This is a genomic window from Variovorax sp. R-27 (genome assembly GCF_049913215.1).
In the GTDB taxonomy this organism is placed as follows: Bacteria; Pseudomonadota; Gammaproteobacteria; order Burkholderiales; family Burkholderiaceae_C; genus Variovorax.
The window spans coordinates 1,989,454-2,212,813 of record NZ_CP183984.1 but is presented as its reverse complement, the minus strand read 5'-3'; the positions used below and the strand labels follow the sequence as shown (position 1 = coordinate 2,212,813).

Here is a 223,360-nt window from a genome sequence, read left to right as displayed (position 1 = left end):
ACATCCTGGCGGCCTCGCGTTTCGCGCATTACCTGAAGGTGATCGTGCGCGACAAGATCGGCAGCTTCCAGACGCAGGCCGACATGCAGAAGCACCTGAACAACTGGGTTGCCAACTACGTGCTGGTGAGCCCCTCGGCGCCGCAGGCCATGAAGGCCAAGTACCCGCTGAGCCAGGCCCGCGTGGACGTGACCGAAGTTCCGGGCAAGCCGGGCTCGTACCGCGCCATCGCCTTCCTGAAGCCGCACTTCCAGCTCGAGGAACTCTCGGCCTCGATCCGCCTGGTGGCCGACCTGCCGGCTGCCGCCGCCTGATCGCCCCTTCATTCATCTGCATCGACAGACGAACCAACAGATTTACTGAAAGAACATTCACATGCCTATCTATCTCAAGATCCCAGGTGTCACCGGCCAAACCCAGATCGAGGGCCACAAGGACGAACTGGAAGTCCAGAGCTTCCAGTTCGGCGCCGGCCTCGCCGTGACGGCGGGCACCTCCAACCAGGAACGCACCGCGGGCAAGCCCAGCTTCTCCGAAATCACCGTGACCCGCACCAGCGACTCGGCCACGCCCCAGCTGCTGCAGAAGCTCGCCGGTGGCGAGGTGTTCGCGGGCGACACCATCATCACCTTCCCGCGCGAAGACAAGAGCGGCCTGCTGCCCTTGATGGTCGTGACCCTGACCGACGTCATCCTCAGCGGCCTCTCCGTTTCCAGCGGCGGTGACCTGCCGCAGGAAAGCGTCTCCCTGAACTACGCGGCCATCAAGGTCGAGTACACGAAGCAGAAGGAAGAAGGCGGCCAGGAAGGCATCGCACCGTTCGGCTGGGATCTCTCGAAGAACGTCGCGGTCGCATGACGGCTCGACGCTGACACCCGGCGCCTACCGTGTCCGAACTCATCAAAGGGGGCGTCGCGCCCCTGTTCGACCGGCTGGCGTCGGCGCCGTCCGAGCACGCCCGCGGCGCTGCTCATCTCGAAACGATGGAGTCCTTGCAGGACTCCATCGGTCGTGAGCTGCGCCGTCTGTTCAACACGCGCTCGCCGCTGTCGGCTGCCGACTATGCGCAGGGCAGCGGCACGGTGCTGGAGTACGGCATTCCGGATTTCTCCGCGCTCAGCGCGCAGAACGCCGCCGACTTGCAGCAGCTGGCTGCCACGCTGCGCCAGGCGGTGCAGCGCTACGAGCCGCGCCTGACGGACGTGAGCGTGCAAGTGAGCGCCACGCCCAACCGGCATGAAGTGGCGCTGGTGCGCATCGGCGCGCAGGCGCGGGCCGGGCTCGCACTGCGCCACGTGGATTTCGAAATGCTGCTCGGCACGCCCGACAGCCTGATGAAGATCGCCTGACGTGTCCGACATCCAGCACAGCGACCTGCTGCAGTACTACAAGCGCGAACTGTCCTACCTGCGAGGACAGGGGTCGGACTTCGCCCAGCGCTATCCCAAGGTCGCCTCGCGCCTCTCGCTGCACGGTGGCGAATCGCTCGACCCGCACACCGAACGACTGATCGAGTCGGTGGCCTTCCTGTCGGCGCGCGTGCATCGCGACCTCGACCAGGAATTTCCCGACGTCGCCTACGCGCTGCTCGACAACCTCTGCCCGTCGCTGGTGCAGCCGCTGCCCTCGATGTCGGTGGCGCAGTTCGGGCTCGATCCGGCGCAGGGCAAGGTCACGGCGGGCTTTCGCGTGCCGCGCCACACCATGCTGCATGCGAGGACGCAAGCCACGCAGTCGCAGGAGTGCCGCTTCCGCACTGCATGGGACACCGTGCTGTGGCCACTGCGCATCGCGCACGCCGCCATCGACGCCGACGCCGTGCTTCGGCTCAGGCTCGAATGCAATACCGAGGCCGACTTCTCCGAGCTGGAGATCGACAACCTGCGCATCCACCTGCAAGGCGACTGGATGACCACGATGCCGCTGTACGACGCGCTGGTGTCGGGCGTGAAGTCGGTAGGCATCACCCCCGAAGGCGGCGCGCTGCAGATGCTGCCGGCCGACGCATGGCGCGAGGTCGGCTTTGCCGAAGGCGAAGAAGTGCTGCCGCAGCCCGCCAACGCACAGCCCGCCTACGGCCTGTTGCAGGAGTACTTCGCGTTTCCGCGCAAGTTTCATTTCTTCGACCTGCATCACCTGCGCTCGCGCCTGGGCCGCGGACGCAGCTGCGAGCTGGTGTTCCAGCTCGATCGCACCACCAGGGTGCTGCGGCACATCGACGCCGACAACTTCCAGCTCGGCTGCACGCCCATCGTCAACCTGTTCCCGCGCGTGAGCGAGCCGCTGGTGATGGACCAGCGCCACTACGAATACATGCTGGTGCCCGACCGCCAGCGCGACGCCACCACCGAAGTGCATTCGATCGTCTCGGTGATCGCCTCCGACCCGGACGCCGACAAGCCCGTCGACGTGCCGGGCTTCGCCGCACTGGGCCACGTGGATGGCGCACAGGGCGCGCAGGGTGGCGCGGTGTTCTGGGCCGCGCGGCGCGAGCCCTGCCTGCGCCAGAACATTCCCGGTACCGACGTCTTCCTGTCCTTCGTCGACCAGGGCAAGACGCACAGCCGGCCCGCGCAACCGGTGGTCTACGCGCACCTGCTGTGCACCAACCGGCGGCTGGCCGAGCAGGTGCCCGTGGGCGCGCGCCTGGTGGCCGAAGGCCCGTCGCAGCCCACGCAAGTGCGCTGCCTGTACGAGCCCACCGCGCAGCGCGATCCGCCGCTGGGCAGCGAAACGCTGTGGCGGCTGGTGTCGCTGCTCACGCTCAACCACCAGTCGCTGGTGGACGGCTCCACCGGCCGCGAGCAACTGCGCGAGATGCTGCTGCTGTTCGCTTCCGACAGCCGGCGCGACCATGCGCAGATCCGCGGCATCGCCGGGCTCTCGGCGCGCGGCGTCACCGCCCACGTGGGCACCGAAGCCTGGCGTGGCTACTGCCGCGGCACGCAGGTCACGCTCGAATTCGAGGACGACGCCTTCGTCGGCGGCTCGCCTCTGATGATGTCGGCCGTTCTCGCGCGCTTCTTCGCGATGTACACCTCGGTGAACTCCTTCGTTCGCCTCGTGGTGCGCAACGGCGAAGAGGTCAGAAAACAGTGGGCTCCGATGACGGGCCGGCAGGTGGTTCTGTGATCGAACAACTCACCGCCCGCCCGCAGGACTTCAACCTGTTCCAGGCCATCAGCCTGCTCGAGCGCGCCGCGCCCGAAGCGGTGCCCGTGGGTCGTTCGCAAGGCCCGCGCGAACGAGAGGCCGTGCGGCTGCACGCCTTCGTCACGCTGGCGTTCGAGGCCAGCGACGTGCGCGAAGTCGGCACCGATGCATCGACCGGCGAGCCCTTCGAGCTCACCACGCCCGCCCTTTCACTGGGCGGCAGCGGCGGTCCGCTGCCGATGCCCTTCACCGAGATGCTGCTGGAGCGCCGGCAGCAGCGCGACCACGCGACGGGGGACTTCCTCGACATCTTCAACCACCGCTTCCTGGCCTTCCTGTACCGCAGCCGCCGCAAGCACCACGTTGCGCTCAACCCGCAGTCGCCTTCGAGCTCCACGCTGGCGTCCACGCTCGATGCAGCCAGCGCACTGGGCCTGCGCGCCGGTGTGCGCGCACCCGATGGCTCCGCCCTGTGGCTGCGCCATGCCGGTCTGCTCGGCGGCGCGCCGCGCGGCATGACCGCGCTGCTGGCCCTGCTGCGCGACCGGCTCGGCGTGCAGGTGCACGGCACGCAGTTCCGCGGCCGCTGGCTCGCACTGGAACCCGATGCCTCGGCGCGGCTGGACATGCGCACGCCGCTGGGCGGCGGCGCCGTGCTCGGCAAGCGCGTGTGGGACCAGGGCGCCGGCATCCGCCTCACCTTCAGCAACCTGAGCCAGCAGCGCCTGCGCGCCCTGCTGCCGCGCGGCGCAGACCATGCGCTCGCCAAATGGCTGGTGCGCCGCTTCATCCCGCAAGACCTGAAGGTCGAGATGGAGCTGAGCCTCGCTCCCACCGAATTGCGCAGCAGCGTGCTCGGCGCCGCGAACCCGATGCGACTGGGCTGGACTTCATGGATCGCGGGCCCGACCTTCCGCGGCGCACTGCCGCCCGTTCACCACACCCTGACCAGCGACGGCGGCGACGCGCCCGGCGCCTGACCCGAACACTACTCATGGACATCGACATCCGCACCCTGCTCGGCCGGCTCAACCCGGAATGCAAGCGCGCCATGGAACAGGCCGCCGAGCTGTGCGTGCAGCAGACGCACTACAACGTCGACCTCGAACACCTGCTGCTGAAGCTGGTGGACAACGACGCGCCCGACCTGCGGCTGGTGTTCGGCCGCTTCGGCCTGCGTCCCGACACCGTGCAGGCGCAGTTGCAGAAGTCGCTCGACACCTTCAAGCGCGGCAACGGCCGCACGCCGAGCCTCACGCCCGACTTCGCGCCGCTGTTCCAGGAAGCGTGGCTCATGAGCTCGATGCTGCTGGGCCAGCAGCACATCCGCTCGGGCACGCTGATGCTGGCGCTGCTCGATGTGGACCGCCTGCGCGGCCGCCTGGTCGATGCCGCACCCGCGCTGCTGCAGATTCCGCGCGGCACGCTGCGCGACGAACTCGCCGGCCTGCTGCAGTCGTCGCCTGAAGATGCGGCCGCTTCGGCACTGTCCACCGCGCCGATAGCCTCGGCGCCTGCCGTGAACCAGTCGGCTGCGCCATCGGCGCCAGACGCCGGTGCGCCGCCGCTGCAGATGCCCACCGCGCGCCGCAACAACTCGGCCACGCCCTCGCTCGACCAGTACACGGTCGACATGACGCAGCTCGCGCGCGACGGCGCGATCGACCCCATCCGCGGTCGCGACGGCGAGATCCGCCAGATCATCGACGTGCTGTTGCGCCGCCGCCAGAACAACCCCATCCTCACCGGCGAGGCCGGTGTCGGCAAGACGGCCGTGGTCGAAGGCTTCGCGCAACGCGTGGTGCAGGGCGACGTACCGCCCGCGCTGCGCCAGGTGTCGGTGCGCTCGCTCGACCTGGCACTGTTGCAGGCGGGCGCTGGCGTGAAGGGCGAGTTCGAGAACCGGCTCAAGTCGGTCATTGCCGAGGTCAAGGCCTCGCCCACGCCGGTGATTTTGTTCATCGACGAGGCGCACCAGCTCATCGGCGCGGGCGGCGCCGAGGGCCAGGGCGACGCGGCCAACCTGCTGAAGCCCGCGCTCGCGCGCGGCGAGCTGCGCACCATCGCGGCCACCACCTGGGCCGAGTACAAGAAATACGTCGAGCGCGACCCTGCACTGGCACGGCGCTTCCAGGTCGTGAAGGTCGAGGAGCCGAGCGAAGAAGTCGCCATCGACATGCTGCGCGGCATGGTCGAGACGCTGGAGAAGCACCACGGCGTGGAGATCGTCGACGACGCCGTGCGCGAGGCCGTCAAGCTCTCGCACCGCTACATCACCGGCCGCCAGCTGCCCGACAAGGCCATCAGCGTGCTCGACACCGCCTGCGCGCGCGTGGCCATCGGGCAGAACGGGCTGCCTGCCGAGCTCGAATCGGCCGCGCGCGACATCTCCACGGGCGAGAGCGAACTGCGCGTGCTGCGCCACGAGGCCGCCACCGGTGGCGACCACCAGGACGCCATCGCCGCGCTCACCTCGCGGCTCGACGTGCTGCGCCAGAAGCACAAGCGCCTGTCCGACAAGGTCGACGAAGAGAAGCACGCGGTGATGGAAATCGTCGCGCTGCGCCGCAAGATTTCTGACAGCCTGCGCGACAACGCACCGCCGCCCGACGAGGAGAACGACCCCGCGCTGCTCACCGCCGCGTTGCGCCGCCTCGAGAAAGGCCTGGAGGCACTGCAGAGCGACGAGCCCATGGTGCCCGTGTGCGTCGATGGCGTGATGGTGGCCGAAGTCATCTCCGGCTGGACCGGCATCCCGGTCGGCAAGATGATGACCGACGAGTTGCACACGGTGCTCAACCTGAAGGAGAAGCTCGCCGAGCGCGTGGTCGGGCAGGACGATGCGCTCGACGCCATCGCGCGGCGCGTGCGCACCTTCCGCGCCGACCTCGACGACCCCGGCAAGCCCGTGGGCGTGTTCATGCTGGTGGGCCCCAGCGGCGTGGGCAAGACCGAGACGGCCTTCGCACTGGCCGACCTGCTGTACGGCGGCGAGCGCAACGTCATCACCGTGAACATGTCGGAGTTCCAGGAGGCGCACACCGTCTCCAGCCTCAAGGGCGCGCCGCCCGGCTACGTGGGCTACGGGCGCGGCGGCGTGCTGACCGAGGCCGTGCGCCGCCGCCCCTACAGCGTGGTGCTGCTCGACGAAATGGAGAAGGCCCACCCCGACGTGCTGGAGCTGTTCTTCCAGGTGTTCGACAAGGGCACCATGGAAGACGGCGAAGGCGTGCAGATCGACTTCAAGAACACGCTGATCCTGCTCACCTCCAACGCCGCGCAAGACGTGATCACGCAGGCCTCGCAGGGCGGGCGCAGGCCCGACCCTGAAGAACTTGTGGAGCGGCTGCGCCCCGAGTTGCTCAAGCAGTTCAGCCCCGCCTTCCTGGGCCGGCTGGCGCTGGTGCCTTATCACCACCTGGGCGACGAGCAGATCCGCTCGATCGTGAACCTCAAGCTCGGCAAGCTGGCGCGGCGTTTCGCGCTGAACCACCACGCGACCTTCACGTGGGACGTGCAGGTGGAAGACGCCATTACCGCGCGCTGCACCGAGGTGGACAGCGGCGCGCGCAACATCGACCACATCCTGGCTCATGCGGTGCTGCCCGAGCTTTCGCGCCAGGTGCTGGAGCGCATCTCGATGGCCGCCGCGTTCACTGCGGTGCACATGGGCATGGACGGCGACGGTGCGTTCGCCTTCAGTTTCGAACCGGCAACGCTGAGCTGATAGATGAACATGCGCGAAGGCTTTACCCAGCACGCCGCCTTCCTGACGGTGAAGACCGTGCTCGGGCCGGACGAACTGCTGCTCGACGCCTTCCAGGCTGCCGAGGGGTTGTCGCAGCTGTTCGCGTGCTCGCTCACCATGCGTTCCCCTTCGAGCGCGCTGAAAGCCGACGACCTGATCGGCACCTCGGCCACGGTTGTGCTGCAGCGGCCCGAGAAGGAAACCCGCTTCTTCAACGGCATCGTCTCGCGCTTCACCTACCTGGGCAGCAACCGGGACTTCGCGACCTACTCACTCGAACTGGTGCCGCGCATGTGGCTGCTCACGCTGGGGCGCGACCGCGTGATCTACCAGAGCATGAGCACGCCCGACATCCTGCAGAAGGTGCTCGGCGAATTCGGCGTGGCCTTCAGCACGCAGCTGCAGGGCACCTACGCACCTCGCGAATACTGCGTGCGCTACGACGAGACAGCCTTCGACTTCATCTCGCGCCTGATGGAGGAGGAAGGCATCTTCTACTTCTTCACCTTCGCGGACGGCGCGCACACGCTGGTGCTGGCCGACAGCAACTCGGCGTGCATGCCCTGCCCCCACGCGGAAAAGCTCGTCATGCGCAGCAGCGAGGAAGGCTACGCGCACACCCATGCCGTCACCCGCTTCGAGTCGGACGCCCGGCTGGTGACCAAGGACCAGGCGGTGGACGACTACGACTTCCTCACGCCCGACACCGATCTGCGGGAGCAGCACGAGGGAAAGATCGGGCGCGGCCTCGACTACGAATATCCCTCGCGCGTGCCTGCGGCGGCCGGCGCGGCGCGCGCGCGCATCCGCCTGGAAATGCACCAGGCCGGCAGCCAGTCGGGCCGCGGCGACAGCCATTGCCACTACCTGACGCCGGGCACCACCTTCACGCTGGAAGAGCATTCCCGCGAGGATCTCAACGTGAAGCACGTGGTGCACAGCGTGCGGCACCACGCCGAGCGCGAGCACTACAGCAACAGCTTCGAGACCCTGCCTCCCGACCTGCCCTTCCGCCCGCAACGCCGCACGCCGCGACCGGTGGTGGCCGGCAACCATACGGCGCAGGTGGTGGGCCCGGCCGGCGAAGAAATCTGGACCGACGAGCACGGGCGCATCAAGGTGCAGTTTCCATGGGACCAGCTGGGCAAGAAGAACGACAAGAGTTCGTGCTGGATCCGCGTCTCGCAGATGTGGGCCGGCAAGGGCTGGGGCGCTCTCTTCCTGCCGCGCATCGGGCAGGAGGTAGTCGTGAGCTATGTCGATGGCGATCCCGACCGGCCGCTGGTCTCGGGCAGCGTCTACAACGGCACGAACCCCACGCCGGTCACCCTGCCGGGCATGTCGTCGCAAAGCACGATCCGATCGCGCTCGACCAAGACCGGCGACGCGGGCAACGAGATGCGCTTCGAGGACAAGAAGGGCTCCGAAGAGTTCTACCTGCACGCCCAGAAAGACATGCGCGTGGAAATCGAGAACGACCTGACCACCACGGTGATGGCCGGCAACGAACTCCACACCGTCACCAAGGGCAACCGCACGGTCAAAGTCGACACGGGCAACGAAACCCACTCGGTGAAGGGCACGCGCGCGCTGGACGTCACGGGCAACGAGACGCACGACAACAAGGCCAACTTCACGCAGACGGTCACGGGCAACTACGAACTCAAGGTCACGGGCAACCTGGTGATCGACGTAACGGGCACCCTGCTCATCAAGTCGGCCCAGACGCTGGACCTGAAGGCCGGCACCGACCTGGGCGCCAACGCCGGCGTCAACTTCAAGGCCGAAGCCGGCGTGGCGCTGTCGGCCAAGGGCGGCGCCTCGCTGTCGAACGAGGCGCCCTCGATCAGCAGCAAGGCCTCGGGCATGAACGCCGTCGAAGGCGGCGGCATGGTCACGCTCAAGGGCGGGCTGGTGAAGATCAATTGAACGATTGAACGCCATGGCACTTCCTTCTCTCCCAACAAAAGACCTGGCCTCGGTGCCCGAGGCCGTGGTGCGCGAAGCCCTCGACGGCGCCGGCCAGACGGTGGTGCGCGCGTCTTTCCTGGGCGATGTTCCGCACGGGCCGATGCAGGTGTTCTCGGCCGCGGGCAAGCCGGCGATGGAGGCCTCCTACCAGGCCGGCGTGCCGCACGGCGCCATGCGCCTGTTCGACGAACGCGGCCAGCTGCTGCAGGAAACGCAGCGCTTCGGCGGCGTGGCCGAAGGCACCACACGCAGCTACTACCCCAGTGGCAAGCTCATGCAGACGCACCAGCACGTGCGTGGCACGCTGCACGGCGATGCCGTGGCGTACGCCGAATCAGGCGATGTCACGGCGCGGCTGCGCTACGTGGCCGGCCGCCTCGAAGGCGAAGCCGCCTACTACAACGAAGGCCGCATGGTGCGGCGCGAGCAATACCGCGCCGGCCTGCTCGACGGCGAAGTGCTCGACTACCTGGCAAGCGGCGGCGTGGCGCAGTCGTCCACCTACGTGGCCAGCGTGCTGCACGGTCCGCTGCGGCGCTTCTGGCCCAACGGCCAGCTGATGGAAGAAATCGCGTACCGCCAGGGCAAGCCGCACGGCAACCCGCGCCGCTTCGACCAGGCCGGCCGCGAGGTCGTGGAGACAGCCGCATCGCCGGGCTTCATGAAGAGCCTGGAAAAACTCGTGAGGGGAGGCTGAACCATGGGCATGCACGTCTGCATGGGGGCCACGCTGCAGTGCAGCTTCGGCGCCGCGCCTTCCAACCTCGTGGTGCTGCCCGTGAACGCGGTGGTCACCAGTGGCGTGCCGGCGGCCACCATCATGGACAACAAGCCGATCGCCAACATCCTGCCCTTCGGCACCTGCAACAGCATGTCGAACCCGATGGTGGCCGCGGCCACCGCCGCCGCGCTCGGCGCCTTCACGCCGATGCCCTGCATTCCGGTAACGGCCGCGCCCTGGGCGCCCGGCTCGCCCACGGTGCTGGTCGGCAGCATGCCCGCCCTGCAGGACAGCTCGAAGCTCGCTTGCAACTGGGGCGGCGTGATCCAGGTCGTCGTGCCGGGGCAGTTCACTTCAATGGTTCCCTGACCGATCCCTACTTACTCATGTCGCAATACGTTTTCACGATGAGCTCCCGCATGGTCGCCATCACGGTGACCTGCCTGGTGCTGCTGTGCGTCCTCCTGTTCCTGATGGGCGTGGAGATCGGCAAGCTGCTGGCGCCTGCGCCCGTCCCTTCGGCTCCTGCCGTCACGGCGCCTGCGCCGCTGCAGTCGCCCTCTCCCGCACCTGCCCCCACAGCAGCGCCGGCTCCCGCCGCCTCCACCCAATGACCAAAGTAGATCAAAGCATGTCGAACAACACACGACACCTCACGGGCATGCACAGCGCGCTGCGTCGCCTCGCCCTTCCAACATTGCTGGCGCTGGCCGGCCTCTGCGCGGGTAGCTCCGCCGGTGCGGCGGGCGAACGGCCCGTGGCGCAGGGCGTGATCGCCGTGCCAGCCGCACTCGCCGCGCCCGCCGCCGCGGCGCCCGCGCCCGCATTCCCGGTCGAGCCGGCAGCCCCTGTCGCGCCACCGGCACCCGTGCTCACCAACGGCCTCGTGCGCGTGCCCGACGGCCGCCTGCTCGCACCCGACATCGCGCGCATCGTGACGCGCGGCGAGCTCGTGGTGGCCATGCTCAAGGTCGACACGCCGCCGTTCTTCTTCTTCGACGACGCCGGCCAGTGGACCGGGCTCGAGGTCGGCCTGGCGCAGTCGCTCGCGAAGGAGCTGGGCGTCAAGCTGCGCTTCAACCGCGAGGCCGGCACCTTCAACGCGGTGGTCGACCTGCTGGCCAACGGCCAGGCCGACCTGGCCATCAGCAAGCTGTCGCGCACGCTGGCACGCACGCAGACCATTGCGTTCAGCGACGCCTACCTCACGCTGAACCACTCGCTGATCCTGAACCGCGTGAAGTTCGCGCAGCTCTCGCACGGGCGCCCGCTGCCGGAGGTCATCCGCAACTTCAACGGCAGCATCGGCGTGATCGCCAAATCTTCTTTCGCGGACTACGCGCGCACCAACTTCCCGCACGCCAAGGTGCAGGAGTTTCCGACCTGGAACGAGGTGCTGGTGGCCCTGCACAAGGGCGAGATCGTGAGCGCCTATCGCGACGAGTTCGAGGTCAAGCGCGTGCTCAAGGCCGACCCGACCGTATCGCTCGTGCTGCGCACCGTGACGCTGAAGGACCTTGAAGACACCCTCGGCATCGGCGTGGCCGTGACCGACACCACGCTGCTGGCCTACGTCAACCAGTTCCTCGCCCAGCGCACCGAGAAGCTGGACATCCAGAAGGTGCTGCAGGCACTCGACCGCTGAGCCGCAAAGAACACGCACCCATCATGAATTCCTCCAAGCTCTACGCCTTCGTCCTCAACCCCTGGGTCGTGATCATCAGCCTCGGGGCCGGCGTGGCCTTCGGCATGCTCGCACCCCCGCTCGCGACCACCCTCAGCTTCGTGGGCGACATCTACGTCGACCTGCTGAAGATGATCACGCTGCCCTTCATGGTCTCGGCCGTGATCTTCAGCCTGCAGCGGCTGTTTCGCGACGGCGGCACGGCCAGCCTGCTGGGCCGCGTGGCGCTGGTGTTCCTCGCGTTCTCGGCCTTCGTGGCCATTGCCGGCGCGGCCACGCTGCTGCTGCTTCGCCCCGGCGAGAACCTGCCGGCCAGCACCATGCAGACCTTCGGCCAGATCGTCGGCGGCGACCTGAGCGCCAGCGACACGGCCATGAGCCTGCGCGGCACCGACGAAGTGAAGAAAACCGCCAGCTTCGCCGACATGCTGGTGAGCCTGGTGCCCGCCAACATCTTCACGGCCCTGGCCAACGGCGACACGCTGAAGACGCTGGTGTTCGCGCTGCTGTTCGGCCTGGCGGTGGGGCATGTGCCCACGCGCATTTCAGACGGGCTGACCCAGGCGCTCGAAACCGTCTATCACGCCTGCCAGACGCTGATGCGCTGGCTGAGCTTTCCGCTGCCGGTGGTGCTGTTCTGCATGAGCGCGGCACAACTGGGCAAGACGGGCATCGAGCCGCTGCGCGCGATGGGCGCCTTCGTGCTGGCCTTCCTGGTGGTGTCGACGGTGCTGCTGGCGGTGGCGTGCGTGATCATCTGGAAGCGCTCCAACGGCACGCTGGGGCAGACGCTCAACGCCATGCGCGGCCCCTTCGCATTGGCGCTGGCCACGCGCAGCAGCGCCACCTGCATGCCGATCATGATCGAGAGCCTGGTCACGCGGCTGGGCTTCGCGCGCTCGCGGGTTGAATTGCTGGTTCCGCTCACGGTGTCGCTGCTGCGCATCGGGCCGGTCGTTTACTACGTGTGCGCCACGCTCTTCATCGCGCAGATCTACGGGCGCTCACTGTCGCCGGTGGAAATCGGCATCGTGCTCACCTCTTCGGTGCTCGCGGGCTTTGCCTCTGCGGGCATGACGGGGCTGGTGACGGTGTCGCTGATCGGCATGACCTGCACCTACCTGGGCCTGCCCTTCGAAGCGGCGTTCATCCTGTTCCTGGCGGTGGACCCGGTGTGCGACATGCTGCGCACGCTGGTGCTGGTCATCGGCAACACCGCGGCCGTCGCTGTCGTGTGCCCCCGGCCACTGAAGATCTAGAGGGCACGCACTCATGTCACGCATCGGCGTTCTCGGCGGCATGGGCCCATCGGCAACGGTGGACTTCATGGAAAAGATCATCCAGCTCACTCCCGCCACGCGCGACCAGGAGCACCTGCCGGTGATCGTGGCAAACCTGCCGCACGTGCCGGACCGCTCCAGCGCCATCCTGGGCACGGGGCCCGACCCGCTGGGCGCGCTGCTCGCGGGCATCGACGTGCTCAACGACATCGGCGTGGGCGTGATCGCGATTCCCTGCAACTCGTCGCACCACTGGTATGCGCAGATGGTCGAGCACAGCCGGGCGCCGGTGATCCACATCGCGCAGTCGTGCGTGGCCGCCATAGCCACGACACCGGGCGAACGGCCGGTGCGGGTGGCGGTGCTCGCCACGCGCGGCGCGCTGGCCTCTGGCTTCTACCAGCAGGCGCTGCGCGAACGCGGCATCGACTTTCTGGTGCCCGACGCCACGACCGGTCAGGACCACGTGGACGCCTGCATCCGCGCCGTGAAGGGTGGTGACGTGCAGGCCGGCGCGGCAGCCTTCGAGCTTGCGCTGGAAGCGCTGTCCGCCACCGGCGCCACCGTGGTGATCATGGGCTGCACCGAATTGCCGATCGCCGCGAAGGCAGCGAACGCCGCCGGGCACAGCACGCTGATGCTGATCGACAGCTCGCTGGAGCTGGCCCGCGCCACCGTCGCCTTCGCACTCGACAAGGGATGGAACAAGCCGACATGGGTTTCCTGACGCGCATGTCCCACAGCCTGCTCGCCCTGCTTCTGTGCATGGCGGCAGGCGGAGTCGTGGGCGTCTATGCGCCCGTGGTGGGCGACGTGGGGTACACGGCAGCGCAGGTCTACCTGGCCATCGTGAGCATGGCAGCCATTCCGCTGCTGGTGGTCGCCACCTTCTTCGGCCTGCGCCAGACCATGGGGCTGCCCTTTCCAGGACGGCGCATCGCGATGATCGCGGGCCTTGCGCTGCTGCTGGTAATGAGCTGCGCGGGCACCGGGCTGGCACTGGGCTGGGTGAACGCACCGGGCGCGCACCTGGACGCCGAATCGCGCGAGCACCTGGGCGAACTGGTGCAGCAGGCCGGCGACGGCGGCGACCTCGAAATGCGCCTGCACGACAGCAGCACGCAGGCAACGGCCATCGAGCGCCCCCGCGTCACGCTGGTGCCCGACAACTTCTTCCGCGTGCTGGTGGAGGGGCGCTCTCTGGGCATCCTGTCGTGCGCGCTGCTGTTCGGCCTGGCCTTTGCCGCGCTGGCGCGCACGCAGCACGCCGCGCTCAACCACATGTTCGAGGGCATCTACCGCACGCTCGAACTCATCATCGCGCGCGCCAACATCCTGCTGCCGGTGGTGGCCTTCGGCATGTCGGCGCACGTGTTCGCGCAGACCGACGCGGTGACGATCCGCGCCATGAGCGGCTTCCTGCTGCACTTCGTGGCGCTGGTGGCGCTGCTGGCCGCGGGCGCCATCGCGGTGATCCACCAGCGCGGCAACCAGCCGCTGGCCGATGTGCTGCAGCACCTGAAGACGCCGATGCTGGTAAGCCTGATGTCGTCGAGCACCACTGCCAGCATTCCGCACACCATCGAGGCGATGAGCGCGCGCCTGGGCTTCAGCCGCGGCATCGTCGAGCTGGTGGTGCCCACCGCCTCGGTGTTCCTGCGCGCGGGCTCGGCGCTGTACTACGTGCTGCTGGCGCTGTTCGTGGCCAACCTCTATGACCGCACGCTCAGCGCGGCCGACATCGGAATGATCGGCATGGGCGCGACGGTTGCGGCCTTCGCCTCGGCGGGCAACAACAGCCTGACCAACGTGGGCTACGCGGGCATCGTGCTGGCGATGCTGCAGCTGCCCATCGAGGCCGCGCTGGCGCTGTTCCTGGCCATCGACCTGATCTGCGAGGGGCCGCGCAACCTGCTGACGCTGCTGGCCACCTGCGTGCTGATTTCCGTCGTGTCGGCGGGCCTGCCGTCGGAGCGCGTGACGGCGCCTGCCGCCGACGCGGCACCCGCGAAGCCGCTGCGCTTCGTGCTCACGCGCGGCAACGTCATGCTGCTGGCTGGCTGCAGCGTGCTGGCCTCCCTGCTGATTTTGCTGATGGGCATTGCCGTGGGCGCGCGGCAGGCACAGCCCTCCGCCGCGTATGCGACTTCAGCCGCGGCGAACCCTGGAATATCGCGATGAACCGCACAAAGACTCTTCTCTTCAGATGGATCGCCGCCCTGCTGCTGCTCTCGCAGCTGGCCGCATGCGGCAGCCTGTTTCCCAAGGGCACGCGCGTGAACTGGAGCGAGCTCACGCTGTCGGCCTCGCCCGACGCCAACCAGAACAGCCCGGTGGCGGTCGACGTGGTGATGGTGCTCGACGACACCATGCTCGCCCGCATCACCGAGCTCACCGCTGCCAAGTGGTTCGGCGCGCGCGCCGACCTGCAGAAGACCTTTCCGCAGAGCCTGTCGTACCTCTCCTGGGAGCTGGTGCCGGGCCAGACGATTCGCGTGCCCTCCAGCGCCTTCGGCTCGCAGCGCGTGGCGGCCGTGCTCGTCTTCGCGAACTACACCACGCCCGGCGCCAATCGCGTGCGGGTGGAAGACCTCAAGGGCGCCGTTGTCGCCCGCTTCGACGTTCAAAGCTTCGACGTGTCGACCACACGCTGAACAACCCGGACCCTCGCCAGTGAACACCGCATTCCATCTTTCTTCTTCCTGCGCAGGAGCCCGCCATGTCTGACGTGCACAGCGCCGCCCCCATCACCGACCGCATCGAGTGGCACGAAGGCATGCTGCTGTCGCCGCAGCACTTCCAGCAGCTCTCGGCGCGCACCGATTCCCTCGTGGCCTGGCAGACGCTGGCCGCCGCGCCCTTCAGCTGGGGCGTGCGCCGCCTGGTGTTCGACCAGGGCCTGCTGCCCGCCGGCCTGCTGCGCGTGCTGGCGCTCGACGCCATCCTGCCGGACGGCACCGCCGTGCAGTACTCGGCCGCCGAGGCCGCGCACGGCGCGCTCGAACTCTCCCTCGCACCGCATAAAGACCAGCTGGCCGTCGAGCCGCTCGACATCTACCTCACGCTGCCGGTCGCCGGCCCCGCGCGGCATCGCGGCGCGACCGTGCGCTTTCGCTCGGTGTCGGGCGCGCCGGTGGAAGACGCCGTGTCGGACGCCGAGCCCGCGAACATCCCCCGCATGCTGCCGCGCCTGACACTCAGCGCGGGCGCGGTGCCGCCCGGCACGCACGTGCATCTGCGCCTGGGCCAGGTGTTCAAGGACAACGAAGTCGTGAAGCTCGGCGAGGCGCAACCGCCGCTGCTCGAAGTAGCGCGCGACAACCCGTTGTGGACTGCGGCCGCCGGCCTGCTGGGCCAGCTGCGAGGCAAGGCGGCCTTCGTCGCGAAGCAGACGGCTGTGCCCTCTTCACGCGTGGACGACCGCCTCGCGCACCTCGAACTGAAGGACCGGCTGCGCAGCCTGCTTTCGGGCCTGCCGCATGCCGAGGCCGTGCTGCGCACGCCGCACCTGCATCCGCTGCCGATGTACTGGTCGCTGTGCGCGCTGCTGGCATCGCTGAGCCTGCTGCGGCCCGGCGGCCTGCCGCCGGTGCCGATGGACTATGACCATGCGAACCCCTCGCGCGTGTTCCAGCCGCTGCTGCTGGCGCTGCGCGACGCGGTGTCCGAAGTGAGCCAGGAGTACCGCGAGCACAAGTTCGAGTTTCGCCAGGGCGCCTTCGAGACCACGCTGCAGCCGCAGTGGCTGGCCGGCACGCGCATCGTGGTCGGCCTGCGCGGCCAGTCCGACAAGGATCTGCTCGCCTGGATGGACAGCGCCATCGTCGGCGCGCAGTCGGCCTACCCCTCGTTGCGCGAACGCCGCGTGCTGGGCGCGGTGCGCCGACCCATCGAGTCGGCCGACGAGCTCGGCCTGCGCCCCGGCTCGGGCTACCTGCTCTACGCCATCCAGACCAGCACCGCGCTGACAGTAGCCGGCGAACTGCTCGTGATCGCCAACGCGAACGAAGGCGCCACCGCGCAGCCTCCGCAGGAAATCGTGCTGTTCATCAAAGACTGATCGACCCCCATGGCACGCACCCTTCCCGACCTTGCGGTCGACGACCACATCACCAAGCAGTTCCGCGCGTTCTACGACGAGATCGTGAAAGCGCGCGACCGCACCGCCGAATCGCGCGAGACCGACATCGACATGGTGGCGCAGGCGCTGGCCCGCCACCTCGAGAACCTGCTCGAGCTGCAGTCGCTCGAATCGCGCCGCGAGAGCACGCGCTTCGAGCTGGAGAACGTGGCCGACGCGCGCTACCTCAAGGCCGCGCTGGCCGACGAGATCCTGCTGCACACGCCGTGGATCGGCCGCGAGCGCTGGACCGCCCACCTGCTGGAGTCTTCGCTGTTCCGCACCAACATCGCGGGCGACCTGGTGTTCAGCCGCATCGAAGAGCTGCTGTCGGGCCGCGAGCCTTCGCGCCGCGACATCGCGCGGCTGTATCTCTTTGCACTGGCACTGGGCTTCCAGGGCAAGTACCGCGGCGGCGGCGAAGAAGCGCGCCTGCTGGGCTACCGCGAAGAGCTGTTCCAGTTCGTCTACCAGCGGCAGGCCGACTTCTCGGGTCGCGACCGCGTGGTGTCGGAGCGCGCCTATGCGAGCACGCTCTCGCACATCGCTCCGCGCAAGCTGCCCACGCTGAGCCGCTGGACGGTGCTGTTCCTGCTTTGTACCGCCTCGCTGCTGGCGGTGTCGGAGCTGTTGTGGCTGTGGCAGTCGTGGCCGGTGCGGCAGGTGCTGCAGCCGGGTGCGGTCGATGCATCGGGGGCATACCAGCGATGAACGACATGCTGCGCCATTCAAAGAGCCCCAGGAGGTCGTCGCCATGCTGACAGACCAGCTCTTCCTCATTTCCATCGCGGTGCTCACGCTGGTGGTGCTGCTCGTGCTCGGCATGGTGCTGTACTTTGCGGCACGGCGTTCGCACGCCAAGCCGTCGAGCGACCCGAAGGTCGCGCGCATCCGCTTCGACTCGCTGCGCAGTTCGTTCCGCCAGGCCGTGGAGCTGATCGAAGGCAACATCGCCTCGCGCGCCGACCGCTACGGCATTCCGTGGATCATGCTGCTCAACGAGGGCGACGACCATCGCCAGCTGCCCATCGAGCAGTCGGGCGTGGCGAGCGCACTGAGCACCGAGTCGGCCTCGGCCGCGACCACGCAGGGCATCTCGTGGCACTTCTTCGACCGCGGCGTGGTCATCGACATTCAGGGCGCCTATCTCGGCTCGCCCGATGACGACGACGCCTCCGAGAAGCCATGGGACGAGTTCCTGGGCATGTGCCGGGCCTACCGGCCGCAGCGGCCGTTCGACTCGGTGGTCATCACCATTCCGGCGGCGCTGCTGCTCGACGACAGCACCGACGGCCGGCTCGAACTATCCAAGCGCGCCAAGCTCGCGCACCGCCGCCTGTGGCTCGCACAGAACCGCTTTGCGATGCGCTTCGCCGTGTATGTGCTGGTCACCGGCGCGGAACACCTCGAAGGCTTCAGCGCCTTCGCGAGCGCCCTGCCCGAGCCGCTGCGCGCGAGCATGCTGGGCTGGTCGTCGCCTTATGACCTGTCGACCACCTACCAGCCGGGCTGGGTCGACGAGGCGGTGGGTACCGTGGTGCGTTCGGTGTCCGACGTGTCGGCCGAGCTCTTCGCCACCGACACCGCGCCGCAGGGCGCCGGCCCGCAACTGCTGCTGCCTTCGCGCATCGAGGCGCTGCGCGGCCAGCTGCAGCTGTATGTCGATGAGCTGATGCGCCCGAGCGCGTACCACGAGCCCTTCTTCTTCCGCGGCATCTACCTGACGGGCGACAGCGGCGAATCGGCGCAGGCAGTTGCCGCCATCGACGCCGAGCACGACAGCTACGGCCAGAAGGACCTAGAGCCCATCGGCGGCGACCTGATCGCGCAGCTGATGCGCCAGCCGGCATTCTTGCGTGACCTGTTCGAGAAGAAGATCTTTCTCGAGTACGGCCTCACGCGGCCGTCGCGCACGCAGACACTGGCGCGCCCGGTGCTGCATCGCGCGCTGCGCTGGACGGCCATCTTGTTCCTCAGCGGCTGGGGTATTGGCCTCGTTGTGGCCACGTGGCAGCTGCACCGGCACAACAGCACGCTGGTATCGGCGCTCTCACAGCTGCAGCACGATGCGCAATACCGCATGCGCGCACTGCAGCGCGGCGAGACCATTCCGACCGCGTGGTACCGCAACAAGGCGCTGTCGCTGCTGGCCATGAACGAGCGGCTGCGCACCGACGGCACGTACTCCTTCTTCATGCCCGGCTCGTGGCGCCCCTTCGACGACCTGAACGAACGCGTGATAGAGCGCATCGAGCGCGAGTTCGGCGACATCGCAGTAAGCACGCTGCGCCGCGAGCTGATGGCCCGCGTGAGCCAGCTGAGCGGCGTGGAGCAGGACGAGGCTACCGGCGAATTCATCGTCGGTGCCAACTGCAGCCTGCCGCCGAGCTTCAAGACCATCGGCGATGCGCCGCGCAAGAACGGCCTGCTGGTGGAAGACCAGCCCGAGTTCGGCGCCCTGCAACGCTACCTGGGTTCGGCCGAGCAGCTCGACACCGCGCTGCAGGCTGTGGAGCGCCTGCGCCAGCCTTCCACCGGCAATGCGGAAGACCTGCGCGTGGCCGTGCGCTACGCGCTGGGCGCCGAGCTGCCCGCCGACCTGAGCCGCAACCTGCGCTACTTCCGCCAGGCGGCCGAGGGCAATGCACTGGCGATTCCGCTGGCGCCGGTGCAGTCGGCGCTGCGCTGCGCGCTCGACAAGGGCACTGCGCAGCTCGACACGCGGCTGTTCGTCAACAACGAACTGCTGGTGTCCGAGCAGTCGCTGGGGCGGCTGCTGCCATCGCTCGCCAGTGCGGGCACCTTCGCGCGCACCACGGCCAGTTATCGCGAAGTGATCGCCGCCATCAAGGACCAGGAAGACCTGGTCGCCTCGGGCAAGGGCGGCTGGATGCGCCAGCCGGTGCTGGTGCTGGGCGCCTCGTACGACCGCACGATCGCGCGCATCGAGCAGAACCGCCTGCTGGGGCAGGAGCCGGCCGATGCGGTACGCGGCCGCGCGCAAGATGCCTTCCAGAAATTCCGCGCCGAGTTCAACCTGCGCTTCGGCGGCGCGCAGCCCGGCCTCGTGTGGCAGGACAAGGAAGGCCGCTTCGCGCTGGCGCCCGAACGCATCGCGCTGCGCGACGCACTCACCGCGCTGCTGGCACAGCCCTTCATGGCCGCCGCGCGCGACCGCGAGCTGCCGGGCGCAGGCCTGCGCTCGACGGCCACATGGGACCTCATGCGGCTCGACCAGGCACTGGCTGTCGGCGACATCCGCAAGCGCTACATGACCGACGGCATGACGGCCTTTCCGGCCATGGTTCGCCCGGGCATCGAGAGCGCGCTGAATGCGCACTTCGCGCAGCTCGTGGTCGACCAGGTGGCCGAGGCTGCGACCGGTGCGAACGATGGCATGCGCCCCACGTCGGGCGCGCTCATGGCCACCGACACGCAGGCCGCAGCCTACGAAGCCTCGCGCCAGCGCCTGGCCAAGATACAGGCGCTGCTGTACGAGATGGGCGCCGGTCCGCGCGCCGAAGACCTGCGCGCAATGATGTCGCGCGACGCGCTGCAACGCCTGGAAGGCGTGGACGAAGCCTTCAACCAGTCGGAGCTGTACGCCATGCGCGGGCGCGACTTCCAGGGCTGGCGCGGCGAGCGCGGGCCGATGCTGGTGGCCTTCGGCGTGCCGGACACGGGCTCGCTCGCGGCCTACCTGGGGCAGCAGTTCAACCGCACCGAAACGCTGGGCAAGCTGGCCGACAGCTACATCGCGGCGCTCGACGGCGCGGGTGCGGGCTCGGTGCTCGCGCAGCGCTGGCAGGCCATCAACCGCGACCTGGAGCGCTACCGGCTGAAGAACCCGAACAGCAGCCTGCTGCTGCTCGAACAGTTCCTCGGCACGACCGGCGCCGAGATCGACCGCGAGACCTGCGCCGCCAAGCTGGCCGGCAAGGCGCCGGCGGCGCGCATCGGCGACTACTTTGCCGACCGCCACCAGCAGATCTACAGCGCCCTGCTCGCGCGCTGCTACGAGCTGCAGTTCGGCGACCAGCAGGAGCTGTGGACGCAGTTCTCCACGCGCTTCAACCGCTCGCTGGCGGGCCGGCATCCGTTCGGCGCGGCGACGGGCCGCGCCTTCGACCTGGCCGACCCGGCGGACGTGAACGACCTCGCACGGGCCTTCGACCCGCTGTCGCGCGCGCTGAAGGACAACCGCACCGACGGCGCCGTGCGCACCTCGGCCATGCCGGGGACGGCCGCGCGCCGCTTCGCGGAGCAGTTCGGCCGCGCACGCGACTTCATGCTGCCGCTGTTCCCGACGGAGGAAGGCGCCGCGCCGGGCTACGACCTGAGCGTGGACTTCCGCGTGAACACCGGCGCCGAGATCGAGGGCAACAAGATCATCGACTGGTCCTTCGAAGTCGGCGACCAGGTGCTCAAGCAGCGCGACCCGCCGCGCACGCTGCGCTGGGAATACGGCATGCCGGTGGCGCTGGTGCTGCGCATCGCGAAAGACTCGCCACTGGTGGCGCGCGCCGACCCGCAACAGCACGCGCTGCTGACCGACGGCCAGACCGTGAGCTTCCGCTTCGCCGACCCGTGGGCGCTGTTCACGCTGGCGCAGCGCCAGCGTGAAGCCGACACGGTGCAACGGCCGGACGGCCGCTCGCAGTTGCTGAAGTTCGAGTTTCCGCTGGTGGCCCAGTCGGCTGGCGACACCGCCCAGTCGCCTGCGGGAGGACGCGCGCGCGTGTTCCTGCGCGTTGCCGCAAGCCCCGCCGGCAAGAAGACCGCCCTGATCTGGCCCGCCGCGTTCCCGATGCGCGCCCCTGAATGGAATACGCCCTGATGGCCGCCGTGCTCGCTCCCCTGAACACCGAGGCCGCCAACGGCTTCGCACCCGACCTCGCGGCCTTCCTCGCGCCGTTGCAAATCGAAGGTGAAGGTCCCGCCGGGCCGCCGCTGCGCTACGACCCGGTGTACTCCCGCATCCGCGATGCGCGCATGGAGGAAGACGCCAGCCTGCCGATGGGCGAATGGACCCGTCCGCTCAAGAAGGCCGACTGGCGCGCCACCGAGATGTTGTGCGCCGAGGTGCTGCAACGGCGCAGCAAGGACCTGCAGGTGGCCGCGTGGCTCACCGAAGCTTGGGTGCATCGCCATGCGATCGACGGGCTGATCGCCGGCACACGGCTGCTCGAAGGGCTGGCACGCGACTTCTGGCAAGACGTGCATCCATGCATCGGCGAGGACGGCGACGCCGACATGCGCACGGCCACTTTCGTGTGGCTCAACGACACCCTCGCGCAGACCCTGCTGATGCGCGTGCCGCTGCTCGCATGGCCGGATTTCTCCCCGCCCTTCATCAACCTTGGCGACTGGCAGCGCGCGCTGACCACCGAGTTCGGCGCCGGTGCGGCCGCCGCCGCAGGCAACGCCAAGTCGAAGGCAAAGGACGTGGCCGAGGAGCCGAACGCGCAGACGGTATCGCGCCAGGACATCCTCGACCACGCCGCACGCGACCTGCATGCGCTTGCCGCGCTCGACGACCGGGTGGCGCTGGCCGCCGACATCTGGCATGAGCTGACAGCCCTGCTCGACGAACGCCTTGGCGCCGATGCGCCCAGCCTTTCGAAGGTGGCGGAGATGCTGGCACGCATGCGGCAGGCGCTGCGCAGCCTGCTGCAGGAGCGCGACCCGCGCGACGAAGAAGAGCCGGCCATGCCGGTGGAGCCGCCCGCCAGCTGGGCGACATATGCATCAACTCCCGCTGCGACCTCGATGGACGACAACGACATGAGCGAAGCCCCTTCTCCTCCTCTTTCTCTTTCTCTTTCTACTTCCGCGCCGCTTCCGCAGGCCGCGGCGAGCGGGCGCATCGGCAGCCGCGCCGAGGCCTACCAGTTGCTGGAGCTGGCCGCAGCCTACCTGCTGCGCGAAGAGCCGCACAGCCCCACTCCCTACCTCGTGAACCGCGCGGTGGCGTGGGGACGTATGCCATTGCCGCAACTGATGCAGGAAGTGCTCCGCGAGGACGGCGACCTGAATCGGTACTTCTCGATCATTGGCGTCAGGCCCGACGCCTAGACAGATTGATCTCTTCGATGGAGCTTTCAACATGCCACGCCACCTCAAGCGCACCGGTCAGCACCTGTATGTCGATGGTCTGCATCTGCTCGGCATCTGCGAGCGATTGATGAAGGAAGCGGTGCTGGCCGGCGCTCCCGGAGGCGCCGGGACGCCTGCGGCCCCCTACACCATGGCCAATGCCGGTGACTGGGTCGCACGCTGGCGCGCGTCGACGCGCGAGGGCATGGTCTATTACAAGATGGCGGGCAGGCTCATCAGCAAGAACCACAAGGTGTATGTCGGCGACGTCGGGCCTGCATACCTTCAATCCACAAGCATCCTGGAGAGTTCGCTCAAGGCATTCCGGTCCAAATACGGCAGGCTGCCAAAGCTCAATCTCCACTTTGGCTATGCCGTCACCTCAATAACAGTAATCAGGGCTGCACTCAACGTCGACAACGCGACGTGGAAAGCATTGCGAATCGAGCAGACGGGCACTCCTCCGCCAACCTGGACGGCATCCATCCTGAGCACTCACCTCATTGCGATGGCAAGAACCCCAGGCGCTTCATCGAACGACCCCAACGATTACATCGATGCGAAGGACAGAGAACTCCTCCAGGAGTGGGCCACCAAGAACGCAATCAACGACCCGCAGTACCAGGTACTCGCGCAGAGGGTGGCCGACCCGGGCCTCATCTATGCAAAGAGCACCGACAGCGTCTATGGCGGCACACGGCCTGCCCCCTGGAGCGAGATACGCCATTCCCCCGTGATCGCCAAGGCGGTCCGCTCCCTGATGAAGGGCGAGTCCCCGTCGTTGGCCGCCGGCCCGGCTGGATACGACAAGGACTACGCGCGCAAGCAGTTGCTGCTGCCCGTCATGACGATGGCGATCTTTCACGCGGAGCCTGCGAGAAACCCGCGTGCATGGCCGATCAACCTGATGATCCTGGACCTCGCGGAGTCCACCACCGCACGCTTCACGTGGGACGCGATCCTGTGGCATCCGCTTGCAATTCCGCAATCGGCCACTACGGGCGCCGGCCATGTTCTCGCCGTGCCCCTGAGCGGCCCCCGGGGGCCGCATGCTCCCCTGGTGCCCTTCGTCGGGCCGCAGCCGACGCAGCAGGAAAAGACGGCACAGGCACGCGCGGAGCGCGCGATCGTGCCCATCACAAGCACGCTGAAGCTGCATCTCGTCGGCGGACTGATTCCGGCAAGCCCCACTGACGGCGGTCGAATAGGCGGGCGTCCGCTCTGGTCGCAGAACAGGTTTGCTGCAACCGAGCCTTTCGACTTCATCCATCAGAAAGAGATCGACGTGCTGCTGCAGTGGCTGATGCAATTTCCGGAGATCGGCACCCATTGGAGCGTGCAGGACCCGCCGCCGCACGGCGCCACGCTCGTGCCGGCGATGCAGGTTCTGCAGCGCCAGGTTCCCGCCGATGTGGCAACGACCACAGGCTTGACCCGCATCGCCGCCCGGCTCCAGACCCGGATCGGGACCTTGGATTACATGCATTAGCCAGCCCCCCGTCTCTCAGGAGTTCTCCGCTCCGGCGCTTGCTGTTCAATGCGCCCGCGAGCGCCAAGTTCACGCACAAGTACGAAGTCGTCCGGGCCGAGCTGCCCGGCGCCGAGTTCAATACCAGGACCAAGGCCTGACCCAAGACGAACTTCACGCAGCTCCAGGCGTGGAAGCAGATGGAGGCGCTGCCCTGCTTCAAGGCGAACAAGGAGATTCCGGACGCGGTTGCGCTCTAGGCGGCAACGGTCGCAGCGGGACCGAACGCCGCGCCTCAACCCAGCACGTCGTTCACCTGCTCCCGAAATTCGCTCAGGCTCACGGCCGCCCCAATCTCCCGCGGCAACGCATCGCGCACCGAGAACACGCCGAGGATCTTCGCCCCCGCCGCCAGCGGCAGGTGGCGAAAGCCCCGTTCGAGCATGAGCGCGACGGCGTCGGACACCAGCGTTTCGGGCGGCACGCAGATGGGGTTGGGCGTCATCACGTCGCGCACCGCCGTGCGATCAGGGTCCAGCCCCTTGGCCAGCACCCGGGTCATCAGGTCGCGCTCGGTCAGGATGCCGAGCAGCGTGTCGGGTAGGTCCATGATGAGCACGCTGCCGCAGTTGGCACGCGTCATCACGCATGCGGCGTCGCGCACGTTCGCCTGCGGACCCAGGCTGATCACGTGCTTGCGCGAGATGGACTGGAAAACAGTGCGCTCGGTCATGATGCACCCTCCGGAAGTGGCGTCGTGGATGGTGCCGCCGACAGCGGCTCAGCGCAAGGAGGCGTTGAGCCGCTCCAGCGCCGTGGCGCCGGGGCAAAGCTGGTCAGGCCCCATCGCGTTGAGCGACTGGTCGCTGGTGTTGAGCGCCGTGTGCAGGTCGGTGGCCAGCGGGTCGACGTAGAGCAAACCGGTCACCACCTCCCCCATCTCGTGGTGCCGCTGCATGTAGGCCATGGCGGCGTAGCGGTCGCCAGGGTTGTAGTCGGGGTGCAGGCTGCGCAGGCGCAGCAGCGTGCCGTCGTGCTGGCGCACGTCCATCACCTCGCCCGGTTCGATATCGGCGACGATTTCGTCCCGCCCGCTGATGAAGTCGATGCGGCTCACCGCCTCGTTGTGCTCTCGCACGTAGTCGTAGCTCTTGGTGCTGCCGGGGTGGTTGTTGAAGGCAACGCAGGGGCTGATGACGTCGATGAAGGCGGAGCCACCATGGCTGATCGCCCCTTTTATCAGTGGCACAAGTTGCGCCTTGTTACCCGAAAAACCCCGCCCCACGTAGCTGGCGCCCAACTGCAGCGCCATGGCCACGAGGTCCACCGGGCTGTCGGTGTTGACGACGCCCTTCTTGCTCTTCGAGCCCTGGTCGGCGGTGGCGGAGAACTGGCCCTTGGTGAGGCCGTAGACGCCGTTGTTCTCCACGATGTAGGCCATGCGCACGCCGCGCCGCATGGCGTGGGCAAACTGGCCCAGGCCGATGGAAGCCGAATCGCCGTCGCCCGAAACGCCCAGGTACAGCAGGTCGCGGTTGGCGAGGTTGGCGCCGGTCAGCACGCTGGGCATGCGGCCGTGCACGGTGTTGAAGCCGTGCGATGCGCCCAGAAAGTAATCCGGCGTCTTGGAGCTGCAGCCAATGCCCGAGAGCTTGGCCACGCGATGCGGTTCGATGTCCAGCTCCCAGCAGGCCTCGATGATGGCGGCGGAGATGGAGTCGTGGCCGCAGCCGGCGCACAGCGTGGAGATCTTTCCCTCGTAGTCGCGTCGCGTGTAGCCGACCTTGTTGGTGGCCAGCGTCGGGTGACGCAACCGGGGCTTGGCAAGGTAGGTCATGCAGGCTCTTTCTTATCGGTGCTGCCGGAGGCTTGCGTCTGTTGTTGCACATGCGCGCTGATCGACTGGACGATGAAGCGCGCGGTGATGGGCGTGCCGTCGAAATGCAGCACCCGTATCAACCGCGCCGGATCGGCGTCCAGCTCATTCACCAGCAGGCTGCGCATCTGTGCGTCGCGGTTCTGCTCGACCACGAACACCCGCTCGTGCTGCGCCAGGAACTGCACCACGCTGTCCGGGAAGGGAAAGGCGCGCAGCCGCAGCGCGTCGAGATGGATGCCGCGCTCTTCCAGCGCCTGCAACGCCTCGTGCATCGACGGGCTGGTCGAACCGAAATAGATCACGCCCAGTTTGGTCTTTTCGGCGGCGGGCCGAAGCACAGGCTGCGGCACCAGCGTGGCCGCTGTCGCGAACTTCTTCAGCAGCCGCTCCATGTTGTAGATGTAGTCCGGCCCGCGCTCCGAGTAGCGGGCGTAGGCGTCGCGTGTCGTGCCGCGCGTGAAGTAGCTGCCCTTGGTCGGGTGCGTTCCGGGCAGCGTGCGCCAGGGAATGCCGTCGCCATCCACATCCTTGTAGCGGCCGAAGTCGCGGCCCGCCTCGAGCTCTTCGGCGCTCATGACCTTGCCGCGGTCGTAGGCCTTGCTGTCGTCCCAGGCAAAGGGCTCGCACAGGCGCTGGTTCATGCCGATGTCGAGGTCCGTCATCACGAACACCGGCGTCTGCAGCCGGTCGGCCAGGTCCAGCGCCACCGCCGCATGCTCGAAGCACTCGTGCGGATCCTCGGGGAACAGCAGCACGTGCTTGGTGTCGCCGTGCGAGGCATACGCGCACGAGAGGATGTCAGCCTGCTGCGTGCGCGTCGGCATGCCGGTGGAAGGGCCGCCGCGCTGCACGTTGATGAGCGTGACGGGGATCTCCGCAAAGTAGGCCAGCCCGATGAACTCGCTCATCAGCGAAATGCCCGGCCCCGAGGTCGCGGTGAAGGCGCGTGCGCCGTTCCAGCCGGCGCCGACCACCACGCCAATCGATGCGAGCTCGTCTTCCGCCTGCACGATGGCAAAGCGGTGCTGGCCGGTGGCCGGGTCCACGCGGAACTTGGTGCAGTACTTCTGGAAGGCCTCGGCCACCGAGGACGACGGCGTGATCGGATACCAGGCCGCGACCGTGGCACCGCCATACACGCAGCCCAGCGCGGCGGCGCTGTTGCCGTCGACGAAGATGCGGTTGCCAACACCGTCGGCACGCCGCACCCGCAGCCCCAATGGCTCGTGCAGGTTCTCCCGCGCGAAATCGCAGCCCAGGTGCAGCGCCTGCACATTGGAGGCCAACAACTTTTCCTTGCCCTTGTACTGTTCGCCGAACAGCTTCTCGACCACCTCCGGCTCTATGCCAAGCAGGATGGCCAGGGCGCCCACGTAGACGATGTTCTTGAACAGCTGGCGCTGCCGCGGGTCCTGATAAACGGCGTTGCAGATTTCGGTGAGCGGCATGCCGATCACGCGCACGTCGCTGCGGAACTTCGATGGCGGCAGCGGCCGCGTGCTGTCGTAGAAGAGATAGCCGCCGGGCTCCAGTTCGGCCAGGTCGGCCTCCCAGGTCTGCGGATTCATCGCCACCATCATGTCGGTGCCGCCGCGCCGTCCGAGATGGCCCTGCTCGGTCACGCGCACCTCATACCAGGTCGGCAGGCCCTGGATGTTGCTGGGAAAGATGTTGCGCGGACTCACCGGCACGCCCATGCGCAGGATGGCCTTGGCGAACAGTTCGTTGGCAGAGGCCGAACCCGACCCATTGACGTTGGCGAACTTGATGACGAAGTCGTTGACCGCCTCGATCTGCTTCATGCGGCCACCTCCTGCGCATGCCCTTGCCCGGCAGGTGTCATCTTCAACAAGAACTTCTGCATGTCCCACGCGCCCGTGGGGCAGCGCTCGGCGCACAGGCCGCAGTGCAGGCAGACGTCTTCATCCTTGACCATCACGCGGCCCGTCTTGAGCCCGCCGGATACATACAGGTCTTGCGCCAGGTTCAGCGCCGGCGCCTTGAGCCGTGATCGCAACTCGACTTCTTCGCCGTTGTCGATGAAGTTGATGCAGTCCATCGGGCAGATGTCCACGCAGGCATCGCATTCGATGCAGGCAGCTTCGGTGAACACGGTCTGCACGTCGCAGTTCAGGCAGCGCTCGGCCTCCTTGAAGGCGGTGGCGGCGTCGAAGCCCAGTTCCACTTCCACGCGGATGCTGGCCAGTGCGGTCTCTGCCTTGGCCCACGGCACCTTGTAGCGCAGGTCGTTGGAGGTGTCGTTGTCGTAGCTCCACTCGTGGATGCCCATCTTCTGCGAGACCAGGTTGGTCATCGGCGCCGGGCGAACGTAGACCGGCTCGGCACGCAGCAGCTTGTCGATCGACACCGCAGCCTCGTGGCCATGGGCCACGGCCGTGATGATGTTCTTGGGGCCGAAGGCCGCATCGCCGCCGAAGAACACGTTGGGCACCGTCGACTGGAAGGTGTTCTCGTCCAGCTTCGGCAGGCCCGACTTGTCGAAGGCGATGCCGCAGTCGCGCTCGATCCACGGGAATGCGTTTTCCTGGCCCACCGCGACCAGCACTTCGTCGCATTCGAAATACGCGTCCGGCTCGCCGGTGGGCACCAGCGTGCGGCGGCCCTTGTCGTCGTACTCGGCGCGGACGATCTCGAAGCGCATGCCCAAGAGCTTGCCTTCTTCGTGGACGAAGGCCTTGGGCACGTGGAAGTCGATGATCGGAATGCCTTCGTGCTGGGCGTCTTCCTTTTCCCAGGGCGAGGCCTTCATTTCAGCGAAGCCGCTGCGCACGATGACCTTCACGTCGGTGCCGCCCAGGCGGCGGGCCGAGCGGCAGCAGTCCATTGCCGTGTTGCCACCGCCCAGCACGATCACGCGCTTGCCGATGCTGCTGACGTGGCCGAAGGAAACCGAGTTGAGCCAGTCGATGCCGATGTGGATGCTCGCCGCCGCTTCCTGTCGGCCAGGCACATCCAGGTCGCGCCCGCGCGGTGCGCCGCAGCCGACGAAGATCGCGTCCCACTCCTGCGCCATCAGAGCCGTCATCGAGTCGATGCGCTCGCCGCTGCGGAACTCGACGCCCAGGTCGAGGATGTAGCCAGTCTCTTCGTCGATCACCGACTCCGGCAGGCGAAAGCGCGGTATCTGCGTGCGGATGAAGCCGCCGGCCTTGGCTTCGCCGTCGAACACCGTCACTTCGTAGCCGAGCGGCGCCAGGTCGCGCGCGACGGTGAGCGAGGCCGGCCCCGCACCGACGCAGGCAACACGCTTGCCGTTCTTCGGCTCCAGCTTCGGCATGCGCGCGCGCACGTCGTCCTTCATGTCGGCTGCCACGCGCTTGAGCCTGCAGATAGCCACCGGCTCGGGCTCCCCCGTGTTGCCCTCTTCCACCCGCCCTCGCCTGCAGGCCGGCTCGCAGGGCCGGTCGCAGGTGCGCCCCAGGATGCCGGGGAAGACGTTGGACACCCAGTTGATCATGTAGGCGTCGCTGTAGCGGCGCTGCGCGATCATGCGGATGTATTCAGGGACGGGGGTGTGCGCCGGGCAGGCGTACTGGCAATCGACGACCTTGTGGAAATAGGCCGGGTTGGCAATGTTCGTTCGCTGCAATGCGTGTCTCCTGCCAGCCGCCAGGGACCCCGGAGGGGCCGACGCGCGGCTCTGGCGCAGTATGCGCCGCACAGGCGGGAGCGCAACCTTGGTGAAATCCCGCAGCTAGCCGGCTGGCCCCTCCAGGGCAACGGCAAAGAGGGCATCGATCAGCGGCCGCTCCCTGCGGATGGAAAGGCAGCACAGCGAATAGCTGATCGACAGCTGCTCATCGTCGATTGCCACGGCCGCCAGGCCCGGCAGCGGAATGAACTCCACCTGCGTGACGAAGCCGACGCCCATTCCGTTGGCCACCGCATGCAGGATGGCCTCGCGGCTGTTGATTTCCATGGCGCAGTGCAGGTTGACTTTCTGCTGCAGGCAGGCGCGCTCGACGCGATGCCGGGTCTTCGAACCGGGCTCGCGCAGGATGACCGTTTCGTGTTCGATGTCGCGGGTGGTGATCGATGCGCGCTTCGTCCACGCATGGCCTTCGGGCACTACCGCGACGATGCGCTCAGCGCGGTAGGGCGCGATGTGCAGGCCCTCGGCCGCCGCGGGTTCGGCGACGATGCCCACGTCGATGGAGAAGTCCTGCAGCCCCCGGAGGGTGGACTCCTCCGACCCGATCGACACCGTCAGGTCCAGCGACGGATGCGCCTCCTTGAAGTTACGCGCCAGCTCCAGCGCAATGGGCGGCGACACCGCGCCGACGCGCACCAGCCCCACCTTGAGCTTGCGGGCACTCTCCAGGAAGAGCATCGCCTCCTCCTCCTGCCCGAACAGGCCCTGCGTGATGGCATAGAGCCGCTCGCCGGCCGCGGTGAGCCGCACGCCGCGCCCGCTGCGCAGGAACAGTTCCACGTTGAAGCGGGCCTCCAGGGCCTTGACCTGGTCGGTCACCGTCGGCTGCCCGATGTGCAGGTACTGCGCCGCCGAGGTGAAGCCGCCCGTCTTCGCCACGGCATGGAAGCATCTGATCGATTTGTAGTACTGGTGGAACATGCATTCGGGCCCCGGCGAAGCCGGCGGCTCCTTCAGGAAGAAAGCCTCTCACAAGCACGCCCGGGCGCGAATGAGCGCTTTCCCGGTCGCGATGCCCGCACGGGCGATCCATCGATTTTCGACCATGCGGACACCGGAAATGCGATTGGACGCGATGGCGGGCCGCTTCGACACTGGCCGCCATACGAGACAACCGAAGCGAAAGACCCGATGCCCCACGCGTACCACAACCCCGTTTCCATCCACTGCGGCCGAGGCAGTCTGGAGCGGCTGCCCACGATCCTCGCCGGCCGCCGCGTCGTCGTCGTCACCTTTCCCGAAGCCCGCGAGCTCGGACTGGTCGCCCGCCTCCGCGAGCTCCTGAAAGACTCGCTGCTCGGGGTGATCGACGACGTGCGCCCCAATCCCGACGTGGCGCACTTGAGCGCCCTCTACAACCGCTTCTGGCAATCGCCCGAAGCATGCGATGCCATCGTCGCCGTGGGCGGCGGCAGCGCCATCGACACGGCCAAGGCGCTGATGGTGGGCACGGCAAGCGGCCAGTTCGACGAACTCGTCGGCCTGCTGGCGACCGGCAAGCCCTTTGCCCCCACCAGCGTCAAGCCGCTGATCGCGGTGCCGACGACGGCGGGCACCGGCAGCGAAGTGACGCCCTGGGCCACGATCTGGGATGCCGCCCGGCAGAAGAAGTACTCGCTGCACCTGGATGCCACCTGGCCCGAGGCCGCCATCGTCGATCCCGAGCTGATGCTTTCGGTGCCGGCGGGCACCACCGTGTCGACGGGGCTCGATGCGCTTTCCCACGCGCTGGAGTCGGTGTGGAACGTGAACGCGAACCCCATCTCCGACACCTTCGCCATCTCCGCCGTGCAGGATATCTTCGAGTGCCTGCCGGCGCTGCGGGCCGATCTCGGCAACATCGAACTGCGCGAGCGCATGGCGCTGGCCGCGCTCAAGGCCGGCCTTGCGTTCTCCAACACGAAGACGGCCCTGGCGCATTCGATCTCGTACGAGATGACCCTGCGCTACGGCCTGGCACATGGAATCGCCTGCTCGTTCACGCTACCGATCGTTCTTGAAAAGGCATGGGCCCGCTCTCCCGATCGGGACCGCACGCTGCAGCGCCTGTTCGGGCCGGACCTGGCCGCCGGTGCCCGGCGCTTGCGCGACTTTCTCCAGGGACTCGGCGTGAAGACCGAGTTCGCGGACTACGGCGTGGCGGACAGCGAAGCCGCGGCCATGATCGCGCGCGCCATGGATGGCGCGCGCGGCAAGAACTTCATAGGGGCGGTGTCCGCCTGGTAGTCAGTTAGTCGGTTAGTCGGTTGAATCTGTAGAACGTCGAAAAAAATGCCGGCATTCGAGCCGGTCCCACGGACCCACGTCCGTCAAGAACAGGAGACAAAGACATGCAATTGGCAAATCAAGGCCTGCAGGCCGGGGCGTACGCGCCGCCTCTCGAACATTCATTCCGGCGCGCGCAGTGGCGAATGCTGCTGGCCGCGATGTTCTGCTACCTCTTCTTCTATACCGGCCGGCAGACCTTCGGCTTCGCCATCCCAGGGCTGCAGAAGGAATTCGGATTGTCGAAGGAGGTCTTGGGTTGGGCCTCGGCCAGCCTGCTGTGGTGCTACGCCATCGGCCAGGCGATCAACGGCAACCTCGCCGACAAGTTCGGCGGCCGGCGCGTGATGACCGCGGGCGCCATCCTGTCCTGCGCGGCCAACTGGGTCGTGAGCTTCGCCGTCGGGTTCAAGACGCTCGCGATTCCATGGGGCGTCAACGGCTACTTCCAGGCGCTCGGCTGGGCGCCGGGCAGCCGCCTGCTGTCGAACTGGTGGGGCACCGGGGAGCGCGGCAAGGTCTTCGGCTTCTACACCTTCGCTGCCGGATGCGCGTCGGTCCTGTCGTTCGTCACGTCCATCGTGGTGGTCAACGTGCTGCACCTGGACTGGCGCTGGATCTTCAGGCTGCCCGTGCTGCTGATGCTGGTGGGCGGCATCGCGTTCTACCTGATAGCCCGGGAGCGCCCCGAAGACCTCGGCTTCAAGTCGCCCGACACCGGCATAGCCAACGCGGAAGACGCGAAGGCCGCGTCCCTGCAGCACACCACGCCCGACGAAAGCTCGTGGACGCGCTACAAGGCCGTGCTCTGCAACCCGAAGCTGCTCATCGCGGCACTCGCCATCGGCTTCCAGAATGCCGCGCGCTACGGGCTGATCGTCTGGGTGCCGGTGCACTTTCTCGGCAAGGACTGGAGCAAGATGGCCGACGGCATGATCGATCCCGCATGGATCTCGGTCGCACTGCCGGTGGGCATGGCCTTCGGTGCTCTCACCAACGGCTGGATCTCCGACCGCGTCTTCGGCTCGAAGCGCTACAAGGCCATCGTGCTGTACATGCTGCTGGGTGCGGCCGCCTCCGTCGGCATGTACCTGCTGCCCACGAGCATCGGCGGGCTGGCGCTTCTTTTCCTCGCAGGCTTCTTCGTCTACGGCCCCGCCTCTTCGTTCTGGGCGCTGTGCCCCGACCTCGTGGGAGCCAAGCGCTCGGGCACCGCCACCGGCGTCATGAACTTCTTCTCGTACCTGCTGGCGGGCCTCGGCGAACCGCTGATCGGCCGGCTGCTGGATCACTCGGGCAACACCTCGATGGTCTTTCCGATCGTGGCCGCCAGCTGCCTCATCAGCGCCTTCATCGCGGTCTTCATCCGTCGCTGAAAGAGCCCTTTTCTCTTCACCTCCAAGGAATCCCTTCTCATGAAACCCGACTCGCTGGAAGTCAATGCCCGCAGCTACCGCTGGATGAGCCGCCCCGTCGTGGTGGTGTGCGTCGATGGCTGCGAGCCTGCGTACCTGGACGCGGCCATCGCAGCCGGCGTAGCCCCCTGCATCGAGCGCATGCGCAAGACCGGAGCAGACCTGCTGGCCGACTGCGTGGTGCCCTCCTTCACCAACCCGAACAACCTGTCCATCGTCACCGGCGCCCCACCGGCCGTGCACGGCATCTGCGGCAACTACTTCTTCGACCGCGAACTCGGCCAGGAAGTCATGATGAACGACCCCAAGTACCTGCGCGCGGGCACCGTGCTCGCAGCCTTCGCCGATGCGGGCGCTTCGCTTGCCGTGGTCACCGCCAAGGACAAGCTGCGCAAGCTGCTGGGCCACCGCATGAAGGGCATCTGCTTCTCGTCCGAGAAGGCCGACCAGGCCACCATCGAGGAGAACGGCATCGACGGCGTGGTCGAGATGGTCGGCATGCCCGTGCCCTCGGTGTACAGCGCGGAGCTCTCGGAGTTCGTCTTCGCCGCCGGCGTGAAGCTCATGGAATCGCGCCGCCCCGACCTGATGTACCTGTCGACCACCGACTACGTGCAGCACAAGGCCGCCCCCGGCAGCCCCGCGGCCAACGCCTTCTACGCCATGATGGACGGCTACCTCGCGCAGCTCGATGCGCTGGGCGCCACCATCGTGCTCACGGCCGACCACGGCATGAACGACAAGCACGACGCCGACGGCGCGCCCAAGGTCATCTACCTGCAGGACGTGCTCGACGACTGGTATGGCAAGGACCAGGCCCGCGTGATCCTGCCGATCACCGACCCGTACGTGGTGCACCACGGCGCCCTCGGCTCCTTCGCCACCGTGTACGCCCCCGACGAGGCCCGCGTGCCGGGCTGGATCGAGCGCATCCAGCGCCTGCCGGGCATGGAGCTGGTGCTCTCGCGCAAGGACGCGGCCGCGCGCTTCGAGCTGCCGCCCGACCGCATCGGCGACATCGTGGTGGTCAGCGAGCAGAGCACGGTCATCGGCACCTCGGCCAGCCGGCATGACCTGTCGGCGCTGGAAGTGCCGCTGCGCTCGCACGGCGGGGTGTCGGAGCAGCGCGTGCCGCTGATCTGCAACCGGCCGGTCACCGGCATTGCCGCCAGCCGCCGGCTGCGCAACTTCGATGCGCTGGACCTTGCGCTGAACCACGCCCAGTAAACCGTCGCCCGGAGCACTCCCCCATGAGCCAAGCCACCCTGAAGCCAGGCACCATTCACCGCGAAGCCCTGCGCATTGCCGGCGAGCGGATTCACCGCGACCGCACGATCGACGTCACCTACCCCTACACCGGCGAAGTGATCGCCACCGTGCCCAAGGCCACGCTCGAAGATGTTCGGGTGGCCTACAAGATCGCGCGCGACTACAAGCCCACCCTCACGCGCTACGAGCGCTACAAGATCCTGATGCGCGCGGGCGAGATCATCGCCTCGCGCCTGGACGAGATCTCGCGCGTGATCACGATGGAGTCGGGCCTGTGCCGCAAGGACTCGCTGTACGAGGTGGGCCGCGCCTCCGACGTGCTGCTGTTCGCGGCCAACCAGGCGCTGGTGGACGACGGCCAGGTGTTCTCCTGCGACCTCACGCACCACGGCAAGAGCCGCAAGGTCTACAGCGCTGCGCGAGCCGCTGCAGGGGGCGATCACGGCCATCACGCCGTTCAACCATCCGCTGAACCAGGTGATCCACAAGGTGGCGCCCTCCATTGCCACCAACAACCGCATGGTGCTCAAGCCCAGCGAGAAGACGCCGCTGACGGCCTTCATCCTGGCCGACATCCTGTACGAGGCGGGCCTGCCGCCGCCGATGCTGTCGGTGATCACGGGAGACCCGCGCGAGATTGCCGACGAGATGCTCACCAGCGCCGACGTGGACCTGGTCACCTTCACGGGGGGCGTGGCCATCGGCAAGTACATCGCGGGCAAGGCGGTGTACAAGCGCCAGATCCTGGAGCTGGGGGGCAATGACCCGATCATCGTGATGGAGGATGCAGACGTCGAGGAGGCGGCCACGCTGGCGGCCAGCGGCTCGTACAAGAACTCGGGCCAGCGCTGCACGGCGATCAAGCGCATGCTGGTGCACGAGGCGGTGGCGGACCGGTTCGTGGAGCTGCTGCTGGCCAAGACAAAGGCGCTGAAGTACGGCGACCCGATGGACCCGGCCACGGACATGGGCACGGTGATCGACGAGGCGGCTGCGATCCAGTTCGAGGCGGTGGTCAACGAGGCCATCAAGGCGGGTGCGAAGCTGCTGTACGGCAATGAGCGCAGCGGTGCGCTGTATTCGCCCACGGTGCTCGACCATGTGGACCCCGGGATGACGGTGGCCAGGCACGAGACCTTCGGGCCGGTGTCGCCGGTGATCCGCTTCAGGACGATCGAGGAGGCGATCCGCATCTCCAACGGCACGGCCTACGGGCTGTCGTCGGCGGTGTGCACGAACCGCATGGACTACATCACGCGCTTCATCCGCGAGCTGAACGTGGGCAGCGTCAACGTGCGCGAGGTGCCGGGCTACCGCCTGGAGCTTACGCCCTTCGGCGGCATCAAGGACTCGGGCCTCGGATACAAGGAAGGCGTGCTCGAGGCCATGAAGAGCTTTACCAACACCAAGACCTACTCGTTGCCCTGGTGAGCTCGAGGCCTGCTCCCGGATACACCGGGAACCAGGCCCTGGCCGCCCACCGCATCGCACTCTCCATCGTCTTGCGTCCCTTGCCAGGGGCGCCGAAGTCGCGCGCGTGGATGCGCCTCGATCTGACGAAAAAGCCGACAGGACTATCGAAATACCCATGGGCTTTCGTCGCTGGCACGTCACCCCGCTCTTCTGTAATTCGACCACTCCCCCCACCAGAGGCAGCCGAAAAAAATGTCAGTCGAGCACTTCATTCCCCAAGCCATTCCCCCAGGCGCCGCCATGCGGGCGCGCAAGGCACCAGACCCGACCGGCGCGCGGCAGTGCGCCACCGGATGGACGCGCACCTTCGCGCTCACGACCGCGCTCGTTGCCGCACTGAGCGGCTGTGGCGGCGGCAGCGGTTCGGGCGGCGCGGCACTTGCATTGCCGGCCCCGTCATCACCCGCCCCCACGTCGCCCGAAGCACCATCGACGCCGCTCGCCAACCGCACGCTGGTCATCGACCTCGACGGCGCCACCTACGCCGCAGTGCAAAGCGGCATCGCCGGCGGCACGCTCCCGAACCTCGCCAAGCTCGAAGTGAGGCTGGCCTACAGCGGCGGCATGGCCGGCACGCCCAGCCAGCAACCCACGCTGGACACGCCCGGCTGGGCGACGCTGCTCACCGGCACCTGGGCCAGCCGCCACCAGGTGATGTCGGAAGCACCGAAGCAGGCGGTGCGCGGCGCCACCGTGTTCCAGTTGACCAAGGGCAGGAACACGGGGCCGAACAGTGCGGCCGTCGCTTCGTCGGGGCTGGCCCAATTGCTGTCTTCCGACCACGACAGCGGCTATCTCGACTCGCTCACCGATTGCTCCGGCAATGCGACCGCCACCGACTGCGTGACCACGCAAGCCACGCAACTGATCGGCGGCGACTACGCGACGGTGCTCGCGCAGTACCGCGCGATGAAGGACGCCGCACTTGACTTCGGACTCGGCTCCACGCAGTACGCGGGCACGCTGGCCAAGCTCGACAAGGCCGTCGGCACTCTCGTCGACGCCACGTCGAAGCGCCCAAACACCCGGTGGCTCGTCGTGGTGACCGGCAACCACGGGCTCAGCGCCAACAGCCAGGACGACGGCCTGCCGCTGGTGCCCGAGTCGAGCACCTTCATCGGCCTGAACCAGCCTGCGAACATGGGAACGCAAGGCGTCGGCGCTGCACTGCCGCAGAAGCTGACCGACCTGTATGCGAACGCCAGCATCGCCGACGTTGCGCCGACCGTGCTCGGCTATCTGGGCGCACTGCCGGACGCGAAGACCTACGCGCTGGACGGCAGCCCGTTGACCGGCGCGCAGGCCGTGTCGCAGCTGACCACATCGGTGGTCGACAACAACTCCTCCAGCGCGAGCGTGGTGCTGAACTGGACGGCTCCGGCCAAGGGCGCGATCACGGTCATGCGCGACGGACAGGTAATCGCTTCGAACCTGCCGGCGGGCACCGCCACGTACACCGACAACCAGCTCTCGCAAGTGTTGAGCGCCAAGGGCACGTACCAGCTCAGCTACACGGTGCAGGCCGGCGACGGCGCGGACGCCGCGTCGAGGGCCGTGCTCTCACCACTCGTGTCCTACGTTCCGCCGGTTCCGCTGGCGCCGACGCTGAAGAACGGACTGGTCTCCTACTACCCGTTCAGCGCCACGCTGCCGCCGGTCGATGCGATGGCGCACAGCACGATGGGGCCCGCCGCGAGCGACCTTCCGCCCGCAGCCGGCCTCGTGGTGCCGGGTCCGTTCGCGGGCACCAACGGCCTGCTGGTGGACACGAGCTTCGTCAACACCAACGGCGTCGAGGGCTACCGTCTCACACCGGCCGATGGCTTCGACATCTCCAAGGGCACGGCACCGCAATTCACCATCGGGCTCTGGTTCAAGACGCCATCGTGCGTTGCCACCAACAACGTGACCATCGTCTCCAACAAGAGCTATGTGAGCGGCGGCAATGCCGGCGTTGCCATCGGCCTGTTCGCCAGCTCGGGCAACCAGTGCGGCGTGGCGTTCAACATCGGCTCCGGCGGGGGCGTGCGCGCGGACGGGCCGACCAGCCCCTACACGCAGATCACCGTCAACCGCTGGGTGTACATCGCCTTCTCGGTCGACGGCGTGGCCAAGACCATGAACATGTACGTGTTCGATCCGGTGACAAGCACCACCAACCGCGTGGCCGTGGGCAAGTCGACGGGGTCGGTCGATCTCTCCAAGCTCTCGCCGTTTCCGCAGTGGGGCATCGGCGACGACGGCACCGGCACATTCCTGATGAACAAGTGCAACGGCACCGTCACGCCGCCGTACTACGCCGGCAAGTGCGCAACCGCGCCCACGTACCAGCACCACTTCGGCGACCTGGCGATGTGGAACCGCGTGCTGACCGATGCCGAGCTGCAATCGATCTTCCTGTCGAACAAGCCGTTGTCGACGCTGCCGGTCAACTGAGGAGGCGCGCACCATGAAATCCAGCTTCTGCTTCTTCCTTGCAGCAGGTATTGCGTGCCTGTTCATCGCCGGATGCGGTGGCGGCAGCGATGGCGGCGGGACCAGCCTGCAGTTGCCCGTCGCTGCCGCAACAACAACCGGCGACGGCGCGGCGCCTGCCGAGGTTCCGATCGTGGCGGCGCCCTGCGCGAGCTGCGCGGCCGCCGGCACCGACCTGCCGCCAACGCTCCCGAACTCGAAGCTCAACTGCGCGCCCTGAGGGCACGTCGATTGCAACAACCATGACCCCATTCAACCGCCGCTCCTTCCTGCGCGCCGCCGCGGCCGGCGCCGCACTCGGCCCGTTTCCACCCGCCATCCAGCGCGCGCTTGCCATTCCGGCGAACAACGCGACGGGCACCATCAACGACGTGGAGCACGTCATCATCCTGATGCAGGAGAACCGCTCCTTCGACCACTACTACGGCACCATGCCCGGCGTGCGCGGCTTCAGCGACCGCTTCACCATTCCGATGGCTTCGGGCAACCCCGTGTGGCTGCAGCAGGGCGCCGCCGACGCAGTGCAGCCGTTCTATCTCGATGCGACCAAGGGCAACGCGCTGCGCGTCGGCGGCGCGCACGACTGGGGCGACCAGCAGTCTGCGTGGGACGGCGGGCGCATGGCGGCATGGCCGAAGGCCAAGAACACCAAGATCTCGATGGGCTACCTGCAGCAGTCCGACCTGCCGTTCCACTGGGCGCTGGCCAATGCCTTCACCATCTGCGACGCGTATCACACGTCGATCCACACGGGCACCTTCACCAACCGCATGTTCCTGTGGAGCGGCACGAACGGCGCGAACGTGGCCGGCCAGGCTTGCGTGACCAACGCCAACTGGGGTGGCCTGGGGCCCTCCACCGACGGCCTGACCTGGACCACTTACCCCGAGCGGCTGCAGGCCGCCGGCGTGCGCTGGAAGGTCTACAACAGGCCGGGCAACAACAGCAACAACAACCAGCTGGTGGCGTTCGCTTCCTATCGCGCCGTCGACGAGCAGCTGCGGTCGCAAGGCTCGCCGAATGTGGCGTACTCGCCTGCGATCGAAGCGCAGTCGCCGCTGTACAAGGGCTTCGGCAACACCATGCCCGACGGCGGCTACCTGCAGGCGGTGGCCGACGACATCGCCGCGGGCACGCTGCCGCAGGTGAGCTGGATCGTCGCGCCGGGGCCCTACAGCGAGCACCCGAGCATGTCGGTCCCGCAGCAGGGCGCGTGGTACATCCAGACGCTGCTCGACATGCTCACCGCCAATCCGGAGGTGTGGAGCAAGACCGTGCTCATCATCAACTTCGACGAGAACGACTGCTTCTTCGACCACATGCCGCCGCCGGCCCCGCCGTGGCGCAACGCGGACGGCACCTATGCCGGCAAGTCGACGGCGGACATCACCAACGAGTACTACACGATGCCGCCGCCGCCCGGCGACTCGAGCAAGCGCACGCCCGACGGCAAGCCCTTCGGCGCCGGCGTGCGGCTGCCGATGCTGGTGATTTCTCCGTGGAGCATCGGCGGCTGGGTCAACTCGCAGGTGTTCGACCACACCTCGACGCTGCGCTTCCTGGAGCAGCGCTTCGGCGTGCGCGAGACCAACATCAGCCCGTGGCGCCGCACGGTGTTCGGCGACCTGATGTCGTGCTTCGACTTCCGCAACCCGAACGCGGCCAAGCCCGCGCTGGTGACAGCGCCGACCAAGGCGCAGGCCGATGCCACGCTGTCGCAGCAGGTGGCCGCGCCCGGCGTGCCGGTGCCTGCGGCGGGCTCGGTGCCGCTGCCTTCGCAGGCGCTCGCCCTGCGGCCTTCGCGTGCGCTTCCGTATCACCTGCACACCAGCGCCAACGTCGACCTGCCCAACGGCCAGGTGTGGCTCACGTTCAGCAACACGGGCACGCAAGGCGCCGTGTTCCATGTGTACGACGAGCTGAACCTGTCGCGCTACCCCAGGCGCTTCACCGTGGAGCCCGGCAAGATGATTTCCGACGCCTGGGCGGCGGTGGCCGACAACGCGGGCAAATACAGCCTGTGGGTGCTCGGGCCCAACGGCTATCACCGGCGCTTCAAGGGCGACCTCGGCGCGCTGGCGAGCGGGCCGAACCCGGAAGTTCGCGTGTGCTACGACAGCAGCGGCAACTCGGTGTACCTGACGATCATGAACATGGGCAACGCCCCAGCGACCGTGACGGTCGGCGCCAACGCGTACCGCACAGACGGCCCCTGGACCTACACCGTGGCGCCCGGCATGCAGGTGGAGCCGTCATGGTCGCTCGCAGGCACCAACAGCTGGTACGACTTCACGCTGACCATGGGCGCCAGTTTCGAGCGGCGCTTCGCGGGCCGGCTGGAGACCGGCAAGGACGGCGTGAGCGATCCGGCCATGGGGGTCGCGGCCACGTAGCCAGCGGCTTACACGCGGCCATCATGATCGCCCGGCATCATGGCGCCCTTTCAGACGACCCAGTGGCCCGGGAGAACCTGCAGTGACGCTCAACCAGATTCGCGCATTCATCGCCGTCGCGCAAGAGGGCGGCTTCACAGCCGCCGCGCGCACGCTGGGCATGAGCCACAGCACACTCAATTCGCAGATCCAGATGATGGAGCGCGAATATGGCGCCGAGCTGTTCCACCGCCGCGGCCGGCGCGTGGAACTATCGGCGCTGGGGCTGGAGATGCTGCCCCTGGCCCGACGCATGATCGCGCTCGAAGGCGACATGAGCTCGCTGCTGGACGACAGCGGCAAGCTGCGGTACGGATCGCTGAAGGTCGGCGCGGTCGGGCCCTTTCATGTCACCGAGATGATCGAGGCGTACCACGCGGTCCACCCTCGCATCAAGATCTCCATCACGCTGGGCAATTCCGAAGTGATCCTCGACGCGCTCGACAAATACGTGAGCGACGTGGGCGTGCTGGCAAGCCGGTTTCCCGACGAGCGCTACTACACGCAGCTCTACGCGCAGTACCCGGTGATCGTGTTCGTGCACGTCGATCATCCGTTCGCCAAGCGCAAGTCGATCGCGCTGAAGGAGTTGTCGGGACAACCGCTGCTGATGCGCGAACCCGCCTCCACGACCCGCAAGGCGCTGGAGGACGCGTTGATCGCGCAGGGCGTGACCGTGCAGGTCGCGATGGAAATCGGAAGCCGCGAGGCGCTGCGCGAAGCCGTGGCCAGGGGGCTTGGCATCGGCACCGTCTCGCAGTCCGAATACGTGCCCGATCCGCGCCTGAGGCCGGTGCGCATCGAAGGCGATGTCGTCTCCACGCACATTCACGTGTGCTGCCTGCGCGAGCGTCGGGAGAGTCGGCTGATCTCGTCGTTCTTCGATGCGATCGACGCCCGCCTGCAGGCTCGCGGAGGATCGATGCCGTCGCTTGCCTCCTCAGCGCTCAGGTAGCCGCAGGCTGCAGCCCCTTGCGCAGCTTCAGCGCCACGTCGAAGAAGGATGCGAGCACGCGGCTCTCGCGCCTGATCTGGAGGCAATAGAGGTAGGTGTGCGTCACGGCGGGGTCGCCCTCTATGCGAACGGTGCGCAGGCGCTCGTCCGGAATGAACTCCGCCTCCGAGACGGCACCGATGCCGATGCCGCGCGCGGCCGCTTCGCGGATGGCCTCGCGGCTTCCGATTTCCATGGCGAGCTTCGGACGGACGCCCGCGCGCTGGAAAGCCTCGTCGAGCGCGCGCCGCGTGCTCGAGCCGCTTTCGCGCTGGAGCATCGGCTGTCCGTGCAACTCGTCCAGCCGGATCTGGCCGCGGCTCGCGAAGGGGTGGTCGCGATGCACGAACAGGATGAGTGCGTGCCGCGCATACGGCGTGGCACTGAAGCCGGGCGCCTCATGGAAGCGCGCCAGCACGCCGATGTCGACGGCGTATTCCTCCAGGTCCTTGAACACCGAGGACGAATTGCCCATGCGGATAGAGACGTCGAGGCGCGGGTAGCGCTTGCGGTAGGCATCGACCATCTCGATGACGTGGAAGGGGCCAACCGCCCCGAGCTTGAGTTCGCCGGACTGGAGGTCGCCGCTGTCGTGAAGGAGGTTGTACGAGTCCTGCTCCAGCGAAGCGATCTGCCGCGCGATGGGTAGAAGGCGCTCGCCGACGCTGGTGAGTTCGATGCGGTGACCCTGGCGATGGAAGAGCACGACGTTGTGCTGGCGCTCAAGGGCCTGGACCTGGGTGGTGAGCGTCGGCTGGCTCAGGCCCACGGCACGCGCGGCTGCGCTGAAGCTGCCGTGCTGGGCCACGGCGAGAAAAGCACGGAGTCTGGCTGCTGACATCCATAGATTGTCTCAATAGATGCGTGACAAATACGTGATCGATTTGATATTTCGTTGTCACATGGCGTTCTTAGTCTTGCGCTAACTCCCAACCTCCACCCCACCGAGCACCACCCATGAGCCCCCTCTTTCGCCTGCGCCGAAGCCTGATCGCCCTCGCCCTGTCCACCGTCGCCGCCATGCCGGCACTGGCCGCGCCGCCTCTCACCATCGGCCTGATTCCGGCCGAGGACTCGCAGGCCATGATCGAGAGCAGCCGCCAGGTGCTCGACAGCCTGCAGCAGCAACTGGGCATGCCGGTCAAGCCCTTCGTGGCCACCGACTACAACGGCGTCATCGAAGCACTGCGTTCGAAGAAGCTCGACGTGGCCTACCTCGGCCCGTTCTCGTACGTGCTGGCCAACCAGATCGCCGACGTGGAAGCCTTCGCGGTGGCCGTCACGAAGAAGACCGGCCAGAGCTCCTACAAGAGCGTGATCATTGCGCGCAAGGAAAGCGGCCTCGCCAAGACCGCCGACCTGAAGGGCCGCACCTTCGCCTTCGTAGACCCGACCTCCGCGTCCGGCCACCTGTTCCCCAAGGCGGGCCTGCTGCAGGCCGGCTACGACCCCGAGACCTTCTTCAGCCGCGTCATCTTCTCGGGCTCGCACGACGCCAGCATCCTCGCCGTGGCCAACAAGAAGGTCGATGCCGCAGCCGTGGCGGACCGCATCCTCGCGAGCGCCATCGCCAAGGGCCAGGTGAAAGCGGACGAGTTCGAGATCGTCTGGTCGTCGAACCCGATTCCCGAATCGCCGATGGTCTGGCGCAAAGATCTCGATCCGGCGCTGAAGGCGAAGATCGCGAAGGCCCTGGCCAACGTCAAGGACCTGCCGTGGGGCGACCAGGGCGTGCTGAACGGCTTCCAGCCCACGAACGACGCGGCCTACAACGTCGTGCGCGACACCGCCAAGGTGCTCAAGCTCGATCTGCGGAGCATGAAGTGATCCGCATCCGGCGGCTCACCAAGCAGTACGGCGACAACGCCGTGCTGCGCGGCGTTGACCTGGACGCGGCTGCGGGCGAGTTCGTGGTGGTGCTCGGCGAGTCGGGTGCCGGCAAATCGACCCTGCTGCGATGCGTGAACCGCCTGGCCGTGGCGGACGGCGGCGAACTGAAGGTCGACGGCATGGATGCCGTGCAGTGCGCGGACACGCGCGCGCTGCGCCAGCGTGTCGCAATGATCTTCCAGCACCACAACGTGGTGCCGCGGCTGAGCGCGTTGAAGAACGTGCTGACCGGCCGTCTGGGTGCAGTGTCGACGCTCGCTTCGGTAATGCACTTCTTCAGCCGCGAAGACATCGCGCTGGCGCACGAGTGCCTGGGCCGCGTGGGCCTTGCGCACAAGGCGCATGAACGCACCGATTCGCTGTCGGGCGGCCAGATGCAGCGCGTGGGCATCGCCCGTGCGCTTGCGCAGCGACCGAGGCTGATCCTCGCGGACGAACCGGTTGCCAGTCTCGACCCGCAGACCTCGCGCAAAGTGCTGCAGTACCTGCACGATGCCTCGCGCGACCTGGGGATCACCGTGCTGTGCAACCTGCATCAGGTCGACTACGCGCGCGAGTTTGCCGACCGCATCGTCGGGCTCGCGCAAGGCCGCGTCGTGTTCGATGGCGTGCCGCAGGCCATGGGGCAGGACGACATCGATCGCATCTACAACATGCCGCAACCGGCCGTCGACCGGAAGGACGCAGCCAGCACCCCGACTGCACTGGCCATGCCCTCGATGGCCGGCACGCAAGGATGAACATGACGAACATGAAGACCGCATCGACCAGATACGCCTGGACCGGCCCGCTCCCCGAAGGGCGCCGCGGCTGGTTCAACCTGCTCATCGGACTCTGCATCGTGGCCTGGGCGCTGCAATGGAGCGCCGCCGGAGCCCAGCTCAGCTGGACGGAACTCGCAGCGGGCCTGCCGCAGATCCTGGACTTTCTCGGCCGCACCCTGCCGCCCGACCTGAACATCCTCAGCCGCCTCGTCGCACCCGCGCTCGAGACCGTGCAGATCGCGGTGTGGGGAACGCTGCTGGCCGTGCTACCCGCCATTCCCCTTTCGTTCCTGGCCGCGCGCAACCTGCAGAGCAACCGGTGGATATACCAGAGCACGCGGCAGGCATTGAACGTGGTGCGCAGCATCAACGAGCTCATCCTGGCACTGGTGTTCGTCTCGGCCGTGGGCCTGGGGCCGTTTCCCGGTGTGCTGGCGCTGGCGCTCCATGGCGCGGGCATGCTGGGCAAGTTCTTCGCGGATGCCATCGAGGAAATCGACCAGGGCCCGCTCGAAGCCTTGCGCGCGACCGGCGCGCGGCCGTTGCAGGTCATCGTGTTCGGCGTGCTGCCGCAAGTCGTCACTGCGTGGATCGCCGTGGTGCTCTATCGCTTCGAGGTGAACCTGCGCTCGGCGACGGTGCTGGGCATGGTCGGCGCGGGCGGACTCGGCTTCGAGCTGGTGAGCAGCCTCAAGCTCTTTCGCTATCCCGAGACAGCCACCTGCATCATCGTCATCACCGTGATGGTGATTGTTGCGGACACGCTTTCCAGCCAATTGCGCCACCGCATCCAGCGCAGCGGGCGGCACTGATCGCGCGTAGTCAGTGCCAGCCTGGCCAGCTGACCAGGACCTGACCACCTTCTGCTGCGCTCTGTCAGTCACCGCCATGTCACGCACGCGCTGAAAGCTCCACCCCTTTCGCTCGTCCGTGACTCTCATGCAGCCTACTTCTCCGCTTCGCCGCGCCCTGGCCCTCGTGCCGGTTTCTTGTCTCAGTCTCTCGGCGCTCCTGCTGGTTGCATGCGGAGGGGGAGACAGCGGTTCTTCTTTCGTCTTGCCTCCGGCCGCCGGGGTTTCCACAACGCCGGGCAGCACAACGACCACCAGCACCAGCGGGGTCGTGGTCGGCAGCTACTTCGTCAACGCCAAGGTCTGCCTGGACCTCAACTCCAACGGCCGCTGCGATGCGGGCGAACCGTCCACCCGATCGGACAAGCAGGGCGGCTTCACGCTTGCCGGCTCGGGCGCGGGCATCGTGGCCGAGATCGGCACCGATGCCACGGAGCTCGATCCGTCCATCCCCTCTTCCAAGCCGGTGACTTCAGCGCTCGTGCTGCGTGCGCCGAAGGAAGCACCGGGCGTTGTCGACTTCGAATCGACCGCTGTGGTCGCGGAGATGGAAGCCAACGGGCTCGACTTCAAGACCGCTGCGGGCAAGGTGGCAATCTCTGTCGGCGTGGTCGCGTCGAAGCTCCTCGGCGACATCAACACCGAGAGCGACCCTGTTGCCAAGGCCGCGCTCAAGGCCGCTTCCGACGAAGGCCTGCAGCGCATCCGCGATGCGCTCGCATCGGCCGCGAACACTGACGACGTCAAGGCGGTGGTAACGGCCGCCGCCCTGACCGACCGCTACTACCAGACCAAGGCGCCGTACCGCCCGCAGCAGGATGTCAGCACCTACGAGGCAGCGCCCACGGGCTTCTCGCCGGTCTACACCGAGGTGGTTGCGCGCCACGGCTCGCGCGGGCTCTCGGGCCTCAAGTACGACCTTGCGATCTACAACATGTGGAAGAAGGCACAGGACGACGGCGCCCTCACGCCACTGGGCGAGAAGCTCGGGCCCGACGTGCTGAAGATCATGAAGGCCAACTTCCTGCTCGGCTATGGCGTGGCCGGCATCAGCACGCCCGGCTACGGCAACGAGACGCAGGTTGGCATCAACGAGCACACGCAGCTTGCGGCAAGGCTGGTCCAGCGCCTGCCGGCCTACTGGAAGCAGATCGGCGACAACGCCGGCTCCGCCCCGCGCCAGATCGTGACGGTGACCTCCGGCGTCGACCGCGCAGTCGACAGCGGCAACTTCTTCGTGCAGTCGCTCAAGGCGGTGCAGCCTGCGCTGGCGCCGCTGCTGACCTATCCGCCGGCACCGGCGCCCTACCCCGACAACGGCACGGCCGTGAGCCAGCCGGTGGGCACCAACCGCTTCCTGCTGTACTTCCACAAGCTGGTGAAGGCGACCGACCTGGTAACGAACACCACCGATCCGCTCTACACGACCTACCAGGCCAGCCTGGCCTACCAGAACTACAAGAGCAACGATGCCGACCTGCTCGCCAAGCAGAGCGGCCTGACGGTCGCGCCGGAGGCCGCGGCTGCCGGCCGCTTGCTGCTGGAGCGCCTGTTCGCCAGGAGCTTCGTCGACAAGATCGCCAACGGCACGTACAGCTTTTCCAACAGCGGCAGCTTCAGCTACACGAGCGACGACGGCAAGTTCGCGCCCAGCCTGAGCGGCGACGGCAAGACATCGATCAAGTCGCCCGGCGACGCAGGCGCGCTGCTGTACGAGCTGTATGTGATCGCCCCCGCGATGCGCAGCGAGGCCGGCGTCGATTTCACGGCCTACATGCCGGCAGCGCAGGCGAAGTTCTTCGCCGCGCTCAACGACGGCTCCGATTTCTACGACAAGGGCCCCGGCATGACGGAGAAGGGCGACATCACTTCGCGCATGTCGCAGATCCTGGTCGACGACATGTTCAACGAAGTCGATGCAATCGCCAGGGGCGACCGCTCGCACGCGGCCAAGCTGCGCTTCACGCACGCGGAAATCATGATGCCCTTCGCGGTGCGCATGGGCCTGAAGGGCGAGGACCAGAGCGTGCCCAAGGCCTCCAGCTTCAGCTACGACAGCAACACGTGGCGCGGCGACTACGTCTCGCCGATGGCGGCCAACATGCAGTGGGACGTGTTCGCCGACGGCGGCGGAAAACTGCTCGTGCGCATGCTCTACAACGAGAAGGAAACCGACTTCAAGGCGGCCTGCGATGGCGCCAAGGCTGCGGGCACGGCGCACTACTACGACTACACGGGCCTGAAGGCCTGCTACGGGCACGTGACCCAGTAGGCCCAGTAACCCCGCATCTATTTCCTGGTCTTCCTGGCAGGCGTCTTCACGCCCTGGCGCAGCGAGCGCTGCCTCAGCGTCGCGCCCGAGCCCCGCGGTGGGCGCGCCGGGGCCACGTCGTGCTGGCTCGCCCGCAAGGTGAAATCGCATGTCTTCACGGCCAGCTCGACGATGCGCGCCAGCGCGGGGCTGGAGTTGTCGCGCCGGTAGACCGCGCTGTAGACCAGCGGCGGCGGCATGGGGTCGCTCTTCACCACACGCAGCAGGCCGCTCTTGATGTCCGGGCGCACATAGTCGAGCGCCTGCTGGCTGATGCCGAAGCCGCTGATCGTCAGTTCGCGCAAGACGGTCGTGCTGTTCGTCAGCATGACCTTGCCGAAGCGGAAGCCGTGCTCCGCGCGCCAGGCTTCGTAGAACCTGTTCTTCGAGGCGCCTGCAGGCTGCTCGATCACGGGGTAGTCGGCAAACTCGTGCGGCTTCAATGCCCGCGCGGGAATGTCGAGCCGCGGACTCGCGATCCAGGCCTGGTCGACCTGCCCCACCTTGATCGATTCGAAGGCCTGGCCCCAGAAGATGCCGGGCATGATGGTCAGGTCGAGCTTGTTGGCTTCGAGGCGCTCGAAGAGCGTGAGCCCCGCGTCCACCACGGGCTCCAGCGTTACCTGGGGATGCAGCTTCTGCAGCAGCTGGATCAGGCGCGTGAGCCAGGTCATCGCAATCAGCTCCGTCACGCCCACCCGGAAGGTGCCGCGCAGCGTCTTGTCGAGGCTGATGTCGTGCTCGATGCGCTGCCAGAGCCGTTGCGCTTCCTCCGCGAGCGGCAGCAGCTCCCGGCCAGCCTGGGCCAGCTCCAGGCCGTGGGAGGTGCGATGAAGCAAGGGGCCGCCGAGTGATTCCTCCAGTTCCGCCAGGCGCTTGGAGATGGCCGACTGCGTGGTGTGCAGCTTCACCGCCGCGGCACTGAAGCTCTGGAGCTTGGCGCTGAAGAGGAAGGCCTCCAGCTGCTTGAAAGTGAAGTTCATGCCAGCGGAATGTACGCCCATGGCTCTGCAGGAAAAAAAGGAATACCGCGCCCCTCCGATTTCTCGTTTGTCCTGCGGCAGCCGGACTTTGATACTGCGTGCATGCTTCACATTGCACCACGCCTGAATCGAATCAAACCATCCCCCAGTTCCATGGCCGGCCAGAGGGCGCGCGAGCTGCGCGCGATGGGTCGAGACATCCTCGGCCTGACCGCGGGCGAGCCCGACTTCGAGACACCCGGGCACATCAAGGAAGCGGCAATCCGAGCCATGACCGACGGCCAGACCCGCTACACGGACGTGGGCGGCACGCCGGTGCTGAAGGAAGCCATTGCCGGCAAGTTCCTGAACGAGAACGAGCTGGCCTACACACCGGGCGAGATCATCGTGGGCACCGGCGCCAAGCAGGTGATCTTCAACGCGCTCATGTGCACGGTCGCGGCGGGTGACGAGGTGATCGTGCCGGCGCCCTACTGGGTGTCTTACCCGGACATCGCCCTGCTGGCCGGCGGCGTCCCCGTCTTCGTCGACTGCCCGGCGGCATCGGGCTTCAAGCTGCAGCCTGCCGACCTCGAACGCTCCATCACCGGCAAGACGCGCTGGCTGATGCTGAACTCGCCGAACAACCCGAGCGGGGCGACCTACACGCGTGCCGAGCTCCAGGCACTGGCCGAGGTGCTGCGGCGCCACCCCCACGTCTGGGTGCTGACCGACGACATCTACGAGCACCTGATCTATGGCGACGTCGAGTTCGCCACCATGGCCCAGGTGGCGCCCGATCTCAAGGACCGCACGCTGACGGTGAACGGCGTTTCCAAGGCCTACGCGATGACGGGCTGGCGCATCGGCTACGGCGCCGGGCCTTCGGCGCTGATCAAGGCGATGGTCAAGCTCCAGTCGCAGAGCACCTCCGGGCCGAACTCGATCGCACAGGCTGCGGCAGTCGCCGCGCTCACGGGGCCGCAGGACACCATTGCCTCGAACCGGCGCGAATACGAGAAGCGGCGCGACATGGTGGTTGCCTCGCTCAATGCCATCGACGGCATCCATTGCGCAGCGCCCGACGGTGCGTTCTACATCTTCGCGTCATGCAGCGCGCTGTTCGGTCTTCGCTCGCACAAGGGCGTCGCAATCGAAAGCAGCGACGACTGGGTGATGCACCTGCTCGATTCGCAGGACCTGGCGGCGCTGCAAGGCAGTGCCTACGGCGTGCCGACACATTTCCGCATTTCGTTCGCCGCCAGCACAGAGCAGCTGCTGGAAGGGTGCCGCCGCATTGCGCGGGCGCGCGACGAACTCTCGGGCCAAGCCATCAACCAGGAACTGCAATGAAACTCCAACCTCTTCTGAAGCTGCTGCCGGCCCTTGCCGCGGGCACCGTCTGGCTTGGCGCAACCCCTGCGTGGGCTGCAGATGCCTTTCCGTCGAAACCGGTGAAGATCCTCGTCGGCTTTTCGCCCGGCGGTTCCAACGACGTCGTGGCGCGCCTGATCGCGCCGAAGCTGGCGGAAGGGCTCGGGCAGCAAGTGCTGGTCGAAAACCGTCCCGGCGCCGGTGGCAACATCGCGGCATCGGCGATGCTCGGCGCGCCCGCGGACGGGCACACGCTGCTGATGTGCACCACGGGAACGCTGTCGATCCAGCCGTACATCCTGAAGAGCATGCCCTTCGATCCAGAGAAGGACATCGCACCGGTCACGCAAGTCGTCAACGCGCCCTACATGCTGCTGGTCAATTCGACCCTGCCGGTGAAGAGCGTCAAGGAGCTCGTTGCATACGCCAAGCAGAAGCCCGGCGAGATCAACTTCGCTTCTTCGGGCACGGGTACCGGCGGGCATCTTGCGGGCGAGATGCTGAAGAGCCGCGCAGGCATCGACATCGTTCACGTGGCCTACAAAGGCACTGGCCAGGCCATGACGGACCTCATTGCAGGCCAGGTCTCGATGATCTTCGACCAGCCCGTCAGCTCGATGCAGTACGCACGCGCCGGCAAGCTCCGCGCGCTGGCTGTGGCCAGCCCGCGCCGGCTGGCGGCCTTTCCGGACATTCCGACCGTGACGGAAGCCGGCGTTCCCGACTTCGACCCCGTGACCTGGGCAGGCATCTGCGCGGCGAAGAACACGCCGCCGGCCGTCGTCGAGCGCATCCAGCGCGAAGTTGCCAAGGTGCTGGCGATGCCCGAGATCTCCAAGCGGCTCGCTGCCGACGGCCTGGAGCCCGTAGGGAGCACCCCCGAGCAATTCCGCGCCTTCCTGGCTGCCGACAAGCGCAAGTGGGGCCGTGTGGTGAAGGACGCCGACGTCAAGGCCGAGTAAGAAAGAGAACGAGAGACAGACGATGAACCAGCTACCCGACATCATTCGCGACTTCGAGCGCGTTCCCTCCGATCTGGTCCGGCAGGCCTCGGCGTTCCAGCCTGCCATCCTTGCCGACGTGGCAGGCCGCCGCGGCGCCCTGCACGGCCGCATCCAGGCCTTGCGCCACCGGATGACGCTCGTCGGCAGTGCGCTCACGGTCGAAGTGCGGCCGGGCGACAACCTGATGATCCACGCCGCCATCGCGCTGGCAAAGCCCGGCGACGTGCTGGTGATCGACGGCAAGGGCGACCAGAGCGCCGCCCTGATGGGCACGATCATGATGAACGCCTGCCGGCAGGTCGGCATCGCCGGCGTGGTGATCGACGGCGCGGTGCGCGACAGCGTCGAGATCGACGAGATGGATTTTCCCGTCTTCTCGGTCGGCACCAATCCCAACGGCCCGACGAAGCTGGCCTCGGGGCGCATCGGGCATCCGGTGTCCGTGGGCGGCGTGGCCGTGCGTGCAGGCGACCTGGTCGTGGCCGATGCCGACGGCGTGGTGGTGGTCGAGCGGGAAAGAGTCGAGACGCTTCTTCAGGCCGCAAAGCAGAAGGTCGAGAACGAAGCCGCACGCATCGAGGCCATCAGGAAAGGCAACACGGCGGCCAAGTGGCTGGACTCCGCCCTGCGCAAGGCGGGCGTGCTCAAGGAAAACGAGACGCTGTAGGCAGCATTCGACCGATGGCATCTGCGCCGGGAGGGCGATTGCGCACGGCGGAATTCAGGCGCTCATAATGTCCGCCGGCCACGCCAGAGGCCGCCTTCCCCTCCTCTTTCAGATCCGAGCTTTCTTTTCTGGCGTTCACTGGACGACACCATGAGCTCATTGCACATGTTTCTACCGGTATGCGAACCAGCACGCAGCGAGGCGCTGGCGCAGTTGATAAGGACACACCACGTGCCCCGCCACCTCGTCAAAGGCATCGCGATCAGGAACCGCAGCGCATGCGGGCCGGCCGCTCCGGTCGACGCACCGCAGCAACCAAGCCTGCAGCAGGCGCAGGAATCCCAGGCACCTGCTGCTGCGCCGGAGTAGCCGCATCGCATTCGCCGTCCGGGCGCCTATGGCCGAAGAAACCGGAGTATTCCCCGGAGTGCCCGCCTGCCTGCCCCGAACTACTGTTGCGCCCACTTACCTGCCTTGCACTCGGAGAGGTCGAGTGCTTTTGCTAAGCTGACCGGCCAAATGCAGCGCTGCGCCGCGCGCGACGCAAAGATCATTGGCAATCAACAAGTCAGCAAACCCATGAAAATCGCCACCTGGAACGTCAATTCCCTCACTGCGCGCCTGCAGCACGTGCTCGACTGGCTCATTGCCAACCCGGTCGACGTGCTGTGCCTGCAGGAGCTCAAGATGACCGAAGACAAGTTCCCGCTCGAGGTGCTGAAGTCGGCCGGCTACGAGGCCGCGGTGTTCGGCCAGAAGACCTACAACGGCGTGGCGATTCTCAGCCTTGCACCGGTGCGCGACGTGGTGAAGAACATCACCGGCTTCAGCGACGACCAGTCGCGCGTGATCGCGGCCACGGTCGAGACGCCTTCGGGTCCGCTGCGTGTGGTCAACGGCTACTTCGTGAACGGCCAGGAGCCGGGCAGCGAGAAGTTCGCATACAAGATGAAGTGGCTCGACGCACTGCGCGACTCGCTGCGCCAGGAGCTGGCGGCCAACCCGAACCTGGTGCTGCTGGGCGACTTCAACATCACGCCGGAAGACCGCGACAGCTTCGACCCGGTGGGCCTGAAGGAAACGATCCATCACACGACGGAAGAGCGCAACCACTTCAAGGCGCTGCTCGACCTGGGCCTGACGGACAGCTTTCGCATGTTCGAGCAGCCCGAGAAGAGCTATTCGTGGTGGGATTACCGCATGCTGGGCTACCAGAAGAACCGCGGGCTGCGCATCGACCACATCCTGGTGAGCCAGCCGCTGGTGCCGCGCGTGAAGGGCTGCATCATCGACCGCGTGCCGCGCAAGTGGGAAAAGCCGAGCGACCATGCGCCGGTGGTGCTCGATCTCGAGCAGGGTGCCTGAGCCCATGACCATACGCAACCTCGCAATCGTGGCCGTCGCGCTGACACTCACGGCCTGCTCGCTGCTGAAGCCCGGCGACAAGGCGGAAGAAGGCGGCAAGAGCGCTGCAACCTCGCCTGCGGACGAGACCGCGTCCGGACGCGACGTGCCGACGGTGCGGCTGATCACCGCGCAGACGCCGGCCGTGCGGACCTACCGCAAGATCGGCGCGCGCCACATCTACAACAAGTACGCGAGCCGCATCTACAAGGGCAAGATCCCGCCGCTGGTGTATGCGGTGGTGGTCGTCGAGACCGACATCGACGCCACGGGCAAGGTGATCAGGGTCGATTTCAGCCGCACGCCGAGCCATGCGCCCGAAGTACCGCCGATGATTGCGGAGCTGATCAAGGCCACGTCGCCCTTGCCGAACCCCGGCAAGCTCGGCGCCCACACGTACGTGGATACCTGGCTCTGGGACAAGAGCGGAAAGTTCCAGATCGATTCGCTGACCCTGGGCCAGCGAAGCCGATAAACACGCCGCCCGGCGTCGCTCGCCTCGCTCAAGTCCAGTTCTGCTGGACCCAGCTGCGCACCGCCGCCCATTCGGGCGAGCTCTCGATGTATTTCTGCGTCGCGCTCACCAGCTCGCCCACGTTCTTGTAGTCGTCCAGGCCGAACGGCTGGGCCAGCGGCACGTTGCCGCGCATGTAGTTGTTGCCGAGCAGCTGGCCGGCCTGGGTCGCCGCCAACTCCGCGGTGGCATCCATGGTGAGGTTGAGCAGCGCAGTAGCCGGCACCACGCCGTCGCTGAACGGCCACAGCCAATGCGTGACGCCCCAGTCCAGCGGGTTGGACACGGAACTGGGCGGCACACCCACCGGATTGACGCCGGTGCCCAGCGACAGCATCACGATGTCCGACGGGGCGGTGGCGTAGCCCTGGTAGATCGCTTCCACGATCGCCGTCATCGAGGGGTTGTTGGCGAAGGTGCCGCCGTCGGCGAAGTAGCCGAAGTCCCCCATCTGGTACGGCGGGAAGTACGTTGGCGCGGCCGAGGTGGCCAGCGCGGCGTCCACCATGCTGATGCCGCGATAGGCGTTGCTCTGGCCGTTGGAGATGGTGCACGGCGCCCAGCTGTTCTGGTTCGCATCCCACAGCCGCGCGGAGTTGACGGCCACGAAGCGGCTCGCCGACGACAGTGCACCGCCGCTACCCACCAGCTGCTGGGCGACTGATTGCAAGCCGGTGTTGACGTACTGGCACTTGAAGATGCCCGGACCGCTGCCCAGCAGGTCTTCCGTCGACTGCGCCGGTGCCCGGTCCTGCTGCTTGGCTTGCGCGTCCAGCAGCCAGCCGTTGGGCTTGAAGATGGTGGAGCCATCGTTCTGGTAGACGCTGACGATCTTGTCGATGCTCACGTTGTTCACCAGGCCCAGCGAGATCAGGCCGCCGGTGGACGTGCCGGCGAAACCGTTCGCGCCTGCGACGATGCCGAAACTCTTGTCCAGGTCCTGGATCAGCATCGCCGTGATGACGCCGCGGATGCCGCCGCCGTCGCAGCAGAGAATCTTGAAAGACATGGCTACGCTCCTTGCTTGAGTGGACGGTACCCGCGGCGCGCGGGCCCGGATGCTCCCTGGTCTCAGGCCGGAATGTGAGTCAATTGGTGGAGCAGCGCATCACTTGAACGAGGGATGGGCGATCTTCTGCACCGGTACGGCTGACTGGATAAGTCCAGCCGGCAATAAAAAAGGCCCCAAGGGGCCTTTTTTATTCGATGCCGAGTTCCTGGATCTTCCGGGTGATGGTGTTGCGCCCGATGCCCAGTTTCTGCGCGGCCTCGATGCGGCGGCCGCGCGTGTTGGCCAGGGCTGTAAGGATCAGCCTCGACTCGAAGCGGCGCGAGAGCACATCCCACACATCGGTGCGGCCGGCCGCGAGCAAGGCCTGGGCTTCGTGCTCCAGGCCGCTTTCCCAACTGCTCACGCCCGCATGGGCTTCAGCGGGCTCGGAGACGGCGTGCGCAGGCGCCGATTCGCTGCCTGCAACTGGCAGCGACGCCACGGGCTGGGCCGCTGCGGTCGGCGCGACGGTCGCGGCTTCGGGCACATGGAGAGTCTCAGCGCCTGCACCGACGGCCATCACCTCGGGCGGCAGGTCCTTCGCTTCGATCAGCTGGGCCGGCGCCATCACGGTCAGCCAGTGGCAGATGTTCTCGAGCTGGCGCACGTTGCCCGGGAAGCCGAAGGCCGCGAGCTTGGCCAGCGCCGCATCGGAAATGCGCTTGGGCTCGACGCCCAGCTGACGCGCGCTCACCTGCAGGAAGTGGCGCGTGAGCGCGGGCACGTCTTCACCGCGTTCGCGCAGTGCCGGCAGGCGCAGGCGAATCACATTGAGGCGGTGGAACAAGTCTTCGCGGAAGCCGCCGAGCTTGACGCGCTGCTCCAGGTCCTGGTGGGTGGCTGCGATGACGCGCACGTTGGCCTTGACCGAGTTGTGGCCGCCCACGCGGTAGAAATGGCCGTCGCTCAGCACGCGCAGCAGGCGCGTCTGCAGGTCGAAGGGCATGTCGCCGATTTCGTCGAGGAACAGCGTGCCGCCCTCGGCCTGCTCGAAGCGGCCGCGGCGCATGGTTTGCGCACCGGTGAAGGCGCCGCGCTCGTGGCCGAAGAGTTCGCTCTCCAGCAGGTCCTTGGGAATGGCTGCGGTGTTGATCGCAACGAAGGGGCCGTTGGCGCGCGGCGAGTGCTTGTGCAGCGCACGCGCCACCAGTTCCTTGCCCGAGCCCGATTCGCCGGTGATGAGCACCGTGACGTTGCTTTGCGAAAGCCGGCCGATGGCGCGGAACACGTCCTGCATCGCAGGGGCCTGGCCGAGCATTTCGGGCGCCGCGACCATGCGTTCTTCGGCGACTTCCTCGCGCTGGCTTTCATCGACGGCACGGCGGATGAGTTCGACCGCACGCGGCAGGTCGAAGGGCTTGGGCAGGTATTCGAAGGCGCCGCCCTGGAAGGCCGAAACGGCGCTGTCGAGGTCGGAGAAGGCCGTCATGATGATGACGGGCAGGCCGGGGTGCTTGGCCTTGATCTTGTCGAGCAGGTCGAGCCCGGAACCGCCGGGCATGCGGATGTCGCTCACCAGAACCTGGGGACCTTGCTGATCGTCGTCGGCGGCCTGTTCGAGTGCTGCCAGCACCTCGCGCGTGTTCGTGAAACTGCGCGTGGGCAGGTCTTCGCGCAATAGAGCCTTCTCGAGCACGAAGCGAATCGATTGGTCGTCATCAACTATCCAGATCGGCTTCATGCATCTCCTCTGTTGCCGGTGGCTGCGCTAGGGCAGCGGTATCAATATCTTGAAATCGGTTCGGCCCGGGACGCTGTCGCACTCGATCACGCCGTGATGCTGTTGCACAAAAGTTTGCGCGAGCGTCAATCCCAGCCCTGTCCCGCCTTCCCTGCCCGATACCAGCGGATAGAAGATGCGGTCCTTGATCGTGTCCGGCACACCCGGTCCATTGTCGATTACATGCAATTCCAGTGCCAGTCGATACCACTGCTTGTTGAAGATCACCTGACGGGCTATGCGCGTCTTGAAAGTGATCTGCGCGTCGCCTGCCGCGCGGCGCTCGGTCAGCGCCTGCGCCGCGTTGTGCGTGATGTTGAGCGTGGCCTGGATGAGCTGCTCGCGGTCGCCGCGGAACTCGGGAATGGACACGTCGAAATCGCGCTCGATGTGCAGGTCGCGCGGAAACTCCGCGAGGATGACCGAGCGCACGCGCTCGCACACCTCGTGGATGTTGACGTCGCCCACCACATGCGGGCGGCGGTGCGGTGCCAATAGCCGATCGACCAGCGTCTGCAGCCGGTCGGCCTCGTGGATGATGACCTGGGTGTATTCGATGAGGTCACGCGATTCGACCTCCATCTGCAGCAGCTGCGCCGCGCCTCGGATGCCGCCGAGCGGGTTCTTGATTTCGTGCGCGAGGTTGCGGATGAGCTCCTTGTTGGCCTGCGCCTGATCGATGAGGCGCTCTTCGCGGTCTTGCCGCACCTGCTGCTCGAGCGGCGACATCTCGATGATGAGCTCGCCCTTCTTGTCGCCCTGCGCAAGCGTGACCTGCACGGGCATCAGCTCGTGGTTGACGCGGCGCAGGAAGGCCTCATAGCGCAGCGTTGCAAAGTCGTTGCTGCTCGCACCGTCGATGGCCGTACGCAGCACCTGCGGCTCATGAAAACACGCGCCGAACTGCGAGCCTTCGAGCGTGCGGCGCGAGGTGCCCAGTGCGTCTTCGAGGCCTGCGTTGGCGAACAGCACGGAGCCGTTGCTGTTGACCACCGCGATCAGCGTGGACAGCAGGTCGAAGGACTGGAAGCGCGGATTGGCGCCGGTCGCCTTCTTCCCGAACACCATGACTACTGCGACTGCTGCTTGTTCGGCAGGCGGCCGATTTCGCGGCGGATGCCGGCGATGTCACTCTCGTTGCGCGCCAGCTCAGCCTTCATTTCGGCGACGCGGTCCAGGTACTTCTGGTAATTGCGGCCTTCGCTGCCCTGCTTCTCGGGCTCGCCGTTGTTGTATTCCTTCTGCAGCTCGGCCTGGCGTGCCTCGGCCTTCTTGAGCTCAGACTCGAGCACCGAGCGAGCCTCGCCGTCACGGGCACGCTGGTCGACGCCTTCGACACGCGGGCTGCCCGCCGGCGCACGCGCCGCGGAAGAGCCACCGGACGACGCAGAGCCACCGCCCGAAGACTTGGTGCCTTGCACGACCGTGACGTTGCCACCTTCCATGACCTTGCAGCCCTTCTGCTGGGCGATGGTGGCGTTGTTGGTGTACTCGTTGCCGCAACGCCAGACGCGTTCCTGCGCGAGCGCCGGCAGCGCGATCAATGAACCGGCCAGGAAAATGAGAGAAGCAGTCTTCATGTGTATCGGTGGAGGGCGGCGACAAAGGTGCATTTTCGTGCAATTCGATGCCACCAGTGACAAGATGTTCCACTCCATTGAAAAAGGACGGCCGTGGCCGTCCTTTTTCATTACATCCCCGCCAATGGATTGGTGAGGTTGTACTTCGCTCGATTACAGCGAGTAGTACATGTCGAACTCGACCGGATGGGTCGCCATGCGGAAGCGCGTGACTTCCTGCATCTTCAGATCGATGTACGCATCGATGTACGCATCGGTGAACACGCCGCCCTTGGTCAGGAACGCACGGTCCTTGTCCAGGTATTCCAGGGCTTGGTCGAGGCTGTGGCAGACGGTCGGGATCAGCGCGTCTTCTTCCGGCGGCAGGTGGTACAGGTCCTTGCTGGCGGCTTCGCCCGGATGGATCTTGTTTTCCACGCCGTCGAGACCGGCCATCAGCAGCGCAGCGAAGCCGAGGTACGGGTTCATCAGCGGATCGGGGAAGCGCGCTTCGACGCGGCGGCCCTTCGGGTTGGCCACGAACGGGATGCGGATCGAGGCCGAGCGGTTCTTGGCCGAGTAGGCCAGCTTCACCGGGGCTTCGAAGCCGGGCACCAGGCGCTTGTAGCTGTTGGTGCCGGGGTTCGTGATGGCGTTCAGGGCACGGGCGTGCTTGATGATGCCGCCGATGTAGTGCAGGGCGAAGTCCGAGAGACCTGCATAGCCGTCGCCGGCGAACAGGTTCTTGCCGTCCTTCCAGACCGACTGGTGCACGTGCATGCCGGAGCCGTTGTCGCCGACGATGGGCTTGGGCATGAAGGTGGCGGTCTTGCCGTAGGCGTGGGCCACGTTGTGGATCACGTACTTCTGCAACTGGACCCAGTCGGCGCGCTGGACCAGCGTGCTGAACTTGGTGCCGAGTTCCATCTGGCCGGCGTTGGCCACTTCATGGTGATGCACTTCGACCGGGATGCCGAGCGACTCGAGCACCAGGCACATTTCCGAGCGCATGTCCTGGAAGCTGTCGACCGGGGGAACCGGGAAATAGCCGCCCTTGACTGCCGGACGATGGCCGGTGTTGCCGTGCTCGTATTCCTTGTCGGTGTTCCACGAGGCTTCTTCGGAGTCGATCTTCACGAAGCAGCCCGACATGTCGTTCTTCCAGCGGACGCCGTCGAACACGAAGAATTCGGGTTCCGGACCGAAGAAGGCGGTGTCGCCCAGGCCCGAAGCCTTCATGTACGCCTCGGCGCGCTTGGCGAGCGAACGCGGATCGCGCTCGTAGGCCTTGCCGTCGGCGGGGTCGATCACGTCGCAGGTCAGGATCAGCGTCGTTTCTTCGAAGAAAGGGTCGATGTTGGCGGTGTTCGGGTCGGGCATGAGCTGCATGTCCGAAGCTTCGATCCCCTTCCAGCCAGCGATGGACGAGCCGTCGAATGCGTGGCCCGAGGTGAATTTGTCTTCATCGAAAGCCGAGACCGGCACGGTCACGTGCTGCTCTTTGCCACGGGTGTCGGTGAAGCGGAAGTCGACGAACTTGACCTCGTTTTCCTTGACGAGCTTGAGTACATCGGCGACGGTCTTTGCCATCAGTTTCTCCTGAGTTGGATGGTGGTTAGGAATACAGGGACGAGGGATGCAGTTTCTGTGCCATTGTCACCTCACTCGATGAGGCTTTAGTGGCCGCCGCAAACCCCAAATGAAGGCGGAATTTCACCAAAATGGTGCGTTCAGTATTAACGCACCAATTCTGGACCAAGCTTGGCATCAAAGGTGTGCAACCCTTCGATCAGCTGGACATAGGCGGCATCGAGCCGGCCGGGGTCACCCTTGACGCCCAGCTCGATGTGGCGGCCGTATTCGGGGTGATCGACGCTCGGCAGGCTGAACACCTTGATGCCGGCGTGGGTGGCCTCGATGGCCTGCATGAGCGGCGTCAGCGTGGCTTCCATGGCACCGAAAACGATCACCGACTTCTCGGCGACGGCATTGCGGGTAAACAGTTCGGCGTAACGGCCGTCGAGCACGGACTCGATCATCGGCCAGGCCATGACGGGGAAGCCCGGCACGAAGTGCACGTCGCCGACGCTGAAGCCGGGGATCTTGTTATACGGGTTGTAGATGAGCGCGGCGCCCTGCGGAAACACGCCCATGTTGAGCCGGTGCACGTTGTCGGACCGGTCGGGCTCGTAGGGCACGCCCTGCTCACGCGCGGTGTCCTGCATGCGCTCGCGGATCAGCAGCTCGGCCTCGGGGTGCAGCGCCAGCGGCACGCCCAGCGCCTTGGCGGCGCACTGGCGGGTGTGGTCGTCGGGCGTGGCGCCGATGCCACCGGTCGAGAAGACGATGTCGCCCGAGGCGAAGGCGCGCGCCAGCGCAGCCGTGATGCGCGCGGGCTCGTCGCCCACGTATTCGGCCCAGCTCAGCTGCAGGCCGCGCGCGGCGAGCAGCTCGATGACCTTGGCCATGTGCTTGTCGGCCCGCTTGCCGGAAAGGATCTCGTCGCCGACGACGATGAGACCGAATGCGCGTGTCATGGTGAACCCCATTGGGAAAGAGCGGCCTTGCTAGCCTCTTCGGCTTCGAGCGCCGGTGTTGTGCCGTTGGCGGCCGATGCCTCGGCCACAGCGCGCTGGGCACGCAGCCGCGCGAGCGCGTCAAGGCAGTAGTGAGCGAACCAGAGCGCCGAAAAGGCGAAGACCAGTGTGTAGATCCAGATGGCGATCGGCACCAGCACGAAGAAGGCGGCGGCGAACAGCAGGCCCGATGCCCAGACGATGCTGGGCGCCGCGCCCAGGTAGCCGCACAGCACGCCGATGCACAGCAGCGGCAGCCGGTGCGCGCGCAGCAGCGCGGCGCGCTCCTCGGGGCTGGCGTGCTCGGCCAGCGCATCGAAGCTCATCACGCGGTAGGTGAGCCAGCCCCAGATCAGCGGCGGCAAGATCAGCACCAGCGGCGGAATGAGCCACAGCGGCATCGACACCACGAGGGCGATCAGCGCCAGGATGGTGACGCCGAGCGAACGCGCGACGCTGCCGAAGAACGAAGCGCCCTTTTTCTGCTCGAGCGAGGGAAAACGCCGCTCGCCCACGAGCCTGGTCAGCGCAGGCGCCATGAAGCCGGCCACGATCAGCAGGCAGACCACCACGATCAGCGGCGTGGCGGCGAACACCACGACCAGGGACGCCAGCGCGAAAGTGACGTCACCCGAGAAAAGACGGCCAATCCACGCCCAGAAGCTCGACAGCAGCGGCCAGGCATCGAGCGCGCCGCGTGTCCAGGTCACTGCGGAGTCCCAGTAGAAATAACCGAGCCCCGCGGCCAGCAGCACCATCAACCCCAAAGGAAGCAGCGACAGCACGATCACGCGCGGCAGCATGCAGTAGGCGACCGCGCGCCAGAAGGAGTCGAGGAGCAGGCGCATTGAGCAGCGAGGATAACGCCTCGGACGAGCCGTTCAGGGGCCGGAGCCCCTCAACCGCGACCGACCATTCGCTTCAGGCCGAGCCACTGCTGGGCCCAGAAACCGCGCCCGTATTCGCGCACGCGGCCATCGGCGCTGGGTTCGACCTGGTCGCGGATGCCGGTCGGGTCGTAGCGGTCCTCGAAGTTGGCGGTGCGAAACAGCATGTCCCACCAAGGCAGCAGCACGCCGAAGTTGTGGCCGCCGAGCGTGCTCCTGCCGTTCGATTCGTGCCCCAGCCCGATGCTGTGGTGCAGCCGGTGGAAACGCGGGCTGATCCACAGCCGCTCGCCGATGGCGCCGAAGCTCAGCCGCAGGTTGGCGTGCTGCAGGCTTTCGCTGAGCTGCGTGAAGGCGACGAAGGCAATGAACTGCCCCGGCGCGACGCCGATCAGCTGCGCCACGATGACGATCAGCGTGTCGTGGACGATGTCGTCGAGCAGGTGGTTGCGGTCGTCGCTCCACATCGTCATCTGGCGCTGCGAGTGGTGCAGCGAGTGCAGGCCCCACCACCAGTTGAACTGGTGCTGGCCGCGGTGGATCCAGTAGCCGACGAAGTCGAGCACCACGAGATAGATGGCGAAGGCGACCACCGGCACGTCGGTCACGCCGGGCCACACTTCGTCGAGGTGGAAGGTGCCCCACCCCGCCGTGCGCAGGCTGCCCATCGCATCGTCGAAGAAGGGCTGCAGCGTGAAGAAGATCGCCAGCCGGAACAGGCCGAGCCGGTGAATCAGCGTGTAGAGCATGTCGATACGGATCGCGTGGCGGTCGACCACCGGCTCCACCGATCGCCAACGCTGCAGCGGTCCGATGATCGCCAGCAGCACCAGGATCTGGATGACGCCGACCAGCAGCCAGCCGGTGGCGTCGAAGGCGTCTTCGGTCCAGCCGCCGAGGCCGACGGCGTAGACCAGCGGCTGCACGGCGGCCTCGAAGAACCAGCCCTGCATGGCGGAAAAAGCGTCTGTCAGCCAATCGATCACGGCGAAAACTCGTTCAGGGGTGAGATGCAATCCAGGCGCGGAAGTCCGGGTGCTGGCGCAGTGTCTGGAAGCAGAAGCCCTTGGCCTTGAGCCCGACGATCAGCGGCTCCAGGTTGGCCGGAGCCCATGGGTCCTTGCGCGACCAGATACCCAGGTGCGCGAGCAGGATGTCGCCGGGGCGAATGGTGTCGAGCGCCTGCGTCAGCAGTTTGGCGTTGCTGAACTTCTCGCTCGGCAACTCGTCGCCGAGGAAGCCGGCGGGCGCCCAGCCGACGTACTTGTAGCCACAGCCTTCGGCGGCGGCCAGCAGCGCGGGCGAGGTCTTGCCGCCCGGCGCGCGGTACAGCGGCAGCGGCTTCTTGCCGGTGATGGCGGCCAGCCGGTCGGACGACTTGCGGATGTTGGCGCAGTACTCGGCCGCGCTCCAGGTCGATTCCTTGCCGTCCTGCGGGCCGGCCGAGGGCTTGATGCGGAAGCTCGGCGGCGTGCCCTTGACGTCGGCGCGCCAGTACGCATGGTCGTAGGTGTGCGATCCGAACTCGTTGCCTTCGGCCGCCCTCGCCTTCCACCAGGGCGCCCAGTGGTCGTCGAGGCTGTCGCCGTCGGTCTGGGTGCGCTCGGCGGCGGCGAAGAAGGTGACGCGCACGTCCTGCCGCTTGAGCACGTCGGCCACCAGCGGAGCGACGCCCATGTGGCCGGTGTCGAAGGTCAGGTAGACGGGCTTTTCGCAGGTGGCGCCCGGTGTCGCCCCCCAGGCGACGGGAGCCACGACTCCGGCCAGCGACAGCGCGAGGGCCGCGCCGATGCGGCTAGATGCGCTTGGCATGATCGAGCGTCCAGACGCCATGCGGCGAACGGCCGACATTCACCTGCCGCACGACCTTGTTGCTGGCCAGGTCGACCACGCTGAGCTTCTTGATCCAGCGCGAGGTCACGTACAGGGTCTTGCCGTCGGCCGACAGGTCCATGCAGTCGGGACCGCCGGGCACAGGATAGGTCGCGATGACCTTCAGCGTCGCCAGGTCGATGCGGCTGATGGTGTTGGCCACGCGGTTGCTCACGAACACGCTCTTGCCGTCGCCGGCCGAGCGGAAGGCGTGGGCGCCCTTGCCGGTGGGGATCTTGCCGACCAGCTTGGGCTCGGCGCCGGCCACGTCGAACACCTGCACGCCGTCGCTGCCGGTCAGGCCCACCAGCAGGGTCTTGTCGTTGTGCACGCCGAAGATGTCGGCAGGCATGGTGCCGGTGGCAACGCGCCACTTGACTGTTTGCGTGGGCAGGTCGACGGCGATCATCTCGTCGCTGTCCTGCATCGTCACGTAGGCGATGGTGCTGGTGTTGTCGATCCAGATGTGGCTGGGCGTCTTGCCGCTGGCGATGCGCTTGGCCAGCTTCAGGTCTTTGCCGTCCCAGCGGTAGATGTCGACGTGGTTCAGGCGGTTGCCGGCCGTGACGAACCACTTCATGTCGCGCGAGAACTGCAGCTGGTACGGATCGATGATGCCGTAGACCACGCGCTGCACTTCCGCCGTGCGGGGGTTCAGGAAAGTCAGCGAATCGCCCGCCGAATTGGCCACGATGACCGACTTTTCGTCCGGCGTCATGTAGATGTGGTGCGGCTCCTTGCCGGTGGCAATGCGCTGTTTTTCCGTCCAGTCGACGGGATTGATCACGCTCACGCTGGCGTCCAGCGAGTTGAGCACGAAGATCGGGGGAAGTTCGGCCGGCGCGGCGGCGGCGGCGGCGGGGAATGCCGCCATGGCCGTCAGACAGGAAAACAGGAAAGCCGCGATGCGGCCGTTCGGTCGAGCAGGGAGTCGCAAGGGAAGGTTCCGGGAGAGAGCTTGGCGAGATTAACGGTCGAGCCTTAGGACTGGCTGACCGTCAGGGGGCGCTTTGTTCCGCTTATTTCGGCGGTTTGGCCGGTTTGGCCGGCGCGCGCAGGGCGGCAACCTGGTCGGCGGTCAGCCAGCGCCACTGCCCCGGCGCAAGGTCGTCGGGCAGCGTCAGGTCGCCGATGCGCGAGCGATGCAGCCCCTCGACCCGGTTTCCGACCGCGGCCAGCATGCGCTTGACCTGGTGGTACTTGCCCTCGGTGAGCGTGAGCCGCAGGTGCAGCGGGCTGTCGGACTCGCAGGCGGCGGCGCGCACGGGCTTCGGGTCGTCGTCGAGCACCACGCCGGCCAGCAGCTTGGCGATCTGCGCCTCGTCCACCGGATGCTTGGCCGTTACCTCGTAGACCTTGGGCACGTGGTGCTTGGGGGAGCCCATCTTGTGGATGAACTGGCCGTCGTCGGTCAGCAGCAGCAGGCCGGTGGTGTCCTGGTCGAGCCGGCCGATGGCCTGCACGCCTTGCACCGCGCCCTTGTTGGGGCGCAGGCGCAGCGGCGACGGCAGCAGCGTATAGATGCTCGGATAGGTCGAGGGCTTCTGCGAGCACTCGGTGCCGGCCGGCTTGTGCAGCATCAGGTAGGCCTTCTCGTGGTACGCCCACGCGGTGCCCTGGACTGTGTAGTGAAGGCCCTCGGGGTCGAGATCGGCGAATGGGTCGGTCACCGCCTGGCCCTCGATGGTCACGTGGCCTTGCTGGACGAGGCCCGCGCACACGCGCCGCGTGCCGAAGCCCTGGGTATAGAGGATGTCTTGCAGGTGCATGAAAAATGAAAAAAGCGGCCGCGCCGACAAGGGCACGACCGCCTTCTAGTTTGCCGCAGGATCAGTAGCCTGCCGCCAGGCCCGTGTTGCGGCGCGGATCGTTGGCACCGTAGAAGCGGTTGTTGCCGACCGGCTTGCCGCCCAGCGACGGCGCGCCGACGATGATGGCCGCGAGGTGGTTGGCCGGCTGCGGCACACCCAGGTTGTGGCCCATGTCGGTCAGGATCTTGCGCGTGTCGGGGCTCAGCGCGAAGGTCTCGACGTTGGTGACGTCGGGCAGCCATTGCTGGTGGAAGCGCGGAGCGTCCACCGCTTCCTGCACGTTCATGCCGTAGTCGACCACGTTCAGGATCGTGTGCAGCACCGCCGTGATGATGCGGCTGCCGCCGGGTGTGCCGACCACGAACACCGGCTTGCCGTCCTTCGACACGATGGTCGGGCTCATCGAGCTCAGCGGACGCTTGCCCGGGGCGATGGCGTTGGCCTCGCCCTGCACCAGGCCGTACATGTTGGGCACGCCGATCTTCGAGGTGAAGTCGTCCATTTCGTTGTTCAGCAGCACGCCCGTCTTGGCGGCCGTGACCTTGGCGCCGAACCAGTCGTTCAGCGTGTAGGTCACGGAGACGGCATTGCCCCACTGGTCGGTGATCGAATAGTGGGTGGTGTTGCTGCCTTCATGCGGCGCGACACCGGGCTTGATGTCCTTGGAGACGCCGGCCTTCTTCGGATCGATGACGGCGCGGATCTTCTCGGCGTAGCCCTTGTCAAGCAGGCGGTCGAGCGGGTTCTTCACGAAGTCGGGGTCGCCCAGGTAGCTGTTGCGGTCCACGTAGGCGTGGCGCATGGCTTCGATCTGGTAGTGCACCGACTGGGCCGAGCGGAAGCCCAGGTCCTTGAGCGGATAGCCCTCGAGGATGTTGAGCATCTCGCAGATGATCACGCCGCCCGAGCTGGGAGGCGGCGCCGACACCACGCGGTAGCCGCGGTAGTCGCACTCGACGGGCGCGAGTTCGCGCGTCTTGTACTGATCGAGGTCGGCCTGGGTGATGATGCCCTTGCCGGCCTGGCTCGACGCCACGATGGCGTTGCCGACCCAGCCCTTGTAGAAGCCGTCGGGGCCCTTCGCGCTGATTTCCCTCAGCGTCTTCGCCAGGTCTTTCTGCACCAGCTTCTGGCCGACCTGGAAGGGCTGCCCCTTGTTCAGGAAGATCGCACCGGAGACCGGGTCTTTCTGGAAATCGGCGGTGGAGGTCCACAGCATGTCGATGTCACCCTGCTCCAGCGCGAAGCCCTTGTCGGCCAGCTGGATCGAGGGGGCGATGAGGTCGGCGCGCTTCATGGTGCCGTACTTCTCGCGCGCGTATTCCATGCCCGAGACGGAACCGGGCACGCCCACGGCGAGGTGGCCATTGGTGCTCAGGCCCTTGATGACGTTGCCATCCTTGTCGAGGTACATGTTGGCCGTGGCGGCCAGCGGGGCCTTCTCGCGGAAGTCGAGGAAGGTCTTGCGGCCGTCGGCCAGCTGCACGGTCATGAAACCGCCGCCGCCGAGGTTGCCGGCCGCGGGGTACACCACCGCCAGTGCGTAGCCCACGGCCACGGCCGCGTCGACGGCATTGCCGCCGCGCTTGAGCACGTCGACGCCGACCTTGCTCGCCAGGTGCTGCGCGCTCACGACCATGCCGTGCTCGGCCGCGACGGGCGCCACCGATGCGGCATTCGACGCGCCGGCGGCCGCCAGCGCGAGCACCGCCACCACGGCAGCGCGCAGCTTCGGGGTCCAGTGAATTTGTTGCATGCAGGTATCTCCTCTTTGAGTGTGTTGAAGAAAAACGGTGATGTACGTACGGGTCAGCCCGTGAGCAGCGCCTTGCGGCGCAGGCCGTCGAGCGCCAGCGAGACTTGCTGGCGGGCGAATTCCCTGACTGCCGACGGATCGGTCAGCGGCTTGTCGTCCTTGACGAAGCGCAGGCGATCGCTTCGAACCTCCGCTTCGAGGTGCTCGGCCAGCGCGTCGTGCGAGTGCGTGCCGTCGAGCAGCGGCAGCAGGCTTTGTTCGAGCAGCGTCAACACCACGGGCTCGTGCCACTGATTGCAGGTGTTGGCGGTGGCGTCGACGCCCGACACAAGACCCGAAGCGCCTCTCACCGCGGGCAGCGCTTGCGGCAAACCGGAGACCACGTCGGCCGCAGACACCGGCGTGCGCCGGATGCGCAGGGCGCCGAGGATCAGCAGCTCCTCGAGCATCGCCATCGCGGCAGATTCGATGGCGGCCTGCGGCTGACCCGTGAGCCCGGAGGCGGCCTCGATGAGGGCCGACGCAGAGATCGATGCCGGATAACGCGTGTCGAGCAACTGCGCCACCGCCTTGTGCACGGGCAACCGCAGCGTGACCTTCAGGCCTCGCATTGCGCTGCAGGGCTGCTCGCGGGCATCGAGCGTGAGCGCCCCACCGTCGTCGGCCCTGAAGATGCCGGCGAATTCGAGCGAGCGGATGCGCGCGGGGTCCAGCTTGTAGCGAATGTGCGCCGCTTGCGTCTGCTTGACCAGAAGGGTCTGGCGGAAGGTGCGGTTGACCAGGAAATCGAGGTACTGCTCCATCATGATCTGGCTGCCACCGCATTCGCGCAGCAGCGGATCGCGCACCTTGTCGCCGTAGTTCTGCACGAACATCGTCGATGGCTCCGCGTCGCACAGGTAGGCAAGGCCGTGGGCATCCGCTCGCGCCACGAACTCCTTGAAATAGCACGGCGCATTGCAGGGCTCGAGAAACTCGTGCAGCAGGTACGAGCTGTTGGCGTTGCGCACGATCGGCATCGCCTCTTCGAGCGTCTTCTTGAGCACGCTGTCGGCACGGGCCGACTGCTCGAGAAAGTCGAGCATGCCGCGTGCGTAAGACAGTTTTTCTTCCGGCGTGTCGCGCGGACCGCCGCGCAGGATCATCGCGTCGCGCACGATCTCGCGCGCCTTCCAGCCCGGGTACACGTTGTAGCTCACGTAGGCCACGCCGGTGGGCGCGAGATTTTCGGAGCAGATGCGCAGGATCGCGTCCTGCACCGGACCTGGCACCCAGCTGTAGACGCCGTGGCAGACGATGTAGTCGAACTGGCCGAACGAAGCGTCGATGTCCGCAAGGTTGAAGGCCTTGAGCTCGATGTTCGACAGCCCGGCGCGCCCGATGGCCGCCGCACCTTGCGCCACCTGCACCGGCGACAGATCGATGCCGATTGCACGCGCCTCGGGGTGGCGTGCCGCGAAGGGAATCAGGTTGCCGCCGGCCGCGCAGCCGAGCTCCAGCACACGGGCCTTCGCGGGAGGCGGAGCATCGAGCCCGAAGAGAAATGCTAAGGCTTCCAGATGCTCCATCGCTGACTGTGGAAACGGATGCGAGTCATAGGGCACCGTGTCGTAATAGCTGGTCAACTCGGAAGTCAGGGAATCCGGCACGGGCGTCCTTATCGGGATCTGGGCAGGCAGCTGGAAACTGCAGTGACTGCAATGTGACAGTGCTGGCCGACTATAGCCCCGCGTTCCGGCGAAAAAAAGCGGGCTTGCACAGGGCCTCGCGAACCGCGCATAAAAAAAGCCCAGCTGTGAGGCTGGGCTTGAAAGCCTATCTGCTTGGCATGCATCAAGGCCCCCGCACAGGTTGACCAGCGGGGGACGGTTTACCCGTCAAGGAGAAATTCGGATGGGTGGAAAAAACGATGTCTTCATGGGCATAGTCTACTGTATATTTGTACAGTCTTTTAACAAAGGATGCCGCCATGTCTCTGCCCGAGGAAACAACCACCCCGCCCAATCATGCGCTCAAGGAAGCGCTGGCCTGGATCTCGAAGTTTGCGCATGCATGGAAGGCCATCGAGCCTTCCCCGAGGAGCCTCAGCATCGACGGCTTCATCATCTGGGGGCCCGTGCTCTACGAAAAGCACAAGGGCGAAGATCCGGTGCAACTGGCGCGGCAATTGTTCGGCCAGTCCGGTAAGTACTTCAAGTATCTCTATCCCGACCGTGGGCGAAGCTCGAACGATCCCGGTGGTCTTACTTAGAATGCCCCGATGAATTGGCGCACACTGCTTCCGCTTGCCCTGGTCCTCACCGGCTGCTCGACCCCACCCAACGAGGTGACGCAAGTTCGCGAAGGCGTACTGCGTGCCGTGACCTACGTTCAAGCCTCGGACTATTGCGACGCGCGAAGCAAGACGCCGCGCTGGCTTGGCAAGGCGCCTGCGGAGCAGGGTGTTTTGTTTCAGTGCTACTGAGTCCCGGAGCCTGATAACGCAGGGAACGTCTCAGCGGGGATCGCCTTCGGTGAAGCTGAGGGGATTTGAACCCTCGAAGAATCGCCCGCGAGGCCTTTATCCATGCGGGTTTCGGATTCAGGGCCTCGATTCGTGTGAGAAGTGAGTGAAACCTGCTTTGCACCAAAATGCGGCGAGGGCACCAAGGATGTGGCCCTGGCCCGAAATTAATACAATAGAATTCACTCCGGTAGCCCGCTGTTTTCTTCCTCCTCCCTCCTTAGGGCTACCCTTGCCCGCCTCGTGCGGGCTTTTTCATGCCTGCCACGAAGTGCCCGGGGCCGGAAGCGAACCGGCACACGCTACTTCCGCTTCTGGTTTGAATATCTCCGAACCAAGACGTTCGCGAGTTCGTCGGCAATGGAGAAGATCTGCTCCTTTGGAGCTTCCGCACAGGGCCGCCGCTATAGAAACCGGGCTTAGCTACGCCCACCAGACCATCGAAACAGGCGCGGTGACTGCCCACCCTTTGCAATTCTCTCGATGTCCTGCAGTACGGCTTGGACAGCAGTTACCCAAGCCGCAAAGGCCTGTTGAATGGGCTTGCTCGGCCCGGTGGGAGCCTTTGTCATGCAGCAATGGTGGCACGTCCTGGGCCAACGTTCTGCGCTACCTCACATAACGCCCAAGGCACCGAAATCCCTTGAAATGTCAGTCCGCCGGGCCTAATAACTCATCGATCCGACGTATTCCAGCTTTCGTCGCGACCGCGTGCGCGGTCTTCATATCTGGACATACCTGGTGGACTTCGACTCGAAAGATTTCACCACCATCGAGGCTGCAGATGCTGCAACCATGCACGACGAACGTTCCGCCAACGTTTGAAAGAGCGGGTGTGATGATGAAGTCCCGATAGGGCGTTGTGACAGGGAAATGGTCAAGCCTTTTGTTCATTGCGTCCCCTGCGATCTTCGAACGGAGCGTCTCGCTGCTCACGCTGCGGCGGTGCACGTCCGTGATTTGGCCTGCTACGTCCGGAAGCGCCTCGATGCGCTCTACAACATCTCGTGCAGTTGCTCGGCGGTGCGGATGGGCTTGGCCATCAAGTCAGCCTATGAGTCGAAAGCAGCTCTGAATGCCGCCTTCGTTCTTTCCGCTTCGGCAAGCAGCGCCTCTTTCACCCGCATATCGGGCTCCTCTCCACCCGACGCCGGAAAGATCGCGCGCTCCAGTTCATCCGAGGCTTCCGTCCAAGCCCTGAACGTCTGATACCTGTCCTGTTGAGTCGCCATATTCACCTCCAACCGCCGAAGGCCGCAGTATGAACCTCCTCGACACCACCCCGACCGGGTGCGAACCGAGCGACCTGCCGCTGGCATTACGACGGTATCTATTTACGAACGGGCGGCTTCGCGCCTCGGTGTCGAGGGAAACCACTCGGCAAGTACCCATTCACGCCGCTGGCGCGCCGAGGCGCTCCATTGTCCCTTTGCGCCCGAGGGCTGCGAGAGGGTGGAGTAGAGTGCCCCGAAACAAATTGATAAGAGGGCACGATGGATCAGAGGACAAAGCGCAGCATGCCCGTGCGCATCGGCGATCGGACCTTTCAGGTCACGTCAGACGACGAATACCTGGGCAATCTCAACGGAACTTTCGAACCGGCGACCGTGGAGCTGTTTCACACGCTCGTGAGGCCGAACGACGTTGCACTCGACATCGGCGCCAACATTGGCTGCACTGCACTCCTGCTGTCTCAGCTCGCCAGCAAGACCATTTGCTTTGAGCCATCGCCAAGCACATATGCCCTGCTGCAATCCAACGTCGAAAACGCGGGCGCGGCCAACGTCGTTCTGGTCAACGCGGGGCTCGGCGCGGAGGCGGCAGACCTTTCCATCGTATTCAGCCCCACGAACCGGTCGGGCGGCTTTGTTTCCGACAAGCCCCTAGAAGGTCATGCCATGGAGTCGATCAAGATCGTCCACGGCGATGAGTACTTGAAGGCGGCACTCCCTGGCACCAAGGTCGATTTCGTCAAGATCGACGTCGAGGGCTACGAGCTTCACGTGTTGGACGGCTTGGCCGAGACGCTGGTCCGCGACCGCCCGGTCGTCACGCTCGAACTCAACCACTGGTGTCTCAATGCCTTCCAGCGGATGAGCGTGCCAGACTTCTTCGACGGGCTCCGCGCGAAGTTCCCCGTCCTGTATGCCCTTGGCAAGCGAGGCGCGCGCGATCTGCATTCCCCCGCGAACTCCTACTTCGTGATGCACGAGCACATCGTGAAGTTCGACTACCCCGTGATCGTGGGCGCGTTCCATGAATCGCAGCTGGAAGTCTTCCTTGATCGCTATGTCCGCAACCCGCCAGCGTATGAGGAACCGGTGCCGGCCGAGGTTCGGATCGTCGAGCTGCAGGCGGCACTCTCACAGACCGAGCAGGTGCTCGCCGCGGAACTTGTAACTCGCGCAAGAGAGCAGGCAGTGGCGTTCACCCTGGCGCGCGATGCTGAGGCGCGGCAACGTGATGCCGAGGAGCGGCGGCAGCAGCTGCAGGCAACCATCGACGCCCTCCATGCCTCGCACAGCTGGAAGGTGACGGCGCCGCTCCGCGCTATGCGCGACCTGCTCAACTGATACACCAATGAAAAAAGCCCCCAGCCCGAAGGCTGGGGGGATAGTTCGGCTCCAGTGATGGCCGCCCTACGGCGGCGCGAGCAACGCTCGGTCGTTCTTCACGGTGTCGAGCAGAAGCTGCACTTCGTTGTCTCGCCTTTCAACAACGAGTCGGCCTCCTTCAAGAAGCTCTCGACTTCGTACAGCCATGGCTGCGAGGACTGCGGATCGATCTGCAACACGCTGGCAGGCAGCGGGGTCGGTTGCGGCTTGGTCCCGATCACGGGCGGCGAATGCGGCGTATTGCTGGCGCAGCCGGTCGCGCTCAGCAACAACAGTGCGGCGGCGATCATCCAGCACCTTGAGGCGTTTCTCGAAAGCATTGACGTTCTCCTGTTGGGTCTTGGCATGACTGGCCATCAGCGCCACAACGCGCTGCAGATCGACCAGTGCTGCCAGTGCACGCGCGGTGTTTTCCTTCGCACGGTCCGCCTTCTCTGAGGCCAGATCTGCGCGCGCACCAGCGGCGCGCGTGCGCTCGATGCCGGCGGTGGCCAGCGCCGCAACGAGCCCCAGGCCAAGGGCCCAGAGCAACGGCGTTTTGAGGTCGGGCAGCATCAGAGGCTCCCGCTGCAGGTCTGAGCCTCGTCGGCCCTTCGATTGGCTAGGCCCTGCACGAAGGTGCATTGCCGCTGCCCGCTCACCGTCCTGCAGGTGTACGACCAGACCAGCGTGCCATCGTCTCCGCGCGCCAAACGCTGGCAGCCCACAGCCCATTGCCCACGGTTCCATGCCGCCATAGCCCCGCTGCTGCAGGTCGCGGCCGGCCCGAGGTTCCAGGCATGCGAGGTCGCCATGTCGAAGACTGTCTGCGACGGAGCCCGCCTGAAGCACGGCGCCAGGCGCTGCTGCACATCGACGACCGCGGCGCGCTCTTCGGCCTCGCACTTTTCCTCGCTCCAGCGTTCGCCCACGATGATCGGCGTCGAGGTGACGTGTTTGGTCAGGCCGTTGCAGACGGTGGGCAAGCCCCCGGCCAACCTGTCGGCGTACACCACGAGCACGCGAGCCTTGCCGCTCTCCCACTTCTGCAGGAATCCCATCAGGTACGGACTACCGGCAACGAGGGTTGCGCCAGCGACGACGATGGTGCTGATCAGTTTGGTCTTAGTACTCATTTAACGGTCGTCCCGGCCTTGAAGGCGGTGTAGAGGCTGACGACCGCGGCGACGGCGCCTGCGATGTAACCAAGCGGTCGCGCGAACTTGCCGATCCAGTTGAGCACCTTGAAGGCGCCCTTCAGGTTCGCAAACGCCTCCACCAAGTCCGAGGTGTTCGCCTCGATTCGCTTCGTCGCTGCCGTGTTGTCGGCCAGTTCGGCCTTGAACGTGTCGAAGCCTTCTTCGAGGTTGCCAACGCGTCCACTGAGTTCGCCGAAGTCTGTTGCCGTCGGATCGTTGATCACGATGTCACTCAGGTCTTTTTTCATGCCGTCCTCTCCAGAAAAAAGAAAACCCGCCGAAGCGGGTCTAGTGGTGCTTGGTTCTTCACGTCGGCAACTGCAGTGCGGGCAGCATGGCCAGCAACTCGTCGGTCGTAGGCTCCGCGATTTCATCGGCCTTCACCTGGGCCAGCACCTCGTAGCACTTGGCATAGACCGCGTCCATCCAGGTTCCGAACGCAACACCCTCGGCGTGAAACGGGCTCGCGGGCAGAGCAGCGCGCAGCGAGGCTGTGATGATGCTGTCGTAGCCCTTCGCCCTGGCCGCGGCATTCAGATGCTCGTCAACCCCGGCCAGCAGCATCAATGCGCGCTGCTCCAGCGAAGGCGAAGGCGCCTCATCTGGCGTGTTTCCGGCCGCGACCCAGGCAAGGTATTCGCGGTACTCGACATTGACCTCGTTGCGCGCGAAGCAAACGCCGTCTTCGCGCTCGATATGGTTGGGGTGGTTGGTGTACATGATGTTCAGGGCTCGCAGGAAACTGTCCAGGTGCCGATCCAGGCAAGAGTCCCGGTCGCGATCGGCGTAGCGAACCAGGTCAGGCCGTCGGGGGTAGCCCCTCGGGCGTCATAGGTGTTGCAGTTGGTGTTGGCTCCGACCGTGTAGGTCACGCTCAGCGTGCCGGAGGCCTTCGCCACCTTGAAGGGAATCCGGACAGCGGTGCCATTGCCGGCACTGTTGTAGGCCTGCAATTCCCCCGCACCACTTTCACGCCGGCGCTGGCAACGCAACAACTCATAGCTGCGCAGACGCCGCTGGAAAGTGGTGGAACTTGTGCCGACCTCCACCTGCACGCGCGAGAGCGTGCCGGTATTGAATTCGATGGTCATGGCCGCGTTGGCCGTAACACCGGTGGCGGTCACGCCCGACACTGCGTATGAGCCGCCCGCGATCTTCCCTTGCGCAGTACCAAACCACGACATGCAGTAGCTGCCGCCTTCGATGTCGTCTGCATCGATGATCTGGAGAAGCGAGCCGGCTGTGATCGTGACAACGAAGTCGTTGCCGGAGGCCGCGAATGTATAGGTGCAGCCCGACGCCCCTGCCTTCCATCGGTCATGCCCATATTCGCCAGCAGCCAGCACTACGGTGCCCGCCTTGACTCGCTGGTTGATGACGAAGGTTCGGTTGTCTACCAGGTTGCGCTCGTTCGTCGCGCCGGCTGTTCCGAGACCCAGAGCCGCGCGAGCGTCGGACGCAGTGCCTGTCAGCCCCAGCAATCCGGTGAGGTAGTCCCACAGCGCGCCGAAGCCGGCGCGAGCCTGGGCATTGCTGGGCGTTGCCCCGCTGCCGGAGATGCTGTCTCTGCTGGGTGGTGTTGCCATGTTTGCTCCTTTCGATGAGCACAAAAAAGCCCGCTCGAGGCGGGCTGTCGGGTTGCGAAGAGTGCGGGCTAGTAGCCCTTGAGAACGATGTCCACCGTCGCTCCGCCCACCGAGGCGTGCGAGGAGTTGTAGGCAGTGACCTTGGGCGAGAGGTTCGGCGTCTTGGTTACCTCCGCCGTGACTGCGGTGCTGACGCCCGACTGCAGCGTGATCTGGATGTTCTTGATCACCGAGAACCCGGCCGTATGGGGGATCACCGTGCCGCCAGCGGCCACCGCGAAGTCGTTGATCTGCTCCTCGATGTCGGGTGCATCCACCGTGACCACCAGCCCCTTCAGAATGCCGCGAGTCGCGCCGGCGCCGAGGGTCACGCGAAACTGGTACACGTCGTTCGCGACGATGATCTGGCCCGGCCATGGCATCCAGTCGCCAGGTGGCCCATAGAAGGAATCGCTGTCCTCGCCATAGATCGAGTCCTCGTCGGGGCCGTAGAAGACACCAGGGCCTGCAAGGCGGTACTCGATGCGCAGGTCGATGCCCTCCACATCGGCAACCACCGTCATCTTCGAGCCGGCGAGCGCTGAGTTGATCGGGAGCGGCGTGGTGACGTAGACCATCTCCGCATAAGACTCGGCCTTGTAGAGAGGCACTGTGTCTCCGCCGTAGAACGCCTGGTTGTCGGAGCCGTAGAAAGAATCGAGCGGGTCGGCCGTCGGATCGCCTGACACCAGCGTCCAGCCGATCTGCTCGCCGGCCGCAGCCGGCCATCCCAGCGCCTTGTAGTCCCACTCCTCGACGACGTTGGCGATGGGCGGGTCGCCCAGGTTCATCACCACGACGCCGGGCAGGAACGACTGGTTGCCGCTCGTGTCCTGCGCCTTGACCATGATCGTCACCAGGCCGCCCGGGCGCATCTCGGGCTCCCAAGGACTTTCCGTCACAAGGCCCTGATGCAGCGGCGCGGCGCTGTTCCAGTCCTGGTTTTGCGTGTAGTGGAAGCGAAAGACGAAGCCGGCCAGATCCGGCACGCGCCGGGGCAGGGACCATGACAGCACATTGCCGGCGACCGACAGGTTTTCGACGTTCGGCGGCGGCTCCGTCTTGCCGATCACCGTGTGGATCACCTGCGTGCTCCAGTCGCTGGCTGCGAGGCCGTTCTTCACTCGCACCTTCACCAGGATCACGGCGCCGTCATCGACCCCGGCGAACTTGGCTTCGGTGGAGTCTCCTGGCACTTCGACACTCACCCATGGGCCGCTCGGCAGTACCTGATAGCGCAGCTCGACCGTGCCGCCGGTGTAGACCGAAGCATCCAGGATCGGCGACCAGGTCACCCGCACGCCGTTGATGATGGTGCCGTCGTTGGCGACGATCAGCTCGCTCTCGCCGCTGCTGATCGAGAGAATCACGGGCGGGTAGATCTCCCAGGGCTTGGGCAATCCAGTGTTCGGGGCGTAGCCGCCCGGCAGGAACGGTGCCCCCATGGCGAAGATCGCAGACGTGGTTTCCTTCAGGGTGAGCTCGATCCGGCCATCCGGGATGAACTTCCGCCCGAGGACTCGGAACTCCTTGGCGTTCCATCCGAAGTTCGCGATGGTCAGCGTCACGCCATCGAACAACTCCAGCGCATAGGCCTTCATCTTGAACGACAGCGTCACCGTCAGCGGGTCGCGGCTGTCGCGCAGCATGATGCCGGCGATGTGGTTGGCCTGCGGCGCATAGAACACCGCAGCCATGGTCACTTCCTGCGACATCTCCGCACCATCGGTCGCCACCAAGGCGTCAGCCCTGAACGGGGTGATCGGCGTCTCTTTGTAGTTCGCGGCCTGATCCCAGATCCTGATCGCCACAGTGTTGAACTTCTCGTTCCTCGGGACGTGCGGATTGATCGTCGTCGGGTTCTGGGAAGTCGAGCCGTCTGTGCCGCGCTGGACAGTCGCCAGGTCGCTCTCGTACAGGTTCATGACGGGGAGCTGGTAGACCCCCGCGCGCACGAAGTACTCGCCTGCCGCAAATGCCCATTCGCCGGCCATGGACTGCGCGAGGTCGTCGAGCACGTCGCGCGCAGGAGAACCGAACTGAACCACGATCGAGGCTCGGTACAGGTTCACCAAGTCGGAGCCTGTGTAGCTCACGGCTTGGCCGCAAGCGTTCGTCGCGGCCGAGATCCGGGCATCCTCCGCTGCGGTCATAGCCGTCCGCTTGCCGAACTGAGGATGCATCATGACGTGGCGCATCAGCAGCGGGGGCATCTCCGACCACTGCGTCACGCCAGTGCGCGGGTCGTACACCTTGGCACCGCGTATCCTCGCTGTCACGGTTGGGATGCCGGACGGCAATGCGCCGTCGTTGTATGCGAACTGGCAGACCAGGTAGGCAACGCCGGCGGCGCGATGAGCCTCTGTCCAGACGCCGCCCAGCATCGCCACGAGCTCACCGTCAGCAGCTTGGCCGGGCGAACCAAGGTGCTTGGTGATGCGAACGAACGAATTGAAGCCAGAGTACTGGTAGTACGCTCTGTAAATCTGCCCTGGGATGATGGCTTCGGTGATCGTCACCACATTTCCGGAGACGCTGAACTCGGTGACATCCGTGACGCCGATCCCACCGAAGAACTCGCGGGTCACTTTGACCGAATCTAAAACAGGCGTATGCGACAAGGCTGAGGTCGAGCCGCCCAACACCTCGTTCGCATCAATGTTCGCAGCCCGACCGTAGGGCGCCGTGATCACCTGGCCAGCATCGTTGATTTCGACGGGCTGATCATTCAGGTAGATCTGCTCGTAGGCGTCGATCTCATGTGAGGCCATGGCCACGCACATGATGAACAGCTCCTTGTACTGCCCGACGCTGGTCTTGAAGAAGACGTGACCACCAGTACGAACACGGCCGAGCACGAGCCTGCGCGGCTCCACGGTGCCCGAGACGTTGACCAGCCGATCGACCTGCGCCGCATCGAACTGGGCCCTTGCAAGTCGCTCCGCCTTGCGTTTCTGGTAGCTGCTCAGCGCCAGTGTGCCGATGATGCTGATGGCATAGGCGATGACCGTCGCGGTCGCTGCAGTCACGCCGAATGCATAAACGAGACCTTGTGCGATTGCGGTCGGCATCAGACGCTCCAGGCCGCGATCGCGGTTTCCATGTTCAGCATGACCACGCCGTGTTCACCGGGTGCAGCAATGCTGGTTCCGTTGCAGATGCCCAGCATTTCGCGGCCAGCGTTCATCACCAGGACCACGTCGCCGACCGCCGCCAACTTCGGGCTGACTGGCTCGCCGAGAAGGCTGGTCGTGAGCTGCTGCAGTCCACCGCCCTCCTCTACGGCACGCGCAGCGCCCAACGCTCCTTCGTAAGCGGGGAATTCCTTACGAAGGTCCCGGCCGGTGATGGCGTGCACCGCATCTGCAGCGAACGTGCAGCAGTCGTTCGATCCCCATGCAAAGGGCATGCTTGCGCGCGCCTTGCCGAAGTCGGAAAAGCGCTGTTGCCAGTCTTTGAGTCTCATCAGCGGCTATCGATGTAGTACTGTTTCGTCGGCCACACGATGGGAACATCGGCCTGGGGGACCACGTACTCGAATGCCCGGTCACCGGGGTACAGGTACTGCTGGTCGGCGTTGCTGTTGGTCAGCGCGGCGCCGCGCAACAGATCCACCGCCGCGCTCTCAGCGGTGAGCGTGATCGTGCAGGTCTCGCCATCCGACTCGAGCGGCATGGTGTCAACGTAGCCGGTCCAGTCGATCGGGGCATCGACCACACCGCCGGCATCGTTCAGGATGGCGAGTCGGATCGTTACAGGGGCGCCCTGAACCACGCTCGCATCCGATAGCGCCAGTGCGAGGAACTCGCTCTTCACGCCGGCCATCTGCAGCTGCAAGCCCTTGATCTCGCCGGGTGAGTCGTCGATCTGACTGATCGCTCCGAGTCCCGATGCCCCCACGTAGGTGATGCCGGCGTACCCAATGTCATAGTTTGCCGAGGTGAGCGCCACCGGCAGACCTGGGAAGTCGAGGTAGACCAGTTGGGCTATCCGGATCACCGGCGCACTAAGGGCCGCAAGGGATTCAGGCGACAGCGATCTCATCCGATGGCCTCGACGAAGTCCAGGGAAACGCCTTCCGCATATCCGAAGAAGTATTGAAAGGCAGGCTTCGCGACCTTGCGAAAGGGCACTGTGGGCCGCTCCCAGATCACCGACTCACCGCCCACCAGCGCGACGCGCAGACGGTTGACCAAGGGGACGACAAGGCCTACTCCATCGGCCACGCAATCCTCGCGAACCATCAGCAGCATGCCGCCCACTCCGATCAAGTCGCCGGCGAGCAGTGTTGACCCGGCAGGTGTGCCAATCAAGATTGAGTCCGCACCAATGGAGGCGGCGCCGGCAACCGGGCTGCCGCGCATCGTGCCAAGCGGCTGCTTGCGCACCCAGTGATACAACGCCACGGTGTTGGTCTGGCCGCGCAGTGCGTTGAGAAATGCCTCGTTCCTGGCTGCGTTTTCTTGCGTGCCACGCGGCAGCGTGAGCGAAATCGTCCAGCGGTCGTTCAACAGATCGACCACCTGTTCGCTGCCGCCGAACGGTGACGCAAACGCGCGTTGTACCGTCTCCAGCCTCATTGAGAATGACTCAGGCCGAAAGCTGCTCGGAAGCGCAAGAAGTGTCATGCGTCGCCCCCGTAGCTGCGGCTACGGCCGTACCGTGCCGCCGTCTGCCGTTGCACGGTCTGCATGGCTTCAACGACCATGCTTTTCGTCGCCACATCGCCGACCGTCAGGTTGTAGACGGTGGTTCCGCCGCCAGCACTACCGTTGAGGGCGTGGTTCGGAATGATGGCGCCCGGCACACTCGGCACGAACATCTCGGGGCCGTTCTCGCCGACCAAGCTCGCCTTGCCAACCGGAGGAACACCGCCCTCCGCGAACTTCAAGCCGCTGAACCATCCACCGACACTGCTGAAGAGCTTGCTCCAGTCCATGCCGCCCCCCGTGATCGCGAGTCCAGAGCTTCCGGAAAGACCGATCTGATTGAGGTAGCCGGCGTCCCCGCTGAGTGCCGATCCACCTCCCGGCCCGTTCAGAGCACTGAGCAGCCCTTTCGCAAGGGGCCCGGTGATGGTCTGCTGAACCGCGATGCGGGCGAGATCCGCAATGACGGAGTTCGCCAGGCTGCTGACACTCAGCTTGCCAGTGGTCACGAACTGCACCAGCGCATCCTCGGCCCCCTTGAATCCATCCGTGAATGCGCGCTCGGTCGTGGCGGCCACGTTGCGAATTGCGTCTGTGTAGTTGGCAAGCGCTGTCGTGGCGCCGTTCTGCCAATCCGTCTCTTTGGACTTCAGCGCATCGAAGTAGTTGGACTGCGCAGCCAGTGCGTCGTCGAGCGCCTTCTTGATGCGCGCGACTTCCTCCTGATATGCCGGCGAACCCAGTTGACCGGTCTTGCCGGCCTCCTTGTTCGCGCTGGTCAGATAGCGCTGAAACTCCGCCCGAATCGAGCGCTGCGCCTCAACTTCCTGCCGGGCCCGATCACCAAGGCCGAATGCGGCAAGACTGCGGTCACTCTGCTCATTCCGAGAATCCTGTCCACCCGTGATCGACACATTGATCGCGTCCATTTGCTGGCGGAACTGCTTCGCGTCCTCGGCCGATTTCTTGGTGATCTCGGCAATCTTCTTTTCGAACTCGAGCTGGTTGGACAGCGCGACGTTCTTCTTGAGCTGCTCTTCGATCGCATCCTTGTTCGCGAGCAGGCTCTGCTGCTCCGCCGTGAGGATCTTCTTGCCCTTCAGGTCGGCGATCAGTTGCTGGAACTCGACCTGCTTCTTCTGCGTATCGGTGATCTTGAGCTCGCCGTCGAGCTGATCCTTCAGCGCCGCTTCCGTCTGCCGCAGGGTCTCCAGCATCTTGGTGGCCGCATCGTCCTGGAAGGCCTTCTCCTTCGGCCCCTTGCTGCCGGCGAACTCCTTCCGAATCGCCGCCTCGCCCGCCTTGATCGCATCGGGCGTCAGCAGTTCGCTGCCCGGGTTGACCTTTCGGATGGCCTCCAGCCCGTCGCGGTACTTCTTCAGTTCGCGCGTGACCGCATCGACGCCCTTGGCCTTGTCCTGCCACTTGTTGACATCGTCGGTCGCATCGGCACCTGCTTGTTCCGCCTTGGCGCGCTCGGAGGCCATCTTCGCGAACCCGTTCTCGAAGCCGATAGCGGCCTGCATCACAGCCTGCTGCGTATTGAGGCGCTTCAGCAGCGGTTCGTAGAACGACGCAGTGACGCTGTTGCCGCTGGACGCTTTCTGCGCCTCAGTGATCTTGCGCTGCACTTCCGCGAGCTGCACCTGCATCGTGGCGCTGCGCCCGACGCCGAGGATCGCGTCCCAGCCCTGGCTGGCGGCGAGCGTCACGGCTTTCCACGCGCGCTCGATGCTGCCGAGGTTCTCGGTCACCTGACCGGTACGCTGCTTCATCGCAGACGCATAGCTCGACTGAGCCAGAGCCGCGGCCTCTTCCTTTCGCCCCTGATCCTCCAGCGCCTTGATCCGCTCATAGGTCGATTGGGTCAGGTAGTGCATCGACTCGTTCAGCTTGGCCGACGCCTTCGTGGGCTCGTCGCCGAGCTTGATGTACTGATCGACCGCGTCTTTGACCGAAGTCCCCAGAACGCGGTTCACCCCCACGACCGCCTCGGCTGCCTGCTTCAGGGCATCGCCCGTCACGCGACCAGTACTTGCCAGTGCTGCAAGCGCCTCGGCCGCCTTGCCCTGCGTGCTGGTGGTGCCGGCCACCTCCTTGGCCATCTCCTGCAACTGCCCTGCAGTCTGCCCCGCGTAGTTGCCCGTGAGGATCAGCGCCCTGTTGTACGCAATTGCCTCCTGGCTGCCCTGGTAGTAGGCCAGCGCCAATGCGCCGGCAGCGGCTGCAGCCACAGTGAACGGGTTGATAAGGCCGAGCACATAGCCGCCAAGAGCCTTGGCTGCGGGCCCGATGCCGCCGAACATGTCCTTCAGCTGGCCACCCTGCTGCAGGAACACCGTCAACGGCGCTTGACCGCCCTGCAGGCTGGTGACGATGTCGGTGAACTGCGCCGGCACGCCACGAAGCGCGGCGGCGGTTTGCGCAGCCGACACGCCTACCCTGCCGAGTGCCGGCGCCGTCGCGTTCAACGCCTCCTGGGCAGCCTTCTGCTTGGCGAGCGCCTGATCGAGTTGCGCCAGGTATGGCTTCAGCACCTCGGTGCTGACACCCCGCTGGTTGGCCAGCGCAGCGTAGAACTCTGAACCCGACTTCTTGCCAGCCTCAGCCGCGGCGGTCGCTCGCTGGATGGAGCTGATCAGGTTCCTGGTGTTGGTGTCGACCTTGGCCGCAGCCTGCTGGCTGCCTTCGCCGATGGCAGCAACGCCCTCGGCCGCCTTCTTGCCTTCCTTGGCGGCGGTCACGCCCAGGTCGGCGAGCGAGCGCTTGGCTTGGCCAACACCGGCCTCAACGCCTGACGCGTCGGCCGTGAACACCATCTGTGCGGTTAGATCGGCCATCGGTATCCCAGAAAAAGAGAAGCCACCCGAAGGTGGCTATTGCGAGTTCCGCTCGCGCATGTAGTGAAGCGCCCCGCGCTCCATGACGCGGATGTCTTCGAAGAGAGCCGACCAGTCCGCCCGAGGCACACCGGCCAGCCGGAAGACCGTCGGCAGCGCCCCATAGTCCAGCCCAGTTGCGCCGGCAAAGCCGGTGCGCCACTGAGTGGTTAGCTTGTAGAAAACCGACAGGGCAGCTTGGTGCTCGGGCCAACATTCCACCGAAAAGCTGGCCTCCTCTACCGTCAGCCCGAGCTCGGCCGCTTCATACGGCGTCGGGTCGGGCGTATAGATGGCCCTGGCCAGCTCGATCAGTTTTTTTCTTTGGCCTTGATGAGCTCGCTGATGTACTTGTCGCGGATCGCCATGGGCGCCGTGATGTAGTTCTGCGCGAGCAGCTTCACGTTCTCCAGGTTGAACGGATCGACCAGTTCCCAGCCGGTGGCCACAGCCATCACCTGGTCTTCGATCGACATCTCGGCCATCTGCTTGATGAACTCGTCCATTTCATCGCGGGTGCGATGCTTGAACGTGATTTCGACCTTCTCGGCTTCGAGGCCTGGCCGGCAGATCTCGACCATCGCCTTGAAGGTCGGGTTGGGGTTGAGGCTGATTCGTGCCATATCAGTTCGCGTAGCGGATGAAGCGGCCTTGGCTGCGGAAGGTCGCAGTCACGGTCATGATCTGGTTGGCATCCAGCTTCGGCTCGGGGTCGAAACCGACGTTGACGTTGTAGTAGATCGAACCACCGCTCGGCAGTTGGGCGCGCAGGATGCGGTTCTTGCCGTCCTGGTCGGCGGCCAGCAGCACGGCGTTCCAGGCCTGCGCAGCGTCGTCGGCGAGCGTGAGCGTCAGCACCTTGGCCTTCCTGAAGGTGTTCTTGCTGCGCTCGATGCCGTCTTCCAGGTAGACCCACTCGACCGACTGCTGTTCGCCGCCGGACGATGCGTTCTGCATCACCTGCGAGATCTGTTGCCAGGTCAGTACCTTGCGCACCGAGCCAAGGCCACTGCCCGCAGGGAAGCGCGTCAGATCAGTGGAGTCGTGGCCTTCGAGGTTGAAGGTGTTCGCGGTCGAACCGGCGACGCGTGCGGGACGGTCATTCAGCAGCGGCCAGCCCGAGGTCACCTCCAGGATGTCGCCGTTGGTCAGGCCGTGGGCAGTTGCTGTCGCCTGCGGGGGCGCGGCATTGCTCAAGATGGTGAACGGAATCGCAGCGGCGTAGCTGGCGGCGAGCGAGAAGATCGTGCCGTTAGGGAGCGATGCACTCATGGTGATGGCCTTTCAGAGGAAATCCGGGCGATGCCGGTGGTTGCAGAGCCCGGAGCGGGCAGAAAAAAGCCCGCTGCGAGGCGGGCCGGGTTGGAAAAGGTTGCGGTCTATCGGTCGGACCAGATGCTGAAGTCCTGGCGCGAGCCGCGCAGCTTTGTCTCGGAGTCGTAGTCGGCGATCTGGCCGCCGACGACCTCGACCTGGAATTCGGTTGCGAGCAGCATCGCGTTCTCGATCTGCAGGCCGATTGCTGCGGCCTCCTTGCGCGTCGCAGCCCACACTGCGGCCTGAAAACGACCGTTCTTCTTCGAAGGCAAGGCGCGCTCGACGAATGCGATCGGTGTGCCGCCGACCTGTTGGTACACGATGTAGGGCGTCACGGCGTCTTCCGGCGCGACATCGGGATATGCACGGCCGTCAACCAGGGCGGCGAGCACGTTGTGAAGATCTGCCTCGACCGTCATATCGCCTTCTTCACTTCCTGGACTAGATAGGCTCGAGCCACTTCCATCGCGAAGTCACGACGCGCCGCGTAGGCCGGGCGCAGAAACGGGTGTGCCGGAGCCCGACTCGTACCGAACTCGACCATGAAGCCATAAGGCACCTTCTGGTGATTCCACGCGATGTGATACGTCGCCCTCGCCTTTCCGCTGTTGTCCTTCGAATAGACCTGGTAGATCGCGTTGCGCAGGCTGCCGGGCTCGAAGTAGTAGCGGACTCCCGTTGACTTGCTGTTCTTGCCGTAGAAGTAATGCGGCTCCGCGGACTGCGGCACCCTCAGTCGGGCTTCAAGGTAGAGTTCTTCGGCCCCTGCTTGGGCAGCGGGGCGAATCGATTCCTCTGTGGCTCGCTGGATGCCGTCCAGCCATGCATCGGCGCCCGACGTGTCGAAGCCGATGTGAAAAGCACTCCCGTCCGGGTTGCCTCGACCGTTAGCCATTGTTGGCACCCGTCTCGCAGACCAGGTCGATGTACTGGCGGCTTTGCTTGTTCGGCAGGACGGCCTTGATGTCGTAGATCCGGCCTTCGTCGTCCACGACACGCATGCTCGCGAGCACGTCCGTGCGCCGGCGGATGCGAATGCTGGCCTTGACGATGCTCACGGGCGAATCTGCGCGCGCGGATTCGAGCCCCGACAGAAAGCGTATGTCCGCCCACACCGAATCGAGCACAGGCCACCCAGGAATCGGCTGACCGAGCTCGTCCTGCACCGTGCCGGCCTGCTGGATGGCGATCCAGTCCTTGAGCGTGCCGGCTCTCACGGCATCATCACCCGGCGGTAGGGGCGAAGCAGCGCGCGAGCGCCGTGCGGGAGTTCAACCGCGGTCGCGGCGATCACCACGTCTTCCCGGCTTTCGAACAGATGCCCCAGGATCAGCAGCACCGCCGAGATGATGCTCGGATTGACGACGATGCCATTGAGCGCCCGCGCCGTGCCCGCCCGGGCAGCACGAAGTAGCGACTCCGCGATGTGCACGGCGTCGCGGCGATCGCTGGCGTTCTCGATCAGCGCCGCCGCAGCGATGGCCTCTTCGTAGGCAACGCGTGCGGCGGTCAACGATGCGGGCAGCGCCTCGATTGCGGTGTTCATCGCATCGGAATCGGCGTAGATGACTCGGTTCAGATACTGCGAGGCATGGTCTTCCGCACCCGCCATGTACGGCCCGATCTGCTCCTGCGGGTACGTGGCACCCACGCGCAGGTGCGCACGAGCCTGATCGAGCGTGATGACGGGCATGGTCAGCCCTTGCCCTTCGCCTTGGGCTGCTTGTCGTCGCCCTGCTCCAAGGCGTCGAGCTCACGCGCACCAGCTTCGAGTTCCGGCGGACATTCGTCGCCCGCCTGGTACTCGACCGGGTAAATCTCCCCGTCGGGGACACCCTTGAACGGCTTGCTTAGCTTCATAGTGTCCCCCTGCTTACGCCGAGATCTTCAGCGCACGCATCGGCTCCGGGTTGTGAACGCCGCCACCAACACGCTTGGTCGTGTAGAACAGCACGTAGGGCTTCGCAGTGAACGGGTCGCGCAGGACGCGCACGCCGACACGGTCGTACACCGTATAGGTGCGCTTGAAGTCACCGAACAGGGCCGGCACCGAATTGGCGGCGATGTCGGGCATGTCCGGCACCTCGGTGATCGGAAAGCCGGCCAGGGTGGCGGGCTGGCCGGCCACATAGGACGGCTGCCAGAGGTAGTTGCCCTGACCGTCTTTCAGCTTGCGGATCGTGCCCTGCGACTTGCGGTTCATCGCAAATCCAGCGTTCGCGGTGAATGCCGAAGGCAGGTCGTAGATGAGGTCAACGATCCCGTCCGAGGTGATCGCAGCCGCTGCGCCGCTGTTCACGGTCTTGATCGCGCCGAAAGGATGCTTCGCTGCGTTGGCGCCGCCGGTGACATAGGTGAGGATGCCGAACGGCTTGTTCGTGCCGTCGCCGGAGAAGAATGCGGCGCCCTCTTGCTTGGAGAACTCGGTCTCCACCTCGCCCGCAAGCCAGGCTTCGAGGTTGATGGCCGAGTCGTCGAGGATCTGCTGGGTGGCCGCCGGGTTCGCATAGATCTCGCCCCAGCCGAAGCCGAGCGAAGCGAAGGTGCCGGTAGCAGTCTGCGGACGCGCCGCGGTCTCGCCAACCCAGCCCGATGCGGTGCCGCCCAGGTTGAACAGCTTGGTCAGGCCAGCCCCCGACACCGGCTGCACGGTGGCCAGCTGACGCATCGAAGAGACGAGCACGAGCTTGTCGGTGATGGTGCGATCCCACTCCACCGGGGCGAGGTAGCCGCCTTCGCCGTCCGCGCCCTTGTTGAGCGCCGCCTGGACATCGCCCTTCTTGAAGTGCGCGCGGAACGCACCGGTGTACTCGGCATCCGCCACGGCCTTGCCGCCGGTCCCTGCGCCCATCTGGGCCGCTGCCAACTTCACATTGGTGTCGTCAACCTCCCTCTGCAAGCGGGCGATGTCCGCGTTGATGTTCTCGACTTTCAGGGCCTGCAGCGCATCGGCGTTGCCCTTCTTGATGTCTTCGAGCTGCTTGGTGTGCTCCTCCTTGAAGGTGGCGAAGGCCCTGTTGAGTGCTTCGACCGTGGCCTTGATGTCACCCGGAGGGCCGCCGTCTGCGCGAACGGCAATGAGGCCGCGCGGGACGGGATTCGCGGAAGCCTTGGCAGCGACCGCATCGACGGCGGACGCATAGGCGGCACCGGCGGCCAGGACGGAGAGTGCGGCAACAGCCGCGAGAGAGATGAGAGTGCGTTTCATGGTTAGACCTTGAGGGAGTTGGTGAGAGAAAGCAGCAAGGCTGCGGTTTCGCCAGCGCCCGGCATGGCGGCTTCAGAGGCAGCGCCCGGCGTGCCAGTGAAAAGGGACTTGAAGGCATCACGGCGAGCGGTTCGGGAATGCCCCGCACGCGCCATCGACGCTTCGATCAGCGCGAGGGCCTTCTTGCCGCCCTGCGCCTTGGTGTCTTGGGTGATGTCGGAACGCTCGATCAGGCCAGTGGCAAAGCCGTCATCGACCGCTTGCGCCGCGCTGATCCAGGTTTCCTTGTCCATCAAAGTGGCGGTCTCGGCCTTCGACAGGCCGGTGCGCGAGGCATAGACCTGCGCCATCGCGTCGTCGAACGGTGCCAGTCGCGCGGCCGCGTCGGCCATATCGTGGCGGTTGCCGATGGCGACGGCCCATGCGTTGTGAACCATCAGGAACGCGCCGTCACCCATCAGGATTTCGTCGCCGGCCATCGCGATCACGGACGCCGCCGAAGCAGCAAGGCCCATCACACGCACCGTGACCTTGGCCTTGTGCTCGCGCAGCATGTTGTAGATGGCGACACCCTCGAAGAAGTCGCCGCCGGGCGAATTGACGTTGACCGTCACGTCTCGGGCGCCGATGCTGCGCAGTGCCGCGCTCATGCGCTTGGCCGTGAAGCCCTGCCCGTCCCACGACTCACCAATGGCGTCGTAGATCGAGATCGAGGCATCGCCTTCCGTTGCGGCGCGCACCTCCGGCTGCCAGCGCTCGAGCGCATCGGGGCGAACGTCGAACTGTGCAACGCCCAGGCGGTGATCGGCCCGGATCTCAGGCAGGTTCAGGAGGCTCATCGTTGTTCCTTGATGCCGGCTTGCCCGGCTGGGTCATCGGGTTGCGCAGTGCGTCGGTTTGCGGGTCGGCAGATTTCGGGAGGTCGGACAGCTCACGCACTTCGTTCTGCGACATCCAGGGCGCTTGGCCGCCGGCGCCGAGCGCCTTGGAGAAGAAGGCAGCCTGGTCGGCCAGCGTGCCGCGCAGCAGCGCGCCTTCGTTGAACTTGTATTGCAGGCGTCCGAGTTGCTCCTCGGGAAGAAGGCAGCGTGCGGCTGCCTGCTCCCAGGACACGAACCAATGCGATAGCCCGTACTGGATGAAGAAGATCGCCAACTGCTGGATGCCGCTGCCCCAGCTCGTGTCATCCATCATCAGAAGCGGCCTGGGCACGCCGTACATGCGCGCGGCTTCCTCGATCTGGTGGTTCCGGTTCTCGATCTGCTGCGACTCGGACGCCGTGCTGGCGAACTTGTTGGCCTTCGCGTTCTCCTCCAGCAGCATCCAGCGGCCGGCGTTCTCCGCGCCCGTGTAGTCGGTGTCGAGCGACGACTTCATCCGGTTGTAGGCGTTCTCGGAAAGCTCCTTCGGAACTTCGATGGCCCCGCCCGCCATGACACCGGTCTTGAACGTCCGCGACGCCGCGCGTTCCGCCTGCTCGGCCAGCTCCAACGCATCGCGACCCAGCTTGACACGCGAGATGCCGTTGATCCCGTCGAGCGAGAGATCGCGCAGGTGGAACACCTCTTTCGCCGGCAGGGTGATCTGATTGCCGTCCGGCGTCGTGTAGTCGTACTGCATCTGCCAAGCGCCATTCAGACGCGGCTTGGTCGAACCACGATCCATCGGGATCAAGCGGATCGGCCGGCTGCCCGACCAGATCACGCGCGCGAAGGACTGCCCGTCGAGCAGGGCCCGCAGTTGCAAGAGGCTCTTGAACTCGATGGGCGTCTGCCAGTCGTTCGGCTTGTATTTCAGCAGCCGGTGCGCCGGGTTGTCGCTTTGCACCTGCTTCTTGTCGTCGCTGCTCTGCAGATTCACCGGCAGCATGCCGATCGATTCGGAGATCAGCGTCACGCAACGCAGCACCGCCATGTTCCGAAGGCTGCGGTCACGGGCCGTATCCACGCCGGCCGTGGTTCCGCCGCGGATGTACTCCAACAGCGCCGGATCGTCGAGGCCGCTGAACTGATGCCCCTGCGAGGCCTCCGCGCGCGGACGCGACTGCACCTCCGACGCATTCGAGCGCCGGAAGAAGTCGAGAATCTTCATTCAGTCGGTCCTTACAGGAAGCGGATGCCCCGGGTTTCGTAGACGGAGTTGCCTCGCGCCTCGGGGTTGAGCGACAGAAGCGTCACTGCGTTGAACGTGGCCATCAGCGGGTCGATCTTTGCGGTGCCGGAGGCCTGCTTCGTGATCACGATGGCGTTGCCCTTCGGCTCGACCTTCGCGTTGCCGACCGACCAGGCCATCAGGGGCTGACCGCCATGGATCAGCGCGCCCTCGGCGAGTTTTCGTTCGGTCGTCTTGATCGCGCCGGTCATCTTCCAGCCCTGGCTGATTCCAATCACCTTCTCTTCAGGCACCTCGGCCTCCACAAGGGCATCCAGGATGCCGCCCAGCCCCGCCGGGTCGCAGCCGATCTTGTCCAGCAGACCCGATGCCTCGCACTGAGCGGCGACATCAGCCACTCCCGCCACGTCTTCACCGATCGCGCTCACCAGGATCAGGTCGCCATCCTTGGCGAAGTCCTGCAAGCGCGGGGCAATCTCCTTGCGCCGTTCGAGCACCGAGGGATGCGCCCACGCACGGGTCCACAGGAGCCAACGCTTGCGCAGAACCGTCTTGGCCGGCACGACGACTTTCGCTTCCTCGTCGAAATGCTCCGGAATCAGGAATTCCTCGGCCTTCCTGCGCCGGCCGGCCACCGCGGCGCCGAGCAAGTCGTCCAGACCACCGCCGTCGATTCCCATGTCCACCACTTCGCACTCGTCGAGCAGTTGCTCGAGGGTCAGACCAGGAACCTCGGCTCGTGGCACCCAGAAATCGGCACCAGCCCAACGGTCGGACCGCAGGTTCATGCCGATCTCGACGTTCAGGTGCTTGGCCAGGAACTCCTTGAAGTCCTTCTCGCCTCCCTCCAGCGCCTGGCTGTGCAGTTGCGTGATGCGCGCGATGTCCACCGACGCACCCCAGTTCGGGTTCGTCACGTAGGCATTCGCCAGATCCTTGTGCGCCCCCGCATCCAGCATGGACTGCGGGAACTCGTAGATCACCGGCAGGAAGCGCGGATCCTTGATGAGCCCATCGCGCACCTTTCGCGCGTAGCTCAGTTTGTCCTTGAACACTCCGGCCGGCGGCTCGGCCGACTGTGTGGTGGCGTAGATCACGAACCCATCGGGCCGCGATGTCAGACCACCCGTGGCCTCCAGCAGCATGTTCGAGGCCTTGGCCTGCTTGCCGAACTCGTGCAGCTCGTCAACGAAGACGAACGAGGCCTTCTTGCCCGAAACCGTGTCACTGTCTGCGGCCACCACCTTCAGCGTCGCCGCGTTGTCACGGTGGGTGATGGTGCGGAAGTAGTCCTGCACCTTCAGCATGGCCGCCAAGTCGTCGTCCGCCTTGATCATGTCGCGGATCGGCTTGTAGCTGTTGTCCGCAATCTCCTTGGTTGGCGACAGGATCAGCAGTTCCGCCGACGGGCGCCAGTTCAACACCAGCGCCGTCAGCATGATCCCCGCCGCGGCGGTCGATTTCATGTTCTTCTTGCTGACCATGAAGAAGAACTCATTGATCAGCCGGCGCCCTTGGTCGGCGTCATAGGATCCGAAGATCGCGCGTACCCAATCCTTCACCCAGGGCAGGCAGGCTTCGCGCATGGTCGGCTGACCAGCCACATCTACCAGGACCAGGCCGCCGAAAACATCCCACGCCTCATCCGCTTGCGCCTTGAAGAGCGGCGGCGAGGTGATGAGGCTCTCGCGCGCCACGATCCTGCGTTCCCAATCGACGCAGGCGGTGGACCACTCCACGGGTTACTTGCTCGCGACCAGGCGCGGGCCCTGCCGCACCGCGTACTTGCCACCAGCGAGGCGCTCAGGCACCGCCGGCTTGGGCGCTTCAGTCTTCTTGGCATGCTGGACGCCCAGCAGCGCGATTGCGGCCTTCAACTGAGCCGGGCTCGGGTCCAAAAGCCCCTGCATGGCCATCGTCAGGAACTCTTTCGAGTCTTCGGTGGTTGCCGGGTCCACGGTTTTCGGCTTGCGGCCGGCGCCCGGACGGGCACCACCGCTGCGTCCTTTGACACCTGCCATTTGATTTCCTTTTGATTCCGGGGCGTGTTTTGCGCGTGAGGAACCTGGTGGTTTCCGGCACATCGGGTCGGCAGGCTTTCGACGCCCCCTCCCCCTCGTCGCCGCCCCTGCGCCGCATCAGGCGGGCCGTGGCTGCACGATCTCGACCTCAGTAGCCTCTCGCCCTTGCCTTCGCCTCTGCCTCCGTCTTGGCCTTGTGGCACGGGACATCGCACAGAGGCTGCAGGTTGCTGTCGTCGTTCGTGCCGCCGTCTGCCAGCTCGACGATGTGGTCGATGTGATCCCGGTTCGACACCCAGACCGCGCCGCACTTGGCGCAGCGGTAGCCGTGACGCTGGGCCACGCGCTCCCGGGTTGCCATCCATGCCCGGCCGCGCTGGCGTTCCACCGTGCCAGCCTTGGTCTGCAGCACTGGAGTGCGGGTCAGTCGGGCTGCAGCCAACCGCGGCTTAAGCGTTGGGAGGCCCATGTGTTTCCTTTTTTCCACCACGGCATACTCCAGAAACAAGGAGAAGGAACATGGGAAAAAACTACACCAGGATCGGTATCGTCATCTCAGTCGTCTATAGCCTAGGACTCACATACGTCCTGCATCGGCGCTGGGACGAACTGTTTGGACTAAAGCTCAACGAGTTCGGAGACCTCCTGGCCGGGGCGTTTGGGCCTCTGGCCATCCTATGGCTCGTTCTTGGCTACTTCCAGCAGGGCATCGAGCTAAGGCTCAATAGTGATGCATTGCACCTGCAGGCAGAGGAGCTAGCTCACTCGGTCGAACAACAACGAGAACTCGTCAAGGTCGCTCGCGATCAGTACCACTCGGATCGTGAAGCTATCGAGCATCAAATGAAGGTTTTCGCTGATGAGCAAGAAAGAATTCGATCAGCAGCGATGCCCAAATTCAAGGTTACCGCGGGCGGAATGCACAGCGGCTTCGAAAGCACCCATCGTTTGCACTTCTCGAACTTCGGTCAGACCTGCTCCGATGTAAATCTGACATCTGACAGAAGCGACCTTCAGTTCAGACCTGAGTCGATCCTGTTGCTTAAGACTGGAGAGTCCGTTCGCTTCGAGTTCGCGCTCCCTGTCATACCGCCGTTCGAGGAGTCTCGCGTAACCCTGTCGTTCATCGACGGCCAAGGCCAAGCCGGTGCTATTGAGTACAAAATGACCTTCCAGAAAGAAGAAGGGGTCAACTATTCCACTGTACGGCTCGATCCCGTTGATGCGCACAAGGCGGAGTGAGCACCATCACTCGAATTGGGGATGCCCCTGTCGGTTGCTCGTGATTACCATCGGCGCGTTCAGTTAGCCTGAATCCGGGCAGCGATGGCTCCGAATAGCACCGCAGAACGCTGGATGCTTTCGAGTTTCCTCCTCGCATCTTCATCATCGATTGCGAAGAAGTTAAGAGCCCATCGGCAACCTCGGTGGGTGTATTCGGCTGCGTATTCGGTTTGGGCCTCCACCCATCCATGTGCGCGCATTCATCCATGTGAGGAGGCTCCGATGTACTTCGAGATCTATCGCTCAGGTTTTCAATGGCGCTGGCGGCTGAAAGCCGCGAATCATGAAATTCTTGCTTCGGGAGAGTCCTATACCAGCAAGGACGCTTGCCTGCACTGTGTCTCCCTCTTAAAGCAGACGACAGTCATCACGCCAGTTTATGAAGTGCAGTCCTGAAGAAAAAAGCGCTCTTGCAATGAACAACCAACCCTTCAACTACAACTTCAACATCTCATTTCTGCAGGAGGCTCGCTCAGCTTTGGGAGAAGCCCCGAAAGGAGATCAGTACCCACGCCAGATAGGGCCTTGTTCGCAAGTCGGAGACTTTGTTCAATTTCCCGGATCGACAGCCTTGTTCGTCGTTGTCGAACGCATTTGGACTTACGGCGAAGATTTCGAAGGGCTGCAAATCGTACTTGGCCTTGCCGCTGAGCCAACGCTCACGGTTGTCAAATAGGATTTCTTCCAGAGTTCAGCTGACAACTCATCTCTTAAGGGCGCGCATCTATGGCTCACTTCATTCTGACCTTTCGGATCGCCGCTGACGCGAGCTATCAGGCCCGATATGAATCCTTCGTCCAAGCCGTCGTTACTTTCGCAGGTGGCCCGGGAAGGGTTTGGGATGAAACCACATCCTTCTATGCCTTCGAAGCCAACTCGACAGCCGACAGCGTGGTTCGGCATCTTTGGGTGGCGAGCGATTTCGATTCGTCTAAAGACATGATGGTTGTGCTCGACCTAGACGCGCGTGAAAAAGCGACGAAGGGTCCTGTGCCATACGTCCCACTGTTGACGGCTTACGTTGGTTTTTGAACCCCGTCCCGATCAATATCGCACCGGAAGATGAGCGAAAACCCAGCTTTAGGTACGTACTTTTCACAATGAGCGATCGGCACCCGTTTTTCCACCATTGGAGGTTCTCATGCGCGTCACCGCCATTTGTTCCGGGAGCATTCTGCTGGCAATAACCGGTTGCGCACTTCCGCAGCACCCGTCCAGTGTGCCGCTTGCTTCAGTCATTCATCAACTCAGAGAGGACTTTAAGCAGGTAAATGCCGAGAATCCCGTTTCTCAGTTGCCTCTAACAAAGATCGAAGTGGTCCTGAAAGTCTCGACTGAGCGTGTATCAGGTATCGGCGCTGAGACCTCCCTGCCGCTCGATACGCCGCTCAAGCTGAATTTCTCAAATCAAACAACAGGCACGATGGAAAACACCGTCACGCTCACGTTTGCAGGAGGCAAAGGGCCTCTTTTCGATCAAACAATCAAAGCGCCAATGCGGCTCGATGACTTCCAAGAGAAGAAATAAGTCATCCAAATGAAAAACCCGCCGAGCTTGCGCGAGGCGGGTTGCGAACCTGAAGAAAAAGCTCCGCCATCAAGGGTTGAGCTGCTCTTATTGTTCCCGGCTCACCCGGGATTTGTACAGGCCACGCCATTTTAAAGCGGAAACGGCGGCCGTGTAAATTGTTTTTACTTTGCCGCCTCGGCTGCAGCGATCTTCAGATCCAGATAGCCCGCAATCTGCTTCATCGCCTCTGGTCCGGCCATCGCCTGGTGCTTCTCCATGTGGGCCACGAGCCAGTCAGCGATCTCAGCGTGCTCCTTGAACAGCTTGGCCAACGAAGTGCGCCCGGTGCCCTTGCAGGGCTTGCACTTCACACCCAGCGTTGTGCTGCCCGGGATGACTGTCGCACCATGCCCTCCACAGTTGTCGCAGGTCGGATTGCGGTGCCAGGCGACGCAGCCCTGCGCCAGGTCGTAGGCCTGAACCCGGTTGAGCTTCACCTTCATCGCCCTCGCCTGCCGCCATGCGTCGTCAGCCAGGATCTCGACCAGTTCGCGCGCCGCGGTGCTGTCACCCAGGAACAGTCGCTGCAGCGCCACGGCCAATGGGAACTCACGGGCAGCGAGCCCCATCGCTCCCAGCACGTCCGAGTCCGAGCGGGTCGTGCGCTCGTTGATCTCCAGGTTCGTCGAACGAACCGCGCTGGCGTAGCGCTCGATCACGTTCATGCGCGGCCTTTCAAGCTGTCGCCGATCCGCGCCGCTAGGTTGCGCCTACTGCTGTCGATCGACGGTCTTCCTGTCGCGTCCTCCATGCGGCGCAGCAACTCCTTCATCTCGGCGTCCGTGAGTTGGCCTCGCTTTTTGAGCAGGCCGGCGAAACCTGCAATCACCTCGGCTGTGGCCGCTCGGTGCGCGTTCATGGTGTCGGCGAAGAAGTCCGACGCCTTCAGGTACTGCTCGAATTCCTTCATGCTCATTGGAGAACCTCCTGTTAACTAAGACACTGCCTCTACAAGTACAGACTGATCCCGAGCGGACAGACCCAGCCTCCTTAGAGGGGGCCTTCACATGAACCGACTGACCCGTCGCGTTGCATGACCCGGTAGCCTTCTCGTTCACAGGTGCTGCCTTCGCCGCCTGCCGGGGTGTCTCAGAACTTCCTCACAGTTCCCCGCTCTTCCCTTGCTGCTGCCGTTATAGGTGCTCCGACCAGCAAGGTGCTTTGACGATTCGGCGCCTACGTCATGGCAGCCTCCTGTCGGCGCACTTGCATCAGCAACGAGCACACGGCCAGCAGCCCCTCGCGTTTGTGTAGGTCGTTGGCGTCCTCACCCAGAGTCGGGCTCATGCAGTACGGCAGACCCGTTTCCTTCGCAGCTCTCTCGCCTGCCCCGCTCTTGTCGTTGTCGGCGAACACGTAGCGCCGGCCACCCTTGGCGAGGCCTGCGACGTGAACCATGTTCGAGTCGCTGAAGCAGACCAGCACTGCAGCATTGAGCCGCATCTGCCGCACTGCCAGTTCGATCGATAGACCCGTTGCATAGCCTTCGCAGAAGATGTGCTCGCCTGTGCGCGGCCCCAGGCGCAGAACCGCGCCGCGCGCCTGCATGCCGTAAGACATCTTCTTGCGCCAACGATTGACGCCAGGCTCGCTCTCGCTGTCAGTCCAACGGATGATCTGAACGCCTCGCAGTTCGTTGGTGCTGAAATCGCGCATGGGCACGAGTAGCCCGCCATCTGGCAAGCACAGCCCCTGCGCGTTCGGCAGGCCCTTGCGATAGAGATAGTCGTGTGGCCCAGGCTTGGTGGAGGCCAGCAGTTCAGCAGCCTTCCTTGCGGCATTCAGGTATCCCTGCTCGGTCGCAGCTCGCAGGGCATCGCGCCGTGCTCGCCATGCCTTCTTTTCCTCTTCGGTGAAGGGCTTCGCCTCGGGATCGTTGTACCAATGGACCTGCGCGTCGGCATCCCATGCATACACCCATCCGCTTTGACCATCCCAGAGGTATGCGCCGTTCTTGCTGCGCGGCTTCTCGGTCGTGCCGCATCGCTGGATCTTGTCGCTCGGCCGTAGCTTCGCGGGGTCGATCTCGACGCCATACGATCGAGCAAAGTCGATGAAGCTCAAGCGGACCTCCGATGCGCGCGACGGATGTCCTCGGACTTGATTCGGCTCTTGACCGCATCGGTGATCTCAACATCGGGCGCTCCGTCGAAGGAGTACTCATGCGGAGGCCAGTCGCCGGTCCACTCCTTGAACTTCAGCTTCGCGAAACCGCTCTTGCGCGTGATCTTTTCCTTGCCTCGAGCAAAAGCGCAGAGTTGGTTCCAGAGATGCAGTTTGTCGTCGGCGAGCTTCTTCTTGCCGAGCACGACCTCGTGCATTTCGCCTGCCTCGTGGGCAATCAAGGATTTCTCGACGATCTCGAAGCCACAGGCCATGCAGCGCTGACGGAATGGCTTGTAGCCGCAGTCAGGGCACCCCGTGCGCACCTTCTCATCGACCTCGTCTTTGCGGATCTTCTTGTCGAGCTTCTCCCCCTGGTCAAGCGATGCAAGGCCGTTGAAGAAGATGTCCGTGTAATCGTCAGCGAAGCGAGTGATGTTGCCGCTGTGGTCCAGCAGGATGCAGTCCTGCTTCCCAGTCTCTGGCGATGATCGCAAGCCACGCCCCCACATCTGGATCGCGGTGGAGAGCGACTTGCGCAACGGCCTGCAATCGACAACACAGCCGACATCCGGTACGTCGAACCCCTTGGCCAAGGCCTCCACCGAGATCAGCACGCGGATCAGCGGATCAGGCTTTCGGAACTCGCGCAGCAGCCCCGGCCGCTCGGAGTCGGGCGTATCGGTCGTGTAGGTTGCCGCAAGGATGCCGGCCTGATTGAACTGGCGGCAGAGTTCCTCGCAGTGCGCAATGGTGGCGCCGAAGATGATCGTCTTGCGCCCTTCCCCGTGGCGCAGCCACTCGGCCACCACGTCGCCAATGATCTCCATGCCGCGCACCTCGGCCTCTGACTTCTGCCACTCACCGGCCTGGTCAACTTTCGCGCCGGTCATGTCCGGGCGCCTGTAGGACAGAACGCGCATCGGAACCAGAACTCCCGACTGCGTCAGATCGTTCATCGTTGCGGCGTTGATCAGATTCGAGAAGACTGTGCCCAGGCCCTTCGCGAACGGAGTGGCCGACAACCCGATGACTCGCGCGGCGCACGTCTTGGCGTATTCCACCCAAGTGCCGTGCTGGGTATGAGCCTCGTCCACGATCAGTACGTCGGTATCGGGCCAGCCTTGGCTCGCGACGGTCTGGACACTGGCGATCTGAAGGCGTTGTGACCAGTCTTCGCGCGGGTGCCGACCTTGGATGACCCCATGGGCGCACAAGCCGTATTCGTCGGCTCGCATGCTGGTCTGATCGATCAGGGTAATGCGGTCGCACAGAAACGTAGCGCGCTTGCCCTGCTTGAGCGCCTTGTGCGCAACCCGCAAGCCCAGGTATGTCTTGCCGGCTCCAGTGGGAGCCATGAGCATCTGGTTCTTGTGACCAGCCAGCACACCCTCAGCGATCTTGATCATCGCGCTTCGCTGAAAATCGCGCGGCTCCGGAAAGCCTTGCAGGGCCACATCGAAAAGCGCGCTCATGCAGGCTGCTCCGCCTTCTTCTGCCAGTGCTTGACGGAGCGCTTCAGTTCCGAGATCTCCGTCATCATGCTGTCGATGCGCGCTTGCAGACCTCGCGCCAGTTCTCGCTGTGCCTTTGCGTCTTTCAGAGCTGCAGCGAGGGGATCGCCCGCATCCATGATCTGCCCGACCCAGGCAATGTCCGCTTGAACATCTTCGAGTTGACCGCGCAGCGCCTGCGTCTCTTCCTCAAGCGCCCGAAGTTTGGACTGCGCTTCGGTGGCATCCTGCTTTGCACCGGCAGCCTTCAACTCGGCGCGGATGACATCTGCGCGCGGCCCCTTCTTCGGCTTTCCTCGGAAGACGCGACGCACGGGTTGCTTGATGGCCGCCGCCTGCTCAGCTCTCGGCAGCTTCGCGATCTCCGCGGCTTTCGGAAGCCCGAGCTGACCGCTTCGCACAGCTTCCTGTACCTCGGGCACGGCGTTGGTCTGCACGGACTTGGCTTGGGTGATGGTGTTCGGGTGAACGCCAGCGATTTCCGCAAGCTCGGAGTTCGTCTTCGCAGGAAGGTCACATTCAGTGTGACCTTTTTCCCGATGGGCCGGTTTCCACTGATAAACCGATGCAGTGGCCATCGCAAGTTGTGCCGCGGTGACATGCCGACGCGCCTTGTTCTGCGCGAGCACGAAGTCGCGCGGATCCACATCGCCGAGATCAACGTGCGGGCAGTCGTAGCCAAGCTCCATGGCTGCGCGGTAGCGATTCCAGCCATCCAGCACCATGCCCTCGTAGAGGGTGATCGGGTTCTGTACGCCGATGTTGGTGATGCTGTCGATCAACGACGCATAGTCGCCTTCGCTCATGGCAGGGAACGCCGCAGAAAGCGGATGCTGCTGGTAGTTCATCGGGGACTCCAAGCTCTGCCCTCATGGGCCATGCACCACAGCGCGCTCGACCAGGAGCGATGGATGCGCAGGTAGTAGAGAAAGTGCGCGACGTAGATCACGCGGTTAATCGGCGCGCGCATCAGTCCCACTCCAAGGTGCGGACGGTCTGCACAGCGCTCAGGTGCTGCTTGGCCATCAGCAGCAGCGCATCGACGTAGTCGGGCGGGAAGCACCGCATGTCTTGGCCGACGACGCGCAGGCCTGCATGTGCCATCACCAGCGCCAGCTTGTCCAGGTGATCGCTGAGCAGACGAGAGACGGTGGACTCGCTCACGCCCATGGCCGCGGCAATCGCGGTCTGAGAGGCGTCGCGCTGGGTCGCCTTGAGGATGCTCGACACGATCTTGCGTGCGCGGTCTTCCGGAGGCTCGACGGTCACGTTGCAGCTCCCTGCAGCGACGTGCACCAGGTTCCAGCACCGTGCATTCGGTTGCGGCCGGTGCAAGAACCTGCAGCCCGTCTTGCTGGTGCTTCCACGCGGCCATGCCGAGACTGCGTAGCCATGAACACATCCCACGCCATGCCAGCCGCAACCAACGACCCGGACCTCATCCACAACAGCACGCGGACAACGCTGAGCACCAATGCCGATCCAACAGGACGAGCCCCGGCACGGGTGATGCTGCGCACCAGCAGGCTGGTCATTCTGTGGCTCGATGGCGACGTGGATGTGCGATTCGCCGCACAGGAGGTCGACGTCACACCGAGAGGCCGTGCTGCACCGCGCACGGACAAACGATGAACGGCGGACATCAGGCAGTTGCCTTGCGCGGGCGGCGCTTCGAGTTGCGCAGTACATCCCACGGCACGTCCGGGCGGAGGTCTTCACAGAGCACACCCGTTTCCCGCTCGATTGCGGGGCAGTGCTCTGCCGGCACCTTCTTTCGAAATGCCCACATCCCAGGGGTAGATCCACCGACACCGATCAACTCGGCCAGCTTCAGCCGGCTCCCTGCAATCTCAACAGCCTTCAGGAACGCTTCCATGACAACTCCTTGCTCGAACACGATAGAAGCCCGAATACTAACACGTTCGAATTTAAAAGCTGTGGGAGAATTTCGTTCGTGAAGACAATCGCAGAACGAGTCAAGGCAGTCCGGCAAGAACTGGGCTGGAGCCAGGTGCAACTGGCGGAAGAAGTGGGCGTGTCCCAAAGCTCGATCGGGAACATCGAATCGGGCTTCAGGCAACGCCCGCGGGAGCTCGTGTCCATCGCAAAAGCGCTACGTGTCTCGCCTGAATGGCTGGAGACGGGAAAAGGCCCCAGGACGGAGCGCGCCTCGCTCAAGCTCGTGGGCGCCGATGCGGAGCCGTCAGCGCGGGCGCTGGTGGAGTACCTGGCCGAGATCGCCGCTCAGCAGCGGCCGACTCTTCGAAAGAATTTGGCGAACTTGCTGGTTGATCTGGTCGAGCACCCGGAGGACACGGCGCTCATTGAGCAGACCATCGCGGACATTGAACGATTCTTCCCTCCTCAGAGGAAATAGCAGGACTCCATCCAGGAAATGGCACCCGACCCCGCCAAGACTCACATTTATCACATCACTGATGTGGCCAACCTCGCAGCTATCGTGGCGGCGGGTCGGCTGTTGTCCGACGCAGGCTTGATCGCAGCAGGGGTTAAGCCGGCCAGCGTGGCGTTTAGTCACATCAAGGATCGGCGACGCTCAAAAAGAATTCCGGGCGCAGGCAACCGCACCGTGCACGAGTTCGTCCCCTTCTATTACTGTCCGCGCTCGCCCATGTTGCTTACGATCAATTCCGGCAACACCGGTAAGCCACTTGGTTATCAAAGCCGGATCGTCCATTTGGTCAGCACAGTTGCGCGGGGAACAGCGCTAGGCAAAGCGTGGGCCCTCACGACCATGAATGCTGGCACAGACTACCTAACAGACTTCTATCACCACACAGACGACCTTGAACGTATCGACTGGGAACTGATCGCATCCAACAGTTGGCCGAGACGCGCCACCGAAAAGTCCGCCGAATTCCTCGTCGCGGACGAATTCCCATGGGACCAAGTGATATACATCGGGTGTCACAATGACGCTGTACGTGCTGAGATCGAGCAGATTTTGGCGGGCACTGCACATAGTCCCAGGGTCGTCGCCCGCCCCGACTGGTACTACTAATGATTGAATCCGCTCAAGGCAATCTCCTAAACGCACCGGCCGATGCGCTGGTGAATACCGTTAACACCGAAGGCGTGATGGGAAAAGGGATTGCGCTTCAATTCAAGAACGCCTTCCCCTCGATGTTCGCAGCCTACGCTCAGGCTGCAAAAGCGGGCCAAGTGCGATTGGGTCACATGCATGTGTTCGATCGCGGCAGCATCGGTGACGGCCCGCGGTGGGTCATCAATTTTCCAACCAAAGGTCACTGGCGCGCGCGCAGTCGGCTTGCCGATGTAGAAAGCGGACTGGACGATTTGATCACCACCATTCAGCGGCTAGGCATCAAGTCCATCGCTGTTCCACCGCTGGGTTGCGGAAATGGAGGCCTCGATTGGAGCCAAGTTCGCCCATTGATCGTGAAGGCCTTTAGCCGAGTCCCTGACGTACAGGTATTGCTGTTTGAGCCTGCTGGCGCTCCGCCTGCAGTGGATATGCCCAATCGCACTCCACGACCTAAGCTAACGAAGGCATCGGCCACATTGTTGGTTCTCATGAGTCGCTACATCCGAGGGCTGCTGGAGCCGTTTGTCACACAACTCGAAGCACAGAAGCTCATGTACTTCATGCAAGAGGCTGGACAAGACCTGAAGTTAAAGTTCCAAGCTGACCGATACGGTCCTTATGCCCCTAATCTGGGCCATGTGCTCAAGCGTTTGGATAGCCACTTTTTGACGGGCATGGGCGATGGTGATAGCTCTCCTGATCGTTTACTCATGACCATTCCCGAAGGGGTCGATGAAGCGCAGGATCTTCTCGCGCGAGACGATGCGACAAACAAACGAATCGAGCGCGTGACAAGACTCATTGACGGCTTCGAGGATCCCCATGGCATGGAGCTACTGAGCACGATGCTTTGGGTGATGGTGCACCATGAGGAAGCTCGCGAATCACCATCTTTAGCTATTGAGCACGTGCACGCGTGGAATGATCGCAAACGCAAACTCCTGCCGGCTGACCATCTCGAAAAGGCTTGGGAGCGCCTGCGCGCCCAAGAATGGCACTTTATGGCTAGAAGCATTCATGTCGATTCGGTGATGCACTAGCCATCCACTTCTTCTTGACGTTCGGCCCGCCTTGTGCGGGCTTTTTCACGAGCGCTACCGCCCCGATAATCGCCGCGATGCCATCAAAGCAAACCCCGAAGTCCTGCTCTTGCAAAGTCTGCCGGATGCTTCGTGGCGCTCCGGACACTCAGATCCAGATGAAGCTTGAGGAGCGCGCCTTCCGTCACGAGCAGAACCGTCGCGCGAAACGCGGCGAAGAGGATGTCCTGCCTGCTGGCGTCCGAACTTTTCAAGGCTAGTCGCCGTCTTCACCCCAGTTTGGACTTCTTGCCGCGCGTGAAAAACACGTCCTGATCTCAGCCGGCCGCAGCTAGATTGGCCTTGTCACGGCCGCAGCCCCCGTTGTAGGCAACGCCTTAAACGAGGTGAGCGCCTGGACCTGGAGTTCGAGGTTCTTGATCTTCTCCTCCAACTCACTTCTCTTCGCATTCCTAGCGTCGAGGACGTTGTCCATCGCAGCCATGAAGAGAATGAACGGCACACCGAACAAGTTGAATATGTGCATCAACAGCACTAGAACCTCGCCCCGCGAAGGCGCTCCAGCCATGTGCCAAAAGAGCCAGATACCCAAGACTGAGTTGACCACGAGCACGGCCAGAAAAACGATCTTTGTCCACCGCTTCCAGAAGCGAACCAAGCTGTCACGCTTACTCTCCTCTAGCGCGGCGATAGGTATCGAAAGACCTATAAGAGCAATGACTGTGCCGACGATAAAACTAAGAAGCGAGAGATCCATGGTTGTCTTGCTGAGTGCTGGTTCAGCGCGACTATATCCACGGTGAACTCCCACCGGGCGGCTACCACCTCCCATCCAGAATGATCTGAGACACCTGCAACCGCGGCTGCTCGAGTCCCCAGTCGAACTGGAAGGACACGTATTCGGCGCATTTCGCGAGCAGCGCCTCACCGCTCGTGCTATAGAGGTCAGCGCATACCGCCACCTCCAGCTTCACGCAGAACTCGCGTGGCCACCGCGTCGTCGCTTGGATGTGCTGGACATGCCGTTTGGTGGCGAAGGCTATCGCGATCACCGCGGTCTCGCCCCAGCGCCGCCGACGAAAGGCCGGTGCGATCCACGCCTGGTCGAGCTCGACCTCCAGCTCGACTTTCTCACCAGCTCGCGCGAAGGCATCGACGACCCACTGCAGGCTGAAAGATACGAAGCCGACAGCATCCCCATCGGCGCGATCTGTCACGACCGCCAGCAGGTCAGTGGTCACGTATGCACGCACGGCCGACTGCACGGAGAGGATTTCGCCGCCATGTCCCGAGTAGAGGTCAAGGCGGGTCCCGAGCTCGCGCAGGTTCGCCTCTCGTAGAGGAGCGCCGCTGAGCGGGCTGAGCCCCTCCTCCGTCTTGTAGGTCTCGTCGGCCGCGTGCAGCTTGCGCAACTGCCGGGCCCAGGTTCTCAGTCGCGCACTGGGCCGCGTGGCAATGTAAACCACTCCCTCCGCTTCATCCAACGGCTCGTCATCGTTCCAGGCAACGGGGGTGAGTGCATTGGGGTAGACAGGATCGATCAGCTTGGTCAGCCGGAGGAACAGAGGATGGCGACGGCCGCGAGGTTCAGGCATGCGCTTTTCTAGCGCGGATTCTCGGAAAGCTTGAACACGGGTTTTTCGGTCGTGATAACTCAACTCAGGCCGGACTCTCGCCGTCGCCAGTAGCCTTCCAACAAGGGATGACGAGCATACAAATTGTTGCAGTGAGCACGACAATCACCGGAGGAGGGCAACCATGAAAACACGTGAACGTCTAGTCTTTTTCTACGACTTAACAATTTCTTCTAAAAGCAAAAATGCAGCGATTAGTAGGCCATCTTGCGTTAGCTTCAAAGAAGCAATTGAAGCGATCAATAAGGGAAAGCCGACTGGAATAAGTCTCCACAGGCGATCAAACGAACTCATCGAGATAACTGACTGGAAGTACGACTCCGCAAGTCATACATATCAGATTCTGGTAAATCGCGCTGATCTAAGCATTGCCGACCCAGCATTTAAGCACTTCAAAACAAAGGCCGTCCGTCCTGGCGGGAAAACCAAGGAAGAAGGCATAGATGTATCGACTCATATCGTAGTGCGGGTTGACAACAATAGCCAGACGGCCTTAGTGATGGTGACCTATGGCGCCGGCATTACAGCGTCCATCATCGAAAAGCTTTTTAAGCAATTAATGAAAGCAGTGAAAACTGTGAAGCGTCACGCAGCTCTCTTCCACTTCGCCGAACCAGGCGGATCTATTGGAAAAGATGGAAATCCAGTGACGTATGAAGTTGACTATGAATTCTCTGCTGCAGGCCACCAGAGCCAAACACTAAAGGACGACATTAATGCCGGCCGATTCATTTCGATGGATTTAATAACTGACATTTCCGAAAAATTCGATAACAGCGGAAATCTCCAAGTCAAAAAGCAAGTACTCAAGATAAAACCCTTCGACGCCTCCAAAGTCTCGTTGGCCGGCTTGGTGAACGCGGTCAAGGAAGCTCGCAAAACCAAAGTACTTCATGCAGCGCGCATTCGCTTTAAGGATTCGGATGGAAAGCCTAGAGAGGAGCAGTTTTCAATCGACGCACTTGAAAAATCGTTTACTCGGAAGCAGCATGTAAGTTTTGATTCGGATCTTCCATCGCAATCTACCAAAATTGACAAAACAATTATTGACGGAATGTTGGAGTTAATTTAATATCTCCTGCCTTAAGGACGCAAGGTTATGATTATTGAACTGACGCGGCCATTCTCGTATCTTTGGATACGGCATTCCTCAAAGCGACTAACAGTCGTTAATTGGTTCATCCCCTCCGGGTGCTCATTGGCCGCAATTTTTATTGGCTGGCTGCTTCCCGGAAGCATTGATGTTTTTGGTCCGACAGGCATTCTTTCGAAAATCTTAGCTTTCGTACAGAGCCTGCCTGGTTTTTACATTGCTGCGCTTGCAGCAGTTGCGACGTTCAACAATCCTCACATGGACAGAGCAATGCCAGGAGAAGCTCCGACACTCAGGATTTTGCACAACGGGGAATTAACGCCGCAGCCGATTTCTTTGACGCGCCGTAGGCTGCTGTGCGTGATGTTTGCCTTCCTTACTGTTGCAAGTGTTGTGCTGACTGTTATGGCCATTGGTTCTCTGACGGTTGCCCCCCTCATCAAAGATCTGCTTCCCACCCAACTCTATGCTCCAGCAAAGCTTGTTTTTTCCGGTCTCTATCTGCTGCTTTTCTTTCAGATGCTCTGCGTGACCATGTGGGGGCTGTTCTATATTGGGGAAAGAATGCTCACCCCTGACTGACTTCCCCAAAAGGCCTAGCGTCCGCATCGGGTAAGCAGTCGCACTCCAAGCCCTTCTCGAGCGGGCTTTCCTATTGCCGGGACGACATGGCGCCTTTTCGGCCACGACGGAATCTGTCGCCACGCGCTTCGATTCCGGATACGCTCGGCCCTAGGAAAATATCATGTCGAGGTGAGGATGCTCATTCTTCTCAACACGGGCTGGGTCGCGCACAGGTTCGGACAATGGCGCTGGTTGCTCCACGCTGTGGCGGGCGTCGTCTTTCTGGCCATTGGCTGGGCCGCGGCCAACATAGTCCTTGTTGTCCAGTCCCTTGCCCCTACTGCAGAGTCCTCAGCCGCAGGCTGGACCTTTCTCACCTTCGCGGCCGCAGGATTTATCCTCCTTCTCTACAGTATTTGGCTTTCATACATCGATTCGACGCGTCAAGCGTATCGAGCGATCGCGGAGCGCTATCGCCGTGATGGCTGGTGACACGCTTACACTCAAAGCCAAGCCCGCCTCGCGCGGGCTTTTTTATGCCCGCCGAATAGGCACATCCTGCACAGTGCTCTTCATAAGCCGGCCTCGCGACGCAGTCGATCTATTTCCTCTTCGCAGGCCGCTCCGGCAAGCCGAATCAGTTCCAGGACTTCAGGCAGTTTTGCCGTGAGCTTTTCATGCGACTGCACTTTAAGTTCAGGAGCATGAATCCGCATGAATGCTGAGGCGGCAGTCCACGCAGAGTGGAGTTCGCTGAGGCCACGGGGCACAGAGGACAAATAAAGAACAACCCTCGCCGATGGAATTTCGAACACCGGCAACTTGTCGAGCGCATCCTTGCAATCGACCAGATTTTCAAGCTCAGCAGCACTCACCTCGTACAAGCGCCCTTCTTCGTACTCTCGCTGCAGCAGGTTGACCATCGCGATCGCGCGAGCAAGAAGAGTTTTCACTATCGAGAGCCGATCGACTGCGCTGTGCGCAGCACTTTCCCTCTGCGCCTGGACAGCAGCTCGATGCTGCCGATCTGAAATCAAGAATGCGCCGACGATCGCGACTATCGCGCCTACGGCCTGGACCCAAGACGCCATGTTCGGATTTTTGTCTGCCCAGACAACCAGGCTCGTCCAACTCGTGGCGATCGTGATCGCCAGCGCGACGCCAGACCACAGTGTCAAGACCTGAAACAGAGACATCTGATCCTCCCTCCTCGAGTTTGACCTGATGCTACCGTCCCCGCATCAACTTCAGTCGCCCTTCCCTCGTATTGCCCGCAGCAGTTGGTGCCGGGGGCCAGCATCGAGCCAGCATGCCTTGCCGTTGAAGCACGACTACCGAATTCCTATGACGCGAACAGCGCGGCGCGCCAGCGCCTGCGAAGTGGCTCGTGATCGCCAGTTCGGATGTCCCTGGTCACGGTCAAGCCTGGAACGTAGCCGAGGCGGAGCTTTCCCCAAAAGCCTAGAGATGTTCCCACCTCATGCATGGCCGTGATGGGTAGCGGCTGGCCGCCTGCTGCGCATTGCCGTGAGATGGTTAGCAAGACGCTGCTCGCGTAGCCCTGATCCCTGAACTGGGACTCGATATGCAAGCCATCCACATACACGCACTCGAAAAGCGGCGACACCCCAAATCCAACGCGCCCCACTTGCTCGCCTTTCGACGCAAACACAGCCACGTCGAACCACGGATTGGGGTCAACGAAGCTGCCCAACCCTGGTCTTTCCAACACACGCAACGTGACCGGCGGCAGGGAGGCAGTACGCGTGATCGGCCGCCGACGGACTCTGCTCAGTAGTCGTTTGATCATGAAGCCCCCTGTTCGATCACAGCGTAGCTCATCTCGCCGTTCGAAGACATGGTGCCTCTCCCCCTTTATTGCCTGCAACAGCAGGTGCCCGGGGCCGGAATCGAACCGGCATGCCATCTCAGATGAGGGCTAGACTCCCGCGGCCAGCGACATCAACGCCCCCCATATGGACTACCTCGCCGAACTTCGATGCCAAGGCTTCCGCCAGGCCGATGACCATGCCGACTCCGAAGGCCGCGTGGAGTTCAATGCCGACCTCTTCCGGGGAACAGCCAACGAGGTCACGGTCCAGGTGTATGCCGTCGATCAAGAAGAGCTTGAACGCGAGGTCATACCAACGCTGGAGGCCGTGCTACCGCAGGTCGATGAGATGGTCGATGCACTCGGGGCGATCGACGCCGATCTGGCGCAAATCATCCTGTATCGCGGGCGGCTCGGCCTGCACTTCTGGTCGCGCGGCGTCAACAACGAATTCACGGCCATCTATGCCCGCAGCGATGATGGCTGGGTCTTCCAAGAATTTGGTGAGATTTTCGCCGACGACTAGCTTGCGACCTTCGCTGATCTTCAAGCCGCAAGCCGACAGAGCCCGCACTGAACGGGCTCTTGTTTTTCCGCTACTGCATTCGAGCCGACGCGGACTGCTCTGCCGATGATTTCGAGGAATCCCGGTGCCTGGTGATGAACCGCGGCATCCGCTTGCGCCATAGCGGTGCTCGGGCTTCCGGATAGTTGAACTCCGCGAGCACTTCTCGCCCCTTCTGGGTAACCGAGAGTACCTGTGCGGCTGAGCTGCCCCCTGACAGGGTGAGCGGTTCAGATGGCGCTGGGACCAGCGCAACCACCAGTCCTGCAGCCCGAAGGATTCGGACCTGGTCGATGTCTTCAGTCCGATAGAACGAGATGGGCAAGCGAGAAGTCGCTATCTGCCGCAACAAGTTCATGGTCATTTCAAGCCTCCTTTTCGGTTGACCAAAACCTCAACAACGCTCAATTTAGACGCCGTCCACGAAGTTTTCAAGAGGCCGAGATAACGAGGTGATCGCCACCGCCTCATCACAAAAAAGAGCCCGGCGCGCGGCCGGGCTGAGGGTTACAGCAAGGCGCCACGGTTGAACGCCGTGGCGTCAGGAATGTAGGGCTGCCGAAATCCTGGCCATGTCAGACAAATTTGATTCTTGGTAACCAATCTGGGGCCGGCATCGAACCGGCAGGCGTAGCGCCCGGCTACATCATTAATCTACCGGCCTCACCGATGGCAAGAATAGCCGCAATCTGCCTGCCGGTGCCATTGCCTGCGCTGTCGTAGATCTTGATGAGCGCTTTGACCGCACCACCTCCTCCGAGACGGCCAAGCGCCTCTATCGCGGCTATTTGCTTCTTGGTGCCGTTGCCTGCAGAGCTGTAAATCTGAACCAGCTTAGCCAACGCGACTTCGCTTGCATCACTCATAACCCCTCCCGTGGCCAAAGGATGCACTGTAGAGGAGTTGGCTGATCGCCACGCCCTCGATAACCCGCCGTGGCTTGATCTTTGATCGCCCCTTCCCTCGTGTTGGTGGCAATATCACGAGTGCGGTTTACCAATCACTCCCAGCAAAGGCGGCATCGTGATGACTGCGGCAGGAAGAGACAAGGCACCAAGCATGGCCGATACGTCAACGAACGCGCTCGCACGGACACTGACAACGCCTCGCCGGCTGAAGTTCGATCCTTCTGCAGTGAGGGAAATCGGCGAGTCGGAACACAAAATCGCCGCCGCGATTGCCGCAGAAACCGAAGCGGAGAGAGAAAAACAACGCGCTCGCCTCGGCAAGATGTATTCCCTTTTAGGTCCCGAGACCGACTACGTGGACACGATGCACTGGGATGAATTTTTGATGTCTCCCATGCCTGTGATTGCTTGTGCGGCCCGTGCAGGCGTATCGCCAGTGGCCCTCCTCGACTTCATCGGAACCAAGTGCTCGCCCTCGAATTGGCGAACGATGTTTTGGATACAGGCTTGGTTTGAACTGCTCTCTCAATCGAAGGAGGAAGCGGCCAGGGACACTGCAGTTGCTGTTGATGCAATCAAACAGGAATACGCAGCGAAAGAAGATGAAGCGGCTCGTTTGCGGGTAGCCCCCGCCGCAAAGGCCCGACGGCAGCTTGGTGAGAAAAATTTGGCGCGAATCGCTGAAACGGCCGAACCCTTGCGCGGGAAGATGTCCAAGGAGCAAGCAGCGGTGGCCATTGCTCAAGCCCTGCACCTGTCTTCAGCAACTGTTCGGAAACGGCTGATTGAACTTTTTCCACGCGACGCGTGGCATGCCCCGAAGAAGTGACGGACCGTCGATAAGTCATGCCTCGGCAGCGATCCAGCATGCCTTCATGGTGATGCTACGCAGACAGCTTCTACGCGATTAAAGACATTACGTCCGATCAACCTAAGGACGGACGTGATGATTAACCTGCTCTTGCACAGACGGATTCCGAAGCACGAAGTACGGACGCCAAAAAATCGCGCGCCGGTGAAACATTTCACCCTGACATTGCCGGCGGACGTGGGCAACCTGCGGGGCATGAAACCTCTCGCAGTGAAGCAGTCAGCCAAGTCCATCCTCGTACAGGACGTCGTAGCAAACCCTGGCCAGCGCGAGCAAGCCCACGACCAGCAGGCTGCCAAGCAGCAGCGCATCGTTGTCGCTCATCTGCAGCGTAGATCAGACCTTCGCGTCGCGCACTCCCTTGGCGCCCTTTGCTTCAAGGAAGCGCATGCGCGCTTCCCGAACCAGTTCGCGGGTCGCTCCGACTCGATCGACAGCTTCCTCGAAGGGCTTGGAGTTCTCTCGCTCTGCTTTGGCGTAGGCCATCGCATCCTTGAACAATGCCTGCTCTCCTGGGCTAAGCGCTGCCAGCACCTCATCCGATTTGGAAACCAGAATTTCGACAAGAGACGCCAAGCTGACGAAGTGAATTCGCATGCTTTCGATGTCCAACGCCTGAAGCGCAGCCTGATATTGCGCATCGGCCAAGACCATCGCGAAGTCGGGCCCATCAACAAAGCTGCGCTCAAGGCGATCAGTAATTTCTGCGTTCATGGAGCGACCGCTGGCCTTCGCGGCCGCCTCGATGCGCTCCTTCAACTCAGGAAGCATGCGAAGACCAAAGGGGGCAATGTTCCCGGTCGGCGCGGTCGTGGTGGTCGGAGATTTCGCCATAGCTACGCAGTGTAGCCAAAACACAACTTGCCAAAAATAACTACGCGGCGTTACTATAACTACGCCGCGTAGTGAAAAAAGGAAATTATGAAAGGCATTGGCCACCTCGCCCCCTCCCCGATTCGTCTTCCTCCAGACCTCAAGGACTGGCTGAAGCACCAAGCGATCAACAACCATCGCTCGATGAACAGCGAAGTCATCGCCCGTCTCGAAGAATCCCGCGCCCGGCAAGGACGCATTCAGACAAATCGTCCAACTATGGAGTAACTCTTTTGGGACTTTTCAGTGGGTCGCAATTTTTCGCGAACACGAATAGCCTCGATGGCATCGGCATCCGCCATGTTGCGAAGAGTCCCAGCTCCAACCTATCGTGATTTGAAACTGCTGATACCTTGAAACAACGGCCCAACGAGCGGCAACTCGTAGTCCGGCAAACAGGCAAGTAACCCAGGAACCCTAGCGATGACCGTCAACATCACCATCCATCCGCGCCAAATCGGCAGCGATCTCATCCCAACCATCAGCGGCCGCGAACTACACGCCGAACTTCGCATCGGGAAAGACTTCACCAGTTGGGTCAAGGCGCAGATCAAGCGCGGCCGCCTGATCGAGAACCGCGATTTCGTGAAGCTCACCCAAAAGGGGGAGCTTTCCGCTACGGGTCAGATCCAGTCCGAATACCACTTCACCCTCGAAGCCGGCAAGCACATCGGGATGATGAGCGGGACCGATCGCGGCTTCGAACTCCGCGAATACTTCCTGGAATGCGAACGCCGCGCGAAAAGCGCAATCCTGCCCGCAGTCCACGATCCCCGCACCGCAGCCCTGATCGACGCGCTCGTCCGGCAAGACGCGCTCGAACAAGAGCAGGCTCGCCAAGCCACGGAGCTTGCTCGGCTGCAGGAGAACGTGGCGGTCATCGAGGCTCGCACGCAGCCCGAGAACAAGCATTTCACCGTCCTCGGCTACTCCAACCTGATCGGGCGCCCCGTCGATGCCCGCATGGCAGCGAATCTCGGCCGGAAGTGCGCCGCCCTGTCGCGGGATAAGGGCTTGGTCATCGGCGACGTGCGCGATCCGCGCTTCGGGACCGTGCACAGCTACCACGAGTCCATCCTGCAGGAGGTGCTGCAGACCACTTGAATCCCCACCCAGAAAAGGCGAAAGCCCAACGGCGGCAACCGTTGAGCTTTCTGTGACCCAAGAACCCTAGCAAGGAACCTAAATCATGTCCAAGGTTAGCACGCGCCCACAAGTCGGCGCAACCGGCGAGCAATCGCCCTCCCCCATTCGCCCCGCTGCACGCAGTCAGGATGTCATCGAGTTCGACTCGTCGGCCATCGATGTGATCACGATGCGATCGAGCGAAATACAAGCCCTCGCGTCGTGCGCGATCTGCTTGTCCGCTGTCGAGAAATCGGCCGAGGGCCGCTTCAGCGGCTACGAACTCACCGACGACGCTCTACCCCTGCTCGGCGGCGTCATCATGCGGCTCGCCCGCGAGGTCGGCGAAGCTGGCGAGCAGCTCTTCGCGCAATACCGGGAAGCCCGCGACATGGCCAACGAGGTGCAAGCATGAGCGCCGTCCTCGACAAGCCCCGCGCCAAGGCAAAGCCGAAGGCAGCGAAGAGCGCACTGCAGACACGACTGGATGCGATCTTCTCCAACCTCAAGCTCGGCCAGGAAAAACTGCAGCTCGCACACCAGTCGGTTGAGATGACGGACCCCGGCGAAGCGGCGGAGGTTCTGCTGCGGACAGTCATCGAAGACATGCTGCCGGCCTCCATCGCCCCTATGCGCCGCGAACCGCTGGCACGAGCCGATGTAGACGCCGCGTACACCGGCATGTTCCCGGCACTCGCAGCAATGGAAGGCGTGATCGCGCTCTCCATCGGCCAGGTCATCGAGGCCACTCTGCGCGAAGCTTTTGCACATCTCGATGCCGCAAACGCCTGGATGGATTTCACCGAAATGGGTGACGTGCTTCCGCATCGCGAGGACATCACTGAAGCCGACCGGAGTGACAACGATCTTGCGGCACGTCAACCAGCCGCCGCGGAGACTGAAAACGTAGCCGGCTGCATTTTCGACGCCTACGAGAGAACCATCGAAGCATTCGCGATCCTCGACTCTCGCGTATCGGATATGAACAGCGGAGCCGCCTATGGTGCACGCTCGCTGGTGAAAGTCGCGGTCGATGCCACCAGCGCCGCAGACGAAACCAACACGCGCGACAACTGCGAGCACGCGAGTTGTGCTCTTCACGAGGCAATCGAAGTCCTGACGCTCGTAACCGACGAAGCGCCGGATCTGGCGGCCGAAGGCGCACTCGCCTTGCTGGTGCTGGCCAAGCAATTGCTCGACGACAACGTGGGGGCCCTGCCGTGAGCACCACCGCTACTCGCAAGCCTGCGTTGCGCCTGGTGCCCAAGCCCCAGGGCACGATCGATGCCGACATGGTGGCGTTCACCGTGATGGAGCACATCGACACCGAGCACCCGACTCTCTGGGAGACACTGCCCAGAACCGCGCGGGTGGGCCTGCGCAATGCCATCGTGCGCGCCGTCATGGCGGAGGACGCGAAGCGATGAGTACAGTTGTCGCCATGGAGTGGATTCCCATGAGCCGCTACTGCGAACTCTTCGGCGAGACGGCCGATGCGGTCGATAAGCGCGTGCGCAGCGGGCACTGGCTGCGCGACGTGCATGTGCGCCACCCCGATGGCAGCAAGCAGTCGTGGGTCAACGTGCGCGCAGTGAACGACTGGGCTGCGGGTCGCAAGCCCGATGTGTCGAGCAAGCGCAAGGCCAAGGCGTGAGCCAGGGGATCACGGTCCTCAAGCGCAAACGCAAAGAGGTTATCCGCATCGCCTTCAGTTTTCAGGGGGTGCAGTGTCGCGAGACGCTGGACCTACCCGGCACACGCGAGAACCTGCGCTATGCCGAGCGACTGCGCGGCGAGATCCTGCGCAAGATCGAACACGGGACGTTTCGGTACAACGACTACTTCCCTTCTTCAGCGAAATGCCGGGTGTTCGGCCATGGCTCTGCGAAGGGCAAGGACTCGACTATCAAGCAGCTGCTGGAGGGATACCGCGAACGCTCGAAGGCATCGCTGCAGCCCAGCACCTGGCGCGGCTACCGAATGGCCATCGACAACATCCTGATCCCGCAGTTCGGACACCTGCAGGTCCAGGCCTTGAGCACGGGCACATTGCGAGAGTGGATCGCACTGCAGAAGGTCACGCGCAAGCGCATGAGCAACCTGCTTCTTCCGCTGCGCAACGCCTTGTCGGAAGCACTGGCAGACGAGGTGATCGACTTCAACCCGCTCGACCGACTGAAGCTGTCGCGGATCCTGCCGCGGGACACGCTCCACACGGACTACGAGCCGCAGCCGTACAGCGTGGAAGAGCTAGTGCCGCTGCTGGTCAGCATGACCGGCGCCGAACGGGCGGCGTTTCAGTTCTGGGCATACACGGGTGTCAGAACGAGCGAGTTGATCGCGCTGACCTGGGCCGACATCGATCTGCAGGCCGGGACTGTGCGCGTCCACAGGGCTGTCGTCGAGGGCGAGGAAAAAGGCACGAAGACGCGTGCCGGCGTGCGCACCATCCCGCTGCTTCTTGCCGCCCGTCAGGCGCTTGAGGATCAACGGCAACGCACTGAGAAAGCTGGTGGTCGGGTCTTCATGAACCCGCGCAACGACAAGGAATGGACGGACCAGTCGCTGCTGCGGCTGTGGCAGCGCACCTGCAAGAAGGCCATGGCCAGCTATCGCAATCCGTACCAGATGCGGCACACGTTCGCGAGCCAACTGCTGAGCCAGGGCGAGAACCCGGCGTACATCGCCAAGCTGCTCGGCCACAAGACGACTGAGATGGTGATCAGGAACTACGGCCGATGGGTCGAGCAAGGTGCCACTCTGGGCTTCGACCGACCGCAGGTAAAGTACGGTCGGGAGCATCTGCCTGGTCTGCCGGAGGTCGGCGACGCGAGCGATTCAGGTGCGAATCGCGTGTGAGAAGTGTGTGAATCGCGGGACGCTGTGTGACGGTCCGAGACGGAGAGCCTTTTCGTAAGTCTTTGATTTAATTGGACTTAGCTCTAGAAATTTGGTGGAGCTGGGGGGATTTGAACCCCCGTCCGCAAGCCTTCATCGCGCAGTTCTACATGTTTAGTGATCTGATTTAAGTCTCGCTTCCGGAGTCGCGCAGTCACACGCTAAACCGGACGCCAGCACCCTATTTTCTCGCCCCGACCCAAGGTACCCGGATCGGAGCCAGCCCATGTAATTATCCTTGCAGCCGGGAGGCCAGGATTGCTCCAGACCCCCTTGCCCAGCCCATCGGCCAACTGTTGCAAGGCTCACTGGCAATTAAGCAGCGAGTGCGAAACGTTCGTCGTTTGCAGTTAGTTTGTTTGAATCTGTTTTACGAGCGCATTCAGCTCGACATGCCCCGCTGCGACTCCGAACCCACGTCGAAACCAGTGCAGCCCCAAGCGACTCATTTTAGGCGCTATTGAGTAACTTCAAGAGCTCAAGGGGCGAAGAGATTGAAGCATCGGCCTGCCAGAGTGCCGAATCGGCCTGTGTACCCATGTAGCCGTAGGTGGCTGCGACCGTGCGCATGCCTGCAGCGCGGCCCGCGATGATGTCGCGCTCGTCGTCGCCGACGTAGATGCATGCCCGCGATGCCACGCCAAGCCGGCGCGCAGCTTCATGCAAGGGCTCAGGATGCGGCTTGGCAAACGGCGTGGTGTCACCGCTCACAACCGCGCCCGCACTCGCGAAAAGCGGAATGGCGCGCGTCAGCGGATCGGTGAAGCGCATCGACTTGTTGGTGACGACTCCCCACAAGAGGCCGCGCTCACGCAGGGCATCGATGAGCACCTGGATGCCATCGAACACCTGCGTGTTGAGCAGCATACGGCGCTCGTAGGTCACGAAGAACTCTTCGCGCAGCTCAGGAAACTCCGGCGATTCCGGCGTGATGCCGAACGCCACGCCGAGCATGCCGCGCGCGCCCGCACCAGCCATGGGACGGTAACGCTCCATCGGGTACGAATCGAGGCCGCGATCAGTGCGCATCTTGTCGGCTGCGGCCCCCAGATCGGGCGCACTGTCGATCAGCGTGCCGTCGAGGTCGAACAGCACGGCTTTCGTCTCGACGCCCATCATCCGTGCGATCCCGACTTCAGTTCGGCCGGCTTCTGCGTGGCGAACATGTAGTTGACGCTGGTGTCGCCGCTGAGCCAATAGCGCCGGGTCAGGGGGTTGTGCTCCATGCCGCGGGTGCGCCGCAGGTCAAGGCCCGCCGCGCGACAGTAGCCGGCCAGTTCGCTCGGACGGATCAGCTTCGCATATTCATGGGTCCCGCGCGGCAGCATGCCGAGGACATACTCGGCGCCCACGATCGCCAGCATGAAGGACTTCAGGCTGCGGTTGATCGTCGAGAAGAACACCCAACCACCCGGCTTGACCAGCGTGGCACAGGCCTGGATCACCGAGGCCGGCTGCGGCACGTGCTCAAGCATCTCCATGCAGGTGACGACGTCGAAGCTGCCCGGCTGCTCAGCTGCCAGCGCCTCTGCGCTGATCTCACGGTACTTCACGCCGCGGGTGCCGGCCTCGAGCGCATGCAGCTGCGCAACCTTGAGCGCCTTGCCCGCGAGGTCGATACCCAGCACGTCGGCCCCCTTGCGCGCCATCGAATCGGCCAGGATGCCGCCGCCGCAGCCGATATCGAGCACGCGGCGCTGCGAAATAGGTGCAATACCGTCAATCCATTCCAGGCGCAATGGATTGATTTCATGCAGCGGGCGGAATTCGCTTTCCAAATCCCACCAGCGATGCGCGAGCTCTGAAAACTTGGCCAGTTCGGCCGGATCCGCATTCACGTTTTCTGTCATACAGCGATTATGAAACGAGCAATGTCCAATAAACACCGCGCGGGCTTTGCCAAAGATCAATCACGAATTCGACAGCCATAAAAAAACCCCGCCGAGGCGGGGTTTTCATGATCGATGGAATCGATTGATTAGTTGGCGCGGGTGCCGACCACTTCGATTTCCACGCGACGGTTCTTGGCGCGGCCTTCCTTGGTGCGGTTGTCAGCCACAGGCTGCTTCTCGCCCTTGCCTTCGGTGTAGACGCGGTTGCGTTCGATGCCCTTCGAGACCAGGAAGGCCTTGACGGCTTCGGCGCGACGCACCGACAGACGCTGGTTGTAGGCGTCCGTACCGATCGAGTCGGTGTGGCCCACAGCGATGATGACTTCGAGGTTGACGCCACGGATCTTCTCGACCAGATCGGTCAGCTTGGCGCGACCTTCAGGCTTCAGAACCGACTTGTCGAAGTCGAAGAATGCGTCGGCAGCGAAGGTCACCTTGTTGGCAGCGACTTGCGGGGCAGCCGGGGCAGCCGGGGCAGCAGCAGCCGGAGCAGCAGCAGCCGGAGCAGCAGGAACCAGAGCACCGTCGCAACCAGCGGCAGCCGTAGCCGGCGTCCAGTTGGCATCGCGCCAGCACAGTTCATTCGTGCCGTTCTTCCAGACCAGTTCGCCGGTGCCGTTTTGCCAGTTGTCGATCGTAGGACCGCCGTCCGCAGCGGTGACACGGGTCTGCGCGCCGGCGGCAGTGGCGAGCGCAGCGACTGCAAACATCATCGCCACTTTATTCAGTTTCTTCATGGTTCTCCTCTTGGGGAAAAAGCCGCAGCCGCGCTGCGAATCAAGGACGCTTTAAGTGACCACCACCCAAAACGTTGAGGCGATTGTGCCATAGGGTCTTTGGCAAACAGGCCGCTGGACGGCCCCGAAGCGTAGGACGGAGGCGGAATAGGCACCTTGTGTTGCGGCGGTGCGACACCCCTCACAGCGTAAAATTTCGCCTTCCTGCCGCCAGCCCCTCGCTCATGACCTCCTTCGCAAAAGAAACCCTGCCCATCAGTCTCGAAGAGGAAATGCGCAGCAGCTATCTCGACTACGCCATGAGCGTGATCGTGGGCCGAGCGCTTCCCGATGCCCGCGACGGTCTCAAGCCTGTGCACCGCCGCGTGCTGTACGCGATGCACGAACTCAACAACGACTGGAATCGGCCATACAAGAAGTCGGCCCGTATCGTTGGCGACGTGATCGGTAAGTACCACCCGCACGGAGACCAGTCGGTCTACGACACCATCGTGCGCCTGGCCCAGGACTTCTCGATGCGCCATATGCTGGTCGACGGCCAGGGCAACTTCGGGTCGGTCGATGGAGACAACGCGGCCGCAATGCGGTATACGGAAATCCGGCTGGCCAAAATTGCGCACGAAATGCTGGCCGATATCGACAAGGAAACTGTCGACTTTCAGGACAATTACGACGGCTCCGAAAAAGAGCCGAAAGTGCTGCCGAGCCAGCTCCCGAATCTGCTGGTCAATGGCTCCGGCGGTATTGCGGTCGGCATGGCCACCAATATTCCGCCGCACAACCTGAATGAGGTTGTCGACGCCTGCCTGCACCTGCTGCGCAACCCCGAAGCCAGCATCGACGAGCTGATGGAAATCGTGCCCGCGCCCGACTTCCCCACCGCCGGCATCATCTATGGCATCAACGGCGTGAAGGACGGCTACCGCACCGGCCGCGGCAAGGTCGTGATGCGCGCCAAGTGCCACTTCGAGGACATCGACCGCGGCCAGCGCCAGGCGATCATCGTCGACGAGCTCCCCTACCAGGTCAACAAGAAGACGCTGCAGGAGCGCATGGCCGAGCTGGTGCACGAGAAGAAGATCGAAGGCATCAGCCACATCCAGGACGAGTCCGACAAGTCGGGCATGCGCCTGGTGATCGAGCTCAAGCGCGGCGAAGTGCCCGAGGTGGTGCTCAACAACCTCTACAAGCAGACGCAGCTGCAGGACACCTTCGGCATCAACATGGTGGCGCTGGTCGATGGCCAGCCCAAGCTGTGCAACCTGAAGGATCTGATCCAGGTCTTCCTGCAGCACCGCCGCGAAGTGGTCACGCGCCGCACCGTCTTCACGCTGCGCAAGGCCCGCGAACGCGGCCACGTGCTCGAAGGCCTCGCGGTGGCGCTGGCCAACATCGACGAGTTCATCCGCATCATCCGCGAATCGCCGACGCCGCCTGTCGCCAAGGCCGAGCTGATGACCCGCAGCTGGGACAGCAAGCTGGTGCGCGAAATGCTCACGCGCACGCGCGCCGACGGCGGCGTGATCAACGCCGACGACTACCGCCCCGAAGGCCTCGAGCGCAATTTCGGCATGGGCGGCGACGGCCTCTATCGACTGTCGGAAACGCAAGCCCAGGAAATCCTGCAGATGCGCCTGCAGCGCCTGACCGGCCTCGAGCAGGACAAGATCGTGGCCGAGTACAAGGACGTGATGGCCGAGATCGACGACCTGCTCGACATCCTGGCCAAGCCCGAGCGCGTCTCGACCATCATTGGCGACGAACTCGGCACCATCAAGCAGGAGTTCGGCCAGTCGAAGGTCGGCGCGCGCCGCAGCCTGGTGGAGCACAGCGCCTACGACCTATCGACCGAAGACCTGATCACGCCGACCGACATGGTGGTGACGCTCTCGCACAGCGGCTACATCAAGAGCCAGCCGCTGGGCGAATACCGCGCGCAGAAACGCGGCGGCCGCGGCAAGCAGGCTACCGCCACCAAGGACGACGACTGGATCGACCAGCTCTTCATCGCCAACACGCACGACTACATCCTGTGCTTCTCCAACCGCGGCCGGCTGTACTGGCTCAAGGTGTGGGAAGTGCCGGCGGGTTCGCGTGGCTCGCGCGGGCGCCCCATCGTCAACATGTTCCCACTGCAGGAAGGCGAAAAGATCAACGTCGCGCTCGCGCTGACGGGTGAAAAGCGCAACTTCCCGGCCGACCAGTACGTGTTCATGGCGACCTCGATGGGCACGGTCAAGAAGACGGCGCTCGACGAGTTCAACAACCCGCGCAAGGGCGGCATCATTGCCGTGAACCTCGATGAGGGCGACTACCTGATCGGCGCGGCACTGACCGACGGCAAGCACGACGTGATGCTCTTCAGCGACGGCGGCAAGGCCGTGCGCTTCGACGAGGAAGACGTCCGCCCGCTTGGCCGCAATGCCCGCGGCGTGCGCGGCATGTCGCTCGACCCCGGACAGGGCGTGATTGCCATGCTGGTTGCCGAAGATGAGCAGCAAAGCGTGCTCACGGCCACGGAAAATGGTTACGGAAAGCGAACAAGCATTACGGAATACACCCGCCACGGCCGGGGAACCAAAGGCATGATCGCCATTCAACAGAGTGAGCGCAACGGCAAGGTCGTTGCTGCCACTCTCGTGCATGCGGATGATGAGATCATGCTCATCACCGACAAGGGCGTGCTGGTGCGCACCCGGGTTGCCGAAATTCGTGAACTTGGTCGCGCGACGCAAGGCGTTACGCTGATCGGACTCGACGAAGGCGCCAAACTCAGCGGGCTACAACGTATCGTCGAAAACGACGCGAACGGCGAAAGCGAGCCTGACGCGGACGATACTTCCTCATCTTCAACGGAGAATCCTCAGTGAAAAAAATCAAACTCGCACTTCTGACGGTCGCCCTGGCAAGCAGTTCGATGGCCGCCATGGCCCAGGACAAGGCCACGCTCATCAAGCAGTTCATCGACATCCAGCGCCCCGGTATCGAATCGCTGGCACGCGGCCTGGTCGAGCAATCGAGCGCTCCGATCGCGCAAGCGGGTTCGCAATACCTGCAGACGCAAGTGCCTGAAGCCAAGCGCGAAGCTGCCGCCAAGGCTGCCGACGCCGAGCTGAAGAAGTACTTCGACGAGACCTACCCCATCGTTCGCGACAAGGCCGTTCAACTGGCCCCGGGCGCCCTCACCCCGCTGATGGAGCAGAACTTCAACGAAGACGAACTCAAGCAGCTGCTGGCCTGGATCAACTCGCCCCTGAGCAAGAAGTACCAGGACCTGAACCCGAAGATGCAGACCGCACTGACGGAAAAGCTCGTGGCCGACACGCGCACCACGGTCGAACCCAAGATGCGCGCGCTCGACACCGCAGTCGCCAAGGCACTCGGCGCACCGACCGATGGCGCTGCCCAAGGCTCCGCTCCCGCCAAGGCACCTGCCAAGGCCCCAGCCAAGAAGTAAAAGCAACGTGACCCAGCAGCAGACGCCGGCCGGCAAGCGCCCCTACAACTTCTCGGCCGGTCCGGCTGCCATGCCGGAGGCGGTGCTGCAACGCGCCGCCGCCGAAATGCTCGACTGGCAGGGCAGCGGCATGAGCGTGATGGAAATGAGCCATCGCGGCAAGGAATTCGGTGCGATCTGCACCCAGGCCGAAGCCGACATCCGCACGCTGCTGGCCATTCCCTCGCACTTCCAGGTCCTGTTCATGCAGGGCGGCGGACTGGGCGAGAACGCCATCGTGCCGTTGAACCTGTCGCGCGGCAAAACCGCCGACTTCGTCATCACCGGCAGCTGGAGCATCAAGTCGCACAAGGAAGCGCAGCGCTACTGCACAGCGCGCGTTGTCGCGAGCAATGCCGACGACCAGCACACGAAGCTGCCCGACCCTGCGACCTGGCAGCTCTCCAAGGATGCCTCGTACGTGCACGTGTGCTCGAACGAGACCATCAACGGCATCGAGTTCCAGCAGTTGCCCGATCTGGCCGCGCTCGGCAGCAACGCCCCGCTGGTCATCGATTTCTCCTCGCACGTTGCCTCGCGCAGCGTCGACTGGAGCCGCGTGGGCCTGGCCTTCGGCGGCGCACAAAAGAACCTCGGCCCTGCCGGCCTGACCATCGTGGTCGTGCGCGACGACCTGCTGGGCCACGCGCTCGAGATCTGCCCGAGCGCGTTCAACTACAAGACCGTGGCCGACAACCACTCCATGTACAACACCCCGCCGACCTGGGGCATCTACATGGCGGGGCTCACGTTCCAGTGGCTGTTGCAGCAGACCGAAGGCTCGCACACCGGCGTGGCCGCCATGGAGCAACGCAACATCGCGAAGGCGAAGCTGCTGTACGACTTCATCGATAGCTCCGACTTCTACGCCAACCGCATCGACCCGGGCTGCCGCTCGCGCATGAACGTGCCGTTCTTCCTGGCCGACGAAGGCCGCAACGAGGCTTTCCTGGCCGGCGCGCGCGAAGCCGGGCTGCTGCAGCTCAAGGGCCACAAGTCGGTCGGCGGCATGCGCGCGAGCATTTACAACGCCATGCCGCTGGCAGGGGTGCAGGCACTTGTGGCCTACATGCGAGAATTCGAGCGATCGCATGCCTAGGCGCATGCCCAGCTGCTCGCACCGATGACCGCCTCCGCACCCACACCGCCCTCTTCTCCCTCCGACAACTCCGAAAGCCTGGCCGATCTGCGCGTGCAGATCGACTCGCTCGACCAGCGACTGCTCAGCCTGCTCAACGAGCGAGCCCATGTGGCCGAGCTGGTCGGCGAGGTCAAGAAGCGCGAGGGCACCCCGTTCTTCCGCCCTGACCGCGTGGCGCAGGTCATCGACAAGATGCAGAAGAGCAATGGCGGTCCGCTCAAGGACCTCCACGTGGCGGCCATCTGGCGCGAGATCATGTCGGCCTGCCTGGCGCTCGAATCGCCGCAACGCGTGGCCGTGCTTGGCCCCGAAGGCACCTTCTGCGAGCAAGCCGCCATCGAATACTTCGGCGGCGCCGCCGACCTGATCTATTGCGCCAGCTTCGACGAGGTGTTCCACGCCACCGCCGCTGGCAGCGCCCAGTACGGCGTGGTCGGCGTCGAGAACTCGACCGAAGGCGTGGTCACGCGCTCGCTCGACCTGTTCCTGCACTCGCCGACCCATGTCGTCGGCGAAGTCAGCCTGCTGGTGCGCCACCACCTCCTGCGCAGCAGCAATTCGCTCGAAGGCGTGGAGGCCGTGCTGGCCCATCCGCAAGCGCTGGCACAGTGCCAGACCTGGCTGTCCAAGCACCTGCCGAACGCCGAGCGCCGTGCCGTGTCGAGCAATGCCGAAGGCGCACGCCTCGCGGCCACCAACCCGGCTTGGGCAGCGCTGGCCGGCGAACGCGCCGCCACCCGCTTCGGCCTGCACATCGTGGCGCACGCCATTCAGGACGACTCGTACAACCGCACCCGTTTCTCGGTGATCTGCCTGCCGCAGACGCTGGCCATGCCGCCGGCTTCGGGCCGCGACTGCACGAGCCTGATCGTCTCGGTGCCGAACCGGCCCGGCGCGGTGCACGACCTGCTGGTGCCGCTGAAGGCCAACAACGTATCGATGACCCGCTTCGAGTCGCGCCCCGCTCGCACCGGCCAGTGGGAGTACTACTTCTACATCGACCTCGACGGCCATCCCTCGCAGCCCAACGTGGCCGCGGCGCTGGCCGAGCTGCGCGGTCTCTGCGCGTTCTACAAGGTGCTGGGCGCCTACCCCGTCAAGGCCTGAGCGGCAGGCAGCCCCACAACATGTTCGAACAACTGGGACTGATCGGCTGCGGCCTGATGGGCGGCTCTTTCGCGCTCGCACTCAAGCGCGCGAAGCTGGTGAAACGCGTGGTCGGCTACAGCAAGTCGCCCTCCACCACCGAGCGGGCACGCCAGCTCGGCGTGATCGACGTGGTAGCGCCTTCGGCGCTGCTGGCGGTGTCGGGCTCCGACATCGTGCTGCTGGCGGTGCCGGTGGCCGCATCGGAAGCCACATTCAAGGCCATCCGCCACGGCATCTCGAACGAGACGCTCGTGATGGACGTCGGCTCGACCAAGGGCGACGTGATCGAAGCCGCGCGCAACGGCCTGCAGCGCCAGTTCGCGAACTTCGTGCCGGCACACCCGATCGCCGGCAAGGAGCTCTCGGGTATCGAGCACGCAGAGGCTTCGCTGTTCACCGGCCGGCAGGTCGTGCTGACGCCCGTGAAGACCACGCTGCGCTCGAACGTGCAGCGGGCCTCGCAGGTGTGGAGCGGCATCGGCGCGCACGTCGTCACCATGACGCACGAAGAGCACGACGCCGCTTTTGCCGCCGTGAGCCACCTGCCGCACCTGCTGGCCTTCGCGTACACCAACGCCATCGCCAGCCAGCCGCAGGGCGACCGCTTCCTGAGCCTCGGGGGACCGGGCTTTCGCGATTTCTCGCGCATCGCCGCGAGCGACCCAGTCATGTGGCGCGACGTGCTGCTGGCCAATCGCGAACAGGTGCTGCAACAGTCGCAGGCCTTCCGCAAGGCGCTGGACGACCTCGAAGCGCTGATGGCCGCTGGCGATCTGCAGGCGCTGGAGCAATCCATTGCCGCCGCCAGCAAGGCCCGCGCGGCCTGGAAACCGGCCACCGACACCTCGTCGCAGCAGCAGGACAACTGAGATGTTCTCGACGACCTTCCTCGATCTCCCGCCCCTCGCGGGCGCGGCCGGTACGGTCCGGCTGCCGGGCTCCAAGAGCATCTCCAACCGCGTGCTGCTGCTCGCCGCGCTCGCGAGTGGCACCACCACCATCCACGACCTGCTCGATTCGGACGACACGCGCGTGATGCTCGACGCCCTGCGCGCGCTCGGCTGCGGCATCGACCCGGACGGAAACACACTGCGCATCACCGGCCTCGGCGGCCAGCTGAAGCCCAGCGAAACGCTGCTGCCGCTGTTCCTCGGCAACGCCGGCACCGCGATGCGCCCGCTCACCGCGGCGCTGTCGCTGCTGGGCGGCGAGTTCGAGCTGAGCGGCGTTCCGCGCATGCACGAGCGCCCCATCGGCGATCTCGTCGACGCGCTGACCCAGCTCGGCTGCCGCATCGACTACCTCGGCAATCCCGGCTATCCACCGCTGCGCATCCATCCGGTGCCCCACGGTGATTTGGCGCTCGACGCGCCGATCCGCGTGCGCGGCGACGTGTCGAGCCAGTTCCTCACCGCCCTGCTGCTGGCGTTGCCGCTCGCGGCGGCCGGCGACATCGTGATCGAAGTGGTCGGCGAGCTGATCTCCAAGCCCTACATCGAGATCACGTTGAACCTGCTCGCGCGCTTCGGCATCCAGGTGCGGCGCGACGGCTGGGAGCGCTTCACCATTCCAGCGGGCAGCAGCTACAGCTCGCCCGGCGATATCCACGTCGAGGCCGACGCCTCGTCTGCTAGCTATTTCATAGCATTGGGCGCGATAGCGACGGGTGTTTCCGGCAAGGACGGCATCCGCATCGAAGGCGTGGGCGCCGATTCGATCCAGGGCGACATCCGCTTCATCGACGCCGCCCGCCAGATGGGCGCGCTGGTCGACAGCGGTCCGAACTGGCTCGAAGTGCGCCGCGGCGCCTGGCCGCTCAAGGCCATCGACCTCGACGCCAACCACATCCCCGACGCCGCGATGACGCTGGCCGTGATGGCGCTGTACGCCGACGGCCCGAGCACGCTGCGCAACATCGCGAGCTGGCGCGTGAAGGAAACCGACCGCATCGACGCCATGGCCAACGAGCTGAAGAAGCTCGGCGCCGCCGTCGAGGCCGGCCCGGACTTCATCCGCGTGCACCCGCTGGCGCAGGCCGGCTGGCGCCCGGCGAGCATCCACACCTACGACGACCACCGCGTGGCCATGTGCTTCTCGCTCGCGGCATTCAACCCGGCGGGGGTGCCGGTGCGCATTCTCGATCCGCACTGCGTCGCCAAGACCTTTCCCGATTACTTCGAGACCCTGTTCTCGGTGGCAGAGGCCGCCGAGGTGCCGGTGATCTGCATCGACGGCCCGACCGCTTCCGGCAAGGGCACGCTCGCGGCCGAAGTAGCGCGCCTGCTCGGCTACCACTACCTCGATTCGGGCTCCCTCTACCGCGTGACCGGCCTGGCCATGCGCCGTGCAGGCCTGAGCGCTGACGCCCAGCACGAAACGCAGATCGCTGCACTCGCGGCCGCCCTGCCCCTGCAGTTCACCGAAGGAAAGGTGCTGCTGGCCGGCGAAGACGTCAGCGACGACATCCGCACCGAAGCCGCCGGCATGGACGCCTCCCGCGTCTCCACGCTGCCAGCCGTGCGCGAGGCGCTGCTGGCCCTGCAGCAGCGCTTTCGCCAGCTGCCCGGCCTGGTGGCCGACGGGCGCGACATGGGCACCGTGATCTTCCCTGACGCGACGCTCAAGGTCTTCCTCACGGCCAGCGCCGCCCAGCGCGCCGAGCGGCGGCATAAGCAGTTGATTTCAAAGGGTATTTCGACTACACTCGACAGTCTTCGCTCCGACTTGGAAGCACGTGATGCCCGGGACTCCTCCCGCAGCGTCGCCCCTCTGAAGCCGGCGCGGGACGCTCGCCACCTCGACAACTCCCAGCTGTCCATCGAGCAATCGATCGATCAGGTCTTGGACTGGTGGCAGCAAGTACAGCCTTTCAAGCCCGCTTGAAAAGCTGGCGCCCGACGGAATATCCCGAAATATTCATAAGGCGCATACCGCTCCAGCAGGCTCCTTCCGCGCGACAGCGCACTGGCCTGCTGGTTGTTCAACCAACCCGGGTTTATATCCAAAAAGCCCACAAAACCGCCGTCTACAGACCCACAGCAGCCGCACGCAATTTCGCAAGAGCGCCTGCCAACCCTGCCTGACGGAAGGAACCATAAATGTCTGAATCTTTTGCCGACCTATTCGAAGAGTCCCTGAAGCGTTCCGAAATGCGCACCGGCGAGGTCATCACGGCCGAAGTCGTGCGTGTCGAACACAACCACGTCGTCGTCAACGCCGGTCTGAAGTCCGAAGCGTATGTGCCGATCGAAGAGTTCAAGAACGACAAGGGCGAACTCGAAGTTCAGGCCGGCGATTTCGTTTCCGTTGCCATCGGCAGCGTTGAAAACGGCTACGGCGACACCATCCTCTCGCGCGACACCGCCAAGCGTCTGGCTTCGTGGCTCGCCCTCGAGAAGGCACTGGAATCGGGCGACTTCGTCACCGGCACCACCAGCGGCAAGGTCAAGGGCGGCCTCACGGTCCTGGTCAACGGCATCCGCGCGTTCCTGCCGGGCTCGCTGATCGACACGCGTCCGATCAAGGACCTGACCCCGTACGAGAACAAGACCCTCGAATTCAAGGTCATCAAGCTCGACCGCAAGCGCAACAACGTCGTGCTGTCGCGCCGTGCCGTGGTCGAAGCCAGCATGGGCGAAGAACGCGCCAAGCTGATGGAAACGCTGAAGGAAGGCGCAGTCGTGCGCGGCGTGGTCAAGAACATCACCGAATACGGTGCGTTCGTGGACCTCGGCGGCATCGACGGCCTGCTGCACATCACCGACATGGCATGGCGCCGTGTTCGCCACCCGAGCGAAGTCGTTCAGGCCGGCCAGGAAATCACCGCCAAGATCCTCAAGTTCGACACCGAGAAGAACCGTGTCTCGCTGGGTCTCAAGCAAATGGGTGACGACCCGTGGATGGGCGTTTCGCGCCGCTACCCGCAATCGACCCGCCTGTTCGGCAAGGTCACGAACATTGCCGACTACGGCGCGTTCGTCGAACTCGAACCCGGCATCGAAGGCCTGGTGCACGTCTCCGAAATGGACTGGACCAACAAGAACATCGCTCCGAACAAGATCGTCTCGCTGGGCGACGAAGTCGAAGTCATGGTCCTGGAAATCGACGAAGACAAGCGCCGCATCAGCCTGGGCATGAAGCAATGCAAGGCCAACCCGTGGCAAGAGTTCGCGCAAAACACCAAGCGCGGCGACCGCGTCAAGGGCCCGATCAAGTCGATCACCGACTTCGGCGTGTTCGTGGGTCTGGCTGCCGGCATCGACGGCCTGGTTCACCTCTCGGACCTCTCGTGGAACGAAGCCGGCGAAACCGCCGTTCGCAACTACAAGAAGGGCCAGGAAGTCGAAGCGATCGTGCTGGCTGTGGACGTCGACCGCGAGCGCATCAGCCTCGGCATCAAGCAGCTCGACAGCGACCCGTTCACCACGTTCACCACCGTGAACGACAAGGGCCAGATCGTGACCGGCAAGGTCAAGACCGTGGACGCCCGCGGCGCTGAAATCGACCTCGGCGAAGACATCATCGGCTACCTCCGTGCTTCGGAAATCTCGCGCGACCGCGTCGAAGATGCCCGCAACGTGCTGAAGGAAGGCGACGAAGTCACCGCCATCGTCGTGAATGTGGATCGCAAGACCCGCAACATCCAGCTGTCGATCAAGCAGAAGGACATGGTCGACGAACAAGGCGCCATGGCCAGCCTGAGCCAGCAGTCGGCACGCGAAAACGCGGGCACGACCAGCCTGGGCGCCCTGCTGCGCGCCAAGCTCGACAACAACGACAGCAAGTAAGCTGAGTCAGAAGACAGAGCAGGCCCTGGGGCCGCTCTGTCTTTTTTTTCGTCCACGTTTTTCGTTTATGTTCGGCCTATGACCCGCTCAGACCTCGTCGAAGAACTCGCAGCGCGCTTTGCACAGCTCACGCACCGCGATGCCGAATACGCCGTCAAGACCATCCTCGATGCCATGAGCGACGCGCTGGTGCGCGGACACCGCATCGAGATCCGTGGCTTCGGCAGCTTCTCGGTCAACCGTCGTCCGCCACGCATCGGCCGCAACCCGCGTTCGGGCGAGAGCGTGCAGATTCCCGAGAAGCGGGTGCCGCACTTCAAGCCCGGCAAGGCGCTGCGCGAAGCCGTCGATGCACGCACCGCGGAGCTCGACGCCGGCGGCAAGGAAGCCAAGGGCCGCAAGGCCTGACGCACGTGGATGCAAACGTAGAATGCTCCCGGCAACGGGAACGGCTATGAAATACCTCCTGTGGCTGCTCAAGGCAGCCATTTTTTTTACGCTCTTCGCTTTCGCGCTGAACAATCAGCACGACGCGACCGTCTATTTCTTCTTCGGCACCTACTGGCGTGCGCCGCTGGTGCTCGTCGTGCTCGCGGCCTTTGCCGGCGGGCTCGTGGTGGGTGCGCTGGGCATGCTGCCGGGCTGGTGGAAGCACCGCACCGCCGCGGCACAAGTGCCTGCCGCTGCCGAAACCCAGGCTTCCGCACCGTCGACCGCCACGACCGCGCCCGCAGCGGCTCCGACCATCTCCGCCACCGACCTCCCCGCCGTACGTCAACATGGACTTTGATCCCAGCTGGCTGCTGATCAGCCTGCCCGTCGCCTTCGTGCTCGGCTGGCTTGCATCGCGCTTCGACATCCGGCAACTCAAGCTCGAGAACCGCCAGGCCCCAAAGGCCTACTTTCGCGGCCTCAACTTCCTGCTCAACGAGCAGCAGGACCAGGCCATCGACGCCTTCATCGAAGCCGTACAGAACGACCCCGACACGCAAGAGCTCCATTTCGCACTCGGCAATCTCTTCCGCCGTCGCGGCGAGTACCAGCGCGCAGTGCGCGTGCACGAGCACCTGCTGGGCCGCGGCGACCTGAGCCGCAGCGACCGCGAACGCGCACAGCACGCACTGGCGCAAGACTTCCTGCGCGCCGGCCTGCTCGATCGTGCCGAAGCCGCGCTGCAGAAGCTCGAAGGCACGCGCTACGAGAACGAGGCGCGGCTGTCGCTGCTGGCCATCTACGAGCGCTCGCGCGAATGGGCACAGGCCGCCGACGTGGCGCAGAAGCTCGACGAATCAGACCAGGCCAGCTACAGCACGCGCCGCGCGCATCACCTCTGCGAGCAGGCGACCGAACGCGTTGCGGCGGGCGACCTGCCCGGCGCAGCAAAGCTGCTCGCGCAGGCCGTCGAACTCGCGCCGCAGGCACCGCGCCCCGCCATCGACACAGCCAACCTGCAGTTGCGCAACGGCGAAGCGGCCGCGGCCTTCGACACGCTCGTGGCCCTGAGCGAGACCGCACCGCTGGCGCTGCCGCTCTACGCAGCCGCGCTGCAGCAGGCTGCCGTGGCCGCGCACCGCGAAGGCGAAGCGCTTGCACTGCTGCAACGCCGCTATGTGGAGTCGCCGTCGATCGACGTGCTCGAGGCGCTGATGGCGCTCGGCGGCACGCCGACCGCCACCGCAGAAGAACCCAACCCCACGCCGCGCGACGGCTACATCGCGCATCTTGCGCAGCAGCCCTCGCTGGTTGCGGCCTCGCGCTGGCTCGCGGGCGAACACTTCGAGCACCAGCAGTTCCATCCGCAGGTGCAGCGCGCGCTCGACCAGGCCACCCGGCCGCTCATGCGCTACCGCTGCGCAGCCTGCGGTTTCGAGGCGCACCAGTACTTCTGGCACTGCCCCGGCTGCCAGGCGTGGGACAGCTATCCGCCGCGCCGCGTCGAAGAACTCTGATCACATTTCTGAACAATGGTCACGTAGAAGCCGGCACGGCTTTTACGCGTCAACGCCGTTCTTTCCCTCCTCGTTGAGCCTGGGCCGACGCTTCTGTCGGCTGTCACTCATCAACAAAAAGAGGGAGTTTTTCATCATGTTCAAGAAGATCCTGGCCATCACGGCCATGCTGTTCGCGGCCGTTTCGTTCGCCGCCGTCGACGTCAACAAAGGCACCGAGGCCGACCTCGATGGCGTCAAGGGCGTTGGCCCGTCGATGTCCAAGCGCATTCTCGAAGCACGCAAGGAAGGCGAGTTCAAGGACTGGCCCGACCTCATGCAGCGCGTCAAGGGCGTGAAGGAGAAGAAGGCGGCCAAGCTGTCGGCCGAGGGCCTGACGGTCAATGGCAAGAGCTTCGGTGGCGCGGTGCCATCCGCATCGAAGGAAGCGAAAGCTCCCAAGGCCGCCAAGCCCTGATTCCGCTCCGGTAGAAATATGCAAAGCCGCCTTCGGGCGGCTTTTTCATGCGCGCCATGGCAGGGAAATGCCTCAGGAAGTGGTCCGGAATTTGCACGTAAGCTTCCTTTCGTTTTGCTTTCAATCCATTCCGGAGTGCGTACATGAATCACAAGTTCGGCATTGCCCTCGCGGGCCTCACCCTCGGCGCCGCAGCCTTCGCGCAGACCAAGTGGGACCTCCCCACGGCCTACCCCGCCACCAACTACCACACGGAAAACATCACGCAGTTCGCGAAGGACGTCGACGCCGCCACGGGCGGCAAGGTGAAGATCACGGTGCATGCCAACGCCTCGCTGTTCAAGGCGCCCGAGATCAAGCGCGCCGTGCAGAGCGGCCAGGCGCAAGCCGGCGAGATCCTGCTGGCCAACTACGCGAACGAGAACCCGATCTACGCGCTCGACGGCGTGCCCTTCCTCGCCACCACCTACCCCGAGGCAAGGAAGCTCTACGACGCATCGAAGCCCGCCATGGACAAGTTGCTCGCGGCCCAGGGCATCAAGGTGCTGTTCATGGTGCCGTGGGCGCCGCAGGGCATCTACACAAAGAAGGAAATCGGCTCGGTGGCCGACCTGCGCGGCATCAAGTGGCGCGCCTACAGCCCGGCCACCGCCAAGATCGCCGAACTCATCGGCGCGCAGCCCGTGCAGATCCAGCAGGCCGAGCTCAGCGCGGCCATGGCCACGGGCGTGATCGAGAGCTACATGAGCTCGGGCTCCACCGGCTACGACACCAAGACCTACGAGCACATCAAGAACTTCTACGACACGCAGGCCTGGATTCCGAAGAACGCGATCCTCGTGAACGCCAAGGCCTTCGACGCGCTCGACGCCACCACCAAGGCCGCCGTCACCAAGGCCGCGGCCGACGCCGAGGTGCGCGGCTGGAAGGTCGCGCAGGAGAAGAACGACGAGTACAAGCGCCTGCTCGCCGAGCGCGGCATGAAGGTGCACAAGCCCTCGCCCAAGCTCGACGCCGACATGCGCCAGGTCGGCGGCATCATGCAGACCGACTGGCTCAAGGCCGCCGGGGCCGATGGCGCCGCCATCGTCGACGCTTATAAAAAGAAGTAAGCCGTGCGCCGCTTTCTCGACCGCCTGTACGACGGTGCAGGCGCGCTCGGCGCGTTCTGCGTGTTCCTGATCTTCGTGCTGATGATCCTGGCCGGCGTGGGCCGGCAGATGAACTGGCACGTGAGCGGGCTCAACGACGTGGTGGCCTGGCTGTGTGCCGCCGCCGCGTTCTTCGCGATGGCGCATGCATTCCGTCACGGCGACTTCGTGCGCGTGACACTGCTGCTCGAAGCCGTGCCGCCGAAAGTGCGGCGCATCCTCGACGTGACATGCCTGCTGATCGCGTCGGTGTCGGTGGCCTACCTGACCTACTGGGCCACCAGCTTCACCTACGAGAGCTACGAATTCGCCGAGATGGCGACCGGCCTCGTCGTCATTCCGATCTGGATTCCGCAATCGACCTTCGTCATCGGCTGCTGGCTGCTGCTGATTGCCATGGTCGACGAACTGGTGGGCGTGGTGCGCGGCGAGAAGCCCAGCTACCAGCGCGCCATCGAAGAGCGGCATGCTGCCGGCGATTTCTCCTCCGACGTCTGACGCCCATGCTTGAAACCCTGCTCATGGGCGCGCTGCTGCTCGCCATCATGCTGCTCCTGCTTGCGGGCGGCGTCTGGATTGCGATGACGCTGGCCATCGTCGGCTGGGTCGGCCAGGCCTTCTTCACCAACACGCTGCCGGGCAAGAACCTGTTCTCGGCCTTCTGGGAAAGCAACGCCAGCTGGGAGCTCGCGGCGCTGCCGCTGTTCATCTGGATGGGCGAGATCCTCTTCAGAACCAAGCTGAGCGAGGAGATGTTCGAGGGCCTGCGCCCCTGGCTCAACCGCGTGCCCGGCCGGCTGATGCACACCACCATCCTCGGCTGCGGCGTGTTCGGATCGGTCTCGGGCTCGTCGGCGGCCACCTGCGCGACCATCGCCAAGGTGGCGCTGCCCGAGCTCAAGCGCCGCGGCTACAACGAGAAGCTGGCCATCGGCTCGCTCGCCACCGCGGGCACGCTGGGCATCCTGATTCCGCCATCGATCACTATGGTGGTGTACGCCGTGGCCGCCGACGCGTCGATCATCCGCATCTTCCTGGCAGGCTTTCTTCCGGGCTTTCTGCTGATGCTGCTGTTCTCGGGCTACATCGGCTGGTGGAGCCTGCGCAATCCCGACCAGGTGCCGCCGGCCGATCCGCCGACCACCTTCATGGAGAAGATCCGGCTCTCGGGCAACCTGATTCCCTGCGCGCTGCTGATCGTCTTCATTGTCTGGGTGCTGGTGGCGGGCTGGGCCACGGCCACCGAGTGCGCGGCCTTCGGCGTGCTGGGCTCGCTGGCCATCGCGGCCTGGGGCCGCAGCCTGACCTGGAAGAACTTCAAGGACGGCATCATGGGCGCCACCCGCACCAGCTGCATGATCATGTTCATCCTGGCTGGTGCCGCCTTCCTCACCAAGACCATGGCCTTCACCGGCATTCCGCGCGAGCTGGCCGAGTGGGTCGACGGCATGCACCTGTCGCCCTATGCGCTGATCGGCGCGCTGGTCGTCGTGTACCTTGTGCTGGGCACGGCGCTCGACGGCATCTCGATGATCGTGCTGACCAGCGCGGTGGTGCTGCCGATGATCCAGAAGGCGGGCTTCGACCTGATCTGGTTCGGCATCTTCATCGTGCTGCTGGTCGAGATCGCCGAGGTCACGCCGCCGGTGGGCTTCAACCTCTTCGTGCTGCAGAACATGACCGGGAAAGACAGCAACGTGATCGCCAAGGCTGCCATTCCGTTCTTCTTCTGCCTGGTGCTGTGCATCGTGCTGATCACGCTGTTCCCGAGCATCGTGACGATCCTGCCCGATGTGGTGATGGGCAAGGAGAAGTAGAAAGAGAAGGGCCGTCCGGCAGCTTGCGGATAATCGCCGGCATGCTGCTGAACGTCCTCGTCATCTGCCTCGCCGCGTGTGTCGGCGCCCTCATGCGCTGGGGCTTCGCCCTGTGGCTCAACCCCGGCGGCATCCTGCCCTGGGGCACGCTGGCGGTGAACCTCATTGGCGGCTACCTGATCGGCGTGGCCATCGGTGTGTTCAGCGGCCTGCCGGACATCAACCCCGCGTGGCGGCTCATGGTCATCACCGGCTTCCTCGGCACGCTCACCACCTTCTCCAGCTTCTCCGCGGAGGTGGTCGGCATGCTCATGGGCGGCAGGCTCGGCCTCGCGATGGGCACGATCGCGTTGCACCTCGGCGGCTCGCTGTGCATGACCTGGCTCGGGTTGCGCACGGTGCAGGCTTTCTCCTCCTGAATCGAGCGAAAAACTGCCTTATGTCTTGCGGTTATAGATAGGGCCTTCCATAGGGTCGGTCGATAGAATTGCCCGCAATGCCCCTGGTCTTTCTCATCGCCCTCCCCTTCATTGCCAGCGTGCTGGCCGCGTTGATGCCTTCCAACGCGCGCAACAGGGAGTCGACGCTGGCGGGGCTGGTCGCGCTGGGCTGCGCCATCCAGGTCGCATGGTTCTTCCCGCAGATCGCGCACGGCAATGTGCTGCGGCAAGAAATCGAATGGCTGCCGGCCCTTGGCCTGAACCTCGTGTTCCGCCTGGATGGCTTCGCATGGCTGTTCTGCATGCTGGTGCTGGGCATCGGCGCGCTGGTGGTGCTCTATGCGCGCTACTACATGTCGGCCTCCGATCCGGTGCCGCGCTTCTTCTCGTTCTTCCTCGCGTTCATGGGCGCGATGATGGGCGTGGTGCTCTCGGGCAACCTCATTCAGATGGTGCTGTTCTGGGAGCTCACCAGCCTCTTCTCCTTCCTTCTCATCGGCTACTGGCACCACCGGCGCGACGCTCGGCGCGGCGCGCGCATGGCGCTCACCGTCACCGGCGCTGGCGGGCTATGCCTGCTGGCCGGCGTGCTGGTGCTCGGCCGCATCGTCGGCAGCTACGAGCTCGACGTGGTGCTGGCCTCGGGCGACCTCATCCGAGCGCACGCGCTGTACCCGGTCGCACTGGTGCTGGTGCTGCTCGGCGCCTTCACCAAGAGCGCGCAGTTCCCGTTCCACTTCTGGCTGCCGCGCGCCATGGCCGCGCCCACGCCGGTGTCGGCCTACCTGCACTCGGCCACGATGGTGAAGCTCGGCGTGTTCCTGATGGCGCGGCTGTGGCCTGTGCTCTCGGGCACCGAGCAATGGTTCTGGATGGTGGGTGGCGCGGGCGCCGTCACGCTGCTGCTCGGCGGCTTCATCGCCATGTTCCAGCGCGACCTGAAGGCGTTGCTGGCCTACTCGACCATCTCGCACCTCGGGCTCATCACGCTGCTGCTGGGCCTGAACAGCCCGCTCGCGGCCGTGGCGGCGGTGTTCCATGTGATGAACCACGCGACCTTCAAGGCGTCGCTGTTCATGGCGGCCGGCATCATCGACCACGAGACCGGCACGCGCGACATCCGCAAGCTCAGCGGGCTGATGCGGCTCATGCCCATCACGGGCACGCTGGCCATCATCGCCAGCGCCTCGATGGCCGGCGTGCCGCTGCTCAACGGCTTTCTCTCGAAGGAAATGTTCTTCGCCGAGACGGTGTTCATCCAGTCGACGCCGTGGGTCGACTTCAGCCTGCCGGTCATCGCCACCATCGCGGGCATCTTCAGCGTGGCGTATTCGGCGCGCTTCGTGTTCGACGTGTTCTTCGGCCCGCCCTGCGGCGACGAGGTGCCCAAGCACCCGCACGAGCCGCCGCACTGGATGCGCGTGCCGGTCGAACTGCTGGTGCTTCTGTGCCTGGTGGTGGGTGTGGTGCCAGCTTGGTCGGTCGGCCCGATGCTGGCGGCGGCCGCCACGCCGGTCGTCGGCGGCACGCTGCCCGAGTACAGCCTGGCGGTGTGGCATGGCTTCAACCTGCCGTTGATGATGAGCTTCGTCGCGCTGGTGGGCGGCGCCGCGCTGTACCTGCTGCAGCGCCGTCGTCGCGCACGCGGCGGCCTGGAGCACACGCCGCTGCTGCATCGCTTCGATGGCCAGGTCATCTTCGAGCACCTGCTCGCGCTGCTGAGCGAAGCGGGCCGGCGTAGCCGTCGCCTGTTCGGCACGCGCCGGCTGCAGTGGCAGTTGCTGCTGCTGGTAGTCGCGGCCGTGGCGGGCGCCGCGGCTTCCCTGTGGGTCACGCCCGCAGCACCCGGCACGCGCGAGCTGCTGCCCTTCTCGCCGATGTTCGCCATGACCTGGATCATCGGCGGCACCTGCGCGCTGGCCGCCGCATGGCAGGCCAAATTCCACCGGCTGGCGGCGCTGATGCTGGCCTCGGGCGCGGGGCTGGTCTCTTGCGTGACCTACATCTGGTTCTCGGCACCCGACCTCGCGTTGACCCAGCTGGTGGTCGAGGCCGTGACCACGGTGCTGATCCTGCTGGGCCTGCGCTGGCTGCCGATGCGCAGCAAGGACGTCATTCAACCCGCGCGCGCGCGGCTGCGACCGTGGGGCCGGCGCGGGCGCGACCTGCTGGTGGCCACCATCGCCGGCGGCGGCATGGCGGCGCTGGCGTGGGCAATGATGACGCGCAACTTCCCGCAGAGCATCTCGCCCTTCTTCCTCGAACACGCGCTCACCGAGGGCGGCGGCACCAATGTGGTCAACGTGATGCTGGTCGACTTCCGCGGCTTCGACACCTTCGGCGAGATCACCGTGCTCGGCGTGGTCGCGCTCACGGTGTATGCGCTGCTGCGGCGCTTCCGCCCCGCGATCGAATCGATGGCCCTTCCGGTCCAGCAGCGGCTGCAAGTCGACGACGGCAGCAGCGACCTGCTGAACCCGCGCCGCGCCAAGGACACCGCCGTGGGCTACCTGATGGTGCCGGCCGTGCTGGTGCGGCTGGTGCTGCCGCTGGCGGCACTGGTGTCGGTCTACTTCTTCATGCGCGGCCACAACGCGCCGGGCGGCGGCTTCGTCGCGGGGCTGGTGATGTCGGTCGCGCTGGTGTTGCAGTTCATCGTCTCGGGCACCGAATGGGTGGAAGAGCATCTGCGCATTTACCCGCGCCGCTGGATCGCCATCGGCCTGCTGCTGGCGCTGGCCACCGGCGGCGGCGCGGTGTTCTTCGGCTATCCCTTCCTGACCACGCACACCGCGCACCTGCATCTGCCGCTGCTGGGCGAAGTGCACGTGCCCAGCGCCCTCTTCTTCGACATCGGCGTGTTCGCGCTGGTGCTCGGCGCCACCATGCTGATCCTCACCGCGCTGGCCCACCAGTCGATACGAAGCCACCGCTGGGCCGACGAGCAGGCCGAAAAAGAAGCCGAAGCCGCCGGGGGAGCCAGCTGATGGAAATCGTGCTCGCACTCGCCATCGGCGTGCTCACCGGCTCGGGCGTGTACATGCTGCTACGCCCTCGCACCTTCCAGGTCATCATGGGCCTGACGCTGATCTCTTACGCGGTCAACCTCTTCATCTTCAGCATGGGCCGGCTCAAGGTCGACAGCGAGCCGGTGCTCATCAAAGGCCTCACCTCCACGCTGGCCAACACGGCCGACCCGATGCCGCAGGCGCTGGTGCTGACGGCCATCGTGATCGGCTTCGCGATGACGGCGCTGTTCCTCGTTGTGATGCTCGCCTCGCGCGGCCTTACCGGCACCGACCACGTGGACGGTGAAGAGCGGCAGGAGGCAGAGTGAAAGAGATCTTCCACCTGCTCGACGAACTGCTCGAGTTCAGCATGCCGCACCTGGTGGCGGTGCCGATCCTCGTGCCCATGCTCACGGCCGCGCTCATGCTGCTGCTGGGCGAGAACCGGCGGCGCACCAAGTCGGCCCTGAGCGTGGTCTCAGGCCTCATCGGCCTGCTTGCCGCGCTCGCGCTGCTGCGCTGGGTGAACGCGGCCGACACCGGCGGCGGCCCCGGTTCCATCGGCGTCTACCTGCCGGGCAACTGGCGTGCACCCTTCGGCATCGTGCTGGTGGCCGACCGGCTCTCGACCATGATGGTCGCGCTCACGGGCGTGATCGCCTTCGCCGCATCGATCTATTCCACCTCGCGCTGGGACCGCGCGGGCGTGCATTTCCATCCGCTGCTGCAACTGCAGCTCATGGGCCTGAACGGAGCCTTCCTCACGGGCGACCTGTTCAACCTGTTCGTCTTCTTCGAGGTGATGCTCGCGGCCTCCTACGGCCTGCTGCTGCACGGCTCGGGCCGGCTGCGCGTGCAGGCGGGGCTGCACTACATCGCGATCAACCTCGCTGCGTCGTCGCTGTTCCTGATCGGCGCGGCCATCCTGTACGGCGTGACCGGCACGCTCAACATGGCCGATCTCGGCGTGCGCATTGCCGAACTCGCACCGGGCGACCGCGGCCTGGTGCACGCGGCGGCGGCCATCCTCGCGACTGCCTTCTTCGCCAAGGCCGGCGCGTGGCCGCTCAACTTCTGGCTGGTGCCGGCCTACAGCGCATCGGTGTCGCCTGTAGGCGCGGTGTTTGCGCTGCTGACCAAGCTCGGCGTCTACACGATCCTGCGGCTGTGGACCGTGCTGTTCGCACCCGACACCGGCGACTCGGCCGCCTTCGGACAGGCGGCGCTGGTTGGCGTGGGCCTTGCCACGCTCTTCGTCGGTGCGCTCGGCATCGTCGGCACGCAGCGGCTGTCGAACCTCGCGGGCTTCAGCGTGCTGGTGTCTGCGGGCACTCTGCTCGCGGCGGTCGGGCTCGGCCAGCCGGCCGTGTGGGCGGGTGCGCTGTATTACCTGCTGAGTTCCACGCTCGCGGTCAGCGCCTTCTTCCTGCTGACCGACATGATCGAACGCTGGCGCAACGCGGGCATGAGCGTGGCGCCGCACGAGGCGGCCGGCAACGCGCCCTTTCTTGCCGAAGACCTGCGCGCACTCAACGACGTGAACCTCGACGACGAGGCGCAGGCACTCTACGGCCGTGCGATTCCCGCCGGCGTGGCCTTCCTGGGCCTGAGCTTCATGGGCTGCACATTGCTGCTCGCGGGCCTGCCGCCGCTGTCGGGCTTCATCGGCAAGTTCGCGATGCTCTCGGGCATGCTCGGCGCCAAGGCGATCGGCACCGCTGGCTGGATCTTTCTTGCGCTGCTGATCGCCTCGGGCTTTCTCTCGCTGATTGCATTGAGCCGCACCGGCATCCGCCACTTCTGGACGCAACTCCACCCCACCATGCCCTCGCTGCCCGCACTCGAAGTGCTGCCGGTGGCCGGGCTGCTCGCGGCCAGCGTGGCGCTGACTGTGTGGGCCGGGCCTGTCATGCAGCACGCCAGGGCCACCGCTGAAGGACTGAAGACCCCCACTCCTTATCGCAACGCGGTGCTGGGCGCTCGGCAGATTCCGAATCCGGCGAAAAAGGAAGAAGCAAAGGAAGGCACGGCCCCATGAAGCGCCTGATTCCTTCTCCGTCGCTGTCGTTCGCGCTGTTCATCGTCTGGCTGCTGCTCAACCAGTCGCTCGACGCCGCCACGCTGCTCGCGGCCCTGATCCTCGCCATCGCGGTGCCGCTGCTCACCGAGGGCCTGCGCCCGGCGGCGGTGCGCATGCGCAGGCCCGGCGTCGCGCTGCGGCTGTCCTTCGCCGTGACCTTCGACATGCTGAAGTCGGCGTACGACGTGGCCCGGTTGCTGCTCACGCGGCGCACCTCGCGCATCGCCTCGAAGTTCGTGCAGATTCCGCTCGACATGCGCGACCCCAACGGGCTCGCGGTGCTGGCCATGGTGATGTGCCTCACGCCCGGCACCGCCTGGGGCGAAGTGTCGTTCGACCGCAGCACGCTGCTGATCCACGTGTTCGACGTGGACGACGAGGCCGCCTTCGTCGCACTGATCAAGCAGCGCTACGAGCGCCCCCTGATGGAGATTTTCGAGTCATGACACCCATCCTCTTCTGGGCCCTGAAGTTCGCGCTCTTCCTGCTGGCCGTGGCCATGCTGTGCGCGCTCTCGCGGTTGCTGATCGGCCCGAGCGCACAAGACCGCGTGATGGCGCTCGACTGCCTCTACATCAACGGCATGCTGATGATGCTGGTGCTCGGCATCATCTACGCGAGCAACGTCTACTTCGAGGCGGCGCTGCTGATCGCGCTGTTCGGCTTCGTCGGCTCCACGGCCATGGCCAAGTTCCTGCTGCGCGGGGAGGTGATCGAATGACGGACTTCATCGTGGGCCCGCTGCCGCTGTGGGCCGAGATCATCACCGCCGTGTTCGCGGTACTGGGCGCGGCCTTCGCGGCCATAGGTTCTTTCGGCCTGGTTCGGCTGCCCACCTTCTTCCGCCGCATCCATGCGCCCACGCTGGGAGCGACGGTCGGCGTGTGGTGCATGACGGTCGCCACCATCGTCTATTTTTCGGTGCAGGGCTTCAGCCTGTTCCTGCATGCGGTGCTGATCGTGCTGTTCATTGCGCTCACGGCGCCGATCACCACTATCTTTTTAATGCGCGCGGCGCTGTTCCGTGAGCGGCAAAAGGGGGGCGACGTGCCGCCCGAGGCGAAGTCGGGCTGATTCACTGGCGGAAGGGAGCACCCTGTGCCATTCGCACGCACCCCGAAAAAAGCAAATCAGCCGGGCAGCAACTGCTGCATCTCCTTGGCCCGCGCCACCTCGACCTCACGCGGCAACGTCACCGCATTCTTCACAGCCAGTATCTCGGCCATCACGCTGACCGCGATCTCCGGCGGCGTCTTGCTGCCGATGTAGATGCCGATGGGTCCACGCAGACGCGCGAGCGATTCTTCGGTCTGGTCGAAGTGCTCGATCATGCGGTCGCGCCGCGCGTCGGCATTGCGGCGCGAGCCGATGGCGCCGACGTAGAAGGCTTCGCTCTGCAGTGCTTCGAGCAGCGCGAGGTCGTCGAGCTTGGGATCGTGCGTGAGCGCGACCACGCAGCTGCGGCGGTCGGGCTTGAAGGCCAACACCGCGTCGTCGGGCATCTCGGTCGTGATGTGCACGCCGGGCAGCGACCACGCGGTGCGGTACTCGGCGCGCGGGTCGCACAGCGTCACGGCAAAGCCGCTGAACTTGGCCATCGTCGCGAGGTACTCGGCCAGCTGGCCGGCGCCGATCAGCAGCATGCGGTACTCGGGGCCGAAGGTGTTGGTGAGCTCGGTGTCGTTCACGGTGAGCTCGTCGGGGGCTTTCGCCTCGGCGAGCCGCACCGCGCCGGTGGCGAGCGTCACCGTGCGCTGCATGAGCTTGCCTTGTTCCAGCTGCTCGACCAGCAGGTCGAGCGAGCTGGCATCGGGCGCGTATTCGAGCAGCAGCTCCAGCGTGCCGCCGCAGGGCAGTCCGAAACGATGCGCCTCGTCGGCAGTAATGCCGTACTTCACGAGCGCAGGCGGCGCACCCAGCGGCACGTCTTCGCCCTTGCCATGGGCGTGGCTGTAGCGCGCGATCAGGTCGTCCTCGATGCAGCCGCCCGAGACCGAGCCGACCACCGCGCCGTCTTCGGCCAGGGCCATGATCGAACCCACGGGCCGGGGCGACGAGCCCCAGGTGCGCACGACTGTCGTCAGCAGCGCGCGCTTGCCGGCACGCCGCCAGTCGCGCAGCGTGCGCAGCACCATGACGTCGAGGTTTTCCATGGCGCGGCCGGTTCCTAGCTGCTGGCGTCGCCCGGTGCGGCGGGCGCGTCCTTGTTGTCGCTGTTGTCGTCCTTCTTGCCGAGGCCGATCTTCTTCATGAGGCCGGACATCATGCCGGCCTTCTCTGCAGGCGCTTCGGCGGTGGCTTCCACGACGGGCGCGGGCGGCGGGCCGTAGCGGCTCTGCATCTCGGCCTCGAAGCGCTTGAAGAAATCGTCGGCGGTCGACTTGGCGGCGCCGTCGATCAGACGCTGGCCGAGCTGGGCGATCTTGCCGCCGACCTGGGCCTGCACGGTGTAGTCGAGCTCGCAGCCGGGGACGGGAGGGGGCGATGCGGCCTCGGCCGTCACCGGCTTGAGCGAGACACTCGACGAGCCCTTGGCGAACCCTGCCACGCCGCCCTGCCCTTCGAAGCTCAGCTTGTAGCCATCGGGCGCCACGATGTCCGACAGCATCACCTTGCCGTTGAACTTGGCCGACACCGGGCCGATCTTGACGGCGAGCGCGACGCTGTACTGGTTATCGCCCGTGAGCTCGAACTTGTCGCAACCGGGAATGCACTTCTTCAGTGTCTCGGGGTCGTTGAGCGCTTCCCAGGCCTGTTGTTGGGTGATGCCGAGGCGGCGGTTTCCGAGCATTTCCATGGTGGGTTTCCTTTGTCTTCCTTCCCGGGCAACGCTAGCGGCCGGACCGCATCAGGGCGGCCAGGCTCGCTGCGAGCTGTTCGAGTGCGCTGAGATTGTGAACCGCCAGCATCGCGTCTGCTTGCCGGTGCAGAACACTGGCCCCACGCGCCAGAGGGGCGTAGCCCTCGAAGCGCAGCAAGGGGTTGAGCCACAGCAGGCGGCGCGAATGGCGCTTGAGCCACAGCAGCTCCTGCTCCAGCAGCGACGGCTCGCCGGTGTCCAAGCCATCGCTGATCACCAGCACCAGGGTGCGGCGGCCGGTCAGGCGGCGGGTGTGGGCTCGGCGCAATTCGGTCAAAGAGCTGCCGAGCCGGGTGCCGCCCGCGAAGTCGTCGATGGCGAGGCTGGCGGCGCCGAGCATGGCGTCGGTGTCGGCGAGCCGGAAGGCGGGGGTCAGGTCGGTCAGGCGGGTGCCGAAGGCGAACACGTCGCGCCGGCCCGCGCGGCGAGTGGCGGCGTGCAGGAAAGCCAGCAGCAAGCGCGCATAGCGCTCCATCGAGCCCGACACATCGACCAGCACCAGCAGCGGCAAGGGCTGCCGGCGCCGGGCCAGTTTGGGCAGCCGCAGGATCTCGCCGCCCGTGCGCGCCGCCTCATGCAGCACGCCCGGCCAGTGCATGCGCGCGTGCTGCCGGCCCGCGTCGCCAGCCACGCGCAGGCGACGCGACGGCAGCTCGGGAATCGGCAGCCTGATGTCGCGCGCCAGCCGTTCGACCAGGCGGTATTCGGAAGCGCCGAGCGCGTTGAAGTCCGCATGCTGCAGGCGCTGGCGGTCGCTCGACGTCATGGCGGCGTCGAACTCGATCTCGCGGTCGGGCTTGGCCAGCTCGGCTGGCTTGGCAGGGTTGCGCGGTGCGGTGAGCGCCTCGCGTACGCGAGGCCGACGCTTCGATGGCTCGGCCTTGCCTTCGGCACTCGGCAGCATCTGCGCGAGCAGCTTGTTGGCCAGCTCCGGATCGCGGAACCAGGCGTCGAAGAGTTCGCGGAACACCATGCGATCCTGCTCGCGGCTCACCATCACGGCTTCCATCGCGGCGCTCAGGTCGAGCCTGTCTTCCACGCCCACCAGCGTGGCCGCTTCGGCAGCCAGCGCGATGCGCATGGCGTCGGTGCGCACTCCGGCGCGGCGCAGCGCACGGCCGAAGGCGGTGATGTTGCCGGCGAGCTTGCCGCTGCGAACGTCGCCGAGTTGCTGGATACCGGTGGTCGTCATGCCTCGGGCTTGAGCAGGTCCGACGCCAGCTCCCGCGTCAGCGCGGCCACGTCGTCGCGCTGCTTGAACAGGATGCCGGCGGTGTCGACCACCACCTCGGGGTCGAGTTCGACGGTGTCGAGAGCGATCAGCGCCCTCGCCCATTCGACGCTCTCGGCGATGCCGGGCGCGCGCTGGAAGGCGTTGACGAAAGGCGCCTCGCGCAGCCGCGCGACGAATGCCGACACCTGCGCCGACAGCTTATCGCCGGCCTGCGGCACCTGCGCGCGCACGATGGCCAGTTCGCGCTCGCGCTCAGGGTAGTCGAGCCAGTGATAGAGACAGCGGCGCTTGACCGCATCGTTGAGTTCGCGCGTGCGGTTGCTCGTGAGGATGGTGACGGGCGGCACCACGGCGCGCACCGTGCCCAGCTCGGGAATGCTCACCTGGTACTCGCCCAGGTATTCGAGCAGGAAGGCCTCGAAGGGCTCGTCGGCGCGGTCCACCTCGTCAATGAGCAGCACGGCGCCCGGCAGCGGCGTCTGCAGCGCCTGCAGCAGCGGCCGGCGGATCAGGTAGTGCGGCTGGTAGACCTCGGCTTCAACGTCGCGCGCCGCGCCCGTGGCCTCGGCCGCGCGCATGTGCAGCAGCTGCGCCGCGTAGTTCCATTCGTAGAGCGCTTCGCGCTGCTCCAGGCCGTCGTAACACTGCAGGCGCAGCAGCTCGCGGTTAAGAGCGGTCGACAGTGCTTTCGCCAGCTCGGTCTTGCCGACGCCGGGCTCGCCTTCGAGCAGCAGCGGGCGCTGCAGCTTGAGCGCGAGAAACACGGCCGTCGCCAGCCGCCGGTCGGCGAAGTAGCCGGCCTGCACCAAAGCTTCGGAGAGGGAATCGATGGTCGGAAAGATCATGGCGAAGCGTAGCGGAAGACGCGAGGGTATCGCGCCTTCCGGTGGGCAATCGGCAGCCCCGGCCTCTTCAGCCCAGGGCCTTGGTGACGGCGCGTTGGGTCAGCACGCTGATCAGGTTCGCGCGGTACGCAGCCGAGGCATGCAGGTCGCTGTTGAGATCGCTCGCGTCGATCTTCACCGCTGCAGCGGCGGCTGCGGTGAAGCTCTTGTTGAGCGCGTCTTCCAGCCCGGCATGGCGGAACACGCCGTTGCCCGCGCCGGTGATCGCCACGCGCACGCCGCTGTCGTATTGCGCAAGGAACACGCCGACCAGCGGAAAGTTCGACGCCTTCTGGCGCAGCTTTTCGTAGACGGCGCGCTTCGGAATCGGAAAGCGGATCGCAGTGATCAGCTCGTCTTCTTCCAGCGCCGTGGTGAACAGGCCCAGGAAGAAATCGTCCGCCGCAATCTCGCGTTTCGACGTGACCACGGTCGCGCCCGAGGCGAGCACCGCGCTGGGGTAGCACGCCGCCGGATCGTTGTTGGCCACCGAGCCGCCGATGGTGCCCATCGCGCGCACCTGCCGGTCGCCGATGCGCGAAGCCAGGTCGGCCAGCGCCGGGTAGGCGGCCTTCACGTCGGCGTTGTTCGCCACGTCGAGATGGCGCGACATGGCGCCGATGGTGATGGCGTTGCCGTTTTTCGTGATGCCGGTGAGCTCCTTGATGCCGCTGAGGTCCACCAGCTGTTCGGGCGCCGAGAGCCGCAGCTTCATCGAAGCCAGCAGGGTCTGCCCGCCCGCCAGCGGCTTGGCGCCGGCGGCAACGAGTTTGGCCGCATCGGCCACGGTGGCGGGCCGTTCGAGTGTGAAGGCATACATGGTGTGATTCCTTCTTTGTTCTAGTGTTGGGCCACGGCCTGCATCGCTTCCCAGACGCGGCTGGGGGAGGCAGGCATATCGAAATCCTTGACGCCCAATGGCGCCAGCGCGTCGAGCACCGCATTGATCACGGCCGGCGGCGAGCCGATGGCCCCCGCCTCGCCGCAGCCCTTGGTGCCGAGCGGGTTGTGTGTGCACGGGGTGCACACGGTGTCGAGCTTGAATTGCGGAAAGTCGCCTGCTCGTGGCATGGCGTAGTCCATGAAGCTGCCGGTGAGCAGCTGGCCGGTCTCGTTGTCGTAGACGCAGTTTTCGAGAAGCGCCTGGCCGATGCCCTGCACCAGCCCGCCGTGCACCTGGCCCTCGACGATCATCGGGTTGATGATGGTGCCGAAGTCGTCCACTGCAGTGAAGCGGTCGACCTTGACTTCGCCGGTCTGCTTGTCGACTTCGACCTCGCAGATGTAGGTGCCGCCCGGGAAGGTGAAGTTGGTCGGGTCGTAGAAGGCGGTTTCGTTCAGGCCCGGCTCCAGCTTGTCGAGCGGGTAGTTGTGCGGCACGTAGGCCGTGAGCGCCACCTGGCCGAAGGGGATCTTCTTGTCGGTGCCCTTGACCGTGAACTCGCCGTTGGCGAACTCGATGTCGGCGTCGCTCGCCTCCATCAGGTGCGCGGCGATTTTCTTGGCCTTGGTCTCGATCTTGTCGAGCGCCTTCATGATGGCCGCGCCGCCCACCGAGATGGAGCGCGAACCGTAGGTGCCCATGCCGAAGGGCACGCGGCCGGTGTCGCCATGCACCACGTCGACGTTCTCGACCGGAATGCCCAGCCGCGCCGCGACGACCTGCGCGAAGGTGGTTTCGTGGCCCTGCCCGTGACTGTGCGAGCCGGTGAACACAGTCACGCTGCCGGTCGGGTGCACGCGGATCTCGCCGCATTCGAACAGGCCCGCCCGCGCGCCAAGCGCCCCGGCAATGTTCGACGGCGCAATGCCGCAAGCCTCGATGTAGCTCGAGTAACCGATGCCGCGCAGCTTGCCCTTGGCCTCGGTGGCCGACTTGCGCGCCGCGAAGCCATCGACCTCGGCCAGCACGCGGGCCTTGTCCATGCAGGCGTGGAAGTCGCCCGTGTCGTACTGCAACGCCACCGGCGTCTGGTACGGGAATGTGCTGATGAAGTTGCGCTTGCGGATCTCGTCCTGCCCCAGCTTCATTTCCCAGGCGCAGCGCGACACCAGCCGCTCCAGCAGGTAGGTAGCCTCGGGCCGCCCCGCTCCGCGGTAGGCATCGACCGGCGCGGTGTTGGTGAACCAGGCGTCGACCTCCACGTAGATCTGCGGCGTGGTGTACTGGCCCGCCAGCAGCGTGGCGTAGAGGATGGTGGGCACCGCGGTCGAGAAGGTCGACAGGTAGGCGCCGAGGTTGGCGTCTGTATGCACGCGCAGCGCGAGGAACTTGCCGTCTTTGTCCATCGCCATTTCGGCGTGGCTCACATGGTCGCGGCCATGCGCGTCAGACAGGAAGCACTCCGAGCGTTCCGCCGTCCACTTGATGTTGCGGTTGAGCTGCTTGGCGGCCCAGGTCAGGCACACGTCTTCTGCATACAGGAAGATCTTGGAACCGAAGCCGCCGCCCACGTCGGGCGCTATCACCCGCACCTTGTGCTCTGGCAGGCCCAGCACGAAGGCCGTCATCAGCAGGCGCTCGACGTGCGGGTTCTGGTTGGACACGTAGAGCGTGTAGTCGTCGGTGCCCCGGCTGTAGCTGCCGATGGCCACGCGTGGCTCGATGGGGTTGGGAATCAGCCGGTTGTTGACCAGGTCGAGCTTGGTGACGTGCGCGGCATTGGCGAACACCGCATCGACCGCCGCCTTGTCGCCCAGCGCCCACTTGTAGCACTGGTTGTCGGGCGCCTCGTCGTGCAGCACCGCGCCGCCGGCCTTCTTCGCCGCGTCGGCCACGCTCACGAGCGCGGGCAGCACGTCGTAGTCGACCACCACCGCCTCGGCCGCGTTCTTGGCCTGCTCGACCGTCTCGGCCACGACCATCGCGACATGGTCGCCCACGTAGCGCACCTTCTTGATCGCGAGGATCGGGTGCATCGGCTCCTTCATGGGGGTGCCGTCGGGGTTGTTGATGAGCCAGCCGCAGGGCAGCCCGCCCATCTTTCCTTCGATGTCCTTGCCGCTGAAGATACCGATCACACCGGGCATCTTCAGTGCCTCGGCAATGTCGATCGACTTGATGGCGGCGTGGGCGTGCGGCGAGCGCACGAAGACCGCATGGCTCTGGTTGGCCAGCGTGATGTCGTCGGTGTAGTTGCCGGCGCCGGTCAGGAAGCGGTAGTCTTCCTTGCGCCGTAGAGCCTCGCCGATGTGCGGCAGGTTGGAGAAGTCGGAAGCACCCATGATGTCGCTCCCTTCATGCCGTTACGGTTGTCTTGACGGGAGTGCCCGAGGCCATTGCCTCGCCGCCCATCTTCACTGCCTTCACGATGTTCTGGTAGCCCGTGCAGCGGCACAGGTTGCCGTCGAGCAGTTCGCGGATTTCCGACTCGCTCGACTTGGGGTGGTGGGTGCACAGGTCGATGGCGCTCATGACCATGCCGGGGGTGCAGAAACCGCACTGCAGGCCGTGGCATTCCTTGAAGGCCGCCTGCATGGGGTGCATGGTGCCGTCAGCCTCGGCAATGCCCTCGATGGTGGTGATGTCCGCGCCGGCAGCCTGGGCTACCAGCACATTGCAAGATTTGACGGCCCGGCCATTCACGTGGACGGTGCAGGCACCGCACTGGGCGGTGTCGCAGCCAACGTGGGTACCGGTGAGATGGAGGTGCTCCCGGATGGCGTAGACGAGGAAGGTGTTGGGAGGAGCGTCGACCGTGACCTGACGGCCGTTGACCTTGAAAGCGACCTGCATTTGGCTGTCTCCGTTAAAGGTGATGGCTGTTTCAGCAAAAGCATCTTGGATGCCGACCTTTCGCACTATCCTAGGCAAAACCCTTGACACTTGCACAGACCGCGCGAAATTCTCAAAATGAAACAGCTTGCCGTCCGGCGAGCCAGGAAAAGCCGCCCCACACGCGCGAAAAACCACGATGCCCGTCTCTATCGTTTCGCCATCGCCTGAGCGTTCCCTGGCCATTGCCCAAGCCCGCCGCGAAGTGATCGAGGGCGAGTCGGCCGCCCGGGCGCGCGGCGCCGCCTGCGTCGATTCGTGGATCACCCGCTCCTGGCAGCGCTGCATCGAGGCCGGTCGCCGGCCCCAGCAGCGAGTCAGCTTCGACCCGGTGAGCCGCTCGGCCAGCCGCGACGTCGCCGAGCGCAACCGGGCGCTGGTCTCGGCGGCCCGTCCGGTGATAGAGCGGCTGTCGCGCGCCATTGCCGACACCCGTTATTTCGCCGTGCTGACCGATGCCGACGGCATCGTCATCGACGTGGGCAACCTGCCTGACGGCGCCGACGCCGCCAGCCGGTATGCACGCGACATCGGACGCGTCGGCGTCGACCTGTCTGAGCGCGCCATCGGCACCAGCGCCATCGGCACCGCACTGGCCGAGCAGGAATCGGTGTGGCTGCACCGTGGCGAGCATTTCTTCGACGACACCGGCGTCTACAGCTGCGCTGGCGCCCCGCTCTTCGGCCCCCGTGGCGACTGCATCGGCATGCTCGACCTGACCGGCGTGCAGGTGGTCGAACGACCCGAGCTGCGCCACCTGGCCACCCTGTCGGCGCGCAGCATCGAGAACATGCTGGTGATGCGCGAGCCCTGCGAACTGCTGCTGCATCTGGCGTGGCCCGGCAGCACGAACAGCGAGGCCACCGAGGGTCTGCTGTGCATCGACGCCACCGGCAGCGTCACGGGCGCCAACGCGGCGGCCCGGCAGATGCTGCACCAGCCGCTGCCGCGCAGCGAGCATGCATTGCACTTCAACGACCTGTTCGCGCTGCCGCTGCACATGATGTTCGACGCGGCCCGACGCGCCGACGCGGTGCTCGAAGTGCCGCTCTGGTCGGGCCTTCGAGTGCAGGTGCGCCCCCAGCGCAGCAGCACCAGCGGCACGGCGGGCGCGCCTGCTCCCGACACCCGCCCGCGGCTGCGCGATGTGGAAACCGCGCTGATCCGCAAGGCAGTGGCCGATGCGCGCGGCAATGTGGCGGAAGCGGCGCGAGCCCTGGGCATCAGCCGGGCGACCGTCTACCGCAAGCTGTGGCGTGGACGGCCGGCCGGCGCGCCGGATTGAGCGCCGGCGTTCAGCTTTCGTTCAGGCTCAGGCGCCGACCGGCACCTTGTCCAGAAAGCCCGTCACCGAACTGAGCTTGCCTGCATCGAGCCGCACGAAGTCGGTGCCCTGGATCAGGTCTTCCGCTCCGCTCGGCCCCAGCGTCCACGAGAAGCGCAGGTGGTCGCCATGCGCATCGGCCTTGCCCAGCAGGTTGAAGCGAAAGCCCGGGTAGCGCTGGTGCACCACGCCGACCAGCGCACTGATCTGCTCGTGCCCACTGGCCTGCGCCATCGGGTCCACGTAGCGGGCGTTGGCCGTCCACCCGGCTTCGATCAGCGCGGCGCGGCGCGCGGCGTCGGTTTCGTTCCAGACGGCGATGTAGCGTTGGGCGATCGCGGTGGCATCGTGTGCGGCGGTGTTCATGATGACGATTCCTTTCGAGGGTTTCGACCCGCAACATCGCGGGGTGAAGGAATGGTCGCGTCGCACGCGATTCGCGTCGATGACGTCTCAGGTCATGCTGCAGCGTCCATCGAGGCGTTCGCATCCAGCGGAAACACCGGCCGGCGCACCTTGCTGAACGGGAACAGGCTGTAGTCCGAGCTCGTAACGCCCGGGCTGTCGCACTCCACCAGCGCGGCCGACAGCGGCTCGAACACCGGCCGGCAATACATGCGCGACTTGAGCAGCAGAAAGCGCTCCTTGCGCGGATCGAGCCCCGCGCATTCGAAGACGCCGATATCCCAAGGCTCCTGCGTGCGCTCGGTCACCACGATGCGCGCCGTGCCGATGTCGAACAGCACCGTGCGCCCCATGCTGCTGCGCTGGCCGGTATAGGTGGGACCGGTAATGACGTACTCGCCGTCGCTGATGGTTCGCACGGTGCCCGTCAGGCGCACCGGCGTCTTCGAGAGGCCGATGCCTTCGAGCGAGACCTTGTTGCCGAGCGCCACCGTCACCTGCGCGCCCTCGCCCGCCGCGACCAGTTGCGCCACCGCTTCGGGGTCGCACAGCGGCCCGACGCCGATGCCGTGCAGCCCCTGCGCCAGCGCCTCCTGCAGAACGTCCATGGTGTCGCAGCTCCCGCCGGACATGCAGTTGTCGCCATGGTCGAGCAGCAGCACCGGGCGCGTCGCGCCCTCGGCAATCAGCTTCGCGCGCCCGATCGACTGCGCCAGCGGTTCGCTGCGGTAGATGAAGGCCTCGCGCTCGCTCCACATCTGCGCGGCGATGCGGTCGGCCGTGGCCTGTGCGCGCTCGGGCGACTGCGCATCGACGACGATCACGCTCATGCACGGCGACTCGATGTCCGACAGCGAAAAACCCGCCAGGATCGACACCGCGAGCGACTCCGACTTCTCGGCCTCGCGCGCCGCCTCGATGGCGCGCTGCATCGCGCCGGTGAACGACGCGCTGCGCAGCGTGTGCGCCATCAGCGGCAGTCGGTGCCAGCGCATTGCCGGCTTGCTGCGCCCGGCCAGGAGGTCGAGCAGCAGGCGGCCGGCGTGCTCGCCGGTTTCGTACATGTCGATGTGCGGATAGGTCTTGAAGCCGACGATCACGTCGGCGTTGCCGACCATCTCGGGCGTGACGTTGGCATGCAGGTCGAGCGCCACGCCGATGGGCACGCCCGGCGCCGCCGCGCGCAGGCGCACCAGCAGGTCGCCTTCGCCGTCGGCGCTGTTCTGCGCCACCATCGCGCCGTGCAGGTCGAGCAGGATGGCATCGCAGCCCGCAGCCGCATCGACGATGCATTGCGTCAGCAGCGTGTAGGCCTGCGCGTCGACCGGCCCGCTCGGGTTGGCCGAGGCCGACACCGGCGTGACGAGTTCGGCGCCGGCCGCTTCGGCCAGGTCGATGAAGGCCGACATCGCCGTGCGCATGCCCTTGTTGTCACGGTAGGCCTGCTCGCCGAAGGTCGGCCCGTCGGGCCCGAAGGCCGCGAGCGGCGTGGGCACGGGCGAGAAGGTGTTGGTCTCGTGGTTGAGGCGCGCTATCAAGACTTTCATTGAGCAAACTTCCCGCCGCTTGCCAGCATCGTGATGTCGCCGAAATTCGAACCGTTGCGGTTGTCGGCCTTGAACGTCAGCATGTAGCCACCCAGGTTCATGGGCGGCGAAGTCTCGATGGTTCGCCTGAGCGATTCGGTGGTGATCGGCCCCTTGACGCGCTGCAGCGCTTCCGCAAACGCCTTGGCCGTGATGTAGCCCTCCAGGCCCAGGTAGGAGCCCTCGCCCTCGCTGCCCGCGCTCTTGCGCGCGCGCTGGTACTCGTCGACGATCGGGAAGCGGGTCTTCCAGAACGGCGGCATCACCTGCGACAGCACGATGCCGCGGCTCTTCTCGCCAAGCTCCTTGTAGAGCAGGAAAGAACTGGCCACCGAGTTCGTATAGATCTGCGGATGAATCGGCGCGGCGACCAGCGCCCGGATCATGTTGATCGCCGGCATGCCGGCCGCAATGACGTACACGGCCTGCGCGCCGCTGGCAATGATCTGCTGCGCGGCGCGCGTCGGTTCCTTTTCCTGCGGGTCGAAGCGCAACGCCAGCACCTGGGACAGCCCGTTCTTCTGGAGCGCGTCTATCGCGTCCTTCTCGATGCCCTTGCCGTACGCGTCGTCGCTGGAGACGATGGCGATGCGCGTCAGGCCCACCGTTGCCAGGTGGGTCATCACGCGGCGCACTTCGTCGGCGTACGACTCGCGCACGTGATAGATCGGCACCTTCGGCCCGCGCAGCACCGCGGCACCGGTCAGCCCGCCGAAGATGAAGCTGTCGTATTTCGCCGCCACGGGCGCCATGGCCGCGCCGATACCCGTGCCCATGGTGCCGAAGAGGCAGACCACGCGGTCGGTGCCCAGCAGCTTCTCGGCGTTGGCCGCGGCCTTGTCGGCCGCATAGACATCGTCGTACGTGATCATCTTGACGGGCCGCCCGCCGATGCCACCGGCCTTGTTCAGCTGGTCGAACAACAGCGTCTGGCCTTCCATGAACGCGAGGCTGTTGGGCGCCAGCGGCCCCGTCAGTACCGCGGACTGGCCCACCAGGATGGGTTCGGCAGCGCCTGCCGGCACCACGGACCATGCGAGGGCAAGCGCCATCAGGGCGCGGCTCCACGCCTTCACGACACGACTCCCGCGCTTTGCAGCATGGCTTGCAGCAGCACGTTGCAGCCGGCTTCGAGATGGTCGGGCTGTGCGTCCTCGATCTCGTTGTGGCTGATGCCGTCGAGGCAAGGCACGAAGATCATGGCCGTGGGGCACACGCGTGCGAGGTACACCGCGTCGTGGCCCGCGCCGCTGATCACGTTCATCCAGGTCATGCCCTGCGCCTGCGCGGCTTCGCGCACTGCGGACACCAGCTTCGGCGTAAAGGGCTGCGGCTGGAAGTACACGACCTGCTCCACCGACATCTCGACCTTGCCTTTCGTGGCAATGCGCTGCACGGCTTCTTTCAGTGCGGCGTCCATGGCCGACAGCACCACGTCGTCGGCCGCGCGCAGGTCGACGCTGAGCTTCACGCGGCCCGGGATCACGTTGCGCGAGTTCGGGTAGTTGTCGATCCAGCCGACCGTGCCGCGCCCATGCGGTGCGTGGGCGAGCGCAATGCGGTTGACCTCGATCACGAGTTCGGAGGCGGCCAGCAGCGCGTCCTTGCGCAGCTCCATCGGCGTGGGGCCGGCATGGGCTTCCATGCCCTGCACCACCACGTCGTACCAGCGCTGGCCTAGCGCTCCTTCGACCACGCCGATCACACGCTCGTTGGCTTCGAGCACCGGGCCCTGCTCGATGTGCGCCTCGAAGTACGCGCCCACCGGCGATGTTGTTGCCGACGCGGGCGTGCTGCCCGCGTAGCCAATGGAGGCAAGCGCGTCGGACACGCTGACGCCGTCGTTGTCGCACTGCGCCAGTGCATGCTCGAGCGTGAATGCACCGGCGAACACGCCGGAGCCCATCATCACGGGCACGAAGCGCGAGCCTTCCTCGTTGGTCCACACCGCCACTTCGAGCGGCGCCTCGGTTTCGATCTTCGCGTCGTTCAGGCTTCGGATCACCTCCAGCCCCGCGAGCACGCCGTAGTTGCCATCGAACTTGCCACCGGTGGGTTGCGTGTCGATGTGGCTCCCGGTGGTAACGGGCGGCAGCGCGTTGTTGCGGCCAGCGCGGCGCGCGAAGATGTTGCCGATGGCGTCCACGCGGACTTCGCAGCCCGCCTCGCGCACCCAGTGCACGAACAGGTCGCGGCCCTGGCGGTCGAGGTCGGTCAGCGCGATGCGGCAGACGCCGCCTTTCTCGGTGGCGCCGAGTTGCGCCAGTTCCATCAGCGAGTTCCAGAGCCGCTGGCCGTCGATGCGGAGTTCAGTGTGTGAGTTCATGGCTTTGCGATAAGGATGAGTGTTGCGGGAAGCCTCAAGCAAGGCCCACGCCCAGATAGCGGTCTTTCACTTCATGGTCGGCCATGAAGGCTGGGTTGCCGGCCTCGTGCACGATCACGCCCTGCTCCACGATGTAGTGGCGATCGGCCAGCTGCACGCAGACTTCGAGGTTCTGCTCGACCAGCAGGATGGCCACGCCGGCCGCCTTGATGGTCTTCAGCTGCGCGACGATCTCTTCGACAATCACCGGCGCCAGGCCCTCGACGGGCTCGTCGAGGATCAGCAGGCGCGGGTGGTTCATGAGCGCGCGGCCAATGGCCAGCATCTGCTGCTCGCCACCCGAGAGCTGCCCGCCGCCGTTGCGCCGCCGCTCCTTCAGGCGCGGAAAGATGCGGTAGATGTCGGCCAGCTGCCAGGGCGATTCGCGCCGCAGGCCGAGCAGCAGGTTTTCTTCTACCGTCAGCAGCTTGAAGACGCCTCGGTGCTCCGGCACCAGGCACACGCCGCGCGTGGCGATGCGGTGCGGCGGCATGCCCGCGATGTCCGCTCCCTGGAAGCGCACGCGCCCGCTCGTGGGGGTGACCGCACCAGCAATGCTCTTGAGCGTGGTCGACTTGCCCGCGCCGTTGCGGCCCAGCAGCGTGACGAGCTCGGCCTCGCCCACGCGCATCGAGATGCCCTGCAGCACGTGGCTCTTGCCGTAATGCGCATGGAGTTTTTCGACTTCGAGGATGTTCTGGTCGCTCATGCCTTGCCTCCGGTGATCATGTTGCCCAGATAGGCCGTGCGCACGCGCGCATCGGCACGGATGTCGCCCGGCAGTCCCTCGGCGAGCACGCGGCCCAGCTGCATCACGGTCACGGTGTCGGAAATGTCCATCACGATGTTCATGTTGTGCTCGATCAGCACCACGGTGTGCCGGTCGCGCAGGCTGCGAATGAGCTGCTTCATGTCGTCGAGGTCGTCGATGCCCATGCCCGAGGTCGGCTCGTCGAGGAAGATGGCCTTCGGCCTGGCGGCCAGCGCCATGCCCACTTCGAGGCGGCGCTGCTGGCCATGCGAAAGCTCGCTGGCCGGCGTGTTCGCCAGCCGTTCGAGCCCGACGCGCTGCAGCACCTCGTCCACCGTCTGCGTGCAGGCCAGTTCGCCAACCGGCGCGCGCCAGCAGTTCATGGCCTGGCGCGGCGAAACGCCCTGCGCAGCCACGCGCAGGTTCTCGCGCACCGACAGGCTGAGGAACAGCGCCGTGACCTGGAACGAGCGCGCCATGCCGCGCTGCACGCGCCGGTGGTCGGGCTCGCGCGTGACGTCGTGGCCGTCGAACAGGATGCGGCCTCCAGTGGTCGTGCCGGTGCCCGTGAGCATGTGGAACAGCGTGGTCTTGCCCGCGCCGTTGGGACCGATCACCGAATGCACGGTGTTGCGCCTGATCTTCAGGTCGACCCCGCCGAGCGCGGCGAACTTGCCGTAGTGCTTGGTGACGCCAATGGCTTCGATGAGAACGTCGCTCATGCCTTTTCTCCTTGCGCAGCGGAGGCGCTTGGAGCCGGGGGCGTCCGCCGGAAGATGCGTTTCCAGATGCCCTCGCCCAGCCCCCAGAGCCCGCGCTGCATGCCGATGCTCACGCCGATCAGCAGCAGCCCAAGCAGCAGCAGCCAGCGCGGCCAAAGCGTGGAGAGCCAGTCGGCCAGCAGCACATAGAAGGCCGAGCCCAGCACCGAGGCAAACAGGTTGCCGGTGCCGCCGATCACGGTGATGACCAGGATCATTTCGCTCGTGTGGTACTCGGCGTTCGACAGCGGCGCGATGCCGGTCATCATGGCGTGCAGCCCGCCCGCCAGGCCGGTAACGGCACCCGAGATCATGAAGGCCAGCAGCTTGAAGCGCTTGAGGTCGTAGCCCACGGCGGCGGCCCGATCCTCGTTGTCGCGGATGGCGAGCAGCGTGCGGCCGAAGATCGAATCGGTCACGCGCAGCAGCAGGCCGAAGGCGATCAGGAAGATCACCGCGACGAAGGCGTAGTACTTCCACGGCGTGTCCATGAAGCCGGGGCGCGGCACGTCGAGCAGGCCATTGTCGCCGCCCGTGAGGTCGGTCGCGGTGTAGGCGATGAAATAGAACATCTGCGCGAAGGCCAGCGTGAGCATCACGAAGTAGGTGCCGCGCTGGCGGATGGCAACCCAGCCGACCACCGCCGCGCCGATCGCACCCATGGCCATGGCCGCGAGCAATGCGAGCGGCATGGGCAGGTGCAGGCGCGTGAGCAGAATCGCGATGGTGTAGCTGCCCAGCCCGAAGAAGATGCCCTGCCCGAAGGACAGCAGCCCCGTGTAGCCCAGCAGCAGGTTGCAGCCCAGCGCTGCCAGCGCGTATATGAGCACTTCGCTCGCGAGCGAGCCCGAGCTCAGCACCAGCGGCAGGCCCAGCGCGGCGATCAGCGCCAGGAGGAATGTGATTTTTCTCGGCATGGCGTCGTTCATCCTTTGCGGCCGAGCAGGCCATGCGGACGCAGCAGCAGCACGGCTGCCATCGCGATGTAGATCATCAGACTCGCCCCCGGCGGCCAGATGGTGCTCATGAGGCTTTGAACGATGCCGATCACCAGCCCACCCACGAGCGCGCCGCCGAAGCTGCCGAGCCCGCCGATCACCACCACCACGAAGGCCACGCTCAGCGCCTCGACGCCCATGAAAGGCTCCGCACCCCGAATCGGCGCGGCCAGCACCCCGGCCAGCGCAGCAGTGGCCGCGCCAAGCGCAAACACCAGGCTGAACACGCGGAACACGTTGATGCCGAGCAGCGACACCATCTCGGTCGATTCGCTGCCCGCGCGCACCGCGCTGCCCAGGCGCGTGCCTTCGAGCACCCACCACAGCAGCACCGCGAGCACGGCGGTGAAGCCGATCACGAACAGCCGGTACTTGGGATAGACGAAGGCGCCCCACATGACCACACCCTGCAGCAGGTCGGGCGTGGCCACGCTGTTGCCCAGCGGGCCCCAGAACACGATCACGATCTCCTGCACCGCGAGCGCGAGGCCCACCGTCACGAGGATGTGGAATTCGTGCGCCTTGGCATACACGCGGCGCAGCAGCAGCTTCTCGGCCAGCCAGCCCAGCGCGCCGACGGCTAGCGGCACCACGAGCAGCGCGACCCAGAAGTTCAGGCCCCACTGCATGGCCTGGTAGCACAGGTAGGCACCCAGCAGATAGAAAGCCCCGTGCGCGAAGTTCACGAAGCGCAGCAGGCCGAACACGATGGACAAGCCAACGGCCAGCAGGAAATACAGCATGCCGATGCCGATTCCGTTGATGGTCTGGAGCAGGTAGACGGACATGGGCGCGTCGGTGTCCTTGCGTGCTCAGGCCAGCTTGCAGCCGGTCTTGTCGACGGGCAGGAACGACTTGCCCGAACTCACCACATCGACGTAGTCGGCAGCGTCCTTCATCTTCGACTTCGCCTTGCCCTTGAGCAGGTAGTAGTCCTTGATGACCTGGTGGTCGGCCTTGCGGATTTCCTCGGTGCCGGTGAGGCCGTCGAACTTCATGCCTTCGAGCGCGGCAATCACCGCCTTCTGGTCCACGGTGCCGGCCTTCACGATGCCATCGATCAGGATCTTGGTGCAGACGTACGAGCCGGCGAGGCTGTAGTTGGGCACGATCTTGAGCTTGTCGGCGGTGCGCTTCACCAGGTCCTTGTTGAGCGTGGTGTCGGCCGTGTGCCAGTACTGCGCGCCGAAGTAGACGCCGTCGCACAGGTCGGCGCCCAGCTCGTCGAACTGCTCCAGCCCCGAGGCCCAGGCCATGAGGATCGTCATGTTCTTGTGCATGCCGAAGCTCACCGCCTGGCGCAGCGCGGCGGACGACTGCGCACCGAAGTTCAGCAGCAGCAGCACGTCGGGCTTGGCGGCCATGGCGTTGGTGAGGTAGCCGCTGAATTCCTTCTCGTTGAGCGAGTGGTAGCTGTTGCCCACGTGCTCGATGCCCTTCTCCTGGAAGATGTTCTTGGCCGCGCTCAGCAGGCCGTCGCCGAACACGTACTGCGGCGTGATCGTGTACCAGCGCTTGGCCTTGGGCATCGAGGCGATCAGCGGACGCACCGTCTGCTCGATGGCGCCGAAGGTGGGCACCGACCAGCGGAAGGTGGCGGGGTTGCAGTCCTTGCCGGTGATTTCATCGGCGCCGGCGGTGGTGATGAACAGGCCGCCGGCCTTCTCGGCCTCCTTGCCCATGGCCAGCGCTTCCGACGAGAGGATGCCGCCCGCGAAGAACTTCGCGCCCTGCTGCTGCGAGGCTTCCTGCACTTTGCGCACCGCGGTGGCCGGCTTGCCTTCGGTGTCGAGCACCGTGTAGGCCAGCGGACGCTTCAGCACGCTGCCGTACTGCTCGATGGCCAGCTTCATGCCCAGGTCGGCGAACTTGCCATTGGCTGCGAAGGCACCCGACATCGGGACCGGGCAGCCGAAGCGGATCGCGTCCGCCGACTGGGCAAAGGCGGCGCGGCCGCCCAGGAGCGAAGCGGGGGCAGCCGACAGGGCGGCCAGCTGAAGAAGATGTCTGCGTTGCATGAGTTCTCCGGTCGTGGTGGGAAGTAAGGGAAAGGTGGTGCCTGCGATCGCTGGCAAATTTAAGCGGATAAATCGGATTAATATGCTGGTAAAAACCCGCTAGCAATCCTTGTGCCCAAAACCAGACCGCCCCGTCGCACGACGCCGTTTAAGATCGCCCGCTGTTGCGCATCCCGCGCATCTCCCGATGGGCATGGAGCGTGTGAATGAGAGTGGGGCAGAACCGCCCGAAGCGGCAAAAGCTCTCGGACGTCATCGTCGAAGACGTCAAGCGCTGGATCGTGGCGGAGCGCAAGCAGCCCGGCGACCGGCTGCCGAACGAGAAAGAACTGATCGAGCTTTTCGGCTATTCGAAGAGCACGGTGCGCGAGGCCTTGAAGGCGCTGGAGGTGCGCGGCCTGGTCTCCATCCGCACCGGCCCCGGCGGCGGGGCGTATCTGCAGCAGGTGTCGGTGGACCATGCATCGGAGCCGCTGCGCAACTTCCTGCACTTTCACCATCTCGACGGCCATCACATCTACCAGTTGCGCAAGGCGCTGGAGCCCGAGCTGGCCGTGAGCGTGGTAGGCCGACTGACACCCGAGCAGTTCGAGCAGCTGGAAGAAAACGTCCGGCTGTGCACGATCGAGCCGACCAACGAAGACGAACTGCGCACGCAGCGCGAGGCCGAACTCGGCTTTCACACGATGCTGGCCGAGAGCTGCCCCAATCCGGTGCTCTCCTTCATGTGCCGTTTTCTCAACGACCTGCTGCGCGACCTCGTGGTCTACAAGAAGGCGCTGGACCACCACCACTTCGGCGAGGCCAACGTCGACTATCACACGCAGCTGCTGGCCGCCTACCGCAAGGAAGACGCCGAAGAAGTGCGCCGGCTGATGTCCGAGCACATGATCGATGCCGAGCAGCACATGCACGAGATGGAGGCGCATATCGGCGCCAAGCATCTGCTGCTGCCGAGCGGGCAGCGCTGACCTGCGTTACCGGTGGGCCTTCTCCAGGCACTCCTGAAACGCCAGCACCGCACGTGACGGCTTCGGCGAACGCCGCAGCAGACTGACAAACCGGCACGCATAGTTGAAGCGCGCCGGCAGCACCGCCTTCATGAGCCCGCGCTGCTCGAACACCTGCGCGTAGTGGTCGGGCAGAAAGCCCAGGAAGCGCCCCGAAAGAATCAGCGTTGCAATCGCCTCCTGGTCGAAGCCGGTGGCCTTGCGCGACAGCTTCGCGCGGTGGCTCAGCTCCATGTTCGGCGAGTGGTAGCCGAGCCCCGCGAAATGATGCTCGCGCAGCTTGGCCCAAGTGAGCCTGGCGTGATCGGCGCCGAACAGCGGGTGTTTCGCGCCGCAATACAGCAGCATCGTCTCGTCGAACAAGTCGGCGTACACAAGGCTCTTGGAGCTGCGATGCGCCGGGATGATGCCGATCTGGAAATTGCCCTCCAGCACGCCCTGCTCTATGGCGTTGATCGAGCCCACGTGCAGCGCCAGAGTCACCTCGGGTGCGATCTCGGTGAAACGCGCGATGGCCTCGCCGATGCGCGCCTTCGGGTTGGTCGCCGTCTTGTCGAACAGCGCCACGTCCAGCTGCCCGCCCATGCGGTTGTGGATGTCGTCGATGCTGCCGCGGAAGGCGTCGACCGAGGCCAGCAGGCGCAGCGTCTCGTCGTATACGCGCTGCCCCTCGGCGGTGAGCGCAAAACCCGCCCGCCCGCGCCGGCACAGCACGAGGCCGAGCCGCGTCTCCAGGTCTTTCACGTGGCGGCTCACGGTGGAAGTGCCGATGTTCAGCTCCAGCTCGGCGGCCGCCATGCCGCCGCAGTCGACCACGCTCTTGAACACCTTGAGCAGGCGCAGGTCCATGTCGCTGAGCTGCCCCAATACGGCGCGGTTGCGGGCACTGTTTTGGGTACCGCTTCGGGCTTTGGCCTTTACTTGCATGAAGTGTCAAGTGAACATTGATATTGCGCCATTCTCCACACTGAAGGCTCTGCCAACAATCGGCACATCCCATCACCCCCGGAGCCCGCCCCGTGCGGGAAGCGCCATGACCCTCGCAACGCCCGCCATCGAACCGACGCCCACCGCGCGCACCGACGCCGCCTGGCTCGACGCGCACTGGATGCCTTACACCGGCAACCGCAACTTCAAGGCCGATCCGCGGATCATCGTGGAGGCCAAGGGCGCCTACTTCACCGACATCGACGGGCGCAAGATCTTCGACGGCCTCTCGGGCCTGTGGTGCTCGGGCCTGGGCCATGGCCGCCCCGAAATCACCGAGGCGGTGAGCCGCCAGATCGCCAAGCTCGACTACTCGCCCGCCTTCCAGTTCGGCCACCCGCTCTCCTTCGAGCTGGCCAACAAGATCAAGGAAATGACGCCCGCGGGCCTCGACTACGTGTTCTTCACCGGCTCGGGCTCCGAAGCCGCCGACACCTCGCTGAAGATGGCGCGCGCCTACTGGCGCACCAAGGGCCAGGCGAGCAAGACGCGCCTGATCGGCCGCGAGAAGGGCTACCACGGCGTCAACTACGGCGGCATCTCGGTCGGCGGCATCGCGGCCAACCGCAAGCTCTTCGGCCAGGGCGTCGAAGCCGATCATCTGCCGCACACCCAGCTCGCGTCGAATGCCTTCACGCGCGGCATGGCCGAGAACGGCGCCGAGCTGGCCGACCGCCTGCTCGACCTGATCGCGCTGCACGACGCATCGAACATCGCGGCCGTCATCGTCGAACCCTTCGCGGGTTCGGCCGGCGTGGTGATTCCGCCCAAGGGCTACCTGAAGCGCCTGCGCGACATCTGCACCGCCAACAACATCCTGCTGATCTTCGACGAAGTGATCACCGGTTTCGGCCGCTGCGGCGCGCTCACCGGCGCGGAAGCCTTCGGCGTGACGCCCGACATCATGAACATCGCCAAGCAGGTGACCAACGGCGCGCAGCCGATGGGCGCCGTGGTCGCCAGCAAGGAGATCTACGACACCTTCATGGCCGCAGGCGGCCCCGACTACATGCTCGAGTTCCCGCACGGCTACACCTACGGCGCACACCCGGTGGCCTGTGCCGCCGGCATCGCCGCACTCGACGTGCTGCAGAAGGAAGACATGATCGGCCGCGTGCAGGCGCTGGCGCCGCATTTCGAGAACGCCGTGCACAGCCTGAAAGGCAGCAAGCACGTGGCCGACATCCGCAACTACGGCCTCGCCGCCGGCATCACGATCGCCGCGCTGCCGGGCGAGCCTGCACGCCGTCCGTACGAGATCGCGATGAACTGCTGGAAGAAGGGCTTCTACGTGCGCTACGGCGGCGACACCATCCAGCTCGCCCCGCCCTTCATCGCGGAGAAGGCCGAGATCGACCGCATGGTCAACGCACTGGCGGACGCGCTGGCCGAGACGGCCTGATCGGGGGCCGACACGATCCGGCGGGGCAACCCGTCAGATCCGGCCCGACCTGATCTTGATGCTGGAGGTGCGCACGGCGTACACGCCGTCGAAGGTCCTGAACCACACCAGGTCTTCCGACCTTGCAATAAAGCGCCCACGCATCTCGATTTCGAAGCGTGGCGTCAGCAGGTCCGAGATATAGGTGAATTCTTTTTCCGGCGCCACCTTTCCCGATCCATCCTTGGGTTGCCCCTCCTTCGCAATAAAGGCCGCGAGTTCCGAAAAGCCCCGTGCGGCTTCCGCGCTCAGTCGGCGCTGGATTTCCTCGGTGGGCTGGGCCAGATCATCCAGCGTGTAGGAAGATGGCAACTGGTACATGTAGAGACCGGACCACTGGTCGGCACCTGCGCCCTGCTCCAGCCGGACCGCCGCGGCCGTCAGCAGCCGCTCGTTGCTCGCCTTGCTCACATGCAAGTAGGGTGTTGCACCCGTTTGCCCCGCCGCGCCAGCGCCGGCGACATCCAGCCCCTGGCGGATCGCGGCATCGAGGAACAGCTGCCGAGGTTCCAGCGTGAGCTTGCCCTTCAGGCGCTGGGCATCGAGCCCCGTCCTGCTGTCGATCATGCCGGCATTGGCCGCCGCGCCCAGAGGGCCGAACAGCAATCCAACTGCCAGGCCACCTCCACCTTCCAACTGCGTGTAGACAATGCTCCTGGCATCGTCCAGGTGCCGCATCGCGTGCCGCGGCTCTTCCACCGCCTTGGCATGCGCGAGTGCGAAAGTCCCGGGCGAACTGCCGGAGACAGGACGACTCTTGTAAGTGGGCGGCGTGCCGCAGCCCGTCAAGCCGGCAATAGCCAAAAGCGTGCAAAGCCAGAACGCGCGGCGATGCGCGCCATCGAGACAGATCATGTTTCCCCTCGCTCCATTGGTGTAGTCGCCGCTCCCACGCGGCGCGCGGATCATAGACCGGCACGGTCCTACAGCGGACGCTGCGACCGACTCCCAGAATCGCAGGCATGACGGTACTGAGCAGCGACATCCCCGCCCGCCTGGACCGCCTGCCGTGGTCGCGCTGGCACTGGCGCGTGGTGATCGCGCTGGGCGTGGCCTGGGTGCTCGACGGGCTCGAAGTCACGCTGGTGGGTTCCATCGGCGCAGTGCTGGAGCGGCCCGACACGCTGGGGCTCACGGCCGGCGAGATCGGGCTGTCGGGCTCGGTGTACGTGGCGGGCGCGGTGCTCGGCGCGCTGCTCTTCGGCCGGCTCACCGACCGGCTCGGGCGCAAGAAGCTCTTTCTCATCACGCTGGTGGTCTACACGGTCGGCACGCTGGCCACTGCGTTTTCTCCCAACTTTGCTTTCTTCGCGCTGTGCCGCTTCGTCACGGGGCTTGGCATCGGCGGCGAGTACGCGGCCATCAACTCGGCCATCGACGAACTGATCCCGGCGCGCGTGCGCGGGCGCGTCAACCTCGCGATTAACGGCAGCTTCTGGATCGGCGCGGCGCTGGGCGCGGCGCTCAGCCTGGTGCTGCTCGACGCTCGCGTGATCGGCCCGGTGTGGGGCTGGCGCGCGGGCTTTGCGCTGGGCGCGGTGCTGGCGGTGGCTATCTTGCTGGTGCGGCGCGACGTGCCCGAGAGCCCGCGCTGGCTCATTGCACACGGACGCGCCGACGAGGCCAAACGCATCGTCGACCAGATCGAAGCGGAGATCGAGACCCAGCACGGTCCGCTGCCCGCACCGCAAGGCTCTGTCGTGAACTACACGGCCGCGCGCGCCAACAGCCCGTCGATGCGCGAAGTGACGCGCGTGCTGCTCAGGCGCTACCCGCAGCGCAGCATGGTCGCGCTGGCGCTGATGATCTCGCAGGCCTTCTTCTACAACGCGATCTTCTTCACCTATGCGCTGGTGCTCACGCGCTTCTACGGCGTGCCCGAAGGCGACGTGGCGCTCTACATCTTTCCGTTCGCGCTGGGCAACGTGCTCGGGCCGCTGCTGCTGGGCCCGCTGTTCGACAGCGTGGGCCGGCGCCGGATGATCGCGCTGACGTACGTACTCGCGGGCGTCGGCCTCGCGCTCACGGGTTGGGCCTTCATGATGGGCTGGCTCGATGCGCGCGGTCAGGCGCTGTGCTGGTCGGCGGTGTTCTTCCTGGCGTCGGCGGCGGCGAGTTCGGCGTACCTCACGGTGAGCGAGGTGTTTCCGCTCGAGATGCGTGCCATGGCCATCGCGATCTTCTATGCAGTCGGCATGGGTGCGGGCGGCTTCGCTGCGCCGCTGCTGTTCGGCCTGCTGATCGAAACCGGCAGCCGGGGCGCGGTGATGGTGGGCTACGGCATCGGCGCGGCGCTGGTCATTGTCGCGGGGCTGCTGGCCTTGCGCTATGCGGCCGATGCTGAGCGCAAGCCGCTGGAGGAAGTGGCGCCGCCGCTGTCGTCCGAAGGCGGCGGCGAGCGCTGATCGTCTCTACAGCGCGCAGGTTCTGAAACCGAAGAACCCGTCGTCACGCTCGGGCAGCGCAAAGCCACGGCGGCGCGGAGAACGCAGGCGCGCACGCGTCGCGAACGAAGCCCCGCGCAGCACGCGGGCCCGGCCGAAAGCAGCCGCAGGATCGAACTCTCCCCCCGCGCTCCACGGGTCGGCCCGATACCCCGGCCACGGCTGCAGCGTGCCCGCCGTCCACTCGTGAACGTCGGCCCACCGGAAGCCACGCCGCCCGGCCGTGTGCGCGGCTATCTCCCATTCGACTTCGGTCGCGATGCGCCGCCCGGCCCAGCGCGCCCAGGCATCGGCCTCCCACCAGCTCAGATGCACGGCGCTGTGGTGGCCTGCCGCACGCACGGTCACGCCAAAGCGCTGCTGCAGCACCGAACCGCCCGTGCCGTTGCGCGCCGCGCCGATCTGCTCGACATGGCGCGGCCCGCGCCGGCCCTCGATCTGCGCCCCGAGCCAGCGCCAGCCTTCGCCATGCCACAGTTCCTCGCGGTCGTAGCCGCCGTCGTCGACGAATTCGATGTACTGGTTCCAGGTGACGGGCTGCGCGTCGATCTCGAACTCGGGCACGTCGACCCGGTGCGCGCTGCGCTCCTGTGCGAAGGCGAAGCCGCCCTCGGGCATGCCCAGCTCCCATCGCGTGGCAGGCAGCAGCAGCGGCTCGCGCGTGACGGCGATGGGCGCCTGCTCGACGCCCAGGGGCAGCCCCAGCGTCTGCGCCATCACCACGAACTGCTCTCCGCGCAGGTCTTCGTGGAACAGCGCGAGGCGGTAGAAGTACAGGCCGGCATCGGTCTCGGCTGCGTTCTCGAGCAGCTCGAGCGTGCTCTCCAGCGTTTCGAGCAGGTAGGCCTTGGTCTGGGCGAGGTCGGGCAGGTCGGGCGACCAGCGGCGACCCGGCGTGCTCTGTGATGGGTTCCACCAGTCGTCGGCGCCGGGGTCGATGGGCGCCAGACGCGTGGGCCGCACCGGGCAGTCGACGCCGAAGGCGCGCTGGGTGTTGCGCCCGATCCACCATTCGGCAAACCAGCCGATGTGGCCGGCCAGCCAGACCGGCGGCACCACGCCCTCTTCCTCGGGCACAGGCGGCACGGCAAGCGCTTCGGCGCCCAGGGCCTCCTCATAGAGCGACAGCAGATGCAGCGTGTGGTTGCGCGCGTCGATCAGCGCCAGGGACAACAACTCGCGGCCCGCGCGGCACATGTCGGGCGAATCGATCGAATGGGGCAGGCCCATGGCGCCCGAAGGCGTCGAAGGCGGAAGGCGCGAAGACATGGACGATTATGGCGACCAGGGCCGCCTCCCACGCCCCGGACAAGACCCGGATTCCGGGTAAACCCCGCCCCTCATGCCAAGTAGATACAAAGGTTCAACGGGGTAACATCTCGGGCTTTGCGCAGCTCCCACCAGGGGCCGGCGTTTCACCTTGGGCTTCGCGGGAGACACCCCCTTGTCTGCATTCCTCAAATTCGCGACCGGCATGGACTGGATCAGCGAAAAACTCGGCAAGATCGCCGGCTACGCCGTGCTGGCGGCCTCGCTCATTTCGGCGGCCAACGCCCTCGTCCGCTACGGCTTCGACTTCAGCAACAACGCGTTCCTCGAGATCCAGTGGTACCTGTTCGCCGCCACCGTGATGCTCGGCGCGCCCGTGGTGCTTCGCTTCAACGAGCATGTGCGCGTGGACATCATCTACGGCAAGCTCAAGGGCTATGGGCCGGTGTACGTCGACCTGTTCGGCCTGATCTTCTTCCTGCTGCCGGTGATGGCCCTCTTCACCTACGTCACCTGGCCCATGTTCTGGAACATGTGGGTCACGGGCGAGATGTCCGGCAACATCGGCGGCCTGATCCGCTGGCCCGCCGCGCTGCTGATGCCCGTGGGCTTCGCCGCGATGTTCCTGCAGGGCGTTTCGGAAATCATCAAGCGCATTGCCTACCTGCGCGGCCTGATCGAGATGGACACGCACTACGAGAAGCCGGTGCAGTGACGGGCGCTTTTCGCATCCCTCGCGCCCCTTCTGGCCTAGCCCTCTCCCGCACCGCAGGATAAGTAGAAATGCACATGGAAAATTTCGCCCCGATCATGTTCGCGGGGCTCGTGGTGATCATGCTGATCGGCTTCCCGGTCGCGTTCTCGCTCTCCGCCCTCGGCCTGATCTGCGGCTTCTTCGCCATCGAGATGGGCTGGTTCCCGGCCGGCTTCATGGCCAACCTGCCGCTGAACGTGTTCGGCATCCTGTCGAACGAGACGCTGCTCGCGATCCCGTTCTTCACGTTGATGGGAGCCGTACTGGAGAAATGCGGATTGGCGGAGGACATGCTCGACTCGATGGGCCAGCTCTTCGGCCCCATCCGCGGGGGCCTCGGCTACTCGGTGATCATCGTGGGCTTCATCCTCGGCGCCATCACCGGCACGGTGGCCGGCCAGGTGATCGCAATGGCGATGATCTCGCTGCCGATCATGATGCGCTACGGCTACGACATGCGCTACTCGACCGGCGTGCTCGCCGCGTCGGGCACCATCACGCAGCTGGTACCGCCTTCGCTGGTGCTGATCGTCATGGCCGACCAGCTCGGCACCGACGTGGGCCAGATGTACAAGGGCGCCTGGGGTCCGTCGATCCTGCAGGTCATCATCTTCGCGATCTACACCTTCATGGTCGGGCGCATCCGCCCGCACTTCGTGCCGGGCCTGCCGGCCAGCGCACGCACGCTGAACGGATGGGCGCTGTGGGGCAAGTGCCTGCGCGGCATCATCCCATCGGCCATCCTGATCTTCGCGGTGCTCGGCTCGATGGGCGGCCTGCCCTTCATGGACAAGGCCATCGCCACGCCGACCGAAGCCGGTGCGATGGGCGCGGTGGGCTCGCTCATCCTCGCGCTGATCCATCGCCGCCTGAACTGGCAGCTGATGAAGGACGCGATGGAAGGCACCATGCGCCTCACGGCGATGGTGGTGTTCATCCTCATCGGCTCGCGCGTGTTCTCGCTGGTGTTCCAGGGCGTCGACGGCGCCAAGTGGATCGAGCACATGCTCTCGGGCCTGCCGGGCGGCCAGGTGGGCTTCCTGATCGCGGTGAACATCTTTGTGTTCTTCCTCGCGTTCTTCCTCGACTTCTTCGAGATCGCGTTCATCATCCTGCCGCTGCTGGGCCCCGTGGCCCACAAGCTGGGCATCGACATGGTGTGGTTCGGCGTGCTGCTGTGCGTGAACATGCAGACCTCGTTCATGCACCCGCCCTTCGGCTTCGCGCTGTTCTACTTGCGAGGCATTGCGGACACCCTCTTCAAGAACGGGGCGCTACCCAAGAAGGTGGAGTCGCGCGACATCTACCTCGGCGCCGTGCCGTGGGTGCTGATGCAGCTGCTGCTGGTGGCCATCGTGATCTTCTTTCCGCAGACGGTCACCGTGTTCCTCGAGAAGGAAAAGGTCGTCGACATCGACAAGGTCAACCTCGACATGCCCGCCGACGCAGAGCCGCCGCCCGCGCCCGACAGCAATGGCGTGAACATGGAAGACCCGTTCGGCAACGAGAAGAAGACACCGGAAGAAACACCGGCGGCGCCGCCGGCTTCCGGCGAAGCCACCAAGCCGTGAGCGACGACGGCGGCAGCACCCCCTCGCTCGAAAGCCCCGCCTTCCCTGCGCTGCTGCGCACGCTGGCGGTGGTGCTGGTGGTCGATCTCTTCGCCTTCGCGATCTGGAGCCTGCCCTCGCTGCGCAGCACCGCGTGGTCCACGAGCGCCCTCGTGGTGTTCGGCATCGCGGCGCTGTGCGTGGTGTGGGTCGGCTACTGGATCGTCTACAGCCGCACGCGGCTCGAAGGCGACGTACTGATCCAGACCTGGCTCTGGAACAAGCGCGTGAGCGCGCAGGAAGTGGCGCAGCTCAAGCTCGTGCACATCCGCATGCTCGAACGCGTGATCGCGCCGCGGCTGCTGGTGCGGCGGCGCTACGGCGGCATGACGTGGTTCCACTCGGCCGATGCGAGCGTGCTCGTGGCCTTTGGCGAACAGGTGGCGAAGCGCTCCATTCCACCGAAGCCGGATACCCCCGAACCCGATACCGGGTCGACGAAATAAAAAAAGCCCCGCTGGTTCCAGCGGGGCTTTTTTGCATGCAGCGCGCGAGGCGCCTGCTTACAGCTTCTGCTGCTGCATGAAGCGGTCGAAGGTGCCTTCCGTGTAGCGGAACCAGGCGTTCTGGTCGGCCAGGAATTTCGACCAGTCGCCGTAGATCTTCTTCCACTCGGGGTTGGTGTTGTTCAGGTCCGAGTAGATCTGCTGGGCCGACTTGAAGGCCGCGTTCATCACGTCCTGCGAGAACGGACGCAGCTTGGTGCCCGACCCCACGAGCTGCTTCAGCGCGATCGGGTTCTTGGAGTCGTACTTGGCCGTCATCGTGATGTTGGCGTGTGCGGCAGCCGCCTCGACGATGGCCTTGTACTCGGCCGACAGGCCTTCCCATGCCTTGGTATTGATGTAGAAGTCGAGCTCGGGGCCGCCTTCCCACCAGCCGGGGTAGTAGTAGAACGGCGCGATCTTGTTGAAGCCCAGCTTCTGGTCGTCGTACGGGCCGACCCATTCGAGGCCGTCCAGCGTGCCCTTTTCGAGCGCCGGGTACAGGTCGGCACCGGGAATCGATTGCGGGATCACGCCGAAGGGCTCGAGCACCTTGCCCGCGAACGGGTTGGTGCGGAACTTCAGGCCCTTCAGGTCGGCGACCGACTTGATTTCCTTGCGGAACCAGCCGCCCATCTGCGCGCCGGTGTTACCGCCCGGCAGGTTGATGATGTTGTACTTGGCGTAGAACGCGCGCATCAGCTTCAGGCCGTTGCCTTCGTACATCCAGGCGTTCTGCTGGCGGGTGTTCATGCCGAAGGGCACTGCGCAGCCCAGGCAGAAGGTCGGGTCCTTGCCGTAGAAGTAGTACGGCGCCGTGTGGGCCATTTCGACCGAGGCGTTCTGCACGCCGTCGACCACGCCGAATGCGGGCATCAGCTCGCCGCCGGCATGCACGGAAATCTGGAACTTGCCGCCCGTCATGTCGCTGACGCTCTTCGAGAACACCTCGGCGGTGCCGAAGATGGTGTCCAGCGACTTGGGAAAACTCGACGCCAGGCGCCAGCGAACGGTGGCTTGGGCGTGAACCGCGGGTGCGATGCCGGCAGCCAGAACGCCCGCGATGCCGGCGTTTTTGATGAGGGAACGACGATCCATTGATAGCTCTCCGAGTTCTTGGAAAAACAAAACGCGGCTTGTGACCGCGTTGGGGACTTTTGTCTAAGTCCGGACGATTGTAAAAACGCGCTTACAGCCGCCGGCAGGGGTTTACCCTGCGCTCGAAACGAAGCGCTCGCGGATCGATGCCTCGATGCCGATCGCGTCCAGTCCGATCGACGCCAGCAGCTTGGCCGGATCGCCGTGTTCGATGAAGCGATCTGGCAGGCCGAGTTGCAGCACCGGCTTCTGCACGTTGGCGGCTTGCAGTGCTTCAAGCACCGCACTGCCCGCGCCGCCCATGATGGCACCCTCTTCCAGCGTGACGATGGCATCGTGCGTGCCTGCGACCTTCAGCAGCAGCTCGACGTCGAGCGGCTTGGCCCAGCGCATGTTGACCACCGTGGCGTCGAGCGACTCGGCGGCAGTGAGCGCGGGGTACAGCAGCGTGCCGAAGGCGAGGATGGCAATGCGCTTGCCTTCGCGGCGAATCTCGCCCTTGCCGAAGGGCAGTGATTCGAGCGTGAGGTGCGGCGTGACGCCTGCGCCGGAACCGCGCGGATAGCGCACGGCCACCGGGTGGTTCTGCTCGTAGGCACTCGACAGCAGTTGGCGGCACTCGCGCTCGTCGGCCGGGCAGGCCACGCTCATGTTCGGGATGCAGCGCAGGAACGGAATGTCGTACGCACCCGCATGCGTGGCGCCGTCTGCGCCCACGAGGCCCGCGCGGTCGAGCGCGAACACCACCGGCAGATTCTGGATCGCCACGTCGTGGATCAACTGGTCGTACGCGCGCTGCAGGAAGGTCGAGTAGATCGCGACCACCGGCTTCAGCCCCTCGCATGCCAGGCCGGCCGCGAAGGTCACGGCGTGCTGCTCGGCGATGCCGACGTCGTAGTAGCGGTCGGGAAAGCGCTTCTCGAATTCAACGAGGCCCGAGCCTTCGCGCATCGCGGGCGTGATGCCCACGAGGCGGCCGTCGTGTGCGGCCGTGTCGCACAGCCACTGGCCGAATACCTGCGTGAAGGTCTGCTTGGCCACCGCGGCGGACTTGACCAGCCCCACCTGCGGATCGAACTTGCCGGGGCCGTGATAGGCCACCGGATCGGCCTCGGCCAGCTTGTAGCCCTGCCCCTTCTTCGTGACCACGTGCAGGAACTGCGGGCCTTCGAGGTGCTTGAGGTTCTCGAGCGTGGGCACCAGCGAGTCGATGTCGTGGCCGTCGATCGGGCCCACGTAGTTGAAGCCGAACTGCTCGAACAGCGTGGCCGGCACGACCATGCCCTTGGCATGCTGCTCCAGGCGCTTGGCCAGCTCGAACAGCGGCGGCGCGTTGCGCAGCATGCTCTTGCCGACGTTCTTGGCGGCGGCGTAGAAGTTGCCGCTCATCAGTTGCGCGAGGTAGCGGTTGAGCGCACCCACCGGCGGGCTGATCGACATGTCGTTGTCGTTCAGGATCACGAGCAGCTTGCAGTCGCACACGCCCGCGTTGTTCAGCGCCTCGAAGGCCATGCCGGCCGTGAGCGCGCCGTCGCCGATGATGGCCACGGTGTGGCGGTCTTCGCCCTTCTGCTTGGCAGCCATGGCCATGCCGAGCGCGGCCGAGATGCTGGTCGACGAGTGGGCAGTGCCGAAGGTGTCGTACTCGCTCTCGCTGCGCTGCGGAAAGCCCGAGATGCCGCCGATCTGCCGCAGCGTGGGCATGCGCTCGCGCCGGCCCGTGAGGATCTTGTGCGGGTAGGTCTGGTGGCCCACGTCCCACACCAGTCGATCGTGCGGCGTGTTGAACACGTGATGCAGCGCGACCGTGAGTTCGACCGTGCCGAGGTTGGAACTCAGGTGGCCGCCGGTGCGCGAGACGTTGTCGAGCACGCTGGCGCGCACCTCATCGGACAGCTGGCGCAGTTGCGCCCGGTCGTATTTGCGGATCGGCGAGGGGTCGTGAAGTGTGGGAAGCAGCGGAGCCATGTGGGGGTTGTTCTTTTCTCTCAGCGGTCGCGGTCGACCACCATGTGGGCCAACGCTCGCAAAGCGGCGGTGTCGGCCAGGCCGCTGCGCTCCAGGGCGGCGAGCGCATCGGCCAGCAGCTGGCGGGCCTGGGCGCGCGCGCCGTCGAGGCCGAGCAGCGACACGTAGGTTGGCTTGTCGGCCGCGGCGTCCTTGCCGGCGGTCTTGCCCAGGGTCTGCGAGTCGGCCGTGACGTCGAGGATGTCGTCGACCACCTGGAACGCGAGGCCGATGGCGGCGCCGTAGTCGCGCAGCGCGGCCAGTGCCGCGGGAGTGACCGAACCGCAGGCGGCGCCCATCTCGACGCTGCCCTGAAGCAGCGCGCCGGTCTTCAGGCGATGCATTTCGCGCAGCTGCGTTTCGTCGAGCGCAATGCCGACGCTGGCCAGGTCGATGGCCTGGCCGCCGGCCATGCCCTGGCTGCCCGCGGCGCGCGCGAGCAGGCGGCACAGCAGGGCCTGGGTGGAGGCGGGAATCTCGTCGCCATCGGGCGTGAGCAGTTCGAAGGCCAGGGCCTGCAGCGCGTCGCCGGCCAGCAAGGCGTCGGCCTCGCCGAATTTCACGTGCACGGTGGGCTTGCCGCGGCGCAGGACGTCGTTGTCCATGCACGGCAGGTCGTCGTGCACCAGCGAATAGGCGTGAATCAGTTCCGTAGCGCAGGCCGCGCGCAGGGCGGCGGCGCGGTTGCCGCCGACGGCCTCGCTGGCGGCCAGCACCAACAGGGGTCGCAGCCGCTTGCCGCCGTCGAGCACGGCATAGCGCATGGCGTCACCCAACAGCACGGGGGCGTCGACGCCGACCCAGCGCGACAGCGCCGCTTCGACATTCGCCAGACGGGGGTCGCTCCAGCCGGCTAGCGTGCGGGCGTCCCAATGGCTGGAATTCAGCGCGGCGGCGCTCATTCGGGCGTCCAGACCTTCAGGCTGCCCGAATCGAGCACCTTGATCTGGTCTTCGACCGCCTGCAACTTGTCGCGACAGAAGGCGAGCAGCGCCGCGCCGCGCTGGTAGCTGACTAGCAGCTGGTCGAGGGGCAACTGGCCCGATTCGAGTTCCGCCACCAGTTGCTCCAGTTCCTGGAGCCCGGCTTCGTAACTGGCAGGCAGCGGGCCCGTATCGGGCGTTGCCGCCGGGCTGGACGAGGAAGGGGGGGGCACCTTGGGCATGCAAGCGAAACGTGGGTGAAATCGGGCATTTTAGGACTGGGATCGAAACAACTGGCGACCGCCGCCGGACCGGGTGAAAAGCCGGGGGCACAAAAATGCCCCCCGGGTACAATGCGAACTTCTCTCGTTGACGACGTCAACACATTCTTCGGGCCGCCGACCCTTCCTGGCGGCGCCTTTCCGTTCTTTTCTTTTTTTCTCCCTGTGGGGAGCTTGGTCAGGTCCTCCATGTCTGATTTAAGTCTTCAACTGCAGCAGGCCGCGAGCCAACTTCCAGTTTCCGCGTATTTCGATGAGGCGCTCTATGCCCGCGAAATGCAAAACCTTTTCGCGCGAGGGCCCCGCTATGTCGGCCATCGCCTGGCCGTGCCCGAAATGGGCGACTTCCACACCCTGCCGCAGGAGCATCAGGGCCGGGCGCTGGTCCATACGCCCAAGGGCGTAGAGCTGATTTCCAACGTCTGCCGCCACCGCCAGGCACTGATCCTGCAGGGCCGGGGCCAACTCGACAACCAGGCCGGCGGCAACATCGTGTGCCCGCTGCACCGCTGGACCTACGCCGCGAGCGATTCGCGCACCACCGGCACGCTGATCGGCGCCCCGCATTTCGAGCAGGACCCCTGCCTGAACCTGCACAACTACCCGCTCACCGAGTGGAACGGCCTTCTTTTCGAGAAGAACGCAGACGGCTCCGGCCCCGACGTGGCGGCCGACATGGCCGGCCTCGGCCCGCAGGCCGACCTGGACTTCAGCGGCTACGCGCTCGACCGCGTCGAGCTGCACGAGTGCAACTACAACTGGAAGACCTTCATCGAGGTCTACCTCGAGGACTACCACGTCGGCCCGTTCCACCCGGGCCTGGGCAGCTTCGTCACCTGCGACGACCTGCGCTGGGAGTTCAAGCCCCGCTACTCGGTGCAGACGGTGGGCGTGGCCAACCGCCTGGGCCGCGCCGGCAGCCCGGTCTACCAGAAGTGGCAGGAGCAGCTGCTCAAGTACCGCGACGGCAAGCCGCCGAAGTACGGCGCCATCTGGCTCACCTACTACCCGCACGTGATGGTCGAGTGGTATCCGCACGTGCTCACGGTGTCGACCCTGCACCCCGTGAGCCCGACGAAGACGCTCAACATGGTCGAGTTCTTCTACCCAGAGGAAATCGTCGCCTTCGAGCGCGAGTTCGTCGAAGCCCAGCAGGCCGCCTACATGGAAACCTGCGTGGAAGACGACGAGATCGCCGAGCGCATGGACGCCGGACGCCGCGCGCTGATGCTGCGCGGCGACAACGAGACCGGCCCCTACCAGAGCCCGATGGAAGACGGCATGCAGCAGTTCCACGAGTGGTACAAGGCCGCGATGCAGAAACCAGCCTGAGACCGGCCCGCCCCGCACTCGCCGGGGCACTCTTTTTTCTTACCTTAGAGTCGAAACGATGCAAGCGCTGTGGATGGTGCTGGGGGCCTTTTTGTTCGCCACGATGAGCGTGGTCGTGAAAGTCGCCTCCGAGTGGTTCAACAGCGGTGAGATGGTCTTGGGCCGCGGCCTGATCGGCATCGTCTTCCTCTGGCTGCTGGCCCGCAATCGCGGCGTCTCGCTGGCCACCCGATACCCCGGCATGCACGCGTGGCGCAGCACCATCGGCGTGCTGTCGCTGGGCGCCTGGTTCTATGCCATCGCCCACCTGCCGCTGGCCACGGCCGTCACCCTCAACTACATGAGCAGCGTGTGGGTCGCAGCCTTCCTGGTCGGCGGCTCGCTGCTGGCCTGGGTGCCGGTGCCCGGGCGCGACGGCCGCGTGGAGCGCCCGCCGCTGCAGGGCACGCTGGTGCTGACCGTGCTCGCCGGCTTCGTGGGCGTGGTGCTGATGCTCAAGCCCAGCGTCAACGGCAGCGAGGGTTTCGCGGGCATGCTGGGTTTGCTGTCGGGCCTTACGGCCGCGTTTGCCTATATGCAGGTGATGGCGCTGTCGCGCATCGGCGAACCCGAGCTGCGCACGGTGTTCTATTTCGCGGTCGGCTCGGCCGTGGCCGGAGCCTTCGCCACGGCGGCCACCGGGTTTTCGGGCGGTGGCGCCTGGACCTGGCAGCATGCGCTGTGGCTGCTGCCCATCGGATTGCTGGCCGCCCTCGGACAACTCTGCATGACCCGCGCCTACGCCACCGCCAAGACCCAGGCCGGCACACTGGTGGTGGCCAACCTGCAGTATTCGGGCATCGTCTTCGCGGCGTTCTACAGCGTGGTGCTGTTCAACGACCGCATCGATGCCACCGGCTGGGCGGGCATGGCCCTTATCATCGCCAGCGGCATTGCTGCAACCGTGTTGCGACAACGGGCGGTGCCCAAGGCGCCGGCCGAGGAACATTGACTCTTTCTGCATTGACCTGACCAGAGAAGGACACACACCATGTACACCACCCTCATCAGCGTCGAACAACTCCGCAAGCTGCAATCGACGGACACGCCTCTCATGGTGTTCGACTGCACCTTCGACCTCATGAAGCCCGAGAGCGGCGCGCAGCAATACGCGGCCGCACACATTCCGGGCGCGCTGTACGCCAACCTCGACACCGACCTCAGCGCGAAGCACGGCGCCCCCGGCGCGCACGGCGAGGTGGTCGTGGCGCAGGAAGACGGCCTGCCCGCCTCGGGTGGACGCCATCCGCTGCCCAGCCGCGAGAAGTTCGCGGCCTGGCTCTCGAGCATCGGCTTCGCCAACGGCATGCAGGCCGTGGTGTACGACCGCAACGGCGCCAATTACTGCGGCCGCCTGTGGTGGATGCTCAAGTGGATGGGCCACGACGCAGTGGCCGTGCTCGACGGCGGCCTGCAGGCTTGGCAGACCGCGGGCGGCGACGTCACGAGCAGCGAGGAGCCCGCGCGCTTCCAGTCGAACTTCGTCATGGGCGAGCCGATTGCGAAGCTCGTCACCACCGACACCGTGGTGCGCCGGCTCGGCCAGCCTGACCAGAACCTGATCGACGCACGCGCCGGTGCACGTTACCGCGGCGAGGTGGAACCTCTGGACCCGATTGCCGGTCACATCCCCGGGGCCCTCAACCGGCCTTTCGCCGACAACCTCGGCCCCGACGGCAAATTCAAGCCGGCATCGCAATTGCGTGCCGAGTTCGAAGCGCTGCTCGCGGGACGCGATGCGGCGACAGTCGTCCACCAGTGCGGCAGCGGCGTGAGCGCCGTGCCGAATCTGCTCGCCATGCAGATCGCGGGATTCGGGACGACCGCGCTCTATGCCGGCAGCTGGAGCGAATGGAGCAACACGCCGGGGCTGCCGACCCGGCAAGGCGCTGAACCATGACATTGACGACGACGAATCGACGTTCCCGAAGCCTTGGCCGCACCACCGGCCTCGCCATCGCCGCCACCCTCCTCGCGGCCGCCCCGTTCCTCACCGCACAGGCCCAGCAGCAGCACGCCCACGTGCACGGCCAGCTCAAGCTCGACGTGGCCGTCGACGGCCCCACGGTGGTGATCGACATGGAGTCACCGCTCGACAACATCGTCGGCTTCGAACGCGCACCCAAGACCGACGCCGAGAAGAAGCTCGTCGAGGAAGCAGTTGCGCAGCTGCGCGCGGCCGACAAGCTCTTCATCGTCGACCCGGCCGCCAATTGCAAGCTCGGCCCGGTCGACCTGCGCTCCGGCGCACTGGGCCTGGGCAACCCCGACCCGAGCGAGCCCGTCGGCCATGCCGACCTCGACGCCACCTTCTCCTTCAACTGCACCAACGCGGCCGCCGCGAAGTTCATCGACCTGAACCTGTTCAGCGTGTTCAAGGGCCTGCGCCAGATCGACTCGCAGATTGCCACGGCGCAGGGCCAGTTCAAGCGCCAGCTCAAGCGCCCGGCCGGCGCGCAGGCAAGCCAGCCCGCCCGGCTCAGCTGGGGCAAGTAACGCTGTGAGTACCCATCCCGAGGCAGAGTCGTCGCCCTTGCGCGTCGTGCTCGCCGCCGAAGCGCTGCGCTTCGCATGGCCCGGCGTGAAAACGCCGTGCATCGACATCGAGGCCTTTCGTATCACCGCAGGTGAATCGGTGTTCCTGCATGGCCCGAGCGGCTGCGGCAAGAGCACGCTGCTGTCTCTACTGGCCGGCGTGCTGGTAGCAAACGAAGGCCGCGTCACGCTGCTGGGGCACGACTGGTCCAAGCTCTCGGGCGCGGCGCGCGACCGCAGCCGCGTGGCGCACGTGGGCTACATCTTCCAGCAGTTCAACCTGCTTCCGTACCTGAGCGTGATCGACAACGTACTGCTGCCCTGCCGCTTCTCGCAGCGGCGCGAAGCAAATGCCGCACGCAACGGCAGTTCGCGCGACGAAGCCGAGCACCTGCTTCACCAGATGGGCCTCGACCGCAATCTGTGGAAACGCCAGGCACTGCAGTTGTCGGTCGGCCAGCAGCAGCGCGTGGCCGCTGCACGAGCGCTCATTGGCCAGCCCGAAGTGGTGATTGCCGACGAGCCCACTTCGGCACTCGACGAAGACCGGCGCGAAGCCTTTCTCGACGTGCTGCTGACAGCCTGCGCCGAGAACCACAGCGCGCTCGTGTTCGTGAGCCATGACCAGCGCATCGCGCAGCGCTTTGTGCGACACGTGCTGCTGCCCGAGATCAATCGCGCCGCCACCAGCGCAATGGCGGTGGACGCATGAAAGCACTTTTCTCGATTGCCTGGCGCAGCGCCTGGAACCGCCGCTTCACGCTGGCACTCACGGTGTTCTCGATCGCGCTGTCGACCTTTCTTCTTCTGGGTGTCGAACGCATCCGCACCGAGCTGCGCGAGAACTTCGCATCCTCCGTCTCGGGCACCGACCTGATCGTGGGCGCGCGCACCGGCTCCACGCAGCTGCTGCTGTACTCGGTGTTCCGCATCGGCGCGGCCACCAACAACATCTCGTGGAAGAGCGTGCAGGCGCTGTCGCAGCACCCTGGCGTCGACTGGGTGGTGCCGCTGTCGCTCGGCGATTCGCATCGCGGCTTCGCGGTGCTGGCCACTTCCACCGACTACTTCACGCACTTCCGCTACGGCGACAAGCAGACGCTGAAGCTGCGCGAGGGCAAGCCCTTCAGCGAACTGTTCGATGCTGTAGTTGGCGCCGAAGTGGCCGACAAGCTCGGCTACCACGTGGGCCAGAAGATCACGCTCGCGCACGGCAGCGGCGAGCTCAACGTGGCCGAGCATGCGGACAAGCCCTTCACCGTGGTCGGCGTGCTCGCGCGCACCGGCACGCCGGTCGACCGCACGGTGCACATCGGCCTCGCGGCCATGGAAGCCATCCACCTCGAATGGGTGGGCGGCGCGCCGATGCCGGGCGTGCACATTCCGGCCGAGCAGGTGCGCAAGTTCGACCTCACGCCCAAGAACGTGACGGCCGCGCTGGTGGGCCTGAAGAACCGGGCTGCCGTGTTCGGCGTGCAGCGCTGGATCTCGACCTACACCGGCGAGCCGCTCATGGCCATCCTGCCCGGTGTGGCACTCGACGAACTGTGGAGCGTGATCGGCATCGGCGAGAACGCGCTGCTGCTGATGTCGGCGCTGGTCGCGCTGGTAAGCCTTGCGGGGCTGGTGTCTGTGGTGATGGCCGGCCTCAACGAACGACGCCGCGAACTCGCCGTGCTGCGCGCCGTGGGCGCGGGCCTGCGCCACGTGCTGGCGCTGCTCGCACTCGAAGGCGCGATGGTCACCGTGCTGGGCGTGGCCTTCGGCGTGGTGATGGCGGTGCTCGGCATCGCCCTGCTCTCGCCATGGCTGCAGGCACAGTTCGGGCTGACATTGAGCCTTTCAGAACCTACACTGAACGAATGGTTGCTCATGGCAAGCCTGCTGGTCGCTGGATGGCTGGCAAGCCTCTTGCCTGGCATCCGCGCCTACCGACTCTCCCTTGCCGACGGCCTCTCACCGAGGATTTGAACCATGCCCATTGCACACACGACGTCCAAGAGCAAAGCTTTCATCCGGCTTTCAATGCTGATCGCCGGTGCCGGCCTCACAGCCGCCGCCTGGGCCGCCGAGCCCGCGCCCAAGGACACCACCGCCACCAACCCATTGGGTGGCAAGGCCGCGGCACCCGCCGCCGCCAAGGCCGCACCGGGCCAGCCTCGCCAGATCACCTGGGAAGAACTGGTGCCCAAGGACTGGGACCCGGCCAAGGAGTTCAAGGGCATGGACCTGAGCGCGCTCGACGATGGCGACCCGCGCGCCAACGAGCTGCTCATGAAGATGCAGGAGGTGTCGAACAACGCGCCGACCAACCCCGCGATGAACGGCACCGAAGTCAAGATTCCGGGCTTCATCGTGCCGCTCGAAGAGGCCAAGGGCGAAGTCACCGAGTTCCTGCTGGTGCCCTACTTCGGCGCCTGCATCCACACGCCGCCGCCGCCCGCCAACCAGATCCTGCACGTGGTGCCGCAGAAGGGCGCCAAGTTCCGCGCCATGGACACCGTTTGGGTCACCGGCAAGCTGCAGACCCTGCGCAACGACTCGATGATGGGCGTGAGCGGCTACCACGTGAGCGCCGCCAGCGTCACCAAGTACACGGGCGGCGCCAAGTAGCAGCAACGCAGCAGCGCGGGAGGCAGCGGCCTCCCTGCCGTGTGGTTCTGCGCCGACAGGTTTGACGGCGCACCACCGACACAGACCGTTGCATCCACGGCGCAGGCTTTGTCATCGCCTGCTGCCGCGCACCGTTGAAAGAGTTCCGGGCACGACGCCGGCGTCCTCATGGAACTCCAGATGACAAAAAATCTCCCCCTCGCTCCGCGACTGCTGACGATCTCGCTGTGCATCGGCGCCCTCGTCCTCGCAGGCTGCGACAAGACCCCCAGTACGCCGGCTGCCGCACCCGCCGCCACCGACCCGGCAACCACCATGCCCGCGCCCTCGGTGCCGCAGACACCGGCCCCTGCCGCAGCCCCGGTGCAGGCTGCCTACACGCCGCCCGCCGCCGAGCAGCTCTACCAGATGGTCGCGCCCATCGCGCTCTACCCCGACAAGCTGGTGGCCCAGATCCTGGCCGGTGCCACCTACCCCGAGCAGATCACCGCCGCGCACGAATGGCTTGCGCAGAACCGCAACCTCAAGGCCGGTCCGCTGTCCGATGCGGCCAACCAGCAGCCCTGGGACCCGAGCGTGAAGTCGCTCACCGCATTCCGCCCCGTCATCGACCAGATGGCCGGCAACATCCCGTGGACCGAGGCGCTCGGGCAGGCCTACTACAACGACCCGGCCGATGTGATGAACGCGATCCAGGTCATGCGCCAGCGTGCATCGAAGGCGGGCCGCCTCAAGAACAACGACAAGCTGCGCGTGGCCAGTGCCGCGCCGCCGCAGAACTACGCGCCCTCGCCGGACATGCAGCCCATGTACGCAGGCCCCGCGGTGATCGAGCCGCCGCCGCAGTACATCACCATCGAGCCCGTGCAGCCTGACGTGGTGTACGTGCCAGCCTATGACCCGCAGGTCATCTACGGCGAGCCGCAGCCGATCTATCCCGGCTATGCCTATGCACCGCCGGTCGAGGTGGTGTCGCGGGGCTACAGCGGCGGCCAGGTGGCGGCTGCCGGTGCGCTCTCGTTCGGAGCCGGCGTGATCGTGGGCGCCGCGCTGGAGCGGCACGACTGGGGCTGGCACTCGTGGAACATGAACTGGGGCGCGCCGCGCGGGCGTGACCGCGATCGTGGCCCCGCCGTGCAACCGGCCTTCGCCCGGCCGGCCGTGGTCTACAACAACAGCACCTACATCTCGCGCTCGACCACGGTGGTCAACAACAACGTGCGCAATGTCTACAACAACAATGGCGGACCGCGCGGCGCGCTGCCGCCGGGAGCGCCGCCACCCAACTTCGCGGCCGGCCCGGGCCCTGCGCAACAGCAGCAGGCACTATTCGCGCAGCAACAGCAACAACAACGCCAGCAGCAGCAACAGCAGCAGGCGGTGCTTGCGCAACAACAACAGCAGCAACAACAAGTCCGCCAGCAGCAAGCCCTGATGCATCAACAGCAGGCGCAGCAACAAGCCCAGCAACGTTCGCAGCAGCAGACCCAGCAGTTGCAGGCACAACAGCAACAACAGCAAGCGCGCGAGCAACAGCAGCAGGCACGCCAGGCCCGGCTCCAGCAGCAGCAAGACCCTGCGCGCCGCCAGCAAGCCCAACCAGCGCAACAACAACAGCTGGCCCAACAGCAGGCGCAGGAACAGCAACGCCAGCAACAACAGCGCCAGCAACAGGCCCAGCAAGAGCAGTCGCGCCGCCAGCAGATGCAGCAGCAACAGCAGGCGCAGCAACAGGCCCGCGCGCAACAGCAGGCCCAACAACAGCAACAGCAGGTCCAGCGCCAACAGGCGCAACAGCAGCAGGCACAGAACCAGGCCCGGCAGCAGCAGCAAGCCCAGCAGGAGCAGCTACGCCGCCAGCAGCAGGCGCAACAACAGGCACAGCAGCAAGCCGCGCGCGCTCAACAGCAACAGGCGATGCAGCAACAGCAGCAGCAACGTCAGCAGCAGATGCAGCAGCAGCAGGCCCGTGCCCAGCAACAGGCGCAGCAACAACAACAGCAGATCCAGCGCCAGCAGCAACAGCAGCAGCACCAACAACAGCAGGCCCAGCAGCAGCAACAGCGCGCGGCCGCTGCGGCGGCAGTCGCGGCGCGGCGCCCACCGGGACGGCCCGGCGAGCCGGGACAGCAACAGCAGTAGCGCGCCTTCGCCGCCGGGCGGCGTCTATCAGTTCTTGCCGATCTCGGTCAGCAGCCGCGTGACGAGGTAGAGGCGCGGCACGATCGAGTCGACTTCGATGTACTCGTCGCGCGCGTGGTAGCCGAAGCCCGCGAGGCCGAAGCTCTCGACCACCGTGGCCTTGCCCGAGCGGCCCGCATAGCCCGCGTCGGTGCCGCCGCCGGTCATCGGCGTCAGCGCGAGGTCACGGTCGATTTCCTTGTAGATGGCCTGCGCCTTCTCGGCCAGCGCGCGGCCCTTGTCGCCCGCGATGAAGGCCGGGCGGCCCACTTCCACCTTCACCGTGGTCTCGGTGTCGGGAATCAGCTTGCCGGCCGCGATCTTCGCCTGCAGCGCCTCGTTGAGCTTCTTCTCGGCGCCGGGCTGCGTGATGCGGATATCGCCCAGCGCCTGCGCCTTCTCGGTGATCTGGTTGATCGGGCCGGTGGCGCGCGCCACGGTCCAGTTGAGCGTCACGCCCGGGATGTCCTTGGCGAGATCCTTGGTCTGGAGCATCTGGTACGACAGCTCGTACAGCGCGTTGCGGCCCAGTTCGGGCGCGGCGCCGGCGTGTGCCGCGCGGCCTTTCACTTCCATCGTGGCCTGCGCGATGCCGGCCGCGCCCAGCAGCAGCGACTCGCCCTTGACCACCGACTTCGCCACCGTCGGCTCGAACGACAGCACCGTGTCGTGCTGGTCGGCCATCGTGGCGATCAGCTCGCCGGAACCGACCGAGCCCACTTCCTCGTCGGGGTTCATCACAACAGTGAGCGTGTCGTAGTCGCGCCAGCCGGCATCGGCCAGGATCTTGAGCGAGGCCATCATCACGGCCAGGCCGCCCTTGTCGTCGGCGATGCCGGGGCCGTAGATACGGTTGCCGTCGACCTTGTAGGGCTGGCTGCTCAGGATGCCCGGCGCATACACCGTGTCCATGTGGCCCTGCAGCATGATCTTGCGCTTGCCCGTGCCCTTGATCGTGCCGATCACGAGGTCGGCGCCCGCGCCGGCCGTGGCCTTGCGGCGCTCGGTCTTGAAGCCGGCGGCCTTCAGGCGCCCTTCCACCACGTCGGCCATCTTGAGCAGGCCGTCGACGTTGAGGCTGCCCGATTCGATCAGCACCATCTCCTTGAGGTTGTCGATCACCGCGGGCTGCGCCTTCTCCGCGGCGGCGAGCAGCTTCGCATCGGGCGCGGCGTGCGCGCCGGCGACAGCGCCGAGCGCGAGGCCGCAGGCCAGGGCCATGGAGCGAAGCGGGAAGGAGGACAAACGCAAAGTCATGGTGTTTTTCTCGGGAGTGAATGACGGCACACAGCATAGCCACGCGCTCGTGCCGGGCGAGCAAATCGGAGACACGGCAACGACAGGGTTTGCCCGACTGGTCCGCCGCAGGGCTCCATACGCAAAAGCTACCGCAATGCATTCCGGAAAATGTATTTGTGGATATGCATGGCGGCTCCTAGCATCGGCCGCATCAGCGCCAAAGAGCAGCTGCATCCATCAGGAGACAAAAACATGTCATCGCTTCCACTCGCCGGCGCCAGCCGCCCGCCACGCGCCCTCCCCTACGCCAGCCGCTTCTCGATCGTCGTCTGCTTCCTGATCGCATTGATCGACGGCTACGACACGCTGATGCTGTCCTTCGTCGCACCGCTCATCTCCAGGGAATGGGGCATGCCGCCCGGCGCCTTCGGCAAGGTGTTCGCCGTGAGCTTCGCGGGCGCTGTGGTGGGAGCACTCACCGTGGGTGCGGCGGCCGACCGCTTCGGCAGGCGCCGGCTGCTGCTTGCTTCGATCCTGGTGGCAGGCGGCTTCATCCTGCTGAGTGCGACATCGGCCAGCCCGGAGCAGCTGATGCTGTGGCGCTTTCTCTCGGGAATCGGCCTCGGCGGCGCGATTCCCACCATCTCGGCGCTGGCGGCCGAGCATGCGCATCCAGACCAACGCAGCGCGACGGTCTCGCGCATGTTCCTGGGCTTTCCCATCGGGGCCGTGGCCGGTGGCGCCATCACGGCAGCGCTGATGCAGTCGGTGGGCTGGCGCGGCATCTTCATCGGCGGCGGCACACTGGCGCTGGCGCTGCTGCCGCTGGTGTTCGCAATATCCGAGTCGGGGCGCACGAGCACCACGGCAGCGGACGCAAGCCCCGCCCATGCCAGGCGCCCACTGGCCGAACTCGTCGCCGAAGGACGCGGCCCCGGCACGGTGCTGATCGCCACCGCCGCCTTCATGATCCTGCTGGTCAGCTACTTCCTGCTGAGCTGGACGCCCAGCGTGCTCGCCATGAACGGCATGAGCCCGCAGCGCTCCGCGCTCGCCGGCGTGATGCTCAACGTGGGCGGCGTGGCTGGGGCTTTCGCCATGTCCTTCGTGGTGGCGCGGCGCAGCCCCTTCGGACCGGTGGCGCTGTGCCTGGCGCTGGGTGCAGCGCTCGTGCCTTTCTTCGGCTTTCACATCGTCGGCAGCGAGGTCGCCTCCTTCTGCCTGGTGTTCGCCATCGGCCTACTGGTGATCGGCGGACAGATGAACATCCCCGCGTTGTGCGTGCACTACTACCCGGCGAGCGTGCGCGCGACCGGGGTGGGGCTGTCGATGTCCGTCGGCCGCATCGGCTCCATCGTGGGGCCGCTGGTCGGCGGCCTTCTGGTGGGTGCGAAGTTGCCGTGGGGGCAGCTGTTCTTGCTCGCCGCGATCCCGGCCTTCATCGCGGCGGCGGCCCTGGGCTGGATCGCGTACCGCAAGCCGGGCGGCTGACTGGTCGTCAGCGCTTGCGGCTCGACGCGACCTGCGTGCCGCGCAACAGCCGCAACAGGCTGTCGAGGTGCGGATTGGCGTCTGCATCGCGGTAGCCCAGATACAGGCTCGACACCGCGTCCTTGTCGAGGATGCGGCTGTACAGCACCCCTTCGAGCTGGATGCACTGCGTGTCGGCCGGCACGATGGCCACGCCGAAGCCCGCCGCCACCAGCCCGACCATGGTCGAGGCCTCCCGCGTCTCGTGCATCACCGCCGGGCGGAAGCCCGCCTTAGCGCACAGCTCTTGCACCTTCCAGTACAGGCCGATGCCCGCGTCGCGCGGATAGACGATCAGCGGCACGTCCTTCAGTTCGCGGATGTGGATGCCCTTGCCACGCGTGAGCACGTGCTGCTGCGGCATCGCCGCGACCAGCGGCGCCGAGTACCACTCCTCGATGGTCACGCCCACCGGAATGCTCACGTTGGGCTTGCGCAGCACGCCGAGGTCGAGCTCGCGGGCATTGATGGCGTCGAGCTGATGCATCGACGCCATTTCCCGCAACTGCAGCTCGACCGCCGGAAAGCTCGCGCGGTACTGGCGAATGCCCGATGGCAGCGCCGTCGTGAGCATCGACGAAGCGGTGAAGCCCACGTTGAGCTTGCCGACCTCGCCCGCTGCGGCGCTCTGCACTTCGTCTTTCGCGCTCTGCACCGAGGCAAGGATGGTGCGCGCCCGGTCGAGAAAGTGCCGCCCGGCCTGCGTGAGATACACGCGGCGCTTGTCGCGCTCGAAAAGCTGCACCCCCAGCTCTTCTTCGAGCCCGCGAATCTGCGTGCTCAGGGGCGGCTGTGCCATGTAGAGGCGTTCCGCGGCGCGGGTGAAGTTGAGTTCTTCCGCCACGGCAACGAAGTAGCGCAGGTGTCGAAGTTCCACGATATCTCCAGCGTATCGAATGCAATCCGAATCCGGTATTTCCGGATATGACGCCCATTCTCTAGCATCCCTTCACACCTTTACAACCACAGAGACAAAGGAAGAACCCGCATGGTGCAAGACAGCGCAACGGCGTCCGCCGACGCCGCATCGACCAACCTCGTCGTGAGCCGCCTGCGCCAGCGCCTGCCGGTGGCGGCACTGGGCATCCGCGCTTCGCGCACGCCCGACATCGCACGCATCGCCAAGGCCAGCGGCCACCACGCGATCTGGGTGGACCTGGAGCACAGCAGCATCGCCATCGACGCGGCCGTGCAGATCTGTGCCGCCGCAATGGACATCGGCCTCATGCCCTTCGTGCGTGTGCCGGAGCGCGAGTACGGCGTGATCGGCCGGCTGCTCGACGGCGGCGCGGGCGGCATCATCGCGCCGCGCATCGAGACCGTGGCACAGGCCGAAGACCTCGTGGCCGCCTGCCGCTTTCCGCCGCTGGGCCACCGCTCGGCCATCGGCACGCTGCCGCACGTGGGCTACCGCAAGATGGCCGCGGCGGATTTCAACGTCGCCATGAACCGGGCCACTGCGCTGAAGGTGCTGATCGAAAGCCCGCTGGGCATCGAGAACATCGAGCGCATCGCCGCGGTGCCGGGCATCGACATCGTGGGCATCGGCACCAACGACCTGAGCGCCGAGCTGGGCGTGGCCGGTGACTTCAAGCACCCGCTGGTACGCGCCGCGCACGAGACTGCGCTGGCCGCCTGCCTGCGCGTGGGAAAGCCGCTCGCCATCGGCGGCATCGCCGACGCGGCCTACTCGGCCGAGCTGGTACACCGTGGTGCAGCACCTTTCCTCATGACCGGCATCGACACCGACATGCTGCTGGCCGCCGCGCACGAGCGCGTCGCGAAGGCGTTGAGTTCGGTCGGTGTGGAGAACGGCGATGCGGTCGTGCGCTGAAGCAGCCCTGCGCCGCACAGGCGCCGTGCTCGCGCTGCTGTTCGGAACGCTGGCCTTGCCCGGCCCTGCGCTCGCCCAGGTTGCACAAGGAGCGACGACCCTAGTCGTGCCGACGCCGCCGGGTGGCCCCATCGACCGCGTCGCCCGCATCGTGGCGCAGGGCCTGTCTTCCGTGCTGGGGGAACCGGTGGTGGTCGAGAACAAGGGCGGGGCCGCCGGCAAGATCGGCGTGCAGGCGGCTCTGCGGGCCGCACGCGACGGCCACACGCTGATTGCGGTCTCGCCTTCCATCGCATCGGTCAATCCGGTGGTCGACAAGGCGGCGGGCTATGACCCGCTCAAGGACTTCGATCCGCTCGGCATCGTCGCCTTCAACGACGGCGTGCTGGCGGTGCGCGCCGACCTGCCCGTGACCGACATGCCAGGGCTCGTGGCCTATGCGAAAGCACACCCCGGCGCGCTGACATACGGCTCCTTCGGCGTCGGCACCAGCCTGCACCTGCAGACCGAGGAGTTGCTGCACACGCTCGGCATCACAGCGCGGCACGTGCCGTACAAGGGCGAGGCGCAGGCGATGAATGCGCTGATCGCAGGCGAGGTCGACATGATGGCTTACGTCACCTCGCCCATCGTGCCCTTCGTGGCAAACGGCCGCGCGCGGGCGCTCGCCGCCACGGCATCGACCCGCTGGGCTGCGCTGCCCGCGGTGCCGAGCTTTGCGGAGACCGGCATCGACGCGCTGCGCAACTACACCTACCGCTCGTGGGTCGGAATCGTGCTGCCGGCAGGCGTGCCGGCGGCTGCGCGGCAGCGTGCCACTGCGGCGCTGCGCGAGGTGCTGGCCCGGCCCGAGACGCTCAAGGCACTCGAAGCGCAGGGCTTCGCGCCGGTCACGCCCGACGCCGAGACGATGCGCCGCACCGTCGCCGCCGAACTCGAGCGCAACCGCCGGCTGATTGCCGCCGGCGGTATCTCGCTCGAATGAGCCTTCATCGATTTTTTCCTTTCATCTTTTTCCTTCGAAACCATGAGTTCCCAGATCCTCACTTCCACGCCCATGCGCGCGCCCGAAACGCTGGCGCGCCCCGCCTTCACCGTGCCTGCCGGCGCCTGCGACTCGCACGTGCACGTGTTCGAAAGCGAAGACCGCTACCCGCACGTTGACCAGCCGCACTACACGCTGCCCGACGGCCCGCTCACCAAGCTCGACGCCATGTGCGAGTCGCTGGGCCTGGCGCGCTATGTGATCGTGCAGCCCAGCTTCTACGGCACCGACAACCGCTGCATGCTCGACGCCCTGGACATCGCCGGCGAACGCGCGCGCGGCGTGGCCATGGTGGCCGACAGCGTCACCGAAGAGACGCTGCACGACATGCACCGCCGCGGTGTGCGCGCGCTGCGACTCGACCTGTTCCTGCGCTCGGGCCTGCCGACCGCCGAGCTGGTGCAGTACATCCAGCGCAGCGTGCGCATGACGAAGACTCTGGGCTGGCACCTGCAGTTCTACACGCCGGGCTGGGTGGTGCGCGACCTCATTCCGTACCTGGGCGACATCGATGCCGACTTCGTCATCGACCACATGGGCTACATGCTCGAGAGCGACGGTCTCACGCGGCAGGACTTCGACCGCCTGCTGCGGGTGCTGGCCGACGGGCGCGGCTGGATGAAGCTCTCCGGCCCCTACCGCGTGGCCAAGGACGGCAACTTCGAGAAGCTGCGCCCGCTGGCGCACGCCATCGTCGACGCCCTGCCCGAACGCACCATCTGGGGCAGCGACTGGCCGCACATTCCCGACGGCGCGCGCGACACCGGCGAACTGCTGAACCTGCTCGCGCCGTGGGCGCCCGACGCACCGGCGCGCCAGCGCATCCTGGTGGACAACCCGGCGCGGCTGTTCGGCTTTGCGCCGATTCCGCAGTAAGGTGCGCATGCCGAACGAAAGAACGACCGCGATGAAAAACATCCAGGACCTCGACACCTCCGGCGCGCGTGCGGCGGAGACCTTCATTCACGGCGGCACGCGCTACCTCGTGGTGCCGCAGCTCGCAGTCGACGTGCCGGGGCAGCCCGCGATGATCACCGTGGGCAACAGCGATATCGATGCGCTGGTGTACCGCTGGCAGGACGAAACCTTCGTGCCGCACACGCGACTGCCCGTGCCAGGCGGAGAAGACGCGGAGTTCTTCGAGATCGGCGGCCGCGCCTTCCTGGCCACCGCCAGCCTCAAGTCGGGTGCCGGCCCATACGAGCTCAATGTCGACTCGGTCATCTTCGAACTGAAGGACGGCGCGTTCACCGAGTTCCAGCGCGTGCCCACTTTCGCGGCCAAGCAATGGACGCACTTCACCATCGGCGAACGCCACTTTCTGGCGCTCGCACAAGGCGTGGCGATGGAAGGCACCGAGGCCCGGAATCCGTCGAAGTCGGCCATCTACGAATGGAACGGCGAGTGCTTCGCGGAGTTCCAGGTCATCGACTCGACCTGGGGCTACAACTTCGCGTTCTTCGAGATTGGCGGGCAGCGCTTCCTGGCCTATGCCGACCACGTGGCGCGCTCGCGCGTCATGCTGTGGAACGGCACGCGCTTCGAAGACTTCCAGCTGCTCGACGGCAAGACCGGCCGCGCCTTCCAGTTCTTCGAGGCACAGGGCGAGGCCTGGCTGGCCTTCGCCTGCTTGCACGACGACACCGTGCTGCTGCGCTGGAACGGCACCGGCTTCGTCGCGCACCAGACGCTGAGCGGCCCCGGCGGGCGCGAGTTCGTCTGGCGCGAAGATGCGCAGGGCGGCGAGCTGGTGCAGATCAACTTCCTGCTCGGCAGCCGCGAGGCACCCGTTACCTCGCTGACCTCGGTCGGCTACCGCTTCGCCGACGGCAAGCTGGTGCCGCAGCGCGAGTTTCCGACCTCCGGCGCCACCGATGCCTGCGCCTTCGAGGACAGCGGCCACGCCTACCTGGTGGTGACCAACAGCCTCGGCGCCGACATCCGCTTTCGCACGCCGAGCAAGGTGTACCGGCTCGGCGCATAGACAGGAGCCACCATGACGGCAAACCCGAATTTCCAGAGCCCCGAGTTCCTGCGCCTCTTCGAGACCTACACCGCGAGCGCCGACAGCATCGGCGCGAAGATGACGCACGCCACCGCCGAGGCCGCGCCCGACGCGGCACTGATCGTTGCCACGGCGGCCGACTTCATCCTGTTTCCCGGCAGGGGCAGGCCGCCCGAGGTCGAGGGCTACCGGCTCACGACGCGCGGCTTCAAGGAGCTGGCAGCGGTGTCGCACCTCGGCCCCGCGCTGGCCTCGCTGGTGCGACTGCGTGAGCTCGACCCCGAAGGCACGCTGTGGCGCGGCGAAACCGAACGCCTGCTCGCCGCCACCGTGGCCGCGCGCGAAGCCAACAGCGTGGCGCTCTGGCGCGACGACATCGCAGTGCCCGCCTATCGGGGCCGCGAGACGGCCATCGCGAACATGGTGCACTACGCCTGCGAGCTCACCGAGCGCTACATCGCGCGTGCCCTCGCCCACCCCGAGACCCTCACTGCCGCCGACCTGCGCACGCACTACCTCAAAGCCACGGGCGATGCCATCGGCGCGAGCGTGCCGATGAACAAGGTGATGATCGCCACCTTCTTCCTCGTCGGCCTGGACACCGGGCACCGCGTGATCGCATGGTTCGAGCGCCACCGCATCGACTGGGCGAACGCAATGGTGCTGATCGTGGGCAGGCAGGGCCGCCCCACCGCGGGCGTTACCTGGAGCACCAACGCCGTGTGCTCGATGATCCTCGCCTCGTCGCACCATGCGCTGCCGCTGGAGCGCGTGTACATCGCACCGCATGCACCGGCGCCCACCTTCACCTACCCCGTCGACCTGGCGGCCGTGTCTGCCCACGAGGCGCCGATGCGCAAGCTCTGGTGGGCCACGCGGGCCATGAGCGACCTGGGGCCGATGATGTACGAGGGCTACCCGCGCTTCGCCCCCGGGCGCGGCGGCCGGCCGGTGCTGCAGCCCGACACCACCGAAGTCAGCGAGATGCCCGCCATCGGCGGACCGGAGGACTGGCATGCGCTCAACACCCGCATGCGCGTGATCCTCGAAGACCCGCGGCAGTTGCTGGCAGGGTGCGTCACCGACTACGCGGCGGACCAGCTGCAGGGCAATGGCAACGACCCGCTGAAGGCGGTGGTGCCGGGCCTCGACGGCACGGACTACCCCGCGTATTTCTCCTGAGGGGCTAGGCGCCCTTTCTGCTTGCTGGCGCCTTGGCCTTCACGGTCTTGCGTGCCGCAGGCTTGGCCGGCACCGGCGCCTTGCGCGCCTCTCCCTCGCGCGCGGACTGCATGTGCCGGCTCTCGCCAATGGTCATGCCCACGATCCGCGCGAGCTGCCGGCTCACGCTGATGTACGCATGGCCGAGGCGGCTGTCGAAGTACAGCGAATCGCCGCGCCCCATGTGCAGCACTTCGCCGTTGTCGAAGTGCACCTCGATCTCGCCCGACAGCACATAGGCGAACTCTTCGCCCGCATGCCGCACGAAGTCTTCCGGCCCGTGGATGCGCCGCGCATGCACTGTGCCGACGATGGGGCTCATCTGCTTGCCCGCCGCCGTGGTGCCGAGGAACTCGTAGGCAATCGACAGCCCCCGGTACACCACGCCCTTGCCCGCGCGCGTGACCACCGGCCCGTCGAGCTGCGCGGGCTTGACGCCTGCGCCCGCGAACATCGCGTTCATGTCCATCTCGAGCGCACGGCCCAACGCGGTGAAGTTTTCATAACCCAACGCGAGCTGCCCGCGCTCGGCGCGCGAGATGGTGGTGATCGACACGCCCGAGCGCTCGGCCAGCTGTGCCAGCGTCCAGCCGAAACGCTTGCGCGCGCTGCGCAGGCGATGACCGAAAGTGGTGCGGTCCAGCGTGGGCGGCTCGTCCTTCGGCTTCGTTGCCGTCCTGGTCCCTGTGTGTGGATTCACGCTTGGCTTTCTCTTGTGATGCAAGTGGATTCTGCCAGCCGGGCGGTGCGCCATCCATGCCAACCCGCGTGACGCAGGCGCGGAAGTTGCGTATACGCAAATTGCGTTGACGCAAATTTCACCGAAGCGGTGCACCATGGTTTCCCCTTGGTGCTACCAAATCAATTTGCGTATCCGCAAATTTCTACCTACACTTTTTGCCGATGACTTCCAGCACCCCAACGCCCGTCGTGGCAGATTTCCTCGTGATCGGCGGCGGCATCGCCGGGGCTTCGGTGGCCCATTGGCTCGCACCGCATGCCAGCGTGATCCTTCTCGAACGCGAGTCGCAGCCGGGCTACCACTCCACCGGTCGCTCGGCCGCCCTCTTCATGGAAAGCTACGGCACGCCGCAGGTGCGCGCCCTCACCATGGCGAGCCGCGCCTTCCTCGAACATCCGCCCGAAGGCTTCTCGGAGCACCCGCTGCTCACGCCGCGCGGCGCGATGATGGTCGCGAGTGCCGATCACATGGCCGAGCTCGAAGCCCACTGGGAGGTGCTGCGCGCCATGGACACCGGCGCCTCGCGACTGAGCGGCGAGCAGGCCCGCGAGATGGTGCCGGCGCTGCGCCCCGAGCAGGTGATGGGCGCGGTGTACGAACCCGATGCGTCCGACATGGACGTGCACGCCATCCACCAGGGCTACCTGCGCGGCATGCGGCGCGCCGGCGGCAAGCTGGTGTGCGATGCCGGTGTCACGGCCATCGAACGCGTGGGCGAGCGCTGGCGCGTGGAGGCCGGCGGCACCGTGTACGAGGCGTCCGTAGTACTCAACGCGGCGGGCGCATGGGTCGACACCGTCGCACGCATGGCGGGCGTGCCGCCGCTGGGTATCGAGCCGCGCCGGCGCTCGGCCTTCATCTTCGCGCCGCCCGAAGGCCAGAGCGTCGCGCACTGGCCCATGGTGTTCGGCGCCGACGAAGGCTGGTACATCAAGCCCGACGCCGGCATGCTGCTCGGCTCGCCGGCCAATGCCGACCCGGTCGAGCCGCAGGACATACAGCCCGAGGAGATGGACATCGCCATCGCCATGCACCGCATCGAGGAAGCGACCACGCTCGCCATCCGCCGCCCCACGCGCACCTGGGCCGGCCTGCGATCCTTCGTGGCCGACGGCGACCTGGTAGGCGGCTTCGAGCCCGGCGTGCCCGGCTTCTTCTGGGTGGCGGCGCAAGGCGGCTACGGCATCCAGACCTCGGCCGCCATGGGCGAGGCCTGCGCCGCGCTGGCACGCGGGCTGCCGCTGCCGGAGCGCATCGCCTCCTTCGGGCTCACGGCCGGGATGCTGGGCCCGCAGCGGCTGCGCACGGCCACCGCCTGACCACGCCCCCAATAACAAACACATCCAACCCACGAGACATCACCATGCGCGTTTTCAGTGCCTCCCTCGCCACCGAAACCAACACCTTCGGCCCGATGCCGACCGGCCTCGCCTCCTTCAAGGACCGCGGCTACTTCCCCGCCGGCAAGCACCCCGAAGCGATGACGCTGTTCTCGGGCCCGCTGTGGGCCGCACGCATGCGCGGCGCCGACAAGGGCTGGACGCTCTTCGAAGGCATGGTGGCCGGCGCACAGCCCAGCGGCACCACCACGCGCCACGCCTACGAAACGCTGCGCGACGAATTGCTGGCCGACCTGCGCGCGGTGCTGCCGGTCGACATGGTGCTGCTCGGCCTGCATGGCGCGATGGTGGCCGACGGCTACGACGACTGCGAAGGTGACCTGCTGGCGCGCGTGCGGCAGATCGTCGGGCCCGGGGTGGTGATCGGCGCGGAGCTCGACCCGCACAACCACCTCACGCCCGCGATGGTGAAGAACTCCGACCTGATGATCTCGTTCAAGGAGTACCCGCACACCGACGTGCTCGAGCGCGGGCTGGAGCTGGTGGACATCTGCGCCGCCATGGTCGAAGGCAAGGTCAAGCCGGTGGCCGCGGTGGTCGACTGCGACATGATCGTCACGGTCCACACCTCGCGCCAGCCGGCGCGCGGCTTCGTCGAGCGCATGCAGTCGCTCGAGGGCAAGAACGGCGTGCTGTCGGTCTCGCTCACGCACGGCTTCTCGTGGGGCGACGTGCCCGAGATGGGCACCAAGGTGCTGGTCTACACAGACGGCAACCAGGCCCAGGCCGACGCTCTTGCGCGCCAGCTCGCCGACGAAGTCATCGCCATGCGCGACGGCCTCACGGTGAACTACCCGAGCATCGATGCCTCGCTCGACGAAGCACTGGCCTTCGACGGCGGCCCGGTGGTGCTGTCCGACGGTGCGGACAACCCCGGCGGCGGCGCGGCAAGCGACTCCACCTTCATCCTGCGCCGCATGGTCGAGCGCGGCATCACCAACGCGGCGCTGGGCCCGCTGTGGGACCCAATCGCGGTGCGCATCGCATTCGATGCGGGCGTGGGCGCCAGGCTGCAGATGCGCATCGGCGGCAAGATCAGCCCACTCTCTGGCGATCCGCTGGACCTCGACTGCACCGTGAAGGCGCTGAAGCACGACCTGGTGATGACGGGCCTGGCCGGCACGCCCACGCTGATGGGCGACAGCGCGCTGATCGAGGCGAACGGCATCGAGATCGTGCTGATCACGCTGCGCAACCAGGCAATGGGCACCGACCTGTTCACGCAGCTGGGCTGCGACCTCGCCGCGAAGAAGATCATCGTCGTGAAGTCGTCGCAGCACTTCTACGCGTCGTACTCCAAGGTGGCGAAGCACGTCATCTACGCGGGCGCACCGGGCGCCGTGACGCTCGACCTGAACACGCTGCCGTACCGCAAGGCCCGCCTGCCCAAGTGGCCGATCGGCATCGCCGCCTGACCTCCTCTTTTTCTTTCTTTCGCCCCCGACCGGAGAACCGACGATGAAACGACGAACGCTTGCCGCCCTCGCTGCCCTGGTGCTTTCTCTCCCGGCGTTCGCCCAGACGCCGCCTCCCAAGACGCTGAAGGTGGTGGCGCACGCCGACCTGAAGATCCTCGACCCGACCTTCACCACGGCGTACATCTCTCGCAACTTCGGCTACATGGTCTACGACACGCTGTTCGCGCAGGATTCGAGCGGCAAGCCCCAGCCGCAAATGGTCGACAAGTACACGACCTCGAAAGACGGCAAGCAGTGGAGCTTCACGCTGCGCCCGGGCCTCAAGTTCTCCGACGGCAGCGCCGTCACCTCGGCTGACGCCATCGCCTCGCTGCAGCGCTGGGCCGCACGCGACAGTCTGGGCCGCGCAATGGTGGCGAGCGGCGCCGAGTGGAAGGCAACCGATGCGCGCAGCTTCACGCTCGCGCTCAACGAGCCCTTCGGCATGGTGCTCGAGGCACTGGCCAAGCCCTCGGGCTTTCCGCCGGTGATCCTGCCCGAGCGGCTGGCCAAAATGCCGGCCACCGCGCCGCTGACCGAGGTGCTTGGTTCAGGCCCCTTCATCTTCAAGCGCGACGAGTGGGTGCCGGGCAACAAGACGGTGTTCGTGCGCAACCCCAACTATGTGGCACGCAGCGAACCGCCGAGCGGCCTGTCGGGCAGCAAGAAGAGCAGCTTCGATCGCGTCGAATGGCTCTACCTGCCCGACGCCAACAGCGCAGTGGCCGCCCTGAAGCGCGGCGAAGTCGACCTCATCGAACAACTGCCTCCCGACTACATCGCGCCGCTGCGCACCGACACCAGCGTGAAGATCGGCGCCTTCGGCACCTACCAGGGCTTCCTGGTGATGAACCAGCTGCATCCGCCCTTCGACAACCCGAAGGTGCGCCAGGCACTGCTGCAGGCCGTGAGCCAGGAACGCTTCGTGGCGGCCATGGGCTTCCCGCTGGACATGCGCATGGCCTACTGCGCCACCTACTTCATCTGCGGCAGCCCCAACGACACGGCCGCCGGCGCCGACCCTTACCGCAAGGCCGACGTGGCCAAGGCCAAGCAGCTGCTCGCAGCCTCCGGCTACAAGGGCGAGAAGGTGGTGCTGATGGTGCCCAGCGACGTGCCCTACCTCAACGCAGAGGCACTTATGGCCGCGCAGACCATGAAAAGCATCGGCCTGAACGTCGACGCGCAGAGCATGGACTGGGCCTCCATCGGCGCGCGCCGTGCCAAGCGCGACGCGGCCGACGCGGGCGGCTGGAACATGTACGTCACCGTGGCCGGCGAGTTCGACGCCAACTCGCCAATCGCCAACGCCTACCTGGGCGCGGCGTGCGGCAACACGCTGCCCGGCTGGCCTTGCGACAAGCCGCTCGACGAGCTGCGCACCGCATGGCTGAAAGAGACTGTGCCGACCAAGCGCAAGGAGCTGCTCGACGCCTTCCAGCGCCGCGCCTACGAAGCCGTGCCGTACATCAACGCGGGCCAGTATTCGGCCGCGTTCGCCGCGCGCGCCAGCCTCAAGGGGCTGGACAAACTCTGGGCCGGCCTGCCGACGGTCTGGGTACTCGACAAGTAAGACGAAGCGCCAGCACAAGGCATCGCCATGGGCTACATCGTTCGACGCTTTCTCTCGACGCTCCCCGTCATGGCGGTGGTGGCCGTGGTGGTGTTCCTGCTGATCCACCTGTCGCCGGGCGACCCGGCCGCGCTCATCGCGGGCGACCTTGCAACCACCGAGGACATCGAGAAGCTGCGCGCCGCGCTCGGCCTGAACCTGCCGCTGTGGCAGCAGTTCGCGCTGTGGGTAGGCAAGCTGTTCACCGGCGACCTCGGCACCTCGATCTTCACGCAGATGCCGGTGGCGCAGCTGCTGGGGCAGCGGCTGGAGCCGACGGTGTCGATCGCCGCGCTGACCATGCTCATCACGCTGGTGGTGTCGGTGCCGCTGGGCACGCTCGCGGCGCATCGCGCGGGCAGCTGGATCGACCGGCTGGTGATGCTGTTCGCGGTGCTGGCCTTCTCGGTGCCGGTGTTCCTGGTGGGCTACCTGCTGGTCTACAGCTTCGCGGTCCAGCTGCCGTGGTTTCCGGTGCAGGGCTATGTGCACTTTGCCGAGGGCCCGGGCGAGTGGCTGCGGTCGCTGGTGCTGCCCTGCGTGAACCTGGCGCTGGTGTACATCGCTCTGGTGACGCGCATGACGCGCGCCACCGTGCTCGAAGTGCTGCACGAGGACTACATCCGCACCGCGCGCGCCAAGGGCCTGGGCGTGCTGCCGGTGCTGGGGCATGCGCTGCGCAATGCGGCCATTCCCATCGCAACCACCGTCGGCGCGGGCATCGCGCTGCTGATCGGCGGCGTTGTCGTCACCGAAACGGTGTTCGCCATTCCGGGCGTGGGCCGGCTCGTGATCGATTCGGTGCAGCGACACGACTACCCGGTGATTCAGAGCGTGCTGCTGCTCTCGGCGGGGGTGTATGTGCTGATCAACCTGCTGATCGACCTGAGCTACCGCCTGTTCGACCCGCGCATCCAGTACTGATGAAGAAGAACCCCACGCAATGTCCACGGTCCTTCCCTTGAACACCATCCAGACACCCGACGCCGCGGCCGACGACGAAGCCCCTTTCGTGCCGCCGCGCTGGCGCTGGGTGCGCAAGCACCCGACGCTGATCATCGGTGCGCTGCTGCTGATTGCGGTGGCCATTCTCTCCATTGCCGCGCCGTGGATCGCCACGCACGATCCGCAGGACATCGACCCGCTCGCGCGCATGCAGCCGCCCTCCGGCGAGCACTGGTTCGGCACCGATGCGCTGGGCCGCGACGTGTTCAGCCGCGCCGTGTGGGGCGGGCGCGTTTCGATGATCGTGGGCGCCGCGGTCGCGGTGCTGGCCACCTTCTTCGGCATCGCGCTCGGACTGGTGTCGGGCTTCGTGCGCTGGGCGGACGGGCCGATCATGCGGGTGATGGACGGGCTCATGGCCATTCCCGGCATCCTGCTGGCCATCGCGCTCATGGCGGTGACGCGCGCCAGCCTCGCGACGGTGATCATCGCCATCACGGTGCCCGAGATTCCGCGCGTGGTGCGGCTGGTGCGATCGCTCGCGCTCACGCTGCGCGAGCAGTTGTTCGTGGAGGCAGCACACGCGGTAGGCACGCGGCTGCCGGTGATCCTGGTGCGCCACGTGCTGCCGAACATCGTGGCGCCGTTGGTGGTGCAGGCGACCTTCGTGGCGGCGGCCGCCGTGCTGACCGAGGCCGCGCTCTCATTCCTCGGCGTGGGCGTGCCCTCGCAGACGCCGAGCTGGGGCAACATGATGGCCGAGGGGCGCAACTTCGTGACGGTGGCGTTCCACATCATCCTGTACCCGGGGCTGCTGCTGGCGGCGACGGTGCTGGCGATCAACCTGCTGGGCGACGGTCTGCGCGATGCGCTGGACCCGCGCCTGGCACGGCAGCTGTGAAGGACATGTCATGACGATCACCAGGTCCCACACCGCCCTCGCCCCCGGCGAGCCTCTGCTCGAAGTCGACAACCTGCGCACGCATTTCCACACGCTGGCCGGCGTGGTGCGCTCGGTCGACGGGGTTTCGTACACGGTGCGCGCGGGCCGCACGCTCGGCGTGGTCGGCGAATCGGGCTGCGGCAAGAGCGTGACGGCGCTGTCGATCCTGCGGCTGGTGCCTACACCGCCCGGACGCCACATGGGCGCGGTGCGGCTGCGCGGCACCGACCTGATGCAGCTCAGCGAACGCGAGATGCGGCAGATTCGCGGCAACCGCATCTCGATGATCTTCCAGGAGCCGATGACATCGCTGAACCCGGTGCTCACCGTGGGCCGGCAGATCGCCGAGACCGTGCAGCTGCACCAGAAGGCCAGCCGTGCAGACGCGATGAAGCGCGCGGTCGAGATGCTGCGCGTGGTGCAGATCCCCGAGCCCGAGCGGCGCGTGAACGAGTACCCGCATCAGCTCTCGGGCGGCATGCGCCAGCGCGTGATGATCGCGCTGGCCCTGGCCTGCAACCCCGAGGTGCTGATCGCCGACGAGCCGACGACGGCGCTCGACGTGACGATCCAGGCGCAGATCCTCGACCTCATCAAGCGCCTGCAGAAGGAGCTGGGCATGGGCGTGGTGATGATCACGCACGACCTGGGCGTGGTGGCCGAAAGCTGCGACCGCGTGGTCGTGATGTATGCCGGCAAGAAGGTGGAAGAGGCAGACGTGATCGACCTGTTCGACCGCCCGCTGCACCCCTACACACGTGCTCTGATGGCCTCGATGCCCGCGATGAACACCGCGAGCACGCGGCTCACCGAGATTCCGGGGCTGGTGCCGGCCGCACACGAACTGGGGCGCGGCTGCGCCTTTGCGGCGCGCTGCAGCCATGCGCGCGAACGCTGCCGCGCCGAGACGCCGCAGCTCGTGCAGCAGGGCGGCGACCATGTGGTGGCGTGCTTTGCAGTCGAAGAACACTGGGCAGGTACCGAGGAGATGGCTGCATGACGACGACCGCTGCAACGCCACTGCTGCAGGTGCGCAACCTGCGCAAGCACTACATCTCGCCCAAGCGCTGGCTGCGGCCGGCCAGGCCTTCGATCCAGGCGGTCGATGGCGTGTCGTTCTCTGTTGCGCGCGGCGAAACGCTGTCGCTGGTCGGCGAATCGGGCTGCGGCAAGACGACCACGGCCAAGTCGGTCATGCGGCTGGTCGAGCCGACCTCGGGCTCGGTGGAGCTCGAGGGCGAGGAGCTGCTGACGCTGTCCGCCGAGGACATGCGCATGCGCCGGCGGCAACTGCAGATCATTTTTCAGGACCCGTATGCCTCGCTGAACCCGCGCCTCACAGCTGGCGACATCGTGGCCGAACCACTGCGCAACTTCGGCATGAGTACGGCGGCCGAGCGGCGCGAGCGCGTGCAGTGGCTGTTCTCGCGCGTCGGGCTGCGGCCCGAGGCGGCGAAGAAGTTTCCGCACGAGTTCTCGGGCGGACAGCGGCAACGGCTGGGCATTGCGCGTGCATTGGCGCTGAACCCGAAGCTGATCGTGTGCGACGAGCCGGTGTCGGCGCTCGACGTGTCGGTGCAGGCGCAGGTGGTCAACCTGCTGATGGACCTGCAGGCCGAGTTCGGTATCGCGTATCTCTTCGTGGCGCACGACCTTGCGGTGGTGCGGCACATCAGCCATCGCGTGGCAGTGATGTACCTCGGGCACATCGTGGAAATTGCAGACCGCGACACGCTGTTCTCTTCGCCGCTGCATCCGTACACCGAGATTCTTCTGTCGGCCGTGCCCGTGCCCAATCCACGCACGCCCACACGCCGCATGCTGCTGCAGGGCGATCCGCCGAGCCCCGCCAACCCGCCTTCGGGCTGCCGCTTTCACACGCGTTGCCCGATGGCGCAGGCCGTGTGCAAGGAGAAGACGCCCGAGCTGAGCGAGCGGCCGTCGTCCGCGAACGGCAGCCACTGGGTTGCCTGCCATTTCCGCTGAAGAAGAAAGAAAGGATCTTTCCGTGTCCGAAAAACCTCCCCACTACGACCTGCTGATCCGCGGCGGCACCGTCATCGACGGCACCAAGGCGCCGCGTTTCGATGCCGACGTCGGCATCGTGAACGGCCGCATCGCCGCCATCGGCAAGCTCGCCGGCCACACAGCCGAACAGACGCTCGACGCCACCGGCCGCATCGTCGCGCCCGGCTTCATCGACTCGCACACGCACGACGACCAGGCCGTGCTGTCGCAGGCGCAGATGCCGTTCAAGGTGTCGCAGGGCGTGACCACGGTGGTGGCGGGCAACTGCGGCATCAGCGCCGCGCCGCTGCGCGCCGACATGGACCTGCCGATGCCGCTGAGCCTGCTCGACTCGCCGGCGGAAGGCCGCTTCACCACCTTCGCGGCGTACCTCGATGCGCTGCGCGCCACGCCCTCATCGGTGAACGTGGCGGCGATGGTGGGCCATTCGACCTTGCGCGCCGTGGTCATGGCCGACCTCGACCGGCCCGCGAACGACATCGAGATCGCGGCCATGCAAGCGCTGGTCGAAGAGGCGATGCAGGCCGGCGCCATCGGCCTGTCGACCGGCACTTTCTATCCGCCGGCCGTGAAGGCGACGACCGAGGAGATCATCGAAGTCAGCCGCCCGCTCAGCTCGCGCAAAGCGCTGTACGTGACCCACATGCGCGACGAGAGCGACCGCGTGATGGAGTCGCTGGAAGAAACCTTCCACATCGGCCGCGCGCTCGACATTCCGGTCGTGGTGTCGCACCACAAGGTGCAGAACACGCAGAACTTCGGCAAGACGAAAGTCACGCTGCCGTTCATCAAGGAAGCGATGCAGCACCAGTGCATCGGGCTCGACTGCTACCCGTACACGGCCGGCTCCACCATGATCCGCACCGACCGCGGAATGATGGAAGGCCGCGTGCTCATCGCATCGAGCGTGCCGCACCCTGAATGCGCAGGCCGCGACCTGAAAGACATTGCAGCCGGATGGGGCGTGTCGGGCGAAGAGGCGGCCAGGCGGCTGCAGCCCGGCAGCGCGATCTATTTCATGATGGATGAGGACGACGTGCAGCGCATCCTCGCGTTCGACGAGACCATGATCGGCTCGGACGGCATTCCGCTGGGCGAGAAGCCGCATCCGCGCCTGTGGGGCACCTTTCCGCGAGTGCTGGGCCACTACAGCCGCGACATCGGCCTGTTCCCTCTGGAGACGGCAGTGTGGAAGATGACGGGGCTCACGGCGCGCAACTTCGGCCTGCACGAGCGCGGCACGCTGAAGCCGGGCCACCATGCCGACGTGGTGATCTTCAACGCCGCGACGGTGCGCGACACCGCGAACTACGAAACGCCGATGCAGCCGGCAGAGGGCATCGATGCGGTGATCGTGAATGGCGCCGTGACCTGGCGCGATGGGTCGCACTGCGGGGTGCGCAACGGGCAGGTGATCACGCGGCGCGCGACTGCCTGAATGGCTTGAGCAGGCTCAGTCCGGAGCGTTCATCACGCGGTCGAATTCTTCGTCGGCCGGCACGTTGTCGGCATCGAGTTCGCTCGCATCGGTGAGATCGATGCCCGTTTCCTCCGACAGGTCGTCGGACACGTCGCTGTCCTGCTCCTCGAAGTCATCGGCGGGCGTGTCGTCCTCATCGTCTTCGGCGGGCGAGGCGGATCGCGCGGTGGCGTCGATGGTGTTCATGATCGGTTCCTCGGCTGATTTCTGACAGACCCCCTATGGTGCGCCTGTTTCGGCCGTTCCGGTTCATCCGGCGCGCAGCGTCGGTGTCGGAAAGTTTCCCGCGGGATTCGCTAACCGGCTGACCGACCGTCAGTCCTTGTGCACGTGGCCGTGCTCCCCGTGGCCCGGGTCGTCGTGGCCGTGGTCGTGCCCATGCTCGCCATGCGCCAGCCGGCTCACTAGCGTGACCAGCACGATGCCCGCGGCCAGCCACAGGATCTGCGCGGCGGTCTGGCGTGCCGGCAGGCGCTTCTGCAGCTGCGGAATCAGGTCGGCCAACGCCACGTAGACAAAACTGCTGCCGGCCAGCACCAGGAAGTACGGCAGCCAGCTGTGCAACTGGTCGACCAGCCACCAGCCCGCGATGCCGCCCAGCGCGGTCATGGTGCCGGCGAGCGACACCTTCACCAGCGCCGCGCGCTGGTTGGCGGAACTCTGGCGCAGCACGACGAGGTCGCCGATGTGGTGCGGAATTTCGTGCGCCAGCACCGCGATGGCGGCAACCAGGCCCAGGCGCAGGTCGGCGGTGAAGGCCGAGGCGATCAGGATGCCGTCGCCGAAGCAGTGCACGCTGTCGCCTGTGAGCACGGCCCAGCCACCGGTTCGGGGGCCGTGGTCGTGCGTGTGGCCATGCGAGTGCCCGTGGTCATGGTCGTGCCCCTCGTGCGCGCTCTTCTCGTCGCCATGGTGATGTTCGTGCCCGTGGTGCCACAACTCGGCCTTGTCGAGCAGGAAGAAGAACACCAGCCCGAACAACAGCACCGCGAACAGCAGCGCGGGCTCGATGCGGCTCTCGAACGCCTCGGGCAGCAGATGCATGAACGCCGTGGCAAGCAGCGCGCCAGCTGCCAGGCTCAGCAGATGCTGCGGGTTCACGCCGCCCGAGCCGCTGCGCACGCCCACCTTCAGCAGGAGGGCCGCGAGCCAGACGCTTCCGATACCGGCAACCAGGGTCGCCGCGATGATGACTATCAAATTCATAGCTGCTTGCGCAAGAGGAGCGGCCGCTGAAACTGCTTCAACAAGGCCGTTGTCCGTTCATAAAAAGAGAAAAGGCCGTCATTCGACGGCCTTCGGCGGGGGTGGCTACAGGGCGCCGCGTTCAGGCGACGCCATTGGCTTTGAACCAGGCCGTGGCACGTTGCCAGCCGTCGTCCGCTGCGCTCTTGACGTAGCTGGGGCGGTAGTCGGCATGGAATGCGTGGCCTGCTTCGGGGTACACGACGAAGCTCGACGCCTTGGCCGCCGGGGTTCCAGTGGCCAGAGCTGCTTTCATCTTATCAACCGTGTCAAGGGGGATCCCCTGGTCTTTTCCGCCGTACAGGCCAAGCACCGGCGCCTGCAGGCTGGCGGCGATGTCGATGGGGTGCTTCGGCGTCAGTTCGCTGGGCTGCCCGACCAGCCGGCCGTACCACGCCACGCCCGCCTTGACCTTGCCGGTGGCGGCATACAGCCACACGATACGCCCGCCCCAGCAGAAGCCGGTGATGCCGGCCTTGCTGGTGTCGCCGCCGTTGGCCTTGGCATAGGCCAGCGCGCCGTCGAGGTCGGCCAGCACCTGTGCGTCGGGCACCTTGCTGACGATGTCGGCCTGCAGCTTGGGAATGTCGGTGTAGCCGCGCGGGTCACCCTGGCGCGCATACAGCTCCGGCGCGATGGCCAGGTAGCCGAGCTGGGCGAAGCGGCGGCAGGTGTCGGCGATGTACTCGTGCACGCCGAAGATTTCCTGGATCACCAGAATCACCGGCAGGCCGGTCTTTCCGGCGGGTGCCGCAGCGTAGGCGGGCACATCGAAGCCGTTGACGGTGTACTTGATCGGGCCGGCCTTCAGGCCTTCGGCCGAGGTGCTGATGGCAGTCTGCGCGGCCACCGGCAGCACGGCGGCGGCATAGCCCACGCCGATGGCGGCCTTGAGTGCAGTGCGGCGCGTGGCGCCCTGCTCGGTGCTCTCGCCGGGGCGAAGCGAATCGAAGTCTGAACGGCTGTCGTCGAGGGGCATGGGAAGGGCTCCAGTTGGATCGTCGGACAAGGGGCGTTGCGCTATCAAAAACCGCACGCCGCAATGTAGGCGAAATCGACTCCTGCCTCTATGTCCCCTGGTTTCAGTGGGGTTGGTAGGCCCGCCGGGCCAGCGCCGCGGCCAGTACCTGCGCGGGGTCGACGAGGTCGAGGCCCGCCACCGCGGCCGAACCCTGCAGACCCAGCGGCACTTCGGTACAGCCCATGATGATGGTGACGGGGCCATGGCGCTCGGCCAGCCGCAGTGCCACATCGGAAAAGCATTGCTCGGCGAGCTGCATGTTGCCGGCCTTCACGCCGTCGAAGATGCCGCGCGTGATCGTGTGGCGCTCCGCCGGCGTCGGCACGTGGCAGCCCAGGCCCGCTTCGGCCAGCGCCTGTTCGTAGAGGCGCACGCGGTAGGTGCCCTCGGTAGCCATCAGCGCGACGCTGGTCGTGCCCTGCCCGGCCAGCTGTTGCGCGGTTTCGCGCGCCATGTGCAGCAGTTCGACCTGCGGAAAGCGCTCCTGCAGGTTGGCATGCCAGGCATGCGCGGTGTTGCATGCGATGGCCACGGCCCGGCTGCCGAGCGCGGCCAGCCGGCCCAGCGCCTGCAGCATCGGCTCCAGCGGCTGGTGTGCGCCCTGTTCTGCCGAAGCCAGTGCGTCGGTACGGTCGGGCACCGGCACCTGCGCGAGCCAGTGTTCGGGAAAGGACTGGTCGCGCACCGGCTCGCCACGCGCACGCATCTGCTGCGCGCAGGCCAGCACGAAGAGCCGTACGAAGTCGGCGCCCGCCGCGGGGCCCATGCCTCCAAGAATGCCGACCACCTGCGTCACTTCCATGTCCTTTTCTTATCTTCTCGTCGCGCCTGGATCAGGTCGCGGGCTTGTCGCTGAGAGCTTTCAGGTTCTCTTTCAGCTGCGGGCTCATCGGCAGGTTCAGCGGCACGTTCTTCGGCGGGATCGGCTGCATGAACCACTTGTTGTAGAGCTTCTCGAACTCGCCGCTCTTCATCAGGCCGGCGAAGGTGTCGTCGACCAGCTTCTTGAAGGCCGGGTCGTCCTTGGGCAGCATGCAGGCATAGGGCTCGACCTGCAGCGAATCGCCCACCACCTCGAAGTCGGCCGGCGTCTTGGCGTTGGCGATCAGGCCGAACAGCAGGATGTCGTCCATGGCGAAGGCCACGGCGCGGTCGCTCTCGACCAGCAGGAACGAATCGGCGTGGTCCTTGCCGAGCACGATGTCCATACCGAGGTTCTTCTCGGTGTTGTACTTGCGCATTACCAGTGCATTGGTGGTGCCGGTGGTGCTGGCCACGGTCTTCTTCGCGAGGTCGGCGTAGTTCTTGATCTTCGAAGACTTCTTCACCAGCAGGCGCGTGCCGGTGTAGAAGTGGTTGATGGCAAAGGCCACGTCCTTGCCGCGCGCGGTGTTGTTGGTGGTGGAGCCGCACTCCAGGTCAACCGTGCCGTTGGTGATCAGCGGAATACGGTTCTGCGAGGTGACGGGCATGAGCGCGACCTGCAGGTTGGGCTTGTTCAGTTTTTTCTTCACCGCCTCGACCACGGCGTTGGAGAGTTCGACCGAGAACCCGATCGGCTTGTTGGGGCCGTCGAGATAGCTGAAGGGCACCGACGACTCGCGATAAGAGAGCGTGATCTTGCCGGACTCGGCGATCTTGGCCAGCGTGTCGGCAGCCTGCGCGCCAGTGGCGCTGAAGAGCACCGTTGCGGCCATGGAAGCCATGAGGACGGGGAGTTTCATGCGAGCCTTCATTCGGTTGGACTGAACATGCGGCCAGTTTAAGAAGCAGCGAAACAAAACAACAATTCCAATTGAAAGCCGACCCATGCCCAAAGGTTATGGGTGGGGGTTCTTTTGGCATTTCCGGCCGGAGCCGCGCGCGCCTACAGTCACGGCTCAAGTTCTCAATCTCCGGAAAGTTGCCTCCATGCATGTGTGTGTGCTCGGTGCCGGCATCGTGGGCCTGGCCACCGCCTGGCAGCTCGAACGCCAGGGCCATCAGGTCACCGTGATCGACCGCGCCGCCCCTGGCGCGGGCGCAAGCGGCGGCAATGGCGCGCAGCTCAGCTACTCGTACGTGCAGCCGCTGGCCGACCCGTCGATCTGGAAGCAGTTGCCCAAGCTGTTGCTGTCGCCCACATCGCCGCTCAAGCTGCGCCCGCAACTCGACCCGCTGCAATGGCGCTGGGGCATGGCCTTTCTCGCGGCCTGCAACGCGCAGACTTCGCGCGACACGACGGCTAGGCTGCTGGCGCTGGCCGCATTGAGCCGTACAGAGTTCGAGGCGATGCGCGCCGATATCGCACCCGATTGCGATTTCTCGGCCACGGGCAAGCTGGTGCTGTATGCCAGCTCGGTTTCGCTCGAAGGTGCGCGCGCGCAGCTCGAACTGCAGCGCGCCATGGGCAGCGAACAGCGCCTGGTAACACCTGACGAATGCATCGCCATCGAGCCCGCGCTTGCCAGCTATCGCGGCCAGATGGCGGGCGCCGTGCACACGCCGAGCGAGTGCGCGGCCGACTGCCTCAAGGTGTGCACCGAGCTCATGCGGGCATTGAGCGAGCGCGGCGTGCGCTTCATGCTCGGTGCCGACGTGCATGGCTTTGCACGCAGCGAGAACCGCATCGCGGCCGTGCACACCAGCGAAGGCGACGTGGAGGCAGATGCCTTCGTGATGGCGCTGGGCTCTGCCTCGCACAAGCTGGGCCGTGCGCTGGGGGCCTATCTATCCGTGTACCCGCTCAAGGGCTACAGCATTACCGTGGAGGTCGATCCGTCGCCCGGCGCCGCGCCGCACGTGAACGTGACCGACAGCGCACGCAAGGTGGTGTTCGCGCGCATCGGCTCGCGCCTGCGCGTGGCGGGCATGGCCGAGCTGGTGGGGCACGACGCAAGCATTCCTGCGACGCGCATCGAGACGCTGGCAACGGCGACGCGTGCCCTCTTCCCGCATGCGAGCCGGCTCGAGGAACTGCACCCGTGGACAGGCATGCGGCCCGCCACGCCGAAAGGATTGCCGATCATCGGCCGGCTGGAGAGCGCGCCGTCGAACATGCTGTTCAACACGGGCCACGGCGCGCTGGGCTTCACGCTGGCCTTCGGCTCGGCGCTGCAGATCGGGCAGGCCTTGCAGGCCTGAGCGCAACCTGCTTCCTTCTCAGCTGGTGGTGACCAGCTTGAGCCCGATCACGCCGGCCAGGATGAGCGCAATGCACAGCAGCCGCATCGGCGCGGCCGAATCGCCCAGCACCACCATGCCCACGATCGCGGTGCCCGCGGCGCCGATGCCGGTCCACACCGCGTAGCCCGTCCCCATCGGCAATGTCCGCAGCGAGAGCGAAAGAAGCACCACGCTCGACAGGCCGGCAGCGACCGTGAACAGCGCGGGCACCAGTCGCGTGAAACCTTCGGACGACTTCATCGCAAAGGCGAAGACGATTTCAAGAACGCCGGCAACACCGAGTAATGCCCATGCCATGGCGTTCAGGCCTTGGCAGCGGTGGCAGTGGCAGCGGGCGTCGAGCGGAACGTGATGCCGAAGCGGTTGAAGGCGTTCATCAGGCCGATCGCGTAGCTGAGGTCGGCCAGTTCCTTGTCGCTGAACTCGGCGGCAGCGGCTTCGTAGTCCGCATCGGGAACGCCGGTTTCAGCGACGCGCGTCACGGTTTCTGCCCAGGCGAGCGCGACCTGTTCGCGACGGCTGAAGACGTCGCCCGCGTCGTGCCACACCGGAACCAGCACGAGCTTGTCGACCGCCAGGCCGGACTTGAGCAGGTCGCGCGAATGCATGTCGATGCAATAGGCGCAGCCATTGATCTGCGAAACCCGCAGGTAGACGAGATCGACCAGTTGCTTGGGCAAGCCGCTTTTCTGGACGGCCATGTACACCCCTCCGAAAGCCTTGTAGACCTCGGGCGAAATCTTTGCGTAGTCGATGCGATTGCTCATGAAGAGTCCTTGTGTGTGCTGGTTGGAAAGGACTCCATGGTGTCGAATCTTGGTCTAGCCCAGAAGATCCATAAATGGCATTCGATACTGGGCCATGATCTTCCAGATCACATCAGGCTCAGGATGCGCTTTCCGAGCTTCTCGGCGGTGCGCCGCGAGTCGATGTTCGTGAAGTTGACGAGCAGGGCCGAAGCGCCCTGGCCCTCCTTCGTCCAGTCTGACAATGCCTCCGCGTACAGGCCCTCTTCCCGCATGCGCGCCACGAACTCGCGATCCGATTGCCGGCCTTGCAACCGCAAGATGAGATGCATGCCACCGGGTTGCGCGTCGATTCGCACATGCTGCCCGAGCACGCTCTGCAAACCCGCGCTGGTCGCCTCGCGACGCTCGGCATAGAGCCTGCGCATCCGCTGGATATGCCGCGCGAAGTGCCCCTCCGTGATGAAGGCGGTGACGATGGCTTGCGTCAGTTCGGGGCTGCCCCCTGCGAAGGTCTGGATGATCTGCTCGAAGCGCTCGACCTGCGACTCCGGCACGACGAGATAGGCCAGCCGGATGCTCGGGAAAAGCACCTTGCTGAAGGTGCCCGCATAGAGCACGCGTCCGTCGCGGTCCAGGCTCTTCAGCGCAGGCAAAGGGCGGCTGACATAGCGGTATTCGCCGTCGTAGTCGTCCTCGACGATCCACGCGTTGTGCCGTCCGGCCCAGTCGAGCAGCGCCTGGCGCCGGGGCAAGGACAGGGAAACGCCCAGCGGGCTCTGGTGCGCCGGCGTAACCACGGCTGCACGCGCGCGTGGCGCCGACTTGATGCCCTCGGAAACGACCATGCCCTCCTGGTCTACACGCACCGGGACAGCCGCGATTTGCATGTGCGCGAGCAGCTCCCGCGTGGGCGGGTAGCCGGGGTCTTCGAGCCAGACGCGGTCTCCCGCCTTCAGCAAGGCGAGGCCGATCAGCTCGATGGTGTGGCGGTATCCCGAGGTCACGAACACCTGCGATGCAGCGCAGTTGATGCCACGCGACACCTGCAGATACGCGGCAATTTCCGCACGCAGCTTTGGCAGCCCGTAGATGGAGGGATGCGCCATGTCGGATGGCTGCATGGCACGCACGCAGCGCGCACCCAGGCGGGCCCATATCTTTCGAGGGAATTCGTCGAGGGCGGGCAGCCCCATTTGAAACGGAAGAATCGAATCCGGCCGGAAACCGATCGAAGAAATTCTCTTGTCGAGCGGAGGCTCCGGAATTGCCACTGGCGTTTGCGGCTTGAGACCCGGCGCCACGATGGTCCCGGCCTGGCCACGTGCCTGGATGTATCCCTCGGCGACCAGCAAGGAGTACGCGGCTTCGATCGTTCCTCTTGCCAGGCCCAATTCCTTGGCCAGTGCGCGGGCGGCGGGTATCCGGTCGCCGGGCTTGAGCAATCCGCTGGAGATGGCATTGCGAAACCGCTCGTAGATCTGCCTGTAGTAGGGCTCGGCCGCTGCGGGGTCCAGGGGCGATACGGGACTGCTCTTCTTGGCGATCATGGATCAATCACAAGCTCCATTCTTGGCTCTGGAGTGTAGGCCATGCAAATTCTAGGATTGACGCTTCTCCCTTGCGGCCATATCAATCATGAAAATCCTGCACGTCAATTGCAGCTCCCGCGGGCAAGCCTCCGAGAGCTTCAAGCTTTCCCGAAAAATCGTCGATCTTCTGCTGAAGAAGTCGCCCGATGCCGTATTGGTCAATCGAGAAATTGGCGGCGGCGCCCTGAGGCATATCGACGCGAATTACGCGCTCGCCCAGCATTCGTCCACGGCAGAAATAAATCAGGAAGGCTCGATTTCCACATCCGAAGAATTGATCCGGGAACTGGAGAACTCGGACGTCGTGGTCATCGGAACGCCCATGCACAACCTGAGCGTGCCCTCTGCGCTGAAGGCCTGGATCGATCATGTCGTTCGAGCACGCCGTACGTTCAATGTGGGCGCCGCGGGCAAGGTGGGCACGCTGCGCGACCGCCCGGTCTTCATCGCCGTGGCTTCGGGCGGGAGATTTTCCGGGGAACATGCACGGCAGCCGGATTTTCTGACGCCGTACCTGACGACCATCCTGGGCACCATCGGGCTGAAGGACCTGAATTTCTTCTCGGTCCAGGGCACGGGCCTCGGCCCGGAAGTCGTCGCGCACGCAAGGGCCAAGACCGACCTGGCGCTGCAGGCGTATTTCTCTTAGAGCGCCTCTTGGATCGCCTGCTGCATGCAGCGCGTGATGCCGCGCACCGCCACCGAATCGGGTCGCGCCGCAAAACGCAGCGCGCGAATCGGCACCGGAATGTGCGGCTCCAGCGTCAGCACCTCGACCTTCGCACGGTCCGCCGATCGCGCAGTGCAGCCGTCGACCAGCGCCACGCCGATGCCGTGGTGCGCCATGGCCAGTGCCGCGTGATAGGTCTGCACCGTGACCACCGCCTGCTGGAAGCCCACGCCCGCCTGCCGGCAGGCCTGGCTCAGGCTGGTGCCGACGGGGTCGCGGCTGTCGAGGCCGATCACCGGACGGTTGACGAGATCGTGCAGCGCCACCGAACCGTTGCGCACCAGCGCGCGCGGCAGCATGCCCTTGGGCGCAATGCACACCATGCGGCTGTCGGCCAGCGTCTCCTGCGTGAGCGAGGGATGCACCGCGGGGCTGAAGGCAAAGCCCACGTCGGCTTCCTGCAGCAGCAGCGCCGACATGATCTGCGGCGAGTGCAGCGACTCGACGGTGATCGCATAGCCCGGATGCTTTTCGCGAAAGGCCTTGAGCGCGCGCGGCAGGATGTCGTAGCTCAACGCCAGCACGCTGAGGATGCGCAGCTCGCCCGTGTCGCCCGCAGTGCGCAGGTTGGAAGCAAGCCGCTGCACCTCGTCGAGCTGCGCGAACAGCCGCTCGATGTGCGGATACAGCGTGAGCGCTTCTGTAGTCGGCGTGAGCCGGCCCTTGGCGCGCTGGAACAGGGGGAAGCCCAGTTGCAGCTCGGCATGCTGCAGCGTGCGGCTCACCGCCGGCTGCGTGATGTTGATGAGCCGCGCCGCCGCGCTCACGCTTCCAGTGAGCATGATCGCGTTGAAGACCTCGATGTGGCGAAGGCGCATCGCGAACGGCGGGTCAGTTGCCCGAAGCGGTCTTGCCTCGTGCGATGTCCATGACCATGCGGGTGCCGAGGTACAGCCGCGGTTCGATGGAGTTGACCAGCACGTACTCGGCATCGGCCGAGTGCGCGCCGAAGCCCTGCAGGCCGAAGCGCTCGATGACGGGCGCCTTGGTCTTCAGCGCGGCAAAGGCCGCATCGGTGCCACCACCGGCGGCCTTGTCGTCGGCGCCCAGCGGCAGGCCGAGCTCGTCCTTGTAGATCTGCTGCGCATGGCGGGCCATGGCGCGCGAAGCGTCGGTGGCTTCCAGCGGCGGACGGCGGCGCTCGAAGTTCATCTCGACCTTGGCCTCGGGAATCAGCTGTTTCTTCACGCGCTCGTTTACCTGCTGCTCGATGCGGTCGTAGTCGCTGACCTTCAGCACGCGCACGTCGGCGCCCGCGGTGGCGCTGGCCGGAATCACGTTGCGGTTGCTGCCCGACTTGGAGATGGTCCAGTTCATCTTCAAGCCGGTGGCCGGGTCGGACAGGTCGCGCATCTGCAGGATCTGGTGCGAAAGCTCGTACAGCGCGTTCACGCCCAGCTCGGGCGCCGAGCCCGCATGCGAGGCCTTGCCCGTGACATGCAGCGTGACCGAGGCAATGCCCGCCGTGGCGAGCGAGAGCTTGTCTTCCTTGACGTAGGCGCCTTCGAAGGACAGCACCGCATCGTGCTCGCTGCCCATGCGCGTAATGAGCGCGCGTGCGCCGGGCGAGCTGATTTCCTCGTCGCCGTTTATCAGCACGGTGAGCGTGCCGTATTCCTTGAACTTCATTGCCTGCAGCATCGACACGATGTGCGTGATGACGGCCACGCCCTGCTTGTCGTCGGCAATGCCCAGGCCGTAGGCCTTGTCGCCATCGATGCGGAACGGCTGCTTGTTGAGCATGCCCACGGTGTAGACCGTGTCCATGTGCGCGATCAGCAAGATCTTCTTCTTGCCCGTGCCCTTGAAGGTGGCGCGCACCACGCGGCCCATTTTCTCGGGCGTGTCTTCCATGCGGTAGGCCTCGGCGCTCGGGTCGATCAGCTCGACCTGGCCGCCCAGCGCCTTGAACTTCGCGGCGATGAGGTCGGAGATTTTTTCGAGTCCGTCGAGGTCGCGACTGCCCGACTCGATGGAGACCAGCTCCTTCAGCGTGTCGAGCAGCGCGGGCTTTTCCTTGGCGGCGAGCGAGGCGACTTGCGCGTCGGGTGCGGCGAAGGCGGTGCCGAAGCAGGCCGCGCAGACCGCGGCGAGCAGAAGTTTGCGGTGCGGAAATTGAGTCATGTGCGTACGTTCTTCTCGGTTGGTTGTCTCGTCTTTTTATTCATCAATGCGCCTTGTCCCAATTGGGACCGACACCGATCTCGGCCAGCAGCGGCACCTTCAGCGCGGCCACGCCGGCCATGAGACGAGGGATTTCGGTGCGCACCCATTCGATCTCGGCCTCGGGCACTTCGAACACCAGTTCGTCGTGCACCTGCATGATCATCCGGGTACCGCGCTTCTCCTCGTCAAGCACGTTCTGTACCTTGACCATGCTGAGCTTGATCAGGTCGGCGGCCGTGCCCTGCATCGGCGCGTTGATGGCCGCGCGCTCGGCGCCTCCGCGTCGCGGGCCGTTGGGCGAATTGATCTCGGGCAGGTAGAGGCGGCGGCCGAACACGGTCTCCACGTAGCCCTGCTCCTTGGCAAGCGCCTTGGTCTCGTCCATGTAGGCCTTCACGCCCGGGTAGCGCGCAAAGTAGCGCTCGATGTACGAGGCCGCGGCCTTGGTCTCGATGCCGAGGTTGCGCGCAAGGCCGAAGCTGCTCATGCCGTAGATGAGGCCGAAGTTGATGACCTTGGCATAGCGGCGCTGCTCGCTCGACACCTGGTCGGGCGTGGAGCCGAACACTTCGGCGGCCGTCGCGCGGTGCACGTCGATGCCTTCGGTGAACGCGCGCAGCAGCGATTCGTCGCCGCTGATGTGGGCCATGATGCGCAGCTCGATCTGCGAGTAGTCGGCACTGGCAATCACGCTGCCCGCCGGTGCCACGAAGGCCTCGCGCACGCGGCGGCCTTCTGGCGTTCGGATCGGGATGTTCTGCAGGTTGGGGTCGTTGCTGCTGAGGCGGCCCGTGACGGCCACGGCCTGCGCATAGTGCGTGTGCACGCGGCCGGTGCGCGGGTTGGCGAGCTGGCCGAGCTTGTCGGTGTAGGTGCCCTTGAGCTTCGACAGGCCGCGGTGTTCGAGGATCTTGGCCGGCAGCGGATAGTCTTCGGCCAGTTTCTCGAGCACCTCTTCGTCGGTGCTGGGTGCGCCGCTCGGCGTTTTCTTGACCACGGGCAGGCCCAGCTTGGTGAAGAAGATTTCGCCGATCTGCTTGGGCGAACCGAGGTTGAAGGGCTGGCCGGCGATGTCGTAGGCCTCCTGCTCCAGTTCCATGATGCGCTTGCCGAGTTCGTGGCTCTGCGTGGCCAGCGTGGGAGCGTCGATCAGCACGCCGTTGCGCTCGACGCGGTAGAGCGCCTCGCTCGAATCCATTTCGAGCTGGTAGATGAAGCGCAGTTTTTCGTCGGCTTCGAGGCGCGGCCACAGCGTGTTGTGCACGTCGAGCGTCTGGTCGCTGTCCTCGCACGAATACTCCGCCGCCTTGGCGATGTCGACCTGGCTGAACGGGATCTGGTGCGCGCCCTTGCCGCACAGGTCTTCGTACGAGATGCCGCTGCGACCCAGATGACGCTCGGCCAGGCTGGAAAGACCGTGCGGCTTGTGCACTTCGAGCACGTAGCTCTGCAGCATGGTGTCGTGCGCGTAGCCCTGCACCTCGATGCCGTGGTTGGCGAACACGTGGCGGTCGTACTTGATGTGCTGGCCGAGCTTTTTCTTGGCACCGTTCTCCAGCCAGGGCTTGAGCTTCGCCAGCACCTCGTCGATGGGCAACTGCTCGGGCGCATCGGGGTAGTTGTGCGTAAGCGGGATGTAGGCCGCTTCGCCGGGCGTGACGCTGAAGCTCACGCCGACGATCTGCGCGACCATCTCGTCGAGCGAGGTGGTCTCGGTGTCGATGGCTGCGAGGTCGGCAGCTTCGAGCTTTGCGAGCCAGGCGTCGAACTGCGCCCAGTTCGTGATCGTGTCGTACTTGAGATTGCTCGCGGGCGCGGCGGCCTCCTGCGCTTCGAGCTCGGAGGGCTCGTCGAACAGGCCGCCCTGGTCGCTGTCGGCCTTGGAGGCAGCCTTCTTCTTGATGCTCTCTTCGATCAGCTCGGGCGGCACTTCCTGCGCTTCGAGCGACTTGACCAGGCTCTTGAAGCCGAACTTCTCGTAGAAGGGTTTCAGTTCGGCCGTCTGCGGCGCGCCGACGGGCAGGCCTTCGAGCGACGGCAGGCCGGTAACGTGGCCGTCGAGGTCGCAGTCGGTGCGAATGGTGACGAGGCGTTTGCTCAGCGGCAGCTTGTCGATGGCCTGGCGCAGGTTCTCGCCCGCGGCGCCCTTCACTTCGGCTGCGCGTTCGATCAATGCATCAAGCGAGCCGTATTCGAGCAGCCATTTGGCGGCAGTCTTGGGGCCGACCTTCGGGACGCCGGGCACGTTGTCGACCGTGTCGCCGACCAGCGTCTGGTAGTCGATCATCAGGTTCGGCGGTACGCCGAACTCGGACGTCACACCCGCCACGTCGCGCTTCTTGCCGTTCATCGTGTCGATGATGGTGATGTGCTCGTCGACCAGCTGGCTCAGGTCCTTGTCGCCGCTGGACACGATCACCTCGACGCCCTGAGCGGCGGCGACTTTTGCGAGCGTGCCGATGACGTCGTCGGCTTCCACGTCGGGCACGCTGAGCACGGGCCAGCCGAGCAGCTTCACCACTTCGTGGATGGGGTCGATCTGGCTGCGCAGGTCGTCGGGCATCGGCGAGCGGTTGGCCTTGTACTCGGGGTACCAGTCGTCGCGGAAGGTCTTGCCGGGAGCGTCGAAGATGCAGGCTGCGTAGTCGGCGCGCACCTCGCGCCGCAGCGCGGTCATCATGTTGATCATTCCCCGGATGGCGCCGGTCGCCGGGCTCTTGGGGTCGCCGGGCACGGCCCGCAGATCGGGCATCGCGTGGAAGGCGCGGTAGAGGTAGCTCGAGCCATCGACGAGCAGCAGCGTTTTCTTGTCGGTCATCGGGCCATTTTGCCGTGCCCGCGACGGCGTCCGAAGCCACGACGGCACCAGGTGTCAACCGACGCCCCGGAACCGGGGGCGAGCCTACAATCAAGGCATGCCTAGCTCCACACTCCTGGTCGCCCGCCGCACCCTGCTGGCGCTGGCTTTCGCAGCCCCCTTTGCCGCCGTACAGGCGCAGCAGCCCGCAGCCGCCCCCGCGGCGGCTCCGGCCGCATCGCTACCAAATCAGGAGCAGGACAAAGCCGAAGGCCGACGCAACCAGAAGGTCGAGAACATCCATACCGAGGACAGCGGTGCCTCGGTCGACGAAGTCCGCTACGGCGGCCGCACGCAGAGCATCAACGTCACGCCCAAGGCCAACGTGCCGGGCTACGAAGTGCTGCCCGCCGACGCGTACACGGGACGCCAGGGTTCGTCCGAAACGGGCGCCAACGGCCCCCGCGTCTGGAACGTGATGAAGTTCTGACCGTGCGTTCTTTTGTCCTAGTTTTTGCAGCGGCAACGCGGCGCTGAGTACCGCGATGGCAGTTTTCACCGAAGTCAGTTTCGGCGAGGCAGACGCGCTCGTCCAACGCCTGGGCCTGGGCCCGCTGCGCGAACTGCGCGGCATCGAGGGCGGCATCGAGAACACCAACTACTTCGCGACCACCGAGTCCGGCGAGTTCGTGTTGACGCTGTTCGAGCGCCTGAGTGCCGAGCAGCTCCCGTACTACCTTTGTCTGATGAAGCACCTGGCAGCTGCCGGCCTGCCTGTTCCCGCGCCCGTGGCGGCAGCCGAGCCCGTCGCCGCCGAGAAGCCCAGGAAGAACCAGCCCCCCGTGCCCGCCGAAGCCGCGTGCGACCTGTTGCACATCGTGGCCGGCAAGCCTGCTGCGGTGGTGCAGAAGCTCTCGGGCCACAGCGAACTGGCCCCCGGCACGGCACATTGCGCCGAACTGGGCGCGATGCTGGCACGCATGCACCTCGCGGGGCGCGACTACCCCCGCATCCAGCCGAACCTGCGCGGCCTGCACTGGTGGAACGAGACGGTGCCGGTGGTGCTGCCGTACATCGAGGAATCGCAAGCCGCCCTGCTGCGTGCCGAACTGGCCTACCAGAACCACGTCGCCGAGTCTTCGGCCTATGCGGCCCTGCCGCGCGGCCCGGTGCATGCCGACATGTTCCGCGACAACGTGATGTTCGCGACCGGTGGCGACGCCGGCGCCGCACCGCGCCTGACCGGCGTGTTCGACTTCTACTTCGCCGGCACCGACACCTGGCTGTTCGACCTGGCCGTGTGCCTGAACGACTGGGCCATCGACCTGCCGACCGGCCGGCACGATGCCGAACGCGCCGATGCGCTGCTGTCGGCCTACGAAACCGTGCGAAAGCTGAACGCCGCCGAGCGCGCCCTGCTGCCCGCGATGCTGCGCGCCGCGGCGCTGCGCTTCTGGATTTCCCGGCTCTGGGACTTCCATCTGCCGCGCGAGGCGAGCATGCTCAAGCCCCATGACCCCACGCACTTCGAACGCGTGCTGCGCGACCGCGCCACCCACCCGCATGCCATGGCACAGGCCCTCGAGCCGCTGCTGGCTGCCTGACCTCTACACATGAAACTCAACCTCGTGCCGGCGCGAACCGGCGTCGAATGGGTCCGCCTCGGACTCAAGAACTTCTGGCGGCAGCCGCTGGCTTTTGTCTCGCTGTTCCTGATGTTCATGGCGCTGATCACGAGCATTTCGCAGCTGCCGCTGATCGGCAGATTCATTCCGTTCGTGCTGCTGCCGTTCTCCACGCTGGGCTTCATGGTCGCGGCGTCGGTGGCCGACGCCTCGGCGACCAACACCGATCTTCCTGGGGAAGCGGGCGGCGTGAAGAAGCCGACCGGCGCGCTCATGTTCCTGTCGGTGGCCCGTGCCATGCGAACGGAATGGCGCGCTCTGGCTGTACTTGGCGTGATCTCGGCGGTGTATTGCTTCCTGACCGTGTTCCTGACGGCACTGGTCGATGGCGGCCAGTTCATGCGCAGCTACCTGCTGGGCGAAACCCCGACCAAGGAAGTGCTGGAAAGCAGCCGCTTCCAGATGGCGAATCTGCTTCAGATGTGCCTCGCGCTGCCGCTGGTCGCGGCGATGTGGCATGCCCCCGCGCTGGTTCATTGGCACCGGGTGGAGCCGGTGAAGAGCATTTTCTTCAGCCTGGTGGCGATGTTCCGGAATTTCGGCGCCTATGCGCTGTACTGGCTCGCGTGGTGCGGCGTGCTGGTGCTTGGCCTGCTGGCGGCGGCGCTGGTCGGCACCATCGTGATCGGCGTGGGCTCTCTGGGCTCGGACACCGGCGCAATGGCCATCGGCAACATCCTGATGGTCGGCACGGTGCTGACGCTCGCCGCCATGGCGCAGGCGTCGAACTGGTTCACCTTCCGCGACACTTTCAATCCGGACTGAGCGCCGCCGCTGCAAGCGGCGCCGCAAAGCTCAGATCGGCGTGAGCTTGGCCACCGACAACGCCAGCCACTTCACGCCATGCCGCGCGAACTTGACCTGTGCGCGTGCGTCGTCGCCGGTGCCTTCCAGCGCGGTCACCGTGCCTTCGCCGAACTTGTTGTGGAACACCTGCATGCCCGAGCGCAGGCCGTGTGAAGGCGCTGTCTTCTGCGGCGGCACGGGTGGGCTGGCGAAGGTGTCCTTGTCGCGGCTGCTGCCGCCGCCTCCATAGCCACCACCGCTGTAGCCGCCTCCACCGCCGCGCGTGCTCGCGTAGCCTCCGCCATAGCCGAAGGCCGATGGAGTGAAGCCCTGGTTCTTGGGCGTGAGCCACTTCAGCGCGCCTTCGGGCAACTCGTCGAAGAAGCGGCTCTTGACGTTGTAGCGCGTCTGGCCGTGCAGCATGCGCGTCTGCGAATGGCTCAGGTACAGGCGCTTGCGGGCACGCGTGATCGCCACGTACATCAGGCGGCGTTCTTCCTCGAGGCTCTCGAAATCGCTCATCGAGTTCTCGTGCGGAAACAGGCCCTCTTCCATGCCGGTGATGAACACGCAGTCGAACTCCAGGCCCTTGGCGGCATGCACGGTCATCAGTTGCACCGCGTCCTGCCCGGCTTGCGCCTGGTTGTCGCCCGATTCGAGCGCGGCGTGCGTGAGGAAAGCGGCCAGCGGGCTCAGCGTTTCGCCGGTTTCGGCGTCGGGCGCGAGCGGCTCGTCGAGCACCGGACGGCTCGGGTCGATACCCTGGCTCGCAGGCGACTGGCGCAACTCGTCGACCGGCAGCGCAACGGCGTCGCGGCCGAAGCCTTCCTGCGTAACAAAGCTCTCGGCCGCGTTCACGAGTTCGTCCAAGTTCTCGAGGCGGTCGGCGCCTTCGCGATCGGCCTTGTAGTGCTCGACGAGGCCGCTGTGGTCGAGCACCAGCTCGATGATCTCGCGCAGGCTCACGCCTTGGGTCTGCTCGCGCAGCACGTCGATCTTGGCAACGAAACCTGTGAGGTTGGCGCCGGCCTTGCCGCCGACGACGCTCACCGCATCGTGCAGCGAGCGCCCGGCCGCGCGCGCCGCGTCCTGCAGGGTTTCGAGCGTGCGCGCACCGATGCCGCGCGGCGGGAAGTTGACGACGCGCAGGAAGCTGGTGTCGTCGTCCTTGTTCTCCAGCAGGCGCAGATAGGCCAGCGCGTGCTTGATTTCGGCGCGCTCGAAGAAGCGCAGGCCGCCGTACACGCGGTACGGCACCGAGGCATTGAAGAGCGCCGTTTCGATCACCCGGCTCTGCGCGTTGCTACGGTAGAGCACGGCCATTTCCTTGCGCTCGTAGCCGTCGCGCGCGAGCTGGCGCATTTCCTCGACCATCCACTGGGCTTCGGCGAGGTCGGTGGGCGACTCGTACACGCGCACCGGCTCGCCCGGGCCCTGGTCGGTGCGCAGGTTCTTGCCCAGGCGCTTCTTGTTGTGGCTGATGAGCTCGTTGGCCGAGTCGAGGATGTTGCTGTAGCTGCGGTAGTTCTGCTCCAGCTTGATCTGGTGGCGCACGTCGAACTCGCGCACGAAGTCGGTCATGTTGCCCACGCGCGCGCCGCGGAAGGCGTAGATGCTCTGGTCGTCGTCGCCCACGGCGATCACGCTGCTGTTCTCGCTCGGTGTGAACTGGCCCGCGACGGTGTTGCCGGTGAGCATCTTGATCCACGCGTACTGCAGGCGGTTGGTGTCCTGGAACTCGTCGATCAGGATGTGGCGGAAGCGCCGCTGGTAGTGCTCGCGCACCGGGTCGTTGTCGCGCAGCAGTTCGTAGCTGCGCAGCATGAGCTCGCCGAAGTCGACCACGCCCTCGCGCTGGCATTGTTCTTCGTAGAGGCGGTAGAGCTCGACCTTCTTGCGGTCGTCGTCGCTGCGCACTTCTACGTCGCCGGGGCGCAGGCCGTCTTCCTTGGCGCCGGCGATGAACCACTGGGTCTGCTTGGCCGGGAAGCGCTCGTCGTCGACGTTGAACTGCTTCATCAGGCGCTTGATGGCCGAGAGCTGGTCTTGCGTGTCGAGGATCTGGAAGGTCGACGGCAGGTTGGCCAGTTTCCAGTGCGCGCGCAGCAGGCGGTTGCACAGGCCGTGGAAGGTGCCGATCCACATGCCGCGTACGTTGACGGGCAGCATCGCCGTCAGCCGCGTCATCATTTCTTTCGCCGCCTTGTTGGTGAAAGTCACGGCGAGGATGCCCCCGGCGGAGACCTGGCCGGTCTGCAGCAGCCAGGCGATGCGGGTGGTGAGCACGCGCGTCTTGCCGGAACCGGCGCCGGCCAGGATCAGCGCGTTGCCCTCTGGCAGCGTGACCGCGGCGAGTTGCTCCGCGTTCAGGTTCTGGAGCAGCGGCAGCGCTGGGGGGTGGGCGTCAGCCGCAGGATCGTTAAACAACATCATGCGATTGTAGAAACCACGGCGTATGCGGGTTATATGAAGAACCGGAAGACCTGCCTTTGCGAGACCGCGTAAAATCAATCACCGGGCCCAAGTTTCTTGCGCCCGGTTTTTTGTGGGCGTTTTCCTTGCAGAACGCACCGCGAAAGCCGGCCGGACCAAGCGCTCATTCGTTTCTTTCAACGATTCCTTTCAGGAGCCTGGTCATGCAAATTTTCGATTACGACAACATCCTCCTGCTCCCGCGCAAGTGCCGCGTGGAGAGCCGTTCCGAGTGCGACACCAGCGTCACGCTGGGCGAGCGCAGCTTCCGCCTGCCGGTGGTTCCCGCCAACATGAAGACGGTGGTCGACGAGTCGATCTGCCTGTGGCTGGCGCAGAACGGCTACTTCTACGTGATGCACCGCTTCGACCTCGACAACGTCAAGTTCGTCAAGGAGATGCAGGGCAAGGGCGTGTTCGCTTCCATCTCGCTGGGCGTGAAGAAGGCCGACTACGACACCGTCGACCAACTCGTGGCACAGGGCCTCGTGCCCGAGTACGTCACGATCGACATCGCACACGGCCACGCCGACAGCGTGAAGAACATGATCGGCTACCTGAAGGAAAAGCTGCCGAAGACCTTCGTGATTGCCGGCAATGTCGGCACACCCGAAGCGGTGATCGACCTCGAGAACTGGGGCGCGGACGCGACCAAGGTCGGCATCGGCCCGGGCAAGGTCTGCATCACCAAGCTCAAGACCGGCTTCGGCACGGGCGGCTGGCAGCTGTCGGCGCTCAAGTGGTGCGCGCGCGTGGCGACCAAGCCGATCATTGCCGACGGCGGCATCCGCGACCACGGTGACATTGCCAAGAGCGTGCGCTTCGGCGCGTCGATGGTCATGATCGGCTCGCTGTTCGCGGGGCACGAGGAATCGCCGGGCAAGACGGTCGAGGTCGACGGCGTGCTGTTCAAGGAGTACTACGGCTCCGCCAGCGACTTCAACAAGGGCGAATACAAGCACGTCGAGGGCAAGCGCATCCTCGAACCCATCAAGGGCAAGCTGGCCGAAACGCTGGTCGAAATGGAGCAGGACGTGCAGAGCTCGATCAGCTACGCGGGCGGCCGCGCGCTGATGGACATCCGCAAGGTCAACTACGTCACGCTGGGTGGCGACAACGCGGGCGAGCACCTGCTGATGTAAGCCCGCCTGGGCGCCGGTCAGGCCTCCAGCAACTGCACTGCGTGCCTGTGCAAGGTGTGAGCCGGATCGGCGAGCGCGTCGACCACATCGAAGTGGTTGAGCCCCGGGAGCACCTCGCACACCGGCACGGTGTTGCGTCCCCACGCCTCGCGGATCATCGCGTTGTGGCGGATGAACTCTTCGCTCTCCCCGCCGCCAGCAACGGCGTAGAGCTGGCCGCGTTTGGGCGCACGCCACAGTGCCGGGCTGGCACGCAGGGCGTCTGCATCGGTCAGCTTCAGCACATTCTCGAGAAATGGCGTGCGCTGCAGCGGGCGAAGGTCGTAAAGGCCCGAGATCGACAGCGCGTTGCGCACGGGCTGCGTGGGCAGATCGGGTGCGACCGCCTTCCAGTCGCAAGCCAACAGCGCCGCCGCCATGTGACCACCGGCCGAATGGCCTGCTACGGTGATCCGCGAAGGATCGCCGCCATGGGCCGCGATGTGGCGCCAGGTCCATTCGAGCGCACGCACCATCTGCAGCAGGATGCCGGGCACCGTGACAGGCTGCTCCGGCGTGCCGGGGCACAGCGCGTAGTTGGGCTGGACCACGCAGATGCCGCGGTCATTGAACGCAGGCGCAATGAAGGAGTGGTCTTTCTTGTCCATGGCGCGCCAGTAGCCGCCGTGGATGAAGACCAGCACGGGCGCGTCGGGCACCGGTGCGGGAAAGATGTCGAGCGTTTCGTTCACGCCCTGGCCGTAGGGAAGATCGATCCGCGCCGGCAAGGCCTCGCGCACCGCGGCCGATTCGCGCGCCCATCGCTCGAAGTACGCGGGGTGATCTTTCACCCGTGCAAGGTTGTTGTACATGCCTTCCAGCCAGGCGGGATCGAACGAGGCCATGCGGTCTTTGCTCCGTGTTTCGCGAGGCGCGCATCTTGGCACGGCAGGGTGCGCCAAAACAGGAGTTCCGGTTAAAATTCGCCTTGCGTTGGGGGGGTAGCTCAGCTGGGAGAGCGCCGCGTTCGCAATGCGGAGGTCGTGAGTTCGATCCTCATCCTCTCCACCAACCAATACAGAAAAGGCCTTGGCATCCGCCAGGGCCTTTTCTTTTTTCCGGCTCAGGTATCGAGCGTCAGATGCTGGCCGTGCAGCGCCGCGGCGCCCGGCGATGCAAGGAAGCCGATCGTCTGCGCGGCGACCGAGGTCGACACCCAGTCAGCCGGATTCGCGTCAGGCATCGCCTGCCGGTTGGCCGGCGTGTCGAGCACGCTCGGCGCCACGCTGTTGATGTTGACGCCATGCGGCGCCGCCTCTGCGGCCATGGCTTCCACCAGGCGCTGCAGCGCACTCTTCGAAGCGATGTACGCGGCCATGGCCGGCACGCCGCGCGCCGCGACCTTCGCCGTCACGGCGATGACGCTGCCTGCGCGTCGCTCGATCATCGAGGGCAGCACAGCCTGCGTCACCGCCACGAACGACCATGCGTTGAGATTCATCATCCGGTCCCAACTCGCGCGCGAGAGCGCATGCGTCGCCTCGCCCATCTCGAAGCCGCCTGCGATGTGGACCAGCGTGTCGATGCGACCGAAAGACTTGAGCGCCTGCTCCGCGAGGGCTGCCATCTCGGACGCGGAAGTCACGTCGCCCGCCAACAAAAGATGCTGCGAGTTGTCGAGGCCCGGGAAGACCTCCGCAAGACGACCCGCATGGTGATCGACCAGCGCAAGGCGCGCGCCCTGGTCGATGAAGTGCTGAGCCACGGCACGGCCCAGTGCGCCTGCGGCGCCGGTGATCAAGACATGGGGCGTGGTGTTGGCGTCGCTCATCGAAGTTCTCCTGGTTGAGAGGGCCGTGCCCCCGTCGGTAGAGGCGAATCCTAACGCCGCGACCTACAAATTTTTTGGACGGGCAGAAATTCTGGGATATACTCGTGGTCTTGCCAGAAAACACCAAACGTTTTCAACGCAAGGGCTCTTAGCTCAGTTGGTAGAGCAGCGGACTCTTAATCCGTAGGTCGAGTGTTCGAGTCACTCAGGGCCCACCAACCAACATCGCGTCATCGCTGGAACGCCCGCTACTCACAAGGTAGCGGGCGTTTTTCATTGTGGCTGCTACCGCATGTACTGAGTGGGAGTGGCACCAAACGTGCGCTTGAACAAGGCAATGAACGCACTGATGTTGCTGTAGCCGAGCTCGAGGGCAACGGTCGTGACGGAGCGTCCCTCAGCCAGGAGCTCCAACCCACGCAGCAAGCGCGCACGCTGCCGCCATGTTCCAAGGCTGTATCCGGTCTCCAAGGGAAAGCGACGGTTCAGCGTGCGAGGCGAAATATTCGCCAACCCGGCCCAGGCGTCCAACGAACGATCGTCAGCGGGCTGCGCCAGGAGCTCTTGCGCGATCTTCATCAGCGATGGGCTTGTCGGCATCGGCAGGCTGAGCTCTTCGATCGGCAAGGACCTGATCTCGTTGACCACGACGAGTTCGAGCAAACCTCGCATCGCTCCAGCAGGCTCGCTGTTGAGACTTTCAAGCCGCCGCACTGTCTCGCGCAACAGGGCCGAGATACGAAGCGTCGCCGGTCGTTCAGGCAGCCCCTCACCTGCACCGCTCTGAATGTAGATGCTCCACGTGTCGACCTGTCCGTGCGCGCTCGCCCAGTGCAGTTGCCCGGGCGGTATCCACACCGCGTGCACGTTCGGCACGAGCCATTTGCCGAACTCCGTGCCAAGCGTCAGCAGGCCTCGCCAAACACCAAGGAGCTGCCCTCGTCCGTGGCTGTGAGGCTCCACCAGCGAACTCCCTTCGACGCATTGGGAAACAACGATCGCCAACGGCCCCGCGGCGCCATCTTTCAGGTCCGCAAGGTCAGGCTGCTGGGTTGTCGAGGACATGGCGCAAATGAGCTATTGAATGGCCTGAACAGCATAGCAACGCCAGGTCCAAAAACCTAGCATCGATCCAACACTTCAGAGCAGATGACCGCCATGCAAGCCCAAGACATCCTTCCCGACAGTGCCGACATGGAAGATAGAGCAAGAGAACGCAACGTCGTTGCACTCGGCGAGCTGTACGCCGAGCCATCCCCGATGATCCAGAAGGCGGTGTCTCGCAGACTGACCGAGTACCACCGCCCCTACCTTGAAGCCGCGACGTTCTTCTGCCTTGCGACGGGGCGCGAGAGTTCGGGCCTCGACGCTTCTCCGCGCGGCGGTCCGCCTGGCTTCGTGCACATGCTCGATGCCCAGACGCTCACGTTCGCGGATTGGCCCGGCAACAACCGCATCGAGTCACTGAAAAATCTGCAGGACGACGACAGGGTTGCAATGCTCTTTCTCTTTCCCGGGCTGGATGTGTTCATGCGCATCAATGGCCATGGGCACATCTCCACATCGCCGGATCTGCTTGGCAGGCTTGTCGAGCGAGGCAAGCATCCCAAAGCCGCCGTTGTGGTCACGGTCGAGGAAGCCTTGTTCCACTGCGGCAAGGCCGTCAATCGCGCGCGGCTGTGGGATCCCACCGCGCTCCTGGATCGCAACTCCCTGCCAACGGTCGGGACGGTGCTGGTCGCACTTGCAGAGCTGAACGACGTCTCTGCGTCGGTCCTTGATGCGAAGTACCAGGACGCGGTCAAACACGATTTGTACTAACACGGAGCAATACATGACATCCAAGGTTTGGTTCATCACAGGCTCGTCTCGAGGACTCGGACGCGCATGGGCACAGGCGGCGCTGGAACGCGGCGACAAGGTCGTGGCAGCAGCCCGCTCCATGGAGGCACTACAGCCGCTGGTGGCGAAGTACGGCGACGCCATCCTCCCGGTGACTCTCGACGTCACGGATCGCGACGCAGTATTCGCAGCGATGGACGCGGCGATTGCCCGTTTCGGCCGACTCGACGTCATCGCCAGCAATGCCGGCTATGCGTTGTTCGGCACCATCGAGGAAAGCAGCGAACCACAGGCGCGTGCGCAGTTCGAGACCAACCTCTTCGGAACTCTCTGGGTCATTCAGGCAGCGCTTCCCCACCTGAGGGCGCAAGGCGCAGGGCACATCCTGGTGACCTCGAGCGTGGCGGGGATCATCACCTTCCCCACTGCCGGGGTCTACAACGCAACCAAATGGGCCGTCGAGGGACTCG

Annotated in this window: 221 protein-coding genes, 2 tRNA genes, 1 other RNA gene and 1 pseudogene (2 of these 225 running past the window's edge); 123 read left to right on the top strand and 102 right to left on the bottom strand. The window is 65.4% G+C overall.

Going from position 1 to position 223,360, the window contains the following annotated elements:
• The 20 genes from tssC to ACN9MV_RS10030 form a co-directional block, all read left to right on the top strand.
• Window positions 1-314: the 3' portion of a type VI secretion system contractile sheath large subunit gene (gene tssC / locus ACN9MV_RS10125; protein WP_093058321.1), read on the top strand. It extends 1,186 nt beyond the left edge of the window; only the last 314 of its 1,500 coding nucleotides appear in the window; its start codon lies off the left edge, out of view; it ends in the stop codon at window positions 312-314.
• 61 nt (window positions 315-375) lie between these two features.
• Window positions 376-858: an Hcp family type VI secretion system effector gene (locus ACN9MV_RS10120; RefSeq protein WP_093058217.1), complete on the top strand. Its 483-nt coding sequence runs from the start codon at window positions 376-378 to the stop codon at window positions 856-858.
• A 29-nt stretch (window positions 859-887) separates the two neighbouring features.
• A complete protein-coding gene (gene tssE / locus ACN9MV_RS10115; RefSeq protein WP_093058216.1) occupies window positions 888-1,349 on the top strand; it encodes a type VI secretion system baseplate subunit TssE in 462 nt (153 codons plus the stop codon).
• Between the two features lies 1 nt (window position 1,350).
• Window positions 1,351-3,132 carry a type VI secretion system baseplate subunit TssF gene (gene tssF, locus ACN9MV_RS10110; RefSeq protein ID WP_426392033.1) on the top strand — a complete coding sequence of 594 codons (1,782 nt, stop codon included), beginning with the start codon at window positions 1,351-1,353 and terminating at the stop codon, window positions 3,130-3,132.
• Complete coding sequence (tssG, locus tag ACN9MV_RS10105; RefSeq protein ID WP_426392031.1) at window positions 3,129-4,133, top strand: type VI secretion system baseplate subunit TssG; 1,005 nt, start codon at window positions 3,129-3,131, stop codon at window positions 4,131-4,133. The genes tssF and tssG overlap by 4 nt, the downstream gene beginning before the upstream one ends.
• A gap of 14 nt (window positions 4,134-4,147) precedes the next feature.
• Entirely contained in the window at window positions 4,148-6,880 is a 2,733-nt protein-coding gene (gene tssH / locus ACN9MV_RS10100; RefSeq protein ID WP_426392029.1) for a type VI secretion system ATPase TssH, read from the top strand.
• A gap of 3 nt (window positions 6,881-6,883) precedes the next feature.
• On the top strand, window positions 6,884-8,830 hold the full coding sequence (locus tag ACN9MV_RS10095; protein WP_307617206.1) for a type VI secretion system Vgr family protein: 1,947 nt from the start codon (window positions 6,884-6,886) through the stop codon (window positions 8,828-8,830).
• A 13-nt stretch (window positions 8,831-8,843) separates the two neighbouring features.
• A complete protein-coding gene (locus ACN9MV_RS10090) occupies window positions 8,844-9,569 on the top strand; it encodes a toxin-antitoxin system YwqK family antitoxin (RefSeq protein WP_426392027.1) in 726 nt (241 codons plus the stop codon).
• Between the two features lie 3 nt (window positions 9,570-9,572).
• Window positions 9,573-9,962, top strand: a complete 390-nt coding sequence (locus ACN9MV_RS10085; protein WP_093078883.1) for a DUF4280 domain-containing protein — start codon at window positions 9,573-9,575, stop codon at window positions 9,960-9,962.
• 38 nt (window positions 9,963-10,000) lie between these two features.
• Window positions 10,001-10,207: a hypothetical protein gene (locus ACN9MV_RS10080; protein WP_426392025.1), complete on the top strand. Its 207-nt coding sequence runs from the start codon at window positions 10,001-10,003 to the stop codon at window positions 10,205-10,207.
• On the top strand, window positions 10,204-11,238 hold the full coding sequence (locus tag ACN9MV_RS10075; protein WP_426392024.1) for an ABC transporter substrate-binding protein: 1,035 nt from the start codon (window positions 10,204-10,206) through the stop codon (window positions 11,236-11,238). Before ACN9MV_RS10080 ends, ACN9MV_RS10075 begins: the two co-directional genes overlap by 4 nt.
• A 23-nt stretch (window positions 11,239-11,261) precedes the next feature.
• Complete coding sequence (locus tag ACN9MV_RS10070) at window positions 11,262-12,536, top strand: dicarboxylate/amino acid:cation symporter (protein ID WP_093058209.1); 1,275 nt, start codon at window positions 11,262-11,264, stop codon at window positions 12,534-12,536.
• Between the two features lie 13 nt (window positions 12,537-12,549).
• Window positions 12,550-13,284, top strand: a complete 735-nt coding sequence (locus tag ACN9MV_RS10065) for an aspartate/glutamate racemase family protein (RefSeq protein WP_093058208.1) — start codon at window positions 12,550-12,552, stop codon at window positions 13,282-13,284.
• Window positions 13,272-14,738, top strand: coding sequence for a dicarboxylate/amino acid:cation symporter (locus ACN9MV_RS10060; RefSeq protein ID WP_097200858.1), 1,467 nt, complete (start codon window positions 13,272-13,274; stop codon window positions 14,736-14,738). The genes ACN9MV_RS10065 and ACN9MV_RS10060 overlap by 13 nt, the downstream gene beginning before the upstream one ends.
• On the top strand, window positions 14,735-15,211 hold the full coding sequence (locus ACN9MV_RS10055; RefSeq protein ID WP_093058207.1) for a hypothetical protein: 477 nt from the start codon (window positions 14,735-14,737) through the stop codon (window positions 15,209-15,211). The genes ACN9MV_RS10060 and ACN9MV_RS10055 overlap by 4 nt, the downstream gene beginning before the upstream one ends.
• Before the next feature lie 65 nt (window positions 15,212-15,276).
• The gene (gene tssK / locus ACN9MV_RS10050; RefSeq protein ID WP_426392021.1) at window positions 15,277-16,617 is read left to right on the top strand and encodes a type VI secretion system baseplate subunit TssK; all 1,341 of its coding nucleotides are present in this window, start codon (window positions 15,277-15,279) and stop codon (window positions 16,615-16,617) included.
• A 9-nt stretch (window positions 16,618-16,626) separates the two neighbouring features.
• The gene (locus tag ACN9MV_RS10045) at window positions 16,627-17,388 is read left to right on the top strand and encodes a DotU family type IV/VI secretion system protein (protein WP_093058205.1); all 762 of its coding nucleotides are present in this window, start codon (window positions 16,627-16,629) and stop codon (window positions 17,386-17,388) included.
• 43 nt (window positions 17,389-17,431) lie between these two features.
• Window positions 17,432-21,514 carry a type VI secretion system protein gene (locus tag ACN9MV_RS10040; RefSeq protein ID WP_426392020.1) on the top strand — a complete coding sequence of 1,361 codons (4,083 nt, stop codon included), beginning with the start codon at window positions 17,432-17,434 and terminating at the stop codon, window positions 21,512-21,514.
• On the top strand, window positions 21,499-22,752 hold the full coding sequence (tssA, locus tag ACN9MV_RS10035) for a type VI secretion system protein TssA (protein ID WP_426392019.1): 1,254 nt from the start codon (window positions 21,499-21,501) through the stop codon (window positions 22,750-22,752). The genes ACN9MV_RS10040 and tssA overlap by 16 nt, the downstream gene beginning before the upstream one ends.
• 31 nt (window positions 22,753-22,783) lie before the next feature.
• Window positions 22,784-24,262, top strand: coding sequence for a hypothetical protein (locus ACN9MV_RS10030; protein ID WP_093177970.1), 1,479 nt, complete (start codon window positions 22,784-22,786; stop codon window positions 24,260-24,262).
• A 274-nt stretch (window positions 24,263-24,536) separates the two neighbouring features.
• Here ACN9MV_RS10030 and ACN9MV_RS10025 read toward each other — a convergent pair whose 3' ends face one another.
• The 5 genes from ACN9MV_RS10025 to ACN9MV_RS10005 all read right to left on the bottom strand — a co-directional run bounded on the left by ACN9MV_RS10025 (window position 24,537) and on the right by ACN9MV_RS10005 (window position 30,714).
• On the bottom strand, window positions 24,537-24,974 hold the full coding sequence (locus ACN9MV_RS10025) for a CBS domain-containing protein (protein WP_093078898.1): 438 nt from the start codon (window positions 24,972-24,974) through the stop codon (window positions 24,537-24,539).
• 48 nt (window positions 24,975-25,022) lie between these two features.
• Complete coding sequence (locus tag ACN9MV_RS10020; RefSeq protein WP_093058201.1) at window positions 25,023-26,078, bottom strand: 2-oxoacid:ferredoxin oxidoreductase subunit beta; 1,056 nt, start codon at window positions 26,076-26,078, stop codon at window positions 25,023-25,025.
• Entirely contained in the window at window positions 26,075-27,922 is a 1,848-nt protein-coding gene (locus ACN9MV_RS10015) for a 2-oxoacid:acceptor oxidoreductase subunit alpha (protein WP_426392016.1), read from the bottom strand. The genes ACN9MV_RS10020 and ACN9MV_RS10015 overlap by 4 nt, the downstream gene beginning before the upstream one ends.
• Complete coding sequence (locus ACN9MV_RS10010; RefSeq protein ID WP_307617218.1) at window positions 27,919-29,730, bottom strand: FAD-dependent oxidoreductase; 1,812 nt, start codon at window positions 29,728-29,730, stop codon at window positions 27,919-27,921. Before ACN9MV_RS10010 ends, ACN9MV_RS10015 begins: the two co-directional genes overlap by 4 nt.
• A gap of 105 nt (window positions 29,731-29,835) precedes the next feature.
• Window positions 29,836-30,714 (bottom strand): LysR substrate-binding domain-containing protein, encoded by an 879-nt coding sequence (locus tag ACN9MV_RS10005; protein WP_097199660.1) that lies wholly within the window; start codon window positions 30,712-30,714, stop codon window positions 29,836-29,838.
• A gap of 210 nt (window positions 30,715-30,924) precedes the next feature.
• On the opposite strand from ACN9MV_RS10005, the gene psrA reads away from it, so the two are divergent.
• From psrA to ACN9MV_RS09965, 8 genes and pseudogenes are all read left to right on the top strand, one after another.
• Complete coding sequence (gene psrA / locus ACN9MV_RS10000; RefSeq protein WP_426392014.1) at window positions 30,925-32,019, top strand: iron-containing alcohol dehydrogenase PsrA; 1,095 nt, start codon at window positions 30,925-30,927, stop codon at window positions 32,017-32,019.
• Window positions 32,020-32,123: 104 nt separating this feature from the next.
• The gene (locus ACN9MV_RS09995) at window positions 32,124-33,434 is read left to right on the top strand and encodes an MFS transporter (protein ID WP_093058196.1); all 1,311 of its coding nucleotides are present in this window, start codon (window positions 32,124-32,126) and stop codon (window positions 33,432-33,434) included.
• Between the two features lie 39 nt (window positions 33,435-33,473).
• Complete coding sequence (phnA, locus tag ACN9MV_RS09990) at window positions 33,474-34,700, top strand: phosphonoacetate hydrolase (RefSeq protein ID WP_426392012.1); 1,227 nt, start codon at window positions 33,474-33,476, stop codon at window positions 34,698-34,700.
• A gap of 23 nt (window positions 34,701-34,723) precedes the next feature.
• Window positions 34,724-36,173: pseudogene (phnY, locus tag ACN9MV_RS09985) on the top strand (phosphonoacetaldehyde dehydrogenase).
• Window positions 36,174-36,407: 234 nt separating this feature from the next.
• Window positions 36,408-38,651, top strand: a complete 2,244-nt coding sequence (locus tag ACN9MV_RS09980) for a hypothetical protein (protein ID WP_426392011.1) — start codon at window positions 36,408-36,410, stop codon at window positions 38,649-38,651.
• Between the two features lie 13 nt (window positions 38,652-38,664).
• Window positions 38,665-38,910, top strand: coding sequence for a hypothetical protein (locus ACN9MV_RS09975; RefSeq protein WP_426392009.1), 246 nt, complete (start codon window positions 38,665-38,667; stop codon window positions 38,908-38,910).
• A 22-nt stretch (window positions 38,911-38,932) separates the two neighbouring features.
• Entirely contained in the window at window positions 38,933-41,083 is a 2,151-nt protein-coding gene (locus ACN9MV_RS09970) for a phosphocholine-specific phospholipase C (protein WP_426392007.1), read from the top strand.
• 82 nt (window positions 41,084-41,165) lie between these two features.
• Window positions 41,166-42,077: a LysR substrate-binding domain-containing protein gene (locus tag ACN9MV_RS09965; RefSeq protein ID WP_093082742.1), complete on the top strand. Its 912-nt coding sequence runs from the start codon at window positions 41,166-41,168 to the stop codon at window positions 42,075-42,077.
• On the opposite strand, the gene ACN9MV_RS09960 is transcribed toward ACN9MV_RS09965, so the two are convergent.
• The gene (locus tag ACN9MV_RS09960) at window positions 42,070-42,957 is read right to left on the bottom strand and encodes a LysR substrate-binding domain-containing protein (RefSeq protein WP_093082744.1); all 888 of its coding nucleotides are present in this window, start codon (window positions 42,955-42,957) and stop codon (window positions 42,070-42,072) included. The two genes, ACN9MV_RS09965 and ACN9MV_RS09960, sit on opposite strands and share 8 nt — an antisense overlap.
• Window positions 42,958-43,073: 116 nt before the next feature.
• On the opposite strand from ACN9MV_RS09960, the gene phnD reads away from it, so the two are divergent.
• From phnD to ACN9MV_RS09940, 4 genes are all read left to right on the top strand, one after another.
• Window positions 43,074-43,943 (top strand): phosphonate ABC transporter substrate-binding protein, encoded by an 870-nt coding sequence (gene phnD, locus ACN9MV_RS09955; protein ID WP_426392005.1) that lies wholly within the window; start codon window positions 43,074-43,076, stop codon window positions 43,941-43,943.
• Complete coding sequence (gene phnC, locus ACN9MV_RS09950) at window positions 43,940-44,746, top strand: phosphonate ABC transporter ATP-binding protein (RefSeq protein WP_426392004.1); 807 nt, start codon at window positions 43,940-43,942, stop codon at window positions 44,744-44,746. Before phnD ends, phnC begins: the two co-directional genes overlap by 4 nt.
• On the top strand, window positions 44,743-45,582 hold the full coding sequence (phnE, locus tag ACN9MV_RS09945) for a phosphonate ABC transporter, permease protein PhnE (protein ID WP_218149814.1): 840 nt from the start codon (window positions 44,743-44,745) through the stop codon (window positions 45,580-45,582). Before phnC ends, phnE begins: the two co-directional genes overlap by 4 nt.
• Window positions 45,583-45,826: 244 nt before the next feature.
• Window positions 45,827-47,893: a histidine-type phosphatase gene (locus ACN9MV_RS09940; RefSeq protein WP_426392003.1), complete on the top strand. Its 2,067-nt coding sequence runs from the start codon at window positions 45,827-45,829 to the stop codon at window positions 47,891-47,893.
• Between the two features lie 17 nt (window positions 47,894-47,910).
• Here ACN9MV_RS09940 and ACN9MV_RS09935 read toward each other — a convergent pair whose 3' ends face one another.
• A complete protein-coding gene (locus tag ACN9MV_RS09935; protein ID WP_093050221.1) occupies window positions 47,911-48,915 on the bottom strand; it encodes a LysR family transcriptional regulator in 1,005 nt (334 codons plus the stop codon).
• Between the two features lie 102 nt (window positions 48,916-49,017).
• Here ACN9MV_RS09935 and ACN9MV_RS09930 point away from each other — a divergent pair, with 102 nt between their 5' ends.
• From ACN9MV_RS09930 to ACN9MV_RS09905, 6 genes are all read left to right on the top strand, one after another.
• A complete protein-coding gene (locus tag ACN9MV_RS09930) occupies window positions 49,018-50,247 on the top strand; it encodes a pyridoxal phosphate-dependent aminotransferase (protein ID WP_426392002.1) in 1,230 nt (409 codons plus the stop codon).
• Window positions 50,244-51,230: a Bug family tripartite tricarboxylate transporter substrate binding protein gene (locus tag ACN9MV_RS09925; RefSeq protein ID WP_093082757.1), complete on the top strand. Its 987-nt coding sequence runs from the start codon at window positions 50,244-50,246 to the stop codon at window positions 51,228-51,230. The genes ACN9MV_RS09930 and ACN9MV_RS09925 overlap by 4 nt, the downstream gene beginning before the upstream one ends.
• A gap of 22 nt (window positions 51,231-51,252) precedes the next feature.
• Complete coding sequence (locus ACN9MV_RS09920; protein WP_426392001.1) at window positions 51,253-51,939, top strand: RraA family protein; 687 nt, start codon at window positions 51,253-51,255, stop codon at window positions 51,937-51,939.
• A 150-nt stretch (window positions 51,940-52,089) separates the two neighbouring features.
• Window positions 52,090-52,308, top strand: a complete 219-nt coding sequence (locus ACN9MV_RS09915) for a hypothetical protein (protein WP_093180058.1) — start codon at window positions 52,090-52,092, stop codon at window positions 52,306-52,308.
• A gap of 210 nt (window positions 52,309-52,518) precedes the next feature.
• Window positions 52,519-53,304, top strand: coding sequence for an exodeoxyribonuclease III (xth, locus tag ACN9MV_RS09910; protein WP_426391999.1), 786 nt, complete (start codon window positions 52,519-52,521; stop codon window positions 53,302-53,304).
• Between the two features lie 4 nt (window positions 53,305-53,308).
• A complete protein-coding gene (locus tag ACN9MV_RS09905; RefSeq protein WP_093082763.1) occupies window positions 53,309-53,818 on the top strand; it encodes a hypothetical protein in 510 nt (169 codons plus the stop codon).
• 28 nt (window positions 53,819-53,846) lie between these two features.
• Here ACN9MV_RS09905 and ACN9MV_RS09900 read toward each other — a convergent pair whose 3' ends face one another.
• The 13 genes from ACN9MV_RS09900 to ACN9MV_RS09840 all read right to left on the bottom strand — a co-directional run bounded on the left by ACN9MV_RS09900 (window position 53,847) and on the right by ACN9MV_RS09840 (window position 68,738).
• A complete protein-coding gene (locus ACN9MV_RS09900) occupies window positions 53,847-54,866 on the bottom strand; it encodes a patatin-like phospholipase family protein (RefSeq protein ID WP_426391997.1) in 1,020 nt (339 codons plus the stop codon).
• 190 nt (window positions 54,867-55,056) lie between these two features.
• On the bottom strand, window positions 55,057-56,589 hold the full coding sequence (gene ntrC, locus ACN9MV_RS09895; RefSeq protein ID WP_093050201.1) for a nitrogen regulation protein NR(I): 1,533 nt from the start codon (window positions 56,587-56,589) through the stop codon (window positions 55,057-55,059).
• A 27-nt stretch (window positions 56,590-56,616) separates the two neighbouring features.
• A complete protein-coding gene (gene glnL / locus ACN9MV_RS09890) occupies window positions 56,617-57,696 on the bottom strand; it encodes a nitrogen regulation protein NR(II) (RefSeq protein WP_093050198.1) in 1,080 nt (359 codons plus the stop codon).
• Window positions 57,697-57,698: 2 nt separating this feature from the next.
• On the bottom strand, window positions 57,699-58,208 hold the full coding sequence (locus ACN9MV_RS09885) for a hypothetical protein (protein WP_426391995.1): 510 nt from the start codon (window positions 58,206-58,208) through the stop codon (window positions 57,699-57,701).
• A 153-nt stretch (window positions 58,209-58,361) separates the two neighbouring features.
• Complete coding sequence (glnA, locus tag ACN9MV_RS09880; RefSeq protein ID WP_093050193.1) at window positions 58,362-59,777, bottom strand: type I glutamate--ammonia ligase; 1,416 nt, start codon at window positions 59,775-59,777, stop codon at window positions 58,362-58,364.
• A 146-nt stretch (window positions 59,778-59,923) separates the two neighbouring features.
• Window positions 59,924-60,724 (bottom strand): competence/damage-inducible protein A, encoded by an 801-nt coding sequence (locus ACN9MV_RS09875; RefSeq protein WP_176928704.1) that lies wholly within the window; start codon window positions 60,722-60,724, stop codon window positions 59,924-59,926.
• Window positions 60,721-61,611, bottom strand: a complete 891-nt coding sequence (locus ACN9MV_RS09870) for an EI24 domain-containing protein (protein WP_426391993.1) — start codon at window positions 61,609-61,611, stop codon at window positions 60,721-60,723. Before ACN9MV_RS09870 ends, ACN9MV_RS09875 begins: the two co-directional genes overlap by 4 nt.
• Window positions 61,612-61,661: 50 nt before the next feature.
• Window positions 61,662-62,636: a sterol desaturase family protein gene (locus tag ACN9MV_RS09865; protein WP_093180052.1), complete on the bottom strand. Its 975-nt coding sequence runs from the start codon at window positions 62,634-62,636 to the stop codon at window positions 61,662-61,664.
• 13 nt (window positions 62,637-62,649) lie between these two features.
• Window positions 62,650-63,462 carry a polysaccharide deacetylase family protein gene (locus tag ACN9MV_RS09860; protein ID WP_097199677.1) on the bottom strand — a complete coding sequence of 271 codons (813 nt, stop codon included), beginning with the start codon at window positions 63,460-63,462 and terminating at the stop codon, window positions 62,650-62,652.
• Window positions 63,446-64,459 (bottom strand): YncE family protein, encoded by a 1,014-nt coding sequence (locus ACN9MV_RS09855; protein ID WP_426391991.1) that lies wholly within the window; start codon window positions 64,457-64,459, stop codon window positions 63,446-63,448. Before ACN9MV_RS09855 ends, ACN9MV_RS09860 begins: the two co-directional genes overlap by 17 nt.
• A gap of 82 nt (window positions 64,460-64,541) precedes the next feature.
• A complete protein-coding gene (locus ACN9MV_RS09850; protein WP_426391989.1) occupies window positions 64,542-65,291 on the bottom strand; it encodes a pseudouridine synthase in 750 nt (249 codons plus the stop codon).
• Window positions 65,292-65,352: 61 nt separating this feature from the next.
• The gene (gene ggt / locus ACN9MV_RS09845) at window positions 65,353-67,089 is read right to left on the bottom strand and encodes a gamma-glutamyltransferase (RefSeq protein ID WP_093050172.1); all 1,737 of its coding nucleotides are present in this window, start codon (window positions 67,087-67,089) and stop codon (window positions 65,353-65,355) included.
• A gap of 53 nt (window positions 67,090-67,142) precedes the next feature.
• Window positions 67,143-68,738, bottom strand: a complete 1,596-nt coding sequence (locus ACN9MV_RS09840) for a methyltransferase regulatory domain-containing protein (RefSeq protein ID WP_426391987.1) — start codon at window positions 68,736-68,738, stop codon at window positions 67,143-67,145.
• A 320-nt stretch (window positions 68,739-69,058) separates the two neighbouring features.
• Between ACN9MV_RS09840 and ACN9MV_RS09835 the strand changes: the two genes are divergently transcribed.
• The 4 genes from ACN9MV_RS09835 (at window position 69,059) to ACN9MV_RS09820 (ending at window position 72,165) form a co-directional block, all read left to right on the top strand.
• Window positions 69,059-69,340 carry a hypothetical protein gene (locus ACN9MV_RS09835; RefSeq protein WP_426391986.1) on the top strand — a complete coding sequence of 94 codons (282 nt, stop codon included), beginning with the start codon at window positions 69,059-69,061 and terminating at the stop codon, window positions 69,338-69,340.
• Window positions 69,341-69,349: 9 nt separating this feature from the next.
• The gene (locus ACN9MV_RS09830; RefSeq protein ID WP_426391984.1) at window positions 69,350-69,553 is read left to right on the top strand and encodes a hypothetical protein; all 204 of its coding nucleotides are present in this window, start codon (window positions 69,350-69,352) and stop codon (window positions 69,551-69,553) included.
• 912 nt (window positions 69,554-70,465) lie between these two features.
• A complete protein-coding gene (locus tag ACN9MV_RS09825) occupies window positions 70,466-70,801 on the top strand; it encodes a hypothetical protein (RefSeq protein ID WP_426391983.1) in 336 nt (111 codons plus the stop codon).
• 308 nt (window positions 70,802-71,109) lie between these two features.
• Window positions 71,110-72,165 (top strand): FkbM family methyltransferase, encoded by a 1,056-nt coding sequence (locus ACN9MV_RS09820; protein ID WP_426391982.1) that lies wholly within the window; start codon window positions 71,110-71,112, stop codon window positions 72,163-72,165.
• 66 nt (window positions 72,166-72,231) lie between these two features.
• Here the strand turns inward: ACN9MV_RS09820 and ACN9MV_RS09815 are convergent, their stop codons facing one another.
• The 24 genes from ACN9MV_RS09815 to ACN9MV_RS09700 all read right to left on the bottom strand — a co-directional run bounded on the left by ACN9MV_RS09815 (window position 72,232) and on the right by ACN9MV_RS09700 (window position 91,638).
• Window positions 72,232-72,762, bottom strand: a complete 531-nt coding sequence (locus tag ACN9MV_RS09815; protein WP_426391981.1) for a hypothetical protein — start codon at window positions 72,760-72,762, stop codon at window positions 72,232-72,234.
• Window positions 72,762-73,322, bottom strand: coding sequence for a lysozyme (locus tag ACN9MV_RS09810; RefSeq protein ID WP_426391979.1), 561 nt, complete (start codon window positions 73,320-73,322; stop codon window positions 72,762-72,764). The genes ACN9MV_RS09815 and ACN9MV_RS09810 overlap by 1 nt, the downstream gene beginning before the upstream one ends.
• Window positions 73,319-73,633 (bottom strand): hypothetical protein, encoded by a 315-nt coding sequence (locus ACN9MV_RS09805; RefSeq protein ID WP_426391977.1) that lies wholly within the window; start codon window positions 73,631-73,633, stop codon window positions 73,319-73,321. Before ACN9MV_RS09805 ends, ACN9MV_RS09810 begins: the two co-directional genes overlap by 4 nt.
• Before the next feature lie 58 nt (window positions 73,634-73,691).
• Window positions 73,692-74,105: a hypothetical protein gene (locus ACN9MV_RS09800; RefSeq protein WP_426391976.1), complete on the bottom strand. Its 414-nt coding sequence runs from the start codon at window positions 74,103-74,105 to the stop codon at window positions 73,692-73,694.
• 5 nt (window positions 74,106-74,110) lie between these two features.
• Window positions 74,111-74,971 carry a hypothetical protein gene (locus ACN9MV_RS09795; protein WP_426391975.1) on the bottom strand — a complete coding sequence of 287 codons (861 nt, stop codon included), beginning with the start codon at window positions 74,969-74,971 and terminating at the stop codon, window positions 74,111-74,113.
• 68 nt (window positions 74,972-75,039) lie between these two features.
• Window positions 75,040-78,081, bottom strand: coding sequence for a phage tail protein (locus ACN9MV_RS09790; RefSeq protein WP_426391974.1), 3,042 nt, complete (start codon window positions 78,079-78,081; stop codon window positions 75,040-75,042).
• On the bottom strand, window positions 78,081-78,476 hold the full coding sequence (locus ACN9MV_RS09785; protein WP_426391973.1) for a DUF6950 family protein: 396 nt from the start codon (window positions 78,474-78,476) through the stop codon (window positions 78,081-78,083). The genes ACN9MV_RS09790 and ACN9MV_RS09785 overlap by 1 nt, the downstream gene beginning before the upstream one ends.
• Window positions 78,476-79,054 carry a hypothetical protein gene (locus ACN9MV_RS09780; protein WP_426391971.1) on the bottom strand — a complete coding sequence of 193 codons (579 nt, stop codon included), beginning with the start codon at window positions 79,052-79,054 and terminating at the stop codon, window positions 78,476-78,478. The genes ACN9MV_RS09785 and ACN9MV_RS09780 overlap by 1 nt, the downstream gene beginning before the upstream one ends.
• A complete protein-coding gene (locus tag ACN9MV_RS09775; protein WP_426391969.1) occupies window positions 79,051-79,590 on the bottom strand; it encodes a hypothetical protein in 540 nt (179 codons plus the stop codon). Before ACN9MV_RS09775 ends, ACN9MV_RS09780 begins: the two co-directional genes overlap by 4 nt.
• Window positions 79,591-79,634: 44 nt before the next feature.
• Entirely contained in the window at window positions 79,635-82,499 is a 2,865-nt protein-coding gene (locus tag ACN9MV_RS09770) for a phage tail tape measure protein (protein ID WP_426391967.1), read from the bottom strand.
• A gap of 36 nt (window positions 82,500-82,535) precedes the next feature.
• On the bottom strand, window positions 82,536-82,760 hold the full coding sequence (locus tag ACN9MV_RS09765) for a DUF1799 domain-containing protein (RefSeq protein WP_426391965.1): 225 nt from the start codon (window positions 82,758-82,760) through the stop codon (window positions 82,536-82,538).
• A gap of 89 nt (window positions 82,761-82,849) precedes the next feature.
• Window positions 82,850-83,161: a phage tail assembly chaperone gene (locus tag ACN9MV_RS09760; RefSeq protein ID WP_426391964.1), complete on the bottom strand. Its 312-nt coding sequence runs from the start codon at window positions 83,159-83,161 to the stop codon at window positions 82,850-82,852.
• 1 nt (window position 83,162) lies between these two features.
• Window positions 83,163-83,810: a phage tail protein gene (locus ACN9MV_RS09755; protein WP_093073504.1), complete on the bottom strand. Its 648-nt coding sequence runs from the start codon at window positions 83,808-83,810 to the stop codon at window positions 83,163-83,165.
• 107 nt (window positions 83,811-83,917) lie between these two features.
• A complete protein-coding gene (gp17, locus tag ACN9MV_RS09750) occupies window positions 83,918-84,274 on the bottom strand; it encodes a tail completion protein gp17 (protein WP_426391962.1) in 357 nt (118 codons plus the stop codon).
• Window positions 84,271-84,750 carry a hypothetical protein gene (locus tag ACN9MV_RS09745; protein ID WP_258349646.1) on the bottom strand — a complete coding sequence of 160 codons (480 nt, stop codon included), beginning with the start codon at window positions 84,748-84,750 and terminating at the stop codon, window positions 84,271-84,273. Before ACN9MV_RS09745 ends, gp17 begins: the two co-directional genes overlap by 4 nt.
• Window positions 84,743-85,072: a phage head closure protein gene (locus ACN9MV_RS09740; RefSeq protein ID WP_093073498.1), complete on the bottom strand. Its 330-nt coding sequence runs from the start codon at window positions 85,070-85,072 to the stop codon at window positions 84,743-84,745. Before ACN9MV_RS09740 ends, ACN9MV_RS09745 begins: the two co-directional genes overlap by 8 nt.
• Entirely contained in the window at window positions 85,069-85,548 is a 480-nt protein-coding gene (locus ACN9MV_RS09735; RefSeq protein WP_426391960.1) for a head-tail connector protein, read from the bottom strand. Before ACN9MV_RS09735 ends, ACN9MV_RS09740 begins: the two co-directional genes overlap by 4 nt.
• 2 nt (window positions 85,549-85,550) lie before the next feature.
• The gene (locus ACN9MV_RS09730) at window positions 85,551-85,715 is read right to left on the bottom strand and encodes a hypothetical protein (protein ID WP_258349649.1); all 165 of its coding nucleotides are present in this window, start codon (window positions 85,713-85,715) and stop codon (window positions 85,551-85,553) included.
• 13 nt (window positions 85,716-85,728) lie between these two features.
• Window positions 85,729-87,063, bottom strand: coding sequence for a phage major capsid protein (locus tag ACN9MV_RS09725; RefSeq protein WP_426391959.1), 1,335 nt, complete (start codon window positions 87,061-87,063; stop codon window positions 85,729-85,731).
• A 2-nt stretch (window positions 87,064-87,065) separates the two neighbouring features.
• Window positions 87,066-87,902 (bottom strand): head maturation protease, ClpP-related, encoded by an 837-nt coding sequence (locus ACN9MV_RS09720; RefSeq protein WP_426391958.1) that lies wholly within the window; start codon window positions 87,900-87,902, stop codon window positions 87,066-87,068.
• Window positions 87,880-89,154 carry a phage portal protein gene (locus ACN9MV_RS09715; RefSeq protein ID WP_426391957.1) on the bottom strand — a complete coding sequence of 425 codons (1,275 nt, stop codon included), beginning with the start codon at window positions 89,152-89,154 and terminating at the stop codon, window positions 87,880-87,882. Before ACN9MV_RS09715 ends, ACN9MV_RS09720 begins: the two co-directional genes overlap by 23 nt.
• A gap of 11 nt (window positions 89,155-89,165) precedes the next feature.
• Complete coding sequence (locus tag ACN9MV_RS09710; RefSeq protein ID WP_426391956.1) at window positions 89,166-90,914, bottom strand: terminase large subunit; 1,749 nt, start codon at window positions 90,912-90,914, stop codon at window positions 89,166-89,168.
• A gap of 3 nt (window positions 90,915-90,917) precedes the next feature.
• Window positions 90,918-91,196, bottom strand: a complete 279-nt coding sequence (locus ACN9MV_RS09705) for a hypothetical protein (RefSeq protein ID WP_426391955.1) — start codon at window positions 91,194-91,196, stop codon at window positions 90,918-90,920.
• A 148-nt stretch (window positions 91,197-91,344) separates the two neighbouring features.
• Window positions 91,345-91,638 (bottom strand): HNH endonuclease, encoded by a 294-nt coding sequence (locus tag ACN9MV_RS09700; protein WP_426391954.1) that lies wholly within the window; start codon window positions 91,636-91,638, stop codon window positions 91,345-91,347.
• Window positions 91,639-91,715: 77 nt separating this feature from the next.
• Here ACN9MV_RS09700 and ACN9MV_RS09695 point away from each other — a divergent pair, with 77 nt between their 5' ends.
• The 5 genes from ACN9MV_RS09695 (at window position 91,716) to ACN9MV_RS09675 (ending at window position 94,008) form a co-directional block, all read left to right on the top strand.
• The gene (locus ACN9MV_RS09695) at window positions 91,716-92,438 is read left to right on the top strand and encodes a hypothetical protein (RefSeq protein ID WP_426391953.1); all 723 of its coding nucleotides are present in this window, start codon (window positions 91,716-91,718) and stop codon (window positions 92,436-92,438) included.
• 264 nt (window positions 92,439-92,702) lie between these two features.
• A complete protein-coding gene (locus tag ACN9MV_RS09690; protein WP_426391952.1) occupies window positions 92,703-92,876 on the top strand; it encodes a YegP family protein in 174 nt (57 codons plus the stop codon).
• 19 nt (window positions 92,877-92,895) lie between these two features.
• Window positions 92,896-93,156: a hypothetical protein gene (locus ACN9MV_RS09685; RefSeq protein WP_426391951.1), complete on the top strand. Its 261-nt coding sequence runs from the start codon at window positions 92,896-92,898 to the stop codon at window positions 93,154-93,156.
• Window positions 93,157-93,206: 50 nt separating this feature from the next.
• A complete protein-coding gene (locus ACN9MV_RS09680; protein WP_426391950.1) occupies window positions 93,207-93,512 on the top strand; it encodes a hypothetical protein in 306 nt (101 codons plus the stop codon).
• Window positions 93,513-93,621: 109 nt separating this feature from the next.
• Complete coding sequence (locus ACN9MV_RS09675) at window positions 93,622-94,008, top strand: hypothetical protein (RefSeq protein ID WP_426391949.1); 387 nt, start codon at window positions 93,622-93,624, stop codon at window positions 94,006-94,008.
• 164 nt (window positions 94,009-94,172) lie between these two features.
• Here ACN9MV_RS09675 and ACN9MV_RS09670 read toward each other — a convergent pair whose 3' ends face one another.
• The 7 genes from ACN9MV_RS09670 to ACN9MV_RS09640 form a co-directional block, all read right to left on the bottom strand.
• Entirely contained in the window at window positions 94,173-94,715 is a 543-nt protein-coding gene (locus tag ACN9MV_RS09670) for a hypothetical protein (RefSeq protein WP_426391948.1), read from the bottom strand.
• A complete protein-coding gene (locus tag ACN9MV_RS09665) occupies window positions 94,712-94,966 on the bottom strand; it encodes a hypothetical protein (protein ID WP_426391947.1) in 255 nt (84 codons plus the stop codon). Before ACN9MV_RS09665 ends, ACN9MV_RS09670 begins: the two co-directional genes overlap by 4 nt.
• A 260-nt stretch (window positions 94,967-95,226) precedes the next feature.
• A complete protein-coding gene (locus tag ACN9MV_RS09660) occupies window positions 95,227-96,114 on the bottom strand; it encodes a toprim domain-containing protein (protein ID WP_426391946.1) in 888 nt (295 codons plus the stop codon).
• On the bottom strand, window positions 96,111-97,628 hold the full coding sequence (locus tag ACN9MV_RS09655; RefSeq protein WP_426391945.1) for a DEAD/DEAH box helicase: 1,518 nt from the start codon (window positions 97,626-97,628) through the stop codon (window positions 96,111-96,113). Before ACN9MV_RS09655 ends, ACN9MV_RS09660 begins: the two co-directional genes overlap by 4 nt.
• Window positions 97,625-98,515 (bottom strand): ParB/RepB/Spo0J family partition protein, encoded by an 891-nt coding sequence (locus tag ACN9MV_RS09650; RefSeq protein ID WP_426391944.1) that lies wholly within the window; start codon window positions 98,513-98,515, stop codon window positions 97,625-97,627. Before ACN9MV_RS09650 ends, ACN9MV_RS09655 begins: the two co-directional genes overlap by 4 nt.
• Window positions 98,512-98,637 carry a hypothetical protein gene (locus ACN9MV_RS09645; RefSeq protein ID WP_426391943.1) on the bottom strand — a complete coding sequence of 42 codons (126 nt, stop codon included), beginning with the start codon at window positions 98,635-98,637 and terminating at the stop codon, window positions 98,512-98,514. Before ACN9MV_RS09645 ends, ACN9MV_RS09650 begins: the two co-directional genes overlap by 4 nt.
• Window positions 98,637-98,936 carry a helix-turn-helix domain-containing protein gene (locus tag ACN9MV_RS09640; protein ID WP_143062545.1) on the bottom strand — a complete coding sequence of 100 codons (300 nt, stop codon included), beginning with the start codon at window positions 98,934-98,936 and terminating at the stop codon, window positions 98,637-98,639. The genes ACN9MV_RS09645 and ACN9MV_RS09640 overlap by 1 nt, the downstream gene beginning before the upstream one ends.
• A gap of 141 nt (window positions 98,937-99,077) precedes the next feature.
• On the opposite strand from ACN9MV_RS09640, the gene ACN9MV_RS09635 reads away from it, so the two are divergent.
• Entirely contained in the window at window positions 99,078-99,299 is a 222-nt protein-coding gene (locus ACN9MV_RS09635; protein ID WP_426391942.1) for a hypothetical protein, read from the top strand.
• Window positions 99,300-99,309: 10 nt separating this feature from the next.
• Here ACN9MV_RS09635 and ACN9MV_RS09630 read toward each other — a convergent pair whose 3' ends face one another.
• Window positions 99,310-99,543 carry a YdaS family helix-turn-helix protein gene (locus ACN9MV_RS09630; protein ID WP_426391941.1) on the bottom strand — a complete coding sequence of 78 codons (234 nt, stop codon included), beginning with the start codon at window positions 99,541-99,543 and terminating at the stop codon, window positions 99,310-99,312.
• Between the two features lie 78 nt (window positions 99,544-99,621).
• Here ACN9MV_RS09630 and ACN9MV_RS09625 point away from each other — a divergent pair, with 78 nt between their 5' ends.
• The 3 genes from ACN9MV_RS09625 to darG are packed head-to-tail and all read left to right on the top strand — an operon-like array spanning window position 99,622 to window position 101,774.
• The gene (locus tag ACN9MV_RS09625) at window positions 99,622-100,044 is read left to right on the top strand and encodes a helix-turn-helix domain-containing protein (protein ID WP_426391940.1); all 423 of its coding nucleotides are present in this window, start codon (window positions 99,622-99,624) and stop codon (window positions 100,042-100,044) included.
• An 18-nt stretch (window positions 100,045-100,062) separates the two neighbouring features.
• A complete protein-coding gene (darT, locus tag ACN9MV_RS09620; protein WP_426391939.1) occupies window positions 100,063-100,689 on the top strand; it encodes a type II toxin-antitoxin system toxin DNA ADP-ribosyl transferase DarT in 627 nt (208 codons plus the stop codon).
• Window positions 100,689-101,774 (top strand): type II toxin-antitoxin system antitoxin DNA ADP-ribosyl glycohydrolase DarG, encoded by a 1,086-nt coding sequence (gene darG / locus ACN9MV_RS09615; protein WP_426391938.1) that lies wholly within the window; start codon window positions 100,689-100,691, stop codon window positions 101,772-101,774. The genes darT and darG overlap by 1 nt, the downstream gene beginning before the upstream one ends.
• Before the next feature lie 331 nt (window positions 101,775-102,105).
• On the opposite strand, the gene ACN9MV_RS09610 is transcribed toward darG, so the two are convergent.
• Together ACN9MV_RS09610 and ACN9MV_RS09605 are read right to left on the bottom strand one after the other, a co-directional pair.
• A complete protein-coding gene (locus ACN9MV_RS09610; RefSeq protein ID WP_426391937.1) occupies window positions 102,106-102,531 on the bottom strand; it encodes a hypothetical protein in 426 nt (141 codons plus the stop codon).
• 61 nt (window positions 102,532-102,592) lie between these two features.
• Window positions 102,593-103,369, bottom strand: coding sequence for a hypothetical protein (locus tag ACN9MV_RS09605; RefSeq protein WP_426391936.1), 777 nt, complete (start codon window positions 103,367-103,369; stop codon window positions 102,593-102,595).
• Window positions 103,370-103,532: 163 nt separating this feature from the next.
• Here ACN9MV_RS09605 and ACN9MV_RS09600 point away from each other — a divergent pair, with 163 nt between their 5' ends.
• The 3 genes from ACN9MV_RS09600 (at window position 103,533) to ACN9MV_RS09590 (ending at window position 105,557) form a co-directional block, all read left to right on the top strand.
• Window positions 103,533-104,480 carry a hypothetical protein gene (locus tag ACN9MV_RS09600; protein WP_426391935.1) on the top strand — a complete coding sequence of 316 codons (948 nt, stop codon included), beginning with the start codon at window positions 103,533-103,535 and terminating at the stop codon, window positions 104,478-104,480.
• 27 nt (window positions 104,481-104,507) lie between these two features.
• A complete protein-coding gene (locus ACN9MV_RS09595) occupies window positions 104,508-105,083 on the top strand; it encodes a hypothetical protein (protein ID WP_426391934.1) in 576 nt (191 codons plus the stop codon).
• A 177-nt stretch (window positions 105,084-105,260) separates the two neighbouring features.
• Window positions 105,261-105,557: a hypothetical protein gene (locus ACN9MV_RS09590; protein WP_426391933.1), complete on the top strand. Its 297-nt coding sequence runs from the start codon at window positions 105,261-105,263 to the stop codon at window positions 105,555-105,557.
• An 80-nt stretch (window positions 105,558-105,637) separates the two neighbouring features.
• Here the strand turns inward: ACN9MV_RS09590 and ACN9MV_RS09585 are convergent, their stop codons facing one another.
• Window positions 105,638-106,261, bottom strand: coding sequence for a hypothetical protein (locus tag ACN9MV_RS09585; protein ID WP_426391932.1), 624 nt, complete (start codon window positions 106,259-106,261; stop codon window positions 105,638-105,640).
• Between the two features lie 780 nt (window positions 106,262-107,041).
• On the opposite strand from ACN9MV_RS09585, the gene ACN9MV_RS09580 reads away from it, so the two are divergent.
• On the top strand, window positions 107,042-107,422 hold the full coding sequence (locus ACN9MV_RS09580; RefSeq protein WP_426391931.1) for a hypothetical protein: 381 nt from the start codon (window positions 107,042-107,044) through the stop codon (window positions 107,420-107,422).
• A 680-nt stretch (window positions 107,423-108,102) separates the two neighbouring features.
• On the opposite strand, the gene ACN9MV_RS09575 is transcribed toward ACN9MV_RS09580, so the two are convergent.
• Complete coding sequence (locus ACN9MV_RS09575) at window positions 108,103-108,327, bottom strand: hypothetical protein (protein ID WP_426391930.1); 225 nt, start codon at window positions 108,325-108,327, stop codon at window positions 108,103-108,105.
• A 193-nt stretch (window positions 108,328-108,520) separates the two neighbouring features.
• Here ACN9MV_RS09575 and ACN9MV_RS09570 point away from each other — a divergent pair, with 193 nt between their 5' ends.
• The gene (locus tag ACN9MV_RS09570; protein ID WP_426391929.1) at window positions 108,521-109,198 is read left to right on the top strand and encodes a hypothetical protein; all 678 of its coding nucleotides are present in this window, start codon (window positions 108,521-108,523) and stop codon (window positions 109,196-109,198) included.
• A 378-nt stretch (window positions 109,199-109,576) separates the two neighbouring features.
• On the opposite strand, the gene ACN9MV_RS09565 is transcribed toward ACN9MV_RS09570, so the two are convergent.
• Entirely contained in the window at window positions 109,577-110,074 is a 498-nt protein-coding gene (locus tag ACN9MV_RS09565; RefSeq protein ID WP_426391928.1) for an Arc family DNA-binding protein, read from the bottom strand.
• Between the two features lie 87 nt (window positions 110,075-110,161).
• Between ACN9MV_RS09565 and ACN9MV_RS09560 the strand changes: the two genes are divergently transcribed.
• The 7 genes from ACN9MV_RS09560 (at window position 110,162) to ACN9MV_RS09530 (ending at window position 114,097) form a co-directional block, all read left to right on the top strand.
• Window positions 110,162-110,341: an Arc family DNA-binding protein gene (locus ACN9MV_RS09560; protein ID WP_426391927.1), complete on the top strand. Its 180-nt coding sequence runs from the start codon at window positions 110,162-110,164 to the stop codon at window positions 110,339-110,341.
• A gap of 195 nt (window positions 110,342-110,536) precedes the next feature.
• Window positions 110,537-111,217, top strand: a complete 681-nt coding sequence (locus ACN9MV_RS09555; RefSeq protein ID WP_426391926.1) for an antA/AntB antirepressor family protein — start codon at window positions 110,537-110,539, stop codon at window positions 111,215-111,217.
• Window positions 111,218-111,302: 85 nt separating this feature from the next.
• Window positions 111,303-111,653 (top strand): hypothetical protein, encoded by a 351-nt coding sequence (locus ACN9MV_RS09550; RefSeq protein WP_426391925.1) that lies wholly within the window; start codon window positions 111,303-111,305, stop codon window positions 111,651-111,653.
• Window positions 111,650-112,462: a hypothetical protein gene (locus tag ACN9MV_RS09545; protein WP_426391924.1), complete on the top strand. Its 813-nt coding sequence runs from the start codon at window positions 111,650-111,652 to the stop codon at window positions 112,460-112,462. The genes ACN9MV_RS09550 and ACN9MV_RS09545 overlap by 4 nt, the downstream gene beginning before the upstream one ends.
• Window positions 112,459-112,665, top strand: coding sequence for a hypothetical protein (locus tag ACN9MV_RS09540; RefSeq protein WP_426391923.1), 207 nt, complete (start codon window positions 112,459-112,461; stop codon window positions 112,663-112,665). Before ACN9MV_RS09545 ends, ACN9MV_RS09540 begins: the two co-directional genes overlap by 4 nt.
• Window positions 112,662-112,892: a hypothetical protein gene (locus tag ACN9MV_RS09535; protein WP_426391922.1), complete on the top strand. Its 231-nt coding sequence runs from the start codon at window positions 112,662-112,664 to the stop codon at window positions 112,890-112,892. The genes ACN9MV_RS09540 and ACN9MV_RS09535 overlap by 4 nt, the downstream gene beginning before the upstream one ends.
• Window positions 112,889-114,097 carry a tyrosine-type recombinase/integrase gene (locus tag ACN9MV_RS09530; protein WP_426391921.1) on the top strand — a complete coding sequence of 403 codons (1,209 nt, stop codon included), beginning with the start codon at window positions 112,889-112,891 and terminating at the stop codon, window positions 114,095-114,097. Before ACN9MV_RS09535 ends, ACN9MV_RS09530 begins: the two co-directional genes overlap by 4 nt.
• 92 nt (window positions 114,098-114,189) lie before the next feature.
• Here ACN9MV_RS09530 and ssrA read toward each other — a convergent pair.
• The 4 genes from ssrA to ompA form a co-directional block, all read right to left on the bottom strand.
• Window positions 114,190-114,574, bottom strand: a transfer-messenger RNA (tmRNA) gene (gene ssrA, locus ACN9MV_RS09525).
• A gap of 12 nt (window positions 114,575-114,586) precedes the next feature.
• Complete coding sequence (locus ACN9MV_RS09520; RefSeq protein WP_426391920.1) at window positions 114,587-115,255, bottom strand: HAD family hydrolase; 669 nt, start codon at window positions 115,253-115,255, stop codon at window positions 114,587-114,589.
• The gene (ubiG, locus tag ACN9MV_RS09515) at window positions 115,252-115,986 is read right to left on the bottom strand and encodes a bifunctional 2-polyprenyl-6-hydroxyphenol methylase/3-demethylubiquinol 3-O-methyltransferase UbiG (protein WP_426391919.1); all 735 of its coding nucleotides are present in this window, start codon (window positions 115,984-115,986) and stop codon (window positions 115,252-115,254) included. Before ubiG ends, ACN9MV_RS09520 begins: the two co-directional genes overlap by 4 nt.
• A gap of 128 nt (window positions 115,987-116,114) precedes the next feature.
• Complete coding sequence (gene ompA, locus ACN9MV_RS09510) at window positions 116,115-116,765, bottom strand: outer membrane protein OmpA (protein WP_093050122.1); 651 nt, start codon at window positions 116,763-116,765, stop codon at window positions 116,115-116,117.
• 224 nt (window positions 116,766-116,989) lie between these two features.
• Here ompA and gyrA point away from each other — a divergent pair, with 224 nt between their 5' ends.
• The 21 genes from gyrA (at window position 116,990) to mnhG (ending at window position 139,314) form a co-directional block, all read left to right on the top strand.
• A complete protein-coding gene (gene gyrA / locus ACN9MV_RS09505; RefSeq protein ID WP_093050119.1) occupies window positions 116,990-119,635 on the top strand; it encodes a DNA gyrase subunit A in 2,646 nt (881 codons plus the stop codon).
• Complete coding sequence (locus ACN9MV_RS09500; RefSeq protein WP_093050116.1) at window positions 119,632-120,222, top strand: DUF2059 domain-containing protein; 591 nt, start codon at window positions 119,632-119,634, stop codon at window positions 120,220-120,222. The genes gyrA and ACN9MV_RS09500 overlap by 4 nt, the downstream gene beginning before the upstream one ends.
• A gap of 70 nt (window positions 120,223-120,292) precedes the next feature.
• Window positions 120,293-121,360 (top strand): 3-phosphoserine/phosphohydroxythreonine transaminase, encoded by a 1,068-nt coding sequence (gene serC, locus ACN9MV_RS09495; protein WP_426393157.1) that lies wholly within the window; start codon window positions 120,293-120,295, stop codon window positions 121,358-121,360.
• 24 nt (window positions 121,361-121,384) lie between these two features.
• The gene (gene pheA / locus ACN9MV_RS09490) at window positions 121,385-122,509 is read left to right on the top strand and encodes a prephenate dehydratase (RefSeq protein ID WP_093050110.1); all 1,125 of its coding nucleotides are present in this window, start codon (window positions 121,385-121,387) and stop codon (window positions 122,507-122,509) included.
• Window positions 122,510-122,529: 20 nt separating this feature from the next.
• Complete coding sequence (locus ACN9MV_RS09485; RefSeq protein ID WP_093050107.1) at window positions 122,530-123,420, top strand: prephenate dehydrogenase; 891 nt, start codon at window positions 122,530-122,532, stop codon at window positions 123,418-123,420.
• Window position 123,421: 1 nt separating this feature from the next.
• Window positions 123,422-125,434, top strand: a complete 2,013-nt coding sequence (locus ACN9MV_RS09480; protein WP_426391918.1) for a bifunctional 3-phosphoshikimate 1-carboxyvinyltransferase/cytidylate kinase — start codon at window positions 123,422-123,424, stop codon at window positions 125,432-125,434.
• 215 nt (window positions 125,435-125,649) lie between these two features.
• Entirely contained in the window at window positions 125,650-127,338 is a 1,689-nt protein-coding gene (gene rpsA, locus ACN9MV_RS09475) for a 30S ribosomal protein S1 (RefSeq protein WP_007829366.1), read from the top strand.
• Window positions 127,339-127,416: 78 nt separating this feature from the next.
• Complete coding sequence (locus ACN9MV_RS09470; RefSeq protein ID WP_093050102.1) at window positions 127,417-127,746, top strand: integration host factor subunit beta; 330 nt, start codon at window positions 127,417-127,419, stop codon at window positions 127,744-127,746.
• A gap of 46 nt (window positions 127,747-127,792) precedes the next feature.
• Window positions 127,793-128,128 (top strand): LapA family protein, encoded by a 336-nt coding sequence (locus ACN9MV_RS09465; RefSeq protein WP_093050099.1) that lies wholly within the window; start codon window positions 127,793-127,795, stop codon window positions 128,126-128,128.
• Window positions 128,118-129,287 (top strand): lipopolysaccharide assembly protein LapB, encoded by a 1,170-nt coding sequence (gene lapB, locus ACN9MV_RS09460; protein ID WP_093050096.1) that lies wholly within the window; start codon window positions 128,118-128,120, stop codon window positions 129,285-129,287. Before ACN9MV_RS09465 ends, lapB begins: the two co-directional genes overlap by 11 nt.
• 136 nt (window positions 129,288-129,423) lie before the next feature.
• Window positions 129,424-129,744, top strand: a complete 321-nt coding sequence (locus ACN9MV_RS09455) for a ComEA family DNA-binding protein (protein ID WP_426391917.1) — start codon at window positions 129,424-129,426, stop codon at window positions 129,742-129,744.
• Between the two features lie 143 nt (window positions 129,745-129,887).
• The gene (locus ACN9MV_RS09450; protein WP_093050090.1) at window positions 129,888-130,856 is read left to right on the top strand and encodes a TRAP transporter substrate-binding protein; all 969 of its coding nucleotides are present in this window, start codon (window positions 129,888-129,890) and stop codon (window positions 130,854-130,856) included.
• Between the two features lie 3 nt (window positions 130,857-130,859).
• The gene (locus ACN9MV_RS09445; protein WP_093075288.1) at window positions 130,860-131,393 is read left to right on the top strand and encodes a TRAP transporter small permease; all 534 of its coding nucleotides are present in this window, start codon (window positions 130,860-130,862) and stop codon (window positions 131,391-131,393) included.
• Window positions 131,394-131,398: 5 nt separating this feature from the next.
• The gene (locus ACN9MV_RS09440; protein ID WP_426391916.1) at window positions 131,399-132,712 is read left to right on the top strand and encodes a TRAP transporter large permease; all 1,314 of its coding nucleotides are present in this window, start codon (window positions 131,399-131,401) and stop codon (window positions 132,710-132,712) included.
• A gap of 41 nt (window positions 132,713-132,753) precedes the next feature.
• Window positions 132,754-133,131 (top strand): fluoride efflux transporter CrcB, encoded by a 378-nt coding sequence (crcB, locus tag ACN9MV_RS09435; protein ID WP_093075291.1) that lies wholly within the window; start codon window positions 132,754-132,756, stop codon window positions 133,129-133,131.
• Between the two features lie 77 nt (window positions 133,132-133,208).
• Window positions 133,209-136,139 carry a monovalent cation/H+ antiporter subunit A gene (locus tag ACN9MV_RS09430; protein WP_426391915.1) on the top strand — a complete coding sequence of 977 codons (2,931 nt, stop codon included), beginning with the start codon at window positions 133,209-133,211 and terminating at the stop codon, window positions 136,137-136,139.
• Window positions 136,139-136,489, top strand: a complete 351-nt coding sequence (locus ACN9MV_RS09425; RefSeq protein ID WP_093050075.1) for a Na+/H+ antiporter subunit C — start codon at window positions 136,139-136,141, stop codon at window positions 136,487-136,489. Before ACN9MV_RS09430 ends, ACN9MV_RS09425 begins: the two co-directional genes overlap by 1 nt.
• Before the next feature lie 41 nt (window positions 136,490-136,530).
• The gene (locus tag ACN9MV_RS09420) at window positions 136,531-138,198 is read left to right on the top strand and encodes a monovalent cation/H+ antiporter subunit D (protein WP_426393156.1); all 1,668 of its coding nucleotides are present in this window, start codon (window positions 136,531-136,533) and stop codon (window positions 138,196-138,198) included.
• Complete coding sequence (locus ACN9MV_RS09415) at window positions 138,195-138,686, top strand: Na+/H+ antiporter subunit E (RefSeq protein ID WP_426391914.1); 492 nt, start codon at window positions 138,195-138,197, stop codon at window positions 138,684-138,686. Before ACN9MV_RS09420 ends, ACN9MV_RS09415 begins: the two co-directional genes overlap by 4 nt.
• Window positions 138,683-138,961: a K+/H+ antiporter subunit F gene (locus ACN9MV_RS09410; RefSeq protein ID WP_093050069.1), complete on the top strand. Its 279-nt coding sequence runs from the start codon at window positions 138,683-138,685 to the stop codon at window positions 138,959-138,961. The genes ACN9MV_RS09415 and ACN9MV_RS09410 overlap by 4 nt, the downstream gene beginning before the upstream one ends.
• On the top strand, window positions 138,958-139,314 hold the full coding sequence (gene mnhG / locus ACN9MV_RS09405) for a monovalent cation/H(+) antiporter subunit G (RefSeq protein WP_093050066.1): 357 nt from the start codon (window positions 138,958-138,960) through the stop codon (window positions 139,312-139,314). The genes ACN9MV_RS09410 and mnhG overlap by 4 nt, the downstream gene beginning before the upstream one ends.
• A 56-nt stretch (window positions 139,315-139,370) precedes the next feature.
• Here mnhG and ACN9MV_RS09400 read toward each other — a convergent pair whose 3' ends face one another.
• From ACN9MV_RS09400 to ACN9MV_RS09370, 7 genes are all read right to left on the bottom strand, one after another.
• Window positions 139,371-140,393 (bottom strand): XdhC family protein, encoded by a 1,023-nt coding sequence (locus ACN9MV_RS09400; protein ID WP_426391913.1) that lies wholly within the window; start codon window positions 140,391-140,393, stop codon window positions 139,371-139,373.
• A gap of 14 nt (window positions 140,394-140,407) precedes the next feature.
• Window positions 140,408-141,037 carry a CoxG family protein gene (locus tag ACN9MV_RS09395; protein ID WP_426391912.1) on the bottom strand — a complete coding sequence of 210 codons (630 nt, stop codon included), beginning with the start codon at window positions 141,035-141,037 and terminating at the stop codon, window positions 140,408-140,410.
• 34 nt (window positions 141,038-141,071) lie between these two features.
• Complete coding sequence (locus ACN9MV_RS09390) at window positions 141,072-142,292, bottom strand: vWA domain-containing protein (RefSeq protein ID WP_426391911.1); 1,221 nt, start codon at window positions 142,290-142,292, stop codon at window positions 141,072-141,074.
• Window positions 142,289-143,179, bottom strand: coding sequence for an AAA family ATPase (locus tag ACN9MV_RS09385; protein WP_307615752.1), 891 nt, complete (start codon window positions 143,177-143,179; stop codon window positions 142,289-142,291). Before ACN9MV_RS09385 ends, ACN9MV_RS09390 begins: the two co-directional genes overlap by 4 nt.
• Before the next feature lie 67 nt (window positions 143,180-143,246).
• The gene (locus tag ACN9MV_RS09380; RefSeq protein ID WP_093050039.1) at window positions 143,247-144,038 is read right to left on the bottom strand and encodes an FAD binding domain-containing protein; all 792 of its coding nucleotides are present in this window, start codon (window positions 144,036-144,038) and stop codon (window positions 143,247-143,249) included.
• 20 nt (window positions 144,039-144,058) lie between these two features.
• Window positions 144,059-146,443 (bottom strand): xanthine dehydrogenase family protein molybdopterin-binding subunit, encoded by a 2,385-nt coding sequence (locus ACN9MV_RS09375; protein ID WP_093050036.1) that lies wholly within the window; start codon window positions 146,441-146,443, stop codon window positions 144,059-144,061.
• A gap of 13 nt (window positions 146,444-146,456) precedes the next feature.
• Window positions 146,457-146,954 (bottom strand): (2Fe-2S)-binding protein, encoded by a 498-nt coding sequence (locus tag ACN9MV_RS09370; RefSeq protein WP_093050034.1) that lies wholly within the window; start codon window positions 146,952-146,954, stop codon window positions 146,457-146,459.
• Between the two features lie 178 nt (window positions 146,955-147,132).
• Here ACN9MV_RS09370 and ACN9MV_RS09365 point away from each other — a divergent pair, with 178 nt between their 5' ends.
• The gene (locus tag ACN9MV_RS09365) at window positions 147,133-148,278 is read left to right on the top strand and encodes a helix-turn-helix domain-containing protein (protein ID WP_093050031.1); all 1,146 of its coding nucleotides are present in this window, start codon (window positions 147,133-147,135) and stop codon (window positions 148,276-148,278) included.
• Window positions 148,279-148,305: 27 nt separating this feature from the next.
• Here the strand turns inward: ACN9MV_RS09365 and ACN9MV_RS09360 are convergent, their stop codons facing one another.
• From ACN9MV_RS09360 to ACN9MV_RS09320, 9 genes are all read right to left on the bottom strand, one after another.
• On the bottom strand, window positions 148,306-148,683 hold the full coding sequence (locus tag ACN9MV_RS09360) for a nuclear transport factor 2 family protein (protein WP_093075307.1): 378 nt from the start codon (window positions 148,681-148,683) through the stop codon (window positions 148,306-148,308).
• A gap of 92 nt (window positions 148,684-148,775) precedes the next feature.
• The gene (locus tag ACN9MV_RS09355; protein ID WP_426391910.1) at window positions 148,776-150,269 is read right to left on the bottom strand and encodes a M81 family metallopeptidase; all 1,494 of its coding nucleotides are present in this window, start codon (window positions 150,267-150,269) and stop codon (window positions 148,776-148,778) included.
• Complete coding sequence (locus tag ACN9MV_RS09350; RefSeq protein ID WP_093050022.1) at window positions 150,266-151,384, bottom strand: ABC transporter substrate-binding protein; 1,119 nt, start codon at window positions 151,382-151,384, stop codon at window positions 150,266-150,268. The genes ACN9MV_RS09355 and ACN9MV_RS09350 overlap by 4 nt, the downstream gene beginning before the upstream one ends.
• Window positions 151,381-152,634: a Zn-dependent hydrolase gene (locus ACN9MV_RS09345; RefSeq protein ID WP_093050019.1), complete on the bottom strand. Its 1,254-nt coding sequence runs from the start codon at window positions 152,632-152,634 to the stop codon at window positions 151,381-151,383. Before ACN9MV_RS09345 ends, ACN9MV_RS09350 begins: the two co-directional genes overlap by 4 nt.
• A gap of 34 nt (window positions 152,635-152,668) precedes the next feature.
• A complete protein-coding gene (locus tag ACN9MV_RS09340; RefSeq protein WP_426391909.1) occupies window positions 152,669-153,382 on the bottom strand; it encodes an ABC transporter ATP-binding protein in 714 nt (237 codons plus the stop codon).
• The gene (locus tag ACN9MV_RS09335) at window positions 153,379-154,146 is read right to left on the bottom strand and encodes an ABC transporter ATP-binding protein (RefSeq protein WP_093050013.1); all 768 of its coding nucleotides are present in this window, start codon (window positions 154,144-154,146) and stop codon (window positions 153,379-153,381) included. The genes ACN9MV_RS09340 and ACN9MV_RS09335 overlap by 4 nt, the downstream gene beginning before the upstream one ends.
• Window positions 154,143-155,102 carry a branched-chain amino acid ABC transporter permease gene (locus tag ACN9MV_RS09330; RefSeq protein ID WP_426391908.1) on the bottom strand — a complete coding sequence of 320 codons (960 nt, stop codon included), beginning with the start codon at window positions 155,100-155,102 and terminating at the stop codon, window positions 154,143-154,145. The genes ACN9MV_RS09335 and ACN9MV_RS09330 overlap by 4 nt, the downstream gene beginning before the upstream one ends.
• 8 nt (window positions 155,103-155,110) lie before the next feature.
• Window positions 155,111-155,971, bottom strand: a complete 861-nt coding sequence (locus ACN9MV_RS09325; protein ID WP_093050009.1) for a branched-chain amino acid ABC transporter permease — start codon at window positions 155,969-155,971, stop codon at window positions 155,111-155,113.
• A 24-nt stretch (window positions 155,972-155,995) separates the two neighbouring features.
• Window positions 155,996-157,201 (bottom strand): ABC transporter substrate-binding protein, encoded by a 1,206-nt coding sequence (locus ACN9MV_RS09320; RefSeq protein WP_093050006.1) that lies wholly within the window; start codon window positions 157,199-157,201, stop codon window positions 155,996-155,998.
• Window positions 157,202-157,407: 206 nt separating this feature from the next.
• Between ACN9MV_RS09320 and ACN9MV_RS09315 the strand changes: the two genes are divergently transcribed.
• Window positions 157,408-158,172 (top strand): FadR/GntR family transcriptional regulator, encoded by a 765-nt coding sequence (locus ACN9MV_RS09315; RefSeq protein WP_093075324.1) that lies wholly within the window; start codon window positions 157,408-157,410, stop codon window positions 158,170-158,172.
• Between the two features lie 6 nt (window positions 158,173-158,178).
• Here the strand turns inward: ACN9MV_RS09315 and ACN9MV_RS09310 are convergent, their stop codons facing one another.
• Entirely contained in the window at window positions 158,179-159,138 is a 960-nt protein-coding gene (locus tag ACN9MV_RS09310; protein ID WP_093050000.1) for a LysR family transcriptional regulator, read from the bottom strand.
• A 106-nt stretch (window positions 159,139-159,244) separates the two neighbouring features.
• On the opposite strand from ACN9MV_RS09310, the gene ACN9MV_RS09305 reads away from it, so the two are divergent.
• Window positions 159,245-160,600 carry an aspartate aminotransferase family protein gene (locus tag ACN9MV_RS09305; protein ID WP_093075329.1) on the top strand — a complete coding sequence of 452 codons (1,356 nt, stop codon included), beginning with the start codon at window positions 159,245-159,247 and terminating at the stop codon, window positions 160,598-160,600.
• A 33-nt stretch (window positions 160,601-160,633) separates the two neighbouring features.
• On the opposite strand, the gene ACN9MV_RS09300 is transcribed toward ACN9MV_RS09305, so the two are convergent.
• Window positions 160,634-161,494 (bottom strand): hypothetical protein, encoded by an 861-nt coding sequence (locus ACN9MV_RS09300; protein ID WP_426391907.1) that lies wholly within the window; start codon window positions 161,492-161,494, stop codon window positions 160,634-160,636.
• Between the two features lie 107 nt (window positions 161,495-161,601).
• Here ACN9MV_RS09300 and ACN9MV_RS09295 point away from each other — a divergent pair, with 107 nt between their 5' ends.
• Window positions 161,602-163,044 carry an MFS transporter gene (locus ACN9MV_RS09295; protein ID WP_093049991.1) on the top strand — a complete coding sequence of 481 codons (1,443 nt, stop codon included), beginning with the start codon at window positions 161,602-161,604 and terminating at the stop codon, window positions 163,042-163,044.
• Between the two features lie 6 nt (window positions 163,045-163,050).
• On the opposite strand, the gene ACN9MV_RS09290 is transcribed toward ACN9MV_RS09295, so the two are convergent.
• Window positions 163,051-164,352, bottom strand: a complete 1,302-nt coding sequence (locus tag ACN9MV_RS09290; RefSeq protein ID WP_256328824.1) for an SUMF1/EgtB/PvdO family nonheme iron enzyme — start codon at window positions 164,350-164,352, stop codon at window positions 163,051-163,053.
• 175 nt (window positions 164,353-164,527) lie between these two features.
• Between ACN9MV_RS09290 and ACN9MV_RS09285 the strand changes: the two genes are divergently transcribed.
• The 3 genes from ACN9MV_RS09285 to ACN9MV_RS09275 all read left to right on the top strand — a co-directional run bounded on the left by ACN9MV_RS09285 (window position 164,528) and on the right by ACN9MV_RS09275 (window position 167,162).
• The gene (locus ACN9MV_RS09285; RefSeq protein ID WP_093075336.1) at window positions 164,528-165,067 is read left to right on the top strand and encodes a TRAP transporter small permease subunit; all 540 of its coding nucleotides are present in this window, start codon (window positions 164,528-164,530) and stop codon (window positions 165,065-165,067) included.
• A gap of 68 nt (window positions 165,068-165,135) precedes the next feature.
• Entirely contained in the window at window positions 165,136-166,677 is a 1,542-nt protein-coding gene (locus tag ACN9MV_RS09280; protein WP_426391906.1) for a TRAP transporter large permease, read from the top strand.
• On the top strand, window positions 166,674-167,162 hold the full coding sequence (locus tag ACN9MV_RS09275) for a hypothetical protein (protein WP_093075341.1): 489 nt from the start codon (window positions 166,674-166,676) through the stop codon (window positions 167,160-167,162). Before ACN9MV_RS09280 ends, ACN9MV_RS09275 begins: the two co-directional genes overlap by 4 nt.
• Window positions 167,163-167,219: 57 nt before the next feature.
• Here the strand turns inward: ACN9MV_RS09275 and ACN9MV_RS09270 are convergent, their stop codons facing one another.
• From ACN9MV_RS09270 to xseB, 4 genes are all read right to left on the bottom strand, one after another.
• On the bottom strand, window positions 167,220-168,299 hold the full coding sequence (locus tag ACN9MV_RS09270; protein ID WP_093049979.1) for a TRAP transporter substrate-binding protein: 1,080 nt from the start codon (window positions 168,297-168,299) through the stop codon (window positions 167,220-167,222).
• Window positions 168,300-168,410: 111 nt separating this feature from the next.
• Window positions 168,411-170,267 (bottom strand): 1-deoxy-D-xylulose-5-phosphate synthase, encoded by a 1,857-nt coding sequence (gene dxs / locus ACN9MV_RS09265; RefSeq protein WP_093049976.1) that lies wholly within the window; start codon window positions 170,265-170,267, stop codon window positions 168,411-168,413.
• 20 nt (window positions 170,268-170,287) lie between these two features.
• Window positions 170,288-171,208: a polyprenyl synthetase family protein gene (locus ACN9MV_RS09260; protein WP_426391905.1), complete on the bottom strand. Its 921-nt coding sequence runs from the start codon at window positions 171,206-171,208 to the stop codon at window positions 170,288-170,290.
• Window positions 171,205-171,471 carry an exodeoxyribonuclease VII small subunit gene (xseB, locus tag ACN9MV_RS09255; RefSeq protein ID WP_007829283.1) on the bottom strand — a complete coding sequence of 89 codons (267 nt, stop codon included), beginning with the start codon at window positions 171,469-171,471 and terminating at the stop codon, window positions 171,205-171,207. The genes ACN9MV_RS09260 and xseB overlap by 4 nt, the downstream gene beginning before the upstream one ends.
• Before the next feature lie 228 nt (window positions 171,472-171,699).
• Between xseB and ACN9MV_RS09250 the strand changes: the two genes are divergently transcribed.
• The 8 genes from ACN9MV_RS09250 to ACN9MV_RS09215 all read left to right on the top strand — a co-directional run bounded on the left by ACN9MV_RS09250 (window position 171,700) and on the right by ACN9MV_RS09215 (window position 180,171).
• A complete protein-coding gene (locus tag ACN9MV_RS09250) occupies window positions 171,700-172,842 on the top strand; it encodes an aromatic ring-hydroxylating oxygenase subunit alpha (RefSeq protein ID WP_093075350.1) in 1,143 nt (380 codons plus the stop codon).
• A gap of 58 nt (window positions 172,843-172,900) precedes the next feature.
• The gene (locus tag ACN9MV_RS09245) at window positions 172,901-173,833 is read left to right on the top strand and encodes a DMT family transporter (protein WP_256216693.1); all 933 of its coding nucleotides are present in this window, start codon (window positions 172,901-172,903) and stop codon (window positions 173,831-173,833) included.
• A 39-nt stretch (window positions 173,834-173,872) separates the two neighbouring features.
• Window positions 173,873-174,781, top strand: coding sequence for a sulfurtransferase (locus ACN9MV_RS09240; RefSeq protein ID WP_426391904.1), 909 nt, complete (start codon window positions 173,873-173,875; stop codon window positions 174,779-174,781).
• Window positions 174,778-175,377, top strand: a complete 600-nt coding sequence (locus ACN9MV_RS09235; RefSeq protein ID WP_426391903.1) for a DUF2796 domain-containing protein — start codon at window positions 174,778-174,780, stop codon at window positions 175,375-175,377. Before ACN9MV_RS09240 ends, ACN9MV_RS09235 begins: the two co-directional genes overlap by 4 nt.
• A gap of 4 nt (window positions 175,378-175,381) precedes the next feature.
• Window positions 175,382-176,128 carry an ABC transporter ATP-binding protein gene (locus ACN9MV_RS09230; RefSeq protein ID WP_426391902.1) on the top strand — a complete coding sequence of 249 codons (747 nt, stop codon included), beginning with the start codon at window positions 175,382-175,384 and terminating at the stop codon, window positions 176,126-176,128.
• The gene (locus tag ACN9MV_RS09225) at window positions 176,125-177,387 is read left to right on the top strand and encodes an ABC transporter permease (protein ID WP_426391901.1); all 1,263 of its coding nucleotides are present in this window, start codon (window positions 176,125-176,127) and stop codon (window positions 177,385-177,387) included. Before ACN9MV_RS09230 ends, ACN9MV_RS09225 begins: the two co-directional genes overlap by 4 nt.
• 3 nt (window positions 177,388-177,390) lie before the next feature.
• Window positions 177,391-178,029, top strand: a complete 639-nt coding sequence (locus ACN9MV_RS09220) for a DUF3299 domain-containing protein (protein ID WP_093049955.1) — start codon at window positions 177,391-177,393, stop codon at window positions 178,027-178,029.
• Window positions 178,030-178,209: 180 nt separating this feature from the next.
• Window positions 178,210-180,171: a DUF3300 domain-containing protein gene (locus tag ACN9MV_RS09215; RefSeq protein WP_426391900.1), complete on the top strand. Its 1,962-nt coding sequence runs from the start codon at window positions 178,210-178,212 to the stop codon at window positions 180,169-180,171.
• A gap of 27 nt (window positions 180,172-180,198) precedes the next feature.
• Here the strand turns inward: ACN9MV_RS09215 and ACN9MV_RS09210 are convergent, their stop codons facing one another.
• Window positions 180,199-181,467, bottom strand: a complete 1,269-nt coding sequence (locus ACN9MV_RS09210; protein ID WP_176928699.1) for a M20/M25/M40 family metallo-hydrolase — start codon at window positions 181,465-181,467, stop codon at window positions 180,199-180,201.
• A 234-nt stretch (window positions 181,468-181,701) separates the two neighbouring features.
• On the opposite strand from ACN9MV_RS09210, the gene ACN9MV_RS09205 reads away from it, so the two are divergent.
• Window positions 181,702-182,940 carry an MFS transporter gene (locus ACN9MV_RS09205; RefSeq protein WP_426391899.1) on the top strand — a complete coding sequence of 413 codons (1,239 nt, stop codon included), beginning with the start codon at window positions 181,702-181,704 and terminating at the stop codon, window positions 182,938-182,940.
• Between the two features lie 7 nt (window positions 182,941-182,947).
• On the opposite strand, the gene ACN9MV_RS09200 is transcribed toward ACN9MV_RS09205, so the two are convergent.
• On the bottom strand, window positions 182,948-183,856 hold the full coding sequence (locus ACN9MV_RS09200) for a LysR substrate-binding domain-containing protein (RefSeq protein ID WP_093075366.1): 909 nt from the start codon (window positions 183,854-183,856) through the stop codon (window positions 182,948-182,950).
• 111 nt (window positions 183,857-183,967) lie between these two features.
• Here ACN9MV_RS09200 and ACN9MV_RS09195 point away from each other — a divergent pair, with 111 nt between their 5' ends.
• From ACN9MV_RS09195 to ACN9MV_RS09175, 5 genes are read left to right on the top strand one after another with little or no spacing between them, the layout of a single operon-like run.
• Window positions 183,968-184,813 (top strand): HpcH/HpaI aldolase family protein, encoded by an 846-nt coding sequence (locus ACN9MV_RS09195; RefSeq protein WP_093171971.1) that lies wholly within the window; start codon window positions 183,968-183,970, stop codon window positions 184,811-184,813.
• Complete coding sequence (locus ACN9MV_RS09190; RefSeq protein WP_426391898.1) at window positions 184,797-185,798, top strand: Bug family tripartite tricarboxylate transporter substrate binding protein; 1,002 nt, start codon at window positions 184,797-184,799, stop codon at window positions 185,796-185,798. The genes ACN9MV_RS09195 and ACN9MV_RS09190 overlap by 17 nt, the downstream gene beginning before the upstream one ends.
• Before the next feature lie 42 nt (window positions 185,799-185,840).
• Window positions 185,841-186,734: an amidohydrolase family protein gene (locus tag ACN9MV_RS09185; protein WP_426391897.1), complete on the top strand. Its 894-nt coding sequence runs from the start codon at window positions 185,841-185,843 to the stop codon at window positions 186,732-186,734.
• A gap of 31 nt (window positions 186,735-186,765) precedes the next feature.
• Window positions 186,766-187,842, top strand: a complete 1,077-nt coding sequence (locus tag ACN9MV_RS09180) for a hypothetical protein (RefSeq protein WP_426391896.1) — start codon at window positions 186,766-186,768, stop codon at window positions 187,840-187,842.
• 12 nt (window positions 187,843-187,854) lie between these two features.
• A complete protein-coding gene (locus ACN9MV_RS09175; RefSeq protein ID WP_426391895.1) occupies window positions 187,855-189,045 on the top strand; it encodes a DUF5624 domain-containing protein in 1,191 nt (396 codons plus the stop codon).
• Window positions 189,046-189,049: 4 nt separating this feature from the next.
• Here ACN9MV_RS09175 and ACN9MV_RS09170 read toward each other — a convergent pair whose 3' ends face one another.
• Entirely contained in the window at window positions 189,050-189,784 is a 735-nt protein-coding gene (locus tag ACN9MV_RS09170) for a helix-turn-helix domain-containing protein (RefSeq protein WP_426391894.1), read from the bottom strand.
• A gap of 203 nt (window positions 189,785-189,987) precedes the next feature.
• On the opposite strand from ACN9MV_RS09170, the gene ACN9MV_RS09165 reads away from it, so the two are divergent.
• Genes ACN9MV_RS09165 through ACN9MV_RS09130 form a run of 8 tightly spaced genes read left to right on the top strand, consistent with a single transcriptional unit; the run spans window position 189,988 to window position 199,649 of the window.
• Complete coding sequence (locus tag ACN9MV_RS09165; RefSeq protein WP_426391893.1) at window positions 189,988-191,145, top strand: NAD(P)/FAD-dependent oxidoreductase; 1,158 nt, start codon at window positions 189,988-189,990, stop codon at window positions 191,143-191,145.
• Between the two features lie 44 nt (window positions 191,146-191,189).
• A complete protein-coding gene (locus ACN9MV_RS09160; protein WP_426391892.1) occupies window positions 191,190-192,641 on the top strand; it encodes a M81 family metallopeptidase in 1,452 nt (483 codons plus the stop codon).
• Between the two features lie 43 nt (window positions 192,642-192,684).
• Window positions 192,685-194,256, top strand: coding sequence for an ABC transporter substrate-binding protein (locus ACN9MV_RS09155; protein ID WP_426391891.1), 1,572 nt, complete (start codon window positions 192,685-192,687; stop codon window positions 194,254-194,256).
• A gap of 27 nt (window positions 194,257-194,283) precedes the next feature.
• The gene (locus ACN9MV_RS09150) at window positions 194,284-195,219 is read left to right on the top strand and encodes an ABC transporter permease (protein ID WP_093049926.1); all 936 of its coding nucleotides are present in this window, start codon (window positions 194,284-194,286) and stop codon (window positions 195,217-195,219) included.
• A 19-nt stretch (window positions 195,220-195,238) separates the two neighbouring features.
• Entirely contained in the window at window positions 195,239-196,141 is a 903-nt protein-coding gene (locus tag ACN9MV_RS09145; RefSeq protein ID WP_307615777.1) for an ABC transporter permease, read from the top strand.
• 10 nt (window positions 196,142-196,151) lie between these two features.
• Window positions 196,152-197,183, top strand: a complete 1,032-nt coding sequence (locus ACN9MV_RS09140; protein ID WP_426391890.1) for an ABC transporter ATP-binding protein — start codon at window positions 196,152-196,154, stop codon at window positions 197,181-197,183.
• A complete protein-coding gene (locus ACN9MV_RS09135) occupies window positions 197,180-198,169 on the top strand; it encodes an ABC transporter ATP-binding protein (protein WP_426391889.1) in 990 nt (329 codons plus the stop codon). The genes ACN9MV_RS09140 and ACN9MV_RS09135 overlap by 4 nt, the downstream gene beginning before the upstream one ends.
• Before the next feature lie 22 nt (window positions 198,170-198,191).
• Complete coding sequence (locus ACN9MV_RS09130) at window positions 198,192-199,649, top strand: N-acyl-D-amino-acid deacylase family protein (protein ID WP_426391888.1); 1,458 nt, start codon at window positions 198,192-198,194, stop codon at window positions 199,647-199,649.
• A gap of 15 nt (window positions 199,650-199,664) precedes the next feature.
• Here ACN9MV_RS09130 and ACN9MV_RS09125 read toward each other — a convergent pair whose 3' ends face one another.
• The 5 genes from ACN9MV_RS09125 to ACN9MV_RS09105 all read right to left on the bottom strand — a co-directional run bounded on the left by ACN9MV_RS09125 (window position 199,665) and on the right by ACN9MV_RS09105 (window position 203,681).
• Window positions 199,665-199,877 (bottom strand): hypothetical protein, encoded by a 213-nt coding sequence (locus ACN9MV_RS09125; RefSeq protein ID WP_093049911.1) that lies wholly within the window; start codon window positions 199,875-199,877, stop codon window positions 199,665-199,667.
• A 129-nt stretch (window positions 199,878-200,006) separates the two neighbouring features.
• A complete protein-coding gene (locus ACN9MV_RS09120) occupies window positions 200,007-200,897 on the bottom strand; it encodes a ZIP family metal transporter (protein ID WP_093049908.1) in 891 nt (296 codons plus the stop codon).
• A gap of 121 nt (window positions 200,898-201,018) precedes the next feature.
• A complete protein-coding gene (locus ACN9MV_RS09115) occupies window positions 201,019-201,915 on the bottom strand; it encodes a dienelactone hydrolase family protein (protein ID WP_093075402.1) in 897 nt (298 codons plus the stop codon).
• Between the two features lie 103 nt (window positions 201,916-202,018).
• Window positions 202,019-202,759, bottom strand: a complete 741-nt coding sequence (locus ACN9MV_RS09110) for an aspartate/glutamate racemase family protein (protein WP_426391887.1) — start codon at window positions 202,757-202,759, stop codon at window positions 202,019-202,021.
• A gap of 31 nt (window positions 202,760-202,790) precedes the next feature.
• Window positions 202,791-203,681: a transporter substrate-binding domain-containing protein gene (locus tag ACN9MV_RS09105; protein ID WP_093075407.1), complete on the bottom strand. Its 891-nt coding sequence runs from the start codon at window positions 203,679-203,681 to the stop codon at window positions 202,791-202,793.
• Window positions 203,682-203,868: 187 nt separating this feature from the next.
• On the opposite strand from ACN9MV_RS09105, the gene ACN9MV_RS09100 reads away from it, so the two are divergent.
• Entirely contained in the window at window positions 203,869-205,080 is a 1,212-nt protein-coding gene (locus ACN9MV_RS09100) for a D-amino acid dehydrogenase (protein WP_426391886.1), read from the top strand.
• An 18-nt stretch (window positions 205,081-205,098) separates the two neighbouring features.
• On the opposite strand, the gene ACN9MV_RS09095 is transcribed toward ACN9MV_RS09100, so the two are convergent.
• The 3 genes from ACN9MV_RS09095 to ACN9MV_RS09085 form a co-directional block, all read right to left on the bottom strand.
• A complete protein-coding gene (locus ACN9MV_RS09095; RefSeq protein WP_093075413.1) occupies window positions 205,099-205,419 on the bottom strand; it encodes a DMT family transporter in 321 nt (106 codons plus the stop codon).
• A 5-nt stretch (window positions 205,420-205,424) separates the two neighbouring features.
• The gene (locus ACN9MV_RS09090) at window positions 205,425-205,889 is read right to left on the bottom strand and encodes a carboxymuconolactone decarboxylase family protein (RefSeq protein WP_426391885.1); all 465 of its coding nucleotides are present in this window, start codon (window positions 205,887-205,889) and stop codon (window positions 205,425-205,427) included.
• 107 nt (window positions 205,890-205,996) lie between these two features.
• Complete coding sequence (locus ACN9MV_RS09085; protein ID WP_426391884.1) at window positions 205,997-207,418, bottom strand: PLP-dependent aminotransferase family protein; 1,422 nt, start codon at window positions 207,416-207,418, stop codon at window positions 205,997-205,999.
• Window positions 207,419-207,506: 88 nt separating this feature from the next.
• Between ACN9MV_RS09085 and ACN9MV_RS09080 the strand changes: the two genes are divergently transcribed.
• Window positions 207,507-208,109 (top strand): FMN-dependent NADH-azoreductase, encoded by a 603-nt coding sequence (locus ACN9MV_RS09080; protein ID WP_426391883.1) that lies wholly within the window; start codon window positions 207,507-207,509, stop codon window positions 208,107-208,109.
• On the opposite strand, the gene ACN9MV_RS09075 is transcribed toward ACN9MV_RS09080, so the two are convergent.
• From ACN9MV_RS09075 to polA, 3 genes are read right to left on the bottom strand one after another with little or no spacing between them, the layout of a single operon-like run.
• Complete coding sequence (locus tag ACN9MV_RS09075) at window positions 208,106-209,008, bottom strand: LysR family transcriptional regulator (RefSeq protein WP_093049884.1); 903 nt, start codon at window positions 209,006-209,008, stop codon at window positions 208,106-208,108. The genes ACN9MV_RS09080 and ACN9MV_RS09075 overlap by 4 nt on opposite strands.
• Window positions 209,009-209,021: 13 nt before the next feature.
• Window positions 209,022-210,314, bottom strand: coding sequence for a M20/M25/M40 family metallo-hydrolase (locus ACN9MV_RS09070; RefSeq protein WP_093075423.1), 1,293 nt, complete (start codon window positions 210,312-210,314; stop codon window positions 209,022-209,024).
• A 43-nt stretch (window positions 210,315-210,357) separates the two neighbouring features.
• A complete protein-coding gene (gene polA / locus ACN9MV_RS09065) occupies window positions 210,358-213,174 on the bottom strand; it encodes a DNA polymerase I (RefSeq protein WP_093172009.1) in 2,817 nt (938 codons plus the stop codon).
• Between the two features lie 97 nt (window positions 213,175-213,271).
• Here polA and ACN9MV_RS09060 point away from each other — a divergent pair, with 97 nt between their 5' ends.
• Genes ACN9MV_RS09060 through ACN9MV_RS09050 form a run of 3 tightly spaced genes read left to right on the top strand, consistent with a single transcriptional unit; the run spans window position 213,272 to window position 215,603 of the window.
• A complete protein-coding gene (locus tag ACN9MV_RS09060; RefSeq protein ID WP_426391882.1) occupies window positions 213,272-213,643 on the top strand; it encodes a hypothetical protein in 372 nt (123 codons plus the stop codon).
• Window positions 213,644-213,698: 55 nt separating this feature from the next.
• A complete protein-coding gene (locus tag ACN9MV_RS09055; protein ID WP_426391881.1) occupies window positions 213,699-214,757 on the top strand; it encodes a homoserine kinase in 1,059 nt (352 codons plus the stop codon).
• A gap of 9 nt (window positions 214,758-214,766) precedes the next feature.
• A complete protein-coding gene (locus ACN9MV_RS09050) occupies window positions 214,767-215,603 on the top strand; it encodes a BPSS1780 family membrane protein (protein WP_093172013.1) in 837 nt (278 codons plus the stop codon).
• A 30-nt stretch (window positions 215,604-215,633) separates the two neighbouring features.
• Here ACN9MV_RS09050 and ACN9MV_RS09045 read toward each other — a convergent pair whose 3' ends face one another.
• Window positions 215,634-218,054, bottom strand: coding sequence for a UvrD-helicase domain-containing protein (locus ACN9MV_RS09045; protein ID WP_371127531.1), 2,421 nt, complete (start codon window positions 218,052-218,054; stop codon window positions 215,634-215,636).
• Window positions 218,055-218,260: 206 nt separating this feature from the next.
• Between ACN9MV_RS09045 and ACN9MV_RS09040 the strand changes: the two genes are divergently transcribed.
• A complete protein-coding gene (locus ACN9MV_RS09040; protein ID WP_093075435.1) occupies window positions 218,261-219,238 on the top strand; it encodes a GMP reductase in 978 nt (325 codons plus the stop codon).
• 17 nt (window positions 219,239-219,255) lie between these two features.
• On the opposite strand, the gene ACN9MV_RS09035 is transcribed toward ACN9MV_RS09040, so the two are convergent.
• Window positions 219,256-220,122: an alpha/beta hydrolase gene (locus ACN9MV_RS09035; protein WP_426391880.1), complete on the bottom strand. Its 867-nt coding sequence runs from the start codon at window positions 220,120-220,122 to the stop codon at window positions 219,256-219,258.
• A gap of 90 nt (window positions 220,123-220,212) precedes the next feature.
• Between ACN9MV_RS09035 and ACN9MV_RS09030 the strand changes: the two genes are divergently transcribed.
• Window positions 220,213-220,288 (top strand) — tRNA-Ala (locus ACN9MV_RS09030).
• Window positions 220,289-220,340: 52 nt separating this feature from the next.
• Here ACN9MV_RS09030 and ACN9MV_RS09025 read toward each other — a convergent pair.
• A complete protein-coding gene (locus tag ACN9MV_RS09025) occupies window positions 220,341-221,048 on the bottom strand; it encodes an SDR family NAD(P)-dependent oxidoreductase (RefSeq protein ID WP_426391879.1) in 708 nt (235 codons plus the stop codon).
• Between the two features lie 142 nt (window positions 221,049-221,190).
• Here ACN9MV_RS09025 and ACN9MV_RS09020 point away from each other — a divergent pair.
• A tRNA-Lys gene (locus ACN9MV_RS09020) sits at window positions 221,191-221,266 on the top strand.
• Window positions 221,267-221,333: 67 nt separating this feature from the next.
• Here ACN9MV_RS09020 and ACN9MV_RS09015 read toward each other — a convergent pair.
• A complete protein-coding gene (locus ACN9MV_RS09015; RefSeq protein ID WP_426391878.1) occupies window positions 221,334-222,113 on the bottom strand; it encodes an AraC family transcriptional regulator in 780 nt (259 codons plus the stop codon).
• Window positions 222,114-222,242: 129 nt separating this feature from the next.
• Here ACN9MV_RS09015 and ACN9MV_RS09010 point away from each other — a divergent pair, with 129 nt between their 5' ends.
• Both ACN9MV_RS09010 and ACN9MV_RS09005 read left to right on the top strand, forming a co-directional pair.
• Entirely contained in the window at window positions 222,243-222,869 is a 627-nt protein-coding gene (locus tag ACN9MV_RS09010) for an MSMEG_1061 family FMN-dependent PPOX-type flavoprotein (protein WP_426393155.1), read from the top strand.
• Between the two features lie 13 nt (window positions 222,870-222,882).
• A protein-coding gene (locus tag ACN9MV_RS09005; protein ID WP_426391877.1) for an SDR family NAD(P)-dependent oxidoreductase crosses the window boundary here: on the top strand, window positions 222,883-223,360 show its 5' portion. Its footprint extends 341 nt past the window's final position; 478 of the gene's 819 nt are visible here — the first part of the coding sequence; it begins with the start codon at window positions 222,883-222,885; its stop codon lies off the right edge, out of view.

Bases quoted from the DNA above. Each gene is read 5' to 3' on its own strand.
- ACN9MV_RS10120 (WP_093058217.1), top strand. From the start codon at position 376: ATGCCTATCTATCTCAAGATCCCAGGTGTCACCGGCCAAACCCAGATC.
- tssH (WP_426392029.1), top strand. From the start codon at position 4,148: ATGGACATCGACATCCGCACCCTGCTCGGCCGGCTCAACCCGGAATGC.
- ACN9MV_RS10095 (WP_307617206.1), top strand. From the start codon at position 6,884: ATGAACATGCGCGAAGGCTTTACCCAGCACGCCGCCTTCCTGACGGTG.
- ACN9MV_RS10090 (WP_426392027.1), top strand. From the start codon at position 8,844: ATGGCACTTCCTTCTCTCCCAACAAAAGACCTGGCCTCGGTGCCCGAG.
- ACN9MV_RS10085 (WP_093078883.1), top strand. From the start codon at position 9,573: ATGGGCATGCACGTCTGCATGGGGGCCACGCTGCAGTGCAGCTTCGGC.
- ACN9MV_RS10080 (WP_426392025.1), top strand. From the start codon at position 10,001: ATGAGCTCCCGCATGGTCGCCATCACGGTGACCTGCCTGGTGCTGCTG.
- ACN9MV_RS10075 (WP_426392024.1), top strand. From the start codon at position 10,204: ATGACCAAAGTAGATCAAAGCATGTCGAACAACACACGACACCTCACG.
- ACN9MV_RS10070 (WP_093058209.1), top strand. From the start codon at position 11,262: ATGAATTCCTCCAAGCTCTACGCCTTCGTCCTCAACCCCTGGGTCGTG.
- ACN9MV_RS10065 (WP_093058208.1), top strand. From the start codon at position 12,550: ATGTCACGCATCGGCGTTCTCGGCGGCATGGGCCCATCGGCAACGGTG.
- ACN9MV_RS10060 (WP_097200858.1), top strand. From the start codon at position 13,272: ATGGGTTTCCTGACGCGCATGTCCCACAGCCTGCTCGCCCTGCTTCTG.
- ACN9MV_RS10055 (WP_093058207.1), top strand. From the start codon at position 14,735: ATGAACCGCACAAAGACTCTTCTCTTCAGATGGATCGCCGCCCTGCTG.
- tssK (WP_426392021.1), top strand. From the start codon at position 15,277: ATGTCTGACGTGCACAGCGCCGCCCCCATCACCGACCGCATCGAGTGG.
- ACN9MV_RS10045 (WP_093058205.1), top strand. From the start codon at position 16,627: ATGGCACGCACCCTTCCCGACCTTGCGGTCGACGACCACATCACCAAG.
- ACN9MV_RS10040 (WP_426392020.1), top strand. From the start codon at position 17,432: ATGCTGACAGACCAGCTCTTCCTCATTTCCATCGCGGTGCTCACGCTG.
- tssA (WP_426392019.1), top strand. From the start codon at position 21,499: ATGGAATACGCCCTGATGGCCGCCGTGCTCGCTCCCCTGAACACCGAG.
- ACN9MV_RS10030 (WP_093177970.1), top strand. From the start codon at position 22,784: ATGCCACGCCACCTCAAGCGCACCGGTCAGCACCTGTATGTCGATGGT.
- ACN9MV_RS10025 (WP_093078898.1), bottom strand. From the start codon at position 24,974: ATGACCGAGCGCACTGTTTTCCAGTCCATCTCGCGCAAGCACGTGATC.
- ACN9MV_RS10020 (WP_093058201.1), bottom strand. From the start codon at position 26,078: ATGACCTACCTTGCCAAGCCCCGGTTGCGTCACCCGACGCTGGCCACC.
- ACN9MV_RS10015 (WP_426392016.1), bottom strand. From the start codon at position 27,922: ATGAAGCAGATCGAGGCGGTCAACGACTTCGTCATCAAGTTCGCCAAC.
- ACN9MV_RS10005 (WP_097199660.1), bottom strand. From the start codon at position 30,714: ATGTTCCACCAGTACTACAAATCGATCAGATGCTTCCATGCCGTGGCG.
- psrA (WP_426392014.1), top strand. From the start codon at position 30,925: ATGCCCCACGCGTACCACAACCCCGTTTCCATCCACTGCGGCCGAGGC.
- ACN9MV_RS09995 (WP_093058196.1), top strand. From the start codon at position 32,124: ATGCAATTGGCAAATCAAGGCCTGCAGGCCGGGGCGTACGCGCCGCCT.
- phnA (WP_426392012.1), top strand. From the start codon at position 33,474: ATGAAACCCGACTCGCTGGAAGTCAATGCCCGCAGCTACCGCTGGATG.
- ACN9MV_RS09980 (WP_426392011.1), top strand. From the start codon at position 36,408: ATGTCAGTCGAGCACTTCATTCCCCAAGCCATTCCCCCAGGCGCCGCC.
- ACN9MV_RS09975 (WP_426392009.1), top strand. From the start codon at position 38,665: ATGAAATCCAGCTTCTGCTTCTTCCTTGCAGCAGGTATTGCGTGCCTG.
- ACN9MV_RS09970 (WP_426392007.1), top strand. From the start codon at position 38,933: ATGACCCCATTCAACCGCCGCTCCTTCCTGCGCGCCGCCGCGGCCGGC.
- ACN9MV_RS09960 (WP_093082744.1), bottom strand. From the start codon at position 42,957: ATGTCAGCAGCCAGACTCCGTGCTTTTCTCGCCGTGGCCCAGCACGGC.
- phnD (WP_426392005.1), top strand. From the start codon at position 43,074: ATGAGCCCCCTCTTTCGCCTGCGCCGAAGCCTGATCGCCCTCGCCCTG.
- phnE (WP_218149814.1), top strand. From the start codon at position 44,743: ATGAACATGACGAACATGAAGACCGCATCGACCAGATACGCCTGGACC.
- ACN9MV_RS09935 (WP_093050221.1), bottom strand. From the start codon at position 48,915: ATGAACTTCACTTTCAAGCAGCTGGAGGCCTTCCTCTTCAGCGCCAAG.
- ACN9MV_RS09930 (WP_426392002.1), top strand. From the start codon at position 49,018: ATGCTTCACATTGCACCACGCCTGAATCGAATCAAACCATCCCCCAGT.
- ACN9MV_RS09925 (WP_093082757.1), top strand. From the start codon at position 50,244: ATGAAACTCCAACCTCTTCTGAAGCTGCTGCCGGCCCTTGCCGCGGGC.
- ACN9MV_RS09920 (WP_426392001.1), top strand. From the start codon at position 51,253: ATGAACCAGCTACCCGACATCATTCGCGACTTCGAGCGCGTTCCCTCC.
- ACN9MV_RS09915 (WP_093180058.1), top strand. From the start codon at position 52,090: ATGAGCTCATTGCACATGTTTCTACCGGTATGCGAACCAGCACGCAGC.
- xth (WP_426391999.1), top strand. From the start codon at position 52,519: ATGAAAATCGCCACCTGGAACGTCAATTCCCTCACTGCGCGCCTGCAG.
- ACN9MV_RS09905 (WP_093082763.1), top strand. From the start codon at position 53,309: ATGACCATACGCAACCTCGCAATCGTGGCCGTCGCGCTGACACTCACG.
- ACN9MV_RS09900 (WP_426391997.1), bottom strand. From the start codon at position 54,866: ATGTCTTTCAAGATTCTCTGCTGCGACGGCGGCGGCATCCGCGGCGTC.
- ntrC (WP_093050201.1), bottom strand. From the start codon at position 56,589: ATGAAGCCGATCTGGATAGTTGATGACGACCAATCGATTCGCTTCGTG.
- glnL (WP_093050198.1), bottom strand. From the start codon at position 57,696: ATGGTGTTCGGGAAGAAGGCGACCGGCGCCAATCCGCGCTTCCAGTCC.
- ACN9MV_RS09885 (WP_426391995.1), bottom strand. From the start codon at position 58,208: ATGAAGACTGCTTCTCTCATTTTCCTGGCCGGTTCATTGATCGCGCTG.
- glnA (WP_093050193.1), bottom strand. From the start codon at position 59,777: ATGGCAAAGACCGTCGCCGATGTACTCAAGCTCGTCAAGGAAAACGAG.
- ACN9MV_RS09875 (WP_176928704.1), bottom strand. From the start codon at position 60,724: ATGACACGCGCATTCGGTCTCATCGTCGTCGGCGACGAGATCCTTTCC.
- ACN9MV_RS09870 (WP_426391993.1), bottom strand. From the start codon at position 61,611: ATGCGCCTGCTCCTCGACTCCTTCTGGCGCGCGGTCGCCTACTGCATG.
- ACN9MV_RS09860 (WP_097199677.1), bottom strand. From the start codon at position 63,462: ATGCCAAGCGCATCTAGCCGCATCGGCGCGGCCCTCGCGCTGTCGCTG.
- ACN9MV_RS09850 (WP_426391989.1), bottom strand. From the start codon at position 65,291: ATGCACCTGCAAGACATCCTCTATACCCAGGGCTTCGGCACGCGGCGC.
- ggt (WP_093050172.1), bottom strand. From the start codon at position 67,089: ATGCAACAAATTCACTGGACCCCGAAGCTGCGCGCTGCCGTGGTGGCG.
- ACN9MV_RS09835 (WP_426391986.1), top strand. From the start codon at position 69,059: ATGTCTCTGCCCGAGGAAACAACCACCCCGCCCAATCATGCGCTCAAG.
- ACN9MV_RS09830 (WP_426391984.1), top strand. From the start codon at position 69,350: ATGAATTGGCGCACACTGCTTCCGCTTGCCCTGGTCCTCACCGGCTGC.
- ACN9MV_RS09825 (WP_426391983.1), top strand. From the start codon at position 70,466: ATGGTCAAGCCTTTTGTTCATTGCGTCCCCTGCGATCTTCGAACGGAG.
- ACN9MV_RS09820 (WP_426391982.1), top strand. From the start codon at position 71,110: ATGCCCGTGCGCATCGGCGATCGGACCTTTCAGGTCACGTCAGACGAC.
- ACN9MV_RS09815 (WP_426391981.1), bottom strand. From the start codon at position 72,762: ATGCTGCCCGACCTCAAAACGCCGTTGCTCTGGGCCCTTGGCCTGGGG.
- ACN9MV_RS09810 (WP_426391979.1), bottom strand. From the start codon at position 73,322: ATGAGTACTAAGACCAAACTGATCAGCACCATCGTCGTCGCTGGCGCA.
- ACN9MV_RS09805 (WP_426391977.1), bottom strand. From the start codon at position 73,633: ATGAAAAAAGACCTGAGTGACATCGTGATCAACGATCCGACGGCAACA.
- ACN9MV_RS09800 (WP_426391976.1), bottom strand. From the start codon at position 74,105: ATGTACACCAACCACCCCAACCATATCGAGCGCGAAGACGGCGTTTGC.
- ACN9MV_RS09795 (WP_426391975.1), bottom strand. From the start codon at position 74,971: ATGGCAACACCACCCAGCAGAGACAGCATCTCCGGCAGCGGGGCAACG.
- ACN9MV_RS09790 (WP_426391974.1), bottom strand. From the start codon at position 78,081: ATGCCGACCGCAATCGCACAAGGTCTCGTTTATGCATTCGGCGTGACT.
- ACN9MV_RS09785 (WP_426391973.1), bottom strand. From the start codon at position 78,476: ATGAGACTCAAAGACTGGCAACAGCGCTTTTCCGACTTCGGCAAGGCG.
- ACN9MV_RS09780 (WP_426391971.1), bottom strand. From the start codon at position 79,054: ATGAGATCGCTGTCGCCTGAATCCCTTGCGGCCCTTAGTGCGCCGGTG.
- ACN9MV_RS09775 (WP_426391969.1), bottom strand. From the start codon at position 79,590: ATGAGGCTGGAGACGGTACAACGCGCGTTTGCGTCACCGTTCGGCGGC.
- ACN9MV_RS09770 (WP_426391967.1), bottom strand. From the start codon at position 82,499: ATGGCCGATCTAACCGCACAGATGGTGTTCACGGCCGACGCGTCAGGC.
- ACN9MV_RS09760 (WP_426391964.1), bottom strand. From the start codon at position 83,161: ATGGCACGAATCAGCCTCAACCCCAACCCGACCTTCAAGGCGATGGTC.
- ACN9MV_RS09755 (WP_093073504.1), bottom strand. From the start codon at position 83,810: ATGAGTGCATCGCTCCCTAACGGCACGATCTTCTCGCTCGCCGCCAGC.
- gp17 (WP_426391962.1), bottom strand. From the start codon at position 84,274: ATGACGGTCGAGGCAGATCTTCACAACGTGCTCGCCGCCCTGGTTGAC.
- ACN9MV_RS09745 (WP_258349646.1), bottom strand. From the start codon at position 84,750: ATGGCTAACGGTCGAGGCAACCCGGACGGGAGTGCTTTTCACATCGGC.
- ACN9MV_RS09735 (WP_426391960.1), bottom strand. From the start codon at position 85,548: ATGCCCGTCATCACGCTCGATCAGGCTCGTGCGCACCTGCGCGTGGGT.
- ACN9MV_RS09730 (WP_258349649.1), bottom strand. From the start codon at position 85,715: ATGAAGCTAAGCAAGCCGTTCAAGGGTGTCCCCGACGGGGAGATTTAC.
- ACN9MV_RS09725 (WP_426391959.1), bottom strand. From the start codon at position 87,063: ATGAAACGCACTCTCATCTCTCTCGCGGCTGTTGCCGCACTCTCCGTC.
- ACN9MV_RS09720 (WP_426391958.1), bottom strand. From the start codon at position 87,902: ATGAGCCTCCTGAACCTGCCTGAGATCCGGGCCGATCACCGCCTGGGC.
- ACN9MV_RS09715 (WP_426391957.1), bottom strand. From the start codon at position 89,154: ATGAAGATTCTCGACTTCTTCCGGCGCTCGAATGCGTCGGAGGTGCAG.
- ACN9MV_RS09705 (WP_426391955.1), bottom strand. From the start codon at position 91,196: ATGGCAGGTGTCAAAGGACGCAGCGGTGGTGCCCGTCCGGGCGCCGGC.
- ACN9MV_RS09695 (WP_426391953.1), top strand. From the start codon at position 91,716: ATGGGAAAAAACTACACCAGGATCGGTATCGTCATCTCAGTCGTCTAT.
- ACN9MV_RS09690 (WP_426391952.1), top strand. From the start codon at position 92,703: ATGTACTTCGAGATCTATCGCTCAGGTTTTCAATGGCGCTGGCGGCTG.
- ACN9MV_RS09685 (WP_426391951.1), top strand. From the start codon at position 92,896: ATGAACAACCAACCCTTCAACTACAACTTCAACATCTCATTTCTGCAG.
- ACN9MV_RS09680 (WP_426391950.1), top strand. From the start codon at position 93,207: ATGGCTCACTTCATTCTGACCTTTCGGATCGCCGCTGACGCGAGCTAT.
- ACN9MV_RS09675 (WP_426391949.1), top strand. From the start codon at position 93,622: ATGCGCGTCACCGCCATTTGTTCCGGGAGCATTCTGCTGGCAATAACC.
- ACN9MV_RS09670 (WP_426391948.1), bottom strand. From the start codon at position 94,715: ATGAACGTGATCGAGCGCTACGCCAGCGCGGTTCGTTCGACGAACCTG.
- ACN9MV_RS09665 (WP_426391947.1), bottom strand. From the start codon at position 94,966: ATGAGCATGAAGGAATTCGAGCAGTACCTGAAGGCGTCGGACTTCTTC.
- ACN9MV_RS09655 (WP_426391945.1), bottom strand. From the start codon at position 97,628: ATGAGCGCGCTTTTCGATGTGGCCCTGCAAGGCTTTCCGGAGCCGCGC.
- ACN9MV_RS09650 (WP_426391944.1), bottom strand. From the start codon at position 98,515: ATGAACTACCAGCAGCATCCGCTTTCTGCGGCGTTCCCTGCCATGAGC.
- ACN9MV_RS09645 (WP_426391943.1), bottom strand. From the start codon at position 98,637: ATGCGCGCGCCGATTAACCGCGTGATCTACGTCGCGCACTTTCTCTAC.
- ACN9MV_RS09635 (WP_426391942.1), top strand. From the start codon at position 99,078: ATGCCAGCCGCAACCAACGACCCGGACCTCATCCACAACAGCACGCGG.
- ACN9MV_RS09630 (WP_426391941.1), bottom strand. From the start codon at position 99,543: ATGGAAGCGTTCCTGAAGGCTGTTGAGATTGCAGGGAGCCGGCTGAAG.
- darT (WP_426391939.1), top strand. From the start codon at position 100,063: ATGGCACCCGACCCCGCCAAGACTCACATTTATCACATCACTGATGTG.
- darG (WP_426391938.1), top strand. From the start codon at position 100,689: ATGATTGAATCCGCTCAAGGCAATCTCCTAAACGCACCGGCCGATGCG.
- ACN9MV_RS09610 (WP_426391937.1), bottom strand. From the start codon at position 102,531: ATGGATCTCTCGCTTCTTAGTTTTATCGTCGGCACAGTCATTGCTCTT.
- ACN9MV_RS09605 (WP_426391936.1), bottom strand. From the start codon at position 103,369: ATGCCTGAACCTCGCGGCCGTCGCCATCCTCTGTTCCTCCGGCTGACC.
- ACN9MV_RS09600 (WP_426391935.1), top strand. From the start codon at position 103,533: ATGAAAACACGTGAACGTCTAGTCTTTTTCTACGACTTAACAATTTCT.
- ACN9MV_RS09595 (WP_426391934.1), top strand. From the start codon at position 104,508: ATGATTATTGAACTGACGCGGCCATTCTCGTATCTTTGGATACGGCAT.
- ACN9MV_RS09590 (WP_426391933.1), top strand. From the start codon at position 105,261: ATGCTCATTCTTCTCAACACGGGCTGGGTCGCGCACAGGTTCGGACAA.
- ACN9MV_RS09585 (WP_426391932.1), bottom strand. From the start codon at position 106,261: ATGTCTCTGTTTCAGGTCTTGACACTGTGGTCTGGCGTCGCGCTGGCG.
- ACN9MV_RS09580 (WP_426391931.1), top strand. From the start codon at position 107,042: ATGGACTACCTCGCCGAACTTCGATGCCAAGGCTTCCGCCAGGCCGAT.
- ACN9MV_RS09575 (WP_426391930.1), bottom strand. From the start codon at position 108,327: ATGAGTGATGCAAGCGAAGTCGCGTTGGCTAAGCTGGTTCAGATTTAC.
- ACN9MV_RS09570 (WP_426391929.1), top strand. From the start codon at position 108,521: ATGGCCGATACGTCAACGAACGCGCTCGCACGGACACTGACAACGCCT.
- ACN9MV_RS09565 (WP_426391928.1), bottom strand. From the start codon at position 110,074: ATGGCGAAATCTCCGACCACCACGACCGCGCCGACCGGGAACATTGCC.
- ACN9MV_RS09560 (WP_426391927.1), top strand. From the start codon at position 110,162: ATGAAAGGCATTGGCCACCTCGCCCCCTCCCCGATTCGTCTTCCTCCA.
- ACN9MV_RS09555 (WP_426391926.1), top strand. From the start codon at position 110,537: ATGACCGTCAACATCACCATCCATCCGCGCCAAATCGGCAGCGATCTC.
- ACN9MV_RS09550 (WP_426391925.1), top strand. From the start codon at position 111,303: ATGTCCAAGGTTAGCACGCGCCCACAAGTCGGCGCAACCGGCGAGCAA.
- ACN9MV_RS09545 (WP_426391924.1), top strand. From the start codon at position 111,650: ATGAGCGCCGTCCTCGACAAGCCCCGCGCCAAGGCAAAGCCGAAGGCA.
- ACN9MV_RS09535 (WP_426391922.1), top strand. From the start codon at position 112,662: ATGAGTACAGTTGTCGCCATGGAGTGGATTCCCATGAGCCGCTACTGC.
- ACN9MV_RS09520 (WP_426391920.1), bottom strand. From the start codon at position 115,255: ATGATGGGCGTCGAGACGAAAGCCGTGCTGTTCGACCTCGACGGCACG.
- ubiG (WP_426391919.1), bottom strand. From the start codon at position 115,986: ATGACAGAAAACGTGAATGCGGATCCGGCCGAACTGGCCAAGTTTTCA.
- ompA (WP_093050122.1), bottom strand. From the start codon at position 116,765: ATGAAGAAACTGAATAAAGTGGCGATGATGTTTGCAGTCGCTGCGCTC.
- gyrA (WP_093050119.1), top strand. From the start codon at position 116,990: ATGACCTCCTTCGCAAAAGAAACCCTGCCCATCAGTCTCGAAGAGGAA.
- serC (WP_426393157.1), top strand. From the start codon at position 120,293: ATGCCGGAGGCGGTGCTGCAACGCGCCGCCGCCGAAATGCTCGACTGG.
- pheA (WP_093050110.1), top strand. From the start codon at position 121,385: ATGACCGCCTCCGCACCCACACCGCCCTCTTCTCCCTCCGACAACTCC.
- ACN9MV_RS09485 (WP_093050107.1), top strand. From the start codon at position 122,530: ATGTTCGAACAACTGGGACTGATCGGCTGCGGCCTGATGGGCGGCTCT.
- ACN9MV_RS09480 (WP_426391918.1), top strand. From the start codon at position 123,422: ATGTTCTCGACGACCTTCCTCGATCTCCCGCCCCTCGCGGGCGCGGCC.
- rpsA (WP_007829366.1), top strand. From the start codon at position 125,650: ATGTCTGAATCTTTTGCCGACCTATTCGAAGAGTCCCTGAAGCGTTCC.
- ACN9MV_RS09470 (WP_093050102.1), top strand. From the start codon at position 127,417: ATGACCCGCTCAGACCTCGTCGAAGAACTCGCAGCGCGCTTTGCACAG.
- ACN9MV_RS09465 (WP_093050099.1), top strand. From the start codon at position 127,793: ATGAAATACCTCCTGTGGCTGCTCAAGGCAGCCATTTTTTTTACGCTC.
- lapB (WP_093050096.1), top strand. From the start codon at position 128,118: ATGGACTTTGATCCCAGCTGGCTGCTGATCAGCCTGCCCGTCGCCTTC.
- ACN9MV_RS09455 (WP_426391917.1), top strand. From the start codon at position 129,424: ATGTTCAAGAAGATCCTGGCCATCACGGCCATGCTGTTCGCGGCCGTT.
- ACN9MV_RS09450 (WP_093050090.1), top strand. From the start codon at position 129,888: ATGAATCACAAGTTCGGCATTGCCCTCGCGGGCCTCACCCTCGGCGCC.
- ACN9MV_RS09440 (WP_426391916.1), top strand. From the start codon at position 131,399: ATGCTTGAAACCCTGCTCATGGGCGCGCTGCTGCTCGCCATCATGCTG.
- crcB (WP_093075291.1), top strand. From the start codon at position 132,754: ATGCTGCTGAACGTCCTCGTCATCTGCCTCGCCGCGTGTGTCGGCGCC.
- ACN9MV_RS09430 (WP_426391915.1), top strand. From the start codon at position 133,209: ATGCCCCTGGTCTTTCTCATCGCCCTCCCCTTCATTGCCAGCGTGCTG.
- ACN9MV_RS09425 (WP_093050075.1), top strand. From the start codon at position 136,139: ATGGAAATCGTGCTCGCACTCGCCATCGGCGTGCTCACCGGCTCGGGC.
- ACN9MV_RS09420 (WP_426393156.1), top strand. From the start codon at position 136,531: ATGCCGCACCTGGTGGCGGTGCCGATCCTCGTGCCCATGCTCACGGCC.
- ACN9MV_RS09415 (WP_426391914.1), top strand. From the start codon at position 138,195: ATGAAGCGCCTGATTCCTTCTCCGTCGCTGTCGTTCGCGCTGTTCATC.
- ACN9MV_RS09410 (WP_093050069.1), top strand. From the start codon at position 138,683: ATGACACCCATCCTCTTCTGGGCCCTGAAGTTCGCGCTCTTCCTGCTG.
- mnhG (WP_093050066.1), top strand. From the start codon at position 138,958: ATGACGGACTTCATCGTGGGCCCGCTGCCGCTGTGGGCCGAGATCATC.
- ACN9MV_RS09400 (WP_426391913.1), bottom strand. From the start codon at position 140,393: ATGGAAAACCTCGACGTCATGGTGCTGCGCACGCTGCGCGACTGGCGG.
- ACN9MV_RS09395 (WP_426391912.1), bottom strand. From the start codon at position 141,037: ATGGAAATGCTCGGAAACCGCCGCCTCGGCATCACCCAACAACAGGCC.
- ACN9MV_RS09390 (WP_426391911.1), bottom strand. From the start codon at position 142,292: ATGACGACCACCGGTATCCAGCAACTCGGCGACGTTCGCAGCGGCAAG.
- ACN9MV_RS09385 (WP_307615752.1), bottom strand. From the start codon at position 143,179: ATGATCTTTCCGACCATCGATTCCCTCTCCGAAGCTTTGGTGCAGGCC.
- ACN9MV_RS09380 (WP_093050039.1), bottom strand. From the start codon at position 144,038: ATGTATGCCTTCACACTCGAACGGCCCGCCACCGTGGCCGATGCGGCC.
- ACN9MV_RS09375 (WP_093050036.1), bottom strand. From the start codon at position 146,443: ATGGGTGCTTCCGACTTCTCCAACCTGCCGCACATCGGCGAGGCTCTA.
- ACN9MV_RS09370 (WP_093050034.1), bottom strand. From the start codon at position 146,954: ATGCAGGTCGCTTTCAAGGTCAACGGCCGTCAGGTCACGGTCGACGCT.
- ACN9MV_RS09365 (WP_093050031.1), top strand. From the start codon at position 147,133: ATGCCCGTCTCTATCGTTTCGCCATCGCCTGAGCGTTCCCTGGCCATT.
- ACN9MV_RS09360 (WP_093075307.1), bottom strand. From the start codon at position 148,683: ATGAACACCGCCGCACACGATGCCACCGCGATCGCCCAACGCTACATC.
- ACN9MV_RS09355 (WP_426391910.1), bottom strand. From the start codon at position 150,269: ATGAAAGTCTTGATAGCGCGCCTCAACCACGAGACCAACACCTTCTCG.
- ACN9MV_RS09345 (WP_093050019.1), bottom strand. From the start codon at position 152,634: ATGAACTCACACACTGAACTCCGCATCGACGGCCAGCGGCTCTGGAAC.
- ACN9MV_RS09340 (WP_426391909.1), bottom strand. From the start codon at position 153,382: ATGAGCGACCAGAACATCCTCGAAGTCGAAAAACTCCATGCGCATTAC.
- ACN9MV_RS09335 (WP_093050013.1), bottom strand. From the start codon at position 154,146: ATGAGCGACGTTCTCATCGAAGCCATTGGCGTCACCAAGCACTACGGC.
- ACN9MV_RS09330 (WP_426391908.1), bottom strand. From the start codon at position 155,102: ATGCCGAGAAAAATCACATTCCTCCTGGCGCTGATCGCCGCGCTGGGC.
- ACN9MV_RS09325 (WP_093050009.1), bottom strand. From the start codon at position 155,971: ATGTCCGTCTACCTGCTCCAGACCATCAACGGAATCGGCATCGGCATG.
- ACN9MV_RS09320 (WP_093050006.1), bottom strand. From the start codon at position 157,201: ATGCAACGCAGACATCTTCTTCAGCTGGCCGCCCTGTCGGCTGCCCCC.
- ACN9MV_RS09315 (WP_093075324.1), top strand. From the start codon at position 157,408: ATGAGAGTGGGGCAGAACCGCCCGAAGCGGCAAAAGCTCTCGGACGTC.
- ACN9MV_RS09310 (WP_093050000.1), bottom strand. From the start codon at position 159,138: ATGCAAGTAAAGGCCAAAGCCCGAAGCGGTACCCAAAACAGTGCCCGC.
- ACN9MV_RS09305 (WP_093075329.1), top strand. From the start codon at position 159,245: ATGACCCTCGCAACGCCCGCCATCGAACCGACGCCCACCGCGCGCACC.
- ACN9MV_RS09300 (WP_426391907.1), bottom strand. From the start codon at position 161,494: ATGATCTGTCTCGATGGCGCGCATCGCCGCGCGTTCTGGCTTTGCACG.
- ACN9MV_RS09295 (WP_093049991.1), top strand. From the start codon at position 161,602: ATGACGGTACTGAGCAGCGACATCCCCGCCCGCCTGGACCGCCTGCCG.
- ACN9MV_RS09290 (WP_256328824.1), bottom strand. From the start codon at position 164,352: ATGTCTTCGCGCCTTCCGCCTTCGACGCCTTCGGGCGCCATGGGCCTG.
- ACN9MV_RS09280 (WP_426391906.1), top strand. From the start codon at position 165,136: ATGCACATGGAAAATTTCGCCCCGATCATGTTCGCGGGGCTCGTGGTG.
- ACN9MV_RS09270 (WP_093049979.1), bottom strand. From the start codon at position 168,299: ATGGATCGTCGTTCCCTCATCAAAAACGCCGGCATCGCGGGCGTTCTG.
- dxs (WP_093049976.1), bottom strand. From the start codon at position 170,267: ATGGCTCCGCTGCTTCCCACACTTCACGACCCCTCGCCGATCCGCAAA.
- ACN9MV_RS09260 (WP_426391905.1), bottom strand. From the start codon at position 171,208: ATGAGCGCCGCCGCGCTGAATTCCAGCCATTGGGACGCCCGCACGCTA.
- xseB (WP_007829283.1), bottom strand. From the start codon at position 171,471: ATGCCCAAGGTGCCCCCCCCTTCCTCGTCCAGCCCGGCGGCAACGCCC.
- ACN9MV_RS09250 (WP_093075350.1), top strand. From the start codon at position 171,700: ATGTCTGATTTAAGTCTTCAACTGCAGCAGGCCGCGAGCCAACTTCCA.
- ACN9MV_RS09245 (WP_256216693.1), top strand. From the start codon at position 172,901: ATGCAAGCGCTGTGGATGGTGCTGGGGGCCTTTTTGTTCGCCACGATG.
- ACN9MV_RS09240 (WP_426391904.1), top strand. From the start codon at position 173,873: ATGTACACCACCCTCATCAGCGTCGAACAACTCCGCAAGCTGCAATCG.
- ACN9MV_RS09235 (WP_426391903.1), top strand. From the start codon at position 174,778: ATGACATTGACGACGACGAATCGACGTTCCCGAAGCCTTGGCCGCACC.
- ACN9MV_RS09225 (WP_426391901.1), top strand. From the start codon at position 176,125: ATGAAAGCACTTTTCTCGATTGCCTGGCGCAGCGCCTGGAACCGCCGC.
- ACN9MV_RS09220 (WP_093049955.1), top strand. From the start codon at position 177,391: ATGCCCATTGCACACACGACGTCCAAGAGCAAAGCTTTCATCCGGCTT.
- ACN9MV_RS09215 (WP_426391900.1), top strand. From the start codon at position 178,210: ATGACAAAAAATCTCCCCCTCGCTCCGCGACTGCTGACGATCTCGCTG.
- ACN9MV_RS09210 (WP_176928699.1), bottom strand. From the start codon at position 181,467: ATGACTTTGCGTTTGTCCTCCTTCCCGCTTCGCTCCATGGCCCTGGCC.
- ACN9MV_RS09205 (WP_426391899.1), top strand. From the start codon at position 181,702: ATGTCATCGCTTCCACTCGCCGGCGCCAGCCGCCCGCCACGCGCCCTC.
- ACN9MV_RS09195 (WP_093171971.1), top strand. From the start codon at position 183,968: ATGGTGCAAGACAGCGCAACGGCGTCCGCCGACGCCGCATCGACCAAC.
- ACN9MV_RS09190 (WP_426391898.1), top strand. From the start codon at position 184,797: ATGCGGTCGTGCGCTGAAGCAGCCCTGCGCCGCACAGGCGCCGTGCTC.
- ACN9MV_RS09185 (WP_426391897.1), top strand. From the start codon at position 185,841: ATGAGTTCCCAGATCCTCACTTCCACGCCCATGCGCGCGCCCGAAACG.
- ACN9MV_RS09180 (WP_426391896.1), top strand. From the start codon at position 186,766: ATGAAAAACATCCAGGACCTCGACACCTCCGGCGCGCGTGCGGCGGAG.
- ACN9MV_RS09175 (WP_426391895.1), top strand. From the start codon at position 187,855: ATGACGGCAAACCCGAATTTCCAGAGCCCCGAGTTCCTGCGCCTCTTC.
- ACN9MV_RS09165 (WP_426391893.1), top strand. From the start codon at position 189,988: ATGACTTCCAGCACCCCAACGCCCGTCGTGGCAGATTTCCTCGTGATC.
- ACN9MV_RS09160 (WP_426391892.1), top strand. From the start codon at position 191,190: ATGCGCGTTTTCAGTGCCTCCCTCGCCACCGAAACCAACACCTTCGGC.
- ACN9MV_RS09155 (WP_426391891.1), top strand. From the start codon at position 192,685: ATGAAACGACGAACGCTTGCCGCCCTCGCTGCCCTGGTGCTTTCTCTC.
- ACN9MV_RS09150 (WP_093049926.1), top strand. From the start codon at position 194,284: ATGGGCTACATCGTTCGACGCTTTCTCTCGACGCTCCCCGTCATGGCG.
- ACN9MV_RS09145 (WP_307615777.1), top strand. From the start codon at position 195,239: ATGTCCACGGTCCTTCCCTTGAACACCATCCAGACACCCGACGCCGCG.
- ACN9MV_RS09140 (WP_426391890.1), top strand. From the start codon at position 196,152: ATGACGATCACCAGGTCCCACACCGCCCTCGCCCCCGGCGAGCCTCTG.
- ACN9MV_RS09135 (WP_426391889.1), top strand. From the start codon at position 197,180: ATGACGACGACCGCTGCAACGCCACTGCTGCAGGTGCGCAACCTGCGC.
- ACN9MV_RS09125 (WP_093049911.1), bottom strand. From the start codon at position 199,877: ATGAACACCATCGACGCCACCGCGCGATCCGCCTCGCCCGCCGAAGAC.
- ACN9MV_RS09120 (WP_093049908.1), bottom strand. From the start codon at position 200,897: ATGAATTTGATAGTCATCATCGCGGCGACCCTGGTTGCCGGTATCGGA.
- ACN9MV_RS09115 (WP_093075402.1), bottom strand. From the start codon at position 201,915: ATGCCCCTCGACGACAGCCGTTCAGACTTCGATTCGCTTCGCCCCGGC.
- ACN9MV_RS09110 (WP_426391887.1), bottom strand. From the start codon at position 202,759: ATGGAAGTGACGCAGGTGGTCGGCATTCTTGGAGGCATGGGCCCCGCG.
- ACN9MV_RS09105 (WP_093075407.1), bottom strand. From the start codon at position 203,681: ATGAAACTCCCCGTCCTCATGGCTTCCATGGCCGCAACGGTGCTCTTC.
- ACN9MV_RS09100 (WP_426391886.1), top strand. From the start codon at position 203,869: ATGCATGTGTGTGTGCTCGGTGCCGGCATCGTGGGCCTGGCCACCGCC.
- ACN9MV_RS09095 (WP_093075413.1), bottom strand. From the start codon at position 205,419: ATGGCATGGGCATTACTCGGTGTTGCCGGCGTTCTTGAAATCGTCTTC.
- ACN9MV_RS09090 (WP_426391885.1), bottom strand. From the start codon at position 205,889: ATGAGCAATCGCATCGACTACGCAAAGATTTCGCCCGAGGTCTACAAG.
- ACN9MV_RS09085 (WP_426391884.1), bottom strand. From the start codon at position 207,418: ATGATCGCCAAGAAGAGCAGTCCCGTATCGCCCCTGGACCCCGCAGCG.
- ACN9MV_RS09080 (WP_426391883.1), top strand. From the start codon at position 207,507: ATGAAAATCCTGCACGTCAATTGCAGCTCCCGCGGGCAAGCCTCCGAG.
- ACN9MV_RS09075 (WP_093049884.1), bottom strand. From the start codon at position 209,008: ATGCGCCTTCGCCACATCGAGGTCTTCAACGCGATCATGCTCACTGGA.
- ACN9MV_RS09070 (WP_093075423.1), bottom strand. From the start codon at position 210,314: ATGACTCAATTTCCGCACCGCAAACTTCTGCTCGCCGCGGTCTGCGCG.
- polA (WP_093172009.1), bottom strand. From the start codon at position 213,174: ATGACCGACAAGAAAACGCTGCTGCTCGTCGATGGCTCGAGCTACCTC.
- ACN9MV_RS09060 (WP_426391882.1), top strand. From the start codon at position 213,272: ATGCCTAGCTCCACACTCCTGGTCGCCCGCCGCACCCTGCTGGCGCTG.
- ACN9MV_RS09055 (WP_426391881.1), top strand. From the start codon at position 213,699: ATGGCAGTTTTCACCGAAGTCAGTTTCGGCGAGGCAGACGCGCTCGTC.
- ACN9MV_RS09050 (WP_093172013.1), top strand. From the start codon at position 214,767: ATGAAACTCAACCTCGTGCCGGCGCGAACCGGCGTCGAATGGGTCCGC.
- ACN9MV_RS09045 (WP_371127531.1), bottom strand. From the start codon at position 218,054: ATGTTGTTTAACGATCCTGCGGCTGACGCCCACCCCCCAGCGCTGCCG.
- ACN9MV_RS09040 (WP_093075435.1), top strand. From the start codon at position 218,261: ATGCAAATTTTCGATTACGACAACATCCTCCTGCTCCCGCGCAAGTGC.
- ACN9MV_RS09035 (WP_426391880.1), bottom strand. From the start codon at position 220,122: ATGGCCTCGTTCGATCCCGCCTGGCTGGAAGGCATGTACAACAACCTT.
- ACN9MV_RS09025 (WP_426391879.1), bottom strand. From the start codon at position 221,048: ATGAGCGACGCCAACACCACGCCCCATGTCTTGATCACCGGCGCCGCA.
- ACN9MV_RS09015 (WP_426391878.1), bottom strand. From the start codon at position 222,113: ATGTCCTCGACAACCCAGCAGCCTGACCTTGCGGACCTGAAAGATGGC.
- ACN9MV_RS09010 (WP_426393155.1), top strand. From the start codon at position 222,243: ATGGAAGATAGAGCAAGAGAACGCAACGTCGTTGCACTCGGCGAGCTG.